Genomic DNA, 226,041 nt, shown 5'->3' with positions numbered 1-226,041 from the left:
GCGCTACCTGGACTTCGTCCCGTCCGGGCTCGGCTGCATGTACCGGATCGTGCTGCTGCCGGAGCACGGTCCTGCTTCCGGCGGTCCTGCTTCCGGCGGGGCGGCTACGGGCAGGGTGGCTACGGGCGGGACGGCTACGGGCGAGCCGGTCGGGGGCGAGGCAGTCGGGACGGTCGGCTACGGCACCCGGACCTGGGAGGGCGAGAGCGTCCACGAGATGGGGTGGAACGTGCTTCCCGGTTTCCAGGGCCGGGGCATCGCCGTCGCCGCCACCCGCGCCGCGGTCGCGGCCGCCCGCCGCGAGGCCGCGCACCGGTACCTGCACGCCTTCCCCTCGGTGGACAACCCCGCCTCCAACGCGGTCTGCGCGAAGGCCGGGTTCACCCTGCTCGGCGAGACGGACTTCGAGTTCCCGCCCGGGCGGTTCATGCGCAGCCACAACTGGCGGGTGGACCTGCACGGTTCGGAATGAACCCGGGGAACCCCCGGCGGGAGCCGGAGAGCAGGCGGATCAGAACAGGGTCGTCCGGTTCTCCAGCTCCAGCAGCCAGCGCTTGCGGTCCACGCCCGCCGCGAAGCCGGTGAGCGAACCGTTGGCGCCGAGCACCCGGTGGCAGGGGCGCACGATCAGCAGCGGGTTGGCGCCCACCGCGCCGCCGACCGCCCGGACCATGCGCGGCTCCTGCCCGGCCAGCTCGGCGAGTTCGCTGTAGGTGACGGTCGTGCCGTACGGGATCTCGTCCAGTGCGGCCCAGATCCGACGGCGGAACTCGGTGCCCACCGGCGCCAGCGGAAGGTCGAACTCGGTGCGCTCACCGGCGAAGTAGGCGGTCAGCTGGGCGACCGGCTCGGCGAGCGCCTCCGGGTCGAGGACCCAGTCGTCGGCGGGCTCGGCCAGCGCGTACTTCTGGCCGGGCGCGGTGACGGTGGCCAGCGCGGCCGGCCCGCCGCCCGCCGGCAGGACGCCGCTGAGCAGCAGCCGGCCGAAGGGGCTCTCCATGGTCGTGTAGACGGTGGTGGTGCCGGCGGCCGTGGCGTCGGCCGTCGTGGCGCTGACGGTCTCGGTGTTGGCGGTGGTGCTCATGCTCGTGCGTTCTCCGTTCCGGTACTGATGATCACGGGCCCGGCCCACAGCCGGTGGACGGCGTAGGAGCGCCACGGCGCCCAGGCCTCGGCCGCGCGGGCGGCGGACTTCGGGTCGCCGGGGGCGCCGAGCCGGACCAGGCCGTGCTTGACGCCGACGTCGCTCGGCAGGAAGACGTCCGGGTCGGCGAGGGCCCGCATCCGCAGGTAGCCGACCGTCCAGGGACCGATGCCGGGCAGTTCCAGCAGCCGGGCCGCGGCCTCCTCCCGGTCGGCCCCGCTGTCGAGGCGGACCGTGCCCTCCGCCAGCGCCGCGCACAGGCCGGTGAGCGCCCGGCGGCGGGCGGCGGGCATCGCGAAGTCCTCCGGGTCGGCGGTGACGAGCGCCGCCGCGGTCGGGAAGAGCAGCCGCAGGCCGCCGCTGGGCTCGGGCAGCGCGGCGCCGTACTTCTCGGCCAGCCGACCCGCCAGGGTACGGGCGGCCCCGACGGTGACCTGCTGGCCGAGGACGGCGCGGACCGCGAGTTCGTGCGGGTCCACGTGGCCGGGCGAGCGCAGGCCCGGGCGCTCACGGACCAGCTGGCCGAGCACCGGGTCGGCGCCGAGCTGTTCGTCGACGGCGAGCGGGTCGGCGTCCAGGTCGAAGAGGATGCGCAGGCGCTGGACGGCGGTCGGCAGGTCGCGCAGGTCGGCGAGGAAGAGGCGGCAGTCCAGCCAGCCGCGGGTGCGCGGCTCGGCCGGCGCCAGGCCGTCGACCTCGGCGATGCCGTGGCCGTACGGGAGCGCGAGGGTGCGCCGGTAGGTGCGGACGCCCGGGCGGGCGCCGGGAACGACCTCCTCCACACCGGGGACGGCACGCAGTGCGAGGAAGTCGATCAGGTGGTCGCTGTCCAGCGGGCCGCGGTAGGCGAGGCGCAGGGTGAGGCCGCCGGCCGGGGTCGCGGTGCGTCGGCCGGCGGCCACCTCGGCCCGCAGGCCGCTCGGCGTGCGGTCGTACACCTCGCGCACGGTGTCGTTGAACTGGCGGACCGAGGCGAAGCCGGCCGCGAACGCGACGTCGGTGACGGACAGCTCGGTGGTCTGCAGGAGCAGCCGGGCGGTCTGGGCGCGGCGGGCGCGGGCCAGCGCGATCGGGCCGGCGCCGAGCTCGGCGGTGAGCTGGCGCTGCAGCTGGCGGGCGCTGTAGCCGAGGCGGCCGGCCAGGCCCGCGACGCCCTCCCGGTCCACCACGCCGTCGCCGATCAGGCGCATCGCGCGGCCGACCAGGTCGGCGCGGTGGTTCCACTCGGGCGAGCCCGGCACGGAGTCGGGGCGGCAGCGGCGGCAGGCGCGGAAGCCCGCGCCCTGGGCGGCCGCAGCGCTCGGGTAGAAGACGCAGTTGACGCGCTTGGGGGTCACGGCCGGGCAGCTCGGCCGGCAGTAGATGCCGGTGGAGGTGACGGCCGTGAAGAAGACGCCGTCGAAACGGGCGTCGCGGCTGTCCACGGCTCGGTACCGGATGTCGTCGTCGATCACGCTGTCCAGTCTGCGGGATCGGGTGCGGGGGGACTGGCGGGAATCGGACATCGCCGTTGTACCGGCACCGGCACCCGCCGTCCGGCGGGAAATTCCCCGGCCGACCGGCCTGCCCGCGGCTACGCTCGCCCCATGACCGAGCAACCCGGCGAGCGGCCCGCCGACCACTCCTACACCGGCCCGGACGACCCGCAGGTCGTCGCGCTGCCCCCGGCGGAGTTCGCCTTCCCCGGCCCGCTGCGCGATCAGCTGGTCGCGGCCATCCTCAGCGGGGCCAAGACCAGCACCACCGGACTGGTCGCCGACTACGAGCACGAGGGCGAGTCCCTGCCCCGGGCCGGCGAGCGGGCCGCCGTCCTCGACTCGGACGGCCGCCGGGTCGCGGTGATCGAGACCACGGACGTCCGGGTGGTCCCGCTCGCCGAGGTCGACCTGCAGCACGCCCTGGACGAGGGCGAGGGGGACGACAGCGTGGCCGAGTGGCGTGCGACGCACGAACGGTTCTGGCGCAGCCCGGAGTTGCTCGCCGCCCTCGATGATCCGGATTTCACCGTGGACGACTCCACTCCGCTGGTCCTGCAGCGCTTCCGTCTGATGGCCGACCTCCGCTGAGCCCGGCGTACCCCGTGTGCCCGGTGTGCCCGGCGGGGGCCGGCCGGCGGCCGCTCGGTGGCGGCCGGCCCCCGCCGATGGGGTGGTCAGCGCTTCACCGGACCTCCCGCGGCACGCATCGACTTGGTGATCGCCTTCCACTTCTGCAGCCGGGCCTTGGCCACCCGGGCGTCCGTGCGCGAGGCGATCCAGTCGTTCTCGCGCTGGAGCTTGAGGTAGCTGTCCATGCGCCGCTGCGGCAGGGTGCCGTCGGCCAGCGCCGCCTGCACCGCGCAGCCGGGCTCGGTGTGGTGGCCGCAGTCGTGGAAGCGGCACTCCTCGGCCAGATCGGCTATGTCGGCGAAGGCGAGGTCCACCCCCTCGCCACCGTAGAGGCCGACCTCACGCAGACCGGGGGTGTCGATCAGCACGCCCCCGCCGGGCAGCGGGATCAGCTCGCGGGTGGTCGTGGTGTGGCGGCCCTTCTGGTCGACCGCACGGGCCTCCTGGACGGTCATCACCTCGGCACCGGCCAGCGCGTTGGTGAGCGTGGACTTGCCGACGCCGGACTGGCCGATCACCGCGGTGGTGCCGGGGGTGCAGGCGCGCAGTACGTCGATGCCCTCACCGGTCTCGGCGCTCACGGTGAGCACCGTGACGCCGGGGGCGACGGCCTCGACGTCGGCCCGGATGAAGTCGGCGTCGTCCACCAGGTCGGCCTTGGTGAGGACGACCAGGGGCTCGGCGCCGGACTCCCAGGCCAGGGCGAGGAAGCGCTCGATCCGACCGAGGTCGGGGTCGGCCGCCAGGGAGGCGGCGATCAGCACGGTGTCGACGTTGGCGGCCAACACCTGGCCGTCGGAGCGCTTGCCGGCCACCTTGCGGATGATCGCGGTGGAGCGCGGCAGCAACGCGGTGACGGCGGCCATCGGCTGGGCGTGGAGGTCCACGGCCGCCCAGTCGCCCGTGCACGGGCAGTTGATCATGTCGGCGTCGCCCACCGGCCGGGTGTCGAACCGCACGGTGCGCGGCTCGCCCGTCTCCGGGTCGGCGATCACGGCGTCGCACTGGCCGCGGTCGACCCGGACGATCCGGGCCGGGAGCAGCCCGGCCTCGCCGTACGGGGCGAACAGCTCCGCGAGCTCGGCCGTCCAGCCGTACCCGGCCAGCGTGGAGCCGGCAGCGGAGTCATCAGAAGAAAGGGAAGAGGAGAAGAACGGAACGGAGGCAGCGTTGGACAACGCAGTGGCCCTTCGGGAGGAGTGCGTCCCGGCGGGCTACGGCTGGCGCGAAGGGCTCAGCCGGCGGCCGGGAAAGGGAGGTGAACGCGAGTGCTGCCCTGGGCAGCTATCGGGGCGACAACGACCACGGGGTTCACCTCCTGCTCTCTACTCCTCGGGCGGCCCAATGGCCCCCGAACCGGACGTGTCACACGCTAGCGGAGCAACTCGGCGCCGCCAACCCATTTTTGACCTGCGGAAACGCACCCCACAGCCGGTCCACGGCCGTCCTGCGGCCCGCCTACCCCCCGTAGCGGTGCTTGAGGTTCGGGTCGTCCAGCCACCACGGCCGCATCCCCGTCTCCTCCTCCTCGGCGCGCCCCTCGGCCCGCGCCTCCGCGGCCGCCGCCTCGAAGCGGGCGTCCAGCTCGGCGTCCACGGCCTCGGTCTCCTCCCGCCCCTGCACCACCATCCGCCGCACCAGCGCGGCCAGGAACGGCAGTCCGACCAGGTCCCCCAGCACCCAGAAGGCGTTGCCGCCCCAGGTCTGGTCCTGCGCCGGGCTCGGGCCCCACGGCCGTCCGAGCGCCACGTAGTAGTGCTCGGCGACCAGGTGACCACCGTAGATCAGCACGATCCCGAGCCCCGCGTCGAAGATCACTTCGGCGAAGGTGATGAACAGCCCGACGAGGTGCGGGTACTCGTGCCCGACCGGGTCGAGCTGCAGCCGCGGCCAGAAGTAGGCGAGGCCGAGCAGCACCAGCACCAGGTGCAGCAGCACGTTCCCGAACGCGCTGGACACCGACTCCTCGTACCAGGGCGTGAAGTAGAGCAGCCACGGCGGCGCCATCAGCAGCGCGGTCGAGACGGCCGGGAACATCAGCACCTTGGACGGGCGGCTGCGCAGCGCCCGCAGGATCCGCTCCCGCCGGGCGGGCGGCGCGGCGGCGGCCAGCAGCGAGACGGGCGCGCCGAGCGCGAGCAGCAGCGGGACGACCATGAGCAGCAGCACGACCTGTACGGCGCGGTCGGTGAAGAGGATCCGCTCGTACACGCCGAGGCCGGAGCAGGTGCACCAGATCCACAGCAGCAGCCCGCCGAGGAAGGCGGTGGTGCGGGTGGGCTGCCAGCGTTCGCCGCCGCAGCGGTGGACGGTGCGCACCGCGGTGAGGTACCAGGCGGCGAGCAGGACGGAGAGGGTGAGCACCAGCGGTTCGGCCGTCCAGGAGGTGGCCAGGTCGGACCAGCGCCACGGCGGCGGCCCGCTGTACGCGAGCGCGGAGACCGCGCCGTCCACCGCGCCGTTCATCCGTCCGCTCACCTCGCCCGCACCTCGCCCGCACCTCGCTCGTCCTCGCCGACGCCCGCCGACTTCCGCCGGCCGTCGCCGGCCGTCGCCCGGCTCTCTCGCCGAGCCATGATGTCGCCGCGTCGCCGGCCCGCCGCAGCCGGGGCCCGCCTCTATACCCGGACCTGAACAAAGCTTTACCCAGCCCCAACAAAGCTTTGCCCAGGCAAAGTTCCGGTCTCGGAGCCCCCGCGTTCGCAACCGCGGTGAGGCCACGAACGTCTGGCAGGATGCCCGACGGCGATACCCGCCACGTGGGTGACAAGGGGACGACAAGAGGTGCGAAGCACTGCACGCGGCGAGGGCCGCCGGCTGGCCACGCGCCACCGCAACATCGAGCTGGGCCTGCTGGCGCTCGCGGTGGCCGTCTGTCTGGCCGGACACATCGACGCCGACCTGGCGCTGACCGGCAAGATGCCGCCCGGGCTGCTGGTGCACGGCCTGGCCCTGGGCGCCCTGGCCGGGGCCGCGCACCTGGCGGTGCGCCGGTTCGCGCCGTACGCGGACCCGCTGATCCTGCCGCTGGGCGTGTTCCTGACCGGCTTCGGACTGATGCTGCTGGACCGGCTGGACATCAGCTACAAGGCCGCGCACGCCGCCAAGGGCGACTACCAGAAGCTCCCGGCCGCGCCCTCCCAGCTGATGTGGGTGTTCATCTCGGTGACGGCGGCGATCGCGCTGATCGTCTTCGTCAAGCACCACCGCTTCTTCCAGCGCTACGTCTACCTGCTGATGGCGGGCGCGCTGATCCTGCTGGCCGCACCGGTGGCCTCCCCGGGCGACAGCTTCGGCGCCAAGCGCTGGATCAAGCTGGGCGGGCTCTCCTTCGAGCCGGACGAGTTCGTGAAGGTCGCGATCACGATCTTCTTCGCGGGCTACCTGATGGCCTCCCGGGACGCGCTCGCGCTGGCCGGCCGGAAGGTCTGGGGGATGACCCTGCCGCGCGGCCGGCACGCCGGGCCGGTCCTGGCGATCTGGGTGGTCAGCCTGCTGGTGCTGATCTTCGAGCGCGACCTGGGCACCTCGCTGATCTTCTTCGGCGTCTTCATCGTGATGCTGTACGTGGCGACCGAGCGCACCAGCTGGGTGGTGCTCGGCCTGCTGATGGCGGTCGGCGGCGCGGCCGTGGTCGGCACCGTGGAGCCGCACGTGCACGGGCGCGTCGAGGCCTGGCTGCACCCGCTCGACTACTACAAGCCGGTGCACGACAAGGCGATCTCCGAGCAGCCCGCCGAGGCGCTGTTCAGCCTCGGCACCGGGGGCATGACCGGGACCGGCCTGGGCTCGGGCCGGCCCTGGCTGATCGGCTTCGCCGGGCGCAGCGACTTCATCTTCACCACGATCGGCGAGGAGCTGGGCCTGGCCGGAGTGACGGCCGTACTGCTGGTCTACGTGCTGCTGATCCAGCGCGGCCTGCGCACCGCGATCGGCCTGACCGACCCGTTCGGCAAGCTGCTCGCCACCGGGCTGGCATCGGCCCTGGCGCTGCAGGTCTTCGTGGTCGTGGGCGGGGTGAGCGGGCTGGTCCCGCTGACCGGCAAGGCGCTGCCGTTCCTGGCGGCCGGCGGTTCGTCGCTGCTGGCGAACTGGCTGATGGTCGCGCTGCTGATCAAGCTGAGCGACTCCTCCGGGCGCACCGCCCTGGAGCCGGCCCTGCCCTCCCCCGAGCCGCTTCCGGCCCGGGCCCGCCCCTCGGCGACGGCAGCGACGACGAGCGAGACGGCCGACCCGACGCCCGCGAGCCCGACGACCCCCGCGAGCCCGACGACCCCCGCGAGCCCGACGACCCCCGCGAGCCCGACGACCCCCACCGCCCCGACCCCCGCCGGCGCGCAGCCCCTCCACGAGCAGCCCCTCCACGAGCAGCCCGCCGACGAGCAGCCCGCCGCACCGTCGGCAGCGGACCCGTCGGCCCCCACCGAGCTGCGCCCCTCGTACGGCCGCACCCCCGCCGCACCGCAGTACGGCTACCCGTCGGCTCCCCCGAACCCCTCGGCCACCTGATCACCCGACCACCCGACAGGGCCTCTCCCGCGCCCGCGGAAGAGGCCCTGTCCGGTGTCGTCCCGCCCGTCCCCGCCGCTCGCCCTACCGCTGCCTACCGCTGCTCCCACGGCGGCCGGGGCGGCCGCGGCGGGTATCCCGGCGCCTCCTGCCCGGGAGGCCCGGAGAGCCCCGGCGGCACGGGCGACGGCCCCGACGGCCCTGCGGGCCCCGACGGCGGCCCGCCCGCAGGCCCCGACGGCGGCCCGGTCGGCCGGTCGCTGTCCGGCGGCGGCGGGGTGGGCCGGTGGTGCGGCCCGCCCCGCGCGGTGAGACGGCCGCGCACGTTCTCGGCGGCCAGCACGTCGGCCCAGCGCTCCGGATACTCGGAGGGCACGTCGACGTCCTCGCCCTCCTCCTCGCCCCACTCCTCCTCGACGCCCTCGGCGAGCCCGAGTGCACGGGCACGCCGGGCCCGCTCGATGGCCCGCCGGGCGGCGACCTCGCGGACCACGGCGGCGGCCGCCTCCTCGTGCGCCCGCTCGTTCTCGGCGCGGGCGTCGGCGGTCTCCAGGGTGGGCCAGCGGCGGTCTATCGCGGCGTTCATGGCGGCGCCGATGAGCACCGCGAGCGCCACCACGAAGATCCACAGCAGGACGGCCACCGGCGCCGCCAGCGAGCCGTACACCGAGGGGCCCTCGACCGAGCTGACCAGGTAGACCCGCAGGCCGACGCTGCAGAAGACCAGCACCACCAGGGCGACCAGGGCGCCGGGGATGTCCTCGCGCCACGGGGTCGAGACCGGGACGGTCAGGTGGTAGAGGGTGGTCAGCGAGACGGTCAGCAGCACGATCGCGACCGGCCAGTAGAGGGCGCCGACCAGCCCGGACACCCCCGGCACCGCGTTCTCCAGCAGCCCCGGCCCGAGCATCAGCAGCGGCAGCACCAGCGAGCCGATCACCAGGGCGCCGAAGTAGAGGCCGAGCGACATCAGCCGGGTCTTGACGATGCCCCGCTTGCCGTCGAGCCCGTACATGACGGTGATGGTGTCGATGAAGATGTAGAGGGCCCTGGAGCCGGACCACAGGGACAGCAGGAAGCCGATCGAGACGAGGTCGGGCCGGGTGCGGTCGAACACCCCGTCCAGCAGCGGGACCACGACCTCCTTGACGGAGGAGTCCGACAGCACCGTCCCGGAGGCCGAGAGGATGCTCTTCTTGAGCCCGGCGATGGTGCCCTGGCCGACGAACTCGTCCAGGTAGCCGAGGGTGCCGGCCAGCCCGAGCAGCAGCGGCGGGATCGACAGCAGGGTGAAGAATGCCGCCTCGGCGGCGAGCCCGGTGACCCGGTACTCGACGCAGGTGTTGGTGGTGTCCTTGATCAGCTCCCACGCCGTGCGGGTCCAGGTGGCCCGTTTGGCCGCGCGCCGGGAGCCCTTGCCCCGGCGCCGGGAGGGCCGCTCGGGGGTCGGTCTGCTCGTATCGCCTGCTGCTTGCACAGGGCTAACGGTATCGGGCCGGGGCCCGCCGGTTGATCTCCCCCGGGCACGGGCGCTCGCTCTCCCCCGGACGCGGCCGGTCGGCCTCCCCCGCACCCGCCGGCCGATCCCCCGGGTGTGTGCAACTGATCTCCGCGGGCGCCGACGCGTGACCGGACACCCCGTCGGCGAGCGGCGGGAACCTCCGGCCGTCCCACATGACGAAACTTCAGCGTCCAGCATTCGGACGTTAGTGGACCGCGAGTCCCGCCCCGTGCGAATCTCTTGCCATGCCTAGCGCCGGAACCACCCTGGTAGGTCGACTCCACGTCGATCTCCTTCGCGTGTCCAGCGCCATCTGTCCGGTGACCTGAGCCCCACCCCGCCGCACCACCGCACCCGGCGCCCTCCCTTCCCGCCATCCCGGTCGAAGCGGATGCGCAGGCGCCCGCCCGGCCTCGGTCACTGCCCTCCCGGTCCTGAGAAAACCCGCAGGTCAGAGCAGCACCGCACGGCTGAGCACGCACCGCGACCCACCCGGCACCAGCGCCACCTGCCCCGAAGGACTTCACCATGGCCACCTCCCCCGAGACCGCCGAACCCACGGCCGACCGCGCCGCCGCGAGCCGCCCCGCCGCGGCCCGCAAGGTGACCCGTCACCGCGGCGAGGGCCAGTGGGGCATGGGCCACTTCACGCCTCTGAACGCCAACGAGCAGTTCAAGAAGGACGACGACGGTCTCAATGTGCGGACACGTATTGAGACGATCTATGCGCACCGCGGCTTCGACTCGATCGACCCCGCCGACCTGCGCGGCCGGATGCGCTGGTGGGGCCTCTACACCCAGCGCAAGGAGGGCATCGACGGCGGCAAGACCGCGATCCTGGAGCCGCACGAGCTGGACGCCGAGTACTTCATGCTCCGGGTCCGCATCGACGGCGGCCGACTGACCATCGCCCAGCTGCGGGCGATCGCCGAGGTCTCCGAGCAGTACGCGCGCGGCACCGCCGACCTGACCGACCGGCAGAACATCCAGTACCACTGGATCCGGATCGAGGACGTCCCCGCGATCTGGCAGAAGCTGGAGGCCGTCGGCCTGTCCACCACCGAGGCCTGCGGCGACACCCCCCGCGTCATCCTCGGCTCCCCGGTGGCCGGCATCGCCGAGGACGAGATCATCGACGGCACCCCCGCCATCGAGGAGATCCAGCGCCGCTTCATCGGCAACAAGGACTTCTCCAACCTGCCGCGCAAGTTCAAGTCCGCGGTCTCCGGCTCCCCGCAGCTGGACGTCGCGCACGAGATCAACGACATCGCCTTCGTCGGCGTGGTCCACCCCGAGCACGGGCCCGGCTTCGACCTGTGGGTCGGCGGCGGCTTGTCCACCAACCCCAAGCTGGGCGTGCGGCTGGGCGCCTGGGTGCCGCTGGAGGAGGTCGCCGACGTCTACGGCGGCGTCATCGGCATCTTCCGCGACTACGGCTACCGCCGCCTGCGCAACCGCGCCCGACTGAAGTTCCTGGTCGCCGACTGGGGCGTGGAGAAGTTCCGTCAGGTCCTGCAGGACGAGTACCTCAAGTACGAGCTGATCGACGGCCCCGCCCCCGCCGAGCCCACCGCCCGCTGGCGCGACCACGTCGGCGTCCACAAGCAGAAGGACGGCCGGTTCTACATCGGCTTCGCCCCGCGCGTCGGCCGGGTCGACGGCAAGCTGCTCGGCCGCATCGCCGACCTCGCCGCCGCCCACGGCAGCGACCGGGTGCGCACCACCGCCGAGCAGAAGATGCTGATCCTCGACATCGCCGAGGAGCACGTCGACTCGGTGGTGGCCGGCCTGGAGGAGCTGGACCTGCGGGTCACCCCCTCGCCGTTCCGTCGCGGCACCATGGCCTGCACCGGCATCGAGTACTGCAAGCTCGCCATCGTCGAGACCAAGGAGCGCGGCCGCACGCTCATCGACGAACTGGAGCAGCGCCTGCCGGAGTTCGCCGAGCCGCTGACCATCAACATCAACGGCTGCCCGAACGCCTGCGCCCGCATCCAGGTCGCCGACATCGGCCTCAAGGGCCAGCTGGTCACCGACGAGAACGGCGAGCAGGTCGAGGGCTACCAGGTGCACCTCGGCGGCGCGCTCGGCCTGGAGGCCGGGTTCGGCCGCAAGGTCCGCGGCCTCAAGGTCACCAGCGCCGGCCTGCCCGACTACGTGGAGCGCCTGCTGACCCGCTACCAGGCCGACCGCACCGAGGGCGAGCGCTTCGCCCAGTGGACTGCCCGGGCGACCGAGGAGCAGCTGTCGTGAGCGAGCGCGCTGCCCCGTTCTTCTGCCCGTACTGCGGGGACGAGGACCTGCGCCCCTCCGAGGCCGGACACGGCGCCTGGGAGTGCCACGGGTGCCGCCGCGCCTTCCAGCTGAAGTTCCTCGGCCTGCTGTCACCGACCAACCACGGGGGTACGAGCCTTGAGCAGCACCGCGACTGACCATGAGGCGGCCGCCGTCCGGGCCGGCCGCGAGCTGGAGGAGGCGACCGCGCAGGAGATCCTGGCCTGGGCGGCCGAGACCTTCGGCAAGCGGTTCTGCGTCACCTCCTCGATGGAGGACGCGGTGGTCGCCCACCTCGCCTCCTCGGTGTTCCCCGGCGTGGACGTGGTGTTCCTGGACACCGGCTACCACTTCCCGGAGACCATCGGCACCCGCGACGCGGTGGCCGCGACCATGCCGGTCAACGTCATCACGCTCACCCCGCTGAAGACCGTCGCCGAGCAGGACGCCGAGTACGGACCGCAGCTGCACGACCGCGACCCGGACCTGTGCTGCTCGCTGCGCAAGGTCGAGCCGCTGAACCGCGGCCTCGGCGGCTACGACGCCTGGGCCACCGGGCTGCGCCGCGACGAGTCGCCGACCCGGGCGAACACCCCGGTGGTGTCCTGGGACCCGAAGCGCCGCAAGGTCAAGATCGCCCCGATCGCCCGGTGGACGCAGGAGGACGTGGACGCCTACGTCGCCGCCAACGGCGTGCTGCTCAACCCGCTGCTGTGGGAGGGCTACACCTCGATCGGCTGCTCGCCGCTGTCCTGCACCCGCAAGCCCGCCGAGGGCGAGGACGCGCGGGCCGGACGCTGGTCCGGCTCCGGCAAGACCGAGTGCGGCATCCACCTCTGACGCACCGTCAACAACCGCCAAGCGTAAGGAAGAACACCGTGACAGCTCACACCCTGGTCGCCGACGGAGCCGCAGAGGCGGCCCCCGCGGCCGCCCCCTGCGAGCGCGGCGCCACCGTGTGGCTGACCGGGCTGCCGAGCGCGGGCAAGACCACGCTGGCCTTCGCGCTGGCCGAGCGGCTGCGCGCCGAGGGCCACCGGGTCGAGGTCCTGGACGGCGACGAGATCCGCGAGTTCCTCTCCAAGGGCCTCGGCTTCTCCCGCGAGGACCGGCACACCAACGTCACCCGGATCGGGTTCGTCGCCGAGAAGCTCGCCGCCAACGGCGTCAAGGTGCTCGCCCCGGTGATCGCCCCGTTCGCCGACTCCCGCACCGCCGTGCGCGAGCGGCACGCCGCGGCCGGCACCGAGTTCCTGGAGATCCACGTCGCGACCCCGGTCGAGCTGTGCGCCGAACGCGACGTCAAGGGCCTGTACGCCAAGCAGGCCGCCGGCGAGATCTCCGGCCTGACCGGCGTGGACGACCCGTACGAGGCGCCGGAGAACCCGGAGCTGCGGGTCCAGACGCAGGGCCGCGAGGTGGCCGACTCCGCCGCCGAGCTGCACGCCTTCCTGACCGAGAGGGGCCTCGCGTGACGACCGCGACCCAGAGCCTGTTGCAGGCCGACGACAACCCCTTCGCGCTGTCCCACCTGGACGCGCTGGAGGCCGAGTCGGTGCACATCTTCCGCGAGGTCGCGGGGGAGTTCGAGCGTCCGGTGATCCTCTTCTCCGGCGGCAAGGACTCCATCGTCATGCTGCACCTGGCGCTCAAGGCCTTCGCGCCCGCCGCCATCCCCTTCTCCCTCCTGCACGTCGACACCGGGCACAACTTCCCCGAGGTCATCGCCTACCGCGACCGCGTCGCCGCCGAGCACAACCTGCGCCTGCACGTCGCCCACGTCCAGGACTTCATCGACGACGGCCGGCTGCGCGAGCGCCCGGACGGCACCCGCAACCCGCTGCAGACCGTGCCGCTGCTGGACGCCATCGAGAAGGGCCGCTTCGACGCCGTGTTCGGCGGCGGCCGCCGCGACGAGGAGAAGGCCCGCGCCAAGGAACGCGTCTTCTCGCTGCGCGACGAGTTCGGCGCCTGGGACCCGCGCCGCCAGCGCCCCGAGCTGTGGTCGCTCTACAACGGCCGGCACGCGGTCGGCGAGCACGTGCGCGTCTTCCCGCTGTCCAACTGGACCGAGCTGGACGTCTGGCAGTACATCGAGCGCGAGGGCATCGAACTCCCGGAGATCTACTACGCCCACGAGCGCGAGGTCTTCTCCCGCAGCGGCATGTGGCTGACCGCCAGCGAGTGGGGCGGCCCCAAGGACACCGAGCCCGTCGAGCGGCGCCTCATCCGCTACCGCACCGTCGGCGACATGTCCTGCACCGGCGCCGTCGACTCCGACGCCACCACCATCCAGGCCGTGATCGCCGAGATCGCCGCCAGCCGCCTCACCGAGCGCGGCGCCACCCGTGCCGACGACAAGCTGTCCGAGGCCGCGATGGAAGACCGCAAGCGCGAGGGGTACTTCTAATGAGCACGACCATCGAGACCACCGCCACCTCCCTGCTGCGCTTCGCCACCGCCGGCTCCGTGGACGACGGCAAGTCCACCCTGGTCGGCCGGCTGCTGCACGACTCCAAGTCGGTGCTCGCCGACCAGTTGGAGGCCGTCGAGCACGCCTCCCGCAAGCGCGGCCAGGAGGCGCCCGACCTCGCGCTGCTCACCGACGGCCTGCGCGCCGAGCGCGAGCAGGGCATCACCATCGACGTCGCCTACCGCTACTTCGCCACCCCCCGGCGGCGGTTCATCCTCGCCGACACCCCCGGGCACGTGCAGTACACCCGCAACATGGTGACCGGCGCCTCCACCGCCGAGCTGGCCGTCGTGCTGGTCGACGCCCGCAACGGCGTGGTCGAGCAGACCCGCCGGCACGCCGCCGTCGCCGCGCTGCTGCGGGTGCCGCACGTGGTGCTGGCCGTCAACAAGATGGACCTGGTCGGCTACGCGGAGCCCGTCTTCGCCGCCATCGCCGCCGAGTTCACCGCCTACGCCGCCTCGCTCGGCGTCAAGGACGTCCTCGCCGTGCCGATCTCGGCGCTCGCCGGGGACAACGTGGTCGAGCCCTCCGCGCACATGGACTGGTACGGCGGCCCGACCCTGCTGGAGCACCTGGAGACGGTGCCGGTCGGCAGTGACCCGAGCGCCGAGCCGGCCCGCTTCCCGGTCCAGTACGTGATCCGCCCGCAGACCGAGGAGCACCCCGACTACCGCGGCTACGCGGGCCAGTTGGCCTCCGGCGTGCTGCGTGTCGGCGACCCGGTCACCGTTCTGCCCTCCGGGCTCACCAGCACCGTCGCCGGCATCGACGCGCTCGGCCGGGAGACCGACCTCGCCTGGGCCCCGCAGTCGGTCACCGTCCGGCTCGCCGACGACCTCGACATCTCCCGCGGCGACCTGCTCGCCGCGGGCGCAACTCCCGCGCCCACCAAGGACATCGAGGCCACCGTCAGCCACCTCAACGAGCGGCCGCTGCGCGCCGGGGACAAGGTGCTGCTCAAGCACACCACCCGCACGGTGCGCGCCCTCGTCAAGGAGATCTCCTACCGGATCGACATCGACACGCTGGAACGGCGCCCCGCCCCCGAGGGGTTGAACGTCAACGACATCGGCCACGTGAAGCTGCGCACCGCCGAGCCGCTGGCCCTCGACGGCTACTCCGCCAACCGCCGCACCGGTTCGTTCCTGCTGATCGACCCGGCCGACGGCACCACCCTCACCGCCGGCATGGCGGGCGAGGCCTTCGAGACCGTACGCACCACCGACGCACCCGACGCATCCGAAGAGGAGGACTGGGTCTGATGCCCAGCGAGGCGTTCTCGGGCATGGACAAGGAAGGCGGCCGCATCGGCAGCGGCGTCCTCGGCAGCGGCCAGGGCGGCCTGACCCGATGTGCGGGCCGACAGGGCTGAGAACGCCCTGTCACCGGGCTGTCTTCCCCCACAGCCGCCCGGCTTGCCCCGGCACTCCGCTGCCGCGCGCACCACTTCCAGAACCGTCCACCCGAGACCGCTTCCTGACGGTCCGTCCGCGAACAGGATTCCCACCATGGCACCGAACCCGGCTCCCTCGCATACCCGTGTCCGCCCCAACGCCGGCCGGATCAGACGCACCGCCGCGGTGGCCGCCGCCGGCCTGACCGCCGTCGCCCTGCTGTCGGCCTGCAGCTACGGCTCCAAGGCGGACAAGTCCTCCGACACCAAGGCCAACGCCTCGGCCGGCGCGGCGGATTCCGGTGCGAAGCTGTCCGCGGACACCGTGAAGGTCGGCTACTTCGCCAACCTGACCCACGGCACCCCGCTGGTCGGCCTCCAGGAGGGCATCTTCCAGAAGGAGTTGGGCGCCACCCAGGTCAAGACCCAGGTCTTCAACGCGGGCCCGGCGGAGATCGAGGCGCTCAACGCCGGCTCGATCGACATCGGCTGGATCGGCCCCTCCCCGGCGATCAACGGCTTCACCAAGTCCGAGGGCCAGTCACTGAAGATCATCGGCGGTTCGGCCTCCGGCGGCGTCAAGCTGGTCGTCAACCCGGACAAGGTCTCCTCCCTGGACGACCTCAAGGGCAAGAAGATCGCCACCCCGCAGCTGGGCAACACCCAGGACGTGGCGCTGCTCAACTACCTCGCGGGCAAGGGCTTCAAGGTCGACGCGGCCTCCGGCGCGGGCGACGTCTCGGTGGTGCGCACCGACAACAAGGTCACCCCCGACGCCTACAAGTCCGGCTCCATCGACGGCGCCTGGGTGCCCGAGCCCACCGCCTCCAAGCTGGTCACGCTCGGCGCGAAGGTCCTGCTCAACGAGAAGGACGTCTGGCCGGACAAGAAGTTCGTCATCACCAACATCATCGTCTCGCAGAAGTTCCTCAAGGAGCACCCGGACGTGGTGGAGGCCGTGCTGCGCGGCTCGGTGAAGACCAACGCCTTCATCAAGGCCAACTCCGACAAGGCCAAGGCCGACGCCAACGAGGCGATCAAGAAGGAGGCCGGCAACGCGCTGGAGCCGGCCGTCCTCGACCCGGCCTGGGCCGACATCGAGTTCCTGGACGACCCGCTGGCGAACACCCTGCAGGCCGAGGCCGACCACGCCGTCACCGCCGGGCTCCTCAAGAAGCCCAACCTGAACGGCATCTACGACCTCACCCTGCTGAACAAGGTCCTCGCCGCCCAGGGCCAGGCCGCCGTGCCGGACGCCGGGCTCGGCGCCAAGTAGCGCCCCCGGACGGGTCGTTCGTCCCTGACTCCGCGGTCCGGCCCCCGCCCTCCCGGTCGATCCCCGATCGATGCCCACCGGGACGGGTGGGGGCCGGGCCCCGGCTCCGCTTCGCAGCCCTCGCCAGTCTTGCCAGACCACTCACGCAGGAGGTGCCCGGATGTCCTCGGCACTGACCACCTCGGCGCACGCCACCGGCGTCGACGCCCACGACGGCGCCCCCGCCGTCCGGATCTCGCACGTGCACAAGTCCTTCGGCCGCCCCGGCGCCCGGACCCACGTCCTGGACGACATCACCCTCGACGTCGCGCCCGGCGAGTTCGTCACCCTGCTCGGCGCCTCGGGCTGCGGCAAGTCCACCCTGCTCAACCTGGTCGCCGGCCTCGACAAGCCCAGCGCCGGCAGCATCGAGGTCCCCGGCGGCCGCCCCGCGCTGATGTTCCAGGACCACGCGCTCTTCCCCTGGCTCACCGCCGGCAAGAACATCGAACTCGCCCTCAAGCTGGCCGGTCTGCCCCGCCCGGAGCGCCGCGCCGAAGCCGAACGGCTGCTCGAACTCGTCCGTCTGGACGGCGCGTACGGCAAGCGGGTGCACGAGCTGTCCGGCGGCATGCGCCAGCGCGTCGCGATGGCCCGCGCCCTCGCCCAGGGCAGCAAGGTGCTGCTGATGGACGAGCCGTTCGCCGCGCTCGACGCCATCACCCGGGACGTCCTGCACGACGAGATCACCCGGATCTGGGCCGAACGGCAGCTGTCCGTCCTGTTCGTCACCCACAACGTGCGCGAGGCGGTGCGCCTGGCCCAGCGCGTCGTCCTGCTCTCCTCCCGCCCCGGCCGGGTCGCCCGCGAGTGGCGGATCGACCTGCCGCAGCCGCGCCGCATCGAGTCCGCGGGCGTGGCGGACCTGTCCATCGAGATCACCGAAGAACTGCGTGGGGAGATCCGTCGCCATGTCCAGCACTGACACCACGCTGACCAGCACCGGCACCGGCACCGGCACTGACACCACGCTGACCAGCACCGGCACCGGCACCGGCACTGACACCACGCTGACCAAGCCCGCCGGCGACACCGCCGCCCGCGACACCGCCGACGTCGGCGCCGGCCTGGACGCCCTCGACGCCGTCACCGCCCAGCGCGGCAGCCTCGGCGAGGCGCTGCGGAAGAAGGCGCTGCCGCCGCTGCTCGGCGTGCTCGTGGTGCTCGCGCTCTGGCAGGGCGCCTACAGCCTGCACCTCACCTCCTCGTACAAGCTGCCCAGCCCCGCGGACGTCTGGCACTCCGCCCAGGACCTCTGGTACCAGGGCACGCTGTTCTCGATCATCTGGACCAGCGTCTGGCGCGGCCTGTCCGGCTTCCTGCTCGCCGTCGTGATCGGCACCCCCGTCGGCCTGGTCGTCGCCCGGATCAAGCCGGTGCGCGCAGCGATCGGGCCGGTCCTGCAGGGCCTGCAGTCGCTGCCCTCGGTCGCCTGGGTGCCGGCCGCGGTGATCTGGCTCGGCATCAACGACTCGATGATGTACGCGGTGATCCTGCTCGGCGCCGTCCCGTCGATCGCCAACGGCCTGGTGGCCGGCATCGACCAGGTGCCGCCGCTGTTCCTGCGCGCCGGCCGCACCATCGGCGCCACCGGCCTGAACGGCGCCCGGCACGTCCTGATCCCGGCCGCCCTGCCCGGCTACCTCGCCGGCCTCAAGCAGGGCTGGGCGTTCTCCTGGCGCTCGCTGATGGCCGCCGAACTGGTCGCCTCCTCCCCCGACCTCGGCCGGGGCCTGGGCCGCTTCCTGGAGGACCAGCGCGAGTTCTCCGACATGTCCGGGGTCCTGCTCGGCATCATCCTGATCCTGTTCGTCGGCATCGCCATCGAGCTGCTGGTGTTCACCCCGGTCGAGCGCCGGGTGCTGCGCAACCGCGGCCTGCTGGCCACCGGCAAGTGAGGCACCGCTGATGCCCGCCCTCCTCCTCATCGCCCACGGCAGCCGCGACCCGCGCCACGCCGCGACCGTGGCCGCCCTCGTCGAGGAGGTGCGGGCCCAGCGGCCCGGCACCGAGGTCGCCACCGCCTACCTGGACCACTGCGCCCCGCGGATCCCGCAGGTGGCGGGACGGCTGGCGGACGCCGGGGACGCGGTGGCCGTACCGCTGCTGCTCAACCGGGCGTTCCACGCCAAGCACGACATCCCCGCCGCCCTGCGCGCCGCCGGCTCCCGACTGCCGGTGGCGGAGGTGCTGGGGCCGTCCCCGCTGCTGCTCGCCGCCCTGGACCGCCGGCTCGCCGAGGCCGGCCTGGACGTCACCTCGCCCGCCGTCCGCGCCCGTACGGGTGTCGTGCTCGCCGCCGCCGGTTCCTCCGACCCGGCCGCCGACGCCGCGACCCGCGCGGTGGCCGCCGAGTGGCGCCGCACCCGCGGCTGGGCCGCCGTCGAGGTCGCCTACGCCTCCGCCACCGGCCCCCGCGTCCCCGACGCCCTCGCGGCCCTGCGCACCGCGGGAGCCGAGCGCACCGCCGTCTCCCCCTACCTGCTCGCCCCGGGCCTCCTGCCGGACCGCATCACGGCCGCCGCAGCCGGGGCGGACGTCCTGGCCGACACCCTCGGCCCCGCCCCCGAGCTGGCCACCCTCCTGCTGGAGCGCTACGACGAGGCCCGCCAGACGGTGCAGACCGTCCCGGCCCTGACTGCCTGAACTCTCCAGAGGCAAACCGGACCAGCAGTCACGGAGCCTCCTTCCCCGCCCGGTGGGCGCGCTCGGCGTCTTCGACGGCTGGCCAGTGCCGCGCCCGCTCGACGTGCAAGTCGACCCGGACTGCACGCTCCTCCTTCCGGTGCTGCTGGTACCGCGCAGCCGCTGCGGCGATCAGCGAGTGACGGCGCGCGGCAGCGCCGGCGGCGCGCGGCAGCGCCGGCGGCGCGCGCGGCCGGGACCGTGCGCGCCGTCGAAGCGAGGCGGCCGCTCAGATCCGACGCAGGGTGAAGGTGTCCGTCGGGTGGCCCGAGGCGGCACCGGCGAGGCCGCCGGAGAGCTGGTAGAGGCTGCCGCCCGGGCCGGCGACGGGGGCGGTGGGGGTGGCGTCGGCGGAGGGGTGGACGGCGGCGATGCGGGCGGTGCGCCAGTGGTCGTCGGAGCGCAGTTCGACCGCGGCGTCGCGGCCGGCCCCGAAGAGGGCGTTGGTGATGCCCGCGATGGACCCGTCCGGGCGGCCGAGCAGGCCGTCCAGGTGCAGCAGGGAGGCGCCGCCGGCCACCTCGACGCGCCGCACGGCGGCCGGGTTGCGGAGCGGCACCTGCCACAGCGTGCCGTCGTCCCACTTGCCGATGACCAGCCGGCCGTCCCGGTGGACGATCCCGTTGAGGCCGTACGAGCCGGAGTCGGCGGCCAGGCGCTGGTCGCGCAGCAGGACGGAGCCGGTGCCGTCGGGGGCGACCCGGTAGACGACCGGGGCGAAGGAGTCGGTGACGTACGCGGTGCCGTCGGGGCCGAGCGCGATGTCGTTGGCGAGGTGGTTCCCGCCGTCGGCGGCGACGGCGGCGAGGTCGGTGTAGAAGAGGCGGCGGCCGGTGTCCAGGTCGTAGGCGCCGATCCCGGCGAGCCTGCCCTGGGTGGCCGCGCTGCTGCGCTCGCCGATGCCGTTGTCGAGGTTGGTGACCAGGACCCGGTGGCGCAGCGGGTCGATCCGCAGGCCGGCGATCTCGGTCAGCGTGCCGGGATCGTCCACCAGGGTGCGGACGTTGCCGTCGGTGCCGACGGCGGAGACGGTGCCGTGCCGCAGCGAGCCGAGCAGGAAGCGGTGGTGGGTGGCGTCCCAGACGCCCGACTCGGGCACCAGGGTGGGCGCTTGGCCGGTGATGACAGCCGGGGCAGGCCGGTCGGCGGGGGCGGCCGCGGCGGGCAGGGTCGCGGCCGTGCCGAGCAGGGCGGTGAATGCGGCCGCGACCAGGGTGCGGCGGAGAGTACGGTGCTGACGGTTGCTCATCGGAAATTCCTCTGCACGTGCGGTCCGTTGACGTGGTCAAGCCTCGCCCGGCCGGGCCGGCCGCGGCAGTGCGTGGGAATACTGGTAGTTCGACTACCAGGGAGGACGGGGGAGATGGTCGAGCTTGAGGACGCCCAGGAGCGCCGGACGGCGCTGTCGAGTTTCCTGCGCAGCCGCCGGGCGCGGCTGACGCCGCAGGACGTGGGGCTGGCCCCGGGGGTGCGGCGGCGTACACCGGGGCTGCGGCGGGAGGAGCTGGCGCTGCTCGCCGGGGTGGGGGTGACCTGGTACACGTGGCTGGAGCAGGGGCGGGACATCCACCCGTCCCCGGAGGTGCTGGCGAGCCTGGCCCGGACGCTGCGGCTGGACCGCGCGGAGACGGCGTACCTGTTCCGGCTGGCGGGCAGCCACCCGCAGGACGGTGAGGTGGCCGCGCCGGGGGACGTCCCGCCGCCGCTGCTGCGGCTGATGCACGCGCAGTGGCCGGCGCCGTCGTTCGTGATGGACGCCAACTGGGACATCCGCGCCTGGAATCCGGGCGCGGACGCGCTGTTCGGCCTGACCGGCCGGCCGCCGCAGGAGTGCAACCTGGCGTGGGTGGTGTTCGGCAACCCGGTGCACCGGGCCCGGGTCGAGCACTGGGAGGAGCACGCCCGCCGCTTCCTGGCGCAGTTGCGCTCGGCCTACGCGGAGCGCGGCGGGGAGGCGACGGCGGTGGGGCGCCGGCTGGCCCGGATGATCCGGCAGGTGCGGGGCGAGTACCCGGAGGCGGACCGCTGGCTGGACGAGCACCAGGTGGCGGAGCGTTCGGGGGCGGAGAAGCTGATCCGCCACGAGGTGGTGGGGGTGCTGCGGATCGACCAGCACGTGCTGCTGGCCGCCGAGGGGCTTCAGCTGATCGTGATGTCGCCGCGCGACGCGGAGACGGAGGACCGGCTGCGCCGCCTGGCCCCGGCCCCGGCTGCTGCCGCTGCTACGGCAGCCGTGGTCTGAGACGGCAGGCGCCCCGGGCCCCTCTCGGTGAGGGGGCCCGGGGCGCCTGCCCGCAGGTACGGATCCGTCAGTCGAAGGAGCGGCGCTGGCGGCCGGTCCCGTAGTTGCCGCCGGACTTGGAGCCGCTGCCGGGCTTGGCGCGGCCGGAGGAACGGCCGATGAAGCCGGCCGCCTGCGGGCGCTCGCCCTGGGCGGCGCCGCCCATCCGCTGCTTGGGGCGGGGGCGGCGCGGGTTGCCGTTCATGTCGACGTCGGTGGGCAGCCCGGAGCGCTTGCCGGAGCGGCGGCGCGGGCCGCCGGCCTTGGCGCCCCCGCGCCCGCCCGGCTTGTCCTCCGCCGAACCGCCCGAGCCGGCCGAAGCGCCCGTACCCGCCGCGGCGGCCGTCTGGGCCACCGGTACGGCCAGGGTGACCGGGACGCCGCTCGGCGTGCGGGCGCCGGTGATCCGGGCCAGGTCGGCGTCGCCGGGGCGGATCTTGGTGGTGGTCGGGCGGATGCCGGCCACCGTCATCAGCCGGCTGACCTCGCGGCGCTGCTCGGGCAGCACGAGGGTGACGACCGTGCCGGACTCGCCGGCCCGGGCGGTGCGCCCGCCGCGGTGCAGGTAGTCCTTGTGGTCGACGGGCGGGTCGACGTTGACGACGAGGTCCAGGCCATCGATGTGGATGCCGCGCGCGGCGACGTTGGTGGCGATCAGCGCGCTGACGTGGCCCTCGCGGAACTGGTCGAGGACCCGGTTGCGCTGCGGCTGGGACTTGCCGCCGTGCAGGGCGGCGGCCTTCACGCCGTTGGCGAGCAGCTGCTTGGCGAGCCGGTCGGCGCCGTGCTTGGTGTGCACGAACATGATCACGCGGCCGTCGCGGGAGGCGATGTGCGCGGTGGCGGAGGCCTTGTCGGCCGGTTCGAGCTGGAGGACGTGGTGGTCCATGGTGGTGACCGCGCCAGCCGACGGGTCGACCGAGTGAATCACCGGGTCGTTCAGGAAGCGCTTGACCAGCCGGTCGACGTTGCGGTCCAGGGTGGCGGAGAACAGCATCCGCTGCCCGCCCTCGGCGACCTGCTCCAGCAGCTTGGTGACCTGCGGCAGGAAGCCCATGTCGGCCATCTGGTCGGCCTCGTCCAGGACGGTGATCGCCACGTCGGAGAGGTTGACGTCACCGCGCCCGATCAGGTCGTCCAGCCGGCCCGGGGTGGCGACCAGGACCTCGGTGCCGCGGCGGACGGCGTTGGCCTGCTTGTTGATCGACATGCCGCCGACGACGGTGGTGATCCGCAGGTTGACGGCGGTGGCGTACGGGGTCAGCGCCTCGGTGACCTGCTGGGCCAGCTCGCGGGTGGGCACCAGGACGAGCGCCAGGGGGTACCGGGCCACGGCGCGCTGTCCGGCGGTGCGGGCGAGCAGCGGCAGGCCGAAGGCCAGGGTCTTGCCCGAGCCGGTACGGCCGCGGCCGAGCACGTCGCGCCCGGCGATCGAGTCGGGCAGCGTGGCGCCCTGGATCGGGAACGGCTCGGTGACGCCCTGGCGGCCGAGCGCGGAGAGGATCCCCTTGGGGAGCTCCAGCTCGGCGAAGGTGGCCGCCGGGGGCCGCGAGGGGCTGGCCTGGACGACGGTGAAGTCGGCGGCCTCAGGCACGGTGGTGCGGGCCTGCTTGGGGGCGCCGGCGCGGTTGCGCGGCTTGCGCGGGCCGCCACCACCCGCCGTGCGGCGGCTCTGGTCGGTGCTGCGGGGGCCGCGGTCGCGCGGCGTACGGGCAGGGGTGGTCACGGGATCTCCATGCGTCGGTCGGCAGCCCGCGTCGCGGACTGGTCGGCCGTCGGAAGGAAGTTCGCCGCCCCGGCCGTACGGCGGCATGAGCGGGGGCCCGCACCGTGCGGTGCGGGCCCCCGCCTCGCGATGATCGCGAGTCAGCGTGGAGGCTGACGTCAGCCGATGATCTGGATGTTCTCGGCCTGCGGGCCCTTCTGGCCCTGGGTGACGTCGAACTCGACCTTCTGACCCTCGAACAGCTCACGGAAGCCCTGAGCCTGGATGTTCGAGTAGTGGGCGAACACGTCGGCGCCGCCACCATCCTGCTCGATGAAGCCGAAGCCCTTTTCGCTGTTGAACCACTTCACGGTGCCGGTAGCCATAACCGTCTCCTCTAAAACTGGGGCATCAGGGATCCACACCTCGTGAATCCCCAAGTAGCCGCGATCCCCATCCGGAGACTGAAACACCGGACAAAACAAATGCGCCTGTTGGTTGGAACCAGCAGGCGCACATACACGTTCATGGGAACCAAAACTGCAACTGAGTCGACTGTAGCACGCCGACACCCCGGGCGACCGGGGTTTTTACGCTGAACAGATCACGTTTGGCGCCCCTGGGAAAGGGGCAGGCGGCGGCCCGCCGAAGCGGGCCGCCGCCTGCCCTGGGGAGCGGTCCGTCAGCGTCGGCCGGCCGGCTCCGGCACCCCGTGCGCGTCCGCCAGCGGCGCCGGGCCCGCGCCGTGGCCGGGGTCAGCCCCGTGGCCGGGCCACCAGGCCTTGTTGCCGATCAGCGCGGTGAGCGCCGGAGTGAAGAACATCGCCATCACGAAGGCCGCCAGGATGATGCCGAAGGCCATCGCGAAGCCGAACTCCAGCATGAAGACGTTGCCCGCGAGCATGAAGGTCGCGAAGGACGCCGCCAGGATGAAGCCGGCCGCCGCAACGGTCGGGCCGCCGTGGCGCAGTGCCTCGCGCGCCGCCTCACGCGGGCTGCGACCCTCCCGGGCCTCTTCGCGGAGCCGGGCGATGATCAGGATGTTGTAGTCGGTGCCGATCGCCACCACGAAGAGGTAGATGAGGATCGGCAGCATGAACATCAGGCCGGTCTCGCCGCCGATGCTCTGGAAGAGCAGCGTGGTGGCGCCGAGGGTGGCGGTGAAGCCGAGACCCACCGAGGCCATCAGGTACCAGGGGGCGACCACGCTGCGCAGCTGCAGGGCGAGGATGAGCAGGATCAGCAGACCCGCGATCGGGAAGACCAGCTTGTAGTCGTGGGCCATCGCGAGGTTGATGTCCTTGTAGACGGCGGTCAGGCCGCCGACCTTCGCCGAGGTCCCTGCCGGTACCTGGTCGTGCGCGACCTCCCGGAGCTGCGTGAGGGTGTCGATCGCCTCGTTGCTGTCCGGCTTGTGGGTGAGCATGACGGTGAAGTCGGCCGTCACGCCGTCCGCGCTGAGCTGGGGCTTCGGCGCGGCCTGGGCCACTCCGGGCACCCCGCCGAGCTTGGCGGCGTAGGACTCGAACGCCCCCGGGTCGAGCTTGGCGCCGCTGGTGTTGGTCAGGTAGACGTGGGTCGGGTCGGCCGCACCGGCGGAGAAGCCGTTGATCATCTTGTCCTGGACGACCATCGACTCCTTCTCCTTGGGCATGGAGCTGCCCGCCAGGTCGAAGGTGCCGTTGTAGCTCAGGGCGCCGGCGGACAGCGCCAGCAGCACGCCGCCGGAGGCGATCGCGACCACGGCCGGGCGCTTCTGCACCATCCGGCCGAGCGCGGCGAAACGCGCGTCGTTCGGCTCCCGCATCCACTTCTTGCCGGGCCAGAACACGGCACGGGCCGGGATGACCGCGAGCAGGGCGGGGGCCAGGGTGAGCGAGGCGAAGGCGGTGACCACGACGGCGATGGCCAGGGCGGGGCCGAGGGCCTTGAACATGCCCAGGCTGGAGAGGATCAGCACAGCGAACGCGACCGTGACGGCACCGGCGGCCGAGGCGATCGCCTCGCCGACCCGACCGACCGCGTTGGCCACGGCCTCCTTGCGGTCGTCACCGGCCCGCAGCCGCTCGCGGTAGCGGAACGCCAGGAAGAGGAAGTAGTCCGTGCCGACACCGAGCACGACGACGATCAGGATCGCCGAGAGGACGGGGGTGGTCTCAAGGCCGAAGGCCTTGGTGGCGTGGTTGATCAGGCCGTTCGAGGTTGGCATGGCGACCACGAGCGAGACCAGGAGCGGCAGGATGCCGGCCAGGATGCTGCGGAAGATCAGCCCGACGATGATCGCGACCAGGACGATCGTCGCCATCCCGATGAGGGCGTCGGCCGACCCGGAGGCCTCCTGCTGGTCCAGCGACTGAGCGGCGGCGCCGCCGAGCTGGAACTTGACATTGGTGTCCGAGGCGAGTGCCTTGCCCTCCTCGCGGAGGTGCTTGGCGACATCGCCGAACGCCTTGGGGTCCTGCTGCTTGGTCTTGTCGATGGCTATCGGGGCGAGCGCGTACTTGCCGTCCTTGGACGTGGTCTGCTCGCCGACCGGGATGATCTTCTCGACGGCCTCGATCTTCTTGTCCGTGAGGCCCTGGACGATCTTGGCCATCGCGGCCTTGTCTTCGCTGTTCAGCGGGCCACCGTCGTTGCGCTCGAAGAGCGCCAGCGCGGACGGCGTGAAGCTGGACGGGAAGGCCTGCTCCTGGAGCTGCGCCGCCTGGATGGACTCGTAGTGCTTGGGCAGGAATGCGGACTCGTCCGTCTGGGAGGTGACCGTCGGCGCCGACGCGACGATGGCGATCATCGCAACGACCCACGCGGCGATCACCCACCACGCGCGACGAACGACGAAGTGTCCTAGTCGGTGGAACATGCTCGATGCCTCCTGGGCATGGTTCACCGCAGCCCTTGGGGGACGGGACGCTGGGCGACGGCAGGACCGGCCGGGAGTGCCTGGAGGCACACCCTTGCCGGTCGGCAGGTAAGTAGGTTTGGGCATCATCCTACGAGTACTTGCTTGCCGCCCGGCAAGGAGCCCCCGTAATCCAACCCCCGTACGAGGCCGCCCCCGAACGGCCCCGACCCAGTTTCTCCCGAGCGCGCACCCGTTGACCTCGTGCTCCGGGTGGAGTCATCTCCCCCTCAGGGTGGAGGTTCGTCCCCTACCCCTGAGGAGGAGTTCTCGGGGTCGGGCGCCCGGGAAAACCCCACCCCGCCCCCGAGACGGGGCCCGGGGCGGCCTGCCCGCACGATCCGGCGCCCGTGCGTCATGATGATCACCGTCCGGGGACCCCCGGCCGAACCACGGCGGAACGGAGCCCCGTCATGATCCCCTTCGACGAGGGCCGCGCCCGGCTGCTGCTGGCCCGCGCCTGCGAGTCCGCCGGGCTGCCCGGCCCCGGCGACGCCCGGCTGCTCGCGCTCGGCGAGAACGCCGTCTTCGACCTCGGCGACCCGGCCGTGGTCGCCAAGGTCGGCCGCGGCCCCGAACTGCACGACCGGGCCCACCGCGAACTGACCGTCGCCCACTGGCTGGCCGGGCAGGGCGTCCCGGTGGTGCGCCCGTACGACGCGGTCGCGCCCGAGCCGCAGTCCGCCGACGGCCACCCGGTCACCTTCTGGCACCGGCTCGCCCCCGCCGTCCGCCCGGCCCGCCCGGTCGACCTCGCCCCGCTGCTGCACGCCCTGCACCGGCTGCCGGTGCCGCCCGTCCCGCTCGGCCGGCGCGACCTGCTGGCCCCGGTCGAACGCTGGCTGGCCTCCGCCGAGGGCCACGTCGACCCCGAGGACGTCGCTTTCCTGCGCCACCGCCGCGCCGCCTTCGAGGCCGCCCTGCCCGACCTCGTCCCCCGGCTGCACCCCGGCGTGATCCACGGCGACGCGCTGCCGCGCAACGTCCACGTCGGACCGGACGGACCGGTCCTGCTCGACCTCGAATTCGTCGCCGACGACCTGCGCGAACACGACCTGGTGGTCCTCGCCCTCGCCCACGACCGCTACGGGGTGCCCGCCGAGGAGTACGACGCCTTCACCGCAGCGTACGGCTGGGACGTGCGCGAGTGGCCCGGCTTCGCGGTGCTGCGCGGGGCCCGGGAGACCGCCAGCGCCTCCTGGGTCGCCCAGCAGGCGGCGAGCAACCCGGCCGCCCTGGCGGAGTTCCGGCGCCGGGTCGACTCGCTGCGGGACGGGGCCACCGGGGTGCGCTGGTACCCGTTCTGAGGCCGGGCCGCCGCCTCGGTGGCGGGCCGGTACCGCGAGCGGCGGGCGGACGCCAGCCGGGGCGGGTGTGAGAAGACTCCCGGCGCAGGCCGGTCCGGCGCGCAACCGGGACACGTACGCTCGGCGTCCTATCGGACAGTCATCCTGACCCGAGGGATCGGCACCGTACTCGTACCTCAGGAGCCGCCGCCATGCACCGGACCGCCCGCCGCCCCTGCGCCCCGAACCGCCCGTCCCGCTGCCGGCGTCGGCTGATCGCGGGCTGCGCCGCCGTGGCCGCCGTCCTGGGACTGGCCGCCTGCGGGACCGCCAGCGGGGCCCTGCAGTCGCCGGCGCCGAGCACCACCGCGCAGCCGCCGGTCGCCGGGCAGCCGAACGGGACGGCCGCGAGCACCATCGCGCCGACGCCCGGCTCCGACGGTCTGCCCCCGGTCTCCTCGTCCGGACCCTCCGGCTCGCCCGGCTCCTCCGCTCCGAGCGTCCCCGCCGCGCCCGCGACGCCGCGCACGCCCGCGGGCCCGACGCCGTCCTCCTCCGCGGCGCCGTCCTCCCCCGCGGCGCCGACCACCACTCCCGTCCCGGGCTCCCCCGCCGCGGCTTCCTCGCCCGCGGCGCCGCCCCCGCACCCCGGGGCGGGCACCGTGATCGGCTCCACCGCCTCCGGCGGCCGGACCGTCGCGCTCACCTTCGACGACGGCCCCGGCCCCGCGACCGGCCAGATCCTCGACCTGCTCGCCCAGTACCACGCCAAGGCCACCTTCTGCGAGATCGGCCAGAACGCCGCCGCCAACCCGGCCGTGGTCAAGCGCGTCCTGGCCGCCGGGCACCGGCTCTGCGACCACAGCGTCCACCACCCGCAGCCGTTCGCGAAGCTCCCGCACGACAAGGCCGTGTACGAGATCACCGCCGCCCGGGACATGATCGTCCAGGCCGGCGGCCCCGGCACCCGGGTCGACTGGTTCCGGGCTCCCGGCGGCGGCTTCAACGCCGACAACGAGCAGGTCACCGCGAGCCTCGGCATGGGCTCGCTCGGCTGGTCCGTCGACCCGCGCGACTGGTCCCGCCCCGGCGTGCCGGCCATCGTCTCCACCGTGCAGAAGCAGCTCAAGCCCGGCGGGGTGATCCTCATGCACGACGGCGGCGGCGACCGCAGCCAGACCGTGGCCGCACTCAAGCAGCTGCTGCCCTGGCTGGTCGCCCAGGGGTACACCTTCGACTTCCCGGCACAGTAGGGCAGTTGACGGGCAGCCCTGAGGCCGGCTGCGGGACCGACCGCGGCCCCAGCCCCGCCGAACTCGACGCCGCAGTCGCCTGACCTGCGGTGACACCGCCGCCCGCCGGGCCAGGTCAGGTCAGGTCGAGCCGGTAGACCTGCCGGGAGCCGCCCTCCGGGCCCGGGTCGGCGGCCTCGGCCGGGGTGAAGCCCAGCCGCTCGTAGAACACCCGGGCGCCGCTCGTCACCGCGCCGGGGTGGTCGAGCCCGAAGGTCACCACCTCGACGGTGGCCGGGGCCCGGACACCGTGGCGGCGCAGCGCGTCCGCGACCAGCGCCCGGCCGACGCCGGCGCCCCGGGCGCGCCCGGTGACGACGAGCCAGTGCAGGTGGTGCCGCGGCGGCTGCCCCTCCCCCGGGGCCCGGCCGAACAGCAGGCCGCCGAGCAGCCCGCGCCCCTCCCCGTCCTCGGCCACGGTGGCCCGGCCCCGCTCGATGCTCCTGAGCACCGCACGGTGGAAGCCCGGCTCGGCGACCATCGGGCCGAACCAGTGCTCGACCTCGGCGGCGAGGGCGAGGAAGCCGGGCAGGTCTGCGGGGCGGGCGAGGCGTACGGTCATCCGGGCAGTGTGTCAGCGGCCGGCTACCGGGCGGGCCAGCGCGGGTCGACCACTGCCTGCGGGTCCTTGTCGCGGCGCAGCCAGGCCTGCAGGCTCTCCGCCCAGTCCCGGTACCAGCCGATCTGCCGCCGGTGCAGTTCGGCCGGTGCCACCTCACCCACCTCGGCCGGGTAGCGCCCGGCCAGGGCGACGGCGACCCGGACGGCGGCCAGCGCGTCGCTGCCGGCCTCGTGCGCGTCCGTCAGCTCCACCCCGTACACCTCGCAGACCCGCTGCAGGGTGCGCGAGCCCTTGCGGTACTTGTCCACGGCCCGGTCGATCACCAGTGCGTCCAGCACCGGCCCGACCGGCCCGCCCAGGCGCTCCGCGAGCGTGGCCAGCCCGTGCCGGCTCAGCTCGGCGTCGAGCAGCGACAGGTCGAACGGCGCGTTGAACGCCACCACCGGCCGGCCGTCGGCTATCCGCCCGCACAGCGCGGCGGCTATCTCCTCCACCGCCTCCTTCGCCGGCCGCCCCTTGCTCCGCGCCACCGCGTCCCCGATCCCGTGGATCGCCTCCGCCTCGGCGGGTATCGGCACCCCGGGATCGAGCAGCCAGTGCGCGGCGCCCACCCGGGCGGCCCCGACGGTGTCCACGAGCGCGGCCGTGACGATGCGGTCCACGGCCGGGTCGGTGCCCGTGGTCTCCAGGTCGAAGCCGACCAGTGGCTGCTGCCACCAGCTCATCAGGTGTGTCCTTCCGTCCTGCCTCTCGAAACAGCCCCTATCATCACCCGCCCCACCGACAATCCGACCCACGGGCCCGGCCCCGCCCCCACCTGCCGGGCCGGAATCAGGGAGTTCCCCGGGGTTCCCCGGGCGGACGGGCATAGGGCCCGCCGGTCCGCGGGCCGGCGCGAAGTCAGGTGGTCCGCAAGCTGCTTGAGCTCTCGACGACGGGCCCGGGAACCTGTCGTGACCGGGACGGAGGCGGGGCGGAATCGTTACCGCACCAGGCGGCGGTCCTCGGTGTGGACGTCGACGTCGAGCCCCGCGCGGGTTCGGGCCGGCTCCGGGGTGCCGGCGAAGGCGGGCTCGGGTGCCGGGCGGTGCATGTGGACGTCGACGGGGTCCTCGTGGACGACGGTGAAGCCGTGCCGCTCGTAGAGGCGCTGGGCGGCGCTGCCGCGCAGGACGACGAGGCGCACCGCTTCTCCGGCGGCGTCGGCCTCGGCGAGGAGGCGGCGCAGGACGGCGGTGCCGAGGCCGCGGCCCTGGAGGTGCGGGGCCAGGTAGAACAGCTCCAGGTGGCGTCCGCCCCGCTCGTCGGGGCGGACGGTGACGGAACCGGCGAAGACGCCCTCGACCAGCAGCACGGACGTCCACCGGGTGGAGAAGGAGTCGCGGACGCGGCGGCGGGAGCGGTCCGGGTCCCAGCGGCCGAGGCGTTCCAGGTCGGCGCGCATGACCTGTTCCTTGAGGTCGGTGACGAGGTCGAGGTCGGCGGACGCGGCGGGTACCAGGGTCCAGGCGGGGAGGCTGTTCACGGCCCGCAGTCTGGCAGTCCGGTCATCCCGCGACCACGGACTTTCTCGGCATGCGGGCGTCAGGAGACGGACCGGGAGTCCCCCCAGAGCCCTTCGAACTCCTCGCGGTAGACCTCCAGCAGCCCGGGCTCGGTGCCGCCGGGCTGCTGGCCGGCGCCGCCGCGCAGCACCAGTGCCGGGGACTCCATGCCGCGGGCGCGGCGCAGGTAGGGCTGGATGACGCCGAGGTCGCGGCTCTGCCGGCGCCCGCCGGCCTGGCCGGTGGTGCGGGGGCCTTCGACCAGGTAGGCGGTGAAGCGCGGGGTCTCGTCGAAGACCCGGATCTCGAAGCCGCCCTGGTCCCGCAGCCGGGCCCTGACCCGGCGCACGTGCATGATGTTCATCTCGATGGAGCGGGACAACTCGCCTCTTCCGAGGCCCAGTTCGCGTTCGCGTCGGCGCACCGCGCTGCTCGCCGGGTTGAGGAAGAGCAGCCGTACCCGGCAGCCTTCGCCGGCCAGGCGCACCAGGCGCTTGCCGGTGTAGTTCTGGCAGAGCATGCCGAGGCCGATGCCGAGCGCGTCGAGCCGCCGGGCGCCGTCCAGCAGGTCCTCGACGGGCAGGTCGCGCTGGAGCCGGACGCGGTCGGCGTGCACCGCGACGACGTCCGCGTACCGGCCGGCGACCAGGGACTCCACCACGTCGGCGGGCACGCCGCCCGCGCCGCCGTCCAGGACGGCGAGCAGCCGGGCGGCGGCCCGTTCGGTCTGGGCGAGGACGGTCTGGGTGAGCACCCGGTTGCGGGAGACCACGTGCCGGGCGACCTCCAGTTCGTCCAGGGCGAGTTCGATCTCGCGCCGGTCGGCCAGGTACGGCTCGAAGCAGGGCCAGTGCTGGACCATCAGCTCGCGCAGCTGGGGCAGGGTGAGGAAGACCAGCGGGTCGTCGTCGGCCGGGTCGAGCAGGTAGCCCTTGCGGCGGCTGACCTCGCGGACGGCCCCGGCGCGGTGGGCCCATTCCTCGCCGGCCGGTCCGGCGGCGGCGGCGACCCAGTCCTCGCCGTGGGCGGGGGCGTAGATGGGGTGCAGCACCTCGTCCACCAGGGAGCGCAGCCGCTGTTCGACCAGGTTGAGCCAGACGTAGGCGCGTCCGGAGAGCCGTACCCGCTGGTAGGACTCCTCCCATTCGCCGGCGGACCAGGCCAGTGCGGGTATCTCCACCGGCCCGCTCTGGGCGGGGACCAGGGTGCGGCCGGTCAGGGTGGGGCGCATGACGACCGTGGGCGCCTCGCTGCGGGTCGCGCCCCGGTGGGGGCCGTCGGGCCCGGAACCAAGGCCGCCAGCAGGGAACACCATGCGCCACCTCATCTGCGGCTGACCCCCGCGGGCGCGGGGGCCGTTGACGGGCCGTTGACAAGCACCGGTCGGCCGGGGCGGCCGGACGATCAAGGGTACTGCCCGCCGAGAGCGGCCCGCAGCCGGATGGTCGACGGCTCCGGCGGGCCCGCCGGTCGACTCCCGCCCGAGCCCGTGCCCGCACCCCGCCCGCAGCACGCCCGCACCCTCGCCTGCGCCAGGGGCAGTACCCGCCGGCACCAGGGGCCCCGATCTTCACAGGAATACCCGTCGGCCACTCGTTCGGACCAACCCGGGCCGGTTCTCCCGGCCGCCGGGGGAGGGCTCGGGAAGTATGCGCTGTGCCGTGCGTCACGGCGCGCGAGCGCGGCACCTGCCCGGCCGCGCCGGACTTATCGTCGGACTACACGCCAGTTTCGGTTTGCAGCAAGGAAGTTGAGGAGCCATGCAGGTCTGGCCCGGTACGCCCTACCCGCTCGGCGCCACCTACGACGGGGCCGGCACCAACTTCGCGGTGTTCTCCGAGAGCGCCGACCGCATCGAGCTGTGCCTGCTCGGCGAGGACGGCTCCGAGACCGCCGTCGAACTGCGCGAGACGGACGCCTTCGTCCGGCACGCCTACCTCCCGGGCGTCCAGCCCGGCCAGCGGTACGGCTTCCGCGTGCACGGCCCGTACAACCCGGGCCTGGGCCAGCGGCACAACAGCGCCAAGCTGCTCCTGGACCCGTACGCCAAGGCGATGAGCGGGCACATCGACTGGGACGAGTCGGTCTACGGCTACCACTTCGGCGCCCCCGAGCGCCGCAACGACCTCGACTCCGCCCCGCACACCATGCACTCGGTGGTGATCAACCCGTACTTCGACTGGGGCACCGACCGCCCGCCGCGCACCGACTACCACCGCACCGTCATCTACGAGGCCCACGTCAAGGGCCTCACCCGGCTGCACCCGGGCATCCCGGAGGAGATCCGCGGCACCTACGCGGGCCTGGCCCACCCGGCGGTGATCGAGCACCTGGCCAAGCTCGGCGTCACCGCCATCGAGCTGATGCCGGTGCACCAGTTCGTCCGCGACCACCGGCTGCGCGACCTCGGCCTGGCCAACTACTGGGGCTACAACACGATCGGCTTCTTCGCCCCGCACTCCTCCTACTCCTCCACCGGCGACCGCGGCCAGCAGGTGCAGGAGTTCAAGTCGATGGTCAAGGCCCTGCACGCGGCCGGCATCGAGGTGATCCTGGACGTCGTCTACAACCACACCGCCGAGGGCAACCACCTCGGCCCGACGCTCTCGCTGCGCGGCCTGGACAACGTCTCCTACTACCGCCTCGCCCAGGACCAGCGCTTCTACGAGGACACCACCGGCACCGGCAACAGCCTGCTGATGCGCAGCCCGCACGTGCTCCAGCTGATCATGGACTCGCTGCGCTACTGGGTCACCGAGATGCACGTGGACGGCTTCAGATTCGACCTCGCCGCCACCCTCGCCCGGCAGTTCCACGAGGTGGACCGGCTCTCCTCCTTCTTCGACCTGGTCCAGCAGGACCCGGTGGTCTCCCAGGCCAAGCTGATCGCCGAGCCCTGGGACCTCGGCGAGGGCGGCTACCAGGTCGGCAACTTCCCGCCACTGTGGACGGAGTGGAACGGCATGTACCGGGACACCGTGCGCGACCTGTGGCGCGGCGAGAACGCCACCCTCGCCGAGTTCGGCTCCCGGCTCACCGGCTCCTCGGACCTCTACCAGGACGACGGCCGTCGCCCGATCGCCTCCATCAACTTCGTGACCTGCCACGACGGTTTCACCCTGCGCGACCTGGTCTCCTACAACGACAAGCACAACCAGGCCAACGGCGAGGACAACCGCGACGGCGAGTCCTTCAACCGCTCCTGGAACTGCGGCGTCGAGGGCCCCGTCCCCGACCCGGCGGCCGAGCCGGCCGTCGAGGAGCTGCGGGCACGTCAGCAGCGCAACTTCATCGCCACCCTGATGCTCTCCCAGGGCGTGCCGATGCTCTCGCACGGCGACGAACTCGGCCGCACCCAGCTGGGCAACAACAACGCCTACTGCCAGGACAACGAGCTCACCTGGGTGCACTGGCCCGAGGGCGACGGCCCGCAGGCGCGGCTGCTGGAGTTCACCCAGGGGATGATCTGGCTGCGTCGCGACCACCCGGTGTTCCGGCGCCGGCGGTTCTTCCACGGCCGGCCGGTGTCCGCCTCCGGCGGGTTCGACGACCTCACCGACATCGCCTGGTTCACCCCGACGGGGGAGGAGATGACCAAGCGCAACTGGGGCGCCAGCTACGCCAAGTCGCTGACCGTCTTCCTCAACGGCTACGCCATCTCCGAACCGGACCGGCGCGGCGGGCGGATCGTCGACGACTCCTTCCTGCTGATGTTCAACGCGCACTTCGAGCCGTTGGAGTTCACCGTGCCCGCCGGCCACGGGCAGGAGTGGCGGGTCGTGGTGGACACCGCCCAGCCCCGGCTGCCGGCCCCGGGCACGGGGGCGCGGGTCAAGGCGGGCGACACGCTGTGGCTCATCGACCGCTCGCTGATGGTGCTGCAACGGCCGGCGTAGTGGGCTCACGGCATCCGCGATCGGTCACCCGTTCGAATCAGGTCACCTGTTCGGGTCAGCAGCGGGTCTTGGCGGCGGGCTCCCCGGGTACCTATGGAGCTATGACCTCCGCCGCCGAGCCCGCGCAGCCCCGCCCGGCCGCCCCCGTCCCCTCCGGCATGCCCAGCGCCGCGCCCGCCGCCGTGCCCAACGTGCCCACCGCCAGCTACCGCCTCCAGCTCCAGCCCGGCTTCACCCTGCGCGACGCCACCGCCGCCGTCCCCTACCTGGCCGCCCTCGGCGTCTCCCACCTGCACCTCTCCCCGCTGCTGGAGGCCGTCCCCGGCTCCACCCACGGCTACGACACCGTCGACCACACCCGGATCAGCGAGCAGCTCGGCGGCGAGGACGCCCTGCGGGCCCTCGCCGCCGAAGCCCACCGCCACCGGCTGGGGCTGATCGCCGACGTGGTGCCCAACCACATGGCCGTGCCCGCCCCCGAACGGCTCAACCGGCCGCTGTGGCAGGTGCTGCGCGACGGACCGGACTCCCCGTACGCGCGCTGGTTCGACATCGACTGGGACGCCCAGCCCGGCCCCGCCGACGCCCCGGACCGCGGCCGGGTGCTGCTGCCGCTGCTCGGCGACCGGCTCGGCGCCGTCCTGGACCAGCTGACCGTGGACGACGGGGTGCTGCGCTACCACCGGCACGAACTGCCGCTGCGCCCCGGCACCGAGGACCTGCCGCTGCCCGACCTGCTCGCCCGCCAGTGGTACCGGCTCTCCTGGTGGCGGCTGGCCCGCACCGAGCTCAACTACCGGCGCTTCTTCACCGTCAACGAGCTGATCGCGCTGCGGGTCGAGGACCCGGAGGTCTTCGCCGCCACCCACGCCGTCCTGCTGCGGCTGCACGCCGACGGCGTCCTGGACGGCTTCCGGATCGACCACCCGGACGGGCTCGCCGACCCCCGCGGCTACCTGCGCCGCCTCGCGGACGCCACCGGCGGCGCCTACACCGTGGTGGAGAAGATCCTCGCCGGCGAGGAGCGGCTGCCCGAGGACTGGCCGGTCGCCGGCACCACCGGCTACGACGCGCTGCGCCGCATCGACGGCGTGCTCACCGACCACGCGGGCGCCTGCCGGCTGGCCGGGGCGTACGAGTCCTTCCTGCACGGCGGCCCGGTCCACGACCCGTGCGAGGACCCGCACCCCGCGATCGCCGCCGCCCGGCGCGGGCGGGCCGAGATGACCGGACCGGACGGCGAACTGGCCGCCGAGGTCGAGCGGCTGGTCCGCATCGCGCTGCGGATCGGCGCCGTCGAGCCCGCGCACGCCGACCACGCGCCCGGACAGCTGCACGCGGCGATCGGGCGGCTGCTCACCGGCTACCCGGCCTACCGGCCGTACGCCCGGCCCGGCGAGCCGGTGCCCGCGGCCTCGGAGCAGCAGATGCACGCCGCCCTGGACGGCTCCGCCGACCCGACCGACCGGCTGGTGGCCGCGCTGGCGCTCGGCCGGCTGGGGCGCGGCCCGGACCACGACGAGTTCTGCGTGCGCTTCGCCCAGACCGCGGCCGCGGTGGCCGCCAAGGGCGTCGAGGACACCGCCTTCTACCGCTGGAACGCCCTGCCCGGGCTCAACGAGGTCGGCGGCGAGCCCGCCCGGCCGGGGCTGCACCCGGCCGAGTTCCACGACTGGTGCCGCCGGCAGGAGCGCGACCGGCCGCACTCCATGACCGTGCTCTCCACCCACGACACCAAGCGCAGCGCCGACGCCCGCGCCCGGCTCGCCGTCCTCGCCGAGCAGCCCGCGGCCTGGGCCGCCGAGGCCGCCGCCTGGTCCACCGCGGCCGGCCCGGCCCATCCCGCCCTCGACCGGGACGCCGACTGGCTGCTCTGGCACACCCTGGTCGCCGCCTGGCCGATCGCCCCGGACCGACTGGTCGCCGCCCTGCTCAAGGCCGTCCGCGAGGCCAAGCTGCACACCTCCTGGACCGCCCCCGACCCCCGCTACGAGCAGGCCCTGGAGGACCGGGCCCGCGCCGTGTACGGCAACCCCGGGCTGCTCCCCCGGATCGAGGGCCGGGTGCACGCCCTCGCCCCGTACGCCCGCTCCAACACCCTCGCCGCCGCCCTGCTGCACCTCACCGTGCCGGGCGTGCCGGACCTCTACCAGGGCAGCGAGGAGCCGCTGTACACCCTGGTCGACCCGGACAACCGGGCCCCGGTGGACCTCGGCGCGCTCGCCGTGCGGCTCACCGACTCGGCCACCGCGCGCCCCGGTGACCTCGCCCGCGAGAAGCTGCACCTGACCGCCACCGCGCTGCACCTGCGCCGCTCCCGCCCGCTCGGCCCGTACCGGCCGCTGCCCGTCGTCGACGTCTCCAGCGACCACCTGCTGGCCTTCGCCCGGGGCGACGACGTGGTCACCGCCGTCACCCGGCTGCCGTACGGGCTGGAACGGGCGGGCGGCTGGCGGGACACCGTGCTGGAGCTGCCGGCCGGCGGGGCGTGGACGGACGAACTGACCCTGCGCAGCTTCCCGGCCGGGGCCGTACCGGTGGCCGAGCTGCTGGCGGTCCACCCGGTGGCGCTGCTGACGAGGAGGGGCTGATGCCGGCCTACCAGGTGTGGGCGCCCAACGCCGTGACCGGCGTGTCCGTCGAAGTCGACGGCTCCGCCCACGAGTTGACGCGCTGCGCCGACCGCCACGGCTGGTGGTCCGGCGAGGCGCCGGACGGCGACTACGCCTTCCGGCTCGACGGCGGCCCGCCGTTGCCCGACCCGCGCTCGGCCTGGCAGCCGCACGGCCCGGACGGCCCCAGCCGCCGGGTGGACCACGCCGCCTTCCACTGGTCGCACACCGGCTGGCGCGGCCGCGCCCTGCCCGGAGCAGTGCTCTACGAGCTGCACATCGGCACCTTCACCCCGCGCGGTACCTTCGAGGCGGCCGCCGAACACCTGGACCACCTGGTCGAGTTGGGCGTCGACTTCGTCGAGCTGATGCCGGTCTGCCCGTTCCCCGGCAAGCACGGCTGGGGCTACGACGGGGTCTCGCTCTGGGCCGTCCACGAGCCCTACGGCGGGCCCGAGGGGCTGAAACGCTTCGTGGACGCGGCACACCGCAAGGGCCTCGGCGTGGTGCTGGACGTCGTGCACAACCACCTCGGCCCGTCCGGCAACCACCTTCCCGCGTACGGCCCGTACTTCACCGACCGGCACCACACCCCGTGGGGCTCCGCGGTCAACCTGGACGCGCCCGGCTCGGACGAGGTGCGCGCCTACCTCATCGGCAGCGCACTGGCCTGGCTGCGCGACTACCGGATCGACGGGCTGCGACTGGACGCCGTGCACGCCCTCGCGGACGACCGGGCGGTCCACTTCCTCGAAGAACTCTCCGACGAGGTCGGGAAGTTGGCGGTCGCGACGAACCGGCCGCTGTTCCTGGTCGCCGAGTCCGACCTCAACTCCCCCCGCACCACCGCCCCGCGCGAGGCCGGCGGCCAGGGCCTCACCGCCCAGTGGAACGACGACTTCCACCACGCCCTGCACTGCGCGCTCACCGGCGAATCCCAGGGCTACTACGCCGACTTCGCCCGCGAACCGCTCGCCGCCGTCGCCAGGACGCTCACCCGCGGGTACTTCCACGACGGCACCTGGTCCTCCTTCCGGGGCCGCAGCCACGGGCGCCCGTTCCCCACCGGCGAAGGCCACCGCCTCCTCGGCTACCTGCAGACCCACGACCAGGTCGGCAACCGGGCGCTCGGCGACCGCATCTCCACCACGCTCCCGGCCGGCCGGCTCGCCTGCGGCGCCGCGCTCGTCCTCACCTCGCCGTTCACCCCGATGCTGTTCATGGGCGAGGAATGGGGCGCCGCCACCCCCTGGCAGTACTTCACCGACCACACCGACCCGGACCTCGCAGAAGCCGTCCGCCGGGGCCGGCGACGGGAGTTCGCCGAACACGGCTGGGCTGCCGAGGCCGTCCCCGACCCGCAGGAGCCCGCCACCGTCCTGCGCTCCGTCCTCGACTGGACCGAGCCCCGGCGCTCCCCGCACGCCGAACTGCTCGACTGGTACCGGATGTTGATCCGGCTGCGGCGCGAACGGCCGGAACTCGCCGACCCGGACCTCGGCGCGGTGCGGACGTCGTACGACGAGGCGGCGGGCTGGATCGTCGTGCACCGCGGGCCGTACCGGGTCGCGGTCAACCTCGGGCCGGCCGAGGCCGTGCTGCCGCTGGGGGCCGCCGGGCGGGAGGTGGTCGCGGCCTTCGGGCCGGCGGCGCTGGACGGCGCGACGGTGCGGTTGGGTACGGACGCGGTGGCCGTGGTCGCGGTGGCCGCCGTGGTCGCCGGGTAGCCCGGGCGGGTGGGGGGTTCGGGCGGCTCGGGCGGCTCGGGCGGCTCGGCGGCGCTCACCAGAGGAAGGTGCCGATCCGCTCGCGCAGCGCGGGCGCGTCCAGGCCGTACGCGGCCAGGTGCTCCGCGATCGAGCCGTAGTGCCGGTGCTCCTCGCGCGGCACGCCCAGGCCCAGCACCCGGTGCGGGCGGTCGCCCAGCGCCGCGTGCGCCTCGTTCGCCGAGGTGCCCGCCAGGTACGGCTCGACCAGCACCACGTCCGCCCGGTCGCCGGCCGCCGCGCGCAGCCCGGCGGCGTCGAAGGGGCGCACCGTCGCCGCGTACAGCACCGTGACGTCCAGGCCCTCGGTCGCGGCGAGCACCGCGTCCAGCATCGGCCCGACGGCCAGCACCACACCGCGTGAGCCCTGGCGGACCGTGGTGAAGCGGCCCGGCTCCACGGCCACGGCGGCGTCGTTCTGGTGCGCCGACAGCCGGACGTACACGTTGCGGTCGCCGTCCGCGTAGGCGTGGCGCAGCAGTTGCTCGGCCTCGTCCGGGTGGCCGGGGACGTGGACGGTCCAGTCCGGCAGGGTGTCCAGCAGTGCGACGTCGCCCGGGGACATGTGGGTGCGGCCGCCGGCCGGCCAGTCGTACGAGCCGGCCGCGCTGACCAGGACGGCGCCGACGCCCTGGTGGACCAGGTCCAACTTGACCTGCTCGAAGGGCCGTTCGATCAGGAAGCTGGCGAAGGTGTGGGCGATCGGGCGCATCCCGGTGAGCGCCAGGCCGCCGGCCGCGCCGATCAGCAGCTGTTCGCGGATGCCGACGTTGACCACCCGGTCGGGATGGCGTTCCTGGGCGGGGGCGAAGGCGGCTGCGGTGATGTCGGCGAGCACCACGGCCAGGCGGGGGTCCTCGTCCAGCAGGCGGGTGGTGACGTCGACGAAGCGGTCGCGCATGGTGTCCATCGGTGGGGGTCCTCTCGGGGTGTGCGTCGTGTGGTGTCGTGGCTCGGTGCGTACGGGACGTGCTCAGGAATCCTCGGGCTCAGGAGTCCTTGCGCTCAGAGTCCTTGCGCTCAGGAGTCCTTGGGCTCGACCCGGGCGACCACCACGTGCGGGCGGCCCGGGTGCTCGGCGGTGAAGGCGCGGTGCAGCGCCTCGTGATCGCGCCCGTCGACCGTCGCGGCCGACCAGCCCTCGGCCTCGAACCTGGCCGCGATCCCGCCCCGCCAGCCGTGCGTGGCCGAGGAGTTGTCGATCACCACCACGTGCAGCCGGTCCAGTCCGTACGCCCCGGCGAAGGCCACCGCCTCGCCGTTGGAGCCCTCGTCGAACTCGGCGTCGCCGACCAGCACCCACACCGCCGGGTCGGTCAGGCCCTGCGCCCGCAGCCCGAGCGCCGTGCCGACGGCCAGCGGCAGGCCGTGGCCGAGCGAGCCGGAGGCGATCTCCACGCCCGGGATCAGCGTGCGGTCCGGGTGGTGGCCGAGCGGCGAGTCGTAGCCGCCGAAGCTCGGCAGCACCGCGGGGTCGATGAAGCCCTTGGCCGCGAGCACGGCGTAGTAGGCCATCGGGCCGTGGCCCTTGGAGAGCAGGAAGCGGTCACGGTCCTGGGCCCCGGCGCCGGCCGGGCTGACCCGCAACACCCGGTCGTACAGCACCCAGAGGGCGTCCAGGGTGGAGGTGGCGGCGGGGCCGTGCTTCTCGTCGCCGGTCATCAGGCCCATCAGGGCCGGCAGGTCCTCGAAGCGGCTCTCGGTGGGGGTTTCGGCGGTTGCGTTCGTCGTCATGACCACGATGGTGCAACTTAAAGCCAGCTTGAGGTCAAGCGGTTACAGTGGGTTCCCATGACCGCCCATCCCGACGGCCGCCGCACCACCGGCCCGCACCACGCCGACCTGCTCACCATCGGCCAACTCGCCGACCGCAGCGGCCTCGCCGCGTCCGCCCTGCGCTACTACGAGAGCCTCGGCCTGATCCACGCCACCCGCACCTCCGGCGGCCAACGCCGCTACACCCGCGGCACCCTGCGCCGGATCGCCTTCATCCGCGCCGCCCAGCGGGTCGGCCTCTCCCTGGACGAGGCGAAGGTCGCCCTCGACCGCCTCCCCGAGCGCCCCGCCCCCAGCGGCACCGAGTGGGACCGGGTCGCCGAGTCCTGGCAGAGCCGGATCGACGAGCAGATCGCCGAGCTCGAACTGCTGAAGCTCAAGCTGTCCGGCTGCATCGGCTGCGGCTGCCTCTCGCTGTCCCGTTGCGCCCTCTACAACGCCGGCGACCGCGCCGGCGAGGCCGGCCCCGGCGCCCGCTACCTGCTCACCCGCGACCCGGCCGACGGGCCCGAACCGGTCTCCCCGGCCGCCGACGCCTGCGGCAGCCGCCTGCCGGGGCGGTGAAAGCCCCTCCGCCGCCGTCGCGTCGGGCGGTGAAAACCCTTTGCCGCCGCCGGTCCGGGCTGCCTACCGTGCGCCCATGCTGCCTGTGGTGGAGACGGACGAGCAGTGGGACGCGGTCGTCCCCGACGAGTCGATGATGCGCCCCGGCGCCGAGGCCCTGTGCGCCCGGCTCGGCGTCGGCGGCCTGCCGCTGGAACGCTTCGCGGAGGGCTCCGTCCCGGTCTACGCGGTGGGCGACGAGCACGTCCTCAAGCTGTTCCCGGCTGCCAGCGCCCGGGACGGCCTCACCGAACAGCGCGTCCTCGACCGGCTGTACGGCGCGCTGCCCGTCCCCACCCCGGCGCTCCGCGACGCCGGGGAGTACGTCAACGGCTGGCGCTACATCCTGATGTCCCGGCTGCCCGGCGAAGGCCTCGCCCCCGCCTGGCCGCGCCTCCCGCAGCCCGACCGGGTACGCATCGCCCACGACTGCGGCGAGGCGCTGGCCGCCCTGCACGCCCTCGACCCCGAACCGCTCGCCGACGCCCTCGGCCCCGGCGACTGGCCGGCCTTCCTGGCCCGCCAGCGGGCCGGCGCCGTCGCCCGGCAGCGCGAACGCGGCCTGCCCGAGGCCTGGGCCGAGCAGATCCCCGACTTCCTCGCCGCCGCCCCGCCGCCGACCGCCACTCCCCGACGGGCCCTGCTGCACACCGAGTTCATGCGCGAGCACCTGCTCACCGACCCGGCCACCGGCTGGCGCCTCACCGGCCTGATCGACTTCGAGCCCGCGATGATCGGCGACCCGGCCTACGACCTCGTCGCGGTCGGCCTCTTCACCACCCGCGGCGACCGGCAGCTGCTCGGGCGGCTCCTGGCCGCGTACGGCCGCCCCTTCGACCCCCGCCTGCTGATGGCGTACACGCTGCTGCACGTGTACAGCAATCTGCCCTGGTACCTCAGGGAGTTGAGACCGTCCGCCCGCACGCTGGACGCCCTCGCCGAGGAGTGGTTCGGCGTCGCCTGACAGTCGGCTTCGCAACTCCGCTGCCTGAGCGGAATGCGGGATCAGCGGTACGCGGCGAGGAAGACCCGGACGCCGGCAACGGCGTAGTGATCGAGTTCGGCCTCGTTGTGCTGCGGGCTGCCGTGGAACATGGCCTTGTTCACCGGGATCCACAGCAGCAGGCCGGAGAAGTGGTTGGCGGCCAGGAGCGGGTCCTCGATCCGCAGCAGGCCCCGGTCGGCCAGGCGTCCGAAGGTGTCGGCCAGGGTGGCCAGTACCCGCTCGAAGCCCTGCTGGTACCAGGCGGCGCCCAGGTCGGGGAAGGTGTCGGCATTGGCGATGATGAGGCGCCGCAACTGGAGCACCTGGGGCTGGGTGAGGGTGGTCAGGAACTGGCGGGCCAGCCGGAGCAGGTTCTCCTCCAGTGAGTCCGCGTCGGCGGGGATGTCGGCCACCAGGTCGATCATGGCCTCGATCCGGTCGGTGGTGGCCAGGACGATCTCGGCGAACAGCTTCTCCTTGTCGGCGAAGTGCTTGTACACCGTCTGCTTGGACACGGCGGCCAGCTTGGCGATGTCGTCCATGCTCGTGCCGGCGTAGCCCTTCGCCATGAACACCGCCGTCGCGGCCGCCATGATCGCCTGGTGCTTGCGGGCCGAGCGGCCACCGGATTCCTGTGCTTCCATGCCTCCTCCTTCTGTCTCTTCTGGCTCTTCCGGCTCAGAGTACTGGACAGTCCAGTTCTTCGTTGGGTACCGTACCGTCCAGTTCCGCAAGTACTGTACCGTCCAGTTCTGAGATCGATCTCGGCCCAGGGGGATTTCACATGACGCAGGCGATCCGCGCACCGTTCGCCAGCCGCGCTGCCTCGACCACGCTCGCCACCCGCGCGCTGCTCGCTTGCGGGGCGGCGGCAGGTCCGCTGTTCCTGGGGGTGGGGGTGATCGAGGGCCTCACCCGCACCGGCTTCGACTTCACCCGAAACGCCATCAGCCAGCTCAGCCTCGGCTCGCTGGGCTGGATCCAGGTCGCCAGCTTCCTGGTCACCGGCACGCTGGTCACCGCCGGCGCGGTGGGCCTGCGGCGGGTGATCGGCGGCACCGCCGGCGGCACCTGGGCGCCGCGCCTGGTCGGCATGTTCGGCGCGTCCTTCCTGCTCGCCGGGGTGTTCACGGCGGACCCCGGCGCGGGCTTCCCGGCCGGCACCGCGGACGGTCCTGCCGTACTGAGTGGGCACGGAACGGTCCACATGCTCAGCGGCACGGTGGGCTACCTCGCGCTGTGCGCCGCGTTCTTCGCGCTGGCGCGGCACTTCGCCACGCGGGGACGGAGTGGCTGGGCCCTGGCCTACCGCGTCCTGCCGCTGGTGGTCATCGCCGGGTTCGCCGGCTCCGCCACCACGGTCGCGGCCTTCACCGTCGCCGCCGGCCTCGGCCTGCTCGCCCTCACGGCAGCGCTCGCCCAGCTGGCCGGCCTCGCCCCGACCTCACGGCGATAGCGGCTCCCGCTCCCGCACACACAGCCGCAACTCGAAACCACCGCACTCAGACAGACAGGACACCGCATCATGACCGCACCGGTGAAAGGCCCCGCCAGCTACTTCCCGTCGATCGAGAAGAAGTACGGCCGCCCGATCGAGCAGTGGAAGGAGTTGATCCGCACCTCGCCCCTGACCAAGCACATGGAACTCGTCGCGTGGCTCAAGTCCGAACACGGCCTCGGTCACGGGCACGCCAACGCCCTTGTCGCCCACACCCTCGCCGAACGCGGCAGCGACTGACCCGGGTCAGGCGTGAGCTCCGTGGCTCACACCCGACCCCGGGGGGCTGTCCGTGCTTGCGGACCGCTGGGGGTCCTCCGCCGCACGGGCAGCACGACCACACCCCGCAGGACTCCGGAAAACCCGGCCGCTCAGGGACGCGGGTCCGTCCGCAGCAGGCCGTAGACGACGCCGTCGCGCCACTCTCCGCCCCGGAAGGTGATGCTGCGCCGTATCCCCTCGCGGCGGAAGCCGGCCTTCTCCAGGGCGCGCTGCTCGGCGTGGTTGGCGGGGTCGGTGTCCGCCTCCAGCCGCATCACCGGCGAATGCGCGAACAGGTAGTCCACCAGCAGGCGTTGGGCCTCGCTGCCGATGCCACGGCCGCGCATCTCGGCGCGGAGCTGGATGCCGATGTTCCAGTACCAGGAGTTGTTTGCGACGTTCACCCGGCGCCACATGACGAAGCCCGCGAACTCGCCCCCGGCCCGCACCGCGAGCAACGACCACTCGTCGGAGAGCAGGCCGTTCTCGGCCCAGGTGCGGCGGAACCGGCCGGGGTCACGCCAGCCGTACCACTGGAACGGGCCCAGCTGTTCGGGGTCGCCGAGCAGGGCCTCCAACTGCGGGAGGTCGGTCTCGGTGATCGGGCTGAGGGCGATCGGTTCGTCAGTCACACCAGCACCAACGGCCACGCGAAGCACAGCAGTTCCTCGGACCGTCAAACCGGGCCGGTGACGATCCGACGGTCCTACGGCGTACCTCCGCGCAGCAGGTCGATCGCTCCGCGCTCGGCCAGCTCCTCCGCGTGCGCGGGCAGCGGGGTGCCCGCGCGCAGGTGGCGCCGGACGACGGCGAGCGGGAGGCCGACCACGGCGAGGTTGACCCGGTCGAGGTCCAGCGGTGTCGCGGCGCCGAGCCGCTCGGCGAGCCCGGCCAGCGCCTCCCGCACCTGCTCCGCGGCCTGCCGTTCGCGCTGCTGCTGCTCCGGCGGCCACTCGGCCCGGCCGAAGGCCTCCGCGCCGTGCAGCAGGACGACGGCCAGGTCGCGGTGGGCCCGGCTCCAGGCGACGACCTGACGGGCCGCCGCCCCGGCGGCCCGGTGCGGTTCGGCGTGCTCCGCGAAGACCGGCAGGTAGGCGGCGTGGAAGTCGCCCAGCGAACGCAGCCACAACTCGGCCAGCAGCGCGGCGCGCTGGGGGAAGCGGTGGTAGACGGAGCCGTTCGGCGCGCCGCTCTCGCGGGCCACGGCGGACATCGTGACGGCGGCCGGTCCACCGGCGGCGGCGAGGCGGACGGCGGCGTCGAGAAGGGAGGCTTCGTCGTGGCGGGGTGGTCTGGGCATGTAGTGGAGAGTACTCTCCACATCAATTGGAGAGAATCATCCAAAACCAGAGGGAGGCCACGGCATGGCCGTGCTCAACATCCACGAACGCAGCATCCCGGCCCAGGCGGAGGCCGTCGGCGAGCTCATCGACGGCCTGGCCGGCGCAGACGACCGGCTCTGGCCCGCGCCCGACTGGCCCCGGATGCGCTTCGACGGCCCGCTCGCGGTCGGCGCCTCCGGCGGACACGGGCCGGTCCGCTACCAGGTCGTCCAGTACCTGCCGGGCAGGTGGGTGCGGTTCCGGTTCAGCGCGCCGCGCGGGTTCCACGGGTTCCACGAGTTCACCGTCGACCCCGCGGACGGCGGTTCACGGCTGCGCCACACCATCGCCATGCGGCTGCGCGGCCCGGCACGGCTCACCTGGCCCCTCGCCTTCCGCCGGCTGCACGACGCTCTGCTCGAAGAAGCCCTCGACCGGGCCGTACGGGCGTGCGGGGGCGCGGTCGCCACCCCCGCCCGGCGAAGCCCCTACGTCCGTCTTCTGCGCCTACTGGTCCACCGCTGACCGGAAGCACACCGGAAGCCGGACCGGAAGTTGCCTGGAGGAGGTGGAGATTGTCCGTGGGAACAGTAGGAACAGTGGGACGTGGGAGCACGGTCCAGGAGGCCGGCACCCGGCCGGAGGATCGCTTCGAGCAGTGGCGGGAGGCGATCAGGCGGACGCGGGAATGCGAGGCGACCAGCGCCCGTGCGGAGTTCCTGGTCGGCCTGGACCGGCGGGCCGCCGACCTCCAGCCGGCCGAGGCGTCCCGCCTCGGAGCGGTGCTGGTCGACCTGGTGGCCGCCCGGCTCGCCCGGGAGCTCGACGCCGGGTCCGCGCCGGCGCGGGACGTCCGGCAGCGGACCGTGGTCGAGGACGTACGGGCGTTCATCCGGCAAAACCCCGGAGAGGGGGGACCGTGATCGGCCGCTCGGCCCCGGCCGGCGACACCGGCTGGTCCTGAGAGCAGTACGGGCGTCCGCCCCAACGGTTCGCCGCCGTCAGGACCCGAGAAGCACAGCAGCGAAGTACCCGCGGCCTGTGCGGATTACCGCCTCGGCCGCCCGCGAAGCGCCCTGACCTCTACGGGCGCGCGGCCCCGATGCGGATCGACCCTCTTCATCCGCGCGGCCGCCACAGCAATCCACTCGCTCCGACTCGGAGGAAACCCATCCATGTCCCGTACGTAACGACTCGCCATACGCTCCGTGGCCGCGCCCGCCGCCCTCGGCATCGGCGCCACCGGACTCGGCGCGGCGAGCACCAACACCGCAGCCAACGTCGACCACACCATCAAGTTCGGCAACCCCGGCGACCAGCCCATCACCGGCACCTGGGGCTGACACCAGCCCGACCCGGATGTCCCCGATCACGACCGCACGCCGTCTGGCGCCCGGCCCGATCCGGACCGGAGGATGGTTCCGTCTTGACGGACCACCAGGAAGGACGGAAGGAACCATGGCGGAAACGAAGGTCAGCACGGTGGTGGAGGCCCCGGCCGATCAGGTGTGGGAGCTGATCGGGGACTTCCACCGGCTCGGCCACTGGCACCCGCACCTGCCCGAGAGCACGCCCGGCAACGACCTGCCGGGCAACGCGATCGGCTCGGTGCGGGTGTTCGACCTCGACGGCACGGTGCTGTACGAGACCCTGCTCGCCTACGACGAGGAGGCCCGCAGCCACACCTACAGCTTCCCCGACGGGACGTTCCACTTCGACAACTACCGGGCCACCCTCAGGGTCACCCCGATCACCGAGCTGAACGCCAGCTTCGTGGAGTGGAACGCGAGTTACGACGTCGCGGCCGAGCACCACAAGGAGTCCACCGAGCAGGTTCACGGCGTCTTCACCTCCGGCTTGGCGGCGCTCCGGGAGCACTTCGCCGGCTGACGTGTCAGGCCGGCAGGTGCCAGGCCGCCACGAAGGAGACGGTCAGCACCCAGCCGGCCACCGACGCCACTGCGGCGAACCAGCCGAACGCGGCCGCCACGAGCCCGAACTGGCGGCCGCGTGCCCGCTGGAAGGCGGCGATCAGGGCGGGGATGGCGGCCGTCGGGAAGAGGAAGACCAGGAACACGGACCAGCCGCCGAGGCCGACCGCGGCGAGGCTGCCCACGAACAGCAGCGGGAGCGAGGCGACCGCGACCACGGCGCCGGCCGCGGCACAGGCGATCCGGAACGGGCCCTGCTCGCGGTAGAACACCGGCACGGCGCAGGCGGCGGCACTGACTGCCGCGATCACGTGCAGGATCGATCCGCCGACCCCGAACGTCATCGTCACGGTGACCAGCGGCCACAGGCAGACCGCGGTTGCCAGCGCGGCCAGCACACGTGCGCTCGTCGGCACGACAGTCATGGATCCCCCCTGCGTTCAGTTATTTGAACGTGTTCAAACCTAGCACGCAGGGGGAAGGCCGCCGTCACGCTCGACGGTCATCGTCGATCGCGGCGAGGACGCGCCGCCGGACGGTTGCCGACGCCTCCGGAAGCCACCCCGCCAACTCGGCGTCCAGGCGCCGACGTTCGGCGCGCAACAGGCGGGCGAGGCGGGTGCGGGAGCAGTGCAGGAACCACCAGTCCCGGAGGCGGTCGGTCATGCGGGCTCCCCGGAGGGGTTCGCCCAGCTGATGCGGAGTTCGCGGTCTCCGACGGCGAGCGCGAGGACGGGTTCGGCGGCGAGGTCGCGGATGACGTTGCGCTTGGCGCAGGATCCGGTGAGCCGGTACTCCAGGACGTAGTGCTGGGAGCGGGACATCGGCAGGTGGCAGATCGACGCCCAGATCCGGTCGAGCGTGTCGGCGTTGAGCGTGCGGACCGCCGGCGGCTTGAGGCCAGGGAGCTCGATGAGGATGTCGTGATCGGCCCTCACTCGGCCACCTCACACCAGACGATCTTGCCGCGCGGCTCCCGCGGGCAGCAACCCCACTTGTGCGACAGGGACTTGACCAGCTGGAGCCCGCGCCCGGCCTCGACGGTGACGCCGGGCGCGACGAGCACGGGCCTGCGGTTCCGCCGGACGTCGTGCACCTCGACACGCAGGCGGGTGGAGTCGACGTCGAGCGCCAGGTAGACGAGATAGCCGGGCGGCGCCCCGTGGAGGACGGCGTTGGTGACCAACTCCGAGACGACCAGCGCCCCGGAGTCCCAGTACCGCTCCCCGTCCGGGACGGAGGCAAGGAGGGCGGAGAGGCGGCGCCGGGCCTCGACGGGAGCGCGACGGCTGCGCGGCAGCCAGATCGTGGAGGAGGTGGAGGAAGACATGGCGAATTCACCTTCCAAGGTGCGGGGTTGAAGCCATGCAGGGGCCGGGCGAAGGCACGAGAATGCCCGGCCGCAGATCCGATCTTGATCACTCAGGCGATCCGCCGGACTACTCCCTGTAGCATGCACCCGCGAAGCAATTGCATGCAACTGCTTCCGTCGAGCAATTGCATGATCTAGCGCGAGGATTCGGCCCTCGAAGGGGTGGCAGACTATGCAAGGAAGCGAACAGCCAGGGAGTGTGACGCGTGGGCAGTCCGATCGTGCTGCGGCGTAGGCTCGGCGGCGAGCTTGGCAAGTTGCGTGCATCGCGCGAGCTGAACGCCAAGGACGTAGCCGCCGCGCTGGGTTGGTCCGCCTCGAAGCTGAGTCGCATCGAGAGCGGCTTGGTACCACTACAAGAGCGCGACGCCGCAAGACTGCTCGCTCACTACGGCGTCACTTCACCCGATGAGGTGAAGCACTTCCTCAGCCTGACCCGCCAGAGCCGCCAACAGGGTTGGTGGCACGCCTATGGCGAGGCGGTCCCGGAACGATTCCGGGCGTACGTGGGGTTCGAGTCTGACGCCACGAAGATTCTCACGTTTCAGTGTGAACTCCTTCCAGGACTATTGCAGACTGAGGCGTATGCGCGGAATGTGATGCGATCCATGCAGCCCACGGAGTCAGCCGGCGAGATCGAACGCAGACTTGCTCTACGGATGGAGCGACAGCGAATCCTCGATCGCCAAGACCCGCCTCAGATTTGGGCGATCATCGGCGAAGCCGCCATCCGACGCCCGGTCGGCGGCAACGCCGTCATGGCCGAGCAGCTACGACACATCGCCGACCTGGCCGATGAACGCCCGAACATCACCGTGCAAGTGCTCCCTTTCTCAGCTGGTGCACACGCCTCCATGGGTGCATCGTTCTCGATCCTCTTCTTCAGCGACATCCCGGGCAGCATCGTCTACTCCGAGACCATCACCAGCAAGACGTACGTCGAGGACCAGGCCGAGATCGCTCGCCACGAAGACGTATTTCACCGACTCATGGCCTCATCAATACAGCCCGAGAAGGCCATCACCCGGCTGAGAAACGTCGCAGAGGAGTACGGCATATGAGAGATCAATCCCACGAAACCATCTGGCGCAAGAGCACCTACAGCAACGGCGACGGCGACTGCGTCGAGGTCGCCGACGGCATCACCGACATCGTCCCGGTCCGCGACAGCAAGGACCCGTCCGGCCCCGCCCTCGCCTTCACCCCCGAGGCCTGGAAGTCCTTCATCGCCGCCATCCGTTGCGACGACTTTCCCACCGCCCTCTGACGCAGCTCCCCCGGGCGGCCCCGCGCACCACGCGGGGCCGCCCGGCTGCCGAGCGCCGGCGCACGACGACACACCAGAGCGCCCAGCGGACCAGTAGTGCCTTGTCAGGTCGGGGCTGTTCGCAGCGGAGTGAACACCTCCACCGCGAAAGCCTCCAACTCATCACGTGGCAGCGCCAGTTCGTCCGGAATCACGCCGACAGCGAACCGCCGAGCCGCCAGCCTGCCCAGACCCGGCGCTCCACGTAACAACGCACTACCAGGCGTGCGCCGTGGCCCGGCGTGGGAGCTCCCGGCCGGGTGCGGGCGGCAGCCCGATCCGAGCCAGGTCGGTGCGTTCGGCGTTGGGCACATCGAGGGACTTCGCGCGCTTGACCGCATCGACGGAACCGGGTCCGTGGATGGTGAGTTCGAAGTCCTGGTGCGCCTTGACGTCCGGAGCGAACGGCAGGCGGATCCGGCCGTCCGCGACCAGACGGCGCACCTCGGCCCGGCTCACGCCGAGACCGAGCTGGAGCAGCCGCTCCACCCGGACCGGCGCGGGCAGCTCGAAGCGCACCTGCACCGAGAGCGGGTTCGGGTCGTCGAGCGCGTACAGCGGCATCCGGGCCTCCAGCTCCCACGTCCCGGTCCAGTCGAGCCGGTACCGGTTCTTCGCCGCGAGCGACGTGCTCGTCACCAACTCCCGTACCGCTGCCGGCCCGTTGGTCTCGTACGCCACCAGTCGGGCCGGCTCCAGCGTCGAGACGTGGACGCGTTCGTGGACGGGCACCTTTGAGGTCCGGTCGCACGTCGCACAGCTCAGCAGCAGCCAGACGTCGAGCAGCTTGCCGCTCGCGTTGACGCGGATCTTCCCCGAGGCGCGGTGCCGCATGCCGGGACAGTCCGGGCAGGACCGGATGACGGTGGGCAGGGCGGACTGACGCACGGCCCACAGGGCCTTGCGGTCGGTATTCATGTGTGTTGGGTGCTTTCAGGACTCAGCAGGAGGGCATGCCGAACTCACTCGGCGGCTATCGCTCTCTGACGGATGCTCACGAGGGGCGCGACCCAACGCCCCGGGGCCGAGTCGTCAGGCTCCGAGGTCGATCGCGCGACAGGTACGTACTACGTGGCAGTCATCAAAAGTCCATGCGGGCGATCATCATCGAGACGGCGGCCCACGGCAACCGAATTTCCCCGTGGCTCTCGGCCGGCGGTCGCGCGCGCTCATCTCGGGCCTGCTGTGAGGCCTGTGTGGCCGGCGACAAGGCGATCTGGTGGCCGCCCACCGGCAGGCCGAGGACATGTCCATCGAGTGGAAGCGCTTCGCGGACTCGGATGGCTCTTGGTCCGACATATCGTCAGGGCTTGTAACTATCGTTGGGGACGCCGAGCGACCATGCCCGCTCGAACGCGTCATTGCAGAACCCGACCACGTCCGGGTCGGTCGAGAGCTGGATCTCGGTCTGCTGGTTGTCTCCCCCGACGAGGTTGAAGATCACCAGGTCATCCCGGATCAGACAGTCGTTCCCCGGCAACGGCACCGCCGACACGAGAGAGCGGGGAAGCCAGCGGAGAAGTTCCTCGGGGTCGGCCAACTCGATCGCCATCCGCTGGTACTCCGAGAGCGGTTCGGAGACGACACGCACGCGCCGGTAGGGGAAGCCCGGGGCGGCCTTCCCGGCCATGAACCCACGATGCCCGCCCATCGTCTCCTCGACCGTCTCACGGTCGCCTGCGCGCCACGCCTCGAACAGCGGGCGATCTACCTCGTAGAAGTCCCGCAGCTCAAGCTTCCGGACCTCCTGAGCGGGCTCGCCGAACAGCAGCTCAAGTCGGCGTGATGCCGAGATCAATTCCACAGCGCTCCCTGACGTACTTCCGTACGAACACATCCATGGTCCGCCCGGACATCTCCCCGAACGTCTCGTCGTCGGCCAGTGCGATGAGCTGATCCCGAACCCTCGGTCCGCGCTTCTTGAGCTGCACGATCCAAGAGTCACGGTCAGTCTCGTGGAACGTCTCACACTCGACGCCGCCCTGGGAGTTCGGGTCTGTGCAGAAGAACCCCACCTGGGTCACTCAGCTCGACCACGGCACGACCACCCCGCCGAACGGAGGCCCCTCCACCGGCACGCCGACCAGCTCCTCCACCCTCCCTGGTGTCGTCGCCGGATGCTCGAAGACCTCGACGTCCCCGACGGCGCGAACGTGCTGGAAGTCGGCACCGGCACCGGCTACTCCACCGCCCTGCTCTGCGCGGAAGCGGCAAACACCTGACAACTTGGTTCCGAGCCACCACGATTGGCATCACCAAGGCACGCATCGCCGCGCACGCATCGTGACAGGAGGGGTGGTCATGGCAGTACGGTTCGTGGGAATCGACCCCGAAACGGGCAAGGACCAGAGTCCCACCGTATGGGTGGACGACGAGCAGGGCGACCTGATCGTGCAGAGCTACACGGCCGACCAGGGCTTGATCACTGCTGTCCTGAAGGCCGGGCACGGACCCGACCACGACAACGTGATCCCCGCTCACGAGACGGTCATTCGAATCCCGGCACGGCTTGTGCCGCTCCTGAGGAAGGCTTGCGATGTCGCAGAGGGTTCCGAGCTTCTTTGAGCTGCTGAACGCCGCCGATCACTCGGCAGTCCACCTGGAGATGCGAGACCAATACGGGGTCTCGGAGGAATCCGACGAGTTCACCAGGTGGCATCGCGGTGAACCTGTCGACACCGACCCCGACTCGGAGTACTGGCGGGATTGGACCGAAGCCATCCGCAACTCGGTCGCGCGCGGAGTCGTTGTCCGGCGAGCCCGGATCGTTTCGGAGCCGGTGAGCGACTACATCCGCTACGAACACCACATCACCAGCGTGAACCTGGCCGCCGGCGAGCTGGTCCGCTGGCTCCCTCGAAGCCAGGCATCGGACATCGCACTCCCCGGTAACGACTTCTGGCTGTTCGACCGGAAGCTCGCCCGGTTCAACCTGTTCGACGGCTTCGGGGGAGGCCTCGGACCTCAGCACACGGAAGCCTCCGCCGTGGTGCAGCTGTGCGCCTCCGCCTTCGAATCCGTCTGGGCACGGGGCATCGACCACGAGAAGTACAGCGTCTGAGCGTGATCGACGGACCACCAGGCCATGCCCCTCTCTCCCTCGTCCAGCGCCCAGAGCGCCCGCGAAGCCCTCGCAACCCGGTTGAGAGAACTCCGGGCGGACGCGGGACTCACTGGGCATGGCCTGGCCCTCGTCCTGGGCTGGAGCGAATCGAAGGTCTCTCGGATCGCCAACGCCAAGACACCACCTTCAGACGCGGACATCCGGGCGTGGTGTGAGGCCTGTGGTGCGGGCGACAAGGCCGCCGATCTGGTAGCCGCCAACCGGCAGGCCGACGAGATGTACATCGAGTGGAAGCGCCTGCACCGAACCGGCATGAAGCATGCCCAGGAGACGGTTCTGCCGTTGGTCGAGCGAAGTCGGCAGATCCGTGTCTACTGTTCGAACGTCGTCCCAGGGATGTTGCAGCGCCGTGAGTACGCGCGCGCCCTCATGACCACCATCACCGAGTTCCAGCAGACGCCTGATGATGTCGATGCCGCCGTGGAGAGCCGCCTCCAGCGCAGCCGCTACCTGCACGAAGGCTCCCGGACCTTCGCCCTGGTGGTAGAGGAGACCGTCCTGCGCTATCCGATTGGCGACAAGGTCGCCATGGAGGATCAACTGCGGTACCTGCTGGAGATCATGGGTGCGGCCCGGGTCAGCCTCGGGGTCATCCCGTTCGGCGCGCCACGCCTCATGTGGCCACTCGAAGCGTTCTCCGTCTTCGACGACCGACAGGTGAATGCTGAACTGCTCTCCGCCGCCGTCACCATCACCACCCCTGGGGAGATCGCGGTCTACATGCGGGCGTTCAGAATCCTTGCCTCGATGGCTGTTTACGGACGGGCGGCGAAATCCTGCATCGAGGATGCTCTCACTGCCCTCGGGTGAATCCATGCAAGACGGTGCAAGGTAGTGGCACCGTACGTAACCGTATCCCTACCGTCTCCTCATGTCGCTCTCCCCCTTACGGCGCGGAGCGACACCCTCGGAATCGAGCACGAGAGGAGACCACCATGACCACCGCCTCCATGGCGCAGCAGCCGTTCGCCATGCGCTTCGCCGCTCGCCAGACCAGCGAGCCGGCCGACGCCACTGGCGTCACGTACGACCACACGCTGCAGATCGCCGTCACCTCCGACGGCAACCCGTGGGCGCACACCGCGCACGGCGAGACCAGCAGCAACACCAACTCCGACAGCAAGAACGACGAAGGCACCGACTTCTACTAGGAGAACCGAGGTGACGGAACCCGACGGCGAGGCGGTGCTGGTTCTCACGAACCGCCTCGACTCCACTGCGGATCTGGTGGTCGAGCACCTGAACGACCGGGGCGTCCCGGTGTTCCGCTGCGACACCGCCGAGTTCCCGACCGAACTCACCCTGGCGGCGACCCTGGAGGACCAGTGGGCTGGAGTGCTCGACAACGGGTACCGCACGCTCGACCTGTCCCGGGTCCGTTCGGTCTACTTCCGCAGGCCCGAGGAGTTCCGGCTTCCTGACGGCATGTCCGAGGCTGGACGGCGGTTCGCCGCCGCCCAGTCCCGGGCGGGGTTCGTCGGTGTCGCCGTTGCTCTTCCCTGCCTGTGGATCAACCACCCTGCGCGGGACCTGGATGCCAACCACAAACCGTGGCAACTCGCCGCTGCCCGGCGCCTGGGACTGAATCCGCCGCGCAGCATCATCACCAACGACCCTGCAGCGGGCCGGAATTTCGCCGCCGCCCTCGGCGGCGCCCCGGTCATCACCAAGAGCCTCGGCGCGCCTGTGGACACCGTGGTCATCGACCCCGCCGATCTGGACGACTCGGTGCGGCTGTGCGCCCACCTCTTCCAGGAGTGGATCGACAAGGCGCACGAGGTCCGGCTGACCGTGGTCGGCGACCGCTTCTTCCCCGTCGAGATCCACGCCGGGTCGGAGGCCGCCCGCATCGACTGGCGCACCGACTACAGGAGCCTCACCTACCGGCCGACGGCCGTCCCCGACCAGGTGCGCGAGCGCGTGTCCGCGTTCATGCGCGAGTTCGGACTCGTCTTCGGGGCCTTCGACTTCATCGTGACCCCGACCGGGGAATGGCGGTTCCTCGAAGTGAACCCCAACGGCCAGTGGTCGTGGATCGAGCACAGGACCGGCGTGCCCATCGCGCGCGCCATCGCGGATCTTCTGGAGAAGGGCCACACACATGCCTGACCCCCTGAGCGGGACCGACGAAACGGCGCACGGCCTGCGCGTCCGTCTCGCCGAGGAGCTGACGCGCGACGGCTCGCTGCGCAGCCCGCAGTGGCGGGAGGCGGTCCTTGCGGTGCCCCGCCACGTCTTCCTACCGGCGTTCTTCACCGCCGAGGACGGCCCGGACGGCATCACCCGCTACACCGTCGTCCACCGCGACACCGACGCCTCGCGGTGGCTACAACTGGCCTACGAGAACACCACCTGGGTCACCCAGCTCGACCACGGCGCCACCCCGCCGAACGGGAACCCCTCCACCGGTACTCCCACCAGCTCCTCCACCCTCCCCGGCGTCGTCGTCCGGATGCTCGAAGACCTCGACGTCCCCGACGGCGCGAACGTGCTCGAAGTCGGCACCGGCACCGGCTACTCCACCGCCCTGCTCTGCGCCCGGCTCGGCGACCGGTACGTGACCAGCGTCGAACACGATGCCGCCCTGTCCGCCGCAGACGGCGAACGGCTCGCTTCCCTCGGCCACCACCCCCGCCTGATCGTCGGCGACGGCGCCAAGGGCAGCCCGGAGAACGGGCCGTACGACCGGATCATCGCGACGTACTCGCCTGACCACGTCCCGGCCCCGTGGCTGGCCCAGGCACGCCCCGGCGCGATCATCCTGGCGTCGCTGGTCGGCAGCCTGGACGCGTACGGCTACCTGAAACTGCGCGTCGGCGAAGGCGGCGACGGCGGCGTGGCACAGGGCCGCTTCATCGACTCCGAGGTCTCGTTCATGCTCTCCCGCGAGACCCGCCGGCCCCCGATCGGCCCTCTCATGCGTGCTGCCGTCCGAGCCCGCACCGACGCCCCCGGCCTCGACACGACCGTCGATGGCGACACCCTCGCCGACCCGTCGTTCCTGTGGAGCGCCCAGATCGCCCTCCCCGGCACGACCCGCCTGCGCCTGACGGCCGACGACGTCACCGGCCAGTGGTTCCTCCACCCCGACGGCTCCTGGGCGGTACTGGAGAGCCGGCCCGACGGCACCAGGCGCGCATTCCAGGGCGGCCCGCGCGCCCTCTGGTCCGAGCTGGAGGCGGCAGCCACGGCGTGGGTCTCCAACGGCCGTCCGGGACTGGAGCGTTACGGCCTCACGGTGACCCCGGAGACGAACACGGTCTGGCTGGACACCCCCGACAACCCGATCGGCATTCTCGGGCCGTGACCACCTCATCGGACACGAAGTCACCACCGCCCCCGGGACCGTAAGGCTCTGCGGCTCGGCGTTCGAGGCCGTCTGGGAGCGCGCCGTGCCGCACGACCGGTACAACGTCTGACCCCGCCGGGCTCCTTGGTCGAAACGTTATGTCGCAACCCTCTCCCGGCCATCCCCTCGCCGTGCAGGAACGGCCATTCCCGGCCCGGGAGAGGGGCGGGGTCGCTCACCACCCCGGACCCGAATGACCCGTGCCCGCCACCGGCTCGGGGGCTCAACAGCCAACCCTGCAGCGGGTTTTCGGCCCATCGCACTCGCCCCCCGAGCCCGCCTACGCTCGACCCCATGAACCGCACCATCCGCACCACCGAGGATGTCCTCGTCCTGCTCGACGGCCTCTTCCCTCCCCCCGCACCCTTCTGGGACCGCTTCTACGCGGACCGCTCCGCCGACCGCCCGTTCTTCGCGCCGAAGCCGGACGAGAACCTGGTCTCCTACCTCGACCGCGATCTGCTTCGGCCGGGCCGCGCCCTCGACCTCGGCTGCGGCCCCGGCCGGAACGCGATCCACCTGGCGGCCGCCGGCTTCGAGGTCGACGCCGTCGACCTCTCCTCCACCGCCGTCGCCTGGGCCGAGGAGCGCGCCCGCGAGGCCGGCGCGGGCGCCAACCTGCGCTTCCACCGGGCGAGCATCTTCGACGCCGAACTCCCCCACGCCCAGTACGACTTGGTCTACGACTCCGGCTGCCTGCACCACCTCCCGCCGCACCGCCGGGTCAGCTACCTCGCCCTCCTCGACCGCCTCCTCGCACCGAACGGCCACTTCGCCGTCACCGCCTTCGCCGCCGGGGCGATGGGCTCCGAGCGGCCGGACGAGGAGCTGTACCGACTCGGCGCGCTGGAGGGCGGGCTCGCCTACAGCCCGGACGAACTCCGGTCTATTTTCCGGGACTTCATGCCGCTGGAGATCCGCCCGATGGCCGCCCACAGCCCGAGCTCGGCCCGCTTCGGCGTCCCCTTCCTGCTCACAGCGCTCTTCCAGCGTCCTCCCAGCCTCTAATCGCCCTCTCATCTCCCGCGCCTAGCCTCCGGCCGTATGAACGTCTCCCTGCTCGACGGCTGGTTCCCCTGGACGGTCCAGGCCGCGGCCCTCGCGCTGCTCCTGGGCACGGTGGTCCGGCGGGACCGGGCCTGGCAACGCAAGTGGGGCCCGATCGCGCTGGGGACGGCGCTGGCGGTCACGGTCGTCGTGGCAGTGGCCGTGGTGGCGCTGAGCGGGATCACCGACCCGATCCCGTTCGGGGTGTGGCTGTGGGGCGGGGTGGCGGTCGCGGCGTTGTGCGTGCTGGGGTTCGGCTGGCGGGGCGCGCGGTGGTGGCGGCGGGTGCTGGTGGCGCCGACCGTACTGCTGGCGCTGTTCGCCGCCGCGAACAGCGTGAACATCGCCACCGGCTACTACCCGACCCTGGGCGACGCTGTCGGTGAGCTCAGCGGGGAGCCGCTGCCGGAGCAGGTCACCCTCGCCGAGCTCGCCTCGATCCACGGCAAGACCAGGACCGGCCGCATCGTGCAGGTCGACATACCGGACACCGCCAGCGGCTTCGCCCACCGCCAGGAGCTGGTCTACCTGCCGCCCGCGTGGTTCCGCAGCCAGAGCCGACCCAAGCTGCCGGTGCTGGAGATGATCGGCGGCGAGTTCGCGGCACCGGACAACTGGATCCGGTCCGGCAACGCGGTGCGGACGGCCGACGAGTTCGCCGCCAAGCACAACGGCTTCGCCCCGATCCTGGTCTTCGCGGACGCCACCGGTGGCTTCCGGGTGGACACCGAGTGCGTGGACGGCCCGCACGGCAACTCCGAGGCCCACCTGGTCAAGGACATCCCGCCGTTCGTCCAGAAGACCTTCAACGCCGCCACCGACCCGCACAAGTGGGGTGTGGCCGGCTGGTCGATGGGCGGCACCTGCGCCTTCGACCTCACCGTCGAACACCCGGGCGTCTTCACCCACTTCGGGGACTTCTCCGGCGACAAGGGCCCGTACATCGGCGACAAGGAGCACACCGTCCAGGAGCTGTACGGCGGCGACGCAGCGGCCTGGGCGGCCCACGACCCGCTGACCGTACTCGCCCACCACCCCCGGTACCAGGGCGTCTCCGGGTACTTCGGCCAGGGCGACGAGGAGCACGGCCAGATCGAGTCCGCCAAGGCCCTGGACGCGGCCGCCCGCAAGGACGGCATCCGTACGGTCACCGCCGTCGGCTCCGGCAAGCACACCTGGCAGACCGGCGCGGCGACCTTCGCTCAGGCCCTGCCCTGGCTGGCCCAGCAACTCGGCGTCCCGGGGACGCACGCATAACGCCCAGCCGTCCGCAACCCGCAGCTCCGCCCCGCCAGTTAGCATGTCCACGCCGTGTCTACGCCGTGTCCACGCCGAGGTACCGCCACCCCGCCCGCCCGGGGGAAAGCCTTGGTGTCGGCAACCACCCGCACCCCGCCCGCCCGCACCGCCGGGAGCACCGTACGGACCCGTAGCAGGTGCCCCAGCCAAGCGAATTGACCCCTCCGGACGGCGCGCAGGCGCGGTCGCACGCCGCCGGAACCCCCGCACGCCGCCCATAGCTCCCGACGCGCCCGCACACATGTTCCCCACCAGCCCCCTGCAACCCGCCCCGCCGCGCGAGCATCCGCCGGAATCCCGCTTTGCTCCCGACCGTCCGGTGGCATAAGTTTCGACCGCCGTCGACGCAGCACCGGCTCTGACCACCCCTCATATCCGAGGAGGGCGGCGCAGCCAGGAGCCGGACGGCCGCACGACAACGGGGGAGGAACAGCCATGCCGAGTGCCCGCGACCACGCGGTGACCGGGCGGCGAGGACGGACGGACGGTACCGCGCACCCGCGGCCCGCGCCCGGAGCGCGACCGACCCCCGCCCACGCCACCGGACACCTGAGGAATCGTCAGTTGCGCAGCACCCGAATGGTCACCGCCACCGCCGCAGCCCTCGTCTGCCTGGGCGCGCTGAGCGCCTGCGGACCGGACAATGACGGGGGCCAGGACGCCGGCAAGACCGCCGCGCCCGCCCCCTCCGCCACCGCCGCCCCGGCCGGCAGCCCTGGCGGCACCGCCACCGGCGCACCCGCCACGGGCGGCACCGGCGGGGCTGCCAAGGCCATCCCGGCCAAGGCCTGGATGGACACCAAGAGCATCCCGATGGACGAGGCCTACCACTACGCTCCGCTGGCGGCCAACGCCAAGCCGGGCACCGGCCCGATCCAGTTCAAGGGCATGGAGCTGTGTCACGCGGCCGTCGCCAAGGACGACGAGTGGATGTTCGCCGGCACCGCGTCCGCCAAGGCCTCGGTCGGCTTCGGCGGCGACCGCTGGACGGCCCAGCAGGCCCTTCTGTTCGAGGGCGACCCGACCCACAGCAGCGGCACCAAGCAGACCACCAACCTGACGTACGGCCGCCTGACGGACGCCCTCAAGGGCTGCGCCAAGACCGCGCCCGGCGCGACCGTCAAGGTCAACAGCGCCGAGGACGCGCCGTACTTCGCCGCCGTCCTGACCGTCCCGCAGGCCGACGGAACCACCGTCACCCTGCACGAGTACGCGGTCACCGACGGCGGCACGGTCAGCGAGCTGTCCGTCTGGGCCACCACCAAGGCCGGCGCCCAGCCCAAGGACGCCTGGAAGGCCCCCGAGGACAAGTACGTCGGCACCGGCATGACGGCGCCGATGTGCGAGGCCCTGCCGGGCTGCGACGGGCACTGACCCTACGGCGGGCGCTGGCCCGCGGGCACCGTACGTACGGGCGCCCGCACCACCCCACAGACGGCCGTCCGGCCCGTCCGGCACAGGGGACCGGACGGGCCGGACGGCTCATTCACGCCCGCTCTCGGAGCGCCTGCCTCACGGCCCCGGGAGCGTCACAGCCCCGAGAGCGTCACAGCCCCAGCACGCTGAGCGCCGTGGTCCAGTCGCTCGCGATGGCGCTGCGGGCGTCGTCCAGGCTCACCCGGCCGCCGCACACCGCGTTCTTGAGCTTGGTCTCGACGGAGTCCTTGCTCTGCGCCGGCTGGCTGCCGTAGCGCGGCTCGGGCCACAGGTTGGCCGGGTCGCGCGGGGCGCCGCCGAGCTCCAGCGGGACGAGGTGGTCCTCCTCGTAGTCGGCGGTGCTGGTGTCCGCGTAGCCGTACTGCGCGATCTGCTGCACCTTCAGCTTGTTGGTGTAGCTGGTCGACGGGCGGACGGTGGCGGTCCAGCCGGAGACGCAGATGGTCTGCCCGATGGTGTCCTGGGTGACGTCCGGGTTGTACGCACCGGGGGTGCAGTCCGGGTCGGGCAACGGCAGGTACGCCTGCGAACAACTCGCCGTGAGCGTAGGGGAGTTCGCGGTCATGGCAGAGGTTCTGGCGGCCGCGTGCGCAGTGCCGGCGGCGAGCCCGGCGGCGGCGAGGGCGGCCGCCGTGGTGACGACGGTCAGACGGTGACGGAGCATCATGGGGAAGTCTCCTGGGCCGGCCCGGCCTCTCGCCGGGCGACTGTGCTCATGACAGCACCGTGCGCGCGACGACCGTCAGACCCAGGACGTGAACGCCTGGTGATCCCCGTCTTCACAACCGCCGCCCAGGGGCCCGCCTCGGGCCCCCGGGACCCCTGCGCGGTCAGTCCCGCCACACCGCCAGCTCGACCTCCCGGCCCGTCCCGGCGCCCGGCACGGCCAGCACCACACCGGAGTGCTCGAAGCCGGCCTTGACGTACAGCGCCTCCGCCCGGACGTTGTCCTCGTGGACGAACAGCCGCACCCGCCGGATCCGGGGCTCGGTGAGCGACCACGACCACTCCCGGGCGGCCCGGAGCAGGTCCTGCGCCAGCCCGGTGCCCCGTGCCTCGGGCCGGACGTAGACCGCGATGACGTGCGTCTGCTCGACCTCGACGACGTCACCCTCCAGGGCCCCCGGCCCGCCGGGGTGCTCGACCCGCGCGCTGACCGTGCCGAGCCAGCGCCCGTCCGCGTCCTCGCCGACGAACTGCGCCATGGCGGAGCCCGCCGCGGCCGTCGCGGTGCGGTCCTGCCAGAACTCGTCGGGCCTGGCGGCCGCCTGCTCGTGGGTCTCCAGGAAGGCGATCGCCGCGACCGGGTCCAGCAGGGCGTCCAGCCGGATCTCCTTGGCTCGACGCCACTCCTCGGCCCGTACCCGTCTGATGGTGATGTCGCTGCTGCTCATGGCGTGATCGTTTCATCGCTCCCGGCGGCCCCCGCAACCGAATTTCCCATCGCCGAGCACCCCCGAGCACCGCCGAGCACCCCCACCGATCAGGCCGGAAGCGCCCGCGCCCCCTCCAGCAGCCGCGCCAGCAGCGCCGCCGGCCCCTCCGGCAGGCTCCCGTGGACGAGCTCGGTGCGGTGCACCAGCCGGGGCGCGGCGATCGGCGCGCACGCGACGCCGGGCACGGCGGCGAGCACCGGTTCGGGAAGCAGCGTGAGCCCGTGCCCGGCGGCGACCAGGGCGAGCAGCCCGTGCAGGTCGGTGCCCTGGTAGCGGGTCGCGGGCCGGAAGCCGTCGACGCCCGCGGCCGCGCGCAGCCGGGCGACCGGCGGGGCCAGGTCGGGGGCGTCCAGCCAGCGGGCGGCGGAGAGGTCGGCGAGCGCGAGGCCGGCGCGGCCGGCCAGCGGGTGGCCGGCGGGCAGCGCGACGGCGATCGGCCGCTCGTCCACTGCAACGGTGCGCAGCGGGCCGACCTCGGGCAGCGGCAGCGGGTCGCTGGGCGCGGCGAGGCCGTCGACCAGGGCGAGGTCGACCTCGCCGGTGGCGACCTGCGCGGGGAGCACGTCCTGGGCGAGCACCCGGACCACCGGTTGCGTCCTCGGGTACGCCCGGCGCACCTCGCCGAGTACGCGCCCCAGGGTCGCCCCGACTGCCAGCGGGGTGGCGCCGAGCACCAGCCGGGCGCTCGGGGCGCCGGCCAGGCGCGCGACGTCGGCACGCGCCGCCTCCAGCCGGACCAGCAGCGGCGCGGCGTGCTCCAGCAGCCGCCGCCCGGCCTCGGTCGGGCCGACCGGGCGGCGCACCAGCAGGGCGGTGCCGAGGTCGGCCTCCAGTGCGGCGATCTGCTGCGAGACGGCGGACTGGGTGTAGCCGAGGTCCCGCGCCGCGTCCGAGAAGGAGGCGAGGCGGGCGACGGTGACGAAGGTGCGCAGCTGCTGCGGATCCACGGCGGTCATCAACCGATCTGATCGAGACTTAAGAAATCATCGTTGGCGCTGATCTCGGGTGCGGGGTCAGGATAGCCGCATGACCTACCTGACCCCGCGGATCGCCCTGGTCGGCGACCGCTCCCCGGCCGTCCGCTCGCACGCCCGCATCCCCGGGCTGCTCGACGCCCTCGCCGAGCACGACCGGCTCGTCCTGGACGCCTACTGGATCCCGACCGGGGACGCCGGGGCACCGGGCGCCCTGGACGGCTTCGACGCGGTCTGGCTGCTCCCCGGCAGCCCGTACCGCAGCGAGGCGGGCGCCCTCGCCGCCGTCCGGACCGCCCGCGAGGGCCGCATCCCCTTCCTCGGCACCTGCGCCGGGTTCCAGCACGCGGTGCTGGAGTACGCCCACAACGTCTGCGGGCTGACCGACGCCGTCCACGGCGAGGAGCACCCCGACCGGGAGCACCAGGTGATCGCCCCGCTGAGCTGCTCGCTGGTCGGCCACGAGGGCGCCGTCACGGTCACCCCGGGCACCCTTGCCGAGCGCGTCCTCGGCACCACCCACACCCTGGAGCGCTACCACTGCGCGTACGGCCTGAACACCGCCTACCTGGACCGGCTGCGCGCGCACGGCCTGCGGTTCAGCGGCGCGGACGGCTCGGGCGACGTACGGATCCTGGAGCTGTCCGAGCAGGACCACCCGTTCTTCCTCGCCTCGCTGTTCCAGCCCGAGCTCTCCGGCGACGGCACCCGGGCGCACGCCATGATCCGCGCCTTCGCCACCGCCGCCACGGCCCACGCGGACGCGAACGGACCGACCGTCAACCCCACCTCGTACGGACCGGCCTCGTACGGACCCACCGACACCGGCACCGACACCGGCACCGGCGCCGCCACCGACCCGGACGCCTACGCGCCGATCGCCTGACCTGGGACGGGCCCCGCCCTCACATCGGCAGCGACCGCAGCCGCACCGGCCCCTCCGGCCACCCGGCCCCCGCCGCCAGCGCCGTCCACATGGTGCGCAGCGGCATCACCGCCAGCCGGCCCTGCGGCTGCTCCACCGTCACCTCCTCCGCCACCTCCCGGAAGCCGAGCCCCCGGTAGAACGCGGCCAGCGGCGGACGGCAGAACAGCAGCGCGTGCCGGTGGCCGAGCGCACGGGCGTGGTCGAGAGCGGCCCCGACCACGGCCTGCGCGAGGCCGCCGCCGCGCCGGTCGGGGGCGACGCAGACTCCGCCGACGCCCATCACCGTCAGGTCGGTGCCGCCCGCGGTGAGCGGCAGCGGCAGCAGCCCGGTGTGGGCGACGAGCCGGCCGCCGGCGGCCCGGATGCCGAAGTGGATCTCCTTGGGCAGGAAGGTCAGCCCGGTGTACGCGACCCCGTACGGGTCGTCCCCGGGGCCCAGGACCTCCTCCTGCTCGGCGCGGGTGTACTGCGCCAGCAGCTCAACGGCCGGCGGCCCGGCCAGGTGCGGCGGCTCGGCCAGGTGCGGCGGCGCGGGCAGCTGCGGCGGCTCGGCCAGGTGCGGCGGCTCGGGCGAGAAACGATCATCCATCCCGCCATGCTCCCCCGCACCCGAGGCCTTCCGACAGCCCCTTCCCGGCCACTCGGTCCGAAGGTCATCCCGGCCACACCCCGGTGCGGAACCATGCCTCTCGGCGGCACCCTGTACGCCGGACCGACCCCCGAGGGCGGCTTCGCCGTCCACGGCCGCCTACCGCTGGGCGGCGCCGCGTAGGACCGGCCCCAGGTCCGGTCAGGCCCGAGCCCGCGTCAGGCCAAGCCCCCCGTCGGACCCAAGTCCCCCTCAGGCCGAGGCCCGCGCCGCCCGCGCCGCCAGCTCCGCCCAGACCTCGTCCACCCGGGCCGACAGCTCGGCCAGCTCCCCGCCGTTGTCGATCACCAGGTCGGCGATCGCCAGCCGGTCCGCCCGCGAGGCCTGCGCGGCCATCCGGGCCCGGGCCTCCTCCTCGGCCATCCCGCGCAGCCGTACCAGCCGGTCGACCCGCACCTCGTCGGCCGCGTCGACCACCACGATCAGGTCGAACAGCGGCGCCAGCCCGTTCTCGGCCAGCAGCGGCACGTCGTGCACCACGACCGCGTCCGGCGCGGCGGCCGCCTCCAGTTCGGCGGAACGGTCCCGCACCAGCGGGTGGACGATGGCGTTCAGCGCCTTCAGCCGCTCCGGGTCGGCGAACACGATCGCCCCGAGGGCGGGCCGGTCCAGCGTGCCGTCCTCCCGCAGCACCTGCGGACCGAACTCGGCGACGACGGCGGCCAGACCGGCCGTGCCGGGGGCGACCACCTCGCGGGCGATCACGTCGGAGTCCACGATCACCGCGCCGTGCGCGGCGAACAGCCGGGACACCTCGCTCTTGCCCGCGCCGATGCCACCCGTCAGTCCGATCTTCAGCATGGCGTCAGGCTACCGGCGCGGCCCCGCGGGCGTCAGCCCCGGCCCCGCCCCCGCCGCCCCGCCCCGCCCCCGGCACCCGGGCCCCGTCAGCCCACCTCCAGGCTCTCGCCCTCCCCCAGCACGGTCAGCCCTGCGCCGGTGCCCGGCCCGTCCGGCCCGAGCAGCCGGGTGGCCACCATGTGCCCGATCGGGCTGAGCGTCGCCTCGTGGACCGGCACCGCCACTCGCGGGCCCGCCTCCCGGACGTAGTCGACCACCTCGCCGGCCTTGCTCCACGGCGCCGCGAGCGGCAGCAGCAGGGTGTCGACGGCGTGCGGCGGCACGGTGAACGCGTCGCCGGGGTGGAAGAGGCGGCCGTCGAAGAGGAAGCCGATGTTCTTGACGAGCGGGATGTCCGCGTGGATCTCCGCGTGCCACTCGCCGTGCACCGACACCGCCAGCCCGCCGGGCCCGCCGAGCTCGAAGGCGTCGCCCTCGCCGACCGCCGAGACCCGCTGCGCCACGCCGTCCAGCTGGGCGGCGACGGCGCTGTTGGTCCACACCCGCAGCGCCGGGTCGGCCTCCAGCGCGGCGCGCAGCCGGGACTCCTCGAAGTGGTCCATGTGCTCGTGGGTGATCAGGACGGCGTCCGCCCCGGTCAGGGCGGCGGGGTCGGTGAAGGCCCCGGGGTCGACGACGACGGTGGTGTCGCCGTGCTCGATGCGTACGCAGGCGTGTCCGAACTTGGTGATTCGCATGCCGGAAACTCTACAGCATTGCTGTACAGCAATGCTGTACATATTCCGGATAGACTGCTCCCATGCCCAGCGAAGCCCCGCACCCGGACACCCTGGAACTCGCCGCCGACCTGCGCGCCGCCCTCGGCAGCCTGGTCCGCGCCCTGCGCGACAGCGACGACCTGCCGCCGAACCAGGCCGCCGTGCTCGGCCTGCTGGTCCGCGACGAGCGCTCCTACACCGTCGCCGAACTCGCCGACCTCCGGCGCGTCCGCCACCAGTCGATGGCCCGCACCGTCGCCCTGATGACCGAGGCCGGCCTGGTCGCCCAACAGCCCCACCCCACCGACGGCCGCAAGCAACTCATCGCCGTCACCGAGGCCGGCCACACCGCCCTGCTCGACCAGCGCGCCCGCCGCGAACACCACATCGCCACCGCCATCGAGGCCCGCCTGTCCACCGAGGAGCGGCAGCAGCTGCGCACCGCCGTCGGCCTCCTCGACCGCCTGCGCTGACCTGCAGCCTGCGAACTCCCTGCACGCCTGCGCTGACCTGCGAACTCCCCGCCCGGGGCACGCCCCTGACCTCCTGCTAGGGTCCGACGACGTGACGGACAGGGCGGAGCAGCAGGACCGGGCCATGCGCGGGCACTTCCACCACGCCGCCCAGCAGCGCGGGTTCACCCTCAGCCAGGCCCAGCACGCGGCGGTCGACCGGCTCGGCCGGCCAAGCACCAGGGCGCAGCCGTCGACCGCGCCGTGGACGAGCTGCTCGACGGCTGCCGGATCCTGGTCTTCGACGAGTTCCACGACGCCGGCGACGCGATGCTCGTCGCCCGCCTCTTCCGCACCCTGCTGGAACGCCGGATCACCCTGGTCACCACGTCCAACTACCCGCCCACCGGCCTGATGCCCGACCCGCTGTACCACCACCTCTTCGAGCCGACGATCGCGCTCATCGAGGAACGGATGGACGTCCTCGACGTCTCCGGCCCGGTCGACTTCCGCCGCGAGCCCCGCCCCCAGGAGGTGTCCCAGCGCTTCGCCACCGGCGCCCTGCTGCGCCCCGGCCAGGAGGGGGCGGCCGGTCTGCCCCCGCCCGGCCCCGGGGAGGCCGCCCCGGTGGCCGTCCACCACCGCGACCTGCCCGCCCGCGCCGTCCGCGACGACCTGGTCTGGTTCGGCTTCGAGGAGCTGTGCGAGGGCCGCACCGCCGTACCCGACTACCTCGCGCTCGCCGAGCGCTTCCCCACCCTCGTCCTGGCCGACGTCCCCGCGCTGGTCGCCGCCACCAGGGACGCCCGCCAGCGCTTCGCCAACCTGGTGGACGTCTGCTGCGACCGTGACGTCCGCCTGGTCCTGATCGGCACCGACCCGATGACCGGCCTGGCCCCCGGCTCCCCGATCCAGCGCGACCTGGACCGCACCGCCAGCCGCCTCGCCCTGCTCCGCCACCCCGAGGCGGAGAGCGCCGCGGTGGAGAGCGCCGCGGCGGAGAGCGCCGCGGCAACCGGCTAGGTCTCCGACCCGACCAGGTCCTTCACCGCCGGCCGCTGCGCCGGGATCGTCGCCGAGGAGGGTAGCGACGCCGCCGCCTGCCCGATCTCCGGCAGCTCGACGTGCTCGCTCAGCCCGAAGCGCCGGTGCAGCCGCTTGAGCGGCGCGGGCGCCCACCAGTTGAACTCGCCGAACAGGCTCATCGCCGCCGGCACCAGCAGGCACCGCACCAGGGTGGCGTCCACCGCGACGGCGACGGCCAGGGCGATGCCCATCTGCTTGACCATGAGCATGTCCCCGAGCGCGAACCCGGCGAAGACGATCACCATCAGCAGCGCCGCCGAGGTGATGATCCGACCGCTGCGTTGGACGCCCAGCTCCACCGCCCTGGTACAGCTGTACCCACGCGAGTGCAGCTCCTTGATCCGGGCGAGCAGGAACACCTCGTAGTCCATCGACAGCCCGAAGGCGAAGGCGAAGACCAGCACCGGGATGAAGGTCTCCAGCCCGCCGGTCGGGCTGAAGCCGAGCAGCCCGCTGAACCACCCGTCCTGGAACACCAGGGTCAGCGCGCCGAGCGAGGCGCCCAGCGAGAGCAGGTTCATCAGCAGCGCCTTGACCGGCATCACCACCGAGCCGGTCATCAGGAACAGCAGCACCAGCGTCCCGGCCGCGACCAGGCCCAGCGCCCACGGCCCGCGCGACAGCAGCTCCTGCCGGAAGTCCACCACCGAGGCTGCGCCACCGGTGACGTAGGTCTTCAGCCCGCCGCGGTCGGCCCGCAGCTCCTCGACCACGTGCTTGGCCTGCCCGCCCTGCGGGTCCCCGTGCACCAGGACGTCGATCGTCGAGACGCCGGCGCTCACCGGGCTCACCGCCCGCACCCCGCTCACTCCGGGCAGCTTGGCGACCACGTCGTCCGCGTACGCCTGCGCCACCGAGGCACCGCCCTCGACCACCACCGTGATCGGCGCGGCCGCGACGTCCGGGAAGCGCTGGTCGATGGTGTCAGCGACCTGCCGCCCGGCCGAGGAGGTGGGCAGCACGGCGGCGCCGGAGTTGCGCATGTCGGCGTGCAGGAAGGGTGCCCCGGCCGCCATCAGCACGGCGACGCAGGCGAGCGCGACGAGCACCGCCCGCTTGCGGACCCGGCGGACGGTGCGGCTGAAGAAGCCCTCGTCGGGTACCGGCGCGGTGGGCGCCTTGATCCGCGAGCCGGCGAAGCCGAGCAGCGCGGGGATCAGGGTCAGCGCGGCGGCGACGGCGATCACCACCACGCTCACCCCGGCGGCCGCGACCGCTCCCAGTACCGGGCTGGTGAAGACGAACAGGCCGGACAGGGCGACGGCGACGGTCAGTCCGGAGAAGGCCACGGTGCGCCCGGCGGTCGCGGCGGTCCGTTCGACGGCGGCGGCGATGTCCGCGCCGTGGCCGCGCTCCTCGCGGAAACGGTTCACCATGAGCAGCGCGTAGTCGATCGAGAGTCCGAGCCCCAGGACGGTGGCGATCGGCAGCACGCTGGTGTCGATGTCCATGATCCGGCTGAATCCGAACATGGCCAGCAGTGCCCCGCCCACCGAGGCGACGGCGCCGATCACCGGCAGCGAGGCCGCCGCGAGCCCGCCGAACACCAGCACCATGACGACCAGGGTGAGCGGCAGCGTCACCATCTCGCCGAAGCGGGTGTCCTGCTCGGTCTGCTTCTTGACCTCCTGCTGCAGCACCAGGTCACCGCCGACGGTGACGTGGGCGCCGCCCGCTCCGTTCAGCGCGGCCAGCCGCTGGGTGACGGCGTCGGTCTGGCCGGAGGTGGCGGTGTCGGCCATCCGTACGGTGACCAGGCTCGCCGTCCCGTCGGCGGAGCGCAGCGCGGCCGAGGCCGGGCCGGAGCCGTACCCGTCGAGGGCGGAGGAGACCCCGGGCAGGCCCGCGATCTCCGCGGTGGCCTTCTGGACGGCGGCCCTGACGGCCGGGTCGTCCACCGGCTTCCCGTCGCCCGGCTTCCCGGCCGCCGGCTTTCCGTCGCCCGGCTTCCCGCCCACCGGCTTTCCGTCCGCCGGCTTTCCGTCCGCCTGCTGTCCGTCCACCGCCTTCTCGTCCACCACCGCGGTGACGGTGCCCGCCGACGGGTCGGCCGCGGCGACCACCGCGCTGCCCCGGTCGGCCTCGGCGCTGGCGGAGGAGGCCCCGGCCACCGAGCCCGCGAAGACCCGGCCGCCGATCAGGACGCCGACGACCAGGACGGCGGCCCAGAAGCCGAGCACCCAGCGGCGGTGCCGGAAGCAGAACCGGCCGAGGGCCGCGAGCCGGCCGCCGACCACGGCGGCGGGAACGGCGGAGGAGGGTTTGCGCATGAAGGAGCCTTTCGGGCAGCTCCACTCAATGTAGGTGCAACCCGAACTCCGGCCTATAGAAGGACAATGAGCCTCATCTCACACTTTCCTTCACATAAACCACACATAAGTCAAAGCGGAAAACGAAATGGGCCCCACCCGGAAATTCCGGGTGGGGCCCACCGTCTAGCTATCGGCTAGCGGGAAGCGAGAGCCTCAGCTCTGGCCGCCGGCCAGCTTCTCGCGCAGGGCGGCCAGGGCCTCGTCGGAGGCCAGGGCGCCCGAGCCCTCGTCGCTGCTGGACGAGTAGGAACCACCGGCGGCAGCGGCGACGGCGTCGCCACCCTCCTCGGCGGCCTGGGCGTCGGCCTCGCGGCTCTTGATGACCTGGGCCTGGTGCTGCTCGAAGCGGGCCTGCGCCTCGGCGTACTGGCGCTCCCACTCCTCGCGCTGCTTCTCGAAGCCGGGCAGCCAGTCGTTCGCCTCGGGGTCGAAGCCCTCCGGGTAGATGTAGTTGCCCTGGTCGTCGTACGAGGCGGCCATGCCGTACAGGGTCGGGTCGAACTCGACCTCGGCCGGGTTGGCACCCAGGGCCTCGTTGGCCTGCTTCAGCGACAGGCTGATGCGGCGACGCTCCAGGTCGATGTCGATGACCTTGACGAAGATCTCGTCGCCGACCTGGACGACCTGCTCCGGGATCTCGACGTGGCGCTCGGCCAGCTCGGAGATGTGGACCAGACCCTCGATGCCCTCGTCCACGCGGACGAACGCACCGAACGGAACCAGCTTGGTGACCTTACCCGGAACGACCTGGCCGATCTGGTGGGTACGGGCGAACTGCTGCCACGGGTCCTCCTGGGTCGCCTTCAGCGACAGGGAGACGCGCTCGCGGTCCATGTCCACGTCGAGAACCTCGACGGTGACCTCCTGGCCGACCTCGACGACCTCGGACGGGTGGTCGATGTGCTTCCAGGACAGCTCGGAGACGTGCACCAGGCCGTCGACGCCACCCAGGTCCACGAAGGCACCGAAGTTGACGATCGAGGAGACGACGCCGGAGCGCACCTGGCCCTTCTGGAGGGTGGTGAGGAAGGTCTGGCGGACCTCGCTCTGGGTCTGCTCCAGCCAGGCACGGCGGGACAGGACCACGTTGTTGCGGTTCTTGTCCAGCTCGATGATCTTGGCTTCGAGCTCCTTGCCCACGTAGGGCTGGAGGTCGCGGACGCGGCGCATCTCGACGAGCGAGGCCGGGAGGAAGCCACGGAGGCCGATGTCGAGGATGAGACCACCCTTGACGACCTCGATGACGGTACCGGTGACGATGCCGTCCTCTTCCTTGATCTTCTCGATCGTGCCCCAGGCACGCTCGTACTGAGCGCGCTTCTTGGACAGGATGAGACGACCCTCCTTGTCCTCCTTCTGGAGAACCAGGGCCTCGATGTTGTCACCGACGGCGACGACCTCGTGCGGGTCAACGTCGTGCTTGATCGAGAGCTCGCGGGACGGGATGACGCCCTCGGTCTTGTAACCGATGTCGAGGAGGACCTCGTCACGGTCGACCTTCACGATGACGCCCTCGACGATGTCGCCATCGTTGAAGTACTTGATGGTCTCGTCGATGGCGGCGAGGAAGGCCTCCGCGTCGCCGATGTCGTTGACCGCGACCTGCGGGGTGGTGCTGAGGGAGGAGTCGGTGGGGCTCGTCATTAGGAAAAGGGCTCCGGTACGGACATGAAAGTCGTAGGTAATGCCACGCGGAGGGCCCGTATCGCTCCCACCGAAAGCCGGACAGCCAAGAACACGGCACACCGACGGTTCCCGCACAGCGAGAAAATCGGCGTCCGTCTTGCGACCGTGGGGTCTTCGACAGATGCGAGCGCGACCTGCTCCGTCCGAGGCGCGCAGGCCCGCAGCGCAACTTGTAGCATACGGGGACGGCCAGGCACGGTCAACGCCAGAAGAGGCAAGACGGTGGAGCCCGGTACGGATCAGGCCATATCCTCCGATTGCGCACCTCGCGGTGGCGCCCGAAGGGGCCCTTCCCCGGATGCCACCGCCAGGATCCGGACCCTTCGACGGGCCGGTTCGCGGCAGCGGCGCTTCCGCACCCACACCCTACGCGATGGGCATTATCACCGTGGCCACCACCCCCCAGTCCGACGTGCACGATCTTGACCCCGACGGCCGTGATCTTGTAGAAGCCGGTGACGACGGCGACGGCGACGACGCGGTACGACGCGACGCCGGCACCGGGGAGAGCAGCCGCGCCAGCCGGCACTGGTGGGACCGCAACGCCGACGAATACCAGGACGAGCACGGCGAGTTCCTCGGCGACGACCGCTTCACCTGGTGCCCCGAGGGCCTGGACGAGGCCGACGCCCGACTGCTCGGCGAGGTCGCCGGCAAGGACGTCCTGGAGATCGGCGCCGGCGCCGCCCAGTGCTCGCGCTGGCTGACCGGCCGCGGCGCCCGCCCCGTCGCCCTGGACATCTCCTTCCGCCAGCTCCAGCACTCCCGCCGGATCGACCTCGGCCGCGGCACCACCCCCGTCCCCGTCGTCCAGGCCGACGCCGCGGTGCTGCCCTTCGCCGACGCCTCCTTCGACCTCGCCTGCTCCGCCTACGGCGCCGTCCCGTTCAGCGCCGACACCGTCGCCCTGATGCGCGAGGTGCACCGGGTGCTGCGCCCCGGCGGGCGCTGGGTGTTCTCGGTGACCCACCCGATCCGCTGGGCCTTCCCCGACGAGCCCGGCGTCGAAGGCCTGACCGCGATGTCCTCCTACTTCGACCGCACCCCGTACGTCGAGCAGGACGAACAGGGCAACGCCACCTACGTCGAGCACCACCGCACCCTCGGCGACCGGGTCCGCGAACTCGTCGCCGCCGGCTTCCGGCTGCTCGACCTGGTCGAACCCGAATGGCCGGCCGGCCTGGAGCAGGAGTGGGGCGGCTGGTCCCCGCTGCGCGGGCGGCTGATCCCCGGCACCGCGATCTTCGTCGCGGAGCGTTCGTGAACCCTGCGTGGCGCGAGCTGCCCGTCCGCACCGCCCTGCCCGCCCTGCACGAAGCGCTGGCCGGGCACGGCACCGCCGTCCTCGCCGCGCCGCCCGGCACCGGAAAGACGACGCTGGTGCCGCTCGCCCTGGCCGGGCTGCTCACCGCCGAGGGGCCGGTCCGCCGGGTGCTGGTCGCCGAACCGCGCCGGCTCGCTGTCCGGGCCGCCGCCCGGCGGATGGCCTGGCTGCTCGGCTCCGCCGTGGGCCGCGAGGTCGGGTACACCGTGCGCGGGGACCGGCGCGTCGGGCCGGAGACCGTGGTCGAGGTGGTCACCACCGGCGTGCTGCTGCAACGCCTCCAGCGCGACCAGGAACTGCCGGGCGTGGACGTGGTCGTCCTGGACGAGTGCCACGAACGGCACCTGGACGCCGACACCGCGCTCGCCTTCCTCCTCGACGTCCGGGCGGCGCTGCGGCCCGAACTGCGGCTGGTCTGCGCCTCGGCCACCTCCGACACCGAAGCCTGGGCCGAACTCCTCGGCGGCGCACCGGTGGTGGAGGCGCACGGGGTCTCCCACCCGGTGGACGTGGTCTGGGCGCCACCGCCCCGCGCCGTCCGGCCCGCGCACGGCACCCGGGTCGACCCGGCGCTGCTCGACCACGTCGCCGCCGTCGTACGGCGGGCGCTGGGCGAGCGGGAGGGGGACGTGCTCTGCTTCCTGCCGGGCGTCGGCGAAATCGCGCGCGTGGCAGGGCAGTTGAGCGGCGCTCCGGCCGACGTCCTGCAACTCCACGGCCGCGCCCCGCAGCCCGTCCAGGACGCCGCCCTCACCCCGTCCGCCACGCGCCGCGTCGTCCTCGCCACCGCCGTCGCCGAGTCCTCGCTCACCGTTCCGGGCGTACGCATCGTGGTCGACGCCGGCCTCGCCCGCGCACCCCGCACCGACCACGCCCGGGGCCTCGCCGCCCTGGTCACCGTCCGCGCCTCCCTCGCCGCCGCCCGCCAGCGCGCAGGGCGTGCAGGGCGCGAGGCACCCGGCACCGTCTACCGCTGCTGGCACGAGGCCGAGGACGCCCGCGCCGCGCGCTTCCCGACGCCCGAGATCGCCCTCGCCGACCTCACGTCGTTCGCCCTCCAGGCTTCCTGCTGGGGCGACCCGGACGCCACCGGCCTCGCCCTGCCCGACGCCCCGCCCGCCGGGGCGATGGCCGCCGCCCGGCAGACCCTGCAGGCCCTCGGCGCCGTCGACCCCGACGGCCGCGCCACGCCGCGCGGCATCCGCCTCGCCCGTACGGGGCTGCACCCGCGCCTCGCCCGCGCCCTCGTCGACGGCGCCCCCGCCGTCGGCGCCCGCAGAGCCGCCGAACTGGTCGCCCTGCTCTCCGAGGAACCGCCGCGGGCGCTGGGCGACGACCTCGGCGCGGTCTGGCGGCTGGTCCGCTCCTCCAGCGACCCGTACGCGTCGCGCTGGCGCGAGGAAGTCCGTCGCCTGCTCCGCGCCACCTCCGACGAACCCGCCACCGACCTCCCCGATAGGGCCGCCGCCGGCCTCGTCGTCGCCCTCGCCTTCCCCGAACGCATCGCCCGTGCCCGGGTGGAGAAGCCCGCCCCTGGCGAGCGCAGCCCGTACCTGATGGCCTCGGGGACCGCTGCCGAACTCGCCCCCGACACCCGCCTCGACGCGCAGCCGTGGCTCGCCGTAGCCGTCGCCGACCGCCCGGCCGGCTCCCACTCGGCGCGGGTGCTGCATGCCGCGGCACTGGACGAGCCCACCGCCCTGCTCGCCGGTGCCTCGCTGCTCACCGCCCGCGAGGAGGTCCACTGGGACACCCGCCGCGGCGAGGTCGTCTCCCGTCAGGTGGAGTCCCTGGGCGCCATCGAGCTGTCCTCATCCCCGTTGGACCGCCCCGACCGGCCCCTCGTCCGCGCCGCGCTCCTCGAAGGCCTCACCCGCGAGGGCATCAGCACCCTGCTCACGTTCCCGTCCAACCTGCGCGAACGCCTCGCCTTCCTCCACACCGCCATCGGCGCCCCGTGGCCCGACGTCTCCGATGAGGCGCTGCTCGCCCACGCCGACGAATGGCTGGAACCCGAACTCTCCCGCGCCCGCCGCCGCACCGACCTCGCGAGGATCGACACCACATCGGCCCTCCAGCGTCTCCTCCCCTGGGCGAGCGGCGAGGCAGGCCGCCTGGACGAGTTGGCCCCCGAACGCATCACGGTGCCGTCCGGCTCCAAGATCCGCATCGACTACACCACCGAACGCCCAGTCCTGGCCGTCAAGTTGCAAGAACTCTTCGGCTGGACCAGCACCCCAACCCTCGCCGGAGGCCGCATCCCGCTGACCATCCACCTGCTCTCCCCCGCCGGCCGCCCCGCCGCCGTCACCGGTGATCTGGAGAGCTTCTGGCGCGACGGCTACCGAGCCGTCCGAGCGGATCTCAGGGGCCGCTACCCCCGCCACCCCTGGCCCGAAGACCCGACCACCGCCGAGCCCACCCGCCGCACCAACACCCGGAAATAGGTCAGTCGCGTCGATCCGGCCGGGTCGCGGAGAAGAGGACGAGTGCCAAGATCATGGTGGTGAAGATGATCAGCGCTTCACCGATGTCCATCTTGCCGCCGGGCAGGGCCCACATCCCGTTGTCGGTCCGTCGCTGGAGGAGCACACGGCCCGCCTCGTCGACCACGACCACGGACGCGGCCGGGACCAGCGAGTTCGCCTCGGGGGCGTTCGGGTCATCCACGTAGTCGCGCCTGGGCATGATCCACCACCTCCACTGCCGGGGTCACCAGACATTCCTACGGGCGACGGCACTCGGCGGGCAAACCGACGTTGACACATCAGGTGTCGGCCGTCATGAGCCCGGACACTCCCCCGCCGGCCGCCCCGCCGCCATCACCGGCGATCTGGAAGGCTTCTGGCAGAACGGCTACCACGCCGTCCGCGCAGACCTGAGGGGCCGCTACCCTCGCTACCCCTGGCCCGAAGACCCGACCACGGCCGAGCCCACGAAGCGCACCGACGACCGGAAGCAGCAAGAGAAGACCCCGCTACCCGTCTGTGGGTCGTGGGGTCTCGGGCTGCTCACTTATCGGAGATCTCGGACCATGCACCGGTACACCGGGGCACCGTCCCAGGACGGCGTCATGTCGCCCACGTTCCGGTAGCCCAAGGCCTCGTACAGCTTCACAGCTGCCTCGGCCTCCGGTCGAACCGCCAGGGTGATCCGATCAGCCTCGATGTCTTCGAGCACGGCCGCATGCAGGTCTCGTCCGAGCCCACGACGGCGATACCCCGGGGCGACCGCGATCTCCCGGATCACGAACGTACGACGCCCGTCCTCCCGCACGAATTCGGAATCCAAGCCGAGACTGTCCCACCAACGGCTGTCCGACTGGAGGAGCACCCCGAACGCGAATCCCACCAGGCCGCCGGATCGCGCGAGAACCAGCCGGAAGCCAGGCATCGTCCGGAACCTGTCGTAGCCCTCCAGGAAGTCGGCCAGGTCGCGCGGACCCTCGAAGTAGGGCGGCTCCGCAAACACCTGCTCGTAGAGCGGGGCAATCTCGTCCAGCAACCGGGCAGCGCTCTCGGCGTCAGTCACAGTCTCGAAGACGGGCTTCTCCACGGTGCTCCTTCTACGCAATCAAGTGGGCAGTGCTGGCGGCGGCGAGAGCGGGGTTCAGGGCCTGAAGATGGGAGTGCGCCTCCTGCATCGATGTCCGCGCCCGGCCCGACGAGACCTCGGTCAGCAGCACGGCCCCCGACGCGATTTCATGAGCGGCTTCCTCCGCCTCCCCCGCCTGTGCGAGAGCCCCGGCCAGGTTGAAGCGCACAAGCGCCTCATTCCGCGCGTAGCTGGACTCCTGACTCCCGAGCGATCGCCTCAGCCATTCAACAGCTGCTTTGTGATGCCCGGCTTCGGTGAACAAGGACGCCTGTGCAAGCGCGAGTTCCGCAGGCCCATGGAAGACGGCCCAGTCGGGTACCGGCCGCGCTCCCCGCTCCTGCTCGTAGCTACGAGTAGCCCGCGCGAGGGTCGAGCGCGCGCTGACGTGGTCACCGAGCATCGCCAGCGCTCGCGCCTCCCTCGTCATCAGGATCGAGACCAGCGAGGGGGGAGCCCACGCCTGGGCTCTATCCTGAGCACGACGAGTGAGTTCAAGGGCTTGCGCCGGCTCACGTTCGCGAAGGTTCATCAGTGCCATTGAGGCCAGCACAACCACGGCGAGCGAGTCATCCTGCAACTCTTCCGCACGCACCAGGGCATGATGCCAGTACGTCCGGGCGCGGTCGTTGTCACCGGCATCAAAGGCCAGCCACGCAACGTGCTCCGCTGTCTCCCCGGCAATCAACCGAAGCTGCCTGCCGATCGTGCTGGGGTAGCTGCTCGTGGCGATAAGCCGCTCGGCACGGGCCAGATGGGCCTGTGCCAGCGGACCGACAGTGGCACCGCCGAACCGATCGTCAAGGCCGTAGAGGGAAGCGAGACCGGCTCTCAGATCCATGACCGTCTCGGTGCCGATTCGAGGTGTGGGGACGGCAGCGGAAACAGCAGCACCACCGGCCAAAGCGAGGAACGATCGCCGGTTCACGTCTTCCAACTCCGCTCGTGGTGTCGGTGGGATTCCTGATCTGCGGTGGTCTGGGACGGTGAAGCCAGCCTGCTCCAGCGGGATGCCTAGCATGCCTTCGAGAACGCGCTGGCGTCCCGGCTGCGGGCACGGCGGCAAAGGCTGCCGCCAGCGGTGGAACTGGCGATCACTCACCTCCTCGTTCTCGCCCAGCTTGCGTGCCGTTGCCGCGTACACCTGTCTGAATCGCGCAGGGCCACTCCAGCCGAACTCAGCGCACAGACGCGTGAATTGTGTCTCCACATTGCAGACGGTAACTCGCCGACCGCTACCCGCGCAGACCTCGCTTCACAAAAAAGTCCGTCGAAAAGTCCGCCCCTCACCCGCCATCAATCTTGCGGCAGCGGTCAACTGGTGATCGGCCATCCGGCGTGACGATCGAACTACCATCCGTCACATTGTGCTGTGTGGCACTCATTGGGCTATGCCGCCGGCCGTTCCTGCGGCCAGCTCACGAGCTCGCCAGTTACCTCCGCATCTGCCGAGGCGAACCGAAAGGAGTGCATGACATGGACGAGAAGAACGGCACCAACAGCGGGTCCGGTGACCACAACGGCGACAAGCCGAAGTCCGAGTAACTCACACCGCTGACAGCCACCCGCGTTCCGCCAGGCCAAAGACCGGGTGGCCCTTGTGGCAGCCCACGCCGCGTCCCCAGTCGGCGAGGGCTGCCACCTCAACCCCTGACGTACCGCGCAGGCCAGTCGCGGCATTCCGACCATCCCTTTCCGCCCCTGAGGAAATTCGCCATGCTCAAAGTCTGTTGCCGCCCCCGTACGTTCGCCGCGCGGCTCGACTCCTGCATCGAATCCACGCCCGTCGCGCGGCACTTGCTCCGGGCGTACCTCTCGGCGCTCCCCGCCGGCGACCGCTACGCCGACACCGCCGAACTGCTCCTCGGCGAGCTGTTCGCCAACGCCGTCCAGTACTGCGACGCGCCCGACGACCGCCACATCGAGATCCGCTTCGCCGTCACCAACGGGCTTCTGCGCCTCGAAGTCCACGACGCGGGCAGCGGCCGCCCGTCCCTGCGCACCGTCACCCCCGACGACGAGCACGGACGCGGGCTCTTCCTCGTCAACGAGCTCTCCGCGCACTGGGGTTGCTACCCCCGCGCGGGCGGCATCGGCAAGTACGTCTGGGCCCTCATCGCGCCCACCCCCACCATCGCCGCCGCCTGAACAGGACCCGCACCCATGCGACTCGCCCTCACCGCCCGGCACCTGTTCGACACCGGCGCCACCCCCGCCCAGGCCTACGCCCTCCTCGCCCGCCGCACCCGCGCACCCCTGCGCTCCGCCCGCGCCGTCTGCACCGCCCTCGGCATCCCCGCCACCGAAACCACCCGCCGCCTCGACGACTGCCACGACGCCCTGCTCGCCAACCCCCGCCCGAACTCCGAAGCCGACACCGGCGAACTCCTCGAAGCCCTCGGCGTCTTCGACGTCCCCAAACCCCTCACCCCCACCGAACTCGCCGTCATCGACCTCTTCCTCACCGCCGTCGACGCCATGGGCGGCATCCGCCCCGGCCACCAGCACGGCCTCCACCGCTGGTTCACCACCGGAAACCTCACCACCGCCTACCTCTCCCTCACCGCCGCCCACCCCATGCCCCGCACCGGCAACCCCACCCTCTACTGGACCACCCTCATCCAGGCCGGCGAACTCCTCACCACCACCCCCAACCCCGACACCCGCCTCAAACACGCCCTCCACCGCTGCCGCACCCACGCCACCCAAACGGCCAGCCCGTAAGCGCAGGAAGTCGACCCCGCCGACTTCCTGCGCACCACCCAAGCTCGGCCACCGCCACACTCCCGGCGTTCACCAGGTCCTCGAAGTCGGCACCGGAACCGGCTACTCGACCGCCCTCGGCGCGCACCGCCTCGGCGACGCGAACCTCACCAGCATCGAGTACGACCCCCAGGTCGCCGAACGCGCCGCCGCTGCACTCCGGGCCGTCGGCTACGCCCCGCGCCTGCTCACCGGCGACGGCCTCGGCGGAGACCCGGACGGCGGTACCTTCGACCGGCTGATCGCGACCTGCTCGGTCCGGTACCTTCCGATGGCCTGGCTCCGCCAGGTGAAGCCCGGCGGCCGGATCCTGGTCACCTTGTCCGGGTGGGGCTACGCCAACGCCCTCGCCCTGCTCGACGTGACCGGCCCCGGCGAGGCCACGGGCCGGTTCCTGCCCGGCTACACCAGCTTCATGATCGCCCGGCCCCACGACCGCCCGCCCCGCCCGACGCTGGCCCTGCTGCCCGGAGCGGAACGCCCGAGCCGGATCGACCCGGCGAAGCTCGACACGTGGACCGGAAGCTGGATCGCCCAGCTCGCGTCGCCCTCCGCCGAGCGCATGGGCGCCGGCGGGCAGCAGATCCTCTCCGACGTGGCCACCGGCTCCCAGGCCCGCACCACGCCTCGCCCCGAAGGCGGTTGGACCGTCGTCCAGCGCGGCCCGCTCCGCCTGTGGGACCAGGTGGAGGCCGCCGTCGAGACGTGGCAGGGCGCGGGCGAGCCGCACCAGGATGCCTTCGGCATCACGGTCTCGACGGCGGCGCAGCGGGTCTGGCTCGGCAGCGAGGACGGCCCGGGCTGGGACCTGCCGGTCTGACCCGCCCGCGGGCCCGACGGTGGAGCGGGCCGGCCGGTTCCGGCGTGGCGCCGTCGTTCAGGAGGAGGCCCACCAGGTCGAGGGGGAGGCGACCGTGTACCCCAGCGACTCGTACAGCGGCCTGCCGAGCTTCGAGGCGGTGAGGGTGGCCGGCAGGTCCGCCAGGTGGGCGAGGGAGCCGAGCATGACGGCCCGGCCCACGCCGCGCGAGCGGAACGCCGAGGAGGTGCCGATCCAGTAGTGGCTGCCGACGCCGTCGGCCAGGACGCTGACGCCGGCGCCTGCGGTCATGCCGTCGATCGAGGCGATGAAGACGTCCACGCCCGGCTGTTCGATCAGCGCGGGAGGGAAGAGCTCGCCGGGGCGGTGGGGCTGGAAGCCGTCCAGGTCGAAGCCTTCGATCACGACCTGCTCGGCCGCCTGGAGGTCCTCGGGCCGCTGCACCCGGATCACGTCCAGGGCCGGTTCCGCGACGGGGCCGGGCAGGCGCAGCATGATCGGCATCTGCCAGTTGCGCAGGCCCAGGTGGCTCAGGTCGGTCGAGCTGAACGGGTCCTCGACGTAGGCCGTCCCCGTGGCCGCGCGGACCAGTTCGTTCACCTCGGCCAGTTCGCCGGGGTCGAGGTCGGGCTCCTGGATCAGGACCCGCAGGCCCGCGCGTTCGTCGCCGTCGACCGCGAGGAATCCGCGGCGCCGGATCACCTCGTGGCCCCGGCTGCGGCCGGTCGCGGTCCAGAAGGCGGCGGAGTTGCGGGCCTGGCAGGTCGGCGCCTCGGCGAGGGAGATGGACTGGTCGGTCGAAGGAGATCCCGTTGTCATTGGGCCTACGGTAGTACGAAATTGACCCATCGGAGGGTCCAATTCCGCATCAGCCGACCGGGCCTTCGTCTGCCGAAGCGGCCACGGAGGACGGCCGCGGACGACGGCGGGCCCGCACGCGCAACGCGTCCGGGCCCGCCGAGGACAGCACGCCGCCGTCAGTGCGCGGCGGCCTCCCAGTCGGCGCCGACGCCGACCGAGACGTCCAGCGGGGCGCGCAGCGGGTAGGCGCCCGCCATCTGCTCGCGGACGATCGCCTCGACCTGCTCGCGCTCGCCCGGGACCAGCTCCAGGACGATTTCGTCGTGCACCTGGAGCAGCATCCGGGAGGTCAGGCCGGCCGCGCGCAGCGCCTCGTCCACCCGGAGCATGGCGATCTTGACGATGTCGGCGGCCGAGCCCTGGATCGGGGCGTTGAGGGCCATCCGCTCGGCCATCTCACGGCGCTGGCGGTTGTCGCTGTTGAGGTCGGGCAGGTAGCGGCGGCGGCCGAGCAGCGTCTCGGTGTAGCCCGTCGCCCGGGCCTCGTCGACGACCCGGCGCAGGTAGTCCCGCACGCCGCCGAAGCGCTCGAAGTAGGTGTCCATCAGGCCCTGCGCCTCGGCCGGCTTGATGCCGAGCTGCTGGGAGAGCCCGTACGCGGAGAGCCCGTACGCCAGGCCGTAGGACATCGCCTTGATCTTGCGCCGCATCTCGGCGTCCACCGCGGTGCCGGGGACCTCGAAGACCTGGGAGGCGACGGTGGTGTGCAGGTCCTCGCCGGTGGCGAAGGCCTCGATCAGCGCCTCGTCCTCGGACAGGTGCGCCATGATCCGCAGTTCGATCTGCGAGTAGTCGGCGGTGAGCAGCGTCTCGTAGCCCTCGCCGACGACGAAGGCGCGGCGGATGGCGCGGCCCTCCTCGGTGCGGACCGGGATGTTCTGCAGGTTCGGGTCCTGCGAGGAGAGCCGGCCGGTGGCGGCGACCATCTGGTTGAAGGTGGTGTGGATCCGGCCCTTGGGCGAGACGGTCTTGAGCAGGCCCTCGACGGTGGTGCGCAGCTTGGCCTGGTCGCGGTGGCGCAGCAGGATGACCGGCAGTTCGTTGTCGGTCTGGGTGGCGAGCCAGGTGAGGGCGTCGGCGTCCGTCGTGTAGCCGGTCTTGATCTTCTTGGTCTTGGGCAGCGCGAGCTCGCCGAAGAGGATCTCCTGGAGCTGCTTGGGCGAGCCGAGGTTGAACTCGTGCCCGGCGGCGGCGTGCGCCTCCTCGACGCAGCGCTGGATCTCGGCGGCGAACTGCGCCTCCAGCCTGGTGAGCCAGTCGCGGTCGGCGGCGATGCCGTGGCGTTCCATCCGGGCGAGCAGGGCGGCGATGGGCAGTTCCATGTCGCGCAGCAGCTCGGTGGCGCCGACCTCGGCGAGCCGGGTGTCGAAGTGCGCGGCGAGGTCGAGGACGGCGCGGGCCTGCAGCATCAGCGCCTGCGCGTGCGCCGTCGGGTCCTCCTCCGGTGCGTCGAAGGCGAGTTGGCCGCTCTCGGCGGCGGGGGCCGGGGCGAGCGAGCGGGCCAGGTACTCCTCGGCGAGCACCTCCAGGGTGAAGGTGCGGCGGCCGGGCTTCTCCAGGTAGGCGGCGAGCGCGGTGTCGGCGACGACGCCCTCGATGGTCCAGCCGCGCTCGGCGAAGGCGCGCATGACCTGCTTGGCGATGTGCAGGGCCTTGGGGGCGGCCGGGTCGGCGAGCCAGCCGGCGAAGGCCCGCTCGTCCTCCTCGGTGAGCAGCGCCGGGTCGAACCAGGCGGCGGACTCGCCTGCGGCCAGGGCCACTTCGGTGACCTCGCCGCTGCCGAGTGCCCACTGGTAGACGGCGGCGAGGGCGACCGTGGTCTTGCCGTCGGAGGCGTGCTCGCGCAGCCAGGCGGCCAACGTGCCCGGGTCGGTGAGCAGTTCGCCGTCGACCTCGACGCCGGGGGCGAGTTCGGCTTCGGCGGCGGCCTCGCCGGCGGCCGGGTCGATGCCGAAGACGCGGTCGCGGAAGTTGGCGTTGCGGAACTCCAGCGACTCCATGAGGGTGCCGACGGCGGCCGTGTCGAAGGGCGTGCGGGCCAGGTCGGCGACGCCGAGCGGGAGTTCGACGTCGCGGACCAGCTCGGTGAGCACCCGGTTGCGCTTGACCGAGTCGAGGTTGTCGCGCAGCTTCTCGCCGATCTTGCCCTTCACCTCGTCGGCGCGGGTGACGAGTTCCTCGAAGGAGCCGAACTGGTTGACCCACTTGGCGGCGGTCTTCTCGCCGACGCCGGGGATGCCGGGCAGGTTGTCGGACGGGTCGCCGCGCAGCGCGGCGAGGTCCGGGTACTGGCGCGGGGTGACGCCGTACTTCTCGGTGACCTTCTCCGGGGTGAAGCGGGTGAGTTCGGAGACGCCCTTGGTCGGGTAGAGGACGGTGACGTGGTCGGTGACGAGCTGGAGCGAGTCGCGGTCGCCGGTGACGATGTCGACGTCGTAGCCGGCCGCCTCGGCGGCGGTGGCCAGGGTGGCGATGATGTCGTCGGCCTCGAAGCCCTCGACGGTCAGCCGCGGGATGTTCATGGCGTCGAGCAGTTCGCCGATCAGGCCGACCTGGCTCTTGAACTCGTCCGGCGTCTTGGCGCGGTTGGCCTTGTAGTCGGGGAACTCGGCGGAGCGGAAGGTCTGCCGGGAGAGGTCGAAGGCGACGGCGAGGTGGGTGGGCTGCTCGTCACGGACGGTGTTGGCGAGCATCGACGCGAAGCCGTAGACCGCGTTGGTGGGCTGGCCGGTGGAGGTGTTGAAGTTCTCCACGGGCAGGGCGTAGAAGGCCCGGTAGGCCATCGAGTGCCCGTCGAGCAGCATCAGCCGGGGCCGCGGGCCGGCCCCGCCGCCACCCGTCGCGCCCTTGTCCGTACTCTGCGTAGCCACGTCAACGTCCGTTCCTGCCGATTCCACTACCGGCCACCGATCCTATGGCCCGGCACCGACAAAAGGGGCGCGGTGCCGGTGAGCACGGTGCCGGTGACCGCGGGGGCCGTGCCCGCAGGGGTGGGGACCCCAGGGGTGGGGACCCCAGGGGTGGGGACCGTGCCGAGTAGGACGGTCGTACGATCACAGGCAGCAGGACCAGTGACCCCCCTGAGCGGCAGGAGTTCCCCCATGGCCGATGCGGCCCCCGGCACCGCCCCCGTCCTGAACGTCCCGCAGGACGTGCTGGACCACTTCGCCAAGCTCGGCGTCACCGCGGAGACCTTCTCCGGCGGTGACCTCGGCGAGAAGCTCGGCATCCGGATCGTCGAGGCCTCCGCCGACCGCGTCGTCGGCACCATGCCGGTGGAGGGCAACCAGCAGCCGTACGGGCTGCTGCACGGCGGTGCGTCGGCGGCGCTGGCCGAGACGCTGGGCTCGATCGGCGCGATGCTGCACGCGGGCCCCGGCCGGTACGCGGTCGGCGTGGACCTCAACGCCACCCACCACCGCTCGGCGACGTCGGGGCTGGTCACCGGGGTGGCGACGGCCGTGTTCAAGGGCCGCACCGCCGCCACCTACGAGATCGCGATCACCGACGACACCGGCAAGCGGATCACCAGCTGCCGGCTGACCTGCATGCTGCGCGACCTCTGACGGCCGCCCGGGCAGCACGGCTCCACCGGCAGCGCGTTCGCGGGCAGCACAGCGCAGCGCCTCGCCCGTAACGTCCGCGCCACCGCGCCGAGTTCAGTCAAGACGAGATCAAGTCCCTTGTCCGCCCCCCTGTTTGACCACCTGCCACGCTGGGCAGGCGTTGGTCAGGACAGGGGGGCGTTCGCATGTCCGCGCACGGTCGGCACGGTCGACACGGTCAGCGCGCATCTCAAACCTGTAACGCTGCGTAACAAGTAGGAAATCCGACCAGATTCCGATTCCGGGCCTCTCCCCAGCACCGGATCCCCTGCGCCGCGCCCTCCAGGTCCGAAATCCGGACACTCACGAACGAAACCTGAGCATCGGACACCCCTGTCCGATTATCGACGCTGCCAGCTGCAACCTGCATTTCTGGCCCTTACATCCCCCTACCAGGCAGTAAACGCCCGGCATCGGAGGATCGATCGAGCCGAAACGACCACATGCTGAGACAACTGCTCCGTGTGCTCATAACAAGAGAATCACAGCATGCCCGCAGCACTGCCCGAGCCGCCCATCGACATCTAGAGTCACGGCCAGTCACCGCGCTATCCGATTGGGCCCGGCCCTCGCGCACTCCGGCTCCCGCCATTCCCGCGCGGGCGCTTCCTGAACCGAAGGGGACCCTCGTGCGTCATCGTTCTGCAATTGTCGTGAGCATTGCCGTGATCGGCGCCCTCAGCCTCAGCGCCTGTGGCTCCCGCGGGGAGAAGAAGAGCGGCGACGGCTCCGCCAACGCCGGCTCCGGCACCACCGTCGTCATCGGCGTCGACGCCCCCCTCACCGGCGACCTCTCCGCCCTCGGCCTCGGCATCCGCAACTCCGTCGACCTCGCGATCAAGAAGGCCAACGAGACCAACGAGGTCCCCGGCGTCAAGTTCGAGATCAAGGCCCTCGACGACACCGCCAAGCCCGCCCCCGGTCAGCAGAACGCCACCCAGCTGGTCGGCGACTCCAAGGTGCTCGGCGTCGTCGGCCCCCTCAACTCCAGCGTCGCGCAGTCGATGCAGCAGATCTTCGACGACGCCAACCTGGTCGAGGTCTCCCCCGCCAACACCGGCGTCGCCCTCAGCCAGGGCGAGAAGTGGGCCAGCGGCGAGAAGAAGCGCCCCTTCAAGTCCTACTTCCGCACCGCCACCACCGACGCCGTCCAGGGCCCCTTCGCCGCCCAGTTCCTCTACAACGACGCCAAGAAGACCAAGGTCTTCCTCATCGACGACCAGAAGACCTACGGCGCCGGCCTCGCCGGCACCTTCAAGGGCGAGTTCACCAAGCTCGGCGGCTCCCTCGTCGGCGAGGAGCACGTCAACCCCGACGACCGCGACTTCTCCGCCATCGTCACCAAGGTCAAGACCTCCGGAGCCGAAGCCGTCTACTACGGCGGCGAGTACCCCGCCGCCGGCCCGCTCTCCCTCCAGCTCAAGGACGCCGGCGTCAACATCCCGCTGATGGGCGGCGACGGCATCCAGAGCGGCGACTTCATCAAGCTCAACCCCAAGAGCCAGGGCGACTACGCCACCGCCGTCGGCCTGCCCGTCGAAACCCTCGACACCGCCAAGAAGTTCATCGCCGACTACAAGACCGCCGGCTACAAGGACGCCTACGAGACCTACGGCGGCTACTCCTACGACAGCGCCTGGGCCATCATCCAGGGCGTCAAGCAGGCCGTGAAGGACAACAACGGCAAGGTCCCGGACCGCAAGGCCGTCCGCGACGCCGTCCAGAAGGTCGCCTTCGACGGCGTGACCGGCAAGGTCTCCTTCGACGAGTTCGGTGACACCACCAACAAGCAGCTCACCGTCTACGCCGTCAAGGACGGCAAGTGGGCCGTGGAGAAGTCCGGCACCTTCAACGGCTGAGCCACGTCGAGGGCCGAGCCGCTTCACCAGCTGAACGGCTCCAACGGCTCCAACGGCTTCGACGGCTTCAGCAGCTGAACGGCTCCAACCGCTTCGACGACTGAGCCGCTCCACCAGCCGAGCACCACCCACCGAACCACCACAGCGCGCGGGGGCGCCACGAGTGCCCCCGCGCGCCCCCACATCCACCACCCACGCGGACACCCCCGAACGCACTACGGAGGCCCAGCGGTGCACGACCTACCGCAGCAGCTGGCCAACGGCCTGATCCTCGGCGCCCTCTACGGACTCGTCGCGATCGGCTACACGATGGTCTACGGCATCGTCCAGCTCATCAACTTCGCCCACGGCGAGATCGTCATGGTCGGCGGCTTCGGCGCCCTGACCGCCTACCTCGCCCTCCCCGGCGGCACCACCCTCTGGCTCGCCCTACCGCTGATGCTCATCGCCGGCATCCTGGTCTCCACCCTCACCGCCGTCGCCGCCGAGCGGTTCGCCTACCGCCCCCTGCGCAACGCCCCCCGGCTCGCCCCACTCATCACCGCGATCGGGCTGTCCATCTTCCTCCAGCAACTCGTCTTCTCCTTCTACCCCGACGCCAAGAAGGCCCGCGTCTTCCCCAAGCTCCCCGGCGACCCCTTCAGCCTCGGCTCCGTCACCATCCAGCGCAGCGACCTCTTCCTGATCATCGCCGCCCCGCTGTGCATGCTCGCCCTCGGCTGGTTCGTCACCCGCACCCGCTCCGGCCGCGCCATGCAGGCCACCAGCCAGGACCCCGACACCGCCAAGCTCATGGGCATCGACACCGACCGCATCATCGTCATGGCCTTCGCCATCGGCGCCGCGTTCGCCGCCGTCGCCGCCGTCGCCTACGGCCTGCGCAGCGGCCAGATCGACTTCCGGATGGGCTTCATCCTCGGCCTCAAGGCCTTCACCGCCGCCGTCCTCGGCGGCATCGGCAACATCTACGGCGCCATGCTCGGGGGCCTCGCCCTCGGCCTCGCCGAAGCCCTCGCCACCGGCTACATCCAGCACCTGCCCGGCATGCACCTCTTCGGAGGCGGCGCCTGGAAGGACGTCTGGGCCTTCGTACTCCTCATCCTCGTGCTCCTCGTCCGGCCCCAAGGCCTGCTCGGCGAGCGCGTCGCGGACAGGGCGTGACCACCATGACCACCACCAGCACCGAAACCACCCCGGTCATCCCCCTGCCGGCCCGAGCCGCCGCCGCCTTCACCGGCCTCGGCGCCCTCGCCACCACCGCCTCCGCCGCCATGTCCTGGACCTGGACCTCCGACTTCCCCGGCGACCTCACCTACTACGGCTCCCCCGCCGGCCTCCAATGGCTCGCCCTCACCGCCGGCCTCCTCACCCTCCTCCTGCTGCTCGCCACCCAAGGCGTCCCCGGCCTGCGCTGGGCCGCCCCCACCCGCAGCAACAACGCCGTCCTGTACGCAGCCACCGGCGCCCTCGCCCTCGCCGCCTACTCGGTCGCCACCATCTCCGTCGAACTCGGCGGCCTCGCCAACCTCGAACCCGGCGGCTGGGTCCTCGCTGCCGGCGGCCTGCTCGCCGTCCTCGGCGCCCTCGGCCTCCCCCTCGACCGCCGCACCAGCGTCCCGCTGCGGACCGTCGACAAGCGCCTCCTCCTGCTCGTCCCGGCCGCCCCCCTCGTCTGGCTCGGCACCCACGCCATCCCCGACGACCAGCCCGTCGCCCCCGTCCTGACCGCCCTCGCCGGCGGCATCGCCATCGCCACCGGCGCCGTCCTGCTGCTCCAACTCGGCCACCTCGCCAACACCTGGCTGCGCCTCGGCAAGATCGACCGCCCGCTCGCCGCCCCGCGCGAACTCCCGTCCTGGGCCGAGGTCCTGATCATCGTCGTCGCCTTCGGCCTCGGCCTGTTCGCCATCACCTTCGGCATCGACACCGAGTACGGCGAACTCTTCACCGGCTGCCTGCTGTTCACCGGCCTCGCCGTCGCCGCCCTCACCAGGTCCGGCCTGATCACCCGGCTGCGCGCACTGACCGTCAAGCACCGCCCGGTCACCACCGGCGCCGCCTTCGCCGCCGCCGCCAGCTTCCCGTTCACCCAGAGCAGCGACCAGTACACCTCCGTCGCCACCAACATCCTGATCTTCGCCACCGTCGCCCTCGGCCTCAACATCGTCGTCGGCCTGGCCGGGCTGCTCGACCTCGGGTACGTCGCCTTCCTCGGCGTCGGCGCCTACGCCGCCGCCCTGGTCTCCGGGTCCCCCGCCTCCCCCATCCACGTCCAGTTCCCCTTCTGGGCCGCGATGCTCACCGGCGCCGCCGTCTCCATGGTCTTCGGCGTCCTGATCGGCGCCCCCACCCTGCGGCTGCGCGGCGACTACCTCGCCATCGTCACCCTCGGCTTCGGCGAGATCTTCCGCATCACCATGCTCAACCTCAACGGCACCACCGGCCCGAAGATCACCAACGGCTCCAACGGCATCCCGCGGATCCCCGACCTGCAGATCCTCGGCTTCGACCTCGGGAAACCGCACACCGTCGCCGGCATCGAACTCGGCCGCTTCTCCAACTACTACCTGCTGATGCTCCTGGTCACCGCCCTCGTCGTGCTGGTCTTCGCCCGCGTCGGCAACTCCCGCATCGGCCGCGCCTGGGTCGCCATCCGCGAGGACGAGACCGCCGCCGAAGCCATGGGCATCAACGGCTTCCGCCTCAAGCTCCTCGCCTTCGCCCTCGGCGCCTGCCTCGCCGGCCTCGCCGGCACCGTCCAGGCCCACGTCAGCTACACCGTCACCCCCGACCAGTACACCTTCGCCGAAGCCCTCCCGCCCAACTCCGCCTTCCTGCTCGCCGCCGTCATCCTCGGCGGCATGGGCACCATCAGCGGCCCCCTCGCCGGCGCCACCCTCCTCTTCCTCATCCCGAAGAAGCTCGAATTCCTCGCCGACTACCAGCTCCTCGCCTTCGGCGCCGCCCTCATCGTCCTGATGCGCGTGCGCCCCGAAGGCCTCATCCCCAACCGGCGCCGGCAGCTGGAGTTCCACGAGGCCGCCATCCCGGCCCAGCCCACCGGCGAGCCGACCGCACTCACCAAGGCAGGGGCGTGACCGACCCGATGACCACCACCGCCGCACCCCTGCTCGAAGTCACCGGCGTCACCATGCGCTTCGGCGGCCTCACCGCCGTCAACGACGTCTCCCTCACCGTCGGCGAGGGCGAGATCATCGGCCTCATCGGCCCCAACGGCGCCGGCAAGACCACCTTCTTCAACTGCCTCACCGGCCTGTACGTCCCCACCGAGGGCTCCGTCCGCTACCGCGACGTCGTCCTCCCGCCCAAGCCCCACCTCGTCACCCAGGCCGGCATCGCCCGCACCTTCCAGAACATCCGGCTCTTCGCCAACATGACCGTCCTGGAGAACGTCCTCGTCGGCCGGCACACCCGCACCAAGGAAGGCATCTTCTCCGCCATCCTCCGCGGCCCCGCCTACCACCGCGCCGAAGCCGAGAGCCGCGAGAAGGCCATGGAACTCCTGGAGTTCACCGGCCTCGCCGACAAGGCCGACCACCTCGCCCGCAACCTCCCCTACGGCGAACAGCGCAAGCTGGAGATCGCCCGCGCCCTCGCCTCCGAACCCGGCCTCCTCCTGCTCGACGAACCCACCGCCGGCATGAACCCCCAGGAGACCCGCGCCGCCGAGGAACTCGTCTTCGCCATCCGCGACAAGGGCATCTCCATCCTCGTCATCGAGCACGACATGCGCTTCATCTTCAACCTCTGCGACCGCACCGCCGTACTCGTCCAGGGCCAGAAGATCGTCGAAGGCGACCGCGAGACCGTCCAGAACGACGAACGCGTCATCACCGCCTACCTCGGCGCCCCGCTCGAAGGCACCACCCCCGCCGTTACGGAGACCGACCAGTGACCGCACTCCTTGAGGTCGAGGACCTCCGCGTCGCCTACGGCAAGATCGAAGCCGTCAAGGGCATCAGCTTCACCGTCAACCAGGGCGAGGTCACCACCCTCATCGGCACCAACGGCGCCGGCAAGACCACCACCCTGCGCACCCTGTCCGGCCTCCTCAAGCCCACCGCCGGACGCATCACCTTCGACGGCCAGGACCTGTCCACCGTCCCCGCCCACAAGATCGTCGCCCTCGGCCTCGCCCACTCCCCCGAAGGCCGGCACATCTTCCCCCGCATGACCATCGAGGAGAACCTCCTCCTCGGCGCCTTCCTGCGCACCGACGCCGCCGGCATCACCGCCGACGTCGAGCGGGCGTACTCGCTGTTCCCCATCCTCGGCGAACGCCGCAAGCAGGCCGCGGGCACGCTGTCCGGCGGCGAACAGCAGATGCTCGCCATGGGCCGGGCCCTGATGTCCCAGCCCAAACTGCTCATGCTCGACGAGCCCTCCATGGGCCTCTCGCCGCTCATGATGCAGAAGATCATGGCGACCATCATCGAACTCAAGGCCTCCGGTACGACCATCCTCCTGGTCGAGCAGAACGCCCAGGCCGCGCTCTCGCTCTCCGACCAGGGCTACGTCATGGAAACCGGCCGCATCGTCCTCTCCGGAACGGGCGCCGACCTCCTCCACGACGAATCCGTCCGCAAGGCCTACCTCGGCGAGGACTGAGCCGCATCACGCAGGAAGGGCCCGGCAGATCCCCTCTGCCGGGCCCTTCCTCATGTCCGTCCTAGTCGGACGTGCCCTCTTCCGCCTTCTTGCGGTCCTGGGCCTCGCCCTCCTCGATGACCGCCTCGGCCACCGCCGCCATCGTCATCCGCCGGTCCATCGAGGTCTTCTGGATCCACCGGAACGCGGCCGGCTCGTTCAGCCCGAACTTCGTCTGCAGCACGCCCTTCGCCCGGTCCACCAGCTTCCGGGTCTCCAGCCGCTGGGAGAGATCCCCGATCTCCTTCTCCAGCGCCCGCATCTCGGTGTACCGCGACACCGCCATCTCGATCGCCGGCACCAGGTCCGCCTTCGAGAACGGCTTGACGATGTACGCCATCGCGCCCGCGTCCCGCGCCCGGTCCACCAGCTCCCGCTGCGAGAACGCGGTCAGCATCAGCACGGGGGCCAGGTGCTTCTCGTGGATCTGCTCGGCGGCCGACAGCCCGTCCAGCACCGGCATCTTCACGTCGAAGATCGCCAGATCCGGCTTCAGCTCCTCCACGAGCTTCACCGCCGTCTCCCCGTCCCCGGCCTCACCGACGACGGTGTACCCCTCCTCCTCCAGCATCTCCTTCAGGTCGAGACGGATCAACGCCTCATCCTCGGCGATCACGATCCGGGTGATCTGGGGCGAATCGGTCTCAAGCGGCTGTGCCTGCTCGTCGGCGGTGCTCACGGGGCTCCTCGTTCCGGCGGGGTACTGCATGCACGAGGGTACCTAGACACGGTATGTTTGATACACGACGCGAGGGCAGGCGCCTTCGATTCGTAGGCCCCGATAGCCCAATTGGCAGCAGGCGATGGTCTCAAACACCATACAGTGTGGGTTCGAGTCCCACTCGGGGCACTTTTCCTTCGAATTGAAGGAATCGGCCACTCAGACAATGGTTGCCGATCTTCGCCGATTCGAGTGAAGGTTCGGTCATTCGGCCGACAACTGCGAGAAGTTCGCGCACGCTCATCCGCATGCACGAGTTCACTGGTCGCGAACAAGCAGTGCGGCTGATACGTGGCGGTGCAGGCACCGCCGAAACCGCCCGCCGACTCAGGGTCCCGGTCGGGACGGTCTCCTGGTGGAAGCACCGGGACCTCGCCGAGCGCGGCGAACTCCCTGGCCGGAAACGCTCGCCCTGCGCACACTGCTACGGCGACGACCTGAACCCGCCCGCGTACTCGTACCTGCTCGGGCTGTACCTGGGGGACGGTCACATCAGTCATCCCAAACAGCACCGAACCGCCAGCCTGTTCATCCCCTGTGACGACAACTGGCCGGGGATCATGGACGCCGCCGAGACGGCCATGCGGCAGGTCTTCCCGACCCTCACGCCGTGCCGCGTCCGGCGGCCCGGCGCCCACAACATCAAGGTGTACTCGAAGCACCTGACCTGCTACTTCCCACAGCACGGGCCCGGCAAGAAGCACGAGCGCCTGCGCGGTCTGATCCACTCCGACGGCTGCCGGATCACCAACTGGGCGACCCGCACCGTCGGTGGCGTCACGAAGCGCTACGAGTACCCGCGTTACTTTTTCACCAACACCTCGACCGACATCATCGGCCTCTTCACCGCCACCCTCGACGCCGTCGGTGTCCGGTGGAAGGCTTCGATCCCGCGCCCTACCGGTCAGGTCAACATCTCCGTCGCCCGCAAGGACTCCGTCGCCCTCATGGACGCCCACATCGGCCCCAAGTACTGAGGGCGAGATGTACGACCTCACCACGCGGCAGCGAGCACTCGACCTCCACGCATCCGGGCTGACCTTCAGCCAAGTCAGCCGCATCACCGGAATATCCCGGTTTGCGATCCGTGAATGGGCGTCCGGCGCCGTGCCAAGTCCGCGCATGACCGCCGAGTGTCCGGTTCGCGGCGGTCGGCTCGATCCTTCGCGCCCCCGCGCCGACTACGCCTACCTGCTCGGTCTCTATCTCGGTGACGGCTGCATCAGCGAGGGCCGCCGCAAGGTCTACGCACTCCGTATCGCCTGTTGCGACAGCTGGCCCGGCCTCATCGAGGAGTGCGAGCGAGCCGTGTCGGCCGTCATGCCTCAGAACAAGGTCAACCGGGTCCACGCACCGGGCTGCACCAGCATCGTCTGCACCAGCAAGCACTGGCCCTGTCTCTTCCCCCAGCACGGCCCCGGCAAGAAGCACCTACGGCCGATCGCCCTCACGCCGTGGCAGCAGGAGATCGTGGACGCCCATCCCTGGGAGTTCCTGCGCGGCCTGGTCCACTCCGACGGCTGCCGCATCACCAACTGGGCCACCCGCACCGTCGGTGGCGTCACGAAGCGCTACGAGTACCCGCGTTACTTTTTCACCAACACCTCGACCGACATCATCGGCCTCTTCACCGCCACCCTTGACGCCGTCGGTGTCCAGTGGAAGAACGCCTCACGGTCCAACGGCGGCTTCAACATCTCCGTCGCCCGCAAGGACTCCGTCGCCCTCATGGACGCCCACATCGGCCCGAAGTACTGACCGCGGCGCGACCCCGCCGGGGTCGCGCCGCCGATGGGACCTCAGACGTCCAGCGTCCCCACGTGGTGGACGCGGACGAGGTTGGTGGAGCCCGCCAGCCCCGGGGGTGAGCCGGCGGTGATGATGACGATGTCGCCCTTCTGGCAGCGGCCCAGGGAGAGCAGCGCAGCGTCGACCTGTTCGACCATCTGGTCCGTCGTGGAGGCGAAGGGGCCGAGGAAGGTCTCCACGCCCCAGGTGAGGGCGAGTTGGCTGCGCACGGCGGGCTCGTAGGTGAAGGCGAGCACCGGGATGGGTGAGCGGTAGCGGGTCAACCGGCGGGCGGTGTCGCCGGATTGGGTGAAGGCGATGAGGTACTTGGCGTGCAGGAAGTCGCCGATCTCGGCCGCCGCGCGGGCGACGGCGCCGCCCTGGGTGCGCGGCTTGCTACCGGTGGTCAGCGGGGGCAGCCCGGCGGCGAGGATGTCGTTCTCGGCGGCTTCGATGATCCGGCCCATGGTCTTGACCGTCTCGACGGGGTACTTGCCGACGGAGGTCTCCCCGGAGAGCATCACCGCGTCCGTTCCGTCCAGCACCGCGTTGGCGACGTCGGAGGCCTCGGCCCGCGTCGGCCGGGAGGCGTTGATCATCGAGTCGAGCATCTGGGTGGCGACGATGACCGGCTTGGCGTTGCGCCGGGCGAGCTTGATGGCGCGCTTCTGGACGAGCGGGACCTGTTCGAGGGGCATCTCCACGCCCAGGTCGCCGCGGGCCACCATGATGCCGTCGAAGGCGTCGACGACGGATTCGAGGTTCTCCACCGCCTGCGGCTTCTCGATCTTGGCGATGACGGGGACGTACCGCCCTTCCTCCGCCATGATCCGGTGGACGTCCTCGATGTCGCGCCCGCTGCGGACGAAGGAGAGCGCGATGAGGTCGGCGCCGGTGCGCAGCGCCCACCGCAGGTCGGCGACGTCCTTGTCGCTGAGTGCGGGGACGGAGACGGCGACGCCGGGGAGGTTGAGGCCCTTGTGGTCGGAGACCAGGCCGCCTTCGATGACGAGGCACCGTACGCGTGGTCCGTCGACGGAGAGGACTTCGAGGGTGACGCGGCCGTCGTCGACGAGGATGCGTTCGCCGCGGCTGACGTCGCCGGCGAGTCCGGTGTAGGTGGTTCCGCAGGTGTCCTTGTCCCCCACGACGCCGTTGTCGGTGGAGATGGTGAACTCGTCGCCGCGTTCGAGAAGTACGGGCCCGTGGGCGAAGGTGTCGAGGCGGATCTTCGGGCCTTGAAGGTCGGCGAGGACGCCGACGCTGCGGCCGGTCTCGTCGGAGGCTTTGCGGACGCGGCGGTAGCGTTCTTCGTGTTCGGCGTGGGTGCCGTGGCTGAGGTTGAATCGGGCGATGTCCATCCCGGCGTCGACCAGGGATTTGATCTGGTCGTACGAGTCGGTGGCGGGCCCGAGGGTACAGACGATTTTTGCTCGGCGCATACTGCTGAGGGTAGGCATTACCGGCGCGTAACCTCGACGCGGGTCCGGACTGCGGGATGACCTTTGCCGTAAGGGTAGTTGAACAATCTGACACATCCTCGGACCGGTGTGCGAGCGCCGCCCGGAGTCCGGCGTCCGGCATCCCTCCGATGCGATTCCGTGAAGGGGTGTTCACCCCTGGTTCACCGTCAATTCCGTTGCCGCTCCCCGCCCGGCGGGACGCTCGTCACCCCCGGGTAACCACCCGGACGAAGGAGCGGTCGAGGGGGAGGCGTTCGGCGTGAAACGGGTGCTGGGGGTGGTGGCGGCCTTGGCCCTGCTGGGCTGGGTGGCGTACGCGCTGATCCCCGAGGACAGGGGGGCCGGTGTGGTCACGGTCTCCGGCCTGATCGGTTCGGAGAAGCGCGACTTCTTCGACAATCCGGACGTGAAGGCGGAGTTGAGGAAGCGGGGCCTGGAGGTCAGGGCCGACTCGACCGGTTCCTGGACGATGAGCGAGCAGGCGAAGAACACCAAGGGGCTGGATTTCGCGTTCCCGGCGAGTGCGGCGCCGGCTCGGGACATCCAGCGCAACTGGGAGTTGAAGGATTCGCCGCTGGTGCCGTTCTACTCGCCGCTGGTGATCGTGACGCACGAGCCGGAGGCCCAGGTCCTGCGGCAGAACCAGCTGGCGGACGTGGACGAGAAGAGCGGCGTCTGGACGTTCCGGATGGACAGGTACGTGGAGGCGCTGCGGGGCGGCCGGAAGTGGAAGGACCTGAAGGGCGCCGCGGAGTACCCGGAGCTGGCCGGGATGCTGTACGTGTCGACGACGGATCCGGACAGTTCGTCCTCGGGTGCGATGTACCTGGCGCTGCTGGCGTACGTGGCGAACGGCAACCAGGTGGTGTCGGACGACGCCGGGGTGAACGCCGTCCGGGACGTCCTGGCCACGGCGAACAGGCTGCAGGGCATGCAGAAGATCAGCAGTGACGAGCCATTCCGGGACTTCTTCGCGGGGGTGGGCACGCTGGTCCTGGCGTACGAGTCGCAGGCTGCGGCGCTGCCGCTGCAGGGGAAGTCCACCGGGGACATGGTGGTGATGTACCCGGACACCACGGTGCAGTCGGACCACACCCTGGTGGCCCGGACGGACGGCGGCCGCAAGTTGGCCGACGTGCTGGAGAACGACGGGGTGCTGCGCGGTCTGGAGGCCCGGTTCGGGCTGCGCCCGCAGGAGGACCAGGAGGCGTTCTGGAGTCTGGTGAAGGGCTTCAAGAAGCCGTCCTTCGCGCACGACCTGCGCAGCTCCGGGTACAAGCAGGCCACGCTGCCGTCGCTGGACAACCTGCAGAAGCTGACCAACGCGGCGAAGGGGAACGGGTAGTGGACGTCCGTACGAAGAGCCGGGGTGGGCTGACCGCCGCCCTGGCGGCCGTGCTGGTGGCGGTGACGGCCTGCACCTCCTCGGGCGGCACGGCCGGCCCGAAGCCCTCCGACCCGCCCGCCGAGACGGCCCGCCCGGGGGTGCTGCGGGTCCTGGCCGGCAGCGAACTGCAGGACCTGGCACCGGTCCTGGACGAGGCCCGGAAGGCCACCGGGGTGACGGTGCAGTTCTCCTGGACGGGCACGCTGGACGGCGCGGACGCGGTGTCCTCGGGCCGGGCGGACGGGAAGTACGACGCGGTGTGGTTCCCGTCGAACCAGTACCTGCGGCTGGATCCGGCCGGCAAGTCCAAGGTGCTGTCGGAGACCCCGGTGATGGTCTCGCCGGTGGCGATCGGGGTGCGGTCCTCGGTGCTCGGCGAGCTGGGCTGGGGCGACGGTTCGAAGGTCACCTGGGCGCAGGTGGGCGACGCGGCCGCGGCGGGCAAGCTGACGTACGGGATGGCGGATCCCTCGCGCTCCAACTCTGGCTTCTCCACGCTGGTGGCGGTGGCGTCGGCGTTCTCCAAGGCGGACGCGGCGCTGTCGGAGGCGGACGTGCAGACGGCGACGCCGCAGTTGAAGCAGTTCTTCACCGGCCAGAAGCTGACCTCCGGTTCCTCGGGGTGGCTGGCGCAGGCGTACACCCGGGCCGAGTCGGGTGTGGTGGGTGCGCTGGTGAACTACGAGTCGGTGCTGTTGTCGCTGAACCGGACGCTGCCGGCGCAGCAGCAGTTGACGGTGGTGCGCCCGCTGGACGGCGTGGTGTCGGCGGACTATCCGCTGTCGCTGCTCGCCTCCGCAGGGCCGGACCAGCGGGACGCCTTCCAGCGGCTGACCTCGTACCTGCGCCAGGACGGGGTGCAGAAGCGCATCTCGGAGGTGACGCTGCGCCGTCCGGCGGCCGCGGGTGTGGCGCCGGCCGCCGGGTTGCCGACGGACCGCCGCCCGGAGCTGCCGTTCCCGGCAACGCGGGCGGTCGCGGACGGTCTGCTGGCCTCGTACCAGAACGACCTGCGCCGGCCGTCGCGGACGGTGTACGTGCTGGACACCTCGGGCTCGATGGAGGGTCCGCGGATCTCGGCGCTGAAGACGGCGCTGGGCCGGCTGACGGGGGCGGACGACACCCGCGGGGTGCGGCGGTTCCGCAACCGCGAGGAGGTCACCCTGCTGTCGTTCGCGTCCTCGGTGAAGTGGACGAGGACGCACCTGGTGCCGCCCACGGGCAGCCAGCCGGGGCCGCAGGCGGAGCTGGCGGCGATCAACGCCGACGTGCAGTCGCTGTCGGCGACGGGCGGTACGGCGCTGTACGACTCGTTGGAGGAGGCGTACCGGGTGATCGGGCGCCAGCAGGCGGCGGCGAACGACGACCGGTTCACCTCGATCGTGCTGATGACGGACGGGGAGAGCAACTCCGGGGCGACGGACGCCGACTTCAAGCGCTTCCACGACGGGCTGCCGGCCTGGCAGAAGTCGATCCCGGTGTTCCCGATCAAGTTCGGCGAGGCGGCGGTGGGCCAGTTGCAGGGGGTGGCGGACCTCAGCGGCGGCAAGCTGTTCGACGGTTCGGGGTCGCTGGACGGGGCGTTCGAGGAGATCCGTGGCTACCAGTGACGGGCCGCTCCGGCGGGCGCTGCGGTACCTGGAGTCGGCCAAGAACCTGGTCGGCTGTGCGGGCGGCGCGGTCGGGGTGGGGCTGCACTACGCGGGGCTCGGCGGGAACCTGTGGCCGGGGGTGGTGGTGGGCCTGTACGCGGTGGGCGCGCTGCTCGCCCCCGGCCGCAGGCCGGACCCCTCCCGGGGGCCGACGGCGCGCCCCGACCCGGGCCCGGTTGCTCAACCGACGCCGGGGGCGCTGCCGGTACCGGTACCGGCAGCGCCCCCGGCGCCCGAGCCCGAGCCTGACCCCGAGCCCGCCCCCGCCCCCGCCCCCGAGCCCGAACCCGACCCCGAGCTGGAGGCCCTGGCCGCCTACCTGGGCACCGTCCCGCTGCCGCCCGGCACCGGCGTGGACGACCTGCTGACGGCGCTGCGCGAGGCCGGCCCCGGCCCGGTGGCGCAGCGGATCGTCCGGGAGCGGTTGCCGGTGGCGGTGGCCGGCTACCTGCGGGCGCGGACCTGGCAGCCGTGGGCGGGCCCGGACGCGGCGGACCCGGCGGCCGAGCTGGGCCGTGAGGTGGGCCGGCTCGCCGCCGAGCTGGCCTGACCTCGGGGAACGCGCCTCCCGACGTCCGGCCACTCCCGACGCTCCTACCACCGCCGTCCCTGCCCGGGCTCGTCACGAACGAGTCGCCAAGATCTCACCTCTTGGACAGGTCCGGGGGCTATTCAGCGGCCCTGCCTGCACGGCAGACTTCTACGCGCGTCCTTCTACGCGCGTCAATGCGCGACAGGCCCAGAAGCGCGCACCCGTCATCACCGAACACCAGTTGACGGCCCATCTGCCGTCGTTCCCACCCGGGAGAGTCGTCCATGCCCCTGAACCGCCGTGACTTCGTCACCCGGTCCGCCGCCACCGCCGCCGGCGCCGCCCTGGTCAGCGGTGCCGCCGTCGCCGCCGCCCCCTCCGCCGCGGCCGCCGAGCCGGACACGGCGGCCGCCAAGGGCCCGCAGCGCAAGCCGCGCAAGCAGGCCTTCACCGTCATGGGCACCACCGACCTGCACGGCCGGGTGCTCAACTGGGACTACTTCACCGACGCCGAGTACGTCGACAAGGCCCACAACGCGGTCGGCCTGGCGAAGATCTCCACCCTGGCCAACCAGGTGCGCGAGGAGAAGGGCTGGGACCGCTGCCTGCTGATCGACTCCGGTGACATCATCCAGGGCACCCAGCTGACGTACTACTACGCCCGGATCGAGCCGATCGCCACCGACGGCGACACCGTGCCGGACCACCCGATGGCCGTCGCCATGAACCTCATGCAGTACGACGCGGCCGCGCTCGGCAACCACGAGTTCAACTACGGCATCCCGACCGTCAAGGCCTTCGAGGACCAGCTGGAGTTCCCGCTGCTGGGCGCGAACGCCCTGCACGCGAAGAACGAGAAGCCGGCCTTCCCGCCGTACGTGATCAAGGAGCTGCACCTCGGCGAGGGCAAGTCGCTGAAGGTCGGCATCCTCGGCCTGACCAACCCGGGCATCGCGATCTGGGACAAGGCCAACGTCAGCGGCAAGATGGTCTTCCCGGGCATCGTGGAGACCGCCGCCAAGTACGTGCCGCGGATGAAGGCGGCCGGCGCGGACGTCATCGTGGTCTCGGCGCACTCGGGCATCGACGAGCCGACCACCTACGGCGACCAGCTGCCCTGGCCCGAGGACGCCTCGGGCGAGATGGCGGCGACCGTCCCGGACATCGACGCGGTGCTGGTGGGCCACACCCACAAGGAGGTCCCGCAGCGCCTGATCGTCAACAAGAAGACCGGCAAGACGGTCGTGCTCTCCGAGCCGCTGTGCTGGGGCCAGCGCCTGAGCTGCTTCGACTTCGAGGTCGAGTTCGCGGACGGCGCCTGGAAGGTCACCTCGGTCTCCTCGCGGGTGCTGAACTCCAACACCGTGCCGGAGAACCCGGAGATCACCGACGCGATCACCGAGCAGCACAAGAAGGTCGTCGCGTACGTCAACCAGAACATCGGCACCAGCAAGATCGAGCTGTCGATCGCCGAGTCCCGCTTCAAGGCCACCCCGATCATCGACCTGATCGGCAGGGTCCAGGCCGACGCCGTCAAGGCGGCGCTGGCGGGCGGCCAGTACGCCAACCTGCCGGTGCTGGCCCAGGCCGCGCCGTTCAACCGCACCGCGCTGATCCCGGCCGGCCAGGTCAAGCTGCGCGACGCCGCGGGCCTGTACATCTACGAGAACACCCTGGAGGCCCGCATCCTGACGGGCGCCCAGCTCAAGGACTACCTGGAGTTCTCGGCGAAGTACTACAACCAGCTCGCCCCCGGCGCCCCGGTCGACAAGGACGCCCTGACCGGCGCCGAGACCACCCCGGACTACAACTACGACTCGGTCTACGGCCTGAGCTACGACATCGACATCGCCCAGCCGAAGGGCCAGCGGATCGTCAACCTGTCCTTCCAGGGCAAGCCGATCGACCCGGCCGCCCAGTTCGCCCTGGCCGTCAACAACTACCGCGCCAACGGCGGCGGCAACTTCCCGCACGTCGCCAACGCCAAGCTGGTCTGGTCGAACTCCGACGAGATCCGCAACACCATGATCACCTGGGTGAAGGCCAAGGGCGTCATCGACCCCGCCGACTTCTTCACCAACTCCTGGCGCCTCGTCCGCGCCGGCCAGCCGGTCTTCTGACCAGCGCCCCTCCCCCGAGGCGCCGCCGGGCCCGTCCGCCCGGCGGCGCCTCGCCACATCCGGCGCGGTGCCATCATGCCCTCATGGTCGAGCCGGACAGTCGAGTCCTCGCGTACGCACGCACCCTGACCCCGCCACCGGGCTGGAAGGTCGAGGTCTCCGGCGGCACGGTGGAGCGGAAACTTCGGCGACCGTCCCGATTCCCGCCCCCTTCGACTCCGAACCCGCCACCGACACCCTGCTCCACTACCCGGCCTGACCAACTCGGCCCCCGGGCGAGACGATCGGACATCTGGCAGAGACTGGAGGATATTCATCGGCTCGCCCGCCGTCCCTATCGTTGATCGCAGAGCGAACGGCCCCACCGGGGGCCGGGGTTGAGCGAGCTGACAGGGAGTGAGTGCGATGCGTGCGGTGGTGCAGCGGGAGGTCGGCGGGCCCGAGGTGCTGGAGGTCGCCGAGGTGGCGCGCCCCGAGCTGCTGAGCGGCGAGGTGCTGGTGCGGGTGAAGGCCGCTGGGGTGAACCCGGTGGACGTGGCGGTGCGGGCGGGCTGGTTCCCGCTGCTGGGCGAGCCGCCGTTCACGCTCGGCTGGGACGTCTCCGGGGTGGTCGAGGAGGCCGCGCCCGGGGCGCGGTACCGGGTGGGCGAGGAGGTGTACGGGATGCCGTTCTTCCCGCGCGCCGCGAACGCCTACGCCGAGTACGTGGCGGCGCCCTCGCGCCAGCTGGCCCGCAAGCCCGCCTCGATCGACCACGCGGCGGCCGCCGCCCTGCCGCTGGCCGCGCTGACCGCCTGGCAGGGCCTGGTGGACGCGGCGCGGATCGGCGAGGGACAGCGGGTGCTGGTGCACCGCGCGGCGGGCGGCGTCGGCCACTTCGCCGTGCAGATCGCCAAGGCCCGCGGCGCGTACGTGATCGCGCTGGCGAGCGAGCCCAAGCACGCCTTCCTGAAGGAGCTCGGCGCGGACGAGGTCATCGACTACCGCACCACCGACTACACCCGGGCCGTCCGGGACGTCGACGTCGTCTTCGACTCCTCCTCCGAGAACACCCGCGCCCTGGAGGTGCTGAAGCCCGGCGGCGTGCTGGTGAGCGTCATGGAGCACCACGACCGGGAGCTGGCCGCCGCGATCGAGGCCGCGGGCCGCCGCTTCGCGGGCATCTCCGTCGAGCCCGACTACGCCTCGCTGGAGGCGATCGCCGCGCTGGTGGACGAGGGCCGGATCCGCCCGCACGTCGCGCAGGCCTTCCCGCTGGCCGAGGCCGGCCGGGCGCACGAACTGGTGGCCTCCGGTACGGTCCAGGGCAAGGTCGTGCTCACCGTCGACTGAACCGGTCGAATGAACCCGGTCGAATGAGCAACGGCGTGCAAGACACCGAAGGGGGACGGGCGTTGGACATCCTGACCGAGGCACTGGGCTCGATGCGGACGGCGTACCCGTCCTCCGTCCGCACCGAGGGCCGAGCACCCTGGGCCCTGCGCCTTCCCCCGGTGCTCGGCGCCGGCTTCCACGTGGTGCTGTACGGCACCTGCTGGCTGCTCCCCCTCGGCGGCAGGGACGGCGCGCAGTCGCACGAGCCGGTGGCGCTCAGTCCGGGCGACGTCGTCTTCCTGCGGGACGGCGGCGGTCACGTCCTGGCCGACCATCCGGACACCCCGCCGGTGGACTCGCACGCCTGCCGGGTGCACGACGGCTCGCCGATCGGCACCCTCTCACTGGGCGGCGAGGGCGCCCGCACCAGTCTGCTGTGCGGCAACTACCACCTGGACCAGGGCCGCCCGCACCCGATGGTGCGCCAGCTGCCGGCCCTGATCCATCTGCCGACCCGGCACGGCCGCCACCCCGAACTGGCGGCGGCCGTCCAGCTGTTGGGCACCGAGCTGGAGAATCCGCGGATCGGCTCGGCCGGGATCGTGCCGGCCCTGATCGACTCGCTGCTGCTGTACATCCTGCGGGCCTGGTTCGAGGACCAGCCCGCCGCGACGGCCGCCGGCTGGGCGGCGGCGCTGCGGGACGCCGCCGTGGCCCCGGCTCTGGCGGCGATCCACGAGGCGCCGTCCACGCCGTGGACGGTGGAGGCGCTGGCGGACCGGGCGGGGCTGTCCCGGGCCGCGTTCGCCCGCCGGTTCACCTCGATGGTGGGCGAGCCGCCGATGGCGTACCTGACCCGTTGGCGGATGACCACGGCGGCCCGGCTGCTGCGCGAGTCGGAGGCGCCGTTGACCTCGGTGGCGGCGCAGACCGGCTACGGCTCGGAGTACGCCTTCGCGAAGGCGTTCAAGCGGGAGTTCGGCCAGGCCCCCGGCGGCTACCGCCGGGAGGCCCGCGCCGCGTGAGCGCCCCGCGCCGCCTAGGCACCCGGGATCAGAACGGGAACACCGCCCGCCCGTGCTGCACCGAGATCCACTTCAGCGTGGTGAAGGCGTCCACCGTGGCTTCCCCGCCCAGCCGCCCGACGCCGGAGTTCCTCTCCCCGCCGAACGGCACGGCGGGCTCGTCCGCGATGGTCCCGCCGTTGACGTGGATCATGCCGGTCTCGATCCGCTGCGCGAACCGCACGCCGCGCTCGATGTCGGCGGTGTGGACCGCGCCGCTGAGCCCGAACGGCGTGTCGTTGGCGATCCGTACGGCCTCCTCCTCGCCGTCGAAGGGCACCAGCAGCACGACCGGGCCGAACAGTTCGCGCTGCAGGATCGGCGCGTCCTCGGCGAGGCCGGTCAGGATGGTCGGCGCCATCAGGCTCCCCGTGGTGGCGCCGCGCAGCAGGGCGGTGGCGCCGGCGGCGACCGCCTGGTCGATCTGGGTGGAGAGGGCGTCGGCCTGGACGGAGTTGATCAGCGGGCCGATGTGGGTGGCCGGGTCCTTCGGGTCGCCGACGGTGAGCGAGGCGACCTTGGCGACGAACTTCTCGGTGAACTCGGCTTCGACGCTGCGATCGACCAGGACGCGGTTGGCGGACATGCAGACCTGGCCCTGGTGGACGAAGCGGCTGAACACGGCCGCGTCCACGGCGTAGTCGAGGTCGGCGTCGTCGAGCACGATCAGGGCGCTGTTGCCGCCGAGTTCGAGGACGGACCGCTTGAAGTGCGCGGCGGCGACGGTGCCGACGTGCCGGCCGACCTTGTCGGAGCCGGTGAAGGAGATCACCTTGGGCACCGGGTGCTCGATGAAGCTGTCGCCGATCTCGGCGATGTCGGTGATCACGACGTTGAGCAGGCCGGGCGGCAGGCCCGCGTCCTCGAAGATCTTGGCGATCAGTCCGCCGCCGACGACCGGGGTCTCCTGGTGGGGCTTGAGGACGACGCCGTTGCCGAGGGCGAGAGCCGGGGCGACGGCCTTGAGCGCGAGGAACAGCGGGAAGTTGAACGGGCTGATCACGCCGACGACACCGACCGGCAGCCGGTAGAGCCGGTTCTCCTTGCCGGGCGCGGTGGAGGGCAGCAGCCGGCCCTCGGCGGCCACCGACAGGTGCAGGCACTCCCGCAGCATGTCCTTGACCAGTGAGAGTTCGAAGCCCGCCTTGAGGGCGGTACCGCCGAGTTCGGCCATGATCGCGGCGACGATCTCCGGCTCGCGCTCCTCGAACAGGCGCAGTGCGCGCTCGAAGACCAGTCGCCGCTGGTAGGGGTTGGTGGCGGCCCAGGCCTTCTGGGCGTGTTCGGCGGCGCGGTAGGCGCGGTCGACCTCGGCGACGGTGGCGACGGTGATGGTGGCGAGCTTCTCGCCGGTGTAGGGGTCGACGTCGACGATGTCCCAGGAGCCGCTGCCGCTGCACCATTCGCCGTCGATGTACTGCAGCGCCAACTCGGAGAAGTACGACATCTGTTCCCTCTCATGCACCGACACGTGTGCGCCGACCTGATGGGGGATCATCGTACTGATGAATCAGAGCTCCTGGCGCGCCGCTTGCAGCAACTCCCGCGTGTTCTGCGGGTCGAGGCTGTCGGCGAGCAGGTCGTCCATGGCGTGCCGGTACTCGGCGACCTCGGCGGGTTTGTCGAGGTAGAGCGCGGTGGTGAACTGTTCCAGGTAGACGACGTCGGACAGTTCGGGCTCGGCGAAGCCCAGGACGGTGAACGCGCCGCTCTCGGCGCTGAGTCCGGCGTTGCCGAGCGGCAGCACCTGGAGTCGGACGTTGGGCAGTTCGCCGAGTTCGAGCAGCCGGTCCAGCTGGCCGCGCATCAGCTCGGGTCCGCCCCAGGGGCGGCGCAGCGCGGCCTCGTCCAGGACGGCGACGAGCTGTGGTGCCTGGTCGCCGGTGAGCACGCTCTGGCGCTTGAGCCGGACGTCGACCCGGCGTTCGATCTCCTCGGCGCCGTGGTCGTGGCAGCCGGCGGTGACGACGGCGCGGGCGTAGTCGGCGGTCTGCAGCAGGCCGTGAACGAACTGGACCTCGTAGCTGTGGATCTCGGTGGCGGCTTCTTCGAGGCCGAGGTAGTTCTGGAACCAGCCGGGCAGGACGTCGCCGTACTCGTGCCACCAGGAGCTGGCGTTGGCTTCGCGGACGAGTCCGAGGACGGTGGCGCGTTCCGGTTCGGCTTCGACGCCGTAGAGGGTGAGCAGGTCGGCGACGTCGCGTTCCTTGAAGCCGACCCGGCCGAGTTCCATCCGGCTGATCTTGGATTCGGAGGCGCGGATCGAGTATCCGGCTTCTTCCCGGCTGACGCCTCGGGCCTCGCGGAGTTTGCGCAGCTGGCTGCCGAGCAGCAGGCGCCGTATCGTGGCGCCTCCGCCTGCCTGAGTCGTGCCCATCGAAGTCAACCTCCGCACTAGCGCAGCCCCCCGGCCGTCGGCGGCAGTCTGCCACCTGGCACCGACGAACAACAGCCCGTTCCGGGTGGCATTCCGGCCGCTGTGAGAAGCCTGGGCGTCCGCTGTGAGCCATCGCTCGGCATGCGAACGGCGATTCCGGGGCCGCACGCCCGGAGAACCCGGAGCGCACGCCCGGAGAACCCGGAGCCGTCCGCGTCCCGGAAAGCGTTCCTGCCCCGGGGAACGCGACGGCGCCCGCCCTCCAACTGGTCGGGGAAGAGGGCAGGCGCCAGGAGACCGCGTTGGCCCGGCGACGCTGGCGGGGGCAGCGGGTTGAGCTCCCGGCGATGCGGCGCCGGGGGTTCGGGGGCCGGTCGGACCGTCAGACCACCAGGGGGCGGTCCGTGGGTCGGATCGGGGCGGGAAGCGGGGTCTTGCCGCCCAGGTACTTGTCCACCGCGGCGGCGGCCGAGCGGCCTTCCGCGATGGCCCAGACGATCAGCGACTGGCCTCGGCCGGCGTCTCCGCAGACGTACACGCCATCGACATTGGTGGCGAACCGGCCGTCCCGGGCAATGTTACCCCGCGCGTCGAGGTCGGCTCCCAGCTGCTCGACCAGCCCGTTCTTCACGTCCGTGCCGGTGAAGCCCATGGCGAGGGTGACGAGCTGGGCGGGGATGGCCCGTTCGGTGCCGGGGACGGGCTCGAAGCGGCCGTCCTTGAATTCCACCTCGACGAGGTGGAGTTCCCGGACGTTGCCGTCCTCGTCGCCGGTGAAGTGGGTGGTGTTGACGGAGTAGATCCGCTCGCCGCCCTCCTCGTGGGCGGAGGTGACCTTGTACGTCATCGGCATGGTCGGCCACGGCTGGTGACCGGGCCGCTCGTCGCCGGGCCGGGGCATGATCTCCAGCTGGGTGACGGAGGCCGCGCCCTGGCGGTGGGCGGTGCCGACGCAGTCGGCGCCGGTGTCGCCGCCGCCGATGACCACGACGTGCTTGCCCTTGGCGCTGATCGGGGACTCGACGAAGTCGCCCTCCTGCACCTTGTTGGCCAGCGGCAGGTACTCCATGGCCTGGTGGATGCCCTTGAGCTCGCGCCCGGGCACCGGCAGGTCGCGGGCGGTGGTGGCGCCGGCGGCGACGACGACGGCGTCGAAGCGCTCGCGCAGCTGCTGGCCGGTGATGTCCTCGCCGACGTGGACGCCGGTGCGGAAGCGGGTGCCCTCCGCGCGCATCTGCTCGATGCGGCGGTTGATGTGGCGCTTCTCCATCTTGAACTCGGGGATGCCGTAGCGCAGCAGTCCGCCGATGCGGTCGGCCCGCTCGTACACCACGACGGTGTGTCCGGCGCGGGTGAGCTGCTGGGCGGCGGCGAGGCCGGCCGGGCCGGAGCCGACGACGGCGACGGTCTTGCCGGACAGCCGCTCCGGGATCTGCGGGGTGACGCCGCCGCGGTCCCAGGCCTTGTCGATGATGGTGACCTCGACGTTCTTGATGGTCACCGCGTCCTGGTTGATGCCGAGGACGCAGGCGGACTCGCACGGCGCCGGGCACAGCCGCCCGGTGAACTCCGGGAAGTTGTTGGTGGCGTGCAGGCGCTCGATGGCGCCGACGAAGTCGTCCCGGTAGGCGAGGTCGTTCCACTCGGGGATGAGGTTACCGAGCGGGCAGCCGTTGTGGCAGAACGGGATGCCGCAGTCCATGCAGCGGCCGGCCTGCTTGGTGATGATCGGCAGGAGGCTGCGTTCGACGTAGACCTCGTTCCAGTCCCGCAGACGGACGTCGACGGGCCGGCGCTCGGCCAGCTGCTTGCCGGTGGTCAGGAAGCCCTTGGGGTCAGCCATGTGCCGCCTCCATCATCTTGCGAGTGGTCTCGGCCTCGGAGAGGCCATCGCGCTCAGCGGCGTCCTTGGCGGCGAGCACTGCCTTGTAGTCGGTCGGCATGATCTTGGAGAAGCGGGAGACTCCGCTGCCCCAGTCGGCCAGGAGTTCGGCGGCGACGGTGGAGCCGGTCTCCTCGTAGTGCTGCTGCACGGTCTCGCGCAGCCAGTCGCGGTCGGCGGCGGTGGGGGCCTCGATGCCCACCAGGCCGTCGTTGACGTTGGCGGGGCGCAGGTCCAGGACGTACGCGATGCCGCCGGACATGCCGGCCGCGAGGTTGCGTCCGGTCTCGCCGAGGATGACGACCCGGCCGCCGGTCATGTACTCCAGGCCGTGGTCGCCGACGCCTTCGACGACCAGGGTGGCGCCGGAGTTGCGGACGGCGAAGCGCTCGCCGGCCTTGCCGCGCAGGTGGATCCGGCCGGAGGTGGCGCCGTAGCCGATGGTGTTGCCGGCGATGACGTGGTGCTGTGCGCCGTTGCCGATGGCCGCGGCCTCGCGGGCCGGGCGGACGACGACGACTCCGCCGGAGAGGCCCTTGCCGACGTAGTCGTTGGCGTCGCCCTCCAGGCGCAGGGTCACGCCGCGGGGCAGGAAGGCGCCGAAGGACTGGCCGGCGGAGCCGGTGAAGGTGACGTCGATGGTCCCTTCCGGCAGGCCGTCGCCGCGGTACCGCTTGGTCACCTGGTGGCCGAGCATGGTGCCGACGGTGCGGTTGACGTTGCGGATCGGCAGCTGGATCCGCACGGTCTCGCCGCGCTCCAGGGCGTCCTCGGCGAGTTCGATCAGCTGGTTGTCCAGGGCCTTGTCGAGCGCGTGGTCCTGGGTGGTGGTGCAGTGCCGGGCGGCGCCCTCCGGCAGCGCGGGCACGTGGAAGAGCGGGGCGAGGTCGAGCCCGGCGGCCTTCCAGTGGTCGATCGCGGCCTGGGCGTTGATGTGCTCGGCGTGGCCGACGGCCTCCTCGATCGAGCGGAAGCCCAGCGAGGCCAGGATCTCCCGGACCTCCTCGGCGATGAACTCGAAGAAGTTGACGACGAATTCGGGCTTGCCGGAGAACCGCTCGCGCAGCACCGGGTTCTGGGTGGCGACGCCGACCGGGCAGGTGTCCAGGTGGCAGACGCGCATCATGATGCAGCCGGAGACGACCAGCGGGGCGGTGGCGAAGCCGAACTCCTCGGCGCCGAGCAGGGCGGCGATGACGACGTCGCGGCCGGTCTTGAGCTGGCCGTCGGTCTGGACGACGATGCGGTCGCGCAGCCCGTTGAGCAGCAGGGTCTGCTGGGTCTCGGCGAGGCCGAGCTCCCAGGGGCCGCCGGCGTGCTTCAGCGAGGTGAGCGGGGAGGCGCCGGTGCCGCCGTCGTGTCCGGAGACCAGCACCACGTCGGCGTGCGCCTTGGAGACGCCCGCCGCGACCGTGCCGACGCCGACCTCGGAGACCAGCTTCACGTGGATGCGGGCCGCCGGGTTGGCGTTCTTGAGGTCGTGGATCAGCTGGGCCAGGTCCTCGATGGAGTAGATGTCGTGGTGCGGCGGCGGCGAGATCAGGCCGACGCCCGGGGTGGAGTGCCGGGTCTTGGCGACCCACGGGTAGACCTTGTGGCCGGGCAGCTGGCCGCCCTCGCCGGGCTTGGCGCCCTGGGCCATCTTGATCTGGATGTCGTCGGCGTTGACCAGGTACTCGGAGGTGACGCCGAAGCGGCCGGAGGCGACCTGCTTGATCGCCGAGCGGCGCTCCGGGTCGTACAGGCGGTCCGGGTCCTCGCCGCCCTCGCCGGTGTTGGACTTGCCGCCGAGGCGGTTCATCGCGATGGCCAGGGTCTCGTGCGCCTCGCGGGAGATGGAGCCGTAGGACATGGCGCCGGTGGAGAAGCGCTTGACGATCTCGGAGACCGGCTCGACCTCCTCGACCGGGATCGGCGCGCGGTCGAGGCCGTCGAGCCGGAAGAGGCCGCGCAGCGTCATCAGGCGCTCGGACTGCTCGTTCACCCGGTCCGTGTACTGCTTGAAGATGTCGTAACGGCGGTTGCGGGTGGAGTGCTGCAGCCGGAAGACGGTGTCCGGGTCGAACAGGTGCGGCTCGCCCTCGCGGCGCCACTGGTACTCGCCGCCGATCTCCAGCGCGCGGTGCGCGGCGGGGATGCCGGAGGCCGGGTACGCCTTGGCGTGCCGGGCGGCGGTCTCCTTGGCGATCTCCTCCAGGCCGATGCCGCCGAGCTTGGTGGTGGTGCCGGCGAAGTAGCCGTCGACGAGGTCCTGCGAGAGGCCGATGGCCTCGAAGACCTGGGCGCCGCGGTAGGAGGCGACGGTGGAGATGCCCATCTTGGACATGACCTTGAGCACGCCCTTGCCGAGCGCCTTGATCAGGTTCTTGATGGCCTTCTCGGGCTCGACGCCCTCGATGAAGACTCCCTGGGCGACCAGGTCCTCGACCGACTCCATGGCCAGGTACGGGTTGACCGCGCCGGCGCCGTAGCCGATCAGCAGCGCGACGTGGTGCACCTCGCGGACGTCGCCCGCCTCGACCAGCAGCGACACCTGGGTGCGCTGCTTGGTGCGGATGAGGTGGTGGTGGATCGCGGAGGTGAGCAGCAGCGAGGGGATCGGGGCGTGCTCGGCGTCGGAGTGCCGGTCGGAGAGCACGATGATCCGGGCGCCGTCGGCGATCGCGGCGTCGGCCTCGGCGGCGATCTCGGCCAGCCGGGAGGCCAGGCCCGCGCCGCCGGTGGCGACCTTGTAGAGGCCGGAGAGCGTGACGGCCTTGAGGCCGGGCTGGTCGCCGTCGGCGTTGATGTGGACGAGCTTGGCCAGCTCGTCGTTGTCGATCACCGGGAAGGTGATGCCGACGGTGCGGCAGGCGGAGGCCTCGGCGGCCAGCAGGTTGCCCTCGGGGCCGAGGTTGGAGAGCAGCGAGGTGACGAGCTCCTCGCGGATGGCGTCCAGCGGCGGGTTGGTGACCTGCGCGAAGAGCTGCACGAAGTAGTCGAACAGCAGGCGCGGCTTCTCGCTGAGCGCGGCGATCGGCGAGTCGGTGCCCATCGAGCCGAGCGCTTCGCCGCCGGTGCGGGCCATCGGCGCGAGAATGACGCGCAGTTCCTCCTCGGTGTAGCCGAAGGTCTGCTGGCGGCGGGTGACGGAGGCGTGGGTGTGCCAGATGTGCTCGCGCTCGGGCAGCTTGGCGAGCTGGATCTGGCCGGCGGCGACCCACTCCGCGTAGGGGTGCTCGGCGGCGAGGGCGGACTTGATCTCCTCGTCCTCGACGATGCGGCCCTCGGCGGTGTCGATCAGGAACATCCGGCCGGGCTGCAGGCGGCCCTTCTTGGTGACCTTCTCCTGGTCGATGTCGAGCACGCCGACCTCGGAGGAGAGGACGACCAGGCCGTCCTCGGTGATCCAGTAGCGGGCGGGGCGCAGGCCGTTGCGGTCGAGCACGGCGCCGATCTGGGTGCCGTCGGTGAAGGTGACGCAGGCCGGGCCGTCCCAGGGCTCCATCAGGTTGGAGTGGTACTGGTAGAAGGCGCGGCGGGCCGGGTCCATGGTGGCGTGGTTCTCCCAGGCCTCCGGGATCATCATCAGCACCGAGTGCGGGAGCGAGCGGCCGCCGAGGTGGAGCAGTTCCAGGACCTCGTCGAAGGACGCCGAGTCGGAGTGGTCCGGGGTGCACACCGGGAAGATCCGGCTCAGGCCCTGCCCGTTCTTGTTGGCCGGAATGAGGTCCGTGGCGAGCTGCGACTCCCGGGCCCGCATCCAGTTGCGGTTGCCCTTGACGGTGTTGATCTCGCCGTTGTGCGCGACGAAGCGGTACGGGTGGGCGAGCGGCCAGCTCGGGAAGGTGTTGGTGGAGAACCGGGAGTGCACCAGGCCGATCGCGGAGGCGTAGCTGCGGTCCGACAGGTCGGGGAAGAAGGGCTCCAGCTGGCCGGTGGTCAGCATGCCCTTGTAGACGATGGTGCGCGCGGACAGCGACGGGAAGTAGACCCCGGCCTCGCGCTCGGCCCGCTTGCGGACCACGAAGGCGGTGCGGTCCAGCTCGATGCCGGCCTTGCCGCCGCCGGCGAGGAAGAGCTGGCGGAAGCGCGGCATCACCGAGCGGGCGGTGGCGCCGAGCAGGTCGGGGGTGACGGGGACGTCGCGCCAGCCGAGGACGGTCAGGTCCTCCTCGGCCGCGATGGCCTCGATCTGCGCGACGGCGGCCGCGTCGGCCTCGTCCGCGTCCGGCAGGAAGGCGATGCCGACGGCGTAGGAGCCCGCGGCCGGGAGTTCGAAGTCGACCTTCCCGCGCAGGAAGGCGTCCGGGATCTGGGTGAGGATGCCGGCGCCGTCGCCGGAGTCGGGTTCGGCGCCGGTGGCGCCGCGGTGCTCCAGGTTGCGCAGGACGGTCAGCGCCTGCTCGACGATGGTGTGGTCGGCGATGCCGGTCAGCGTGGCGACGAAACCGACGCCACAGGCGTCGTGCTCGTTTCGCGGGTCGTACAGGCCCTGAGCAGCAGGTCGCGCATCCGGCACGAGCGCGTAGGGCGGGCGGGGGGCGCCGGCCTGGGGCTCGTTGGCGGAGTGCATGGATGCAGACAGCATCGGCTCTCCCGTCGTCGTCTTTCGGCAAGTTGGTGCAAGTAGGGACGACGTTGGCCCTGATGCGATGGTGCGGTGTCGTGCAAGTTACATGATGCCCAGGATCCCGAGAAGCGGAATATCCCGTCCACATGGCGGGACGAGTCGCAGGTCAGGGGGTGTGGGGGGAGGGACGTGCCACAGTGCACGTCCTGACGATTGTGCCCAACGGTCCGCGGCCCGAAACAGGGGCGAAACCGGGCCGCCACACAAGCCGATCATGGCCGCCTGCGATTCCATTCCGGGAGCCCGTCCGCGGATGCGAAACCGCGGCGCCGGGGCCCGGATGATGAGACTAGGCCAGGCGATACGCGACGCCCATGTGTGAAACGTCACGCATTGCCCAGCATAATCATGCAGACTTCTGGGTCATCCCACATGCCCGCCGATGAGGCTGCCGAGCAGGTACGTCACCCCGGCCGCCGCCCCGCCGAGCACCAGCTGCCGCAGTCCGCTGAACCACCAGCTGCGCGCCGTCACCCGGGCCACCACCGCACCGCACAGGAACAGCCCGGCCGCCGACAGCACCAGCGCGGGCAGCAGCGTGGTCGCGCCCAGCAGGTACGGCAGCAGCGGCAGCAGCGCGCCCAGTGCGAAGCACAGGAACGAGGAGACGGCCGCCACCAGCGGCGAGGGCAGGTCGGTGGGGTCGACGCCCAGCTCCTCGCGGGCGTGCACCTCCAGGGCCAGCTCCGGGTCGGCGGACAGCTGCCGGGCCACCTCGTGCGCGAGCTCCGGGTCGACCCCGCGCGAGACGTACAGCTGGGCCAGCTCGGCCAGCTCGCCGTGCGGGTTGCGGCTCAGCTCCAGCCGCTCGACCTCGATCTCGGCCTGCACCAGCTCCCGCTGCGAGGCCACCGAGGTGTACTCCCCCGCCGCCATCGAGCAGGCGCCGGCCGCCAGGCCCGCCAGCCCGGTCAGGATCACCGTGCCGTTGGACACCGCGCCGCCGACCACACCGGTCATCAGCGCGAAGTTGGACACCAGGCCGTCCACCGCGCCGAAGACGGCCGGGCGCAGCCAGCCGCCGTTGACGTCCCGGTGGTGGTCGGCCGCGGGTATCCGCGGGTGGTGTCCGGCCTCGTGTTCCAGGGTGGTCGCAGTCATCGTCTCTTCCCCTCCGTCGTCGTTCGTCCGCCCTGAACGTAGCCCCCTTGACCTGGGCATTTCCAGCAAAGTAAGGCTGTCCGAACACCACTGAGGCCACCCTTCGCAAGCGCTGCGAAGGGTGGCCTCGGCCGGGGGAAGTCCCAGGTCAGATCGGGTTCTTGGCGTCCTCGCCGGCCTTCTCGCCGGCCTTCCGGGCGAGCGCGCCGGCGTCCACGGACCGAGACGGCTTCCCGTCCTGCAGCCCGGCGGCCTTCTCCTCGCCGCCGTCCAGCTCGCCGCCGTCCTCCTCGGCGTGCGCGGCCGGGTCGATGCTCGCCGGGTCCTCCCGGCCGGGCCGCTTCTTCCCGACGATCACCAGGTACGCCACGGCGCCCAGGAACACCACGATCGACGTCCAGTCGTTCAGCCGCAGGCCGAAGTAGACGTGCGCCTCGTCGATCCGCAGCCACTCGGTCCAGAACCGGCCCACCGTGTACGCGGCCACGTACAGCGCGAAGGCCCGGCCGTGGCCCAGCTTGAACCGGCGGTCCGCCCAGATCACCAGCAGGGCGACGAGCACGCACCAGATCGACTCGTACAGGAAGGTCGGGTGGTAGACGCCCTTCACGACCTCGCCGTTGGGCAGCGTCTTGTCGATCTCCAGGCCCCACGGCAGGGTGGTCGCCCGGCCGTACAGCTCCTGGTTGAAGTAGTTGCCCCAGCGGCCCAGCGCCTGCGCGAGCGCGATGCCCGGCGCGATGGCGTCGGCGTACGCGGGCAGCGGCACGCCCCGGCGGCGGGCGCCGATCCAGGCTCCGACCGCGCCCAGCGCGATCGCGCCCCAGATGCCGAGGCCGCCCTCCCAGATCTTGAAGGCGTTCCAGGGGTTCTTCCCCTCGCCGAAGTACAGCTGGTGGTCGGTGATCACGTGGTACAGCCGGCCACCGAGCAGGCCGAACGGCACGGCCCACACGGCGATGTCGCCGACCGTGTGCTTGGCACCGCCCCGGGCGACCCAGCGCTTGCTGCCGAGCCAGACGGCGACGACGACACCGAGGATGATGCAGAAGGCGTAGGCGCGCAGCGGGACGGGTCCGAGGTACAGGACGCCCCGCGACGGGCTGGGAATGTAGGCGATATCCATGGCAGTTCCGACGCTACAGGGTCCGCGGGCCCGGTCGGGCACCCCCGGGGTCACAGAAACCGAACAACGGCGGCCGCCGCCCCCTCCGGACGGGAAGGGCGCGGCGGCCGGGTCGGGGGCTCAGCCGGCGGTCGGCGAGGGGTTGTTGGCCTCCGAGGCCGCGCTGGTCGGCGCCGGGGTCTGCCCGTGCGAGCCCGCCGTGCCCAGCTGCTTGCCCTGGTTCGCGGCGTCCACCCACTTCGCCAGGTTCGCCGGGGTGATCTCCTCGTTGCCGTTCTTCGGGTAGATCGGCTGGCCGTTGAGCAGCACGGTCGGGGTCGACTTGTAGCTGGACTTGTCGAAGTCCTGCTGCACCGAGGAGACCCACCCGCCGAACTTGTTGTCGTTGACGCAGGCCTGGAACTCGGGCGTGTCCAGGCCCTCGACCTGCTTCGACAGGTTGAGCAGCACGGCCTTGTTGCCGAAGGCGTCGTTGGTCTCCTCCGGCTGGTTGCGGTAGAGCACGTCGTGGAAGTCCCGGAAGTGCCCGGCGTCCTGGGCGCAGGCCAGCGCGTTGGCGCCGGTCTTGGAGCCCTTGCCGCCCACAGCCCGGTCGATGAACGACACGATGTGGTAGTTGGTGTAGATCTTGCCGGCGTCCTCCAGCTGGTCGACGGTCGCCGAGAACTCCCGCTCGAAGGCGCCGCAGGCCGGGCAGCGCGGGTCCTCGTAGACCGTCAGGACGGAGGGCGCGTTGCCGGCGCCGACCGGGATGACCAGGTTCTTGTCCCCGATGGTCCCGGCCGGGGCCGCGGTCGGGGTCTCCGGCTTGGAGCGCTGGTTCTGCACCACGACGCCGGCGATGACGGCGGCGGCGATCACCGCGAGCACGGCGCCGCCCACGATCAGCTTCTTCTTCTTCCGCGAGGAGGCCTCCTCGGCGGCCCGCTGCTCCAGCATCCGCTCGCGGGCGGTGCGCTTGCCTTCTCGGTTCTTCTCGCTCATTGCCTTGACATCCACGGTCGGGGGCCTTCGTCGGGTGCGGGGGACGGGGATACGGCGGAGGGGACGGACGTGCGGCGGAGGGGACGGCGGTGCGGTGGAGGGGGGTCAGTTCGCCAGCCAGCCGTCCATCGAGAGCCGGGTGCGCGGCCGCCACAGCAGCCACCCGGCCAGCAACAGGAACCCGGTGTCGCGCAGGATCTCCTGCAGGTACTTCGTCTGGGACTCGTCGACGTGCCCGCCGCCGCCGAAGCAGCCGCAGTCGATCGAGATGCCGCGCGCCCAGGCCGAGGCGATCCCCGCGATGAAGACGAGCAGCAGCAGGGCCGAGACCCCGGCGACCAGCCGGACCCCGAGCCCGAGCACCAGCAGCAGTGCGAGCGCCAGCTCCAGGAAGGGCAGGCCGTAGCCGATCGGCTTGACCAGGCCCTCGGGCAGGATCTCGTAGGCGCGGACGGCCTGGGCGGCCTCCGCCGGGTCGGAGATCTTCGCCAGCCCGGCCCAGCCCCACACCACCGCGAGGCTGAGCCGAACGGCCGTGCCGACCCACTCGCTCCAGGGCTGCACTGCCGGCCCGGCCATCAGGGAACCCCCCTCGGGAAACGCGTTCACGTCCTGATGAACCGTAAGGGATGAAGGGTGGTTCCTCCGCATTCAGGAATTAAGCCGGAAGAGTGACGCTACCTGACCTTCTGTCCGAATCCGTCGAACGCCAGGACCTGTCGGATTCCTGGGTCCGCCGGACAGGCCCTAGCGGCACCCGAACTGCCGCCCCAGCTCGAAGAAGTCCTCCCGCCCGCCCCCGGCCCGCTCGGCGGCATCCCAACGGGCCGCCTCCGCACAGGCCACCGCCTCCCGCTCGGCCCGCTCCGCGGCCCGCTTGGCCAGCGCCTGCCCCACCTGCGCGTGCGCCCCGACCGCGGCCCCGAGAGCGAGCGCAGCAGCCGCCGCCCGCAGCAGAACGGCCCGCTGGAAACCCCTCACCGGCTCACCCCTTCGCTCGCTCGGCGACCCCTGTACACGTCGTTCGTGCACTCGTCCCTCCACTCAACGCCGGTCAACCCCGGCTGATGCGTGTCCCCGCAACTGTTCACCCGTTCGGGGCCCCGCCCCCGGAACGCCGACGGCCCGCCACTCCCGCAGGAGTGACGGGCCGTCGCCCGGTCGAGCCGCTTCAGCGCCTGCGCACGCCCTGCGCCAGCTCCCCGGCCAGGGCCCGCACGGCGTCCAGCGCCGCCGCCTCGTCCTCACCCGCGTCCAGGATCCGCTTCACGAACGCCGAGCCCACGATCACCCCGTCCGCGAACCGGGCGACCTCGGCCGCCTGCTCCGCGTTCGAGACCCCGAGCCCGACACAGACCGGCAGGTCCGTGGTGGCCCGGGTGCGGGCGACCAGGTCCTCGGCGAGCGAGCCGACCGCAGACCGGGTGCCGGTCACGCCCATCACCGCGGCCGCGTACACGAATCCGCTGCCCGCCGCCGTGACCTCGGCCAGCCGCGCGTCCTTGCTGCTGGGGGCGACCACGAACACGGTGTCCAGCCCGTGCTCGTCCGCCGCCTTGCGCCACTCTTCGGACTCCTCCACCGGCAGGTCCGGCAGGATGCAGCCGGCCCCGCCCGCGGCCGCCAGGTCGGCGGCGAAGCGCGCCACGCCGTAGCGGTCGACCGGGTTCCAGTAGGTCATCACGAGCACCGCCGCCCCGGGGTGCGCCGAGGCGACCTCCTGGACGGTGCGCAGCACGTCCTTGATCCGCACGCCGCCGCGCAGCGCGATGTCGTCGGCGGTCTGGATGACGGCGCCGTCGAGGACCGGGTCGGAGTGCGGCAGGCCGACCTCGACCACGTCGCAGCCGCCCTCGATGAGCGCGTCGACCGCCCGGATGCCGCCCTCGACGGTCGGGAACCCGGCCGGCAGGTAGCCGATCAGCGCGGCACGGTCCTCCGCCTTGGCGGCGGCCAGGACACTACTCAGCTTCGACGCCATGATCACTTGCCCCCCTGCTCGGAACCGGCCGAACCGGCACCGGCGGAACCGGAGCCGCCGGCGGAACCCGCCCCCGGCTCGTCGTACAACCCGAAGTACTCGGCCGCGGTGTGCATGTCCTTGTCCCCGCGCCCCGACAGGGACACCAGGATGGTCGCCTCCGGCCCGAGCTCGCGCCCCAGCTCCAGGGCGCCGGCGAGCGCGTGGGCGCTCTCGATGGCCGGGATGATGCCCTCGGTGCGGGAGAGCAGCCGCAGCGCCTGCATCGCGGCGTCGTCCGTCACCGGCCGGTACTCGGCCCGCCCGGTGTCCTTCAGCCAGGCGTGCTCCGGGCCGACGCCCGGGTAGTCGAGCCCGGCCGAGATCGAGTGCGACTCGATGGTCTGCCCGTCCTCGTCCTGCAGGACGTACGTCCGGGAGCCGTGCAGCACCCCCGGGTCGCCCTTGGTCAGCGTCGCCGCGTGCTTGGGCGTCTCGGCGCCCTCGCCGGCCGCCTCGCAGCCGATCAGCCGCACCCCGGCGTCCGGGATGAACTCGTGGAAGATGCCCATCGCGTTGGAGCCGCCGCCCACGCAGGCCACGACCGCGTCGGGCAGCCGCCCGGTCCGGTCGAGCACCTGCTGCCGCGCCTCGACGCCGATGACCCGGTGGAAGTCGCGGACCATCATCGGGAACGGGTGCGGCCCGGCGACGGTGCCGAACAGGTAGTGGGTGGAGTCGACGTTGGCGACCCAGTCCCGGAACGCCTCGTTGATGGCGTCCTTCAGCGTCCGGCTGCCGGACTTGACGGCGATCACCTCGGCGCCGAGCATCCGCATCCGGGCGACGTTCAGCGCCTGGCGCTGGGTGTCGACCTCGCCCATGTAGATGGTGCAGTCGAAGCCGAACAGCGCGCATGCGGTCGCGGTGGCGACCCCGTGCTGCCCGGCGCCGGTCTCGGCGATGATCCGGGTCTTGCCCATCCGCTTGGTGAGCAGCGCCTGGCCCAGCACGTTGTTGATCTTGTGCGAGCCGGTGTGGTTGAGGTCCTCGCGCTTGAGCAGGATGCGCGCGCCGCCCGCCTCGGCGGAGAAGCGGTGCACGTCGGTCAGCGGGCTGGGGCGCCCGGTGTAGTCCTTGAGCAGCGCGTCGAGCTCGGCGACGAAGGCCGGGTCGGTCTTGGCCTTCTCGTACTCCTCGGCGACCTGCTCGACCGCGGCGACCAGCGCCTCGGGGATGAAGCGGCCGCCGTACGCGCCGAAGTATCCGCGCGCGTCCGGCACCTGGGCGCCGGGCAGGTAGTCCTTCTCGGACATGTGGTTTTCCTTGGGGAGTCGGACGACGATGACGTCTGATCGGCCGGGCCCCGAAAGGGCCTCAGCCGCGCGTCACGCGCCATCGCCGTCCCGGCACCTGCCCGGGCTCACAGCCGATCACGTACCGCACCCGCCGCCCCAGCACCCGGCGTGCGGGCGCGCGGCAGCCGCGCGGGCGGCAACCGGGGGCGAGTCGGGTGGCGATCTTCATCTGGTGGTGTCAGTCCTTGTGCCGGACGGCGGGGTGGGTCCCGGCGGCGACCAGGTCGGCGACCGCGGCGCGCGGGTCCTTGCCGGTCACCAGGGACTCGCCGACCAGCACCGCGTCGGCGCCCAGGTTGGCGTAGTTGATGACGTCCAGCGGGCCGCGCACCCCGGACTCGGCGATCTTGACGATGCCGTCCGGAATGGCGTGGGCCACGTTCTCGAAGGTGTTGCGATCCACTTCGAGGGTCTTCAGGTTGCGGGCGTTGACGCCGATGATCCGCGCCCCGGCGTCCACCGCGCGCTTGATCTCATCCTCGTCGTGCACCTCGACCAGCGGGGTGAGGCCGATCGACTCGGCGCGCTCGATCAGCGACACCAGGGCCGGCTGGTCGAGGGCCGCGACGATCAGCAGCGCGAGGTCCGCGCCGTGGGCGCGCGCCTCCCACAGCTGGTAGGCGGTGACGATGAAGTCCTTGCGCAGCAGCGGGGTGTCCACCGCGGCGCGCACGGCGTCCAGGTCGGCCAGCGACCCGCCGAAGCGGCGCTGCTCCGTCAGCACGCTGATCGCGGCGGCACCGCCGGCCGCGTAGTCGCGCGCCAGGGAGGCCGGGTCGGCGATCGCGGCCAGGGCGCCCTTGGACGGGCTGGAGCGCTTCACCTCGCAGATCACCCGGACCCCGTCGCCCTTGAGGGCGGCGACGCCGTCCTTGGCCTCCGGAGCCTTCGCGGCGAGCTCCTTCAGCTCGTCCAGGGAGACCCGGGCCTGCCGCTCGGCGAGGTCCTCGCGGACCCCTTCGATGATCGAGTCGAGCACACTCACTCAGGAGCCCCCATCTTTCCTGCCAGTTGCCAGTTGGCCAGCGAGAGCCGGGCGGGCAGGAGCCCGCCGGCTCTTCGATGGTATCGGCACCCGGGGGTACGGGGCTCATCGGCCCGGCGGGCGTCTCGCGGAGCGGACGCCCGCTCCGGCCGCCCCCAGCTGCGGTTTCACCGCTTCTCCACCCGTCGCCGGGCAGAAGGCCGCTCAGAGCGCCGACGGCGCCAGACCCGCTCCGACCGGCGAATTTCGCACCACGGTGAACACCAGCACCAGCAGCGCGATCAGCACCCAGCGCCGGCCCCCGACGGTGGTCCCGGGTGGCGGCCCGCAGGTCAGCGCGGCCCAGGCCCAGCGCAGCCAGAGCACCGCCAGCACGCCGAACAGCAGGACGGCGACGGCGTTGTCGTGCAGGGCGCCCGAGAGGTCCCCGTGGGCCAGCGCGTGCACGCAGCGCAGCCCCCCGCAGCCGGGGCACCACCAGCCGGTGGCGGTCAGGAAGGGGCAGTCCGGGTAGTGCCCGGGGGCGTTCGGGTCCACCACGGCGACGTACGCGGCGGGGACGGCCGCCGCCGCCAGCGCGGCCAGCGGCGGGCCCAGCCGGCGCAGCACGGGCGGCGGGGCGGAGGCGGTGGGGGCGGCGTTCACGCCCCGAATTCTGCCCGCGCCGGGGGCCGGGAACGACGAAACGGCGGGCGCGGCGCGCCCGCCGTTCGGTTGTGCGAAAGGCGTCTGTGCGAAAGGCGTCAGGCGGCGACGGCGGCGCGGGCCTCGCGGGCCGCGACCTGCTCGTCGGCCGACTTGTAGACGTTGCTGCTCGGCTGCTTGCCCATGCCGGCCATCGACATGGCCTTGCCGACGACGCCGCCGAGCACCACGACCGCCAGGCCGGCCCAGACCAGCAGCACCGACGGCAGGATCATCGCGACACCGGCGATGCCGAAACCGACGAAGGAGATGACGACGCCGGTCCAGGCGGCGGGGGTGTGGCCGTGTGCTGCTGCTGCCATCTGAGTGGTGCTCCTTGGCTCTCGGGGCCCGGCCGGGCCTGCGGGGCCGCCGGCGGGTTGACGGATCCCATTGTGCCGGGCCACACACCCGCGCCCCAAAGCGGGTGGCGGGTCTATCGCGTCACACCTGCCGCCGGGGCCTTCCGGAGTTCCGCAGCCGGACTGCTAGGCCGTCGGGTCCTCGCCGCGGTCCAGGGCCTTCCAGAGGTCGCCCGGCGTCTCGGTCCTCGCCGGGGTCTTGCGGGTCGGCGCCTCGTAGCGGCTGCCCATGGCCGGCCAGCCGCGGCCGTAGCGCAGGGTGAGCAGTCCGGCGAGGGCCAGCAGCAGGCCGCCGACCAGGGCGACCCAGGGCCAGCCGGTGTGCGAGACCTCGGTGGCCGCCGAACCGCTCAGGGCGAGCTTGCGGGCGGCCTCGGCGTCCAGGGCCGCGGTGTCGCCCGCGCCGGCGGCCGAGGCGGCGGCCGCGCCGAGCCCGGCCAGCAGGGTCAGCGCGCCGACCGCCAGCCGGCCGGCGCCGCGCACCGCGAACACCGCCACGGCCGCGGCGAGGCCCACCAGCGCCAGCCCGCCCGGCAGTTCGGAGATCTTGCCGCCGCTGACGGAGACGTCCAGGGTGCCCGCCCGGCCCTCGGCCCAGGTCCGCCCGGCCGCGGTCAGCACCAGCAGGGCGCTCAGCACGGTCAGCAGCAGCATCACGCCGAGGGTGCGACGGCTGGGGGCGGCGGGGGCAGGGGTCTGGTCAGCGCTCACCGGTCCACTATCCCCCGCCCGACACCTCAGTCCGTACCCGGGGTGGGGAACGGCCCGGGAAAGGGATCCGTCCGCAGCACCACCGTCCGCCCGCCCAACGGCAGGAACAGGTCGTTGCCGAACGGCACCCGCTCGGCCTCCCGGTACACCCCCTCGGGGGCCGGCGCGGTGTGCACGGTGCAGACCGCTGCCACCGGGTCGACCACCACGTACAGCGGCACACCGCCCTGCGCGTACGCCCGCCCGGCCTCCGCCAGCCCCGGGCGGGCCACCTCCAGCACCGCCTCGACCGCGTCCGCCCCGAACCGGCCCCGCTCGCCCCGAACCGCGTCCGGGGCGAGCACCGCCAGGTCCGGGGCGAGGCCGCCGGGCGCCGTCGGGAACTCGACCGCCACCCCGGACAGCACCCGCCCGTGGCCGGCCGGCTGCTCGGCCAGCTGCCCGGCGACGCTCAGCACGGTCTCCCAGCGCAGTTCGTCGTACGGCACCTCGGGCATCCGGCCGCCTCCCTCAGGACAGCTACCTCAGGACAGTTCCGGCCTCCGCAGCGTATTGGCCGTGGCAACGGCCCGCAGCACGGCGGCCGCCTTGTTGCGGCACTCGGTGTCCTCGCCGTGCGGGTCCGAGTCGGCGACCACGCCCGCGCCGGCCTGCACGTACGCCGTACCGTCGCGCAGCACCGCGGTACGGATCGCGATCGCGGTGTCGGAGTCCCCGGCGAAGTCCAGGTAGCCGACGCAGCCGCCGTACAGGCCGCGGCGGGTGGGCTCCAGCTCCTCGATGATCCGCATCGCCCGCGGCTTGGGCGCACCCGAGAGGGTGCCGGCCGGGAAGCAGGCGGTCAGCACGTCGTAGGCGGTCCGCCCGGGCGCGACCTTGCCGGTGACGGTGGAGACGATGTGCATCACGTGGCTGTAGCGCTCGATCTGCATGAAGTCGACCACCTCGACGCTGCCCGGCTCGCAGACCCGGCCCAGGTCGTTGCGGCCGAGGTCCACCAGCATCAGGTGCTCGGCCCGCTCCTTGGGGTCGGCCAGCAGTTCGGCGGCCAGCGCCGCGTCCTCGTGCGGGGTGGCGCCGCGGTGCCGGGTGCCGGCGATCGGGTGCAGCATCGCCTCGCCGTCGGTGACCTTGACCAGCGCCTCCGGGCTGGAGCCGACCACGTCGAAGCCGCCCTCGGCGGTGCCGTCCGGCCCGGGGAAGCGGAACAGGTACATGTACGGGCTGGGGTTGGTGGTGCGCAGAACGCGGTAGACGTCGAGCGCGGAGGCCGGGCAGGGCGCCTCGAAGCGCTGCGAGGGCACCACCTGGAAGGCCTCGCCGGCCCGGATCCGCTCCTTGATCTCCTCCACCGCGGCCCGGTAGGGCGCCCCGCCGAAGGGCGAGTGCACCTCGCCGGTGCCGGCCGGGGTGAAGGTGGCCAGGCCCGGGTCGACCGGCTTGACCAGGTCGGCCTCCATCGCGTCCAGGCGGCCCATCGCGTCCGCGTAGGCCTCGTCCACGCCGGTGTCCAGGTCGTTGTGGTTGACGGCGTTGGCGATCAGCAGCACCGTGCCGTCGGCGTGGTCGAGGACCGCGAGGTCGGTGGCCAGCAGCATGGTCAGCTCGGGGAGCTTGAGGTCGTCCGGGTTGAGGTCGGGCAGCTTCTCCAGCCGGCGGACGATGTCGTAGCCGAGGTAGCCGACCAGGCCGCCGGTCAGCGGGGGCAGGCCGTCGTCCTGGTGGCGCGGGGTGTGCAGCGCCTCCAGGGCGGCGCGCAGCACCTGCAGCGGGTCGCCGGTGGTGGGGATGCCGACCGGCGGGGTGCCCAGCCAGCGGGCGTCGCCGTCCTCGCCGACGGTGAGCGTGGCGGCGCTGCGCACCCCGACGAAGGAGTAGCGCGACCAGCTGCGGCCCTGCTCGGCGGATTCCAGCAGGAAGGTGCCGGGCCGCTCCTCGGCGAGGCTGCGGTAGAGGCCGATCGGGGTGAGGCCGTCCGCGAGGAGCCTGCGGGTGACCGGGATGACCCGGGTGTCGACGGCGAGCTTGCGGAAGGCTTCGAGGTCCATGCGGGGCGGCACCTTCTTGAGTTCTCGGGTTCTCGGGTTCTCGGACTGTTGGGCTGTTGCGCTGTTGCGCTGTTGCGCTGTTGCGCTATTGGGCGGGCTGGGCTCAGGAGAGCGGGAGCACGTCGGCGTCGAAGCAGGTGCGGTCGCCGGTGTGGCAGGCCGCGCCGGTCTGGTCGACCTTCACCAGCAGGGTGTCTCCGTCGCAGTCCAGTGCCACCGACTTGACCGCCTGGACGTGGCCCGAGGTGTCGCCCTTCACCCAGTACTCGCTGCGGCTGCGGCTCCAGTAGGTGCAGCGGCCGGTGGTGAGCGTGCGGTGCAGCGCCTCGTCGTCCATCCAGCCGAGCATCAGCACCTCGCCCGTGTCGTACTGCTGCGCGATGGCCGGCAGCAGGCCGTCCTCGGTGCGCTTGAGCCGGGCGGCGATCTCGGGGGCGAGGGCGGTCGTGCCGGGAGTGGCGGGTGTGGTGGACATGGGGCCATTGTGTCAGCCCGACCGGCCGCCCCGGCGGGGTCCTCCGATCTCCGGCGCCGACGGGCCGGCCGTACGGGGCGAGTTCGGCCAACCGCCTGCCGGGCGGGCCCTCCGTGGGCCATCCTCATGGCCATGACCTCCGAGCAGCCGCCCGCAGCCGCGGCCCGCCCGTCCCGCGGCCTGGTCCTCACGGTCGCCGCCGTGCTGGTCGTCCTCCTCGCGGTGGTGGCCACCGCGGTCCTCTGGCCGGACGACAAGGAGCCCGCCGCCGCGCCGCCGCCCCCGCCCAGCCCCACGGCCACCCCGACGCCGACCCCCACCCCCACACCGACCCCGACCAGGCCGCAGCCGCCGTACGCCTTCTTCCCGGTCGGCGCCTGCTTCGACCACCCCCAGCTCAGCCCGGTGATCACCAAGGCCGAGGAACGCCCCTGCACCGGCGACCACGACGGCGAGGTCATCGCCGACCTGAAACTCCCCGACAACCTGGCCGGCGAACTCCCCATCGCCCTCGCCATGCACGACGGCTGCAAGGAGGCCGAAGCCGCCGCCAGGGCCAGGCAGACCGACGGCCGGACCTACTACGGCCGCCAGTTCGGCCCCGCCCTCGTCAACTACCAGCAGGGCTGGCGCGACTACACCTGCACCCTCACGGCGAGCAACAAACAGGGCGGCCCCAAACTCAGCGGCCAGCTCCGGCCCTAGGCTCCGGCCCTAGGCTTTGGCCCTAGGCTTGCCACCATGTCGAACCACGCGCTCGCCGAACGCCACCGCCTCGCCGAACTCCTCACCGCCGCAGGGCCGGACGCCCCCACCCTGTGCGCCGGGTGGACCACCCGGGACCTCGCCGCGCACCTGGTGATCCGCGAGCGCCGCCCCGACGCGGCGGCCGGCATCCGGATCAGCGCCCTGGCCGGCCGGACGCAGCGCGTGCAGGACGAGTACGCCGCCCGGCCGTACGAGGACCTGGTCCGGCTCTTCCGGGCCGGCCCGCCCGTCTACTCCCTGTTCGCCCTCCCCGGCGCCGACGAGGCCGCGAACACCGTCGAGTACTTCGTCCACGCCGAGGACGTCCTGCGCGCGGCCGACGACTGGACCCCGCAGCCCGTCCCGCCCGGCCGCGCCGAAGCCCTCTGGCGCCGCCTCCCGATGATCGCCCGCCTCGAAGCGGGTCGCCGCTCCCCCGTCCGCCTCACCCTCACCCACCCCGACGGCCGCTCCCTCACCGTCGGCCCGGCCGGCGCCCCCACCGTCCACCTCACCGGCGACCCCGCCGAACTCGTCCTCTTCACCTACGGCCGCGGCGCCCGGACCACCCTCACCGTCGACGGCGCCCCCGACGCCGTCGAGGCCCTGCGCCACGTCCTCCCGCTGCCCTGACCCCCGGACACAGGAAGTCGGCCAGGACGACTTCCTGTGCCCAGGCGGCGACCGGGCCGCCCATGACACCCGGAGGACCACCCGCGTGACCGTCGAGCTCCGCCACCACACCACCCTGACGCCCGAGGCCCGGCAGGACCTGCTGGACGTGTACACCGACGTACGGGCCCCGCTGCTGCACCTGCCGAACTACGGCGTCGCGGCGTTCCTCGAACGCCTCGACCGGCACGCCGCCGAGCCGGGCTTCGAACTCGTCCTCGGCCACGACGGCCGGACCGCGGTCGGATACGCCTACGGCAACACCGTCGACGCCGAGGACCCGTACTGGAAGCGCATGGCCGAGCCGCTGCCCGAGGGCTTCACCGGCACCCCGGTGGTGGCCCTCAAGGAGATCGGCGTCCGCTCCCCCTGGCGCGGCACCGGCACCGCCCGCCGGATCCACGACTCCCTGCTGGCGGCCCGTACCGAGACCCGGGTCACCCTGATGGTCAACCCGCTCGCCGGCGACGGCAAGGTCCGGCGGCTCTACGAGTCCTGGGGCTACCGGCCCTTCAACGTCCAGCGGCCGACGCCGGATTCGCCGCGATTGAGCGTGATGATCCGCCCGAACCACTGAATCCCGTGCAGCGGGCCCGCCGGTCGGGGAGTTCCCTGACCGACGGGCCCGCCGTACTGAGCCCCGCTACCGGGTCGACGCCGTCCGACCCCCGTTTACCAGCCGCCGGTGCCGATCTCGGTGCGGGAGCTCAGGCCCTTGCCGGTGCCCTTGTAGAGGTAGAGCTTTCCGGTCTCCCCCGGAGCGGACTCCACGGCCGCCAGGTCACCGATGCCGTCACCGGTGAAGTCCGCACCCGCGTAGTCGGAGATCCCGTTCCAACCGCCGTTGCCGATCTCCACCCGGTCCCCCAGACCGTGGCCCGTGCCCGGGTACAGCCACAGCTTCCCGGTGGACGTCTCGGTCGCGACCAGGTCGTCCTTGCCGTCCTTGTTCATGTCACCGGGGCTGACGATCTTGTTCATCCCGTTCCAGCCACCGGAACCGATCTCCACCCGCTTGCCCAGCGCCCCGCCGAGGCCCGGGTAGAGGAAGAGCTTCCCGGTGGAGTTCTCGCTCGCCACGACGTCGGCCACACCGTCGCCGTTGAAGTCGCCCACCGCGGTGTTGTTCATGCCGTTCCAGCCACCGCTGCCGAGCTCGATCCGGCCCTCGACGCCGTGGCCGTTGCCGGGGTAGAGCCACAGCTTGCCGGTCGACTTCTCGGTCGCCACGATGTCGTCCCCGCCGTCACCGTTCAGGTCGCCCACGGCCAGGTTGCTCATCCCGTTCCAGCCGCCGCTGCCGATCTCCACCCGGCTCTTCAGCGTCCCGGTCCCCGTGCCCGGGTACAGCCACAGCTTGCCGGTGGACACCTCCACCGCCACCAGGTCCTTCTTGCCGTCCCCGTTGAAGTCACCCGCCGTCAGGTTGGTCATCCCGGGGTCGGCCGGCCCGGCCGGGTACGGGTCGGCGTGGTCGGTCGAGAGCCCGGTGCCGGGGCTGCACGTCCAGGCGCCGGCGCCCTGGTCGGCGAGGATCTTCTCGGCGATCAGGATCTGTTCCTTCTTGGTCGCCTGGTGCGGGTAGGCCGCGTACTGGGTGCCGCCGTAGTGCTGCCAGTTGTACTCGGATATCTGCAGGCCGCCGTAGTAGCCGTTCCCGGTGTTGATGGACCAGTTGCCGCTGCTCTCGCAGGCGGCCACCTTGTCCCAGGTGCTGACGGACGCGGCGCCGGCCGTGCCGGCGAGGCCGAGAGGTGCGAGGCTCAGCGCGAAGACGGCAAGGCTCCTGCGCATACGGGTCTGTGCGGACATGGGTGTTCTCCCCCTGAAGTCGGTGCGGACGTACGTGGATTCGGGACTGCGCCGGTGCGCTTCGCGGCCTACCAGCCGCCGGAGCCGATCTCGGTGCGGGAGCTCAGGCCGTTGCCGGTGCCCTTGTAGAGGTAGAGCTTCCCGGTCTCGCCCGGGTCGGAGTCCACGGCCGCCAGGTCGCCGATGCCGTCACCGGTGAAGTCCGCGCCCGCGTAGTCGGAGATCCCGTTCCAACCGCCGTTGCCGATCTCCACCCGGTCACCCAGGCCGTGGCCCGTGCCCGGGTACAGCCACAGCTTCCCGGTGGACGTCTCGGTCGCGACCAGGTCGTCCTTGCCGTCCTTGTTCATGTCACCGGGGCTGACGATCTTGTTCATCCCGTTCCAGCCACCGGAACCGATCTCCACCCGGTCACCCAGACCACGGCCGTTGCCCGGGTACAGCCACAACTTCCCGGTCGAGTTCTCACTCGCCACGACATCGTCCTTGCCGTCACCGTTGAAGTCGCCGACCGCGGTGTTGTTCATCCCGTTCCAGCCACCGGAACCGATCTCCACCCGGTCACCCAGACCGTTGCCCGTCCCCGGGTACAGCCACAGCTTCCCCGTCGACTTCTCCGTCGCCACCACATCGTCCCTGCCGTCACCGTTCAGGTCACCGACGGCCAGGTTGCTCATCCCGTTCCAGCCGCCGCTGCCGATCAGCACCCGGCTCCCCAACGTGCCCGTCCCGGTGCCGGGGTACGACCACAGCTTCCCGGTCGACACCTCCACCGCCACCAGGTCCTTCTTGCCGTTCCCGTTGAAGTCACCGGCCGTCAGGTTGGTCATCCCGGGGTCGTTCACCGGCGCCTTGGCGGCGACGTCGACGTAGTTTCGGTCGATGTTGATGGTGGTCCCGCCGTGCGACTCCGTGACGTCGCCGGCGTACTGGTGGACGCGCTGGTGGTTGGACCAGTACCCCGCCGGGATGTAGCTGTCGTTGGTGTCCGCGGCGTTGTTCCAGTTCGCGGACCAGGCCACGTCGGGGCGGTCGAAGCTCGACGAGTTGTACGCGGCGGCCATGTCCTTGATCCCGCTGGAGGAGGAACTGTAGACACCGGAACGGAAGTTGAGCTCGTGCAGTCGGCCCGTCCAGCCCGACAGGTAGTTCAGCACGTTGGTGCGGTAGCCGGGCGCGTAGTCCTCCATGTCGGTGTAGAGCACCGTGCCGGTGGTGAAGCCCAGCCCCTTGGCCAGCTTGACGGCGGCCTCCGCCGCGGCTCGGCCCTGGCCCTCGGCGTCCGAGGAGGAGATCCCGGCGGCCTGGGTGCCCGCGTAGATGGGCAGCAGGTGCCAGCCGGCGCTGCTCTGCTGCGCCACCCACGACGCGGTGAGGTTGTTCTGCGCGCAGACCCGGGTCGGACCGCCGATGTAGATGCCCACGCCCCGGTAGGGCGAGGAGGCCCAGTCCGCCATCGCGCCGGAGGAGGGGGCGGCACAGGCGTCGAACGCCTTGCCGGTGTAGCCGGTGCTCGGCGTCGCCGACTCGGCCGCCGAGGTCGCACCGGGCGCGGCGAGGGCGCCGGGTACGGCCTTCGGGGGCTGCGGCACCGGGGCCGCGGTGGCGCCGGCGCCGATCGAGGCGGAGGCGAGGACGCTCTGCACCACGGCGGCGGACGCCCCGGCGTGACTGGCCGTCACGTAGACGCCGGCGCCCTCGAAGGCCACCCGCGCCTCCTGGCCGGCACTGTCCGGCAGGGTCGGGACGCCGCGCCCGGCGGGCACCGCGACGGTGGTGAGGTCGGCCCGCTCGGCAGCGCCGGCGAAGGTCTCGACGACCAGCGCGTCCGCCTTCTCCCCGATCAGGTGGGTCGGGCAGTTCTGGTCCGCGCCGGGGTGGCCGAGGTAGACGGTGTTCCGGTCGAGCCGGACGCAGGTGTCGGGCGCCTGGGCCAGGTCGACCACCGACCAGCTCGACGGCACCTGGAGCGAAAGACCTTGGTAGGTCACGGTCTTGACGCTCTGACCCGCTGCTGCAGGCTCGGCCGCCTGGGCGACCGGGGCCAGCGGCAGGACGGCGGTGAGGGCGCCGGCCGCCACGGCGAGCGAGGCGACACCCCTCAGACGGTGGTGGTTCACGGATCTCTCCAAGGAGACGGGCAGGGCGGAGCCGCCCGGGGACGGACCCGGGCAGGGCTGCACGCAGCGGGGCGGGGAAGGGTGAGCGGCGGGTGGGGGGTGGGCAGGGGTGGGCGGGGGCGGGCCCGCGCGGTGGTCGCGGACCCACCCCGGTTTCAGCGCCCGGCCGGGAGCGGCCGGTTGAGCCCGTAGGCGGTTACCAGCCGCCGTTGCCGATCTCGGTGCGGGAGCTCAGGCCGTTGCCGGTGCCCTTGTAGAGGTAGAGCTTCCCGGTCTCGCCCGGGTCGGAGTCCACGGCCGCCAGGTCGCCGATGCCGTCACCGGTGAAGTCCGCGCCCGCGTAGTCGGAGATCCCGTTCCAGCCACCGCTGCCGATCTCCACCCGGTCACCCAGGCCGTGGCCCGTGCCCGGGTACAGCCACAGCTTCCCGGTGGACGTCTCGGTCGCGACCAGGTCGTCCTTGCCGTCCTTGTTCATGTCACCGGGGCTGACGATCTTGTTCATCCCGTTCCAGCCACCGGAACCGATCTCCACCCGGTCACCCAGACCGCGGCCGTTGCCCGGGTAGAGGAAGAGCTTCCCGGTCGAGTTCTCACTCGCCACGACATCGTCCTTGCCGTCACCGTTGAAGTCGCCGACCGCGGTGTTGTTCATGCCGTTCCAGCCACCGGAACCGATCTCCACCCGGTCACCCAGACCGTTGCCCGTCCCCGGGTACAGCCACAGCTTCCCCGTCGACTTCTCCGTCGCCACGACGTCGTCCTTGCCGTCACCGTTCAGGTCACCGACGGCCAGGTTGCCCATCCCGTTCCAGCCGCCGCTGCCGATCTCCACCCGGCTCTTCAGCGTCCCGGTCCCAGTGCCGGGGTACGACCACAGCTTGCCGGTGGACACCTCCACCGCCACCAGGTCCTTCTTGTGGTCACCGTTGAAGTCACCGGCGGTCAGGTTGGTCATCCCGGGGTCGGACGGGCCGTCCTCGCGGATGGACTTGTTGCGCACCGGCACGAAGGTGCCGTAGCCGGGGTAGTACGGGTAGGGGATCTCGCGGTAGTGGACGCCGCTGCCGGTGAACTCGTAGCCCATGTAGTGGCTGGAGTCGGTCCACTTCTCGAACAGCACCACGTGGCCGCTGGCCCCGCTGTTGTCGTTGAGCAGCGCGTCGCCGGGCTTGAGGTCGCCCTTGCCGATGTTCTCGATGACGCCCCGCGGGCCGAAGGTGTCGGTGGTCAGCGAGTCGTCGAGCTTCCAGGCCATCGAGACGTAGCCCGAGCAGTCGGTGCGGTACCCGTTGTGCGAGCCGGTCCAGCTGTAGTCGAGGCCGATGCCGACCCAGGTCTTGGCGCGCTGGATCGCCTCGTGCCGGGTGACCGCGGGGGCCAGGACGGAGGCGACGGCCGACGATCCGTCAGCGGCGGGCGCCTGGGCGACCCCGACCGGCTGGCCGGCGCCACCGTACTCGCCGCCCGCGACCGAGGCGACGGCGGCGGGGGCCGGGTCGGCGGCGAACGCGGTGCCGCCCTGGACGAGCAGGCCGAGCAACAGCGAGCCGGCCAGGCCGACGGCGACGGCGGACGTACGGAGATAGGCCTTGCGGGACATGAATACTCCTGAAAAGGGCGTTCTGAGGACCGGTGCGGCGCAGCGGCGCCCGGATCACCGGAAGAGGGAGCGCCGGAGGAAACTCCGGCAGGAGGTGTGGACGGCCGTCAGCCGGCGAGCGAAAGGCGCCAGGACCGGAAGGCCGGAGACCGCGAGAGGGCGGTGGAACAGATGGCCAGCGAATGGGCGGGGGCGTTGTCGCCGCTTCCGCCGCTGGTGAAGAGGACGAGATCGATGGAGTCCTGACGGGCTCTCGACTGGACGTGCTCCAGGCCGCCGAAGGGATCGGCGTGGGCCCAGAGCACGTCCTTCAGGACATGGGCGTCGGCCGCGGTGGGCGGGCGCCGGTCGGGGCTCGTCAGGATGAGTCTGACAATGTGCATCGGGCTCGGTTCACGCGCCCGGCGCAGACGGCGGCGGTCACTTCTTGTTGTCCCAGCTGATGCTGCCCGGGTCGCCCAGGCCGGGCTTGCCGGTCCCGCCGTGCGCGTCGTCGCCCGTGCCGGGGTTGCCGGTGCCGGGGGTGCTGGTGCCGGGGTTGCTCGCCGCGGACACGCCCGCCGCGGTGACCGGCGTGGCGGCGGAGGCGGTGACGGCCGGAAGGGCGAGCGTGGCCAGTACTGCCGTAGCCGCGAGGACACCGGAGACGCGAGCGGTGATCCGCATGGAGAACAACCCCCTGGTTGATGGTCGGTCGGTTCGTCGGACGGACGGCGGCTGCTTCCCGCCGTCCCGCCGGCCCGGGGCTCGGGGCCCCTGCGGCTCGGTGATCCCTATCCTGCAAGCCCCGACCGGTGCTCCGGAAGGCTTGCCCTGCGGCAGCATCAGGTCTGGCAGCATGGCGCCACCCCAGCACCACCCCAGCCGACCCACCTGCCCCACCCGCCTCACCGACGGACCGTCAACTCTCCTTGCACACACATGTGCGAACTGTGAGAATCACGCAGACGGCCTTGACACCAGCTGGCCGCCTGCATCGCCGCGACCGGGGGGAATCGTGCTCGAAGTCCTGGGACTGGACCCGACGGCGGAAGCCGTCTACGCAGCCTTGCTGGTCGACCCCGGGTGCGGCGTCGCCGAGCTGTGCCGCCGGTTCGGCCTCTCCGAGTCCGCCGTCCGGGACGCCCTCGACCAGCTCGCGGACCTGACGCTGCTGCGCCCCTCCCAGGAGGTCTCCGGCGCGCTGCGCCCGGTCAGCCCGGCGGTCGGCCTGGAGGCCGTCATCCGCCGCCAGGAGGACGACCTCGCCCGCCGCCAGCAGGAGCTGGCCGCCAGCAAGGCCGCCGTGGCCCAGGCCGTCGCCGCCTACGCGGACCTGGTGCCCAACACCACCTCGGACGCCACCGAGCGCCTGGTCGGGATGGACGCCATCCAGGCCAAGCTCGAAATGCTGGCGCGCGGCCTCCGGGAGGAGTTCCTCGCCGCGATCTCGGGCGGGGCGCAGTCCCAGGCCAGCATGGACGCCGCCCGCCCGCTCGACCGGGACGCGCTGGAGCGCGGCGTCACCATGCGGACGCTGTACCAGGACAGCGTCCGCAACGACCAGGCCACCCACGCGTACGCCCAGTGGCTCACCGAGCTCGGCGGCCAGGTGCGGACGGCGCCCCTCCTGCCGCCGCGGCTGCTGGTCTTCGACCGGCACACCGCCGTCGTCCCGATCGACCCGGCCCGGACCCGGCTCGGGGCGCTCTGCACCAGCGAGCCCGGGCTGGTCGCCTCCCTCGTCGCCCTGTTCGAACAGGCCTGGTCCACCGCCGTACCGCTCGGCGCCGACCAGCCCACCCACCAGGACACCGGCCTCACTCCGGCCGAACGCGACCTGCTCCGGCTGCTCGGTACGGGCCTGACCGACGAGGCCGCCGGCAAGCGGCTCGGCATCTCGGTGCGCACCGTACGGCGCCAGATGTCCGCCCTCATGGAACGGCTCGACGCCGCCAGCCGCTTCGAGGCCGGCCTCAAGGCGGCGCAGCGCGGCTGGCTGTAGGGCCCGTCCTCGAACCCGCCGGTCAGGCGCCTCCCGGCTGCGGATGTCAGTGCCCGGGTGCAGACTCGCAGGTGGTCGGGAAGGGGCGTGCGCGCGTCCGACGGAACCGTTCCGGCCGCAACCGTTCCGGCCATGCCCGGTCACTCTGCGTCGAAGGGGTACCACTCCATGCTCACCACCGACTTCCCCACCGGCTCGCCCTGCTGGATCGACCTGGGCAGCCCGAACATCCCCGCCACTGCCGAGTTCTACGGCAAGGTCTTCGGCTGGACCTTCCAGGAGGTTCCCGGAACGGACGGCTACGGCTTCCTCCAGCTGGACGGCAAGACCGTCGGCGCGCTCGGCAACCTGGACGCGGGCGCGCGCTCGGCCTGGACGACGTACTTCCGCACCGAGGACGCGGACGCCACCGTGAAGGCCGTCGAGCAGGCCGGCGGCTCGGTCCGCGTCCCGCCGATGGACGTCATGGAGGAGGGCCGGTTCGCCCAGCTGACCGACCCGCAGGGCGCCGAGTTCGCGATCTGGCAGGCGGGCAACACCAAGGGCCTGGACGTGGTCTCGGAGGACGGCGCGCTGGTCTGGTCCGAGCTGCACACCTCCGGCCCGGAGGTGGCCTTCGCCTACTACGAGAAGCTGTTCGGCTGGCGGATGGAGAACTTCGAACCGTCCCCGGGCATGACCTACCGGGTGATCTCCACCGCCGAGGGGGACCTGCGGGCCGCCAGCTTCGGCGGCATCGCCCCGACGATGTCCCCGGAGCAGCCCTCCGCCTGGACGCCGTACTTCTCGGCCGCCGACGTGGACGCGGTGGTCGCCAGGGCGACGGCGGCCGGCGGTACGGTGCTGATGCCCGCCGCGGACGTGGAGAACGTCGGCCGGATCGCCTGGCTGGCGGACCCGAACGGCGCCCCGTTCGCCCTGATCCACGGCGAGCCGCAGGAATCCTGAGCGCGCACCGAGCAAACGCCGAGGGCCCGCGGTTCGCAGAACCGCGGGCCCTCGGCACAAGCACAGCTCACCGCACCGGGTGCCCGGCCTCCCGCAGCGCGTCCTTGACCTCGCCGATCCGCAGGTCGCCGAAGTGGAAGACGCTGGCGGCCAGCACCGCGTCCGCGCCCGCCTCGACGGCCGGGGCGAAGTCGGCGAGCTTGCCGGCCCCGCCGGAGGCGATGACCGGCACCGAGACGGCCTTGCGCACGGCCCGGATCATCTCCAGGTCGTAGCCGTCCTTGGTGCCGTCCGCGTCCATCGAGTTGAGCAGGATCTCGCCGGCGCCCAACTCGGCTGCGCGGCCCGCCCATTCGACGGCGTCGAGGCCGGTGCCCTGGCGGCCGCCGTGCGTGGTGACCTCGTACCCCGAGGGGGTCTCCACCCCGGCGGGGCAGCGCCGGGCGTCGACCGAGAGCACCAGCACCTGCCGCCCGAACCGCTGGGCGATCTCGCGGACCAGCTCCGGGCGGGCGATGGCGGCGGTGTTGACGCCGACCTTGTCGGCGCCGGCCCGCAGCAGCTTGTCCACGTCCTCGACGGCGCGGATGCCGCCGCCGACGGTGAGCGGGATGAAGACCTGTTCGGCGGTGCGGCGCACCACGTCGTAGGTGGTCTCGCGGTCGCCGGAGGAGGCGGTGATGTCGAGGAAGGTGAGTTCGTCGGCGCCTTCGGCGTCGTAGAGCTTGGCCATCTCGACCGGGTCGCCGGCGTCGCGCAGGTTCTGGAAGTTGACGCCCTTGACCACCCGCCCGGCGTCGACGTCCAGGCAGGGGATGACACGTACTGCGAGGGTCACGGCTGTTCGCCTTCCAAGACTTCCAGGGTCTTTGCCAGCCCGGATCGGTAGGCGTCGAGCTCGATCTCGACCATCATCCGGGAGTCGATCAGTCCCTCGACCACCACCATGGTGGCCACCGGGCGTGCGGCGTCGAAGAGCTCGCGGTGGGCGCGGCCCACTTCCTCGGCGTCGCGGACGTGGGTGATGTACATCCGGGTGCGGACCACGTCGTCCGCGGTCAGACCGTACGCGGCCAGGGCCTTGAGGCCGACGCCGAACGCGGCGAGGGTCTGCCGGTACGGGTCGCCCTCGTGCTCGATGTGGCCGTCCACCCAGGCGGTGGAGCCGGCCACGTGCACGTGGTCACCGGCGGCGACGGCCCGGGAGTAGCCGAACTCCTCCTCCCAGGGGGAGAAGCCACCCACCCGACCCGCCACGACCTGCCCGCGCACGATCCGACCTTCGGTCATCCGGAAACCGCCTCCAGGGCCTCTTCGAGGGTGAACTTCTGCTCGTAGAGTGCCTTGCCCACGATGGCGCCCTCGACACCCACCTCGACCAGACCCGCGATGGCCCGCAGGTCGTCCAGCGAGGAGACGCCGCCGGAGGCGACCACCGGGCGGTCGGTGGCGGCGCAGACGTCGCGCAGCAGCTGCAGGTTGGGGCCGGTCAGGGTGCCGTCGCGGTTGACGTCGGTGACGACGTAGCGGGCGCAGCCCTCCGCGTTCAGCCGGTCCAGCACCTCGAAGAGCTGGCCGCCGTCGCGGGTCCAGCCGCGGCCGCGCAGGGTGGTGCCGACGACGTCGAGGCCGACGGCGATCTTGTCGCCGTGCTCGGCGATGGCCTTGGCGACCCACTCGGGGGCCTCCAGGGCGGCGGTGCCCAGGTTGACGCGGGTGCAGCCGGTGGCGAGCGCGCGGGCGAGCGACTCGTCGTCGCGGATGCCGCCGGACAGCTCGACCTTGATGTCCAGCTGGCCGGTGACCTCGCGCAGCAGCTCGTAGTTCGAGCCGGTGCCGAAGGCGGCGTCGAGGTCGACCAGGTGCAGCCACTCGGCGCCCGCGTTCTGCCAGGCGAGGGCGGCGGCCAGCGGCTCGCCGAAGGAGGTCTCGGTGCCAGAGGCGCCCTTGACCAGGCGGACGGCCTGGCCGTCGCGGACGTCGACGGCGGGCAGCAGCTCAAGGCTCATCAGTAACAACTCTCAGACGCTCAGAGGGTGTTGACCCAGTTGGTCAGCAGGGCGGCGCCGGCGTCGCCGGACTTCTCGGGGTGGAACTGGGTGGCCCACAGCGGGCCGTTCTCGACGGCGGCGACGAACGGCTGCCCGTGCGTGGCCCAGGTGACCAGCGGCGGGTTGATCCGCGCGCTGTGGGTCTCCAGCTCCCAGTGCCGCACGCCGTAGGAGTGCACGAAGTAGAAGCGGGTGTCCGGGTCGAGGCCGGCGAACATCCGGCTGCCCTCGGGGACGTCCACGGTGTTCCAGCCCATGTGCGGGACGACCGGGGCCTCCAGCGGCTCGACGGTGCCGGGCCACTCGTCGCAGCCGGGCGTCTCCACGCCGTGCTCGACGCCCTTCTCGAAGAGGATCTGCATGCCGACGCAGATGCCCATGACCGGGCGGCCCCCGGCGAGGCGGCGGCCGACGATCCAGTCCCCGCGGACGGACTTCAGCCCGCGCATGCACGCCTCGAAGGCGCCCACGCCGGGGACGAGCAGGCCGTCCGCGGCCATCGCGGTGTCGTAGTCGGAGCTGACCGTGACGTTCGCCCCGGTCCGCTCCAGGGCGCGCTGCGCCGAGCGGAGGTTGCCGGAGCCGTAGTCGAGGACGACGACGTTCTTGCCCATGTTCAGGTGTCCAGTCTCTCTACTACGGGCTTCACAGGCGCATGAGGCCCGAGGCCAGGCACATCACGGAGCCGAAGGCCAGCACCAGGATGACGCTCTTCGAGTGCTTCTGCTTCCAGAAGGAGATCACCCCGCCGGCCAGGAAGAGGCCGACGAAGATGAGGATCATCGCGGTGTTGTTCACAGCGCACCCTTGGTCGAGGGGAGGATGCCGGCCGCGCGCGGGTCGCGCTCGGAGGCGTAGCGCAGCGCCCGGGCGAGCGCCTTGAACTGGCACTCCACGATGTGGTGGGCGTTGCGCCCGTACGGCACGTGGACGTGCAGGGCGATCTGCGCCTGAGCCACGAAGGACTCCAGGATGTGCCGGGTCATCGTGGTGTCGTAGCTGCCGATCATCGGCGCCATGTTCTCGGGCTCGGTGTGCACCAGGTAGGGCCGGCCGGAGAGGTCCACGGTGACCTGGGCGAGCGACTCGTCCAGCGGCACCGTGCAGTTGCCGAAGCGGTAGATGCCGACCTTGTCGCCGAGGGCCTGCTTGAAGGCGGCGCCGAGCGCGAGGGCGGTGTCCTCGATGGTGTGGTGGGTGTCGATGTGCAGGTCGCCGTCGGTCTTGACGGTGAGGTCGAACAGACCGTGCCGGCCGAGCTGGTCGAGCATGTGGTCGTAGAAGCCGACGCCCGTGGAGATGTCGGTCTTGCCGGTGCCGTCGAGGTCTATCTCGACCAGGACGGAGGTCTCCTTGGTGGTGCGCTCGACGCGTCCGATGCGGGACATGGGGGGTTAGAGCTCCTTGATCACTGTACGGACGGCGTCCAGGAAGGCGTCGTTCTCGGCGGGGGTGCCGGCGGTGACGCGCAGCCACCCGGGCACGCCGTTGTCCCGGACCAGGACGCCCTGGTCGAGGATGGCCTGCCAGACGGCGTGGGTGTCGGCGAAGCGGCCGAACTGGACGAAGTTGGCGTCCGAGTCGGTGACCTCCAGGCCGAGTCCGCGCAGCGCCTCGACCAGCCGGTCGCGCTCCTCCTTGAGCCGGCCGACGTACCCGAGGAGGGTGTCGGTGTGCTCCAGGCAGGCCAGCGCGGTGGCCTGGGTGACGGCGGACAGGTGGTACGGCAGGCGCACCAGCTGGACGGCGTCCACCACGGCCCGGTCGGCGGCCAGGTAGCCCAGGCGCAGCCCGGCGGCGCCGAAGGCCTTGGACATGGTGCGGCTGACCACCAGGTTGGGGCGGCCCTCGATCAGCGGCAGCAGCGAGGCGCGGTGCGAGAACTCGACGTACGCCTCGTCCACCACGACCAGGCTGGGCCGGGCGGCCTGGGCGGCCTCGTACAGCCGCAGCACGGTGTCGGCCGCGACCGCCGTCCCGGTCGGGTTGTTCGGCGAGCAGATGAACACCACGTTGGGCTTGTGCTCGGCGATGGCGGCGAGCGCGGCGTCGACGTCGATGGTGAAGTCGTCGTTGCGCGGGCCGGAGATCCAGGCGGTGCCGGTGCCGCGGGAGATCAGCGCGTGCATCGAGTACGAGGGCTCGAAGCCGAGCGCGCTGCGGCCGGGGCCGCCGAAGGTCTGGAGGAGCTGCTGGAGCACCTCGTTGGAGCCGTTGGCGGCCCACACCTGCTCGCGGACGACCGGGAAGCCGGTGGTGCGGGTGAGGTACGCCGCGAGCCCGGTGCGCAGCTCGACCGCGTCCCGGTCGGGGTAGCGGTTGAGGTTCCGGGCGGCCTCGGCGACGCGCTCGGCGATCCGGGCCACCAGCTCCTCGGGCAGCGGGTACGGGTTCTCGTTGGTGTTCAGCTGGACGGGGACGTCCAACTGCGGCGCGCCGTACGGGGACTGGCCGCGCAGCTCGTCCCGGATCGGAAGGTCGTCGATACGGGTCGTACGAGTCGGCTGAGTCACGATCCCGGCACCGTCCAGTCGAAGCGGGCCTTGATGGCGTCCCCGTGGCCGGGCAGGTCCTCCGCGTCGGCCAGGTTGACGACGTGCGCGGCGACGTCCGCCAGCGCGTCCCGGTCGTACTCGACCACCTGGACGCCGCGCAGGAAGGTCTGCACCGACAGTCCGGAGGAGTGGCAGGCGCAGCCGCCGGTGGGCAGCACGTGGTTGGAGCCGGCCGCGTAGTCGCCCAGCGAGACCGGGGTCCAGCGGCCGATGAAGATCGCGCCCGCGTTGACGACCCGGGCGGCGACCGCGTGCGGGTCGCGGGTCTGGATCTCCAGGTGCTCGGCCGCGTAGGCGTTGACCACGGCGAGGCCCTGGGTCAGGTCGTCGACCAGGATGATGCCGGACTGCTTGCCGCCCAGCGCCTCGGCGACCCGCTCGCTGTGCTTGGTCCTGGCGACCTGCACGGCCAGCTCGGCCTCGACGGCGTCGGCCAGCGCCGGGGAGTCGGTGACCAGCACCGAGCCGGAGGTCGGGCCGTGCTCGGCCTGGCTGATCAGGTCGGCGGCGACGTCACTCGGCAGCGCGCTGTCGTCGGCGAGGACGGCGATCTCGGTCGGGCCGGCCTCGGAGTCGATGCCGATCCGCCCGGCGAAGTAGCGCTTGGCGGCGGCCACGTAGATGTTGCCCGGGCCGGTGACCATGGTGACCGGCGCGCACTCCTCGGTGCCGAGGGCGAACATGGCGACCGCCTGGGCGCCGCCGACGGAGTAGACCTCGTCCACGCCGAGCAGCGCGCAGGCCGCCAGGATCGTCGGGTGCACCCGGCCGCCGAACTCCTTCTGCGGCGGCGAGGTGACCGCGATGCCGCGCACGCCCGCCTCCTGGGCCGGCACCACGTTCATCACGACGGAGGACGGGTAGACGGCCAGCCCGCCCGGCACGTACAGGCCGACCCGCTCGACCGGCACCCAGCGCTGGGTGACCGTGCCGCCCGGCACCACCTGGGTGGTGTGCCCGGTGCGGCGCTGGTCCGCGTGCACGGCGCGGGCCCGGCGGATCGACTCCTCCAGTGCGGCGCGCACCTTCGGGTCCAGCGTCTCCAGGGCCTCGATCAGCTGCTCGGCCGGGACGCGGGTGGACTCCAGGCGGACGCCGTCGAAGCGCTCGGTGATCTCGATCAGCGCCTCGACGCCGCGATGGCGTACGTCCTCCGCGATCGGCCGCACCTTCTCCAGGGCGGCCGCCACGTCGAACTCGGCACGGGGCAGCAGGTCACGCGGGTCGTCCAGCGAGCCGCGGAGGTCGATTCGAGAGATCACGCCACCCAGTGTAAGGAGTGGCCGGAATCGCTGGTCCCGCATTTCAGTCCGTGATACGAAAGGCGAGACGACCGGGGGACGGGGGAAACCATGGCGGAGCGTGCTCCGGAGGGCTGGACGGATACCGAGCGTGAGCTCTGGGAGGCCTACCGCCAGGGGGAGATCCTGGACCGCCGCAGCGGCGAGCAGGACACCGACGACGCCTTCGGCAGCGCCGTCTGGGGTCCCGACCGCACCGTCCGCGCCGAGGTGCTGGCCCAGCTGCTGCTGGCCGGCCCCCGGCCCGCCCCCGGGCGGGTCGCCTCGCTGCGGATGAGCGGGGTGCTGGTCACCGGCGCGCTCAACCTGGCCGGCGGCGCCATCGGCGACTACGTCGAACTCCACGACTGCCGCTTCGAGCACAAGATCCTGATCTCCGAGGCGGCGGCCTCCACGCTGCGCTTCGTGAACTGCCTGATCCCCCGCCTGGAGGCCTCCCGGCTCACCACCACCGGCGACCTCCACCTGGCCCGCTGCCGCGTCCCGGACGGCATGCGGCTCACCGACGCCCGGATCGGCACCGACCTGCTGCTCAACCAGACCGCCGTCGGCGGCGACCGCCACGGCCGCGCCGTCTCCGCCGACGGGATCACCGTCAACCAGGACTTCGAGGCCGAACGCCTGGAGACCCGGGGCGAGTTGAGCATACGCACCGCCCGGATAGGCGGCCGGCTCTCGCTGCGCGGCGCCCAGCTGCACGCCGACCGGGCGCACAACCGCACCTGCCTCAACGCCGTCCGGGTCACCGTCGGCCACACCCTCTACCTGACCGGCTCCGCCGACCAGGGCTGGGCCGGCTCCCGCGGCTACTACGGCTCCGGCTACGGCGAGTACGCCGCGCCGGACGGCCCCGTCACCCCCTTCCGGGCCTTCGGCCGGGTGCGGCTGTCCGACAGCCGCTTCGACGGCGCCTGCCTGATCTCCGGCGAGTTCCACCTGGAGGATGACGACGAGGTCTCGCTGCGCCGCATCCACACCCCCGAACTGCGCTTCACCTGCAAGTACCGCCCCACCGGCACCGTCGCGCTGACCCGCGCCCGGGTCGGCAACCTGGTCGACACCCCGGACGCCTGGCCGCAGGGCAAGCACCTGGGCCTCACCGGCTTCGTGTACGAGAACCTGCGCCCGGTCGAGGCCTTCGGCGTCCGGGAGCGGATCGCCTGGCTGGAGGGCTCCTCGGTCGACTTCCAGCCCGAGTCCTACGAGCAGCTGGCCGCCGCCCTGCGCCGCGACGGCGCCGACGACGACGCCCGCGAGGTGCTGTACGCCAAGCAGCGCCGGCGCCGCCGGACCCTGCCGCTGCCCGCCCGGATCTGGGGCGCCGTCCAGGACGCCAGCGTCGGCTACGGCTACCGCCCGGGCCGGGCAGGCCTGTGGCTGCTGCTCGCCTGGATGCTCGGCAGCCTCTGGTTCGCCACCCACCCGCTGGACCCGCTCAAGGCCGACGAGCGCCCGCACTGGAGCCCGGTGCTGTACACCCTCAACCAGCTGCTGCCGATCGTGGACCTCAACCAGGGCGGCTGGAACCCGGGCGGCCTCTCCCAGTGGATCTCCGCCTCCCTGGTGGTCATCGGCTGGCTGCTCGCCTCCACCGTCGTCGCCGGCGCCACCCGCATGCTCCAGCGCGGGTGAGCCGGTCGGGATCCGGGTCGTGACCGTTCGGCCCGTTATCCGCGCGACAAGGCCCCCGTCCGGGGAACTACGCTGTCCGCCGTGACAGAACGGCTGCCGCTCTTCCCGCTGAACACCGTGCTCTACCCGGGCCTGGTGATGCCCCTGAACGTCTTCGAGGAGCGCTACCGCCGTCTCGTCGCCGATCTGCTCGAACAGTCCGAGGACGCCCCGCGGCGCTTCGGCGTGCTCGCGATCAAGGACGGCCGCGAGGTCGCCCCGGTCCGGCCCGAGGAGGGCCCGGCCGGTCCGCTGGACGGCCTCGGCACCGCCACCGGCGACCCACTCGAAGCGCTCTTCCCCATCGGCTGCATCGCCGACGTCGCCTCGGTCCAGCACCAGCCGGACGGCCGCTACGAGCTCCTGGTCACCGGCACCACCCGGTTCCGGCTCCTCTCGGTGGACACCTCCGGCCCGTACCTGACCGGCGAGATCGAGCCGATCGAGGAGCAGCCCGGCGAGGGCTCCGGCGCCCTGGCCGCCGAGGTCGAGCGGGCGTTCCGGGTCTACCAGAAGCGCCTCGCCGGCGCCCGCGAGGCGAGCACGGTCGGCCGCCAGGAGCTGCCCGACGACCCGCAGGTGCTCTCCTACCTGGTCGCCGCCGCCTCGGTGTTCGAGACCCCGCTCAAGCAGCAGCTGCTCGCCGCCCCGGACACCGCCCAGCGCCTGCGCACCGAACTCGACCTGCTGCGCCGCGAGACCGCCGTGCTCACCTGGCTCCCCTCGCTGCCCGCCGTCGACCTCACCCGCCAGTCCTTCAGCCCCAACTGAACAGCCCCGACCGAACAGCCCCGATCGAACAGCCCCGGCACAGCCCCGAAACAGCCCGGACCGCCCCAGGAGCCCGAGGACCCCCGCATGGCCAAGAAGACCAAGAAGGGCGGCCAGGGCACGCCCGCCACCGTCGCCCTGGAGACCGCCGCCGTCGCCTTCACCGTGCACGCCTACGACCACGACCCGGCGGCCGCCTCCTACGGCGGCGAGGCGGCCGAGGCCCTGGGCGTGGCCGCGGAGCGGGTCTTCAAGACCCTGGTCGCCGACGTGGACGGCACCCTCACCGTCGGCGTCGTCCCGGTCGCCGGACAGCTCGACCTCAAGGCCCTGGCAGCCGCCGTCGGCGGCAAGCGCGCCACCATGGCCGACCCGGCCGCCGCCGAACGCAGCAGCGGCTACGTCCGCGGCGGCATCTCGCCCCTGGGCCAGCGCCGCCCCCTGCGTACCGTCATCGATGCGAGCGCCCTGACCCACCCCACCGTCTACGTCTCGGCCGGCCGCCGCGGCCTGGAGGTCGAACTCTCCCCCACCGACCTCATCACCCTCACCCGGGGCCACACCGCCCCCATCGCCCGCTGACCCCACGTTCCTCGGGTCAGCGGAGTCCCCGGGGTCAGCGGAGTCCCCGGGGTCAGCGGAGTCCCCCCGGGGTCAGCGGGGTCCTCAGGCGCGCGCGGAACTGCGCGAAGCCGAAGGCCCCCGCCCGCCCCCGCCCCTGCTCAGTGCCCGCTACCGCCTTCCGGCCCCGGCCCCGGCTCGACCTGCGGCCCCACCGGAGCCTGCCCCGCCGGCACGCCCCAGTACGGCGGCGGGTCCTCCTCCCGCTTCCCGAACGCCGCCGACACGGCCAGCAGCACCACCATCGCCGCCATCGGCCACACCAGCAGCGCGCCCAGCGCTCCCAGGTCGATGCTCGCGTCGAAGTGCCCGCCGTTGCCGACCCGCCGGGCCTCGCCGATCAGGTCGTTGCTCGGCCCGAGCCAGCGCCCGATCCGCCAGGCGCCCATCGACCCGAGCAGCCCGCCGACGGCCAGCCCCAGGGCGACGGCGATCCCGCCGCCGCGGCGCCGGGTCACCAGGAAGGCGCCGAGCGCGGTCAGGATCCCGGCGCCCAGGCCGATGAGCACGAACACCGCGTCGGCCCCGGCCCGCTGCTCGCCCTCGGGGTCGACGTAGAGGATCCGGTCCCCGTCCACCACCAGCGGCACCTTCGGCGCCAGCCAGGCCCACAGCCCGGCCATCACCAGTCCGACCAGCAGGCAGGCGAGGACCACGCCCGCCCCGAGCCGTACCTCCGGCAGCAGTCGCTGCGCCAGTGAGGTCCCCTGCCCCTCCGACCCGTCCGACGCGACGGGCGCGACGGGTGCGTCGGGCCCCAGCCCCTGCGGAGCCGCATACGGGTCGGACACGGGCGTGGCGTCCGGTCCCGCCTGCACATCGGTGTGGGCGGGATCCGGAGGTGTGTTCGGTACGGTCACAGGCCCCATCGTTTCACGACCGCCCTCGGAACGACCCCACCACCCGGACGGCCCTCACCACCCACCGGGCCCCTACCGCGCGACCGCCCGCCGGTACGCCCAGGTGGCCACCGTCAGCGAGACCACGCCCACTCCTGCGCAGACCCCCAGGTCGGCGAGCACCATCGCCCAGTCCGGGTCCGGCGCGAAGGTCCGCGCGAAGGCCTCCACCCCGTACGTGGAGGGCAGCAGGTCCCGCAGCCACTGCACCGGCTGCGGCAGGTGGTCCACCGGCAGCACGCCGAGCAGCAGCGCGGCCGACATCCCGAGCTGCCCGAGCATCGTGGCGATCTCCTGCCGCGGCGCCAACAGCCCGCAGGCCGCCCCCAGCCCCGACAGCGCGGCCCCGGCCAGCGGCACGACCGCCAGCAGCACCCACAGCTGCCCGAGCGGCAGCCCGAACATCACCGCCCCGAGGGCAGCCGTGAGGACGGTCCCGGGCAGGGTGAAGGAGGCGTACGCGGCGGCCGCGCCCAGCACCACCGAGGCGGGCGGCACGGGCAGCGTGGCGTAGTGGTCGAGGCCGCCGGTGGCCCGCAGCTTCCCGAAGTACTGGGCGAGCAGGTTCAGCGCGACGAACGCGACCACCAGCACGCTCGACCCGGCGACCACCGACCGCGCCGCCGTGGACTGCCCGGCGTCCACGACGCCCCGCATCATCACCAGGATGCCGACGGACTGGAAGGTGGCGACGAACAGCAGCGGGATCCGCGCGACCCGCGCCCGGGCGAGCTGCGCCCGGTACACGGCGGCGAGGGCCGGCAGCAGCCGGGCGGCGGGGGCGAGCGGGGCGGGCCCGGCCGTGGTCGGTTCGGTCCGGGGCGGCGCCGAGAGCAGGGTCACTTGGCGAGTCCTCCGTGGCGGCCGCCCAGCTTGAGGTAGGCGTCCTCAAGGCTCGGGGTGGCGAGGGTGAAGTCGTCGAGCGCGGCGAAGGCCGGGCCGGTGGTGACGGCGGCGACGAGTTCGCGGGCCTGCTCGGGGGTGGTGCGGACGGTCCAGCGGCGCCCGGTGCACTCGGCCCGGTCGCGCAGGGCGGCGACGGCGGGCACGCCGACCGGCGCCTCGTCCCGCCAGACCAGGTCGAGCCGGACGTCCCCGTCCACCAGGGCCTTGAGCCCGCCGGGCGTGTCGCAGGCGATCACCCGGCCCTCGTCGATCACGGCGACCCGGTCGAGCACCGTCTCCGCCTCGATCACGTTGTGGGTGACCAGCAGCACGGTCGTCCCGCGCTCGGTGCGCCGCCGGTCGACGGCGCGCCACACCGCCCGCCGGGCGACGGGGTCCATACCGGTGGTCGGCTCGTCCAGGACGAGCAGCTGACGATCCCCGACCAGGGTGGCCGCGAAGCAGGCGAGCCGTCGCTGCCCGCCGGACAGCTTGGCGAGCGGCCGCTGTGCGATCGCGGTCAGCCCGAGTTCGTCCAGGACGTCGGCGGCCGCGCTGCGGGCCTGTGCCCGGCCGAGGCCGCGCAGCCGCCCGGTGGTCTCGGCGGCCAGCGCCACGGTGAGCTCGTCGAGGGCGGTGGACTCCTGCCCGAGGTAGCCGAGCAGTCGGGCGGCCCGGTCGGGGTGGCGCACGATGTCGTGGCCGAGCAGTTCGACGGAGCCCGCGTCGGGGCGCAGCAGTCCGGTGATCTGGCGGACCAGGGTCGACTTCCCGGCGCCGTTGGGCCCGAGCAGCCCGAAGATCTCGCCCTGTCGGACGGTGAGGCTGATCCCGTCGTTGGCCCGGATCTCGGTGGCGGCGGCGCCGCGCCCGCTGCGGTAGGTCCGGACGAGGTCGCGCACGGCTACGCACGGCGGGGTTTCCTCGGGTGCTGGCCCGGCCGTCTCACTCACGACCGAAGACTCTACGCGCTCATACGGGCGAACCGGACAAGGGGGCCTGACCAGCGGGAGCGGCGGCCGGCCGCACCCCACGTCCGGACGCGGCGCGGTCGTCGCCTCAGTCGTCCACGACCATCGATCCGCCCGGCACCTGCGCCGCCAGCTCCTTCCAGAACCCGGCCCGGATGGCGTAGCGGTCGTGCTCGTCGATCTGGTCGTCCTTGTGCGCGAGCAGCCCGAAGCGGGCGGCGTAGCGCAGCAGCTCGCCGTCGACGCGGTGCGGGATGCGCGGGTAGTCGGGCCACAGGACGGTGAGGCGTTCGGGATCGCCGATCCGCTCGCTCCAGCGGCGGGCGAAGACCTGCCCGACCTCGTGGGCGTCGCCGCCGATGGAGGTGATGTCCTCCTCGCGGTCGGCCCAGCGCTGTTCGGCGGTGGTGAGCTGGGCGAGCGTGGGCAGGTTGTCGCCGGCGGTGACGGCGGGTTCGGGGGTGGGCCGGTCGACCCAGCCGCGGTCGGAGGACCAGCGCAGCACCGGCCCGGCCTGGGCGACGGCGCCGTTGGCGGAGTGGCCGTTGACGCCGCTTCCGTTGACGGCGTGCCCGTTGAGGCCGCTTCCGTTGGCGGCGTGCCCGTTGAGGCCGTGCCCGGTGGCCACCGGGGTGATCGGGGTGACCGAGGAGGGCCGCTCGGCCAGGTCCTTCGGCGTGGGGACGACCTTGAGCGCGGCCGCGGGCTGCGGCCGTCCGTCGGCGGGGGCGGTGTCGGCCGGGGCGGCGGCCGCCGGGCGGACGGTGGGCGGCACCCCGGCGGGCACCCCGTTCGGCACCCCGTTCGGGAGCGCCGCCGGCACCACGCTCGGCGCGGCCGGCGGGGCGGCGAGGATCTTGGCGATCTCCTGCCGGGCCCCGGCCCCGGGGGCGGGGAAGAGGTTGGCGGTGTCCCGCAGCGAGAAGGACCCCTCGATCCACTCGCGGTCCAGGACCCGCCGTTCGTCGGCCTCGCCGACCAGGTCCTCGGACTGGTTGAAGTCGCCGTCGGCGGCCTGCAGCGCCCACAGGTGGACGGCGACGCCGTGTTCCTTGGCGGTCATCATGCCGGGCAGCAGGTCGCCGTCCCCGGTGATCAGTACGACGTCGGCGCAGGCGCGGTTGCGGGCGAGTTCGGAGAGTTCGGCGTGCATCGCGGCGTCGACGCCCTTCTGCACCCAGCGCCCCTCGGCCCGGGTGAGCGCGCCGAGCCGTACGGTGACGCGGGGCAGGACGCGCAGCCGTCGGTGCTCGGGCATCGGGCGCCGGTCGGGCGCGGCGTCGAACCAGTAGATGCGCAGCAGTGGCAGCCCGGTCTCGGCCTCGGCGCGTTCGCGCAGCGCGGCGATCAGGGCCGTGTGGTCGACCGTGACCTTGGAGCGGGACGGGTCTCCGGCGAGCAGGCTGGCGGCGGCGCCCAGCAGGTATCCGGCGTCCACCAGGACGACACATCGGTCCATCGCGCACCTCTTCTCGCTTGCCCTCGGGATCAGTGGGTGGATCGATTCGGAGAGGGCGACACGCCCGCCGTCCGGGCGTGCCGAGGTGAGGGGCCCCCGTCGTCGCCCGATCGTTGGGTCACCTTTTACCCGGGGTTCGCCTGCCGAACCTTGCCGGATGTCCCGGTACCGCAACAGCCGCCCCAACGAACCGCAAAGGAACGCGAAGGCGGGCCCCGTTCAACGACGGAGCCCGCCCCTGGTCACGCAGCGGTACGACGGCCCTCGGGCCCTCGGACCGGGGCTCGGGTGCCTCAGCCCTTGAGCTCGGCGGCCACCAGCTCGGCCAGCTGGACGGCGTTGAGCGCGGCGCCCTTGCGCAGGTTGTCGTTCGAGACGAACAGCGACAGGCCGTTCTCCACGGTCTCGTCCACCCGGATGCGCCCGACGTAGCTCGGGTCCTGGCCGGCGGCCTGCAGCGGGGTGGGGATGTCGGACAGCTCGACGCCGGGGGCGCCGGACAGCAGCTCGACGGCACGCTCCGGGCTGATCGGGCGCTCGAAGCGGGCGTTGATCTGCAGCGAGTGGCCGGAGAAGACCGGGACGCGCACGCAGGTGCCGGCGACCTTCAGGGCGGGAATGCCGAGGATCTTGCGGCTCTCGTGGCGGAGCTTCTGCTCCTCGTCGGTCTCGTTGGAGCCGTCCTCCACGATGGAGCCGGCCAGCGGCACCACGTTGAAGGCGATCGGGCGCTTGTACACCTTGGGCTCGGGGAACTCGACCGCGGAGCCGTCGTGGGCGAGGCCGGCAGCGCCGTCGATGACCTTGGCGGCCTGGTCCTGCAGCTCGGCGACGCCGGCGACGCCGCTGCCGGAGACGGCCTGGTAGGTGGAGACGACCAGCGCGGCCAGGCCGGCCTCCTCGTGCAGCGGGCGCAGCACGGGCATGGCGGCCATGGTGGTGCAGTTCGGGTTGGCGATGATGCCCTTGGGGCGGTCCGCGATGGCCTCCGGGTTGACCTCGGAGACGACCAGCGGGACCTCGGGGTCGCGGCGCCAGGCGGAGGAGTTGTCGATGACGACGGCACCGGCGGCGGCGACCTTGGGGGCCAGGGCCTTGGAGGTGGAGCCGCCGGCCGAGAAGATCACGATGTCCAGGCCGGTGTAGTCGGCCGTGGCCGCGTCCTCGACGGTGATCTCGGTGCCCTGCCAGGGCAGGGTGCGCCCGGCCGAACGTGCCGAGGCGAACAGTCGCAGCTGCTCCACCGGGCCGAGTCCACCAGGAAGTCCTGCGCGCTCCGCCAGGATCTCGCGAACCACGGCGCCGACCTGGCCGGTGGCACCGACAATGCCGATCTTCATTTCCGACTACTCCTCTGAATGGTCCTGTCTACAGCCGCACTCCGCCCATCATGCCTTGTCACGCGGGTGGTGCGACCTGGTATTCCACGGTGTGAGAGCGACGACGGACGAACCTAGTGGTCCAGACCATTCACCAGCGCCAGCGCAGCCCCCACCTCCGCCTCCCCCGCCGGCAGCAACGGCAACCGCACATCCGGCGTCGGAATCCGCCCCTGGGCGTGCAGCACGCCCTTGGTCACCGCCGGGTTCGGCGCCGTGAACGCCGCCAGCGCCAGCCGGGTCAGCCGGTGCCCGAGCGCCCGCGCCCGGTCCGCGTCCCCGGCCTGCCAGGCCTGCGCCAGCTCCACGAACCGGGCGGTGGCCAGCTGGGCGGAGGCGAGGATGCCCCCGGCCGCACCGAGCGCCAGCGCCGACGACAGGTAGGCGTCCTCGCCGGTGAGGAAGGCGAAGCCCTCGGGGGCGTCGGCCAGCAGTTCCACGCTCGCCTGGTCCAGCCCGCCGGTCGCGTACTTGACGCCCACCACCCCGTCGATCGCGGCGAGTTCGCGCAGCGCCGCGGCGGAGAGCTCCTGCCCGGTGCGGTACGGGATGTGGTAGACGAGCAGCGGCAGCGGGCTGCTCGCGGCCAGCGCCCGGAAGTGCGCGACCGTCCCCGCCTCGCCGGGCCGTACGAACGACGGGACGGTGACCAGCGCGGCCGCCGTGCTCGGCACCCGGGCGGCGAGCACGTCCAGCGCCTCGGCGGTCGCCCGGGTGTCGCCGCCGAAGGCGCCGACGATCAGCTGCGCCCCGCGCCCGGCGCAGGCGGCCGCCGCGACCTCCACCACCGCGTCCCGCTCCTCGGCCGTCAGCGCGGCCGGCTCCCCGGTGGTGCCGAGCGCGACCAGCCCGGCCGCACCGGCGTCCAGCGCCTCGTGCGCGATCTTCTCCAGCGCGTCCAGCGCGACCGTGCCGTCGGCGGCGAAGGGAGTGACCAGGGGGACGTAGATGCCCTTGAGTTCCGTGCGTTCCATGCCCACGATCCTGCGGTCGGCGGACCGGCCGGGTCCAGTTCACATTTCCGACGCTTCTCGTAAGCTGAGCCGATGCTCGACGTCCGACGCCTGCGCCTGCTGCGCGAACTCGCTCACCTCGGCACCATCGCGGCCGTCGCCGAGGCGCTGTCCTTCAGCCCTTCGGCGGTGTCCCAGCAGCTGTCCGTCCTGGAGAAGGAGGCCGGCGTCCCCCTGCTGGAACGCACAGGCCGGCGGGTTGCCCTCACCCCGGCCGGGCGCGGCCTGGTCCGGCACGCCGAGTCGGTGCTCGCCCTGCTGGAGCAGGCCGACGCCGAACTCGCCCACGCCAAAAAGGGGTTGGCCGGCCCGCTGCGGATCGGCACCTACCCCTCGGCGGCCCGCGCGATCATCCCCGCCCTGCTCGCCGAACTGGCCGGCTGGCACCCGGGGCTGGAGCCGATGGTCACCGAGGTCGACCCGGCCGCCGTCGGCGCGGCGCTGCGCGCGGGCGAGCTGGACGTGGCCCTGGTGCACGAGTACGACCTCGTCCCGGCCGAGCCGGAGCCCGGCCTCGCGGTGACCCGCCCGGTCTTCACCGAGCCCATGTACCTGGCCGCCCGCGCACCGGGCACGATCGCGGAGCAGCGCGGCGAACCGTGGATCATGTCCCCGCCCGGCACGCTCTGCCACAGCATGACCGTCCGCGCCTGCGAGGCGGCGGGCTTCGCCCCCCGGATCCGGCACCAGATCGACGACTTCACCACCGTCCTGGCCCTGGTCGCCGCCGGGCAGGGCGTCGCCCTGATCCCCCACCTCGGCGCCACCCAGCCCCCGCCCGGCGTCGTCCTCACCCGCCTCCCCGTCTACCGCCGCACCCACGCCGCCTTCCGCGCGGGCGCCGGCTCCCACCCCGCCATCTCCGCCTTCGTCTCCGCCCTCCACACCGCCGTCCCCCCGGCCCTCATCAACGGCATCCCCTGACCCCGCGCCCTCCTCTTTCTCCCTCCCCCCAAACGAAAGTTCCCCGCGCCCTCCTCCCCTCCCCTCCCCTCCCCTCCGCGCCCGTTCTCCCTCCCCCAGACGAAAGTTCCCCGCGCCCGAAAGGGGCGCGGGGAACTGCGCGAAGCGGAAGGCCACTACCCGCACTCAGGCGTCAACAGCCCTCTCACACCGCGAATCACACCGCCAGGCAGCTGGGCCCGAGCAACTGCTTCAGATCCCCGAACAGCGCCGGATCCGACTTCACCCGGTGCCGGTCCAACCGCAGCACCGTCGTCTTGTCGCGGCCCTCCAGCCGCACCCGCACCTCGGTCGTCCCCCGGTGGCTCCCCAGCACCTCGCCGAGCCGGGCGACCAGCGGCGGGGTGATCTTCCCGCTCGGGATGTTGATGGTGATCGGCGCTTCGGCGTGCGCGTTGGACAGGTCGGGAACGGACAGCTCCATCCCCATCAGCCGCGGCACGTCCTCCCGCTTGTCGAGCTTGCCCCGCACGAACACCACCGCGTCCTCGACCAGTTGCGAGGACACCAGCTGGTAGCTCGCCGGGAAGAACATGCAGTCGATCGAGCCGGCCAGGTCCTCCACGGTGGCGATGGCCCAGGCGTTGCCCTGCTTGGTCATCTTCCGCTGCAGGCCCGAGATGATGCCGCCGATGGTGACGATCGACCCGTCGGGCCGTTCCGCGAGGTCGGCGACCGCGCAGTCCGCCTTGTCGGCGAGCACGTGCTCGATGCCGTGCAGCGGGTGCGAGGAGACGTACAGGCCGAGCATCTCCCGTTCCTGGGTGAGCAGGAAGGACTTCTCCCACTCCTCCTCGGAGAAGACGACGTCGAGCCCGAAGCTGGGTTCGTCGGCTTCGGCGTCGCCGCCGAACAGGTCGAACTGCCCCTCGGCCTCCTTCCGCTTCACCCCCACCACGTTGTCGATCATCGGCTCGAACTGTGCGCTGAGCCCCTTGCGGGTGTGCCCGAGCGAGTCGAAGGCGCCGGCCTTGATCAGCGATTCGACGGTCCGCTTGTTGCAGACCACCGATTCCACCTTGTCGAGGAAGTCGGGGAAGGAGGAGAACTTCCCCTTGGTCTTCCGCGTCCGGATCATCGACTCGACGACCGGCCCGCCGACGTTGCGGATGGCGGTGAGCCCGAAGCGGACGGTGTCGTCACCGTGCGGGGTGAAGTCCGAGTCCGACTCGTTGACGTCCGGCGGCAGCACCTGGATGCCCATCTTGCGGCACTCGTTGAGGTAGACCGCGGACTTGTCCTTGTCGTCCTTGACGGAGGTGAGCAGGCCGGACATGTACTCGGCCGGGTAGTTGGCCTTGAGGTAGGCCGTCCAGTACGAGACCAGCCCGTACCCGGCGGTGTGCGCTTTGTTGAACGCGTAGCCGGAGAAGGGGACCAGGACGTCCCACACGGCCTGGATCGCCGCGTCGGAGTAGCCGCGCTCGCGGCAGCCCTTCTGGAAGGGGACGAACTCCGCTTCCAGGATCTCCTTCTTCTTCTTGCCCATCGCGCGGCGCAGCAGGTCTGCCTGGCCGAGCGAGTAGCCGGCGAGGATCTGGGCGGCCTTCTGCACCTGCTCCTGGTAGACGATCAGGCCGTAGGTGGGCCGCAGCACCTCCTCCAGGGGCTTCTCCAGCTCCGGGTGGATCGGGGTGATCTCCTGCTGGCCGTTCTTGCGGAGGGCGTAGTTCGTGTGGGAGTTGACGCCCATCGGGCCCGGCCGGTAGAGGGCGAGGACGGCCGAGATGTCTTCGAAGTTGTCGGGCTTCATCAGCCGCAGCAGCGAGCGCATGGGGCCGCCGTCGAGCTGGAAGACGCCGAGCGTGTCACCGCGCGCCAGCAGCTCGTAGGTCGGCTTGTCGTCCAGGGGCAGATCAAGCAGGTTGATCTTGATGCCCTTGTTCTTCTCGATCGCCTTGACGGCGTCGTCCATGATCGTCAGGTTGCGCAGGCCGAGGAAGTCCATCTTGAGGAGGCCGAGGCCTTCACAAGTCGGGTAGTCGAACTGCGTGATGGTGACGCCGTCGGTGTGCCGGGTCCAGACCGGGATGTGGTCGGTCAGCGGCTCGGCGGACATGATGACGCCGGCCGCGTGCACGCCGGGCTGGCGGATCAGGCCCTCGATGCCGCGCGCGGTGTCGATGACCTTCCGGACGTCCGGGTCGTTCTCGTACAGGCTGCGGATCTCGCCGGCCTCGCTGTAGCGCGGGTGGCTCGGATCCGTGATGCCGGAGAGCGGGATGCCCTTGCCCATGACGTCCGGCGGCATCGCCTTGGTGATCCGGTCGCCCATCGCGTAGGGGTAGCCGAGGACGCGCGAGGAGTCCTTGATGGCGGCCTTCGCCTTGATGGTGCCGTACGTGACGATCATGGCGACCTTGTCGGAGCCCCACTTCTCCGTCACGTAGCGGATCACGTCACCGCGCCGGCGCTCGTCGAAGTCGATGTCGACATCGGGCATGGAGATGCGCTCGGGGTTGAGGAAGCGCTCGAAGATCAGGCCGTGCGGGATGGGGTCGAGGTCGGTGATGCCCATCGCGTACGCGACCAGCGAGCCGGCCGCCGAACCACGACCGGGGCCCACCGCGATGCCCTGACTCTTGGCCCACATGATGAAGTCGGCGACCACGAGGAAGTACGCCGGGAACCCCATCTGGATGATGGTGTCCATCTCGTACTCGGCGAGCTTCTTGTGCTCCTCGTCGTACCCGTTCGGGAAGCGCCAGTCCATGCCCTCCCAGACCTTGGACTTGAAGAAGTCCGCCTCGGACTCGAAGCCCTCCGGGATGGGGAAGCGGGGCATGAGGTTCTTGAACTTGAACATGCCCTCGGTGTCGACGCGGGAGGCGACGAGGAGTTGGCTGTTGCGGCAGCCCTCCTGCCAGGCGTCCGAGGAGTCCAGCGCGTACATCTCGGCGGCGGACTTGATGTAGTAGCCGGTGCCGTCGAAGCGGAAGCGGTCCGGGTCGGAGAGGTTCTTGCCGGTCTGGACGCAGAGCAGCAGGTCGTGCGCGCCGGCGTCGGCCTCGGTGGTGTAGTGCGAGTCGTTGGTGACGACGGGGGGGATGTTCAGCTTCTTGCTGATCTCCAGCAGCCCGTCACGGACCCGCTTCTCGATGTCGAGGCCGTGGTCCATCAACTCCAGGAAGTAGTTCTCCTTGCCGAAGATGTCCTGGTAGTCGGCGGCGGACTTCAGCGCCTCGTCGAACTGGCCGAGCCGCAGGCGGGTCTGCACCTCGCCGGAGGGGCAGCCGGTGGTGGCCATCAGGCCGCCGGACAGCTCGGAGATCAGCTCCTTGTCCATCCGGGGCCACTTGACGAGCCAGCCCTCGGCGTAGGAGCGCGAGGTCAGCTTGAAGAGGTTGTGCAGGCCCTCCTTGTTGCGGGCCCAGATGGTCTTGTGGGTGTACGCGCCGGACGCGGAGACGTCGTCCTTCTTCTGGTGCGGCTGGCCCCACAGGATGCGCTTCGTGTTGGAGCGGGACTCCGGGGCGACGTACGCCTCGATGCCGATGACGGGCGTGATGCCGGCGTCGGTGGCCTGCCGGTGGAACTCGGCGGCGCCGTACATGTTGCCGTGGTCGGTCATCGCCACATGGGTCTGGCCCAGGCGCTCGACCTCCTTGAACATCTGCTTCAGCCGGGCGGCACCGTCCAGCATCGAGTACTCGGTGTGGACGTGCAGATGCGCGAACGGCTGGTCGCTCAAGGCGGGGCCTCCGGGGAATCTGGTGCTGGTCTGGTGGGCCGGCGAACGTGCAGGTCACAGGGCGGAAAGGCCTGGAAATGGATGTGGCCCGGAACACCTCACGGGGTCCGGACCATCACTCACACGTTCACGCGTCTACCTTAGCCCCCTCGAACTGGTTTCCCCTCGGCGGGAGAGGTCGCCGAGCTCAGCCCGGCGAGTCGCGCGGCGGCGGCTTCCCTGACCTCCGGCGCCTCCAGCGGATCGTCCCGGAGGTACGCCAGGCGGTCCCGTACATGAGGGCGGTCGGGGGCGTATTCGGCCCCCAGCAGACGGGCTTGCGCCTCGCAGTCCCACAGTGACTCGGTGTACACCTCGGCCAGCCCGAGGGGGTTGATCGCCGCCAGCGCTTCCAGATACGCGGGCCGCTCGTGAGAGTGCGGCGTGTAGAGCCAGAAGCGGCGCAGCAGCGAGGCGGCGCCGGCGGCCTCGCTCCCGTACCGGGCCAGACCGCGAGCCAGCGCGGCCGGGCCGGACCAGGCCTGGTCCACCCAGTGCTGCTCCAGGGCGTCCAGCAGCTCGGGCAGCGGCCGGGGGTCGACGATCGGCTCCGGCGCGCTTCCCGCCTCCGGCACCAGCGCGCCCCCGGGCAGCGCCAGGTCCCGGATGAGGCGTGCGAGGTAGATCGACCGCTGGTCGAGCTTGGAATCCCACCGCCAGTCCCAGCGGAGGCACCCGTGCACGAGGTCGGCGGCCGCAGCCGGATCCTCCTCCGCCATCCGCGCACCCAATCCCCGGCCACGCTGAAGGAGCCCGGGGAGCGTCCCCGCCGGCGCGTACTCGTATCTCCGCTGTGCCATGACCCCAATCGTGCCCGCAGCCCCCGACGCACGTGCGGCGGGGGCTGGCGGGGGTCACGCGTCCTCGTCCTGCGGCGGCGGAGCCGCGCGGAGGGCGGTGACAACGCCCAGGGCGACGGTGGCGAACGCGAGGGCGAGGAGGACGGCGAAGGCGGCGGCGATCAGAAACCGCACGGGTCGTCGTTCCGGTCGGCGTCGAGGAGGAGGGTGAGGAGGTTCAGGAGGGTCGAGACCGGCGCCGTGTTGAACCGGACGAGGACGCGGCCGTCCAGGGTCTTGTCCGTGGTGGCGGAGGGCCAGACCAGCCCGAACTTCTGCCCCCGCTCGTGGAGTTCGGCGAGCAAGGCGCGGACGTGGGCATCGGAGAAGGACTGGACGCGCGGGTCGGTGGGCTTCATCGGGTAGCGGCGCTTCATCAGGCGGCGTCCTTCTGCAGCTCGAACCACACGGACTTGCCGCGCTCCTGGGCGTCGACACCCCACCGGTGCGTGAGCCCGGAGACGAGCTGGAGCCCCCGCCCCGCCTCCGCGAAGAGATCAGGCGTCCCGGGCGAGGGCGGGATCGGGCTCTCGTCCGCCACGGACACGCGGAGGGTGTGGTCGATCGAGATGATCTGGATGATCGGCGCGGGCGTCCCCCCGTGCCGCCAGGCGTTCACGAGGAGTTCGACCAGCGCGAGCTGCGCGTCGAAGATCGTGGAGGGCTCCCACCCGACACGGGTCATGGTGTCGCGGAGGGACTGACGGGCGATGGCGAGCGAGGGCGTGTTGAGGTGACGCATGGGACTTCTCCCGAGGCGTGAGTGAGGGAAGAACCGGCGGAACACATGTCGCCGTGAGCCAGGCCAGGCGAAAGGGCATGGCTGCTCTGCGGTGCTTGCTAGCAGGCGTTACTGACGATCCGTCGGATCGATGTGAGATCGACCATAGCGCAGGTGAGTATCTAATTTTCCACCCTTTGCGGAAACTTCCCCCTACGGTGGTAACGGGTGGACCGACGCTCGAAGCGCGCGGCAGACTGACCACACTGACCTTCGGAAGGGACCTATGCCTCCACGCTCCAACCCAACACTCCGCCAGCGCAGGATTGGAACCGAGCTCCGGCGGATGCGCGAGCGGGCTGGCTACGGAGGTTCGGAACTCGGCCGCATCGTCAGCATGACTCCCGCCCAGGTGACCCAGATGGAATCCGGGCGGATCGGCATCAGCATCGACCGTCTCCGCACCATCGCCTCCGCATGCAACTGTGCGAATCCGTCGCTGATCGACGCCCTCGCCGAGATGATCTCCGAGCGTGGAAGAGGCTGGTGGGAGGAGTACCGCGAGGTCCTGACGACAGACTTCCTCGAAGTCGCCGAGATCGAGAGTTACGCAACAGCGCTCTCCACCTGCACGACCACCTATATCCCGGGGTTGTTGCAGACCGGCGCATACGCCTCCGCTGTCTTCACGCGGGTCTATCCGCCGTTGTCCCGCGCCGAGATCGACGTCCGCACGGCCTTTCGGATCCAACGCCAGCAGATAGTCCGGTCAGGCAAGACGCCTCTCCAAGCGTTCATCCACGAAGCCGCGCTCCGGATGCAGTTCGGTGGGCCCAAGGTGCTTGCCGAACAACTCGATGCACTTATCGATGACTCCACGCATCCCGGGATCTCAATCCGTGTAGTGCCCTTCGCCGTCGCCACCTTCCCCGGTGCTTCCGAAAACCTCACGTTCGCCAAAAGCCCGATCCCCGAACTGGACACCGTCCAGATGGACGTCGCGCAAGGCGTGCTGTTCTTCGACTCCCCAGCAGACCTGGCCATGCATCGAACCATCTTCGACCGCATGGACGCCCTGGCGTTCTCCAACGAGAAGTCGCGGGATCTCATCCGATCAGTCAAGAAGGAAGCGGAAGACAGCTATGCCTGAGTCGAAGTGGCAGAAGTCCAGCTACAGCGGCGCGACCAACGAGTGTGTTGAGGTCCGGACCGTCAACGGCGCGGTCGAACTCCGCGAGTCCGACCAAGGCGAAACCATCCTCCACACCACCCCCACCACCTTCGCCGCCCTCCTCCAGGCCACCAAAGCCGGCGAATTCGACCACCACGCCTAACACTTCGCCCCCTCGCTCTCACCGAGCGAGGGGGCGTACCATCGGCCCCCAACCCAGGAGGCCAACGTGACCAACACCGAGTGGCAGAAGTCCACCTTCAGCGGATCCACGGAGTACTGCGTGGAGATCCGCACGGTCGACGGGGAAGTCGAACTCCGCGAATCCGACGACGCCCACACCATCCTCCGCACCACCCCCGCCACCTTCGCCGCCCTCCTCCACGCCACCAAAGCCGGCGAATTCGACCACCACGCCTAACACTTCGCCCCCTCGCCCTCCCCGAGCGAGGGGGCCAAGGGTTGTCCCGTAACTAATCCTTGGCAGCGGGATCAGGGCCTCTGTTACTGTGCGCCGATGTCAACGATCAAGCAGTTCCAGGTGACCTTCGACTGCGCGGAGCCTGCCCGCCTCGCCGCCTTCTGGTGCGAGGTGCTGGGGTACGTCGTACCTCCGGTCCCGGAGGGCTTTGCCACGTGGGAGGAGTACCACCGCACGCTGCCGCCCGAGGACGAGATCTACTTCGCGTGCACTGATCCGTCGGGTGTGGCCCCGCGCCTGCTCTTCCAGCGCGTTCCCGAGGGCAAGGTCGTCAAGAACCGGGTGCATCTCGATGTGCGGGCCGGCGCCGGGCTCGTGGGTGACGAGCGCCTGGCCACGCTCGAAGCCGAATGCGCGCGGCTGATGGCGCTCGGCGCGAAGCACGTGCTGACGCAGCGCGCCGATGGCGTCAACGAGTCGTGCATCACGATGCAGGACATCGAGGGCAACGAGTTCTGCCTCGACTGATTCTCCTCCGGGACTGCGGGGCTAAGACCCTGTGGACACCCCGTGAGCGGAATCGTGGTTCTCTCTTCTGGCGGATGTGATGCGTGCTCATCACCGGTGCACCAGACTCCCCCCTCGGTGCCCCCGGACTGTCGGGGGCGGACGGGAGAACCATGCGATTGACCAAGCGCCTGGCCACGACCGGCGCGGCCGTGAGTCTGGCCGCCGCCGGCCTGGTCGGTCTGACCGCCACTGCGGCTCACGCCGACGGCTGTACCAACCTCAGCACTCGCTACCAGGCGGTGATCCACGTCTGCGCTCACCAGGACGGCTACCCGGGCTGGGTGGGCATGAGCTACAGCGTGCTGACGCCTGGCAGCACCGATGAGCGCGTCTGGTTCAAGGTCGAGTCGAGCTCCGGCGAGAAGTACTTCTCCGGCAACGATGTGCAGGAGCCCAACTGGAGCCTGGGCTACACCAGCGGCAGCCTCACCGGCGGCTACATCCGCTCCGTCGAGGTGTACACCACGGAGTCCGGCGTGCAGGACAGCAACAGCTACTTCCCGGTCTACCACTGAGCGCTGAGCGAGGAGAGAGACGATGAAGAGCATGATCAAGCGACTCGCCGGCACGGGCGCGGCGCTCGGCCTGGCCGCGGCCGGTGTCGTGGGACTCGGTGCGGGTGCGGCGCACGCGGACGGGCAGCGCTGCGCGGAGCTGGACACCAGGTACGGTGCGCGGATCTCGATGTGCGCCTACGTGGTCAACGCGAACTACCTGAAGATGAGCTACAACGTGCTCCAGCGCGGCAGGACGGACGAGCGCGCGTGGTTCCAGGTCACCTCGCAGTGCGGGCAGTACCCGGGTGCTGAGGGGTCGTCGTACGACTGGTTCTCCGACAACGACTACAACACCACCTACGACACCTTCGAGAAGTGGTGCGACGTGCCGAACGGCGGCTTCAACGTCGCGGTCAAGGTCACCGAGTCGGGGAACGTCTCGGATTATCAGGGCGTCGTCTACCTGTACTGATCCGAGACCCGAGCGGAGTGGGCACGGCGCCCATCACGTGACCGCTGTGGCCCCGCCGTCCCGGATGCCGGGGCGGCGGGGCCGGGGCACGACGCCCCCCGTACGTCGCTTAGATGTTGGGGAAGACCGGGCGGTCACTGTCGGAGTGCTGCCAGCCCCATTGCTGGGTGATGCCCGCGCCCGCGTTGCGGCCCAGGGTCCACAGGGCGTAGGAGGAGCGCGGGCCGGGGGTGCCGACGTAGGTCAGGCAGGCGCCGGCGGCGTTGCACACGCTGCCGTCGGTGTCGAACGTCCAGCGCTGGTTCGCGTCGTTCGCGTTGCAGCCCCTCGCCTGGGCGCCCGGGCTGTCGGACGGGCTGTCCGGGAAGTGTCCCCACAGGCACCGGCCGTCGTTGGTGCTGTGGATCAGGCCGTCGGGGGCGACGAACCAGAACTGGTTCCAGGAACCGTCGCACGGGCGCAGCAGGACCGGGCGGCCGTCACCGTTGATCTGCCGGTACTCGTCCGCGCAGTAGTAGGTGCCGTTGGGGCCGCCGCTGGCCGGGCGGGCGAGCGCCACGAGGACGCCGTACGCGTAGGGCTGCGGGTTGATCGGGTCGGCCTGTGCGCTGGCCGGCAGGGCGAGGGCCCCGGCCAGGGCGAGCAGGGCGGTGGACAGGGCGGTGAGTATTCGTCGCATCGACGTGTTCCTTGACCTTCCGGTGGGTGATGGCCGCAGCGGACGGACGGCCCGGCTGCGGCGCCACCCACAGTGGAGGACTTCTTCGCCGCTGGTCAGCACAGGTCGGGCCCGGACAATCAATCCCGGAGAACGCCACCGCGGCAGGTACCCGGCGCGTCGGAGTGCGGACAAACAATCTTGCGGCTCTGACCAGGGCGAGAAACGGAAGTGGGCTGCGAACAACGCGCGTTGGACCCGCCCGCCGGACCGGTGGCCGGGTTCGCGGCCCAGGTGCGGGAGTGACGACGGTCGGCCGGGAACCCCACTTTCGCCACCACGAGCCGGCGGGTTCATCGTTCTGTGTCAGTGCTCTCGCCTCCCGCGCAGGAAGTCGGCCCGCCCGACTTCCTGCGCGGGAGTGGCCCACCCATCGCGTCGCGTACGATCCCCTGAAGATCGTTTACGGGGACACGAAAGGTAAGACGCACGTGCGCAAGTGGGGGATTCCGGCGGCAGCCCTGGTTCTGGGTGTGCTCGTTGCAGGGTGCGGGTCGAGCCAGGGGGACGGCGGCAAGCCGGCCGCCGCGCCGAAGTCGGAGAAGCTGGGGCCGGACACCGGGGTGCGGTACACGGAGGCCACCGTCCCCCGACTCGACGGACTGACCTGCACCGAGGGCAACGGCGGCTTCAAGTACGGCGACGACCTGGACATGATCGTCGCCGGGGTCGACGACCTCCCCGCCCTCAAGGAGGACAAGCGCGACGTCGAGGGAACCGCGTCGTGCTTCGGGAACCCCCGGATCACGATCAGCAAGGGGACGCACAGCGCGACGGTCCCTCACCTCACTGGCAAGACCAGCCTGTTCACCGCAGTCGCCGACCCTCAGAGCGCGCTCGACAAGTCCTTCGAGCGCAGCATGAAGCTCAGCAAGGACTACGGCCGTTCCCTCGTCGGCGAGCCGAAGACGTACTCCACCAAGGCGCTGGTGATGAAGTGCCAGCAGAACGTCACCGACGGCTTCCCGATGACGACGTGCTTCTGGGCGAACTACAGCGCGGTCGGCGAGGTCGACTTCTACCCGCCGAACAACCAGCACGTCCCCCTGGACCAGGCCGCGGAGCGCACCCGCGCCTTCGCCACCGGCGCCCTCTCCACCGAATCCGACACCGCCACCCCGTGACACCTGTGCCCCCTCGCCCCGACACCGGGGCAAGGGGGCGCCTACGCCCGGGTCCGCCGGCGGACCAGCTCCTTGATCTCCTCCGGCAGTGCGTCCGCCGCGAGCAGGCTCGGCAGCAGCTTCGGTTCGGTCGTCACCGCGCGGAACGACCCGGCCACCGTGACGTCGTGGTCCGGGCGGTGCACCACCTCCACCGGATCCCCCGCCCGCAGCTCGCCCGGCACGATCACCCGCAGGTAGGCGCCGGGCAGGGCGGCCTCGGTGAAGCGCCGGATCCAGCCGTCCCGCTCCAGCCAGCCCTGGAAGGTCCCGCAGGGGATGCGCGCGCAGGAGACCTCCAGGACCACCTCCGACCCGACCCGCCAGCGTTCGCCGATCAGCGCGCCGTTCACGTCCAGACCCACCGTGGTCAGGTTCTCCCCGAAGGAGCCGTTGCCCAGCTCCCGCCCCAGCTCGACCTCCCAGCCGTCCAGGTCCTCCCGGGCGTAGGCGTACACCGCCTGGTGGTCGCCGCCGTGGTTCTTCACGTCGTACACCCGGTCGCCCGCCAGGCCGACCGCGCCCGTGCCCCGGGGTCCGGGCGCGGACACCGCGACCGGGCCGTCCATCGGGCGCTTGTCGATGCCGGTCTGCCGGAGGCCCTTCCACGGGTTCGGACGGGGCCTGCCGACGTTGACCGAGAGCAGTCGCGCACGTGTGTCCATGCTTCCGACCGTACGGCGGCCACGCGGCCCGGTCGAACGGATTTGGCGGAGCAGCCCTCCGCCGCTCACCTCCCCCCGCCGGGGCCCGTACCGCACTGCACAGGAAGTCGGCCCGTCCGACTCCCTGTGCTGCACCAACAACTCCGAACACCCCGCCGCACACGGGAATTCGCCCCGCCCCCACTCACCGCCCCGCCACCCCCGACGGCGTGTCGAGTGGCGATTCCGCTGCCACGACGAAATCGTGACCGGCAGCAAACCCCACCAGAGAGGGTCAAAATGCCTGAAGTCACCACACCGTACGCCACCGGCACCCCGTGTTGGGTCGACCTGATGGCGAAGGACCAGCAGGCGGCGCTCGACTTCTACCGCGACCTGTTCGGCTGGCAGGGCCAGCCCGGCCCGGCCGAGTTCGGCGGGTACGCGGTCTGCGAGCTGGACGGCAAGGCCGCGGCCGGCATCGGCCCGGCGGCGGCGCCCGAGGGCATGCCGGAGCCGCCGACCGTCTGGACGAGCTACCTGGCCACCACCGATGCCCAGGCCACCCAGGACGACATCGTCAGCGCCGGCGGCACCCTGATCGTCCCGACCATGGACGTCGGCAACCTGGGCCGGATGCTGATCGCCGCCGACCCGCAGGGCGCGGTGTTCGGCGTCTGGCAGCCCGGCGAGTTCTCCGGCGCGCGGGTGGTCAACGAGGCCGGCGCGCTGACCTGGAACGAGCTGCACACCAGCGACATCTCGGCCGCGACCGCCTTCTACGGCGCGGCGTTCGGCATCGAGATCGAGCCGATGGAGGGCGCGGACTCCTACTGGGCCCTGCAGGTCGGCGGGCGCCCGGTCGGCGGCGCCACCCTCCTGGCCAACGACCCGCCCGGCACCCCGGCCCACTGGCTGACCTACTTCGCGGTCGACGACGTCGACTCCACCGTGGACGCCCTGATCAAGCGCAACGGTACGGTCCTCGCCCCGCCCTTCGACATGACGGCCGGCCGCATGACGGTCGTCGCCGACCCGCAGGGCGCCCCCTTCGCCATGATCAAGCCGACCCCCATGTAGCCCCCGCCCCCCGATGCACGCCCGCCGCCCCCTCGCGCCCACCGGCCCGAGGGGGCGCACCACGTGGTCCGCCCGCCCCCGTCCACGCTCCGACTACGCTCCCCCCGTGCAGACACCTTGGACGTCCACCGTGACGGCAGCGCTCCCCGCCCACCTCGCGGACGACGCACGAACCGTCGCCGGCGCGATGCCGGGGCCCCGCTGCACCCCCGGGGCCCCGTTCGCCGTCGACGTCCTCGGCGAGACCGTCGCGATCCCCCACCGGATCCACACCTCCGAACCACCGGCCGTCGTCCTGCCACAACTCACCGCGACCCAGCGGACGATCCTCCACTGCCTGTACTCCCGCCACTCCGACGGGCTGGTCCGCCAGCGCCACCTGGAGGAAGTCGTGGCCTCCACCGAGCCGTGGGTCGTCCCCTTCGTCCTGCGGCTGGCCGGCGAGTACGTCCTGGAGATCGTGTCGGCGATCCGCACCGGGCTCCCCGACCTGGCCGCCGCGGGCTCCACCCACCACGACCTCTACGGCGAGTTCATCGCCCGCAATCCCGGCTTCTTCGCCACGACCGAGCGCCGCGTGGTGAGCTACTGGGCGTGCTACCACCGTTGGCGCTACCCGGAGTTCGCGGCCTACCCCGGCGCCCTCCTGCTGGAAGCCCTGCGCCGGACCGCCCTCAGCCGACAGCCCCGCCCCGCCGCGTGACCGCCTGCTCGTCGGCGCCAACCGAAATCCCGTTGCCCCGCGACCCCGTACGGCCGGACACTCGCCCCATGCTCGGATTCGCACGGACCGACAACGAAGCCCTCGTCTCGTGCCTGGGCGACCCACAGCGCACCGTGGCCGCCTACCACGAACTGCTCCGCCGCCACGCGGACGCGCTCGACGCCATCCGCACCGGACTGTCCCACGCCGACCCGGCCGTACGGGAGGGCTGTTGCCGCCTCCTCGACCACCTGGTCGACACCGACTCGATGGACCTGCTCATCGCCATGGCCGACGATCCCGACGCCCGCGTCCGGATCGCCGCCTTCCACGCCCTCGCCTGCGACCGCTGCAAGGGCGACACCTGCGCCCCGGGCGCGGACCGGGTGCTCGACCCAGGCCTGCGGCACCTGGCCGACGACCCCGACCCGCAGGTCCGCACCCGGGCCGTCGAACTTGTCGGCAAGTTCGTCCACACCGATGCCCGCGCCCTCAACGCCCTGCAGGCCTCCCACGCCCAGGACCCGAGCCCGGCCGTCCGCAAGAAGGCCGGCTGGTACACCCCGGGAGGCGCGATCCACAGGCGCACCGCCCCGCGCGCGCTCAGCTGAAACCGCGCCCACGCTGGACGCGCAGGAAGTCGGCCCGCCCGACTTCCTGCGCGCAACCGCGACTACCGCCGAGCCACCCGCAGCCACCCGGCGAGCCCGAGGCAGAGCAGGCACGCCCCGGCCAGCACCAGCGGGATCACCACCGCCCCGCCCGATCCCCCGAGCGCCCCCACCACCGCCGGCACCACGGCATTGCCGAGCATGCAGCAGAGCGTCAGCACGGAGGTCGCCTGTTGCGGCACCTCCGCCACGCCGGAGACCCAGGCGATCAGCGTCGGCAGCACCGGCGCCATCGCCAGCCCGGCCAGCGGGTAGGCCACCACCGCGAGATGCGGTACGGCGGCCAGCAGCAACGCCGCGAGGGCCGCCGCCAGGTACCCGGGCAGGGTGGTACGGCCCGGCAGCCGCCTGGTCAGCTGCGGGACGACCAGGCGCCCGATGGCCATCCCGGCCCAGAACCCGGAGGCCGCGGTGGTCGCCGCCTGGGTGGTCCAGCCATCGCGCACCAGCTGGGTCGACTGCCAGGTGCCAATGCTGGTCTCCATGCCCGCGTACACCAGGCCCACCAGCAGGAACGGCAGCAACTCCAGCCCGACCCGCACGCGTTGACCACCCTGACCCGCGTCTTCTGGGCTCGGCTCGGCCTCGGGCACAGCGAGCACCGCCCCCGCCCGTCCGACCAGGAAGCACGGCAGCGCGCACACCGCCGCCGCCAGCGCGAGCAGCCGGATGTCCGTGTGCCCGACGGCCCCGGCGGCCAGCGGGCCCAGCATCGCGCCGATTCCGAAGACGGCGTTCAACCGGTTGACCATCACCACGCTGTTGCCGGCGAACCCGCGCGCGAACGCCGTGTTGAGGGTGAGCGCCAGCCCGCCGTACCCGATGCCGGTCACGGCCGCGCAGCCGAGGTAGCCGGCCCAGCCGGGGCTGACCGCCATCCCGGCCGCACCCGCCGCGAAGACGCCGAGCAGGACGGGTGGCGCCGCCCGGACGTTCAGCCGCCGCCCGAGCAGCCCGATGCCGACGGTGGCCGCGAGCGCGCCGAGGTTGTACGCGGAGACGACCCGCCCGACCTCGTGCGCGGCGCCGAACCGTTCCCGCAGGAAGGGCAGCGAGGCGCCGAGCGAGGCGGTGAGCACCCCCAGGACGAGGAACACCCCGAATGCCGAGACCGCCGCCGACCTCGCCATCACCGGCGCACCCGACTCCGTCCCAGCCGTCCCAGCCGTCCCAGCCGTCCCAGCCGTCCCAGCCGTCCCGACCGTCCCCTCCGACTCCGACCCCGCCCCCGCCCCCGCCCCCGCCGCGACCGGTACCGCCTCAGGCACCGTCGGGACCGACCGTGAGCGCGACGACCACCAGCCCGTCCGGGTCGGCCAATGTGATCGTCCCACCGGAGCGGTCCACCGCCAGCGCCGTGAAGTCCGCCACCGCCACCACCGCACCGGCCTCCACCAGAGCCCGCCCCGCGCCGGTCCCGCCGATCCCGACGCACACCGCGCCGGCCGCGACCGCCGAGCGGACCCCGCTGACGGAGTCCTCGAAGACCAGCGTGCGCTGCGGCCGGACCCCGAGCCCGCGGCAGGCGGACAGGTACGGGTCGGGGTGCGGCTTGCCCCGCTCGACGTCGTCCCGGGTGACCCGCACCCGGAAGACGTCGAGCAGGCCCAGTCCGCCGAGCGCGTTGTCGATCTTCCGGGTCCAGCTGCTGGTGGCCAGCCCGACGGGCACGCCGGCCTGCCGGAGCCGGGTGGCGAGCCCGTCGGCGCCGGGGACGGCCCGGTACGGGGCCTCCTCCTCGACGGTGTCCACCTCGGCCCAGATCGCCTTCCGGTCGGCGTCCGAGTGGTGCGGGAAGATCAGCCGCACCGTCTCGTCGCCGGTCCGCCCGTGGACGTACTCCTCGATCTCCGGGTCGGCCAGCACCCGGCCGTGGCGCCGAGCCACCGACCGCCACGCCTCCTCGATCACGGGCCGCGAGTCGATCAGGACCCCGTCCATGTCGAAGACGACGGCCTCGACCTCGTACCGCGTTCCGGCTGCCTGCGGCTGCATCGGTCTCCTCACTCGGCACTCACGCCATACGGTCTGACGATAGTTCAACTCTCACCGGCCGGAACGGTCAACTGGACTAGACCTCACAACCCAGTCCATCCGACCCGACCAAGCCGCCGGACAGGCCCTGAGCGACCTGCCCTGAGCGACCTGCCCTAAGCGACCTGCCCCGCCATGAACGCGTTCGCCGACTCCTTCCAGACCAGGTACACGTCGTCGACCAGCAGCAGGTCGACCACCTCGTCCATCAGCGGGTCGAGCGCATCGCGGTGCGACCCCACGATCGGCTCCTCGTGCTTGTTGAACGAGGTGTTCACCAGCGCCGCCTGCCCGCTGCGGTCGTACCAGGCCATCAGCAGCCCGTGCAGGAACGGGTCGTCCTGGGCCCGGACGATCTGCGGACGGGCGGTGTTGTCGACGTGCACCACGGCCGGGCAGGCCTTGGCGAAGGTCTCGTGGCAGTCGTACGTGATCGTCATGAACAGCGCCGACGGCTGGTCCGGCTCCCACCCCACGTAGCAGTCGGCCGCCAGGTCCTCGGCGGTGATCGGCGCGAAGGGCATGAACTCGGTACGGTTCAGGCGCTTGTTGAGCCAGTCGTTCATGGTCACGTCGGCGGTGCCGTAGATGACGCTGCGCCGGCCGAGGGCGCGCGGGCCGAATTCCATCCGGCCCCGGTAGGTGCCGATGACCTGGTCCGCGCCGAGCGCGGCGAGCAGGGTCTCCTGCATGCCCTCGCCGATCCGGCGGTAGCGCAGCCCGGGGTAGTCGTGCAGGATCTCCTCCAGCCGGCCCTCGGAGATGGCCGCGTCCGGCCCGAGCGCCATCGACGGCACCCGCGGGCGCTCGCCGGTCTCCCGGTGGGCCACGATCACGGCCGCCTGCAGCGGCAGCCCGCCGTCGCCCATCGGCGGCAGCACGTAGACGTTCCGCACACCCTCGGTGTCGAAGATCCGCTGGTTGAGCTTGACGTTGGCGAACACCCCGCCGGACAGGCAAACGTTGCCGCCGGGCACCTTGCCGATGTGCCGGGCCACCACGGCGGTCAGCAGGTTCTCCACGTGCCGCTGGGCCGCCGCCGCGACGTCGGCCGGGTCGTGCGTGGCGATCTCGCGCAGCAGTTCCTCGGAGTAGCCCTCGTAGGACGGCTGGTACCAGTCGCCGCAGCGGGCGCGGATCGCGCCGTTCTCCTCGACGTCGATCATCCGGCGCATCAGCGGAAGGAGCTTCTCCGGATCGCCGTTGGCGGCCAGACCGGTGATCTTGCCCTCGTGCCGGTTGGGGCGGAAGCCGAGCAGCTTGGTGATCCGGCCGTAGAAGTAACCGAGGCTGTCGATCGAGGTCTCGCGCTGCAGCACCTCCTCGCCGCCGGGGAAGTAGTGCGTGACGGTGAGGGACTGGAAGTCCCCGCGGCCGTCGCAGGTCACCACCAGGGCCTGATCGAACGGGGAGCAGAGGAAGGCGCCCAGGCCGTGCGACTCGTGGTGGTCGACGTGAACCACCTTGCCGCGCAGTCCGTTCTCCTCGATGAAGGCGTCGAACTCGCCGCGCTTCTCGCGGTCGTTCACGATTTCGTCGGATATCCGCTTGCGCAGGTGCGGAAGCGCCTCCGGGCGCAGTCGGGCCTCCTCCGAAATTCGGTCCACGTAGAGCAGCAGGTGCTTTTCCGCGCTGAATCCCGCCTGCCACCCGTAGGCCACCCGGTCGACCTCGGAAAGGGTGACCCCGGCCTCCTTCAGGACGTAGTCGATCGACTTCTGCGGCCAGGTCTTGTGGTCCTTGATCCGGGTGAACCGCTCCTCGCTGACGGCCGCGACGACGGTTCCGTCCTGGACCAGGCAGGCGCCGGCCAGGTCGTTGTTGGTGATTCCGAGAACAAGCATGCGTGCCGCTCCAATGCTTATGTCACACGGGAAATGACTCGACGGCATTTCCACGGATTCGCGAATCCGTGGATCCGGGGAGCCGGGGAAGGCCGGAGTGCACCGCGATGCTATGGAGATATTTCCCGGGAGATCAACGACGCCGTGGTCATTCCGGTCAACCTGATCCGCCGCCGGGCGGTGACGGACGGACGGCCGCCGGGTTAACAACAGTTCGTGGTTCGATCATCTGTGCTGGCCGCACGGGACGAGCCCGAGAAGAGGTCTGGACCACCCGGATCCTGATCACCGAGCGTAGCTGTCCGGAAACAGCCCTTCCGGCACGCGACCGGCACTTCCACCGCCTCCCGAGCGTCCCCCTGACGCTTCGCCACACCAGTTCACAGCAGTTCACAGCCGTACCACAGACCCCACCAACCCCCCGGTGACCAGCTGGAACACCACACGGGAACACCACCCCGGAAACGCCGGAGGCCGGACCGAAGCATCCGCTTCGGCCCGGCCTCCGCCGGCCCCGCCCGTACGACCCGTCCCTCAGTCCTCCAACTCCCCCAGGAAGTCCAGCGCCGCCGCCCAGGCCCGCTCCGCCGCCTCCGCGTCGTAGTCCGGGAGTTCCGGGTCGGTGAACAGGTGTCCGGCGCCCCGGTACCGGTGCACCTCCACCTCCGCGCCGGCCCGCCGCATCCGCAGGTACCAGGCGTTCAGCCAGTCCTCCGGCTCGAACGGGTCCGGCTCCGCGATGTGCAGCTGCACCGGGATCTCGGTGGCCGCGTCCTCGCGCAGGTCCGAGGTGCCGTGCAGGAGCAGCAGCGCGCGGGCCTTGTCGTCGGCCAGGGCCAGGTTCTGCGCGACGGCGCCGCCGAGCGAGAAGCCCGCGTACACCAGCCCGCCCTCGGAGAGCGGGGCCGAGGCGGTCACGGCCCGCCGCAGCAGCTCGTCGCGGCCGCCGATCTCCTCCTGGAACTCCTGCGCCTCCTCCACGGAGTCGAAGGTCCGCCCGTCGAAGAGGTCCGGGGTGTGCACGGTGTGCCCGGCGGCGCGCAGCCGGTCTGCGGCGGCCTGCACGGCGGGGCGCAGCCCGTAGGCGGAGTGGAAGAGGACGATCTGGGCCACGGTTCGGGTCCTTCACCAGGGGAGTCAGCTACCCACCCATGATCCCCCATGCCGTACCCGCCCCCACGACCCGACCGCGCCCGACCACAGCACGCCCCGGCCCACCGTCACTCCCCGGCCCACGGCCACGACCATGCCCGCCTACGACACCACGTCCTTGCGCGCGAACCCCCGGAACGCCAGCGCCAGCAGCACCACCGCGTACGAGAGTGACAGCGAGACGCCCTGCACCATGCCGCCCCATTCCAGCTGCGGCTGCAGGGCGTCCGCCCACGCGTACTGCCAGTGCGCCGGCAGCCACTCCCGCAGGTCGCCCAGCGCCGTGACGGCGTCCAGCACCCCGGTGATGATCGACGCGAACACCGCCCCGCCCACCGCGCCGAGCGGTGCGTCGGTCGCCGTGGACAGCCAGAAGGCCAGCGCCGCGATGACGATCTCGCTCAGGAAGACGAAGGCGACCGCGATCGCGATCCGGGGCAGCGCGTCCCCGGCCGGCAGGCTGACCCCGGCGGGCAGCTTGAGGTCGCCCCAGCCGTACGCCGCCGTCCCCACGGCCAGCCCGATCGCGGGCAGCATGACCACGGCGACCGCCGAGAACGCCAGGCCGACCGCGAACTTGCGCACCAGCAGCCGGGCCCGCGGCACCGGCGCGGCCAGCAGGTACCGCAGCGAGGACCAGCTGGCCTCGGAGGCCACCGTGTCGCCGCAGAACAGCGCGACCGGGATCACCAGCATGAAGCCGGTGCCCACGAACAGCATGGTGACCGCGAAGTTGGCGCCCGAAGCGGTGGCCAGGTCGATGAAGGTGGTCCGGTCCGGACGGCCGGGGGTGCCGCCGATCTGGAACGCGGCCAGGATGACGAACGGCATGGCGGCCAGCACCCCGCCGATCACCAGGGTGCGGCGCCGGCGCAGCTGCCGCATCGCCTCCACCCGCAGCGGCAGCGTCCGGCTCGCCCGGTAGCCCTCCGCGTGGTCCGTCGCCTGGTCGTCCGTGCGGGGGTCCTTCGCGCAGGCGTCCTTCGCGCGCGGGTCCTTCCCGTGGTCCTCCGACACCACGGTGCTCATTGCCCACCACCTCCGATCAACGACAGGAACGCGTCCTCCAACCGCCGCTGCGGCCCGGCGCTCTCCACCGGCACCCCCAGCCGCACCAGCTCCGCCAGCAGCTCGCTCGCCGCGAGCCCGTCCAGCCGTACCAGCAGCCCGTCTTCGACGGCCTCCGCCGAGCCGACCCCGGCCATCGCACCGACCTTCTCCACCACCGACTCCGGATCGCACGAGCCCGCGACACCGATCATCAGCAGCTCCGACGACCCGACGATCTCACCGACCGCCCCCGCCGTCACCAGCTGCCCACGGTCCATCACGACCAGGTCCGTACAGCTCTGCTCGACCTCGGACAGCAGGTGACTCGAAACGATCACCGTCCGCCCGCCGGCCGCGTACCGGATCATCACCTCGCGCATCTCACGGATCTGCGGCGGGTCGAGCCCGTTGGTCGGCTCGTCCAGGATCAGCAGGTCCGGCATCCCGAGCATCGCCTGCGCGATTGCCAGCCGCTGCCGCATGCCCTGCGAGTACGTGCGCACCGCCCGGTCCAGCGCCTCGCCGAGCCCGGCGATGGCCAGCGCCTCGTCGAAGCACGCGTCGGCCTCCGGCCGCCCGGTCGCCTGCCAGTACAGCCGCAGGTTGGCCCGCCCGGTCAGGTGCGGCAGGAAGCCCGCACCCTCCACGAACGCCCCGACCCGCGACAGCACCGGCGCACCGGGCCGCACCAGGTGCCCGAAGACCCGGATCTCCCCGGCGTCCGGTCGGATCAGCCCCATCAACATCCGCAGCGTGGTGGTCTTGCCCGCGCCGTTCGGCCCGAGCAGTCCCAGCACCTGCCCCCGTTCCACCCGGAAGCCCAACTCCCGTACGGCGTAGCGGTCCTGGGCACCCTTGTAGCGCTTGCTCAACCCGCTGATCAGCAGCGGCACACCCGCCAGCGCCGGATCGAACTCCGGTCCGGAAGGCCCGCCGGTCGCCCGCCCACGCCACAAGCCGCCCCGCAACCCGCCCCGCAGTCCGCCCCGCAGCCGCGGCGCCAGCACCAGCCCCGCCGCCACCACCACGGCGACCACCGGCAGCAGCCAGGTCCGCGAGGGCAGCGGCGCCGCCTCGGTGGCCAGCTCCTCGACGGTCGGCACGGTGACCGCCCCGGCCGGAGCGACCTGGTAGACGGCCGGCTCGACGGGCGAGGCGTACGCGAGATCGGTGCTCGCCAGCACGAGCCGCAGCCGGTGCCCGGCCGGGAAGGTGTGGTCGACCGTCGGCAGCGCCACCGTGACCGTCCGCCCCGCGTCCGCGCCGGTCACCCGCAGCGGGGCGGCCAGCTGCTGCGGCAGCACCGCCTTGCCGTCCGGCCCGACGTCGTACAGCTTCGCGAACAGCACCGCGTCCGCCCGGTCCGCCTTCACCCGCACCGGCACGGTCGGCTGTCCGGTCAGGTGCAGCGGCGAGTCCAGCGGCGCCGAGTCGAACGCGGCGTTCTGCCCGGGGAAGTCCAGCGACAGCCCGGCGCCCAGCGAGGACGCCTGGCTGAGCGCGCCGATGCCCGGCAGCGTCGAGATCCCCGGCGGCGCCCCGCCGGGCGGATTGGTGATCGTCTTCTCCCCGCCCGCCAGCTCGACGGACCGCGAGCCCGTCCCGCCCAGCCCGGGATAGCGGCCGGCGGTGGCCCCGCGCAGGACGGCCTGGAAGCCGGTCGAGTCCACCCCGCCGGTCCGGGTCACCCGGAACGCCGGTCCGGTGTCGTTCCCCCGGCCCTTCACGTAGTGGTCGAACCAGGCGGTCACCCGGTCGTCCACCCGGGCGCTGGTGTCCGTCCCGCCGTCGTGCCCGCCCGCGAACCAGTCCACCGCCACCGGCGCGCCGTTGGCGGCGACCGCCTGCGCGATCCGGTCGCCCTGGTCGAGCGGGAACAGCGAGTCCTGCTGCCCCTGCACCACCAGCGTGGGCGCCTTGAGCAGCGCCGCCACCGAGGACGGGCTGGCGGCGTCCAGCATCGCGACGGCCTCCGGATCGGCGTGCCCCGCGGTGGCGACCCGGTCGTACATCTGACACAGCGACTCCAGGAACCGCCCGCACCCGGCCTGCCCGTCCTCCACCGGCTTCGCGTCACCGCCCGCCCGCGGCGCACCGCCGGACGGCCCGAGACCGCCCGCCGAACCGGGGGCCACCGAGCCCGTGGTGAAGAAGATCCCGGCCCACAGCTTCTTGAACACGCCGTCCGCCGCGCCCGAGCCCTGCACGCCCTGCGGGAACAGCGCGTCGGCCAGGTTCCACCAGGTGATCTGGGTGGCCACCGCGTCGATCCGGCGGTCGGCCGCGGAGGCCAGCAGCGAGACCGCCCCGCCGTACGAGGCGCCGGTGATGCCGACCTTCGGGTCGCCGGGCCCGTCCAGCTGCACCTCGGGCCGCTGGGCCAGCCAGTCCACCAGGTGCCGGACGTCCTGGACCTCGCGGTCGGGCGCGTTGAGGCCGATCTTGCCGCCCGAACGCCCGAACCCGCGCGCCGACCAGGTCAGCACCGCGTACCCCTGCCGGGCGAGCTGCTCGGCCCGCTCGCGCTCGCCCTCCTTGGAGCCGCCGAAGCCGTGCGCGAGCAGCACCGCCGGTCGGGGGCTGCTGCCGGTGGTGAAGAACGAGGTGTCCAGCTGGATCTGCTCAGCGCTGCCGGGCGTCTCCGGCATGCTGAGGAAACGGTCCTCCTCACGGACCGTCTGCTCACCGCCGGACGCCACCGCCGCCGTACCGACCCCGGCCACCGCCACCAGGGCCACCGCACCCGCCAGCAGCCTGCGCCCGACCGTCGTACCCCGGCCGCGCCACCGACGCCATGCCCCACCGAACTCCATGGCCGCTGATCGTATCCGCCGTCCGGGTAGGCACCCGATAAAGCCACCCCGAAGCCACCACGAACGCGGTCGCACCCTTTTGCCCGTTTCACTCCACTCTGCCCGCGTATCGTACGGCCCATGCTCCGGCCGCTGATCACGCTGCTCGCCACCGTCGCCGCCACCCTGGCGATCGGCTGGATCGTCGACCAGTCCCTCCAACGCGCCGCCGCCCGCCACCCCGACGCCCCGCTCTGGCCACTGCTCCGGCGCTGCCGGATCCCGCTCCAACTCGCCGTCGTCGCTGCCCTGCTGCTCGCCACCCGCCCGCTCCAGCGGATCTTCCACCTGCGCCGGGACGAGGGCGCGCACCACCTGCTCCTGCTCCTCCTGCTCGCCTCGCTCGGCTGGCTCACCGTCCGCGTGGTCGCCGCCGTCCTGGAGGCCCTGCTCAGCCGCTACGAGACCCGGATCGACGACCCGGCCCGGCGCCAGCGGGTCCACACCCAGATCAGCATGCTGCGCCGGGTGGCCAGCGCGGTCATCGTCGTGGTCACCGTCGCCGTGATGCTGCTGACCTTCTCCGCGATGCGCTCCGTCGGCGCCGGCCTGCTCGCCTCCGCCGGCATCATCGGCATCGTGGCCGGCATCGCCGCCCAGAGCACCCTCGGCAACTTCTTCGCCGGCCTGCAGATCGCCTTCGGCGACACCGTCCGGATCGGCGACACCGTGGTGGTGGACGGCCAGCAGGGCACCGTCGAGGAGATCACCCTCTCCTACCTGGTGGTCCGGCTCTGGGACCACCGCCGACTGATCGTCCCGGTCTCCTACTTCGTCAACAAGCCCTTCGAGAACTGGACCCGCCGCGACCCGGGCCTGCTCGCCGCCGTCCTGCTCCACCTCGACCACACCACCCAGGTCGACGAGCTGCGCGCCACCCTGCGCGCCCACCTCGACCGGCACCCGCTCTGGGACGGCGCCGAATGGGCCCTCCAGGTCACCGACACCACCCCCAGCACCATCGTCGTCCGCGCCACCATGACCGCCCGCACCCCCGACGACGCCGCCCGACTCCGCTTCGACATCCGCGAACAGCTCATCGCCCACCTACGCGACGAACACCCCCACGCCCTCCCCCGCCTCCGCACCACCGACCCCTGACCCCGCACCCCCTCCCCCCGAAGCACGAGTTCCCCGCGCCCCATCAGGGGCGCGGGGAACTGCGCGAAGCGGAAGGCGACCACCGGAACCCGACCCCGAAGGTCAGCCCCACGGCCCCCTGACGCTCACAGCTTCCGCGTCATCGTCCGATGCGGTATCCCCGCATCCTCGTACACCGGCCCCTCCGCCACGTACCCCAGCCGCTCGTAGAACCCGAGCGCCTGCACCTGCGCGTGCAACTCCATCTCCGAGCCCCCGCGCTCGACCCCCGCGGCCTCGATCGCCCGCACGAGCTCCGCACCCAGCCCGGTCCCGCGGGCCGCCGGCAGCACCGCGAGCCGCCCGAGCAGCACCCGCCCGTCGACACCCCCGGTCAGCTCCCGCGCCTGCTCGCCGAAGATCAACCGCCCGGTGCCCAGGCCGCCGCCGTCGGCCCCCACCGCCAGCAGGTGCACCGAGGTCCGGTCGTACTCGTCGTACTCCAGCTCCTCCGGCACGTTCTGCTCGACGACGAACACCTCACGCCGAACGGCCCGCACCAGCGCCAGGTCCGCCTCCCCCTCGGCGACCCGAAGAGTGACGCCCACCCCGGCACCCACCCCGCCGCTCACCGTCAGCTCTCCGCCGCGATCACGTCCAGCGCCTTCTGCAGGTCCGCCGGGTACTCGCTGGAGAACTCGACCCACTGCCCGTCCGCCGGGTGCTCGAAGCCGAGCGACACCGCGTGCAGCCACTGCCGGGTCAGCCCGAGCCGCTTGGCCAGCGTCGGGTCGGCGCCGTACGTCAGGTCCCCCACGCAGGGGTGCCGCAGCGCGGACATGTGGACGCGGATCTGGTGGGTGCGCCCGGTCTCCAGCTTGATCGCCAGCAGCGACGCGGCCCGGTACGCCTCGATCAGGTCGTAGTGGGTGACGGACGGCTTGCCCTCCTGGGTCACCGCCCACTTCCAGTCCGAGCTGGGGTGGCGCCCGATCGGCGCGTCCACGGTGCCGCTCATCGGGTCCGGGTGGCCCTGCACCAGCGTGTGGTAGCGCTTGTCGGTCACCCGGTCGTGGAACTGCCGCTTGAGGTCGGTGTACGCGCGCTCGGACTTGGCGACGACCATCAGCCCCGAGGTGCCGACGTCCAGCCGGTGCACGATGCCCTGCCGCTCGGCCGCGCCCGAGGTGGAGATCCGGTAGCCGGCCGCGGCGAGGCCGCCGATCACGGTGGGGCCGGTCCAGCCGGGGCTGGGGTGCGCGGCGACGCCGACCGGCTTGTCGATCAGCACGATGTCCTCGTCGTCGTGGACGATCCGCATGCCCTCGACCGGCTCGGCGACGATCCGCACCGGGGCGGCGGGGGCGGGGATCTCGACCTCCAGCCAGGAGCCGGCGGTCACCCGGTCAGACTTGCCGGCCACGGCGCCGTCGAGCGTCACCTTGCCGTCGGCGGCCAGCTCGGCGGCCTTGGTCCGGGAGAAGCCGAACATCCGGGCCAGGGCGGCGTCGAGGCGCTCGCCCTCCAGGCCGTCGGGAACGGGGAGGCTGCGGATCTGCGCTGCGGTACTCACCCGTACGAGTATGCCGGACACCCGGGCCTCCCCCGCGCGCCGCACTCCCCGGCCCGCCCCACCGAACCGCACCGAACTCCCCGACGCGCCCCCGCAGGGCGGTGCTACTCCGCCTTGCCGTCCTGCTGGTGCACGGTCCCGTCCGGGTTGCTGCCCCGGAAGGAGAGCAGCACGACCAGGATCCCGCCGCAGACGATCGCCGAGTCGGCGAGGTTGAAGACGGCGAAGTGCTGGACGGAGATGAAGTCCACCACGTGCCCGCGGAAGACCCCGGGCCAGCGGAAGAGCCGGTCGGTGAGGTTGCCGAGCGCCCCGCCGAGCAGCAGGCCGAGCGCGATCGCCCACGGCAGGCTGTACAGCCGGCGGGCGATCCGCCAGATCACCACGATGACGGCCGAGGCGATCATCGTGAAGACGACGGTCAGCGCCTGCCCCATTCCGAAGGCCGCGCCGGAGTTGCGGATCACCTGGAAGGTGACGACGTCCCCGATGACCTTGATCGCCGAGTGGTTCTCCAGCCGGGCGACGACCAGCAGCTTGCTGCCCAGGTCGATCAGGAAGGCCAGCACCGCGACCACCAGCAGCACCCCGACCCGCCGCGGGCCCTTGGGCTTCTGCGCGGCCGTCGGTTCGTCCACGGGCGCCGCCTCGGTCGGCTCGGCCACAAGCACCTCCACGGCATCGGCGGTGGACGGGACGGCGTCGTCCCGGGTCTGGGGGGAACCTTGCGTACTGATGATCCGCTCCGCTGCCGATGGAGCTCCCCCGGCCGTAGGAGGGGGAGGGTGGTGGGCCGGTGACGCCCTGGACGCGTCCACGAGCGTTGTGGACGGGTCAGGCGACGTTACGGGGTCGAGCGTACGGCAAGCCCGACCCCCCGCGTCGCTCCGGTCGCCCGGTTCAGCGGCGTTCCTGCTTGGCCTTGCACTGGACGCAGAGCGTCGCCCGGGGGAACGCCTGCATCCGGGCCTTGCCGATGGCCTGCCCGCAGGACTCGCAGGTCCCGAAGCCGACGCCCTCCAGCCGGGCCAGGGCCCGCTCGGTCTGGGCGAGGCTGTCCCGGGCGTTGTTGGCGAGCGCCAGCTCGCTCTCCCGCGAGATGTTCTTCGTACCGGCGTCGACCTGGTCGTCACCGGCTCCGTCGTTGGAGTCGCGCATCAGGCCCGAGATGGCCGCCTCGGCGGCGTCGATCTCGTTCTGCAGCCGGTCCAGCTCGCTGATCAGCTCGTTGTGCAGCTCGTGGACCTCCTCGGTGGTCCACGGGTCCTCGCCCGGCCGGACCGGCAGCGTTGCCGGGTCCACGGACTCGGCCCCTCGCGGCACGGTGACGGTGTCGGTGCTGGTCTTCGGTGCGGTAGTGGTCACGGTCCCCTCCCCTGGATCGACCGCCACGGCCTTGCGTGCCCGCTTGGTGGCGGTACCCGCGCCGGTTCCCTTCTCAGCCATGGCTTCGACCCCATCTACGAACGAATCGAGCCGCCGGTTCCCGGCGGCTTCCAGTGCCGGAACGATAATCCCGATCAAAACCGGTCACAACATGACATACCGACGCCTCACAGTGATCCCACCCAGGCAGCCGCCCCAACCACCACGCCCCGCACGCTGAGAGGGTTGTGCCCAGATCGCCCCCGCCTAACCACCGCCTGACCAGCCCCGCCGCACCCCCGGGCGCCCGCCCGCCCGAAACGGTTTGGACAAACCGACTCGCCCGGCCGATACACTGGCCCTGCAAGGCGCAGATGGGACGAGTACCGACGTACGCAGCCACCAGCGACCCGGGGACGGTGCGAGCCCGGGGGTGTGCACGGCGGGAAGATCACCCCGGAGCCGCCGGAAGAACGGCCGCCGCGAAGCCCGCAGCGGCCCACTAGACCCGGCAGCAAGCCCAAACAAGAGGGCCGCGAACGCAGCACCGCGGCCAAGGAGGGTGGTACCGCGGGGCGGCCCGGCCGTCTCGTCCCTCCGGAGGATCCAGTCCCAGCATCCGCCGGAGGTAGACGCCCGCGATGACCACCTATAACTCCGTCCCCGCACAGGTGGACCTCCCCGCCCTCGAACACCAGATCCTCTCCTTCTGGCAGGACAACAAGATCTTCCAGCGCAGCCTGGAGCAGTCCGAGGGCCGCCCCGAGTGGGTCTTCTACGAGGGCCCGCCGACCGCCAACGGCATGCCCGGCGCCCACCACATCGAGGCCCGCGTCTTCAAGGACGTCTTCCCCCGCTTCCGGACCATGAAGGGCTACCACGTCGCCCGCAAGGCCGGCTGGGACTGCCACGGCCTCCCGGTGGAGCTCGCCGTCGAGAAGGAGCTGGGCTTCTCCGGCAAGCAGGACATCGAGGCGTACGGCATCGCCGAGTTCAACGCCAAGTGCCGTGACTCGGTGACCCGCCACACCGACGCCTTCGCCGAGCTGACCACCCGCATGGGGTACTGGGTCGACCTGGACGAGGCCTACCGGACGATGGACCCGTCCTACGTCCAGTCCGTCTGGTGGTCGCTCAAGCAGATCTTCGACAAGGGCCTGCTCGTCCAGGACCACCGGGTCGCCCCCTGGTGCCCGCGCTGCGGCACCGGCCTGTCCGACCACGAGCTGGCCCAGGGCTACGAGACCGTCGTCGACCCCTCGGTCTTCGTCCGCTTCCCGCTGACCAGCGGCCCGCTGGCCGGCCAGGCCGCCCTGCTGGTCTGGACCACCACCCCGTGGACCCTGGTCTCCAACACCGCCGCCGCCGTCCACCCCGAGGTCACCTACGTGGTGGCCACCGACGGCACCGAGAAGCTGGTCGTCGCCGAGCCGCTGGTCGCCAAGGCCCTCGGCGAGGGCTGGGAGACCACCGGCGAGTCCTTCACCGGCGCCGAGATGGAGCGCTGGGCCTACCAGCGCCCGTTCGACCTGGTCGAGATCGAGAACGCGCACTACGTCCTCAACGCCGACTACGTCACCACCGAGGACGGCACCGGCATCGTCCACCAGTCCCCCGCCTTCGGCGCGGACGACCTCGCGACCTGCCGCAAGTACGGCCTGCCGGTGGTCAACCCGGTGCTCGCCGACGGCACCTTCGCCCCCGAAGTCCCCCTGGTCGGCGGCCAGTTCTTCAAGAAGGCCGACGAGGCCCTGGTCGCGGACCTCAAGGAGCGCGGCCTGCTCTTCCGCCACCTGCCGTACGAGCACAGCTACCCGCACTGCTGGCGCTGCCACACCGCGCTGCTCTACTACGCGCAGCCGTCCTGGTACATCCGGACCACCGCCGTCAAGGACGCGCTGATCCGCGAGAACGAGGCCACCAACTGGTTCCCGGAGACGGTCAAGCACGGCCGCTTCGGCGACTGGCTGAACAACAACATCGACTGGGCGCTCAGCCGCAACCGCTACTGGGGCACCCCGCTGCCGATCTGGCGCTGCGAGGAGGGCCACCTCACCTGCGTCGGCTCGCTGGCCGAGCTGTCCGAGCTCACCGGTACCGACCAGAGCGGCCTCGACCCGCACCGCCCGTACATCGACGAGGTGACCTTCGCCTGCCGCGACTGCGGCGGCACCGCCACCCGCGTGCCCGAGGTGATCGACGCCTGGTACGACTCGGGCTCGATGCCCTTCGCCCAGTACGGCTACCCGTACCAGAACAAGGAGCTGTTCGAGAAGCGCTACCCGGCGCAGTTCATCTCCGAGGCGATCGACCAGACCCGCGGCTGGTTCTACACGCTGATGGCGGTCGGCACCCTCGTCTTCGACAAGAACAGCTACGAGAACGTCGTCTGCCTGGGCCACATCCTGGCCGAGGACGGCCGCAAGATGTCCAAGCACCTGGGCAACATCCTGCAGCCGATCCCGCTGATGGACCAGCACGGTGCCGACGCCGTCCGCTGGTTCATGGCGGCCGGCGGCTCGCCCTGGTCGGCCCGCCGGGTCGGACACGGCACCATCCAGGAGGTGGTCCGCAAGACCCTCCTCACCTACTGGAACACCGTCGCCTTCCAGGCCCTGTACGCCCGCACCTCGAACTGGGCGCCCTCCGCGAGCGACCCGGCCCCGGCCGACCGCCCGCAGCTGGACCGCTGGGTGCTCTCCGAGCTGAACACCCTGGTCCGCGAGGTCGACGCCGCCTTCGAGGCGTACGACACCCAGCGCGCCGGCAAGCTGCTCTCCGGCTTCGTCGACGACCTGTCCAACTGGTACGTCCGCCGCGGCCGCCGCCGCTTCTGGCAGGGCGACGCCGCCGCGCTCGCCACCCTGCACGAGGCTCTGGAGACGGTCACCCGCCTGATGGCCCCGATGACCCCGTTCATCACCGAGCGGGTCTGGCAGGACCTGGTCGTCCCGGTCGTCCCGGACGCCCCGGCCTCGGTCCACCTGGCCGCCTGGCCGGAGGCCGACGAGGCCCTGATCGACACCGAGCTCTCCAAGCACATGGCGCTGGTCCGCCGCCTGGTCGAGCTGGGCCGGGCCACCCGCGCCGAGTCCGGTGTGAAGACCCGCCAGCCGCTCTCCCGCGCGCTGGTCGCCGCCCAGGGCTGGGAGGAGCTGCCCGCCGACCTGCGCGCGCAGATCGCCGAGGAGCTCAACGTGGCCGCCCTCGAATCCCTGGCCGAGGTCGGCGGATCGCTGGTCGACACCACCGCCAAGGCCAACTTCCGTGCGCTGGGCAAGCGCTTCGGCAAGGGCGTCCAGGACGTCGCCAAGGTGGTCGCCGCCGCGGACGCCGCCCGGCTCGCCGCCGACCTGCGCGCCACCGGTGAGACCAGCGTCGACCTCGACGGCGAGACGATCACCCTCTCTCCCGACGAGGTGATCATCACCGAGACCCCGCGCGAGGGCTGGGCCGTCGCCAACGAGTCCGGCGCCACCGTCGCCCTCGACCTGGCCATCACCCCGGAGCTCAAGCGCCTCGGCGTCGCCCGCGACGCCATCCGCCAGATCCAGGAGGCCCGCAAGAACTCCGGCCTGGACGTCGCCGACCGCATCGTCCTCCGCTGGCGCGCCACCTCGGAGGAGACCGCCGAGGCCATCGCCGAACACGGCCCCCTCGTCGCCGAGGAGGTCCTCGCCACCGACTTCGCCGCCGGCGCAGCCGACTGGACCTCCGAAGCCTTCACCGACGACTCCCTCGGCCTCACCTTCCAACTCCGCAAGGCCTGACCAGTACCCCGCGAACCGCCGCCCAGCTCCCCAGCCGGGCGGCGGTTCCGCATTTCCCCGCCCTCTTCCCCTCCCGCCCCCCGCCCCCATCCGGCCCCACCTCCGAGCACACCAAAAAGGCGTCCCCTCCCCAACCCGAAGGTCAGAGAGGGGACGCCCTCAAAAGGCCGTACTACAACCTCAGTTGTCGCCGTCCTCGTCGATCAGGAAGCCTCGCATCGGCGCCGGAGCCTGCTGCATCGGCTGCGGCGGCTGCGGACGGACCGCCGCCATCGGCTGGGTCATCCCGGCCGGCTGCATCTGCGGAGCCCCGCTGTTGCCACCGTTCTGCTGCCCGCCGAAGCTCGGCGCCGGCGAGTTCCCGCCGAAGGAGCTCTGCCCACCGAACGACGGCGAGCTGCCCCCGAACGACGGCTGGTTCCCACCGAAGGACGGTGCACCGGAGGTCATCGCCCCGGCACCGGCCGGCGCCATCGACGAGGCCGCCGGCGGCAGCGACGCGGTGGCGGGGATCCGCGGCGGCGCGAGCGAGTCGTCCGCCTGCGACTCCAGCTGACGCAGCTGGGTCTCCAGGTACGACTTCAGACGCGTGCGGTACTCACGCTCGAACGCCCGCAGGTCCTCGACCTTGCGCTCCAGCGTGGCCCGCGCGGACTCCAGCGACCCCATCGCGACGCGGTGCTTCTCCTGCGCGTCCCGCTCCAGGGCGTCGGCCTTGGCACGGGCGTCGCGCTCCAGGCCCTCGGCCCGGCTGCGCGCCTCGCCGACGATCTTGTTGGCCTCGGAACGGGCCTCGGAGATCGCCTGGTCGGCGGTCTGCTGGGCGAGCGCGAGCACGCGGGCGGCGCTGTCGCCACCGGGGCCCTGCTGCTGCATCGGGCCGCCCATGGGGCCGCCCATCTGCTGCGGGCCGCCCATCGGGCCACCCATCTGCTGCATCTGCTGCTGGCCCATGCCCTGGCCCATCGGGTTGCCCATCGGCTGCGGGCCACCGGGGCCGCCCATGGGCTGCAGCATCTGACCGCCCATCGGCTGGACCAGCTGCTGCTGGCCGCCCATGGTCTGGTTCATCTGCTGCTGCGGGCCGCCGGCCGGGAGCTGCGGCGCGGAGCCGGCGGGCAGGCCGAGGGGCTGGTTGCCCATCTGCTGCTGCGGGCCGCCGGGGCCCATCTGCTGCGGACCACCCGGACCCATCTGCTGCGGACCACCGTGGCCCATCTGCTGCGGGCCGCCCGGGCCCTGCTGGCCGGGGACCGGCGGGCCGGATATGGCGGCCGGAACCGGAGCGCCGCCCTGACGGGGGGCGTCCTGCTGCGGTTCCTTGCGCAGGTTGGCCTGGTTCTGCGCGGCGGCACGAGTCGCGGCGGCCAGCTTGGCGCGCAGGTCCTCGTTCTCCCGGAGGAGGCGGGTCAGCTCCGCCTCGACCTCGTCGAGGAAGGCATCGACCTCGTCCTCGTCATAGCCTTCACGCAGGCGGACGGTCGTGAACTGCTTGTTCCGAACGTCCTCGGGGGTCAATGGCATCTCTTCACCTCAACGTGATCGTCGGCACACCGGCATCCTGTCGCATCGCTCACCTACGACTAGGGGTGCACAAGCGAGATCAGGACATACACAATGATCATCAGTACGAAGAAGGACAGGTCGAGCGCCACGCCCCCGAAACGCAACGGCGGAATGAGCCGCCGAAGAAGCTTGAGCGGCGGATCCGTGACAGTGTACGTGGCCTCCAGGACCAGGACCATGGCCTTGCCGGGCCGCCACGAACGCGCGAACTGGAAGACCCAGTCCATGACCAGCCGTACGAGCAGGAACACCAGGAAGACGGTCAGGGCGTAGTAGAGCACCGCCCACACGATGTCCATCGCGTTTCCCTCTCCCCGGTCCCGGGCCCTGGGGCCCACCGCTCGTCACCTGTCGCCAACCACTGTTGATCAGATCCACACGTAAAGTCGTGGCCGGGTCAGCTCTGGTTGAAGAACCCACCCTCGGCGATCCGAGCCTTGTCCTCCGCCGTGACATCGACGTTAGCAGGCGACAGCAGGAACACCTTCTGTGTCACGCGCTCGATACTGCCGTGCAGACCGAAGACGAGTCCAGCGGCGAAGTCTACGAGCCGCTTCGCGTCGGTGTCGTCCATCTCGGTCAGATTCATGATCACGGGGGTACCGCCACGGAACTGTTCCCCGATGGTACGGGCCTCGTTGTAGGTCCGGGGGTGCAGCGTGGTGATGCGGTAGGGCTCTCGTTCGTTCACTACCTTGGGCATGATCACCGGGGCGCTCTTCTCCAGGTTGTGGCGGCGTTCGGGTGTGATGGACGACACGGGGGCCATCCTCGGGGTCTCCTGCCGGATCGGCACCGCCGCCGGCACCGGCTGCGGAGTGATCGAGGAGACCGGGGCGGGCGCGGCGGCGGCCGGGGCGGCCGGCCGGGGAATGTCCTCGGTCCGCTGGCCGGTCCGGATCGGCTCGGGGTCCGCGTCGTAGTCGTCGTCGGGGTCGTACCCCTGGCCGTCGTACGTCTCGTCCTCCACGAGGCCGAGGTAGACCGCCATCTTGCGCATTGCGCCGGCCATGCTCCTGTCTCCTCCGCTCATGGCCACCTCGCTGACGCTCGGTGGCTGCCTCGCGGAGCGCGCACCTTCCGATGGTCGCTCGCTCCGCTCGCTCCGTGCAGACCGTCCCGGCGGTCAGGCCGTACGGCCCTGCCTGCGGATTCCGCGGTCCCCCCACGACGGCGCGTCAGGCCGACGGCCTGTCAGGGTTCATGGAGTGGGGGCCGCGGAGCTGCGATCCACGGTTCGCTAGCGCTCCTGGGAGCTGCTAGATTCTGTCCTATTTTGTCCTGCAGTCTGATCTACTTACCCGGTGACGTTACCTGAGGGGTGACCTCACTCCGAGTACCGCCGTTCCGACGCGCACATGTGTCGCCCCGGCGGCAATCGCCTGCTCAAGGTCGCCGCTCATCCCTGCGGAGACCATGGTGGCAGCAGGATGGGCCGCCCGTACGGCGCTTGCGATTTCCGCCAGCCGATCGAAGGCCCGGGCCGGGTCGCCGGCCAGCGGACCGGCGAGCGGAGCGACGGTCATCACACCGTCGAGCCGCAGCCCGGGCGTGTCGGCGATCGCGTCGGCCATGCGCTCGACGTCCTCCGGCGCGACCCCGGCGCGGTGCTCGCCCTCGCCGTGCTCCTTGTCCAGCGCCACCTGCACCAGGCAACCCAGTTCCGGGCGCTCCGACTTGAGCACCGCCGCGGAGAGCGACTCGACCAGCCGCAGCCGGTCCACCGAGTGCACGTGGTTCGCGTACCGGACGACCGAGCGGACCTTGTTGGTCTGCAGCTGTCCGACGAAGTGCCAGTCAAGAGGAAGGTTTCTGCACTGCTCCGCCTTGGGCGCGGCGTCCTGGTCGCGGTTCTCCGCGACGTCCGTCACACCCAGCCCGGCCAGCAGCGCGCTGTCCTCGGCGGGGTAGGTCTTGGTGACGACGATCAGGGTGACCTCGTCCCGCGCGCGCCCGGCGGCCGCACAGGCGTCCGCGATCCGGCGCTCGACCACGTCGAGGTTGGTCCCGAGCTCCTCGTACCTGGCCCGCTGGCCCTCGGTCAGCGCGTCCAGCCAACTCCGGTCGGGAACGCCGGCGGTCCGGCCGGGGAACGTTCCGAAGATGTCGTTCGTCATCAGTGATCAGAGCCCAACCAGACGTAGCTCGCGAGCCGGCCGGTGCGCTGCTCGCGGCGATAGGAGTAGTGATCGGCGGATTCGAGGGTGCAGACCGGTGATCTCATCGGTTCGCTGACCCCCGCCGCGGCCAGCTGGGCCGCGACTCCCTCCGGCACGTCCAGGGCCGGCGTCCCCCAGGAGGTCTCGGCGAACGCCGCCGGCACCACGGCGGCCACCTCGGCCCGCAGTTCGGCGGGCACCTCGTAGCAGCTGCCGCAGACGGCGGGCCCGACGGCGGCGACGATCCGTCCGGGTTCGGCGCCCAGGTCGACCATCGCCCGGACGACCGCGGGCACCACCCCGGCCGCCAGCCCGGGCCGGCCCGCGTGGGCCGCGCCCACCACGCCCGCCACCGGGTCGGCCAGCAGTACCGGCGTGCAGTCGGCGGTCAGCACCGCCAGCGCGAGCGGTCGGTCGGTGACCACTGCGTCCACCGTCGGGGCCTGCCCCAGCGGCTGGCGCTCCGTCACCACGGCGACCTCGGCGCCGTGCACCTGGTTCATCCACACCACGTCGGCCGGTTCGAGTCCCAGCTCCCGGGCGGCGAGCGCCCGGTTCTCCCGGACGGCCTCCGGGTCGTCCCCCACCGCACCGCCGAGGTTGAGCTCCCCGTACGGCGAAGTGCTCACCCCGCCCCACCGGTCGGTGAAGGCGAAGTGAGCACCCGCATGTACTGCGTGATCGATCACTTAAGGAAGTCCGGGACGTCGAGCTCCTCCGCCGGGCTCTCCACGAAGGGCTGGCGGGCCGGCTGCACCTGCGGCGGCACCGGGGCGGCGGCGGTCGTGGTGGCCGAGCTCTCGGTCGACCGGCTCGGCGCGGCGGCCGGGGTCTCCGTCTCCGAACGGGAGGTCACCGAGCCGATGCTCCCGTACGAGGGCCGGCCGGCCGGGCGGTCCGGGGAGGCCGGCGGGGTGGCCGGGCGCTCCGGGGCGGTCGACTTGACCACCGGGTCGCGGACGATCGCCGGCGGCTGCCCGCCGTCGAAGCCGGCCGCGATGACGGTGACCCGGACCTCGTCGCCGAGCGCGTCGTCGATGACCGCACCGAAGATGATGTTGGCCTCGGGGTGGGCGGCCTCGCTGACCAGCTGGGCCGACTCGTTGATCTCGAACAGACCGAGGTCGGAGCCGCCCGAAATCGAGAGCAGCACGCCGCGGGCGCCGTCGATCGAGGCTTCCAGCAGCGGCGAGGAGATCGCCATCACGGCGGCGGCCTTGGCGCGGTCCTCGCCGCGGGCCGAGCCGATGCCCATGAGCGCCGAGCCGGCGTCCGACATGACGGACTTGACGTCGGCGAAGTCGAGGTTGATCAGGCCCGGGGTGGTGATCAGGTCGGTGATGCCCTGGACACCGGAGAGCAGGACCTGGTCGGCCGAGCGGAACGCGTCGAGCACGCTGACCTGGCGGTCCGAGATGGACAGCAGCCGGTCGTTGGGGATCACGATGAGGGTGTCGACCTCTTCGCGCAGGCTCGCGATGCCGTCCTCGGCCTGGTTGGCCCGGCGCCGGCCCTCGAAGGTGAAGGGGCGGGTGACCACGCCGATGGTCAGGGCACCCAGCGAGCGCGCGATGTTGGCGACGACGGGCGCGCCGCCCGTGCCCGTGCCACCGCCTTCACCGGCGGTCACGAAGACCATGTCGGCCCCCTTGAGGACCTCCTCGATCTCCTCGCGGTGGTCCTCGGCGGCCTTGCGGCCCACCTCGGGGTTGGCGCCGGCGCCGAGGCCCCGGGTGAGTTCACGGCCCACATCGAGCTTGACGTCGGCGTCGCTCATGAGGAGGGCCTGCGCATCGGTGTTGATCGCGATGAACTCGACGCCCTTGAGACCGACCTCGATCATCCGGTTGATGGCGTTGACACCACCGCCGCCGATTCCGACGACCTTGATGACTGCGAGGTAGTTCTGCGGTGCTGCCACGTCGAAGGCCTCTCGCCTCGAATTTCCGGGTCGGCCCGGCCCGGCGAGGGTCCGTTCCGACGGATGTCGATGGGTAGGGAGCCTGGTTTCTGACTGAATGTCCGAAATGCCGACCGCCGACCCCAACCCTAAACTTGACCTTTAGGGTTAGTCCTGTGCCTCCGTCACATCACCAAAGGGCACAGTCTGGTGACACAGGACACTAGGTCGCCCCGGGCACGCGTTTCAACGAACACGCCGAGCTTCCCTTTTTCTTTTGAGCCTATGTGATCATCGGCCGGCATATGAAACCGGGGTGACCACCAAGGGTCGGGCCGACACTTCGAGGCGTCAACCCCTCCCTCAGGCACAGAACCTACCGGATCATCCCGACACCGCCGGCGCCTCCGGTGCGGTCACATCGAAGTTCGTACCCTTCTGATTCATCAGCGCCACCAGCACCCGGGCCTTGCGGTCGTTCTGCTCCGGACTCCCCCAGCGCACCGTCGCACCCCCGCTGAGCTGCAGCTCGATGTCGTCGTACGAATGCACGAGCACCGCTCCGGCCCGCTTGGCGACCTCCGGCGGGAGCCCGGCGGCCACCGCCACCGCGCCCTGCACCAACTGCGGACGGGAAATCACGCCGTCCACGTCATTCGCCTGCTGACTGAGCCGCAGTTCCACCACCGGCACGCCCTCCGGCGGAGCCGCCTCGGTGGCGAAGCTCACGCCCGCGGCATCCACCTGGGTGAACCGGCCGTCATCCCCCTTGACGGCGGCCACCGCCTTGCGCTCGACGACCTTCACCTGCAGGGTGTGCGGCCAGCCGCGCCACACCTCGGCCTTCGCCACCCGGGGGATCGCCTCCACCCGGCGCCGGACGTCGTCCAGGTCCACCCGGGCCAGCGGGCCGTGCCCGAGCCCGCCGATCACGTCGCGGACCTGCGGGCCCGTCAGTTTGTCGTCGCTCGTGCCCTGGACGGCGACGCTGCGCACGTCCAGGACCGACGAGAGGAACACCAGCCAGGCCAGCCCGCCCAGCACCGCGGCGCCGAACACGCTCAGCACCACGATGCCCCGCCGGGAGAGCCGGAGGCGGGGAGCGGACTCCTCGCCCTCCAGCTCCTCCTCCAGAGGGTCGGCGAGCCGGCCGTCAGCCACGGCGGCGACCGCCGCGGTGGGCCTGGATGGCCTCGTAGACCATGCCGACCAGCAGGTCGTCGGCGTCCCGGCGGCCGAACTCGGCGGCCGCCCGGCTCATGTCCCACAGCCGCTGCGGGTCGGTGAGCACCGGCAGCACGTTCTGCAGCACCCAGTCCGGGGTCAGCTCGGCGTCGTCCACCAGCAGGCCGCCGCCGGCCTTGACCATCGGCTGGGCGTTCAGCCGCTGCTCGCCGTTGCCGATCGGCAGCGGCACGAAGGCGGCGGGCAGGCCGACGGCCGCCAGCTCGGCCACCGTCATGGCGCCGGCCCGGCAGAGCATCATGTCGGCCGCCGCGTACGCGAGGTCCATCCGGTCGAGGTACGGCACCGGGCGGTACGGCGGCATCCCGGGGACGTCCGCGACCTGCGGCAGCTCGTTCTTCGGGCCGACCGCGTGCAGGATCTGCACGCCGTACTGCTGGAGCCGCGGAGCGATCGCGGTGACCACCTCGTTGAGTCGGCGCGCGCCCTGGGAGCCGCCGGAGACCAGCAGGGTCGGCAGCCGCTGGTCGAGGCCGAAGTACTGCCGGGCCTCCGGGCGGGCCGCGTTGCGGTCCAGGGTGGCGATGGTCCGGCGCAGCGGGATGCCGATGTAGCGGGAGTCGCGCAGCTTGCTGTCGGGCGTGGAGACGGCCACGAAGTCGCTGTAGCGGGCGCCGATCTTGTTGGCCAGCCCGGGGCGGGCGTTCGCCTCGTGCACCACGATCGGCACGCCGGCCCGCTTGGCGGCCAGGTAGGCGGGCATCGCGACGTAGCCGCCGAAGCCGACCACGGCGTCCGCGTTGACCCGCTCGATGATCTCCTGAGCGGCCCGGACGGTGCCGCGCAGCCGGCCGGGGACGGTGATCAGCTCCGGGGTGGGCTTGCGGGGCAGCGGAACGGCCGGGATGAGCTCCAGCTGGTAGCCGCGCTCGGGTACCAGTCGGGTCTCCAGACCGCGCTCGGTGCCCAGGGCGGTGATCCCGATGGACGGGTCGTGCCTGCGGAGTGCGTCCGCGAGGGCCATGGCCGGCTCGATGTGACCGGCGGTCCCCCCGCCGGCGAGTACGACATGCACCGAAATTCACCGCTCCCTGCGTGCCGGCCCGGGGGCCGGGCGCGCTGTGGTTCGTCGTCGTGGCAGCACCCGGGCCAGTCGCTTCCTGATCCGGGAGTTCTTGCTCCGGGCGGCCAGGGCCGCCTTCGCGCCCGAGGTGCTGCGTGCCAGGCACAGCAGCACACCGATCGCGGACATGGCCGACAGCATGGCGGAACCGCCGTAGGAGAACAGCGGGAGCGGGACGCCCGCGATGGGCAGCAGTCCCAGCGCCGACCCCAGGTTGATCATGGCCTGCGCCATGATCCAGGTGGTGGCGGCTCCCGCGGCGTACCTGACGAAGGGATCCTTCGTGCCGATGGCCACACGGATACCCGCGTAGCCTAGTGCCGCGAAGAGACCGATCACCGACAGCGTCCCCACCAGGCCCAGTTCCTCGCCGGTCGCGGCGAAGATGAAGTCGGTGTGCGCCTCGGGCAGCTGGCCCCATTTCTCCACGCCGGCGCCCAGGCCGGTACCGAAGCCGCCGCCGTTCGCGAACGCGAAGACGCCGTGCAGGGCCTGGAAGCAGGCGCCCTCCGGGTCGAGCTTGGTGACGCCGATGCAACCGAGGCGCTCCGCCCGGTGCGGGACGGTGACGACCAGGGCGGTGCAGACCACCACCGCCACCCCGAGGGTGGCCACGAACAGCCGCAGCGGTGCGCCGACCATCCAGAGCAGCGCGAACACCATGGCCACCAGGATCATCGAGGTGCCCATGTCGCCGCCGAACATGATCAGCGCGAGCAGCAGCAGGGCGCCCGGCACCAGCGGCACCAGCAGGTGCTTCCACGAGTTCAGGGTGCCCGCCTTCTGCTTGCGGGCGAGCAGGTCGGCCCCCCAGAGCACCAGCGCGAGCTTGGCGAACTCGGAAGGCTGGAACTGGAAGAAGCCGAAATCCAGCCAGTTCTGGTTGCCGTTGATCCGCACCCCGATGCCGGGCACGGCGACCAGGGTGAGCGCGCCGATCACCCCGATCATCACCGGGTAGACGATCACCCGCAGCACCGCGACGGGCACGGAGGCGAAGCCGATCAGCAGGACGAGGCCGAGGATGGCCGCGACCAGCTGCTTGAGGAAGTAGTACTGGGCGGCGTGGTGCTGGTTCAGGGCGAGGATCTGCGAGGCCGAGAAGACCATCATCAGCCCGAGCACGACCAGCAGCAGCGTGCTGCCGACGACCAGCAGGTACGGCGTGAGCGGCCGGTCCAGCCAGTACCGCACCCGGGCCCGGAGGGCCTGGACGCGGGCCAGCGGACCGGCCGACTTGTACTTGGTCGTGGTGGCGGAGATCACTCGCCACGGCTCGGCGGCGTCCTGCTTCCCCATGCCGGAATCCGCCCTGCCCTGCCCCGCCACCGTTCTCCCCTTCGTACGGCTCGTTCGCCTCCGGGTCGCTCCGGACCCGACCCTGCGGCTCACTCGCCCCGGTGCGGCCTCTCGGCCTACTCCCCGGAGTCCGCCAGCTGCCGGACGGCCGCGGCGAACAGGTCGCCGCGCTCGCCGTAGTTGGTGAACATGTCCATCGAGGCGCAGGCCGGAGCCAGCAGCACCGTGTCGCCCGATCGGGCGAGCGACGCGGCCGTGCGGACCACCTCGGTCATCGCCACCGCGCCAGTCTGGCCCGCGGCCGCCTCGATCACCGGCACATCCGGAGCGTGTCGCTCCAGCGCCTCCCGGATCAGCGCCCGGTCCTCGCCGATCAGCACGACCGCGCGCAGCCGCTCGGCCGCGCCCTGGACCAGGTCGTCGAAGGTCGCGCCCTTGGCCAGGCCCCCGGCGATCCAGACGATCGGCCGGTAGGCGGCCAGCGAGGCGGCCGCGGCGTGGGTGTTGGTGGCCTTGGAGTCGTCGATGTACGTGACCTCGCGGACCACGCCGACCTCGGCGATCCGGTGGGCGTCCGGGCGGAAGGCCCGCAGGCCCTCGCGGACGGCCTTCGGCTCGACGCCGTACGCCCGGGCCAGCGCCGCTGCGGCGAGCGCGTTGGCGATGTTGTGCGGGGCCGGCGGGTTGACGTCCTCGACGGCGCCCAGCTCGGCCGCGTTCTTGGCCCGGTCCTCGACGAAGGCCCGGTCCACCAGCAGCCCGTCCACCACGCCGAAGTTCGACGGGCTCGGCGCGCCGAGGCCGAAGCCGATCGCCCGGCAGCCCTCCTCGACGTCGGCCTCCATGACCAGCGCCTCGGTGGCCGGGTCGGCCAGGTTGTACACGCAGGCGACGACGTTGCCCTCGTAGATCCGGCCCTTGTCGGCGGCGTACGCCTCCATCGAGCCGTGCCAGTCGAGGTGGTCGGGCGCCAGGTTGAGCACCGCCGCCGAGTACGGGCGCAGCGAGGGCGCCCAGTGCAGCTGGTAGCTGGAGAGCTCGACGGCGAGGACGTCGTACGGCTCCTCGGCGAGCACCGCGTCCAGCACCGAGACCCCGACGTTGCCGACGGCGGCGGTGCGCTTGCCGGCGGCGGTGAGGATCGAGGCGAGCATCTGGACGGTGGTGGTCTTGCCGTTGGTGCCGGTGACGGCCAGCCAGGGGGCGGGCTCGCCGGTGCCCGGCAGCGGCTTGCGCAGCCGCCAGGCGAGCTCGACGTCGCCCCAGACCGGCACCCCGGCCGCCTCGGCGGCGGCGAACAGCGGGCTGTCCGGCGCCCAGCCGGGCGAGGTGACGATCAGTTCGGTGCCCTCGGGCAGGCTGGCGCCGTCGCCGAGGCGCACGGCGACGCCCTGCGCCTCCAGCTCGGCGGCCCGGGCCGCCAGGCCCGGCCCGCTGCCGCCGTCGACCACGGTGACCCGGGCGCCGAGCCCGTTCAGGACGCGCGCGGCGCTGATGCCCGAGACGCCGAGGCCGGCGACCACGACGGGCAGGTTCACAAAGTCAGGGTTCGTCATCCGGTCCGGTATCCCGCGTAGAAGAGGCCGAGGCCGACGGCCACGCACAGACCCTGGATGATCCAGAAGCGGACCACGACCAGGACCTCGCTCCAGCCCTTGAGTTCGAAGTGGTGCTGCAGTGGCGCCATCTTGAAGACGCGCTTGCCGGTCATCCGGAAGGAGCCGACCTGGATGATCACCGACAGCGTGATGATCATGAAGAGGCCGCCGAGCAGGATCAGCAGCAGCTCGGTGCGGGAGCAGATCGCCAGACCGGCCAGGGCGCCGCCGAGGGCGAGCGAGCCGGTGTCACCCATGAAGATCTTGGCGGGCGAGGTGTTCCACCACAGGAATCCGAAGCAGGAGCCCATCAGAGCGGCGGCGACCACCGCGAGGTCCAGCGGGTCGCGGACGTCGTAGCAGGCGTTGGTGGCGGAGAGGAAGTAGGCGCAGCTCTGCCCGTACTCCCAGACGCCGATGAAGGTGTAGGCACCGAAGGCCATCACCGAGGCGCCGGTGGCGAGACCGTCCAGACCGTCCGTCAGGTTCACGCCGTTCGAGGTCGCCGCGATCATGAAGTACGCGAAGATGACGAACAGCACCGGGCCGATCGACCACTTGAAGTCGCGCACGAAGGACAGCGACTGGGAGGCCGGGCTGAGCCCGCGGTCGTCGTGGAACTGCAGCGCCAGGACGGCGAAGACGAGGCCGACGATGGACTGGCCGGCCAGCTTCGCCTTGGCCCGCAGGCCCAGCGAGCGGCGCTTGACCACCTTGATGTAGTCGTCCAGGAAACCGACCAGGCCGAGGCCCGTGGTCAGGAAGAGCACCAGCAGCCCGGAGGCGGTCGGGGGCTCGCCCGTTATCGCCTTGGTGCCGAAGTACGCGATCAGGGTCGCCAGGATGAAGGCGATGCCGCCCATGGTGGGCGTGCCCTTCTTGCTGTGGTGCGCCTTCGGCCCGTCGTCGCGGATGTACTGGCCGTAGCCCTGCCGGGCGAGCAGCTTGATCAGGGCGGGCGTGCCGACCAGCGAGAGGATCAGGCCGATCATCCCGGAGATGAGGATCTGCTTCATCATCGGGCAGCACCGTCCGCCAGGAGCGCCTCGGCCACCTTCTCCAGCCCCACCGAACGGGACGCCTTCACCAGGACCACATCCCCCGGCCGCAGCTGACTGCGCAGCAACTCGACCGCCGCGTCCGCGTCGGACACCAGCACCGACTCCTCACCCCACGAACCTTCGTTCCTCGCGCCGAGTTCCATGCAGGCCGCCTCGCGTCCGCCGACCGCCACCAGTTTGGTGACGTCCAGCCGGACGGCGAGGCGCCCGATGGCATCGTGCTCGGCCAGGCTCTCCTCGCCGAGCTCCCGCATCTCGCCGAGCACCGCCCAGGTGCGGCGGCGCTCCGGGCCGCGCCCCCCGATCGAGACCAGCGCCCGCAGCGCGGCCCGCATCGAGTCGGGGTTCGCGTTGTAGGCGTCGTTGACGACGGTGACACCATCGGCCCGGTCGACGACCTCCATGCGCCAGCGGGACAGCGCACCCGCCTCGCCCAGGGCTGCGGCGGTGTCGTCGACGGACATCCCGAGCTCCACCGCCACCGCGGCGGCGGCGAGGGCGTTCGAGACGTGGTGCTCACCGTACAGGCGCAGCTGCACGGGCGCGGAACCGGCTGGGGTGGTGAGCGTGAAGGATGGCCGTCCGGTGGCGTCCAGGCGAACGTCGGTGGCCCGGACGTGGGCGTCCGGGGACTCCCCGAACAGGACCACCTTCGCCTTGGTGCGGGAGGCCATCGCGCGCACCAGCCGGTCGTCCGCGTTGAGGATCGCGGCCCCGTCGACGGGCAGCGCCTCGACGAGTTCGCCCTTGGCCTCGGCGATCGCCTCCTTGGAGCCGAACTCGCCGACGTGGGCGGTGCCGACGTTCAGCACCACGCCGATCCGGGGCGGGGTGATCGAGGTCAGGTACTCGATGTCGCCCTTGTGCCGGGCACCCATCTCCATGACCAGGTGCCGGGTGCCGGCCTCGACCCGCAGCGCGGTCATCGGGTGGCCGATCTCGTTGTTGAGCGAGCCGGGCGGGTAGACGGTCTCGCCGTGGCGCTGCAGCAGCTGGGCGATCAGGTCCTTGGTGCTGGTCTTGCCGGCCGAGCCGGTCAGCGCGACCACGGCGGTGCTCTCGGCGCGGGCGACCACGGTACGGGCCAGCCTGCCGAGCGCCTCCACCACACTGTCGACCAAGACGGCGGGCACGCCGACCGGGCGGGAGGCCAGCACCGCGACGGCGCCGGCCTCGACCGCGGTGGCCGCGTACGCGTGGCCGTCCACGTGCTCGCCGACGAAGGCCGCGAACAGGCCGCCGGGGCTCACCTTCCGCGAGTCGACCTCGACCGGGCCGGTGACCAGGACGTCCGGGTCCGCGCCGTCCAGGGTGCCTCCGACTGCGGCGGCCACCTCGGCGAGGGTCAGTGCGATCACTGCTGCTCTACTCCTCGGTCGCCCCGCGCGGCCGTGGTCCGCGCGATGGACTCGCGCAGCACCTCCCGGTCGTCGAAGGGGCGGATCTCGTCTCGTACGTACTGGCCGAGCTCGTGGCCCTTGCCGGCCACCAGCACGGTGTCCCCGGCCTGGGCGCGGGCGACCGCGAGCAGGATCGCCTCGGCCCGGTCGGGGACGACCAGGACGTCCCCGCGCTCGGCCTCGGGCACCGCGGCGGCGCCGGTCAGCATGCTGGCGAGGATCGCCAGCGGGTCCTCGCTGCGCGGGTTGTCGCTGGTCAGCAGGGCGGTGTCGGCGAGGCGGGCGGCGATGTCGCCCATCGGGCCGCGCTTGTGCGGGTCGCGGTCGCCGCCGCAGCCGACGACGACGTGCAGCCGGCCCTTGGTGACCTCGCGCAGCGAGCCGAGGACGGCCCGCAGGGCGTCCGGCTTGTGCGCGTAGTCGACGACGGCCACGAACGGCTGTCCGGCGTCCACCCGCTCCAGCCGGCCCGGCACGCCGGGGACGGCGGCCACGCCGGCCACGGCGCGCTCCAGCGGCAGCCCGGCGGCGACCAGCGCGGTGATCGCGGCGAGCGCGTTGGCGACGTTGAAGGGGCCGGGCAGCGGCACGGCGGCGTCGGCCTCGGCGCCGTCCGGGCCGAGCACCCGGAAGGTGGAGCCGACCGGGCCGAGCTGGACGTCGACGGCCCGCCAGTCGGCCTCCGGGGCGCCGGCGGCGGAGAAGGTCGTCACCGGGATCTTGGCCTCGGCGGCGAGCCGGCGGCCGTACTCGTCGTCCAGGTTGACCACGCCGTGGCGGGACTTGCCGGGCTGGAAGAGCCGGGCCTTCGCCTGGAAGTAGTCCTCCATGTCCGGGTGGAAGTCGAGGTGCTCCGGCGTGAGGTTGTTGAACAGCGCGACGTCGTACGCGACGCCGTCGGTGCGGCCGAAGACCAGCGCGTGGCTGGAGACCTCCATGGTCACCGCGTCGGCGCCGCGCTCGGCCATCACGCCGAGGATCGCGTGCAGGTCGGTGGCCTCGGGGGTGGTGCGCTCGCTCTTGATCCGCTCCTCACCGACCCGCATCTCGACGGTGCCGATCACGCCGGGGGTGCGCCCGGCGCCGCGCAGGCCGCCCTCGACCAGGTACGAGGTGGTGGTCTTGCCGTTGGTGCCGGTCAGCCCGATCATCAGCAGCCGCTCCGAGGGGCGGCCGTAGACGATGGCGGCGAGCTCGCCCATGACGGCCCGCGGCCGATCCACGACCAGCAGCGGCAGGCCGGTGCCGGCCGCCAGCTCGGCGCCGGCCGGGTCGGTGAGCACGGCCACCGCGCCGGCCTCCGCGGCCTTGGCCGAGAAGGCCGCGCCGTGGTGGTTGGCGCCCGGGAAGGCCACGTACACGTCGCCCGGGCGGACCGCCCGGGAGTCGTGGGTGACGCCGCGCACGGCGCCGCCCTCGACGGGCGCCAGGCCCAGCCGGCGGGCCAGCTCGGCGAGCGGCAGAGCGGCGCTCCCGGTCGGGCGGGGCGGACTCACGGTGGTTTGATCGGGTTTCGGCACGGCGGGAAGGCTATCCGTCGAAGGGCGTCCAGGGCCAAACCGGCCCCTCGCCGCGCCGTCGTCCGGCCCGCCCCGCTCGTCGCTCATCCTCGCTCACGGCTTCCACTCGACGGGCAGGTTGGGCGCCTGGCTGCCACTCGGCGGGACCTGCAGGGTCTTCAGGGTGAACTCCATCACCTGCTTGAACACCGGCCCGCACAGCTGGCCGCCGAAGTGGCCGTTGACCGGCCCCTGGAGGGTGCAGGAGACGGTCACCCGGGGGGCGTCGGCGGGGGCGAAGCCGATGAAGGAGGCGGTGTAGCCGTCGTAGCCCTTGCCGTCGGCGGCCCCCCGGTTGGCGGTGCCGGTCTTCCCGGCGACCCGGTAGCCGGGGATGGCGGCCTTGCCGCCGGTGCCCTGCTCGTCGTCGACGACCGACTCCAGCATCGACGTGAGGGTCTTGGCGGTCTCCGGGCTGACCACCCGGGTCTGCTCGCCCGCCGCCGTCGGGCTGTACTTGCCGTCCGGGCCGGTGACGCCCTGGACGATGCTCGGCGCCACCCGCACCCCGCCGTTGGCGATGGTGGAGTAGACCGAGGTGGCCTGGAGGGCGTTCATCTGCAGCGGGCCCTGGCCGAAGGAGATGTTGTACTTCTCCGAGGCGACCAGGTCCTCCGGCTTCTTGAGCATCCCCGCGGTCTCCCCGGGGAAGTTCAGGCCGGTCGGCTGGGCGACGCCGAACTTGCGCATGTAGCCGTCCAGCACCTTGTTCGCCTGCAGCTGGTTGCCGTCGCCGAGGGTCTCGACCGCCTCGATGGTGCCGATGTTGGAGGACTTGGCCAGCACCCCGGCCAGGGTCAGGTACCAGTCGCCGTGCTCGACGTCGTCCTTGAACTGCTGCCCGGCGCGCACCAGCCGGTTCGGCACGGTGACCTTGGTGTCCCAGTTGGCCTTGCCGGAGTCCAGCACGGCGGCCAGGCTCATCAGCTTGGCGGTGCTGCCCGGTTCGTACGCGTCGACCAGGGCCGGGTTGCCCAGCTGGGCCTGCTTGGACAGGCTCAGGTCGTTCGGGTTGAAGCCGGGCGCGGTGGCCATCGCGAGGACCTGGCCGGTCTTCACGTCCTGGACCACGACGTAGCCCTTCTCCGCGCCGGAGTTGGCCACCTGGTCGGTGATCGCCCGCTGGGCGGCCCACTGGATGTCCCGGTTGATGGTCAGCTTGACGTCGCTGCCGGGCACGGCCGGGTCCATCGAGCCGCCGGCGGTGGGCACCAGCCGCCCGCCCGCCTGGGCGTAGCTGCTGTGCCCGTCCTTGCCGGCCAGCTGCTGCTGGTACTGCAGTTCGAGCCCGCCGGCGCCCGCGCCCTCGCCGTTGACGAAGCCGACCAGGTTGGCGGCCAGCCCGTCGGCGGGGTAGACGCGCTTCTGGGTCTCCCGGTTGAACACCCCGGCCAGCGGGTTGGCGCACTCGTTGTCCACCCGGGTGCGCCCGCCCTGGTCGGCGGGCTTGCCCAGCAGCTTCTTCTGCAGCTGGCAGGCCCGCGAGCCGGCCTGCTTCTCCAGGCTCGACTTGAGGTCGCTGATCTGGTTCTTGGCGGCCGGGGTCTGCTGGGCGGCGAGCCGCTTGTAGCGGGTCTTGGGGGTGTGCAGGTCGGCGGCGATCTTCTCCTTGGACAGCCCGAGGATCGGCGACAGCAGCGCGGCCGCCTGCTCCGGCGCGTCCGGGATGCCGGTCGCCTCCGGGGTGAACATCGCCGGGTCGGCCGTGATGTCGTACGCGTCGACGGTGGCGGCCAGCGCCACGCCGTCCGCGGACGTTATCGAGCCGCGCTCGGCGGTGATCGGGATGTTCAGGTAGCGGTTGGTGTTGGCGTCGGCGGCCAGCGCATCGGAGTCCACCAGCTGGAGCTGGACCAGGCGGCCCGCGAAGACCGAGAACACCAGCGACATCGCCACGGTGATCACCCGCAGGCGGCGCTTGGGCTCGGCCAGCTTGAGCGCCTTGGGGCGCAGCGCCGGCCGGGTCCTCGGGAGCGGCCGCACCGCCGCCTGGCTGCGGGCCGCCGGACGCTCCTCGGAGCGGCGCGGCTGCGGCGCCCGCGGGGTACGGGCGGCGGCGGTCCTGGCGGGCTGCGCCTTGGCCGACTGGCTGCGGGCGGGCTGTCCCTTCACGGGCTGTCCCTTGCCGGACTGGGCGCGCGGCGCGGCGCCCCGGGGTGCCGGTCGGCGGCCGCTGCCCGAGCCCGAACCGGAGCCCCCGGCGGGCTGACGAGGCGTGCCCTTTCGCTCGTTCCACTCGCTCACCGACCCGCACCCCCATTCGACTGGGCCGGCGAGGCCGGGTTGAGCTGGATCACCGAGTCGCCGGCCGAGGCCGCCGCCGTCGGCGTGGTCTGCGGAGCGGCCGGCGGGGCCGGTGCCGGCGGTGCGCCCTGCGGAGCCGGCGACTGCCCGGCGCCCGGCTGAGGAGCGCCGGGAACGGTCTTCGTCGGCCAGGGCTCGGCCGTCGAACGCTTGACGGGCGGGCTGTCCTGCGCCGGCCCCGGGGTGCCGATCACCTTGCCGCCGTTCGGCACGTCCAGGAAGGCCATCCCGCCGGCCGGGACCATGCCCAGCTCGGCGGCGCGCTTGGCCAGCGCGTCCGGCGCCGAGCTCTGGTCGATCTCGTGCTGGAGGCTCTGCTGCTCGTCGGTCGCCTTGGTGGTCTGCTTCTGCAGCCGGGACAGTTCGAAGGAGCCCTCGTTGAGCGCCGTGTTCAGTGCCAGCAGCCCGAACAGCCCCGCCGCGAGCAGCGCCACGATGAGCACCGCGAACGGCGTGCGCCCCCGGACCGGGCGCTTCCCCGGCCGGACCGTGATGCGTGCCCTGCCCTGTCCGGGGAGTCCTCCCCGCCCCGCCCGGACCTCACCGGCCACCGGCCCCACCGCTTTCCTCCGCCCTTCGGACCCCGCCGGGCCGGTTCGTCAGCCCCGCTTGCTTCGGTCCCTGATCCTCTCCGCCACCCGCAGCCGTACGGGCGCGGCGCGCCGGTTCTCCTCGATCTCCTCCTCGGTGGCCAGCTCGGCACCGCGGGTGATCAGTTTGAGCCAGGGCTGGTGCTCCTCCGGGATGAACGGCAGCCCCGGTGGGGCCGTGTTGGTCGCCCCGGCGGCGAAGTACTGCTTCACCAGGCGGTCCTCCAGCGACTGGTACGACATCACGACCATCCGACCGCCGATCGTGAGGACGTCCAAGGCCCCGGGGATCGCCCGGTCCAGGACCTCCAGCTCGCCGTTGACCTCGATCCGCAGCGCCTGGAACGTCCGCTTGGCCGGGTTCCCGCCGGTGCGACGGGTCGCCGCCGGAATCGCGTTGCGCACCAACTCGACCAGACGCGCGCTCGTGGTGAACGGTTCCTTCGCCCGCTCCCGCACGATCACCGAGGCGATCTTCCCGGCGAACCGCTCCTCGCCGTAGAACTTGAGGATCCGGGCGAGCTCGCCGTGGCTGTAGGTGTTCAGCACCTCGGCCGCGCTGATCCCGCGGGTCTGGTCCATCCGCATGTCCAGCGGCGCGTCCTGGGCGTACGCGAAGCCGCGGTCCGCCTCGTCCAGCTGCATCGAGGAGACGCCGAGGTCGAACAGGACGCCGTCCACCCGGTCGATGCCCAGGCGCTCCAGCACCTCGGGGATCTCGTCGTACACGGCGTGCACCAGGGTGGCCCGGTCGCCGAAGGGGGCCAGCCGCTCGCCGGACAGCTTCAGCGCCTGCGGGTCGCGGTCCACCGCGATCAGCCGGACCTCGGGGAACTGGGTGAGCAGCGCCTCGCTGTGCCCGCCGAGGCCGAGGGTGGCGTCCACCACCACGGCACCGGGGCGCGAGATCGCCGGGGCCAGTGCGTCCATGCACCGCTGCAGCATCACCGGGACGTGCTTGGGGCCCGGTTCGTTGGTGGTCATGCGCGGCGGCGCCCTTCCTCGGTGCGGAGCAGCCCGACGTCCGGGAGCTGCGACCATTCTCGCCCACCGCCCCCCGGCACGACGAAGCGGCCCGTGGTCCCCGCCCGCTCAAGGGGAAGATCGTGACCGCCCGGCGCCGGGGAAGGTGCGCCAGGTGGCACGGAGCGGGTGGAGGCCACGGACCGCGTCGACCGGGCCGCACCGGCCGGGAACGCCCGGTTGACGGGCTCCGGCGGGTGTGCTCCACTGCGCCGCAAACTCTATCGCGCGGGTCTCGCCAGTCAATGGTCCGCTCCGGCGCACCACCCGGGCGGCGGTACGGATCATCGCAGGTCGCGGCCGTTGGGGCGGCCCCGCGGCGGTCCGATCCGGGGGCCCACGGAGACCGCCGCGCGCCCCCCGCCCCGCGAGCGCGTACGACCCACCTCGGGAGCAGCCCGGACAAACCCTCCCGTTGTGGCTATGTGCTCGATCACAGCGGCTCGTTCTGTAGCTCTCCGCCCCACCGCGGACGCCCGAATCACACTAACGTCGCCGCCATGACAGTGACTCCCGACCGGCCCACGCCGACCGCCGCTGCCGACTCCGCCCGCCCCACCATCATCGACCGCTTCGTCTCGGCCAACCGCGAGTACGCGGTGACCTTCCAGGACGGCGGCATGGACGCCCGTCCGGTGCAGAAGATCGCCGTGGTGGCCTGCATGGACGCCCGTCTCGACCTGTTCGCGGCGCTCGGCCTCGAACTCGGCGACGCGCACGTCATCCGCAACGCCGGCGGCGTCGTCACCGACGACACCATCCGGTCCCTGACCATCAGCCAGCGCGCCCTCGGCACCCGCTCGATCGCGCTCATCCACCACACCGGCTGCGGCCTGCTCGGGCTCACCGAGGACTTCCGCCGCGAGCTGGAGCTGGAGGTGGGCCAGCGCCCGCAGTGGGCGGTGGAGGCCTTCGTCGACCTGGACGGCGACGTCCGCCAGTCCATGCAGCGCGTCCGCACCTCCCCCTTCCTGCTGCACACCGACGACGTCCGCGGCTTCGTCTTCGACGTCCACACCGGCCTGCTGCGCGAGATCGCGTAGCCCCGGCCCTCCCCACCATTCGGCGGCGGCCGAATGGTGACTTCCGGCCGCCGCGCGGGGGAGAATGCGCCTGCCGGTCGGACCCCGAACCACCTGGGGCGGCCGGGCCGCAGGCCGCCTCCCCCGCGCCGGATCCTCCTTCGGAACCGGCCCCGGGACGGCCGCGTCAAGCATGGGTGGGGTCCGGCCTCGGGACGGGGCGGGCACAGGGTGCCAGGGAGCGTAAACGGGTGACGAGCTACAACGATCAGGCCGGTCTCGGTGGTCCTGCGGGGGGCGAGCGGAGGACGGACGGGTACCGGCCGATCGGACTGCCTGAGCTCGCGGCGGTCGTGGAACGCGTTCGCGCCAACGTCGAGAGCGTGATCGAGGGCAAGCCGGAGGCCGTCCGGATCGCCCTGACCGTCCTGCTCGCCGAGGGCCACCTGCTGCTGGAGGACGTGCCCGGCGTCGGCAAGACCATGCTGGCCAAGGCGCTGGCCAGGTCCGTCGACTGCACCGTGCGCCGCATCCAGTTCACGCCCGACCTGCTGCCCTCGGACGTCACCGGCACCAACATCTACGACCAGCAGCGGCACGACTTCGAGTTCCGCCCGGGCGCGATCTTCGCCCAGATCGTGGTCGGCGACGAGATCAACCGCGCCTCGCCCAAGACCCAGTCCGCGCTGCTGGAGTCCATGGAGGAGCGCCAGGTCACCATCGACGGCACCAGCTACGAGCTGCCCTCGCCGTTCATGGTCGTGGCCACCCAGAACCCGGTCGAGATGGAGGGCACCTACCCCCTGCCCGAGGCCCAGCGCGACCGCTTCATGGCCCGGATCTCGATCGGCTACCCCAGCCCCGAGGCCGAGCTGGCGATGCTGGACGTGCACGCCGGCGCCAGCCCGCTGGAGGACCTGCAGCCCGTCGCGCACGCCGCCGACATCCTCAAGCTGATCGACCTGGTCCGCACCGTGCACATCGCCGACCCGGTCCGCCGCTACGCCGTCGACCTGGTCGGCGCGACCCGCACCAGCCACGAGCTGCGCCTGGGCGCCTCGCCGCGCGCCACCCTGCACCTGGTCCGGGCCGCCCGCGCCGCCGCCGCGCTGGACGGGCGCGACTACGTCACCCCGGACGACGTCCAGCGCCTCGCCGTCCCGGTCCTCGCGCACCGGCTGATGCCGACCGCCGAGACCCAGCTCAGCCGCCGCACCTCCGAGCAGATCGTGACCGACCTGGTCGCCCGGCTGCCGCTGCCGCGCCCGCAGGGCGGCCCGGCCGTCCGGAGGGTCTGAGGTGGCCCAGTCCGACTCGGCCTCGGGGCTGCGGGCCGGATTCCGCGGCCTCACCACCCGGGGCCGTTCCTTCCTCGCCGCCGGGCTGACCGCGGTGGCCTGCGCCTACCTGCTCGGCCAGGACGCGCTGCTGCGCGTCGGCGTGCTGCTCGCCGCGCTGCCGCTGGTCGCCGTCGTGGTGGTCGCCAACACCCGCTACCGGGTGGCCAGCGGCCGCCGGCTCAGCCCGCGCCGGGCGGTCGCCGGCCAGGAGGCCCGGGTTCACCTGCGGCTCGACAACGTCTCCCGGGTGCCCACCGGGCTGCTCCTCCTGGAGGACAAGGTCCCGTACGTGCTCGGGCCGCGGCCGCGCTTCGTGCTGGACCGGGTCGAACCGCGCGGCTACCGCGAGGTGTCCTACCGGGTCCGCTCCGACCTGCGCGGCCGCTACCCGCTCGGCCCGCTGCAGCTGCGGCTGTCCGACCCGTTCGGGATGTGCGAGGTGACCCGCTCCTTCACCGCCTCCGACGTCCTCACCGTCGTCCCCCAGATCCAGGCGCTGCCGCACGTCCGGCTCAGCGGCGAGTGGCTCGGCCAGGGCGAGAACCGCAGCCGCGCCCTGGCGCTGGCCGGCGACGACGACGTGATCCTGCGCGAGTACCGGCCGGGCGACGACCTGCGCCGGGTGCACTGGCGCTCCACCGCCAAGTACGGCGAGCTGATGGTGCGCCGCGAGGAGCAGCCGCAGCGGGCCCGGGCCACCGTCCTGCTGGACACCCGGGAGATCGGCCACCGCGGCAGCGGCCCCGCCTCCTCCTTCGAGTGGGCGGTCAGCTGCACCGCCTCCGTCGCCGCGCACCTGCTGGAGCGCGGCTACCAGGTCCAGCTGCTCACCGACACCGGCCAGTCGGTGCCCGGCCCCGGCGCGGGCGGCAACAACAGCGCCGCCGACACCTCCGGGCTGATCCTGGACGCCCTCGCGGTCGCCGACCTCTCCGACGGCGGCACGCTCTCCCGCGCCGAGGAGCCGCTGCGCACCGGCGGCGAGGGCCTGCTGGTCGCCGTGCTCGGCGAGCTGGACGACACCCAGGCCGCCCGGCTGGGCCGGCTGCGCAGCCGCACCGGCGGCGCGATCGCCTTCCTGCTGGACAGCGGCACCTGGGCCGGCCTGCGGATGCTCGCCCCGGACACCGGCGGCGACGAGTTCCGGGCCCGGGTCCGGAAGCTGCGCGAGGCGGGCTGGACGGTGATCCCGGTGCGCGCCGGCGACTCCCTGCCGACCCTGTGGCGGGCCGCCGAGGGCGCCAAGACGACCGCCCCCAACCGAGAAGAGGCCGGCGCGTGACCACCCGGGCCAAACTGACCGTCTACTCGGCGCTGGCCACCGCCCTCGCCTCGCTCTGCATGCTGCCGCTGCTGACCACCCGCAGCTGGCTGACCCACGCCGTCCTGGTGATCGCCGTGCTCGCCGCGGTCGGCGCGGGCCTGCGCCGCTCCCCGCTGTACCGCTGGACGGTGCCGGTCGGGCAGCTGCTGGTGCTGCTCCTGCTGATGCTGCTCGGCTTCGCCGGCGCCGGCGGGATCCTGCCCGGCCCGGCCACGATGCGGGTCCTGGACCAGGTCTTCGCCTCCGGCCTGGACGACATCCAGCAGTACGCGATCCCCGCGCCGCCCACCCCCGGCCTGCGGCTGATCCTGGTCTCCGCGGTCGGCCTGATCGCCGTCGCGGTGGACACCGTCGCGGTGACCTACCGCCGCGCGGCCCTGGCCGGGCTGCCGCTGCTGGCGCTCTACTCGATCGGCAACGGCCTCGCCGGGGACCACGGCAGCTGGGTCTGGTTCGCCGTCGCCGCGGCCGGCTACCTGCTGCTGCTGTTCGTCGAGGGCCAGGACCGGGTCTCCCGCTGGGGCCGGATCTTCCGCGGCGGCGCGCGCGGCATGGTGAACGCGGAGACGGTCAACCCGGGCGGCCGGCAGGTCGGCATCCTGGCCCTGGCCGTGGCGATGGTGCTTCCCGCGGTCCTGCCGCAGTGGGGCGGCGGGCTGCTGCATTCGGGCCCCGCCGGCTCGGGCGGCACCGGCGGCGGGAGCGTGGCGACCAGCCTCGACCCGCTGGTCAGCCTGGAGGCCGCGATCACCAAGCCCACCGACGCCGAGCTGCTCAGCTACACCCTGGACAGCACGCTGGCCGACCAGACCTACCTGCGGACCGGCTCGCTGGACCAGTTCGACGGCACCAACTGGAGGCTCGCCAGCACCACCGTCAACGACCTCCCGGCCACGCTGCCCCTCCCCGAGGGCCTGCACGACGCCAACGTCCCCCGGATCGAGGGCGACTTCCAGGTCAGCGACCGGCTGGAGAACAGCTGGCTGCCGATGCCCTACCCGGCGGCCTCCGTCCAGGTCCCCAACCGGGGCGACTGGCGGCTCGACCCGCTGACCCGCACCGTCCTGCCGGCCAACGACAAGGCGATCCGCGGCCTGCGCTACCACGTCAGCGCCCTGGACCTGCGGCCCACCGCCAACGAGCTGCGCCAGGCCCCCTCGGCGCCGTCGAGCATCCGGGAGCACTACACCGCCGTCCCCTCCGACCTGCCCTCGGTGGTCTCCGAGCAGGCCAGGAAGGTCACCTCCGGCGCACAGAACGACTACGACCGGGCGATGGCCCTGGTCAACTGGTTCACCGGCCCGGACTTCAAGTACGACACCAGCGTCTCAGCCGGCACCGGCAGCAACGCGATCGCGGTCTTCCTGCGCGACCGCCGCGGCTTCTGCGTGCACTTCGCCTCCACCATGGCGGCGATGGCCCGGTCGCTGAAGATCCCGGCCCGGGTCGCCGTCGGCTTCACCCCCGGCGACAACAAGGGCGGCAACGTGTACTCGGTCACCGGCCGGATGTACCACGCCTGGCCCGAGCTGTACTTCAGCGGCTACGGCTGGCTGCGCTTCGAGCCGACCCCCAGCCGCGGCACCCCGACCCGCTACACCGAGACGTCCAGCGCCCCGACCACCGCGCCGACCCAGCAGGCGACCGCCGCCCCGCAGACCGCCTCGGCCGCCCCGGCGCCGTCCGCGAGCTCGGACTGCACCGCCAAGCAGCGCCAGCTGGGCGACTGCGGCCCCAAGAGCAAGGCCGCCGCCCAGGCCGGCGAGGAGTCCTGGCTGCTCTCCGGGCAGGTGCTCGGCACCCTCGCCGCAGTGCTCGCGGTACTCGCGCTGCTGCTCCTCCCGATGCTCTGGCGCACGGCCGTACGCCGTCGCCGGCTGGGCCGGAGCGGGCGGCGCCGGCCCGGCGGGGACGGCCCGACGGAGCTGACCGACGCCCAGGTGCTGGCCGCCTGGGACGAGCTGGTCGACTCCGCCTGGGACCTCGGAATTCCCCCGGACGAGTCACGCACCCCGCGCTCGGCCGCCCGACGGATCACCGAGAAGGCGGCCCTGGACGCGGACTCGGCGGCCGCCGCCGGCCGAGTGGCGCTGGCCACCGAACGGGTGCTCTACGCCCCGCCCGGGCAGCCGACCACGGCGCCGCTGGCCGCCGACGTCCAGACCGCCCGGCGCGGCCTGCAGGCGCACGCCGGCCGGGCCGGGCGGACCAGGGCGCTGCTGCTGCCGCCGTCCTCGGCGCAGCTGTGGTGGCGGATCTCCGACGCCGTACGGACGGCCAGGACGGCCGTCGCCACCGGCGCGGGCCGGGCCGGCGAGGCGGTGTCCGCGCCGGTGCGGCGGGTCTTCACCCGGCGCCCCAAGCCGGACGCCCCGGAGTCCTGACCGGGGCCGGACGCACCGACGCCGGGGGCGGGCAGTCGATCGACTACCCGCCCCCGGCGTCCGCGTTCTGGAGTCCTGCGTTCGACGATCCGGGCCCCGGAATCCGGCTTCCGGAGCGGCCGCGGCTCAGAAGCCGCCGGTCTGCTCGTCCCGTCGGCGCTGCCAGCGCTGTTCGACCCGGTCCATCATCCCGGCCTTGCGCCGCGCGGCGGCGGTCTGGCGGGCCCCGGAGCCCTGGCCCGCGGGCCCGCGGCGCCAGCCGGTCACGGCGAACACCGCGCACCCGAGCATCACCAGGAAGCCCACGACGCTGACCCAGATCTGGTCCGGAACGACCATGCCGCCCATCAACAGGCCGATCCCCACCACGAAGCCGGCGACGGCCAGGTAGACCCGACGACGGGTGTGGGTGCGCAGCCCGGTTCCCTCAAGCGCCGACGCGAATTTGGGATCTTCGGCATACAGCGCTCGCTCCATCTGGTCGAGCAGTCGCTGCTCGTGCTCCGAGAGCGGCACGGAGTCCTCCTACTCGTCGGTCGCGGGTGCGACCGGTCCGCCCACCCCGGTCGGGGAGGCAAGTCCAATCAGCCATGGGGCACACGGTCGGACGCCTGTGCGGGGGACCCGGCCCGTGTCGTCCATATGCCCCACGCGTCCGGCTGTCATGCTTTCCGGCTTTACCCAGATCATACGGTCCGTGGGCCCGTTACGGGGTGGTCTGCGCCGCGTGGGACGGGCCACTTCCGGCGGGTACGGCCGCACCGGTGTCAACGCGCCACGCCCCGGACAAGTGCCCGATCCGATGGAATCGGTCGAGACCTGGGGACCTTCACCTCCGGTGATCGGGATCCGGCCGCGGAACCCCTCGCCCGTACGGAACGCGAACCGCCGCCGTACGGCGGGCGAGCCGTACGGCGGCGGGAGGTTTCGCGAAGGCCTCGCGAAGGCGTCCGGCAGACGGTTCAGGCCAGGGTGGCCAGGAGGTGCAGCTGGGTCGCCACGGCGTGGAAGTCGGGCTGCGCGGCGGCTGCCTCCTCCAGCTTCAGCAGCGCCTCCAGAGCGCCCGGCTCGGTGTCCACCAGGACGCCGGGGACCAGATCGGCGAAGACCCGGATGCCGTGCACCGACTCCACCCGCAGGCCCGCGGCCTCGGCCAGCCGGCCCAGCTCCTCGCCGGTGAAGCGGCGCGGCATCGGGTCCTGCTCGCCCCAGCGGCCGTCGGCGGCGGAGAGCACCGTCCGGGCCTCGTTGAAGTGGCCGGCCAGGGCGCGGGCCAGCACGGCGCCGTTGCGGTTGGCGGCCAGCAGGCTGACCAGGCCGCCCTTGCGCAGGGTGGCGGCCAGGCTGCCGAGCGACTCGGCCGGGTCGTCCACGACCTCCAGCACGCCGTGGCAGAGCACCGCGTCCACGCTGCCCGGGGCGACCAGCTCGGGCAGGGTCTGGGTGTCGCCCTGGACGGCCCGCACCAGCTCCGTCACCCCGGCCTCGGCGGCCCGGCGCTCCAGGGCGAACAGGGCGTCCGGGCTGGGGTCGACCACGGTGACGCGGTGGCCGAGCTTGGCCACCGGCACGGCGAAGTTGCCGGTGCCGCCGCCGGTGTCGACCACGTCGAGCACCGGCTGGTCCAGCTCGGCGGCCCGCTTCTCCAGGGCTGCCCGCACCACCTCCCACACCACGGCGGTACGCAGGGCGCTGCGGGGACGCGTCGGGTACAAGGTGGGGCTCCTCGGCACGTGCGGATCGATCAGGATGCCCCCACCTTAAGCCTGACGGCCCCGGGCCTTAAGCCTGACGGCCTTGAACCCGACGGCCGGCGGGCGGCCCGTCGCCGTCCAGCGGCAGTCGCGGGGCCGGCGGGGCCACCCGCAGGCCCAGCAGTCGCTCGACCAGGCGCAGGAACAGGGCGGAGTTGCGGATCAGGTCGTCGGCGTCGCGGGCCGAGGCAGCGCCCCTGATCCCGGCCTCGGCGGCGGCCCGGCGGCGCGCCCCGGCGCCGTAGTAGAGCGCCCACTCGGCCAGCTCCGGGGCGACCTCGGGCAGCACCTCCCAGGCGCTGCGGATGGCCTTGCGCCGGCGTGGGCTCTTCTCCGGGCGGCCGCGCGCCGCCAGGACGGCCGCCACCGTGCGCAGCGCGGCCAGGTGCGCGGTCGCGTAGCGCTCCAGCGGGTCCTCCAGGGCGCGGGCCCGGACGAGGGTGCGGTGCGCGTCGGCGAGCAGGTCGAGCGCGGCCGGCGGCGCGGCGACCCGGCGCAGCACGGGGTGGACGTCCGCTCCGGCGGGGCGGCCACCGGACGGCCCCGGGGTGTGCGGCAGGGCAGCGGAGTGGAGGCGGGCGGTGACGGGCTCAGGATGGCTGATGGTCATGGTCTCCCCCGTTCCGAGGCAGCGCGCGGACCGGGTGGTCCGTGCCCCTCCATCGTGAACGGCACCACTGACAATCGGCCGGGCCGGCCGCTCCGCCGGGCAGGGCCGCCCGGGAAAGCAAACCGGCGGCGGGCGCGGGCCCTCCCCCGGACCGCGCCGCCGCCGTGTGCCGTCGCTCCGCCGTTCCCCCCGTGGACGGCGGTGGCGAACCTCCCCCGTGGCCGGTCTCCCCCCGGCCCGCTCCGCCGCCCCGTGTCGGCGGTGCGGGGACCGTGACCAGCCCCGTCGCGAATCCTTCACGGATCCGCCGCCCGGGTGGGCCGGCGCCCGACGCGCCGCCCTCCCGGGTGCCACTACTCTCCCGTCTCCGCAGGTCGCAGGCCATCCGCTGACGTACTCAACCGTGCACCTGAGTATCCGTACTCAGTCCCCGGGCCCGGAACCGGGACGGGTGCGCCCGGCGTCCCCTGCTGCCGGTACGGTACGGCGGGGCCGGGCGGAACCGGCCCGGTTCTGCGAGGAAGGGGGAGGCCATGACGATCCTGCCGCTGATCTTCACCAGCGGACTGGCCAGCGGCATCAACGCGTACGCGGTGGTGCTGCTGCTCGGCCTGTTGGGCAGGTTCGCCGACGCGCAGTCGGTGCCGCACGCGCTGGAGCGCACGGACGTGCTGGTCGCGGCCGCCGTGCTGTTCGCGCTGGAGGCGGTGGCCGACAAGATCCCGTACGTGGACAGCGTCTGGGACGTGGTGCACACCGTGATCCGGCCGATCGCCGGCGCCACCGTCGGCGTGCTGATCGCGAGCAACGACCCCGGCTCGCTCAGCGAGGTCGCGGCCGGGGCGATGGGCGGCACCACCGCGCTGGTCAGCCACCTGGTGAAGGCCTCGCTGCGGATGGCCGTCAACACCTCTCCCGAGCCCGCCAGCAACATCGTGGTCAGCATGGCGGAGGACCTCTCGGTGGCCGGCCTGGTCACCCTGGCGATCTTCCACCCCTGGCTGGCCGCCTCGATCGCCGCCGTGGTCCTGGCCGTGGGCCTGCTGCTGGTCTGGCTGGCGATCAGCAGGATCCGCGCCTTCCGCGCCCGCCGCCGCGAACGCAGGGCCGCCCGGGCTGCGGGAACGCCCTCCCTGCAGCGGTCCTAGGATCAGTGGTCATGGCACGGATCGTCATCATCGGCGCAGGAATGAGCGGGCTCGCGGCGGCCTCCCGGCTGGCGACCCTCGGCCACCGGGTGACGGTCTGCGAGGCGGGCGGCACGTACGGGGGGATGGTCGGCCGGTACGAGCGGGACGGGTTCGCCTTCGACACCGGGCCCGGGCTGCTCGCCCTCCCGGCCGTCTACCGCGACCTCGCGCTGAAGACCGGCAAGGAGCCGCTGGAGCAGCTGGTCGAGCTGGCCCCGGTCGAGCCGGAGAGCCGGCACCTCTTCCCCGACGGGACGGTCGTCACCCTGCCCAACGCCTCCCGCGGTGGCGTCGGCCGGGCCCTGGACACGGCCTTCGGCGCCGGCTCCGGCGCCCGCTGGAGCGAGGTGATGAACCACGGCCGGACGGTCTGGGAGGCCACCCGCCGCCCGCTGCTGGAGGAACCGCTCCCGGCCGACCGGGCGTTCCTGGGCACCGACCCGTACCCCGTCCCTCCGCGCACCGGCCTGGCCCGGCTGCGCCGCCCCGCGCCGTGGACCCTGCGGGACGTGGCGGCGCGCCGACTGGACGGCCACCCCGGGCTGACCGCCCTGCTGTTCGAGCCCGCCGTCCGGTACGGCTTCCTGCCCGGCCGGGCCCCCGCCGGGGCCACCGTGCTGCCGTACATGGAGCAGTCCTTCGGCGTCTGGTACGTCCGGGGCGGCCTGCGCGCCCTGGCCGAGGCCGTGTACCGGCGCTGCGAGCTTCGCAAGGTCGACTTCCGCTTCGACACGCCCGTCACCCGGGTGGTCGTCGAGGACGGGCGGGCCTGCGGCGTGCAGACGGCGGACGGCCGGATCGACGCCGACCTGGTGATCTCGGCGATGGACGCCGACGCGCTGTTCCGCAGCGGGCTGGCCGAGTGGCCGGGCAGGCCGGCCGCCACGTGGCAGCCGTCCGGGGCGCCCGGCCGGTTCACCGTGCTGCTCGCCCTGCGCGGCCCACGGCCCGAGGGCGCCGCGCACCGCACGGTGGTGCACGCGGCCGACCTCGCCGCCGAGGAGCGCGCCCTGGCCCTCGACGCCCCGCTCTGCGAGCGCCCCACCGTGCAGGTGCTGCGCCCGGACGACCCGGCGCTGCGCCCCGACGACGCCCACGAGAGCGTGGTGCTGACCGCGACCGTGCCCGCCCAGGGCGGGGTCGACTGGACCGCGCCCGGCGTCGCCGACCGCTACGCCGACCGGCTGCTCGACCACGTCGACGCGGCCGGGCTCGGCCTGCGCGCGCGGGTGCTGTGGCGGGTCGTGCGCACCCCGGAGGACACCCGCCGGGAGACCGGCGCCCTCGGCGGCTCGGTTGCGCTGCCGGTCCTCGCCGGGGCCGACGGCGCCTGGCTGAAGACCGCCAACGAGTCGCCCGTCCCCGGCCTCTACCTCATCGGCGGCACCGCCCATCCGGGCGGCGGGCTCGCCCGGGTCGGGATGTCGGCCTGCATCGCGGCCGACCTGGTCGGCCCGGCGTAGCCCCCGCCCGGGCAGGGCCCTACTGCTGCCAGGTGTTCTGCTGCTGGTAGCCGTAGTTCTGGTCGTACGCCGGCTGCTGCGGGACGCCCTGGGCCTGCGGGTCGGGCTGCGGCTGCCACTGCTGGTGCTGCTGCTGGTGCTGGTGCTCGTGCTGCTGGGCGTTCGGATCCCAGGCCGCCTGCTGGTGCAGCTGCTCCTGCTGGTAACCCGCGTACTGGTCCTGCTGCTGGTAGTTGCCGTACGGGTCCGGCTGCTGCGGGCTCTGCTGCTGCGGGTAGGCGCCGTAGGACTGGTCGTAGCCGTAGGCGGTCTGCTGCTGGGTCTGCCACTGCTGCTGGTCGTAGCCGCCCTGGTAGGCGCCGCCGTACGGGTCCTGGACCTGCTGCTGGTGCGGCTGCGGCTGCTCGTAGTACGAGGACGCGTAGACGCCGTCCTGGGCGAGCTCCTGCATCTCGAAGGCCGCCGTCTGCTCGACCTCCGGCAGCTCCTCGGGCTCCGACTGAGCGGCGGCCGGGGGCTCCTCGACGGCGCTGACCTCGCCGACCCGCTCCTCGGCGACCACGACGGCCGCCGCCGCGCCACCGCCGGTCAGGGCGCCGAGCAGCGGCACCTTGGCGAGCGGACCGGGCAGGCTGCCGTCGGCGTTCCGCAGGGACCAGCCGTTCCGGTAGCCGCGCTTGACCGAGAGGGTGACGAAGGTCTGCCCGACGGCGAACAGTGCCGCGCCGGCTCCGATCACCACGACCGACCCGAGGCTCATCCCGGCGGCCACGCCCAGGAAGCCCACCAGGGCCAGGACGCGCCAGTGCAGCGGCGCCCGGTTCTGCAGCAGCACCTCGGCGACCAGCCAGAGCGCCACCACCGCCAACGCGGCGTACAGCAGCAGGTATCCGATGCCCATCCGCCCGCTACCTCCAGTCGCGTGCCCGCGCGTCCGCGCCGCGCGTGTCCGGCGACTGTACCGGTTCAACGGCCGAGGTACCGCATCGCGTTCCCGCCGCGCCCGGCACCGGCCGCACACGACCGAGCCCGCCACCGACGCGACGGTGACGGGCTCGTGAACAGCGGGGTCTAGGGCCTGTCCGGCGGATCTTGTCGGATCAGCGCGCGGCTCCCCCAGCCTTCGGCCGGGAGGTACCCCCACTTCGCGCCCGTCTGGGCGTGCGCCCGAATCGCCCTCGTACTGGGTGTACTTGGACGATTCGGGCGTGCGTCCAGGCGGGATGATCCGGCGTCGTGCGCCCGGCAAGATCCGCCGGACAGGCCCTAACGCTGGTGCAGGCCCAGGTTCTGGTAGATCTCCAGCGTCGCCGTGGAGTGGTTCAGCGTGATGAAGTGCAGGCCGGGCGCGCCCTCGGCGAGGAGGCGTTCGGCCATCGCCGTGGCGTGCTCCATGCCGACGGCCCGCAGCGCCGCCGGGTCGTCGATGGCCGCCCGCAGGCGGGCCTCCAGGTCGGCGGGGAAGGGCGCGCCGCTGAGCTGCGGGAAGCGCTCCAGCTGCTTGGCGTTGGTCACCGGCATGATCTCCGGGATGATCGGCGCCTCGCAGCCGGCGGCCGTCACCCGGTCGCGCAGCCGCAGGTAGTCGTCCACCTCGAAGAACATCTGGGTGATCGCGTAGTCGGCCCCGGAGCGGATCTTCGCGACGAAGTGCCGGATGTCCTCGTCCCAGTCGGTCGACCGCGGGTGCATGTTCGGCGAGGCCGCGACGCCCACGCAGAAGTCGCCGATGCCCTTGATCAGCTCCACCAGCTCGTAGGCGTAGGTGACGCCCTCGGGGTGCGTGACCCACTCGCCCATCGGGTCACCGGGCGGGTCGCCCCGGACCGCGAGGACGTTCCGCACGCCCTGGTCGGCGTACTGGCCGATGATGTTGCGCAGCTCCGCGATCGAGTGGTCCACGGCGGTCAGGTGGGCGACCGGGGTCAGCGTGGTCTCGGTCGCGATCCGGCCGACCATGTTGACGGTGCGCTCGCGCGAGGAGCCGCCGGCGCCGTACGTCATGCAGACGAAGTTGGGGTCGAGCGGTTCGAGTCGGCGGATGGCGTCCCAGAGCTTCTGCTCGCCCACCTCGCTGCGCGGCGGCATGAACTCGAAGGAGAAGGAGCGCTTGCCGGCCGCCAGGAGGTCGCGGACCGTCAGTGCGCGATCCGTTCTCGTGGAAGCGATACCGAGTGCCATGCTGGCAGGCTATCCGGCCTTCGAGGAGGGCGGACAACCGTATTCCACGGATTGAGACAACTGGCGGACGGCATTCCGCTTCTGCCTGCGCGCCCACCGGCCACTCCCGGGGCCGCTCCCCGGGCCGCCCTCCGGGCCGCTCGCACGCCCGTTCCCAGCTGCCCCGCTAGGCTGGCTGCACCCCCAGAGAACCAGCGGAGCCCCATCGTGACCTCGTCCAGCACCCGGCCGGCCAACCCCATTGACGTGGAGGACGTCCGGACACGCGTCAACGCCGCGCTCGCCGCGTTCATGGACGGCCAGTCCGCGATGCTCGGCACGATCTCGCCCCAGCTGGTGCCGGCCTCCGACGCGCTGCGCGACTTCCTGCTGGACGGCGGCAAGCGGCTGCGCCCGGCCTTCTGCTACTGGGGCTGGCGCGGCGCCGGAGGCCCGGCCGAGGGGGCGGGCGGCGAGGGGATCGCCAACGCGGCCGCCGCCCTGGAACTGCTCCAGGCGAGTGCCCTGGTGCACGACGACCTGATGGACCGCAGCGACACCCGCCGCGGCCTGCCCTCGATCCACCGCCGCTTCGAGGCGCTGCACCGCGACAGCGGCTGGCGCGGCGACCGCGAGCAGTACGGCGCCTCGGCCGCCGTCCTGCTCGGCGACCTGCTGCTGATCTGGTGCGACGAGCTGTTCCTGCGCTCGGGCCTGGAGCCGGCCGCGGTGCTGGCCGCCAAGCCGGTGTTCGACCTGATGCGCACCGAGGTCATGCTCGGCCAGTACCTGGACGTGCTGGAGCCGGTGGCCGGCGACTCGACCGACGAGGGCGCGCTGGACCGGGCGCAGACGGTGCTGCACTACAAGTCCGCGAAGTACACGATCGAGCGGCCGCTGCAGGTCGGCGCGCTGCTGGCGGGCGCCGGGCCGGAGCTGGTCGAGGCCTTCGGGGCGTTCGGGCTCCCGCTGGGCGAGGCCTTCCAGCTGCGGGACGACCTGCTCGGCGTCTTCGGGGACCCGGCCGTCACCGGCAAGCCGGCCGGCGACGACCTGCGCGAGGGCAAGCGCACCCTGCTGGTCGCGCACGCGATGCGGGGCCTGTCGGCCGCCGACGCCCGGCACCTGGACGAGCGGCTCGGCGCGCCGGACCTGGCGGCCGAGGAGGTCGCCGGGCTGCGCGAGCTGGTCGCCCGCAGCGGTGCGCCCGAGCTGGTGGAGCACCGGATCGAGGAGCTGATGCGGCAGTCGCTGGCCGCGCTGGAGGCGGCGCCGCTGGTGGACGAGCGGGCCCGCCTGGTGCTGCTGGCGCTGGCCGAGGCCGCCACCGTCCGCAAGTACTGAGGCCTGCGGACGGCGGAGGCCCGGACACACCCGGGGGGCTCAGCTGGCGCGCACCCGCCGGGACAGCTCCGCGGCGGCCGCCCGCGGGTCCTCCGCGGCGGTGATGGCCCGGACCACGACGATCCGGCGGGCACCGGCGGCCAGCACCTCGTCCAGGTTGCCGAGGTCGATCCCGCCGATGGCGAACCACGGCCGGTCGGTGGCCTGCTTCGCCGCGTACGAGACCAGGCCGAGGCCCGGCGCCGGGCGGCCCGGCTTGGTCGGGGTCGGCCAGACCGGGCCGGTGCAGAAGTAGTCCACGCCGGGCTCGGCGACCGCCGCGTCCACCTCGGACTCGGCGTGGCAGGAGCGGCCGATCAGGACGTCCTCGCCCAGGATCGCCCGGGCGGCCGGCACCGGCAGGTCGTCCTGGCCGAGGTGCAGCACGTCCGGCCGGGCCGCGTGGGCGACGTCGGCGCGGTCGTTGACGGCCAGCAGCTTGCCGTGGCGGCGGCAGGCGTCGGCGAAGACCTCCAGGGCCTCCAGTTCCTGCTTGGCCTCCAGGCCCTTGTCGCGCAGCTGGACGATGTCCACGCCGCCCGCCAGCGCCGCGTCCAGGAACTCGGCGAGGTCGCCCTGCTCCCGGCGGGCGTCGGTGCACAGGTAGAGCCGGGCGTCGGCCAGCCGCTCGCGCCGCGGGGTCGTCACAGCGCCATCGCCTGGGCGCGGCGCTTGACCTCGGTGGCGCGGTTCTCCCACAGCGCCTGGATCGGGGTGCCGGGCAGCGACGGGTCCTCGGTGAACATCCACTCGATGATCTCGTCGTCGCGGAACCCGCTGTCGCGCAGCACGGTCAGCAGCCCGATCAGGTGCTTGACCGGGCCGTCCTCGTCGATGAACGCCGCCGGGACCTGAAGGGACTTGTTGGGACCGCGGCGGACCGCGATCAGGTCACCCTTCTTGACCATGTTGCGGACCTCGGTGACCACCACACCCCACCGCTCGGAGATGTCGGGCAGGTACAGCCACGCCGGGACCAGGGATTCAATCTTGCTTTCGATCTCGCTCACGCCACCAGACTGCCACCTCCGCAGCCCGCCGCGCACCAGGCACTACCCCGCGACGGCCGACTTCAGCGGCACCGCCGGGTCCGCCGCACGGGCCGGGTCCAGTGCCGCCCCGCGCTCGATCAGCTTCCGCCCCTGGGTGAGGTCGCGCGGCCGGTCCACGGTCAGCAGCGCGCTCGGCACCCCGTCGCGCAGCCAGAGCACCGCCCAGGAGGCGTCCTGCGGGCTGCCGCGCCACAGCAGCTCGTCGCTCTCGGCGTGCCGGCCGGCGTACTGGACCATCCGCCCGAACTGCTCCGACCAGAAGTACGGCACCGGGTCGTACGGCGGCGCCTCCGCGCCGAGCACGGCGGCGGCCACCGCCTCGCCGGACTGCAGCGCGTGGTCCCAGTGCTGGACGGCCAGTCGGGCGCCGGCCCGGGCCGAGGGGTAGCTGACGCAGTCGCCGGCCGCGAAGACGCCGGGCAGGCCGGTGCGCAGCCGCTCGTCCACCACGACGGCTCCGGCCTCGTCCAGTTCGACGCCGGAGCCGGCCAGCCAGCCGGTCGCGGGCCTGGCCCCGACGCCGACCACCACCTCGTCGGCGGGCAGGTGAGAACCGTCCGCCAGCAGCACCGCGCCGGGCTCGACGGCGGCCACCCCGACCCCGCAGCGCAGGTCGACACCGGCCTCGGCGTACCAGGCGGCCATCGCCGAGCCGATGGCGGTCGGCAGCGCGCCGGGCAGCGGCGCCGGGCCCGCCTCGACCACGGTCACCGCGCAGCCCGCCTGGCGGGCGGCGGTGGACACCTCGGCGCCGATCCAGCCCGCGCCGACCAGCACCAGCCGCAGGCCGGGGCGCAGCAGTGCGCGCAGCGCCAGGGCGTCGTCCAGGGTGTGCAGCAGGTGCGCGCGCTCGGCGCCGGGCAGGGCGCGCGGGACGGCGCCGGTGGCGATCACCAGCGAGCCGTACGGCAGGTCGCCGCCGTCGGTGTGCAGCACGCCGGGGGTGAGGCCGGTGGCGCGGCGGCCGGTGAGCACCTCGATGCCGAGGTTCGGGTAGTCGATGTCCAGGGTGGTGCTGTCGCTCTTGCCGAGCAGCACGTCCTTGGAGAGCGGCGGCCGGTCGTACGGCGCGTGCGGCTCTTCGCCGACCAGGACGATCCGCCCCCGCCAGCCCCCCTGCCGCAGCTTCAGGACGCACTGCGCCCCGGCCAGCCCGGCCCCGACGACGACCACCTGATCCGTTCCGCTCAGCTCTGCCACGCCCGTCACTGTACCCAGCACCCCACCACCGCCCCAGGGGCCGTCCACCCCTCGTACGGGCCTTCGGCCGGGCCGGGCCCCGGCGTTATGGTGGGGACACCATCACGGGAGCCCGGCGAACCGGGCTGAGAGGCGGGCTGACACGGCCTGCGACCGTCCGAACCTGATCCGGGTCATACCGGCGAAGGGAGAAGAGCAGCCTTGACACGCTTGCCATCGGGCGCCCGCACCGACGTCCTGGTGATCGGCGGGGGCATCATCGGCCTCGCCGTCGCCTGGCGCGCCGCGCAGCGCGGGCTGCGCACCGCCGTGGTCGACCCCTCCCCCGGTCGCGGGGCCGCCGCGGTCGCGGCCGGGATGCTCGCCCCGGTCACCGAGCTCCAGTACGGCGAGGAGCCGCTGCTGCGCCTCGGCATGGCCTCGAACCAGCGGTACGCGGCCTTCGCCGCCGAGCTCTCCGGGGCGAGCGGCGGCGAGGACACCGGCTACCGCCGCTGCGGGACGGTCGCCGTCGCGCTGGACTCCGACGACCGCGAGGAACTGCGCGAGCTGCACGCCTTCCACCAGCGGCTCGGCCTGGAGTCGAGTTGGCTGACCGGCCGGGAGGCCCGCAGGCTGGAGCCGATGCTCGCCCCCGGCGTCCGCGGCGGCCTGCACGTCGCCGACGACCACCAGGTGGATCCCCGGCGGCTGCTCACCGCACTACTGCTGGCCGGTGAGCGCGCGGGCGTCGTCGGCCACCGCGCCGAGGCCGTCGAGCTGCTGGTCGAGGACGGCCGCGCGGTCGGAGCCCGGCTCGGCACCGGGGACACGGTGACCGCCGATCAGGTCGTCCTCGCCGCGGGACCGCACAGCCACCGGCTGGCCGGCCTGCCCGAGGGCGTGCTGCCGGCGGTCCGTCCGGTGAAGGGCCAGATCCTGCGCCTGCGGATCCCCGACGCGTACCGGCCGTTCCTGAACCGCAACGTCCGCGCGGTGGTGCGCGGCCGGCACCTCTACCTGGTGCCCCGGGAGAACGGCGAGTTGGTGATCGGCGCGACCACCGAGGAGCAGGGCTACGACACCACCGTCACCGCCGGCGGGGTGTACGAACTCCTGCGCGATGCCCACGAGTTGGTCCCGGGCATCACCGAACTCCCGCTGCTGGAGACCTCGGCGGGCCTGCGCCCGGGCTCCCCCGACAACGCCCCGCTGCTCGGCCCGACCTCGCTGCCCGGCCTGGTCGCCGCCACCGGTCACTACCGCAACGGCGTGCTGCTCACCCCGGTGACCGCCGACCTGCTCTCCGAGTACCTGGCCACCGGCGAACTCCCCGAACTGGCCGAGCCGTTCACCCCCACCCGGTTCTCCCCCGACCGCTCCACCACGAAGGCCTCCGCATGACCGAGATCGCCCTGACCGTCAACGGCGTGCCCCGCCAGGTACCCGCAACGTCCACCCTCGCCGAGGTGGTGGCGACCGTCAGCGCCGCCAACACCGGCGTCGCCGCCGCGCTCAACGAGGCCGTGGTGCCCCGCAGTTCGTGGTCCGAGACGCCGCTGAACACGGGCGACCGGGTGGAGATCCTGACCGCCGTGCAGGGAGGCTGAGATGGCCGACGACCTGCTGACCATCGCCGGCACGAGCTTCTCCTCCCGGCTGATCATGGGCACCGGCGGCGCCCCGAGCCTGGAGGTCCTGGAGCGCGCCCTGCTCGCCTCCGGCACCGAGCTGACCACCGTCGCGATGCGCCGGGTCGACGCCGGCACCCAGGGCTCCGTCCTGGACGTGCTGACTCGCAACGGCATCCGCGTCCTGCCCAACACGGCGGGCTGCTTCACCGCCGGCGAGGCCGTGCTGACCGCCCGGCTGGCCCGCGAGGCGCTCGGCACCGACTGGGTGAAGCTGGAGGTGATCGCCGACGAGCGGACCCTCCTGCCGGACCCGATCGAGCTGCTGGACGCCGCCGAGACCCTGGTCGACGACGGCTTCACGGTGCTGCCGTACACCAACGACGACCCGGTGCTGGCCCGCAAGTTGGAGGACGTCGGCTGCGCCGCCATCATGCCGCTGGGCTCGCCGATCGGCTCCGGCCTCGGCATCCGCAATCCGCACAACTTCCAGCTGATCGTGGAGAGCGCGGGCGTCCCGGTGATCCTGGACGCGGGCGCCGGCACCGCCTCCGACGTCGCGCTGGCGATGGAGCTGGGCTGCGCCGCGGTGATGCTCGCCTCCGCGGTGACCAGGGCTCAGGACCCGGTGCTGATGGCCGAGGCGATGCGGCACGCCGCCGAGGCGGGCCGGCTCGCCCACCGGGCCGGCCGCATCCCGCGCCGCTTCCACGCCGAGGCCTCCTCCGCGATGGCCGGCCGGGCCGACCTGGACACCCGGGAACACCCGGCCTTCTAGGAAGAGTCCTGCGGAGCCCGGCGTGTCACAAGCCGGGCACAGCCGGGCCCGGGGCTGCGTCCCCAGGGTCCGGCCGCCCGGCCCGGCACTAGACTCCCGCGGGTGGACATGGCACTGCACGACCCCCTGATCGGCACGCTGCTCGACAACCGGTACCGGGTCGAGCAGCGCATCGCGACCGGCGGGATGTCCACCGTCTACCGGGGCACCGACACCCGCCTGGACCGGGTGGTCGCCCTCAAGGTGATGCACCCCTCGCTGGCCGGCGACGAGGGCTTCACCGCCCGCTTCATCCGCGAGGCCAAGGCGATCGCCAAGCTCACCCACCCCAACGTGGTGAACGTCTTCGACCAGGGCGCCGACGGCGGAAACGTTTTCCTCGCCATGGAGTACGTGCCCGGCCGCACCCTGCGCGACCTGCTGCGCGACCGCGGCGCGCTCTCCGTCCGGGCCGCGCTGGACGTCCTGGAGCCGGTGCTCGCCGCCCTGGGCGCCGCCCACCGGGCCGGGCTGGTCCACCGGGACGTCAAGCCGGAGAACGTGCTGATCACCGAGAGCGGCCTGGTCAAGGTCGCCGACTTCGGCCTGGTCCGGGTGCTCGGCACCGCCGACGGCGCCCCCACCTCCACCAGCACCGCCACCGGCGGCACGGTCATGGGCACCGTCTCCTACCTGGCGCCCGAGCAGATCCTCCCGGACGCCCCCACCGACCAGCGGGTCGACGTCTACGCGGCCGGCATCCTGCTGTACGAGATGCTCACCGGCCGCCGCCCGCACACCGGCGACAACCCCGTCCAGGTCATGTACAAGCACCTGCACGAGGACGTCCCCGCCCCCTCCCTGGTCGCCCCCGCCGTCGGCCCCGAGCTGGACGCGATAGTGGCCGGAGCCTGCGCCCGGACCGCCGATGCCCGCCCGTACGACGCGGTCGAGCTGTTGGCCGCCCTCCAGCGGGTCCGCCGCACGCTGAGCCCGGAGGAGCTGGACGCCGAGCCGCCGGCCTCCACCCGGCCCAGCCCGCGCTACCCCACCAGCGAGCCGACCTCGGTGATCCAGCCGCTGCCGCGGCCCGCCGACGCCCCGCCGCCGGAGCGCACCAGCGTGCTGGACGTCCCGCCGGAGCTGATGGACCAGCTGCTCACCGAGCCGCGCCCGTACGACGAGCCGGCTCCGGCCCGCGAACGCCGCCCGGGCCTGCTGCGCCGCCTCCCCCGCAAGCCGCTGATCTGGGCCGTCGCACTGATCGCCCTGGTACTGGCGGTCGGCGGCGCCACCTACGGGCTCTCCGAGGGGCTGTACGGCTCGGTGCCCGGCGTGCTCGGCAAGGACCGGGCCGAGGCGCAGCGGATCCTGGACACCGAGGGCCTGCACGGCAGGTTCGTCGAGGCGTTCAGCGAGTCCGTCCCGTCCGGCCAGGTGATCTCCACCGATCCGGGGGTGGGGGCGCGGACCCGCCGGAGCGACAGCATCACCGTGACGGTGTCCAAGGGCCCCAAGCGGATCGCGGTGCCGGACCTCGCCGGCAGGAGCGCCGCCGACGCCGCCGCGGCCCTGGCCGGCGCCTCGCTGACCAAGGGCGCGGTGACCGAGACCTACAACGACGGCGTACCGGAGGGCTCGGTGATCAGCAGCTCGCCGGCGGCCGGGCAGCTGTTGCAGGAGAACACCGCGGTCTCGCTGGTGGTCAGCAAGGGCATGGTGCCTGTCCCGGACGTCTCCGGGATGACCAAGGACGAGGCGCAGAAGGCGCTGCAGGCGGCGGGCTTCACCATGCAGACCAGCGGCTGGGACGTGTTCGGCGCGGTCAAGGCCTCCGGCCAGTCCCCGGCGGCCGGCGAGCGCCGGCCGCAGCGCAGCACGGTGACGGTGAAGTTCTCACTGTTCTGACCGGCGTCTCCGACCAGCGTCAGCGCAGCGGCCCGTCGCCGGGCTTCTCCTGGTAGGAGTAGCGCTGCTCGCGCCAGGGGTCGGCGAGGTTGTGGTAGCCGCGTTCCTCCCAGAAGCCGCGCCGGTCGGCCCGCATGTACTCCACCGCGCGGACCCACTTCGGGCCCTTCCAGGCGTAGAGCCGCGGTACCACGAGCCGGACCGGGAAGCCGTGCTCGGCGGTCAGCGCCTCGCCGTTGCGGTGGGTGGCGAGCAGGGTGTGCGGGTCGGCGAAGTCGGCCAGCCGCAGGTTGGCGCTGTAGCCGTACTCGGCCCAGACCATCACGTGGGTGACGCCGGGCGCCGGGGGCACCAGGTCGAGCACGGCGGCGGCCGACACGCCCGTCCACTCGTTGCCGAGGACGGAGAACTTGGTGACGCAGTGCAGGTCCGCGACGACGGTGGTGCGCGGCAGGGCGTTGAAGGCCTCGAAGTCCCAGCTGTGCTTCTCCGCCGAGGCGGTGGCGCCGAACACCTGGAGGTCCCAGGTCAGCGGCTTGAAGCGGGGCACCGGCCCGTAGTGCAGAGCGGGCCAGCCGCGCTGTGCGCGCTGGCCCGGGGGGAGGCTCGGGTCAGACGGCGGAAGCGGTTCGTTACTGGACTGACCCATGGATCCATGGTGACAGACGGCGGGCGGGCGCCGACGCGCGCCCCTTTGGAGCTGATTCACGCCCCGCCCGTACGGACCAACGGTCGATCGTCCACCATCGGAGCCCGCCCGACACTCCGCCCACAGCTCCACCCGCCGCCCCTCACACTTCCACCCAAATCGGATATTCCGACACATGTCCTAGTGAGTGTGAACTTACTGGAATTTCTTCCCGGCACGGTGCCAGGATGCGCAGCGCAGCACCCACCGCAGGACGAGCGCAGGAGGCACCGCCATGCAGGGCGATCCCGAGGTCATCGAGTTCCTCAACGAACAGCTCACCGCCGAGCTGACCGCGATCAACCAGTACTTCCTGCACGCCAAGATGCAGGAGAACTTCGGCTGGACGAAGCTCGCCAAGTACACCCGGCACGAGTCCTTCGACGAGATGAAGCACGCCGAGACGCTCACCGACCGGATCCTGTTCCTGGAGGGCCTGCCCAACTACCAGCGGCTGTTCCACGTCCGGATCGGCCAGACGGTGCAGGAGATGTTCGAGGCCGACCGCCAGGTCGAGGTCGAGGCGATCGACCGGCTCAAGCGCGGGATCGTGGTGATGCGGGCCAAGAACGACGTCACCTCGGCGAACATCTTCGAGGACATCCTGGCCGACGAGGAGCACCACATCGACTACCTCGACACCCAGCTGGAACTGCTGGCCAAGCTCGGCGAGCCGCTCTACCTGGCCCAGCTCATCGAGCAGCCGGAGTCCTGAGGACTCAGGGCCCCCCGAGGGCTCAGGCCACGCGCAGCGGAACCACCGGGGCCACCGGGGCCACGGGCGCGATCGGGGCCGCCCCCCGGGCCTCCGGTGCAGGGTCGGCCTGGACCTCCGGGTCCGCGAGGCCGAGCTTCGCGGCCAGCCGGGCGGTCGGGCAGGGCCGGGCGCCGTGCTCACCGAGCAGCGCCTGGATCCGGCGCACGCAGGACCCGCAGTCGGTGCCGGCCTTGCAGCCCTTCGCTATCTGGCGCGGGGTGTTGGCGCCCCCGTCGATCGCCTTCTTCACCTGGTCCTCGGTGACCGCATGGCACATGCACACGTACATCGCGGTCTCTCCCGGGGGTGAAGCGGAGTGGATCTTGACTAAGGCTTGCCTTAGTTCACTAAGCCTCACCTTACCTGGCGATCCGGGTACGAAAAAGCCCCTCCGGCCTCGGGAATCCCGAATCCGGAGGGGTCTTCGTCACAGGGACTCGCCCGCTGGGGCTCACTGCCCCCGGTACATCTCCGCCACCAGGAACGCCAGGTCCAGCGACTGGCTGCGGTTGAGCCGCGGGTCGCAGGCCGTCTCGTAGCGCTGGTGCAGGTCGTCCACCAGGACCTCGTCACCGCCGCCGACGCACTCGGTGACGTCGTCGCCGGTCAGCTCCACGTGGATGCCGCCCGGGTGGGTGCCGAGCGCGCGGTGCACCTCGAAGAAGCCCTTGACCTCGTCCAGGACGTCGTCGAAGCGGCGGGTCTTGTGCCCGCTGGAGGCCTCGAAGGTGTTGCCGTGCATCGGGTCGCAGATCCACACCGGCTTGGCGCCGGAGGCGGTGACCTTCTCCAGCAGGGTGGGCAGGTGCTCGCGGATCTTGCCCGCGCCCATCCGGGTGATGAAAGTCAGGCGGCCGGGCTCGCGCTCCGGGTCCAGCTTCTCGATCAGGGCCAGCGCCTCGTCCACCGAGGTGGTCGGGCCGAGCTTGACGCCGATCGGGTTGCGGATCTTCGAGGCGAACTCGATGTGCGCGTGGTCCAGCTGCCGGGTGCGCTCGCCGATCCACACCATGTGGCCGGAAACGTCGTACAGCTCGCCGGTGCGCGAGTCCACGCGGGTCAGCGCGGTCTCGTAGTCGAGGACCAGCGCCTCGTGCGAGGAGAAGAACTCGACCGCCTTGAACTCCTCCGGCACCACGCCACAGGCGCTCATGAACGCCAGGGCGTTGTCGATCTCCCGGGCGAGCTGCTCGTAGCGCTGGCCGGCCGGCGAGTTGCGCACGAAGTCCTGGTTCCAGGCGTGCACCTGGCGCAGGTCGGCGTAACCACCGGTGGTGAAGGCGCGCACCAGGTTGAGCGTCGCGGCGGACGCGTTGTACATCCGCTTCAGGCGCTCCGGGTCCGGGATCCGGGACTCGGGGGTGAACTCGAAGCCGTTCACCGAGTCGCCGCGGTAGACCGGCAGGGTCACGCCGTCGCGGGTCTCGGTCGACTTGGAGCGCGGCTTGGAGTACTGACCGGCGATGCGGCCGACCTTCACCACGGGCACCGAGGCCGCGTACGTCAGCACGGCGGCCATCTGCAGCAGGGTCTTCAGCTTGTTGCGGATGTGCTCCGCCGAAACACCGTCGAAGGCCTCGGCACAGTCACCACCCTGGAGGAGGAACGCCTCCCCGCGGGCCACGGCTCCGAGCCGGGCACGCAGCTGGTCGCACTCACCGGCGAACACGAGCGGCGGATACGAGGCGAGCTCGGCAAGGGTCTTGCGCAGAGCCTCTTGGTCCGGCCATTCAGGCTGCTGCGCCGCGGGCAGGGACTGCCAGGAGTGGGCAGCCCTCGATGTCTCAGTCGTAGCGGTCACACGGCAAGGCTACGGGGTGACGCGAGCGAATCGTGACCATTGCCCGATGGGTGAGACGCATCTCGGACATCTGACGTGATCGGCCCCACCAGCCCCACCGGATCCGCTACTGTCGAACACATGCACGCGCACCACAACTCCTCCTGGTGGTGGGCCTCCCCCGAGGGCGGCCCACCGATCGCGCGTTCCTGAGACGACACGACGGCCGCCCCGGAGGGGCGGCCGTCGGCATCTCGGCAGACGGCCACCCTCCCGGAGCGGATCGAGCACAGCCCTGATCAGCTACTCGGAAGGAAGCCGTACCAGTGACCACGACCGCCGACCTGCTCACCCGTCTCACCTCCCCGAACGCCCCGGCATTCGCCCTGCTGCACCGCCGCACCCCGCGGCTCACGCCGGACACCGTCGAGGTGCTGCTGGGCACCGTCGACAGCTACGAACACCTCGCCGACCTCCCGGTGCGCAACGGCGTCCCGGCCGGCGGCACCCCGGTGCACGACCTGCTCGCGCTGGTCCCGTACCGACAGATCCGCGAGCGCGGTTTCCGGACACATGACGACGGCACCCCGCTGCAGGCCCTGTCAGTGGCCGAACAGCATGTCCTCCCGTTGGCCGAATTCCTCTCCGAGCTGCCGCAGTTGCCGGTCACGCTTGACGGTGGCGCGTTCGACGTGGACGACGATTCGTACGCCTCGATCGTCCGCCGGGTGATCGACGAGGAGATCGGCAACGGCGAGGGCGCCAACTTCGTGATCCGGCGCGACTTCCACGCCACGCTCGAAGACTTCTCGCCCGAGCTCGCACTGACGCTCTTCCGTCGGCTGCTGGAGCAGGAGCGCGGCGCGTACTGGACCTTCCTGGTGCACACCGGCGACCGGGTGCTGGTCGGCGCCTCCCCCGAGGTGCACGTCCGCCAGAGCGGCGGCACCGTCGTGATGAACCCGATCTCCGGCACCTACCGCTATCCGGCGGGCGGCTCCGACATCGACTCGCTGCTCGACTTCCTCCACGACCCCAAGGAGCTGGAGGAGCTCACCATGGTCGTGGACGAGGAACTCAAGATGATGTGCACGGTCGGCGACCTCGGCGGCCAGGTGCTCGGGCCCCGCCTCAAGGAGATGTCCCACCTCGCCCACACCGAGTACGAGCTGCGCGGGCGCACCTCGCTGGACGTGCGCGAGGTGCTCCGCGAGACGATGTTCGCCGCGACCGTCACCGGCAGCCCGGTCGAGAACGCCACCCGGGTCATCCAGCGCTACGAGCCGACCGGGCGCGGCTACTACTCCGGCGCGCTCGCGCTGATCGGACGCTCCGCCAGCGGCGGGCAGCTGATGGACTCACCGATCTGCATCCGCACCGCCGACATCGACCCGGCCACCGGCCGGCTGGTCGTCCGGGTCGGCGCCACGCTGGTGCGCCACTCCGTCCCGGAGTCCGAGGTCGCCGAGACGCACGCCAAGGCCGCCGGGGTGCTCACCGCGATCGGCGCCCGGCCCGCCCCCGCCCGGCTGCCCCACCCCGCCGGCCCCCGGCTCGCCGACGACCACCGGGTCCAGGCCGCCCTCGACGCCCGCCGGGCCGGTCTCGCGCCGTTCTGGCTGCGGATGCAGACCTCGACCCGGGTCACCGAGGCCGAGCAGACGCTGGTCGTGGACGGCGAGGACACCTTCACCTCGATGCTCCGCCACCTGCTCCGCTCGCTCGGCCACCAGGTGCAGGTGGTCCGCTACGACGCCCCGGGCCTGCGCGAGCTGGTCTCGGCGCACCGCGGCCCGCTGGTGCTCGGCCCCGGCCCCGGGGACCCGGCGCTCGCCGACGACCCCAAGATGGCCGTGCTGCGGCCGATCGTCGCGGGCGCCCTGGCCGACGTCCGCTCCGGTGCCCGCACCGCGCCGCTGCTCGCGGTCTGCCTCAGCCACCAGCTGCTCTCCGCCGAGCTCGGGCTGCCGCTCGGCCGCAAGCCCGTTCCGTACCAGGGGGCGCAGGAGACCATCGACCTGTTCGGCGCCAAGCGGACGGTCGGCTTCTACAACACCTTCACCGCGCGCTGCTCCGAGGCCGACGCGGCCCGGCTCGCCGCCGAGGGCGTCGAGGTCGCCCGGGACGCGGTGACCGGTGACGTCCACGCCCTGCGCGGGGCCGGCTTCGCGGGCCTGCAGTTCCACCCCGAGTCGGTGCTCACCCGCGAGGGCGTCGACATCGTGGCGGACCTGCTGCGCGAGACCTCGACCGTCCGGAACTGAGCCGTCGACGGTGTCCCGGGCGGGGTGGCCGCCCCGCCCGGGGCCCGTCAGATCTCGTCGTCCAGGCCCTGCTCGATCGCGTACCGGACCAGCTCCACCCGGTTGTGCAGCTGCAGCTTGCCCAGCGTGTTCTGCACGTGGTTCTGCACCGTGCGGTGCGACAGCACCAGCCGGTCGGCGATCTGGCGGTAGGACAGGCCCTTGGCCACCAGCCGCAGCACCTCCGTCTCCCGGGCGGTCAGC

At 72.3% G+C, this 226,041-nt stretch carries 217 protein-coding genes, 1 tRNA gene, 3 pseudogenes and 1 riboswitch (2 of these 222 running past the window's edge); of the genes and pseudogenes, 99 read left to right on the top strand and 122 right to left on the bottom strand.

Annotated features, from left to right (window positions below; genetic code table 11):
• Positions 1-472 carry the 3' portion of a GNAT family N-acetyltransferase gene (locus BX285_RS14975; protein ID WP_121175391.1) on the top strand. 152 nt of this gene lie to the left of the window's left edge, so 472 of the gene's 624 nt are visible here — the last part of the coding sequence; its start codon lies off the left edge, out of view; the stop codon is at positions 470-472.
• Positions 473-511: 39 nt separating this feature from the next.
• Here BX285_RS14975 and BX285_RS14970 read toward each other — a convergent pair whose 3' ends face one another.
• Positions 512-1,084: a methylated-DNA--[protein]-cysteine S-methyltransferase gene (locus tag BX285_RS14970; protein WP_121175390.1), complete on the bottom strand. Its 573-nt coding sequence runs from the start codon at positions 1,082-1,084 to the stop codon at positions 512-514.
• Positions 1,081-2,649, bottom strand: a complete 1,569-nt coding sequence (locus tag BX285_RS14965; protein WP_121175389.1) for a DNA-3-methyladenine glycosylase 2 family protein — start codon at positions 2,647-2,649, stop codon at positions 1,081-1,083. Before BX285_RS14965 ends, BX285_RS14970 begins: the two co-directional genes overlap by 4 nt.
• 81 nt (positions 2,650-2,730) lie before the next feature.
• Here BX285_RS14965 and BX285_RS14960 point away from each other — a divergent pair, with 81 nt between their 5' ends.
• A complete protein-coding gene (locus BX285_RS14960; protein ID WP_121175388.1) occupies positions 2,731-3,210 on the top strand; it encodes an ASCH domain-containing protein in 480 nt (159 codons plus the stop codon).
• 86 nt (positions 3,211-3,296) lie between these two features.
• Here BX285_RS14960 and rsgA read toward each other — a convergent pair whose 3' ends face one another.
• Positions 3,297-4,430, bottom strand: coding sequence for a ribosome small subunit-dependent GTPase A (gene rsgA, locus BX285_RS14955; protein ID WP_121175387.1), 1,134 nt, complete (start codon positions 4,428-4,430; stop codon positions 3,297-3,299).
• Positions 4,431-4,710: 280 nt separating this feature from the next.
• Positions 4,711-5,730: a cytochrome c oxidase assembly protein gene (locus BX285_RS14950; protein ID WP_147465164.1), complete on the bottom strand. Its 1,020-nt coding sequence runs from the start codon at positions 5,728-5,730 to the stop codon at positions 4,711-4,713.
• A gap of 306 nt (positions 5,731-6,036) precedes the next feature.
• Here BX285_RS14950 and BX285_RS14945 point away from each other — a divergent pair, with 306 nt between their 5' ends.
• Positions 6,037-7,761 carry an FtsW/RodA/SpoVE family cell cycle protein gene (locus tag BX285_RS14945; protein WP_310794210.1) on the top strand — a complete coding sequence of 575 codons (1,725 nt, stop codon included), beginning with the start codon at positions 6,037-6,039 and terminating at the stop codon, positions 7,759-7,761.
• A 94-nt stretch (positions 7,762-7,855) separates the two neighbouring features.
• Here BX285_RS14945 and BX285_RS14935 read toward each other — a convergent pair whose 3' ends face one another.
• The gene (locus BX285_RS14935) at positions 7,856-9,238 is read right to left on the bottom strand and encodes a YihY/virulence factor BrkB family protein (RefSeq protein WP_259470533.1); all 1,383 of its coding nucleotides are present in this window, start codon (positions 9,236-9,238) and stop codon (positions 7,856-7,858) included.
• A 269-nt stretch (positions 9,239-9,507) separates the two neighbouring features.
• Between BX285_RS14935 and BX285_RS39215 the strand changes: the two genes are divergently transcribed.
• The 11 genes from BX285_RS39215 to BX285_RS14880 all read left to right on the top strand — a co-directional run bounded on the left by BX285_RS39215 (position 9,508) and on the right by BX285_RS14880 (position 19,366).
• Complete coding sequence (locus tag BX285_RS39215) at positions 9,508-9,591, top strand: putative leader peptide (RefSeq protein ID WP_310593185.1); 84 nt, start codon at positions 9,508-9,510, stop codon at positions 9,589-9,591.
• Between the two features lie 199 nt (positions 9,592-9,790).
• Complete coding sequence (locus BX285_RS14930; RefSeq protein WP_097238428.1) at positions 9,791-11,515, top strand: nitrite/sulfite reductase; 1,725 nt, start codon at positions 9,791-9,793, stop codon at positions 11,513-11,515.
• A complete protein-coding gene (locus BX285_RS14925) occupies positions 11,512-11,694 on the top strand; it encodes a hypothetical protein (protein WP_097238427.1) in 183 nt (60 codons plus the stop codon). The genes BX285_RS14930 and BX285_RS14925 overlap by 4 nt, the downstream gene beginning before the upstream one ends.
• Positions 11,675-12,376 carry a phosphoadenylyl-sulfate reductase gene (locus BX285_RS14920; protein ID WP_097238426.1) on the top strand — a complete coding sequence of 234 codons (702 nt, stop codon included), beginning with the start codon at positions 11,675-11,677 and terminating at the stop codon, positions 12,374-12,376. Before BX285_RS14925 ends, BX285_RS14920 begins: the two co-directional genes overlap by 20 nt.
• Positions 12,377-12,429: 53 nt before the next feature.
• Complete coding sequence (cysC, locus tag BX285_RS14915; RefSeq protein ID WP_097240320.1) at positions 12,430-13,011, top strand: adenylyl-sulfate kinase; 582 nt, start codon at positions 12,430-12,432, stop codon at positions 13,009-13,011.
• Positions 13,008-13,946: a sulfate adenylyltransferase subunit CysD gene (gene cysD, locus BX285_RS14910; RefSeq protein WP_121175384.1), complete on the top strand. Its 939-nt coding sequence runs from the start codon at positions 13,008-13,010 to the stop codon at positions 13,944-13,946. Before cysC ends, cysD begins: the two co-directional genes overlap by 4 nt.
• On the top strand, positions 13,946-15,274 hold the full coding sequence (locus tag BX285_RS14905; protein WP_097238424.1) for a sulfate adenylyltransferase subunit 1: 1,329 nt from the start codon (positions 13,946-13,948) through the stop codon (positions 15,272-15,274). The genes cysD and BX285_RS14905 overlap by 1 nt, the downstream gene beginning before the upstream one ends.
• A gap of 246 nt (positions 15,275-15,520) precedes the next feature.
• Entirely contained in the window at positions 15,521-16,681 is a 1,161-nt protein-coding gene (locus tag BX285_RS14895) for an aliphatic sulfonate ABC transporter substrate-binding protein (protein ID WP_121175382.1), read from the top strand.
• 160 nt (positions 16,682-16,841) lie between these two features.
• Positions 16,842-17,645: an ABC transporter ATP-binding protein gene (locus BX285_RS14890; protein ID WP_121175381.1), complete on the top strand. Its 804-nt coding sequence runs from the start codon at positions 16,842-16,844 to the stop codon at positions 17,643-17,645.
• The gene (locus tag BX285_RS14885; protein WP_121175380.1) at positions 17,632-18,618 is read left to right on the top strand and encodes an ABC transporter permease; all 987 of its coding nucleotides are present in this window, start codon (positions 17,632-17,634) and stop codon (positions 18,616-18,618) included. Before BX285_RS14890 ends, BX285_RS14885 begins: the two co-directional genes overlap by 14 nt.
• A gap of 10 nt (positions 18,619-18,628) precedes the next feature.
• Positions 18,629-19,366: a sirohydrochlorin chelatase gene (locus tag BX285_RS14880; protein WP_121175379.1), complete on the top strand. Its 738-nt coding sequence runs from the start codon at positions 18,629-18,631 to the stop codon at positions 19,364-19,366.
• 268 nt (positions 19,367-19,634) lie between these two features.
• On the opposite strand, the gene BX285_RS14875 is transcribed toward BX285_RS14880, so the two are convergent.
• Positions 19,635-20,654: a hypothetical protein gene (locus BX285_RS14875; RefSeq protein WP_121175378.1), complete on the bottom strand. Its 1,020-nt coding sequence runs from the start codon at positions 20,652-20,654 to the stop codon at positions 19,635-19,637.
• A gap of 114 nt (positions 20,655-20,768) precedes the next feature.
• Here BX285_RS14875 and BX285_RS14870 point away from each other — a divergent pair, with 114 nt between their 5' ends.
• The gene (locus BX285_RS14870; RefSeq protein ID WP_097238418.1) at positions 20,769-21,647 is read left to right on the top strand and encodes a helix-turn-helix transcriptional regulator; all 879 of its coding nucleotides are present in this window, start codon (positions 20,769-20,771) and stop codon (positions 21,645-21,647) included.
• Positions 21,648-21,714: 67 nt separating this feature from the next.
• On the opposite strand, the gene BX285_RS14865 is transcribed toward BX285_RS14870, so the two are convergent.
• The 3 genes from BX285_RS14865 to BX285_RS14855 all read right to left on the bottom strand — a co-directional run bounded on the left by BX285_RS14865 (position 21,715) and on the right by BX285_RS14855 (position 26,251).
• The gene (locus tag BX285_RS14865) at positions 21,715-23,499 is read right to left on the bottom strand and encodes a DEAD/DEAH box helicase (protein WP_398900315.1); all 1,785 of its coding nucleotides are present in this window, start codon (positions 23,497-23,499) and stop codon (positions 21,715-21,717) included.
• A gap of 71 nt (positions 23,500-23,570) precedes the next feature.
• Positions 23,571-23,777, bottom strand: a complete 207-nt coding sequence (locus tag BX285_RS14860) for a cold-shock protein (RefSeq protein WP_030060364.1) — start codon at positions 23,775-23,777, stop codon at positions 23,571-23,573.
• A gap of 296 nt (positions 23,778-24,073) precedes the next feature.
• Complete coding sequence (locus tag BX285_RS14855; RefSeq protein WP_121175376.1) at positions 24,074-26,251, bottom strand: MMPL family transporter; 2,178 nt, start codon at positions 26,249-26,251, stop codon at positions 24,074-24,076.
• Positions 26,252-26,703: 452 nt separating this feature from the next.
• Here BX285_RS14855 and BX285_RS14850 point away from each other — a divergent pair, with 452 nt between their 5' ends.
• Positions 26,704-27,597, top strand: a complete 894-nt coding sequence (locus tag BX285_RS14850) for a phosphotransferase enzyme family protein (RefSeq protein WP_121175375.1) — start codon at positions 26,704-26,706, stop codon at positions 27,595-27,597.
• A 191-nt stretch (positions 27,598-27,788) separates the two neighbouring features.
• Positions 27,789-28,829 (top strand): polysaccharide deacetylase family protein, encoded by a 1,041-nt coding sequence (locus tag BX285_RS14845; RefSeq protein WP_121175374.1) that lies wholly within the window; start codon positions 27,789-27,791, stop codon positions 28,827-28,829.
• Positions 28,830-28,944: 115 nt separating this feature from the next.
• On the opposite strand, the gene BX285_RS14840 is transcribed toward BX285_RS14845, so the two are convergent.
• The 4 genes from BX285_RS14840 to BX285_RS14825 all read right to left on the bottom strand — a co-directional run bounded on the left by BX285_RS14840 (position 28,945) and on the right by BX285_RS14825 (position 32,289).
• On the bottom strand, positions 28,945-29,430 hold the full coding sequence (locus BX285_RS14840; RefSeq protein WP_097238414.1) for a GNAT family N-acetyltransferase: 486 nt from the start codon (positions 29,428-29,430) through the stop codon (positions 28,945-28,947).
• Between the two features lie 23 nt (positions 29,431-29,453).
• Complete coding sequence (locus tag BX285_RS14835; protein WP_121175373.1) at positions 29,454-30,155, bottom strand: exonuclease domain-containing protein; 702 nt, start codon at positions 30,153-30,155, stop codon at positions 29,454-29,456.
• A 257-nt stretch (positions 30,156-30,412) separates the two neighbouring features.
• Positions 30,413-30,955, bottom strand: coding sequence for a GNAT family N-acetyltransferase (locus tag BX285_RS14830; RefSeq protein WP_310794208.1), 543 nt, complete (start codon positions 30,953-30,955; stop codon positions 30,413-30,415).
• Positions 30,956-31,014: 59 nt separating this feature from the next.
• Entirely contained in the window at positions 31,015-32,289 is a 1,275-nt protein-coding gene (locus BX285_RS14825; protein ID WP_121175372.1) for an SAV2148 family HEPN domain-containing protein, read from the bottom strand.
• Between the two features lie 445 nt (positions 32,290-32,734).
• Between BX285_RS14825 and glgX the strand changes: the two genes are divergently transcribed.
• The 3 genes from glgX to treZ all read left to right on the top strand — a co-directional run bounded on the left by glgX (position 32,735) and on the right by treZ (position 39,209).
• Positions 32,735-34,870, top strand: coding sequence for a glycogen debranching protein GlgX (gene glgX, locus BX285_RS14820; protein WP_121175371.1), 2,136 nt, complete (start codon positions 32,735-32,737; stop codon positions 34,868-34,870).
• A 158-nt stretch (positions 34,871-35,028) separates the two neighbouring features.
• Positions 35,029-37,461, top strand: a complete 2,433-nt coding sequence (gene treY, locus BX285_RS14815) for a malto-oligosyltrehalose synthase (RefSeq protein ID WP_121177515.1) — start codon at positions 35,029-35,031, stop codon at positions 37,459-37,461.
• Positions 37,461-39,209, top strand: coding sequence for a malto-oligosyltrehalose trehalohydrolase (gene treZ, locus BX285_RS14810; protein WP_121175370.1), 1,749 nt, complete (start codon positions 37,461-37,463; stop codon positions 39,207-39,209). Before treY ends, treZ begins: the two co-directional genes overlap by 1 nt.
• A 55-nt stretch (positions 39,210-39,264) precedes the next feature.
• Here the strand turns inward: treZ and BX285_RS14805 are convergent, their stop codons facing one another.
• Complete coding sequence (locus tag BX285_RS14805; protein ID WP_121175369.1) at positions 39,265-40,158, bottom strand: transketolase family protein; 894 nt, start codon at positions 40,156-40,158, stop codon at positions 39,265-39,267.
• Between the two features lie 110 nt (positions 40,159-40,268).
• On the bottom strand, positions 40,269-40,982 hold the full coding sequence (locus BX285_RS14800) for a thiamine pyrophosphate-dependent enzyme (protein WP_097238408.1): 714 nt from the start codon (positions 40,980-40,982) through the stop codon (positions 40,269-40,271).
• Between the two features lie 57 nt (positions 40,983-41,039).
• Between BX285_RS14800 and soxR the strand changes: the two genes are divergently transcribed.
• Together soxR and BX285_RS14790 are read left to right on the top strand one after the other, a co-directional pair.
• Complete coding sequence (gene soxR, locus BX285_RS14795) at positions 41,040-41,588, top strand: redox-sensitive transcriptional activator SoxR (RefSeq protein ID WP_097238407.1); 549 nt, start codon at positions 41,040-41,042, stop codon at positions 41,586-41,588.
• 76 nt (positions 41,589-41,664) lie between these two features.
• Positions 41,665-42,591, top strand: a complete 927-nt coding sequence (locus BX285_RS14790; protein ID WP_183107076.1) for a phosphotransferase family protein — start codon at positions 41,665-41,667, stop codon at positions 42,589-42,591.
• A gap of 41 nt (positions 42,592-42,632) precedes the next feature.
• Here the strand turns inward: BX285_RS14790 and BX285_RS14785 are convergent, their stop codons facing one another.
• Positions 42,633-43,256 (bottom strand): TetR/AcrR family transcriptional regulator, encoded by a 624-nt coding sequence (locus BX285_RS14785; RefSeq protein WP_121175368.1) that lies wholly within the window; start codon positions 43,254-43,256, stop codon positions 42,633-42,635.
• Between the two features lie 140 nt (positions 43,257-43,396).
• Here BX285_RS14785 and BX285_RS14780 point away from each other — a divergent pair, with 140 nt between their 5' ends.
• On the top strand, positions 43,397-44,068 hold the full coding sequence (locus BX285_RS14780) for a DUF998 domain-containing protein (protein WP_121175367.1): 672 nt from the start codon (positions 43,397-43,399) through the stop codon (positions 44,066-44,068).
• Positions 44,069-44,137: 69 nt separating this feature from the next.
• Positions 44,138-44,350 (top strand): DUF4287 domain-containing protein, encoded by a 213-nt coding sequence (locus tag BX285_RS14775; protein WP_097238404.1) that lies wholly within the window; start codon positions 44,138-44,140, stop codon positions 44,348-44,350.
• 131 nt (positions 44,351-44,481) lie between these two features.
• Here BX285_RS14775 and BX285_RS14770 read toward each other — a convergent pair whose 3' ends face one another.
• Both BX285_RS14770 and BX285_RS14765 read right to left on the bottom strand, forming a co-directional pair.
• A complete protein-coding gene (locus tag BX285_RS14770) occupies positions 44,482-45,003 on the bottom strand; it encodes a GNAT family N-acetyltransferase (RefSeq protein WP_121175366.1) in 522 nt (173 codons plus the stop codon).
• 74 nt (positions 45,004-45,077) lie between these two features.
• Positions 45,078-45,671, bottom strand: a complete 594-nt coding sequence (locus BX285_RS14765; protein WP_097238402.1) for a TetR/AcrR family transcriptional regulator — start codon at positions 45,669-45,671, stop codon at positions 45,078-45,080.
• 64 nt (positions 45,672-45,735) lie between these two features.
• Here BX285_RS14765 and BX285_RS14760 point away from each other — a divergent pair, with 64 nt between their 5' ends.
• The 4 genes from BX285_RS14760 to BX285_RS14750 all read left to right on the top strand — a co-directional run bounded on the left by BX285_RS14760 (position 45,736) and on the right by BX285_RS14750 (position 47,583).
• Positions 45,736-46,218, top strand: a complete 483-nt coding sequence (locus BX285_RS14760; protein ID WP_121175365.1) for an SRPBCC family protein — start codon at positions 45,736-45,738, stop codon at positions 46,216-46,218.
• Positions 46,219-46,292: 74 nt separating this feature from the next.
• Positions 46,293-46,616, top strand: coding sequence for a hypothetical protein (locus BX285_RS14755; RefSeq protein WP_183107075.1), 324 nt, complete (start codon positions 46,293-46,295; stop codon positions 46,614-46,616).
• Positions 46,617-46,901: 285 nt separating this feature from the next.
• Positions 46,902-47,036: a hypothetical protein gene (locus BX285_RS38360; RefSeq protein ID WP_257032836.1), complete on the top strand. Its 135-nt coding sequence runs from the start codon at positions 46,902-46,904 to the stop codon at positions 47,034-47,036.
• 115 nt (positions 47,037-47,151) lie between these two features.
• Positions 47,152-47,583 carry an SRPBCC family protein gene (locus BX285_RS14750; RefSeq protein ID WP_179852910.1) on the top strand — a complete coding sequence of 144 codons (432 nt, stop codon included), beginning with the start codon at positions 47,152-47,154 and terminating at the stop codon, positions 47,581-47,583.
• Positions 47,584-47,587: 4 nt separating this feature from the next.
• On the opposite strand, the gene BX285_RS14745 is transcribed toward BX285_RS14750, so the two are convergent.
• The 4 genes from BX285_RS14745 to BX285_RS14735 all read right to left on the bottom strand — a co-directional run bounded on the left by BX285_RS14745 (position 47,588) and on the right by BX285_RS14735 (position 48,954).
• Positions 47,588-48,049, bottom strand: a complete 462-nt coding sequence (locus tag BX285_RS14745) for a hypothetical protein (RefSeq protein WP_143685822.1) — start codon at positions 48,047-48,049, stop codon at positions 47,588-47,590.
• A 64-nt stretch (positions 48,050-48,113) separates the two neighbouring features.
• Positions 48,114-48,290, bottom strand: coding sequence for a hypothetical protein (locus BX285_RS37315; RefSeq protein ID WP_183107074.1), 177 nt, complete (start codon positions 48,288-48,290; stop codon positions 48,114-48,116).
• Positions 48,287-48,562: a hypothetical protein gene (locus BX285_RS14740; protein WP_097238396.1), complete on the bottom strand. Its 276-nt coding sequence runs from the start codon at positions 48,560-48,562 to the stop codon at positions 48,287-48,289. The genes BX285_RS37315 and BX285_RS14740 overlap by 4 nt, the downstream gene beginning before the upstream one ends.
• The gene (locus BX285_RS14735) at positions 48,559-48,954 is read right to left on the bottom strand and encodes an ATP-binding protein (RefSeq protein WP_121175363.1); all 396 of its coding nucleotides are present in this window, start codon (positions 48,952-48,954) and stop codon (positions 48,559-48,561) included. Before BX285_RS14735 ends, BX285_RS14740 begins: the two co-directional genes overlap by 4 nt.
• A gap of 248 nt (positions 48,955-49,202) precedes the next feature.
• Between BX285_RS14735 and BX285_RS14730 the strand changes: the two genes are divergently transcribed.
• Positions 49,203-50,057 carry a helix-turn-helix transcriptional regulator gene (locus BX285_RS14730; RefSeq protein WP_121175362.1) on the top strand — a complete coding sequence of 285 codons (855 nt, stop codon included), beginning with the start codon at positions 49,203-49,205 and terminating at the stop codon, positions 50,055-50,057.
• Complete coding sequence (locus tag BX285_RS14725; protein WP_121175361.1) at positions 50,054-50,263, top strand: DUF397 domain-containing protein; 210 nt, start codon at positions 50,054-50,056, stop codon at positions 50,261-50,263. Before BX285_RS14730 ends, BX285_RS14725 begins: the two co-directional genes overlap by 4 nt.
• A 255-nt stretch (positions 50,264-50,518) precedes the next feature.
• Here the strand turns inward: BX285_RS14725 and BX285_RS14720 are convergent, their stop codons facing one another.
• The 3 genes from BX285_RS14720 to BX285_RS36835 form a co-directional block, all read right to left on the bottom strand.
• Complete coding sequence (locus BX285_RS14720; RefSeq protein ID WP_121175360.1) at positions 50,519-51,220, bottom strand: DUF1062 domain-containing protein; 702 nt, start codon at positions 51,218-51,220, stop codon at positions 50,519-50,521.
• A gap of 385 nt (positions 51,221-51,605) precedes the next feature.
• Positions 51,606-52,106, bottom strand: a complete 501-nt coding sequence (locus BX285_RS14715; protein WP_097238391.1) for a DUF6879 family protein — start codon at positions 52,104-52,106, stop codon at positions 51,606-51,608.
• On the bottom strand, positions 52,075-52,326 hold the full coding sequence (locus BX285_RS36835) for a hypothetical protein (protein ID WP_143685821.1): 252 nt from the start codon (positions 52,324-52,326) through the stop codon (positions 52,075-52,077). Before BX285_RS36835 ends, BX285_RS14715 begins: the two co-directional genes overlap by 32 nt.
• Here BX285_RS36835 and BX285_RS14710 point away from each other — a divergent pair.
• The 11 genes and pseudogenes from BX285_RS14710 to BX285_RS14665 all read left to right on the top strand — a co-directional run.
• Positions 52,322-52,503 (top strand): annotated as a pseudogene (locus BX285_RS14710) (methyltransferase); the annotation flags it as partial. The gene BX285_RS36835 and the pseudogene BX285_RS14710 overlap by 5 nt on opposite strands.
• Before the next feature lie 100 nt (positions 52,504-52,603).
• Entirely contained in the window at positions 52,604-52,867 is a 264-nt protein-coding gene (locus BX285_RS14705; RefSeq protein WP_097238390.1) for a hypothetical protein, read from the top strand.
• Positions 52,839-53,363 carry a DUF6879 family protein gene (locus tag BX285_RS14700; RefSeq protein ID WP_097238389.1) on the top strand — a complete coding sequence of 175 codons (525 nt, stop codon included), beginning with the start codon at positions 52,839-52,841 and terminating at the stop codon, positions 53,361-53,363. The genes BX285_RS14705 and BX285_RS14700 overlap by 29 nt, the downstream gene beginning before the upstream one ends.
• 24 nt (positions 53,364-53,387) lie before the next feature.
• Positions 53,388-54,236, top strand: a complete 849-nt coding sequence (locus tag BX285_RS14695; RefSeq protein ID WP_097238388.1) for a helix-turn-helix transcriptional regulator — start codon at positions 53,388-53,390, stop codon at positions 54,234-54,236.
• Positions 54,237-54,361: 125 nt separating this feature from the next.
• Positions 54,362-54,577, top strand: coding sequence for a putative ATP-grasp-modified RiPP (tgmA, locus tag BX285_RS14690; RefSeq protein WP_121175359.1), 216 nt, complete (start codon positions 54,362-54,364; stop codon positions 54,575-54,577).
• A 10-nt stretch (positions 54,578-54,587) separates the two neighbouring features.
• A complete protein-coding gene (gene tgmB, locus BX285_RS14685) occupies positions 54,588-55,535 on the top strand; it encodes an ATP-grasp ribosomal peptide maturase (RefSeq protein WP_259470532.1) in 948 nt (315 codons plus the stop codon).
• Positions 55,528-56,733 carry an ATP-grasp peptide maturase system methyltransferase gene (gene tgmC / locus BX285_RS14680; RefSeq protein WP_121175358.1) on the top strand — a complete coding sequence of 402 codons (1,206 nt, stop codon included), beginning with the start codon at positions 55,528-55,530 and terminating at the stop codon, positions 56,731-56,733. The genes tgmB and tgmC overlap by 8 nt, the downstream gene beginning before the upstream one ends.
• 7 nt (positions 56,734-56,740) lie before the next feature.
• Positions 56,741-56,845: a DUF6879 family protein gene (locus tag BX285_RS39470; protein ID WP_398900953.1), complete on the top strand. Its 105-nt coding sequence runs from the start codon at positions 56,741-56,743 to the stop codon at positions 56,843-56,845.
• 224 nt (positions 56,846-57,069) lie between these two features.
• Positions 57,070-57,783 carry a bifunctional 2-polyprenyl-6-hydroxyphenol methylase/3-demethylubiquinol 3-O-methyltransferase UbiG gene (locus BX285_RS14675; RefSeq protein ID WP_121175357.1) on the top strand — a complete coding sequence of 238 codons (714 nt, stop codon included), beginning with the start codon at positions 57,070-57,072 and terminating at the stop codon, positions 57,781-57,783.
• Between the two features lie 36 nt (positions 57,784-57,819).
• Positions 57,820-59,079, top strand: coding sequence for an alpha/beta hydrolase family protein (locus tag BX285_RS14670; protein WP_121175356.1), 1,260 nt, complete (start codon positions 57,820-57,822; stop codon positions 59,077-59,079).
• A gap of 606 nt (positions 59,080-59,685) precedes the next feature.
• Positions 59,686-60,495 carry a hypothetical protein gene (locus BX285_RS14665; RefSeq protein ID WP_147465162.1) on the top strand — a complete coding sequence of 270 codons (810 nt, stop codon included), beginning with the start codon at positions 59,686-59,688 and terminating at the stop codon, positions 60,493-60,495.
• A 172-nt stretch (positions 60,496-60,667) separates the two neighbouring features.
• Here BX285_RS14665 and BX285_RS14660 read toward each other — a convergent pair whose 3' ends face one another.
• From BX285_RS14660 to BX285_RS14650, 3 genes are all read right to left on the bottom strand, one after another.
• Positions 60,668-61,225: a hypothetical protein gene (locus BX285_RS14660; protein ID WP_121175354.1), complete on the bottom strand. Its 558-nt coding sequence runs from the start codon at positions 61,223-61,225 to the stop codon at positions 60,668-60,670.
• Between the two features lie 163 nt (positions 61,226-61,388).
• Positions 61,389-61,952, bottom strand: a complete 564-nt coding sequence (locus tag BX285_RS14655) for a GNAT family N-acetyltransferase (protein ID WP_121175353.1) — start codon at positions 61,950-61,952, stop codon at positions 61,389-61,391.
• An 89-nt stretch (positions 61,953-62,041) separates the two neighbouring features.
• Positions 62,042-62,950, bottom strand: a complete 909-nt coding sequence (locus BX285_RS14650; protein ID WP_121175352.1) for a LysR family transcriptional regulator — start codon at positions 62,948-62,950, stop codon at positions 62,042-62,044.
• 70 nt (positions 62,951-63,020) lie between these two features.
• Here BX285_RS14650 and BX285_RS14645 point away from each other — a divergent pair, with 70 nt between their 5' ends.
• Complete coding sequence (locus BX285_RS14645) at positions 63,021-63,854, top strand: glutamine amidotransferase-related protein (RefSeq protein ID WP_121175351.1); 834 nt, start codon at positions 63,021-63,023, stop codon at positions 63,852-63,854.
• 19 nt (positions 63,855-63,873) lie between these two features.
• Here the strand turns inward: BX285_RS14645 and BX285_RS14640 are convergent, their stop codons facing one another.
• The 3 genes from BX285_RS14640 to BX285_RS14630 form a co-directional block, all read right to left on the bottom strand.
• Complete coding sequence (locus BX285_RS14640) at positions 63,874-64,485, bottom strand: GNAT family N-acetyltransferase (protein WP_121175350.1); 612 nt, start codon at positions 64,483-64,485, stop codon at positions 63,874-63,876.
• A gap of 252 nt (positions 64,486-64,737) precedes the next feature.
• Entirely contained in the window at positions 64,738-65,346 is a 609-nt protein-coding gene (coaE, locus tag BX285_RS14635; protein WP_097238377.1) for a dephospho-CoA kinase, read from the bottom strand.
• 86 nt (positions 65,347-65,432) lie between these two features.
• Positions 65,433-66,083 (bottom strand): MBL fold metallo-hydrolase, encoded by a 651-nt coding sequence (locus tag BX285_RS14630; RefSeq protein ID WP_097238376.1) that lies wholly within the window; start codon positions 66,081-66,083, stop codon positions 65,433-65,435.
• A 62-nt stretch (positions 66,084-66,145) separates the two neighbouring features.
• Between BX285_RS14630 and BX285_RS14625 the strand changes: the two genes are divergently transcribed.
• Together BX285_RS14625 and zapE are read left to right on the top strand one after the other, a co-directional pair.
• Positions 66,146-66,577, top strand: coding sequence for a MarR family winged helix-turn-helix transcriptional regulator (locus BX285_RS14625; protein ID WP_121175349.1), 432 nt, complete (start codon positions 66,146-66,148; stop codon positions 66,575-66,577).
• A gap of 243 nt (positions 66,578-66,820) precedes the next feature.
• Positions 66,821-67,579 (top strand): cell division protein ZapE, encoded by a 759-nt coding sequence (gene zapE / locus BX285_RS14620; protein WP_259470531.1) that lies wholly within the window; start codon positions 66,821-66,823, stop codon positions 67,577-67,579.
• On the opposite strand, the gene BX285_RS14615 is transcribed toward zapE, so the two are convergent.
• Both BX285_RS14615 and rpsA read right to left on the bottom strand, forming a co-directional pair.
• Positions 67,576-69,912, bottom strand: coding sequence for an MMPL family transporter (locus BX285_RS14615; RefSeq protein ID WP_121175348.1), 2,337 nt, complete (start codon positions 69,910-69,912; stop codon positions 67,576-67,578). The two genes, zapE and BX285_RS14615, sit on opposite strands and share 4 nt — an antisense overlap.
• A 195-nt stretch (positions 69,913-70,107) precedes the next feature.
• The gene (gene rpsA, locus BX285_RS14610) at positions 70,108-71,598 is read right to left on the bottom strand and encodes a 30S ribosomal protein S1 (RefSeq protein WP_030061640.1); all 1,491 of its coding nucleotides are present in this window, start codon (positions 71,596-71,598) and stop codon (positions 70,108-70,110) included.
• 415 nt (positions 71,599-72,013) lie between these two features.
• On the opposite strand from rpsA, the gene BX285_RS14600 reads away from it, so the two are divergent.
• Together BX285_RS14600 and hrpB are read left to right on the top strand one after the other, a co-directional pair.
• Entirely contained in the window at positions 72,014-72,904 is an 891-nt protein-coding gene (locus BX285_RS14600) for a class I SAM-dependent methyltransferase (protein WP_121175347.1), read from the top strand.
• Positions 72,901-75,411, top strand: a complete 2,511-nt coding sequence (gene hrpB, locus BX285_RS14595) for an ATP-dependent helicase HrpB (RefSeq protein WP_398900297.1) — start codon at positions 72,901-72,903, stop codon at positions 75,409-75,411. Before BX285_RS14600 ends, hrpB begins: the two co-directional genes overlap by 4 nt.
• 70 nt (positions 75,412-75,481) lie before the next feature.
• Here hrpB and BX285_RS14590 read toward each other — a convergent pair.
• Positions 75,482-75,652: pseudogene (locus BX285_RS14590) on the bottom strand (NUDIX domain-containing protein); the annotation flags it as partial.
• Here BX285_RS14590 and BX285_RS39465 point away from each other — a divergent pair.
• The gene (locus BX285_RS39465; protein WP_121175345.1) at positions 75,651-76,058 is read left to right on the top strand and encodes an ATP-dependent helicase C-terminal domain-containing protein; all 408 of its coding nucleotides are present in this window, start codon (positions 75,651-75,653) and stop codon (positions 76,056-76,058) included. The pseudogene BX285_RS14590 and the gene BX285_RS39465 sit on opposite strands and share 2 nt — an antisense overlap.
• On the opposite strand, the gene BX285_RS14580 is transcribed toward BX285_RS39465, so the two are convergent.
• Both BX285_RS14580 and BX285_RS14575 read right to left on the bottom strand, forming a co-directional pair.
• The gene (locus tag BX285_RS14580) at positions 75,980-76,519 is read right to left on the bottom strand and encodes a GNAT family N-acetyltransferase (RefSeq protein WP_259470530.1); all 540 of its coding nucleotides are present in this window, start codon (positions 76,517-76,519) and stop codon (positions 75,980-75,982) included. The two genes, BX285_RS39465 and BX285_RS14580, sit on opposite strands and share 79 nt — an antisense overlap.
• Positions 76,520-76,529: 10 nt before the next feature.
• Entirely contained in the window at positions 76,530-77,768 is a 1,239-nt protein-coding gene (locus BX285_RS14575; RefSeq protein WP_147465161.1) for a hypothetical protein, read from the bottom strand.
• A 506-nt stretch (positions 77,769-78,274) separates the two neighbouring features.
• Here BX285_RS14575 and BX285_RS14570 point away from each other — a divergent pair.
• The 3 genes and pseudogenes from BX285_RS14570 to BX285_RS14560 all read left to right on the top strand — a co-directional run.
• Positions 78,275-78,706, top strand: a complete 432-nt coding sequence (locus BX285_RS14570; RefSeq protein WP_121175343.1) for an ATP-binding protein — start codon at positions 78,275-78,277, stop codon at positions 78,704-78,706.
• 15 nt (positions 78,707-78,721) lie between these two features.
• Positions 78,722-79,282, top strand: a complete 561-nt coding sequence (locus BX285_RS14565; RefSeq protein ID WP_121175342.1) for a hypothetical protein — start codon at positions 78,722-78,724, stop codon at positions 79,280-79,282.
• Between the two features lie 73 nt (positions 79,283-79,355).
• Positions 79,356-80,141, top strand: a pseudogene (locus tag BX285_RS14560) (methyltransferase domain-containing protein); the annotation flags it as partial.
• Between the two features lie 57 nt (positions 80,142-80,198).
• Here the strand turns inward: BX285_RS14560 and BX285_RS14555 are convergent.
• Entirely contained in the window at positions 80,199-80,960 is a 762-nt protein-coding gene (locus BX285_RS14555) for a GNAT family N-acetyltransferase (protein WP_097238362.1), read from the bottom strand.
• 158 nt (positions 80,961-81,118) lie between these two features.
• Positions 81,119-83,806, bottom strand: coding sequence for a DNA polymerase I (gene polA, locus BX285_RS14550; protein WP_179853076.1), 2,688 nt, complete (start codon positions 83,804-83,806; stop codon positions 81,119-81,121).
• Positions 83,807-84,103: 297 nt separating this feature from the next.
• Between polA and BX285_RS14545 the strand changes: the two genes are divergently transcribed.
• The 6 genes from BX285_RS14545 (at position 84,104) to BX285_RS14520 (ending at position 91,095) form a co-directional block, all read left to right on the top strand.
• A complete protein-coding gene (locus tag BX285_RS14545; protein WP_097238360.1) occupies positions 84,104-84,568 on the top strand; it encodes a PaaI family thioesterase in 465 nt (154 codons plus the stop codon).
• 668 nt (positions 84,569-85,236) lie between these two features.
• Positions 85,237-86,466 carry a branched-chain amino acid ABC transporter substrate-binding protein gene (locus BX285_RS14540; protein ID WP_097238359.1) on the top strand — a complete coding sequence of 410 codons (1,230 nt, stop codon included), beginning with the start codon at positions 85,237-85,239 and terminating at the stop codon, positions 86,464-86,466.
• Positions 86,467-86,697: 231 nt separating this feature from the next.
• Entirely contained in the window at positions 86,698-87,627 is a 930-nt protein-coding gene (locus BX285_RS14535; RefSeq protein ID WP_097238358.1) for a branched-chain amino acid ABC transporter permease, read from the top strand.
• Between the two features lie 5 nt (positions 87,628-87,632).
• Entirely contained in the window at positions 87,633-89,564 is a 1,932-nt protein-coding gene (locus tag BX285_RS14530; RefSeq protein ID WP_259470704.1) for a branched-chain amino acid ABC transporter permease, read from the top strand.
• 8 nt (positions 89,565-89,572) lie between these two features.
• Positions 89,573-90,382 carry an ABC transporter ATP-binding protein gene (locus BX285_RS14525; protein WP_097240311.1) on the top strand — a complete coding sequence of 270 codons (810 nt, stop codon included), beginning with the start codon at positions 89,573-89,575 and terminating at the stop codon, positions 90,380-90,382.
• Positions 90,379-91,095 carry an ABC transporter ATP-binding protein gene (locus BX285_RS14520; protein WP_097238357.1) on the top strand — a complete coding sequence of 239 codons (717 nt, stop codon included), beginning with the start codon at positions 90,379-90,381 and terminating at the stop codon, positions 91,093-91,095. Before BX285_RS14525 ends, BX285_RS14520 begins: the two co-directional genes overlap by 4 nt.
• A 61-nt stretch (positions 91,096-91,156) precedes the next feature.
• Here BX285_RS14520 and BX285_RS14515 read toward each other — a convergent pair whose 3' ends face one another.
• The gene (locus BX285_RS14515; protein ID WP_121175341.1) at positions 91,157-91,813 is read right to left on the bottom strand and encodes an ANTAR domain-containing response regulator; all 657 of its coding nucleotides are present in this window, start codon (positions 91,811-91,813) and stop codon (positions 91,157-91,159) included.
• A 96-nt stretch (positions 91,814-91,909) separates the two neighbouring features.
• On the opposite strand from BX285_RS14515, the gene BX285_RS14510 reads away from it, so the two are divergent.
• The 3 genes from BX285_RS14510 (at position 91,910) to BX285_RS14500 (ending at position 93,613) form a co-directional block, all read left to right on the top strand.
• Positions 91,910-91,984 (top strand) — tRNA-Leu (locus BX285_RS14510).
• Positions 91,985-92,103: 119 nt separating this feature from the next.
• A complete protein-coding gene (locus tag BX285_RS14505; protein WP_183107073.1) occupies positions 92,104-92,832 on the top strand; it encodes a helix-turn-helix domain-containing protein in 729 nt (242 codons plus the stop codon).
• Between the two features lie 7 nt (positions 92,833-92,839).
• Entirely contained in the window at positions 92,840-93,613 is a 774-nt protein-coding gene (locus BX285_RS14500; protein WP_121175340.1) for a transcriptional regulator, read from the top strand.
• A gap of 41 nt (positions 93,614-93,654) precedes the next feature.
• On the opposite strand, the gene pyk is transcribed toward BX285_RS14500, so the two are convergent.
• Positions 93,655-95,085, bottom strand: coding sequence for a pyruvate kinase (gene pyk, locus BX285_RS14495; RefSeq protein WP_097238354.1), 1,431 nt, complete (start codon positions 95,083-95,085; stop codon positions 93,655-93,657).
• A 280-nt stretch (positions 95,086-95,365) separates the two neighbouring features.
• Here pyk and BX285_RS14490 point away from each other — a divergent pair, with 280 nt between their 5' ends.
• The 6 genes from BX285_RS14490 (at position 95,366) to BX285_RS14465 (ending at position 103,136) form a co-directional block, all read left to right on the top strand.
• Positions 95,366-96,451, top strand: coding sequence for a substrate-binding domain-containing protein (locus BX285_RS14490; protein WP_147465160.1), 1,086 nt, complete (start codon positions 95,366-95,368; stop codon positions 96,449-96,451).
• Positions 96,451-98,103 carry a VWA domain-containing protein gene (locus BX285_RS14485; protein WP_097238352.1) on the top strand — a complete coding sequence of 551 codons (1,653 nt, stop codon included), beginning with the start codon at positions 96,451-96,453 and terminating at the stop codon, positions 98,101-98,103. Before BX285_RS14490 ends, BX285_RS14485 begins: the two co-directional genes overlap by 1 nt.
• On the top strand, positions 98,090-98,695 hold the full coding sequence (locus tag BX285_RS37310; protein ID WP_183107072.1) for a hypothetical protein: 606 nt from the start codon (positions 98,090-98,092) through the stop codon (positions 98,693-98,695). Before BX285_RS14485 ends, BX285_RS37310 begins: the two co-directional genes overlap by 14 nt.
• Positions 98,696-98,961: 266 nt before the next feature.
• Complete coding sequence (locus BX285_RS14475; RefSeq protein WP_121175338.1) at positions 98,962-100,797, top strand: bifunctional UDP-sugar hydrolase/5'-nucleotidase; 1,836 nt, start codon at positions 98,962-98,964, stop codon at positions 100,795-100,797.
• Positions 100,798-101,202: 405 nt separating this feature from the next.
• Positions 101,203-102,129 (top strand): NADP-dependent oxidoreductase, encoded by a 927-nt coding sequence (locus tag BX285_RS14470; RefSeq protein ID WP_097238350.1) that lies wholly within the window; start codon positions 101,203-101,205, stop codon positions 102,127-102,129.
• Positions 102,130-102,164: 35 nt separating this feature from the next.
• Positions 102,165-103,136, top strand: coding sequence for an AraC family transcriptional regulator (locus tag BX285_RS14465; protein WP_306458885.1), 972 nt, complete (start codon positions 102,165-102,167; stop codon positions 103,134-103,136).
• 28 nt (positions 103,137-103,164) lie between these two features.
• Here the strand turns inward: BX285_RS14465 and BX285_RS14460 are convergent, their stop codons facing one another.
• From BX285_RS14460 to hisI, 19 genes are all read right to left on the bottom strand, one after another.
• Complete coding sequence (locus BX285_RS14460) at positions 103,165-104,622, bottom strand: aldehyde dehydrogenase family protein (protein ID WP_121175337.1); 1,458 nt, start codon at positions 104,620-104,622, stop codon at positions 103,165-103,167.
• A gap of 63 nt (positions 104,623-104,685) precedes the next feature.
• On the bottom strand, positions 104,686-105,552 hold the full coding sequence (locus tag BX285_RS14455; RefSeq protein ID WP_121175336.1) for a helix-turn-helix transcriptional regulator: 867 nt from the start codon (positions 105,550-105,552) through the stop codon (positions 104,686-104,688).
• A 382-nt stretch (positions 105,553-105,934) separates the two neighbouring features.
• The gene (locus tag BX285_RS14450; RefSeq protein WP_121175335.1) at positions 105,935-107,395 is read right to left on the bottom strand and encodes a glutamate synthase subunit beta; all 1,461 of its coding nucleotides are present in this window, start codon (positions 107,393-107,395) and stop codon (positions 105,935-105,937) included.
• Positions 107,388-112,004, bottom strand: coding sequence for a glutamate synthase large subunit (gltB, locus tag BX285_RS14445; RefSeq protein ID WP_398900285.1), 4,617 nt, complete (start codon positions 112,002-112,004; stop codon positions 107,388-107,390). Before gltB ends, BX285_RS14450 begins: the two co-directional genes overlap by 8 nt.
• 405 nt (positions 112,005-112,409) lie before the next feature.
• Positions 112,410-113,147 carry a VIT1/CCC1 transporter family protein gene (locus BX285_RS14440; protein WP_097238344.1) on the bottom strand — a complete coding sequence of 246 codons (738 nt, stop codon included), beginning with the start codon at positions 113,145-113,147 and terminating at the stop codon, positions 112,410-112,412.
• A 148-nt stretch (positions 113,148-113,295) separates the two neighbouring features.
• Complete coding sequence (gene lgt, locus BX285_RS14435; RefSeq protein ID WP_097238343.1) at positions 113,296-114,273, bottom strand: prolipoprotein diacylglyceryl transferase; 978 nt, start codon at positions 114,271-114,273, stop codon at positions 113,296-113,298.
• Positions 114,274-114,393: 120 nt separating this feature from the next.
• Positions 114,394-115,257, bottom strand: a complete 864-nt coding sequence (locus BX285_RS14430; RefSeq protein WP_097238342.1) for a thioredoxin domain-containing protein — start codon at positions 115,255-115,257, stop codon at positions 114,394-114,396.
• Between the two features lie 105 nt (positions 115,258-115,362).
• The gene (locus BX285_RS14425; protein WP_097238341.1) at positions 115,363-115,836 is read right to left on the bottom strand and encodes a MauE/DoxX family redox-associated membrane protein; all 474 of its coding nucleotides are present in this window, start codon (positions 115,834-115,836) and stop codon (positions 115,363-115,365) included.
• Positions 115,837-116,004: 168 nt separating this feature from the next.
• Positions 116,005-116,238, bottom strand: a complete 234-nt coding sequence (locus tag BX285_RS14420; RefSeq protein WP_121175333.1) for a hypothetical protein — start codon at positions 116,236-116,238, stop codon at positions 116,005-116,007.
• A gap of 190 nt (positions 116,239-116,428) precedes the next feature.
• The gene (gene trpA / locus BX285_RS14415) at positions 116,429-117,238 is read right to left on the bottom strand and encodes a tryptophan synthase subunit alpha (protein ID WP_097240310.1); all 810 of its coding nucleotides are present in this window, start codon (positions 117,236-117,238) and stop codon (positions 116,429-116,431) included.
• 2 nt (positions 117,239-117,240) lie between these two features.
• Positions 117,241-118,533 (bottom strand): tryptophan synthase subunit beta, encoded by a 1,293-nt coding sequence (gene trpB / locus BX285_RS14410; protein ID WP_097238340.1) that lies wholly within the window; start codon positions 118,531-118,533, stop codon positions 117,241-117,243.
• A gap of 61 nt (positions 118,534-118,594) precedes the next feature.
• Positions 118,595-118,744: a tryptophan biosynthesis modulator TrpM gene (trpM, locus tag BX285_RS39460; RefSeq protein ID WP_373560517.1), complete on the bottom strand. Its 150-nt coding sequence runs from the start codon at positions 118,742-118,744 to the stop codon at positions 118,595-118,597.
• A gap of 9 nt (positions 118,745-118,753) precedes the next feature.
• Entirely contained in the window at positions 118,754-119,560 is an 807-nt protein-coding gene (gene trpC, locus BX285_RS14405; RefSeq protein ID WP_097238339.1) for an indole-3-glycerol phosphate synthase TrpC, read from the bottom strand.
• Positions 119,561-119,764: 204 nt separating this feature from the next.
• Positions 119,765-120,205, bottom strand: coding sequence for a DUF2752 domain-containing protein (locus BX285_RS14400; protein ID WP_097238338.1), 441 nt, complete (start codon positions 120,203-120,205; stop codon positions 119,765-119,767).
• A 98-nt stretch (positions 120,206-120,303) separates the two neighbouring features.
• Positions 120,304-120,567 carry an HGxxPAAW family protein gene (locus tag BX285_RS14395; RefSeq protein WP_097238337.1) on the bottom strand — a complete coding sequence of 88 codons (264 nt, stop codon included), beginning with the start codon at positions 120,565-120,567 and terminating at the stop codon, positions 120,304-120,306.
• 165 nt (positions 120,568-120,732) lie between these two features.
• Positions 120,733-121,317 (bottom strand): TIGR02234 family membrane protein, encoded by a 585-nt coding sequence (locus BX285_RS14390; RefSeq protein WP_259470529.1) that lies wholly within the window; start codon positions 121,315-121,317, stop codon positions 120,733-120,735.
• A 26-nt stretch (positions 121,318-121,343) separates the two neighbouring features.
• The gene (locus BX285_RS14385; RefSeq protein WP_097238336.1) at positions 121,344-121,814 is read right to left on the bottom strand and encodes a Uma2 family endonuclease; all 471 of its coding nucleotides are present in this window, start codon (positions 121,812-121,814) and stop codon (positions 121,344-121,346) included.
• A 27-nt stretch (positions 121,815-121,841) separates the two neighbouring features.
• Positions 121,842-123,365 carry an anthranilate synthase component I gene (locus tag BX285_RS14380; RefSeq protein WP_097238335.1) on the bottom strand — a complete coding sequence of 508 codons (1,524 nt, stop codon included), beginning with the start codon at positions 123,363-123,365 and terminating at the stop codon, positions 121,842-121,844.
• Between the two features lie 103 nt (positions 123,366-123,468).
• Positions 123,469-123,840, bottom strand: a complete 372-nt coding sequence (gene hisI, locus BX285_RS14375) for a phosphoribosyl-AMP cyclohydrolase (RefSeq protein WP_097238334.1) — start codon at positions 123,838-123,840, stop codon at positions 123,469-123,471.
• A gap of 132 nt (positions 123,841-123,972) precedes the next feature.
• Between hisI and BX285_RS36830 the strand changes: the two genes are divergently transcribed.
• The 3 genes from BX285_RS36830 to BX285_RS14360 all read left to right on the top strand — a co-directional run bounded on the left by BX285_RS36830 (position 123,973) and on the right by BX285_RS14360 (position 125,836).
• On the top strand, positions 123,973-124,545 hold the full coding sequence (locus BX285_RS36830) for a hypothetical protein (RefSeq protein ID WP_147465159.1): 573 nt from the start codon (positions 123,973-123,975) through the stop codon (positions 124,543-124,545).
• A gap of 36 nt (positions 124,546-124,581) precedes the next feature.
• A complete protein-coding gene (locus BX285_RS14365; protein WP_097238332.1) occupies positions 124,582-125,220 on the top strand; it encodes a TIGR03085 family metal-binding protein in 639 nt (212 codons plus the stop codon).
• 85 nt (positions 125,221-125,305) lie between these two features.
• On the top strand, positions 125,306-125,836 hold the full coding sequence (locus BX285_RS14360; RefSeq protein WP_121175331.1) for a GNAT family N-acetyltransferase: 531 nt from the start codon (positions 125,306-125,308) through the stop codon (positions 125,834-125,836).
• A gap of 95 nt (positions 125,837-125,931) precedes the next feature.
• Here BX285_RS14360 and BX285_RS14355 read toward each other — a convergent pair whose 3' ends face one another.
• The 5 genes from BX285_RS14355 to BX285_RS14335 all read right to left on the bottom strand — a co-directional run bounded on the left by BX285_RS14355 (position 125,932) and on the right by BX285_RS14335 (position 131,460).
• Positions 125,932-127,071, bottom strand: coding sequence for an FG-GAP-like repeat-containing protein (locus tag BX285_RS14355; RefSeq protein WP_121175330.1), 1,140 nt, complete (start codon positions 127,069-127,071; stop codon positions 125,932-125,934).
• 68 nt (positions 127,072-127,139) lie between these two features.
• Positions 127,140-129,191, bottom strand: a complete 2,052-nt coding sequence (locus BX285_RS14350) for a glycoside hydrolase domain-containing protein (RefSeq protein WP_121175329.1) — start codon at positions 129,189-129,191, stop codon at positions 127,140-127,142.
• Positions 129,192-129,387: 196 nt separating this feature from the next.
• Positions 129,388-130,794, bottom strand: a complete 1,407-nt coding sequence (locus BX285_RS14345; RefSeq protein WP_259470528.1) for a VCBS repeat-containing protein — start codon at positions 130,792-130,794, stop codon at positions 129,388-129,390.
• Between the two features lie 107 nt (positions 130,795-130,901).
• A complete protein-coding gene (locus tag BX285_RS14340) occupies positions 130,902-131,177 on the bottom strand; it encodes a hypothetical protein (RefSeq protein WP_097238328.1) in 276 nt (91 codons plus the stop codon).
• A gap of 37 nt (positions 131,178-131,214) precedes the next feature.
• Complete coding sequence (locus tag BX285_RS14335) at positions 131,215-131,460, bottom strand: hypothetical protein (RefSeq protein WP_097238327.1); 246 nt, start codon at positions 131,458-131,460, stop codon at positions 131,215-131,217.
• 331 nt (positions 131,461-131,791) lie between these two features.
• On the opposite strand from BX285_RS14335, the gene BX285_RS14330 reads away from it, so the two are divergent.
• Complete coding sequence (locus tag BX285_RS14330; protein WP_121175328.1) at positions 131,792-132,778, top strand: LuxR C-terminal-related transcriptional regulator; 987 nt, start codon at positions 131,792-131,794, stop codon at positions 132,776-132,778.
• Between the two features lie 168 nt (positions 132,779-132,946).
• A complete protein-coding gene (locus tag BX285_RS14325; protein ID WP_097238325.1) occupies positions 132,947-133,726 on the top strand; it encodes a VOC family protein in 780 nt (259 codons plus the stop codon).
• Positions 133,727-133,793: 67 nt separating this feature from the next.
• On the opposite strand, the gene hisF is transcribed toward BX285_RS14325, so the two are convergent.
• From hisF to hisD, 8 genes are read right to left on the bottom strand one after another with little or no spacing between them, the layout of a single operon-like run.
• Positions 133,794-134,564, bottom strand: coding sequence for an imidazole glycerol phosphate synthase subunit HisF (gene hisF, locus BX285_RS14320; RefSeq protein WP_097238324.1), 771 nt, complete (start codon positions 134,562-134,564; stop codon positions 133,794-133,796).
• The gene (locus tag BX285_RS14315) at positions 134,561-135,016 is read right to left on the bottom strand and encodes a RidA family protein (RefSeq protein ID WP_097238323.1); all 456 of its coding nucleotides are present in this window, start codon (positions 135,014-135,016) and stop codon (positions 134,561-134,563) included. Before BX285_RS14315 ends, hisF begins: the two co-directional genes overlap by 4 nt.
• Entirely contained in the window at positions 135,013-135,738 is a 726-nt protein-coding gene (gene priA / locus BX285_RS14310) for a bifunctional 1-(5-phosphoribosyl)-5-((5-phosphoribosylamino)methylideneamino)imidazole-4-carboxamide isomerase/phosphoribosylanthranilate isomerase PriA (protein ID WP_097240307.1), read from the bottom strand. The genes BX285_RS14315 and priA overlap by 4 nt, the downstream gene beginning before the upstream one ends.
• A 17-nt stretch (positions 135,739-135,755) precedes the next feature.
• Entirely contained in the window at positions 135,756-136,391 is a 636-nt protein-coding gene (hisH, locus tag BX285_RS14305; RefSeq protein WP_097238322.1) for an imidazole glycerol phosphate synthase subunit HisH, read from the bottom strand.
• A gap of 31 nt (positions 136,392-136,422) precedes the next feature.
• Positions 136,423-136,575, bottom strand: coding sequence for a hypothetical protein (locus BX285_RS37890; RefSeq protein WP_030062235.1), 153 nt, complete (start codon positions 136,573-136,575; stop codon positions 136,423-136,425).
• The gene (gene hisB, locus BX285_RS14295; protein WP_121175327.1) at positions 136,572-137,165 is read right to left on the bottom strand and encodes an imidazoleglycerol-phosphate dehydratase HisB; all 594 of its coding nucleotides are present in this window, start codon (positions 137,163-137,165) and stop codon (positions 136,572-136,574) included. The genes BX285_RS37890 and hisB overlap by 4 nt, the downstream gene beginning before the upstream one ends.
• A gap of 6 nt (positions 137,166-137,171) precedes the next feature.
• Positions 137,172-138,290 carry a histidinol-phosphate transaminase gene (locus tag BX285_RS14290; RefSeq protein WP_097238319.1) on the bottom strand — a complete coding sequence of 373 codons (1,119 nt, stop codon included), beginning with the start codon at positions 138,288-138,290 and terminating at the stop codon, positions 137,172-137,174.
• On the bottom strand, positions 138,287-139,594 hold the full coding sequence (gene hisD / locus BX285_RS14285; RefSeq protein WP_121175326.1) for a histidinol dehydrogenase: 1,308 nt from the start codon (positions 139,592-139,594) through the stop codon (positions 138,287-138,289). Before hisD ends, BX285_RS14290 begins: the two co-directional genes overlap by 4 nt.
• A gap of 90 nt (positions 139,595-139,684) precedes the next feature.
• Between hisD and BX285_RS14280 the strand changes: the two genes are divergently transcribed.
• The 3 genes from BX285_RS14280 to ybaK all read left to right on the top strand — a co-directional run bounded on the left by BX285_RS14280 (position 139,685) and on the right by ybaK (position 142,657).
• Positions 139,685-141,265, top strand: coding sequence for an oxidoreductase (locus tag BX285_RS14280; protein WP_097238317.1), 1,581 nt, complete (start codon positions 139,685-139,687; stop codon positions 141,263-141,265).
• 72 nt (positions 141,266-141,337) lie between these two features.
• The gene (locus BX285_RS14275; RefSeq protein WP_183107174.1) at positions 141,338-142,075 is read left to right on the top strand and encodes an LON peptidase substrate-binding domain-containing protein; all 738 of its coding nucleotides are present in this window, start codon (positions 141,338-141,340) and stop codon (positions 142,073-142,075) included.
• Between the two features lie 87 nt (positions 142,076-142,162).
• A complete protein-coding gene (gene ybaK / locus BX285_RS14270; RefSeq protein ID WP_097238315.1) occupies positions 142,163-142,657 on the top strand; it encodes a Cys-tRNA(Pro) deacylase in 495 nt (164 codons plus the stop codon).
• Positions 142,658-142,797: 140 nt separating this feature from the next.
• On the opposite strand, the gene BX285_RS14265 is transcribed toward ybaK, so the two are convergent.
• The 6 genes from BX285_RS14265 to BX285_RS14240 all read right to left on the bottom strand — a co-directional run bounded on the left by BX285_RS14265 (position 142,798) and on the right by BX285_RS14240 (position 149,263).
• Entirely contained in the window at positions 142,798-143,487 is a 690-nt protein-coding gene (locus tag BX285_RS14265) for a hypothetical protein (protein ID WP_179852907.1), read from the bottom strand.
• A 141-nt stretch (positions 143,488-143,628) separates the two neighbouring features.
• Positions 143,629-144,438 carry an ABC transporter permease gene (locus BX285_RS14260; protein ID WP_121175324.1) on the bottom strand — a complete coding sequence of 270 codons (810 nt, stop codon included), beginning with the start codon at positions 144,436-144,438 and terminating at the stop codon, positions 143,629-143,631.
• Complete coding sequence (locus BX285_RS14255) at positions 144,435-145,433, bottom strand: ABC transporter ATP-binding protein (protein ID WP_121175323.1); 999 nt, start codon at positions 145,431-145,433, stop codon at positions 144,435-144,437. Before BX285_RS14255 ends, BX285_RS14260 begins: the two co-directional genes overlap by 4 nt.
• A 106-nt stretch (positions 145,434-145,539) precedes the next feature.
• Positions 145,540-146,910, bottom strand: a complete 1,371-nt coding sequence (locus BX285_RS14250; RefSeq protein WP_121175322.1) for an NYN domain-containing protein — start codon at positions 146,908-146,910, stop codon at positions 145,540-145,542.
• Positions 146,911-147,203: 293 nt separating this feature from the next.
• Complete coding sequence (locus BX285_RS14245; RefSeq protein WP_097238311.1) at positions 147,204-148,250, bottom strand: aspartate-semialdehyde dehydrogenase; 1,047 nt, start codon at positions 148,248-148,250, stop codon at positions 147,204-147,206.
• A 113-nt stretch (positions 148,251-148,363) separates the two neighbouring features.
• The gene (locus BX285_RS14240) at positions 148,364-149,263 is read right to left on the bottom strand and encodes a dihydrodipicolinate synthase family protein (protein ID WP_121175321.1); all 900 of its coding nucleotides are present in this window, start codon (positions 149,261-149,263) and stop codon (positions 148,364-148,366) included.
• Between the two features lie 72 nt (positions 149,264-149,335).
• On the opposite strand from BX285_RS14240, the gene BX285_RS14235 reads away from it, so the two are divergent.
• Positions 149,336-150,226 (top strand): LysR family transcriptional regulator, encoded by an 891-nt coding sequence (locus BX285_RS14235; RefSeq protein WP_121175320.1) that lies wholly within the window; start codon positions 149,336-149,338, stop codon positions 150,224-150,226.
• Positions 150,227-150,422: 196 nt separating this feature from the next.
• On the opposite strand, the gene dnaE is transcribed toward BX285_RS14235, so the two are convergent.
• The 4 genes from dnaE to BX285_RS14215 form a co-directional block, all read right to left on the bottom strand.
• Positions 150,423-153,956 (bottom strand): DNA polymerase III subunit alpha, encoded by a 3,534-nt coding sequence (gene dnaE, locus BX285_RS14230; RefSeq protein WP_097238309.1) that lies wholly within the window; start codon positions 153,954-153,956, stop codon positions 150,423-150,425.
• A 140-nt stretch (positions 153,957-154,096) separates the two neighbouring features.
• Positions 154,097-154,795, bottom strand: coding sequence for a hypothetical protein (locus BX285_RS14225; protein WP_121175319.1), 699 nt, complete (start codon positions 154,793-154,795; stop codon positions 154,097-154,099).
• Positions 154,796-154,956: 161 nt separating this feature from the next.
• A complete protein-coding gene (locus tag BX285_RS14220) occupies positions 154,957-155,211 on the bottom strand; it encodes a hypothetical protein (RefSeq protein WP_121175318.1) in 255 nt (84 codons plus the stop codon).
• On the bottom strand, positions 155,211-155,576 hold the full coding sequence (locus BX285_RS14215) for an ATP-binding protein (protein ID WP_121175317.1): 366 nt from the start codon (positions 155,574-155,576) through the stop codon (positions 155,211-155,213). The genes BX285_RS14220 and BX285_RS14215 overlap by 1 nt, the downstream gene beginning before the upstream one ends.
• Positions 155,577-155,841: 265 nt before the next feature.
• Between BX285_RS14215 and BX285_RS14210 the strand changes: the two genes are divergently transcribed.
• The 6 genes from BX285_RS14210 to BX285_RS14185 all read left to right on the top strand — a co-directional run bounded on the left by BX285_RS14210 (position 155,842) and on the right by BX285_RS14185 (position 158,686).
• Positions 155,842-156,705, top strand: a complete 864-nt coding sequence (locus BX285_RS14210) for a helix-turn-helix transcriptional regulator (RefSeq protein ID WP_121175316.1) — start codon at positions 155,842-155,844, stop codon at positions 156,703-156,705.
• A complete protein-coding gene (locus BX285_RS14205) occupies positions 156,698-156,889 on the top strand; it encodes a DUF397 domain-containing protein (protein ID WP_121175315.1) in 192 nt (63 codons plus the stop codon). Before BX285_RS14210 ends, BX285_RS14205 begins: the two co-directional genes overlap by 8 nt.
• 66 nt (positions 156,890-156,955) lie before the next feature.
• Positions 156,956-157,147, top strand: coding sequence for a DUF397 domain-containing protein (locus BX285_RS14200; RefSeq protein ID WP_121175314.1), 192 nt, complete (start codon positions 156,956-156,958; stop codon positions 157,145-157,147).
• A gap of 96 nt (positions 157,148-157,243) precedes the next feature.
• On the top strand, positions 157,244-157,675 hold the full coding sequence (locus BX285_RS14195) for a VOC family protein (RefSeq protein WP_121175313.1): 432 nt from the start codon (positions 157,244-157,246) through the stop codon (positions 157,673-157,675).
• 152 nt (positions 157,676-157,827) lie between these two features.
• Positions 157,828-158,232 (top strand): hypothetical protein, encoded by a 405-nt coding sequence (locus tag BX285_RS14190; protein ID WP_143685816.1) that lies wholly within the window; start codon positions 157,828-157,830, stop codon positions 158,230-158,232.
• 22 nt (positions 158,233-158,254) lie between these two features.
• A complete protein-coding gene (locus BX285_RS14185) occupies positions 158,255-158,686 on the top strand; it encodes a hypothetical protein (RefSeq protein ID WP_121175312.1) in 432 nt (143 codons plus the stop codon).
• A gap of 109 nt (positions 158,687-158,795) precedes the next feature.
• Here the strand turns inward: BX285_RS14185 and BX285_RS14180 are convergent, their stop codons facing one another.
• Positions 158,796-159,365, bottom strand: coding sequence for an RICIN domain-containing protein (locus tag BX285_RS14180; protein ID WP_097238296.1), 570 nt, complete (start codon positions 159,363-159,365; stop codon positions 158,796-158,798).
• A 512-nt stretch (positions 159,366-159,877) separates the two neighbouring features.
• Here BX285_RS14180 and BX285_RS14175 point away from each other — a divergent pair.
• Positions 159,878-160,528: a hypothetical protein gene (locus BX285_RS14175; RefSeq protein ID WP_121175311.1), complete on the top strand. Its 651-nt coding sequence runs from the start codon at positions 159,878-159,880 to the stop codon at positions 160,526-160,528.
• Positions 160,529-160,569: 41 nt separating this feature from the next.
• Here the strand turns inward: BX285_RS14175 and BX285_RS14170 are convergent, their stop codons facing one another.
• Positions 160,570-161,232: an MOSC domain-containing protein gene (locus BX285_RS14170; protein ID WP_121175310.1), complete on the bottom strand. Its 663-nt coding sequence runs from the start codon at positions 161,230-161,232 to the stop codon at positions 160,570-160,572.
• Between the two features lie 279 nt (positions 161,233-161,511).
• Between BX285_RS14170 and BX285_RS14165 the strand changes: the two genes are divergently transcribed.
• The 3 genes from BX285_RS14165 (at position 161,512) to BX285_RS14155 (ending at position 163,605) form a co-directional block, all read left to right on the top strand.
• Positions 161,512-162,291: a VOC family protein gene (locus tag BX285_RS14165; protein WP_097238293.1), complete on the top strand. Its 780-nt coding sequence runs from the start codon at positions 161,512-161,514 to the stop codon at positions 162,289-162,291.
• Positions 162,292-162,397: 106 nt separating this feature from the next.
• Positions 162,398-162,994 carry a hypothetical protein gene (locus BX285_RS14160; RefSeq protein ID WP_147465158.1) on the top strand — a complete coding sequence of 199 codons (597 nt, stop codon included), beginning with the start codon at positions 162,398-162,400 and terminating at the stop codon, positions 162,992-162,994.
• 68 nt (positions 162,995-163,062) lie between these two features.
• Positions 163,063-163,605: a HEAT repeat domain-containing protein gene (locus BX285_RS14155; protein ID WP_121175308.1), complete on the top strand. Its 543-nt coding sequence runs from the start codon at positions 163,063-163,065 to the stop codon at positions 163,603-163,605.
• Positions 163,606-163,667: 62 nt separating this feature from the next.
• Here the strand turns inward: BX285_RS14155 and BX285_RS14150 are convergent, their stop codons facing one another.
• From BX285_RS14150 to BX285_RS14125, 6 genes are all read right to left on the bottom strand, one after another.
• Positions 163,668-164,795, bottom strand: coding sequence for a sugar MFS transporter (locus BX285_RS14150; RefSeq protein WP_121175307.1), 1,128 nt, complete (start codon positions 164,793-164,795; stop codon positions 163,668-163,670).
• A 130-nt stretch (positions 164,796-164,925) separates the two neighbouring features.
• The gene (locus tag BX285_RS14145; RefSeq protein ID WP_121175306.1) at positions 164,926-165,660 is read right to left on the bottom strand and encodes an HAD family phosphatase; all 735 of its coding nucleotides are present in this window, start codon (positions 165,658-165,660) and stop codon (positions 164,926-164,928) included.
• 155 nt (positions 165,661-165,815) lie between these two features.
• Positions 165,816-167,543 (bottom strand): carbamoyltransferase C-terminal domain-containing protein, encoded by a 1,728-nt coding sequence (locus BX285_RS14140; protein ID WP_121175305.1) that lies wholly within the window; start codon positions 167,541-167,543, stop codon positions 165,816-165,818.
• Positions 167,544-168,077: 534 nt separating this feature from the next.
• On the bottom strand, positions 168,078-168,656 hold the full coding sequence (locus BX285_RS14135; RefSeq protein WP_097238287.1) for a dienelactone hydrolase family protein: 579 nt from the start codon (positions 168,654-168,656) through the stop codon (positions 168,078-168,080).
• A gap of 141 nt (positions 168,657-168,797) precedes the next feature.
• Complete coding sequence (locus BX285_RS14130; RefSeq protein ID WP_097238286.1) at positions 168,798-169,724, bottom strand: ABC transporter permease; 927 nt, start codon at positions 169,722-169,724, stop codon at positions 168,798-168,800.
• Complete coding sequence (locus BX285_RS14125) at positions 169,721-172,558, bottom strand: alpha/beta fold hydrolase (protein ID WP_121175304.1); 2,838 nt, start codon at positions 172,556-172,558, stop codon at positions 169,721-169,723. The genes BX285_RS14130 and BX285_RS14125 overlap by 4 nt, the downstream gene beginning before the upstream one ends.
• Positions 172,559-172,678: 120 nt before the next feature.
• Between BX285_RS14125 and BX285_RS14120 the strand changes: the two genes are divergently transcribed.
• The gene (locus BX285_RS14120; protein WP_121175303.1) at positions 172,679-173,698 is read left to right on the top strand and encodes a mechanosensitive ion channel family protein; all 1,020 of its coding nucleotides are present in this window, start codon (positions 172,679-172,681) and stop codon (positions 173,696-173,698) included.
• Between the two features lie 125 nt (positions 173,699-173,823).
• On the opposite strand, the gene BX285_RS14115 is transcribed toward BX285_RS14120, so the two are convergent.
• From BX285_RS14115 to BX285_RS14100, 4 genes are all read right to left on the bottom strand, one after another.
• A complete protein-coding gene (locus BX285_RS14115; protein ID WP_179852905.1) occupies positions 173,824-174,285 on the bottom strand; it encodes a GNAT family N-acetyltransferase in 462 nt (153 codons plus the stop codon).
• Positions 174,286-174,311: 26 nt separating this feature from the next.
• The gene (locus tag BX285_RS14110) at positions 174,312-175,250 is read right to left on the bottom strand and encodes an RluA family pseudouridine synthase (protein ID WP_097240305.1); all 939 of its coding nucleotides are present in this window, start codon (positions 175,248-175,250) and stop codon (positions 174,312-174,314) included.
• Between the two features lie 104 nt (positions 175,251-175,354).
• Positions 175,355-175,987, bottom strand: a complete 633-nt coding sequence (gene lspA, locus BX285_RS14105; RefSeq protein ID WP_373560571.1) for a signal peptidase II — start codon at positions 175,985-175,987, stop codon at positions 175,355-175,357.
• 163 nt (positions 175,988-176,150) lie between these two features.
• Entirely contained in the window at positions 176,151-176,615 is a 465-nt protein-coding gene (locus BX285_RS14100; protein WP_257032829.1) for a TraR/DksA family transcriptional regulator, read from the bottom strand.
• Between the two features lie 641 nt (positions 176,616-177,256).
• Here BX285_RS14100 and ileS point away from each other — a divergent pair.
• Complete coding sequence (gene ileS, locus BX285_RS14095) at positions 177,257-180,385, top strand: isoleucine--tRNA ligase (protein ID WP_097238282.1); 3,129 nt, start codon at positions 177,257-177,259, stop codon at positions 180,383-180,385.
• Between the two features lie 180 nt (positions 180,386-180,565).
• On the opposite strand, the gene BX285_RS14090 is transcribed toward ileS, so the two are convergent.
• From BX285_RS14090 to rsmH, 16 genes are all read right to left on the bottom strand, one after another.
• The gene (locus BX285_RS14090; protein ID WP_097238281.1) at positions 180,566-181,909 is read right to left on the bottom strand and encodes a DivIVA domain-containing protein; all 1,344 of its coding nucleotides are present in this window, start codon (positions 181,907-181,909) and stop codon (positions 180,566-180,568) included.
• A 59-nt stretch (positions 181,910-181,968) separates the two neighbouring features.
• Complete coding sequence (locus tag BX285_RS14085; RefSeq protein ID WP_030060143.1) at positions 181,969-182,250, bottom strand: YggT family protein; 282 nt, start codon at positions 182,248-182,250, stop codon at positions 181,969-181,971.
• Between the two features lie 98 nt (positions 182,251-182,348).
• On the bottom strand, positions 182,349-182,963 hold the full coding sequence (locus tag BX285_RS14080) for a cell division protein SepF (protein ID WP_097238280.1): 615 nt from the start codon (positions 182,961-182,963) through the stop codon (positions 182,349-182,351).
• A 298-nt stretch (positions 182,964-183,261) separates the two neighbouring features.
• Complete coding sequence (locus BX285_RS14075) at positions 183,262-184,068, bottom strand: YggS family pyridoxal phosphate-dependent enzyme (RefSeq protein ID WP_097238279.1); 807 nt, start codon at positions 184,066-184,068, stop codon at positions 183,262-183,264.
• Positions 184,068-184,799 (bottom strand): peptidoglycan editing factor PgeF, encoded by a 732-nt coding sequence (gene pgeF, locus BX285_RS14070; protein WP_179852904.1) that lies wholly within the window; start codon positions 184,797-184,799, stop codon positions 184,068-184,070. Before pgeF ends, BX285_RS14075 begins: the two co-directional genes overlap by 1 nt.
• Positions 184,796-186,031: a cell division protein FtsZ gene (ftsZ, locus tag BX285_RS14065; RefSeq protein WP_097238278.1), complete on the bottom strand. Its 1,236-nt coding sequence runs from the start codon at positions 186,029-186,031 to the stop codon at positions 184,796-184,798. The genes pgeF and ftsZ overlap by 4 nt, the downstream gene beginning before the upstream one ends.
• Positions 186,032-186,394: 363 nt before the next feature.
• The gene (locus BX285_RS14060; protein ID WP_121175302.1) at positions 186,395-187,171 is read right to left on the bottom strand and encodes a cell division protein FtsQ/DivIB; all 777 of its coding nucleotides are present in this window, start codon (positions 187,169-187,171) and stop codon (positions 186,395-186,397) included.
• On the bottom strand, positions 187,164-188,270 hold the full coding sequence (gene murG / locus BX285_RS14055) for an undecaprenyldiphospho-muramoylpentapeptide beta-N-acetylglucosaminyltransferase (RefSeq protein ID WP_097238276.1): 1,107 nt from the start codon (positions 188,268-188,270) through the stop codon (positions 187,164-187,166). Before murG ends, BX285_RS14060 begins: the two co-directional genes overlap by 8 nt.
• Positions 188,271-188,276: 6 nt before the next feature.
• On the bottom strand, positions 188,277-189,617 hold the full coding sequence (gene ftsW / locus BX285_RS14050; RefSeq protein WP_097238275.1) for a putative lipid II flippase FtsW: 1,341 nt from the start codon (positions 189,615-189,617) through the stop codon (positions 188,277-188,279).
• Positions 189,618-189,733: 116 nt separating this feature from the next.
• Positions 189,734-191,173: a UDP-N-acetylmuramoyl-L-alanine--D-glutamate ligase gene (murD, locus tag BX285_RS14045; RefSeq protein WP_121175301.1), complete on the bottom strand. Its 1,440-nt coding sequence runs from the start codon at positions 191,171-191,173 to the stop codon at positions 189,734-189,736.
• On the bottom strand, positions 191,170-192,234 hold the full coding sequence (gene mraY, locus BX285_RS14040; RefSeq protein WP_078588656.1) for a phospho-N-acetylmuramoyl-pentapeptide-transferase: 1,065 nt from the start codon (positions 192,232-192,234) through the stop codon (positions 191,170-191,172). Before mraY ends, murD begins: the two co-directional genes overlap by 4 nt.
• Positions 192,231-193,634 carry a UDP-N-acetylmuramoyl-tripeptide--D-alanyl-D-alanine ligase gene (gene murF, locus BX285_RS14035; protein WP_097238272.1) on the bottom strand — a complete coding sequence of 468 codons (1,404 nt, stop codon included), beginning with the start codon at positions 193,632-193,634 and terminating at the stop codon, positions 192,231-192,233. The genes mraY and murF overlap by 4 nt, the downstream gene beginning before the upstream one ends.
• The gene (locus BX285_RS14030) at positions 193,631-195,283 is read right to left on the bottom strand and encodes a UDP-N-acetylmuramoyl-L-alanyl-D-glutamate--2,6-diaminopimelate ligase (protein WP_121175300.1); all 1,653 of its coding nucleotides are present in this window, start codon (positions 195,281-195,283) and stop codon (positions 193,631-193,633) included. The genes murF and BX285_RS14030 overlap by 4 nt, the downstream gene beginning before the upstream one ends.
• Before the next feature lie 6 nt (positions 195,284-195,289).
• Entirely contained in the window at positions 195,290-197,347 is a 2,058-nt protein-coding gene (locus BX285_RS14025) for a penicillin-binding protein 2 (protein WP_257032826.1), read from the bottom strand.
• 128 nt (positions 197,348-197,475) lie between these two features.
• A complete protein-coding gene (locus tag BX285_RS14020; RefSeq protein ID WP_257032825.1) occupies positions 197,476-197,982 on the bottom strand; it encodes a septum formation initiator family protein in 507 nt (168 codons plus the stop codon).
• Between the two features lie 156 nt (positions 197,983-198,138).
• Positions 198,139-199,113 carry a 16S rRNA (cytosine(1402)-N(4))-methyltransferase RsmH gene (gene rsmH / locus BX285_RS14015; RefSeq protein ID WP_097238270.1) on the bottom strand — a complete coding sequence of 325 codons (975 nt, stop codon included), beginning with the start codon at positions 199,111-199,113 and terminating at the stop codon, positions 198,139-198,141.
• Between the two features lie 539 nt (positions 199,114-199,652).
• On the opposite strand from rsmH, the gene BX285_RS14010 reads away from it, so the two are divergent.
• From BX285_RS14010 to BX285_RS13995, 4 genes are all read left to right on the top strand, one after another.
• Complete coding sequence (locus tag BX285_RS14010; RefSeq protein ID WP_097238269.1) at positions 199,653-200,195, top strand: carbonic anhydrase; 543 nt, start codon at positions 199,653-199,655, stop codon at positions 200,193-200,195.
• 230 nt (positions 200,196-200,425) lie between these two features.
• Positions 200,426-201,472, top strand: a complete 1,047-nt coding sequence (locus BX285_RS14005; RefSeq protein ID WP_179852903.1) for a MoxR family ATPase — start codon at positions 200,426-200,428, stop codon at positions 201,470-201,472.
• Between the two features lies 1 nt (position 201,473).
• On the top strand, positions 201,474-202,796 hold the full coding sequence (locus BX285_RS14000) for a DUF58 domain-containing protein (protein WP_257032824.1): 1,323 nt from the start codon (positions 201,474-201,476) through the stop codon (positions 202,794-202,796).
• Entirely contained in the window at positions 202,793-205,222 is a 2,430-nt protein-coding gene (locus tag BX285_RS13995) for a DUF3488 and transglutaminase-like domain-containing protein (RefSeq protein ID WP_121175299.1), read from the top strand. Before BX285_RS14000 ends, BX285_RS13995 begins: the two co-directional genes overlap by 4 nt.
• Positions 205,223-205,348: 126 nt before the next feature.
• Here BX285_RS13995 and BX285_RS13990 read toward each other — a convergent pair whose 3' ends face one another.
• The 3 genes from BX285_RS13990 to BX285_RS13980 all read right to left on the bottom strand — a co-directional run bounded on the left by BX285_RS13990 (position 205,349) and on the right by BX285_RS13980 (position 207,580).
• Positions 205,349-205,738 carry a DUF3040 domain-containing protein gene (locus BX285_RS13990; protein WP_097238267.1) on the bottom strand — a complete coding sequence of 130 codons (390 nt, stop codon included), beginning with the start codon at positions 205,736-205,738 and terminating at the stop codon, positions 205,349-205,351.
• 446 nt (positions 205,739-206,184) lie between these two features.
• Entirely contained in the window at positions 206,185-206,937 is a 753-nt protein-coding gene (locus BX285_RS13985; RefSeq protein ID WP_097238266.1) for a methyltransferase domain-containing protein, read from the bottom strand.
• 67 nt (positions 206,938-207,004) lie between these two features.
• The gene (locus BX285_RS13980; protein ID WP_398900949.1) at positions 207,005-207,580 is read right to left on the bottom strand and encodes an SAV_6107 family HEPN domain-containing protein; all 576 of its coding nucleotides are present in this window, start codon (positions 207,578-207,580) and stop codon (positions 207,005-207,007) included.
• A 539-nt stretch (positions 207,581-208,119) separates the two neighbouring features.
• Here BX285_RS13980 and BX285_RS13975 point away from each other — a divergent pair.
• Together BX285_RS13975 and BX285_RS13970 are read left to right on the top strand one after the other, a co-directional pair.
• Positions 208,120-208,734 (top strand): DUF4126 domain-containing protein, encoded by a 615-nt coding sequence (locus tag BX285_RS13975; RefSeq protein WP_121175298.1) that lies wholly within the window; start codon positions 208,120-208,122, stop codon positions 208,732-208,734.
• A gap of 11 nt (positions 208,735-208,745) precedes the next feature.
• Entirely contained in the window at positions 208,746-210,239 is a 1,494-nt protein-coding gene (locus BX285_RS13970; protein WP_121175297.1) for an NAD(P)/FAD-dependent oxidoreductase, read from the top strand.
• Positions 210,240-210,258: 19 nt separating this feature from the next.
• On the opposite strand, the gene BX285_RS13965 is transcribed toward BX285_RS13970, so the two are convergent.
• Both BX285_RS13965 and metF read right to left on the bottom strand, forming a co-directional pair.
• Positions 210,259-211,140, bottom strand: a complete 882-nt coding sequence (locus tag BX285_RS13965; protein ID WP_121175296.1) for a hypothetical protein — start codon at positions 211,138-211,140, stop codon at positions 210,259-210,261.
• Between the two features lie 365 nt (positions 211,141-211,505).
• Positions 211,506-212,420, bottom strand: coding sequence for a methylenetetrahydrofolate reductase [NAD(P)H] (gene metF / locus BX285_RS13960; protein WP_097238262.1), 915 nt, complete (start codon positions 212,418-212,420; stop codon positions 211,506-211,508).
• 207 nt (positions 212,421-212,627) lie between these two features.
• On the opposite strand from metF, the gene BX285_RS13955 reads away from it, so the two are divergent.
• Positions 212,628-213,743: a polyprenyl synthetase family protein gene (locus tag BX285_RS13955; protein WP_257032823.1), complete on the top strand. Its 1,116-nt coding sequence runs from the start codon at positions 212,628-212,630 to the stop codon at positions 213,741-213,743.
• 39 nt (positions 213,744-213,782) lie between these two features.
• Here BX285_RS13955 and thiE read toward each other — a convergent pair whose 3' ends face one another.
• From thiE to BX285_RS13940, 3 genes are read right to left on the bottom strand one after another with little or no spacing between them, the layout of a single operon-like run.
• Complete coding sequence (gene thiE, locus BX285_RS13950; RefSeq protein WP_097238261.1) at positions 213,783-214,430, bottom strand: thiamine phosphate synthase; 648 nt, start codon at positions 214,428-214,430, stop codon at positions 213,783-213,785.
• Complete coding sequence (locus BX285_RS13945) at positions 214,427-214,792, bottom strand: Rv2175c family DNA-binding protein (RefSeq protein ID WP_097238260.1); 366 nt, start codon at positions 214,790-214,792, stop codon at positions 214,427-214,429. The genes thiE and BX285_RS13945 overlap by 4 nt, the downstream gene beginning before the upstream one ends.
• Positions 214,793-214,834: 42 nt before the next feature.
• On the bottom strand, positions 214,835-216,043 hold the full coding sequence (locus BX285_RS13940) for an NAD(P)/FAD-dependent oxidoreductase (RefSeq protein ID WP_097238259.1): 1,209 nt from the start codon (positions 216,041-216,043) through the stop codon (positions 214,835-214,837).
• A gap of 85 nt (positions 216,044-216,128) precedes the next feature.
• Positions 216,129-216,241: riboswitch (TPP riboswitch) on the top strand.
• Positions 216,242-216,244: 3 nt separating this feature from the next.
• On the opposite strand from BX285_RS13940, the gene thiO reads away from it, so the two are divergent.
• The 4 genes from thiO (at position 216,245) to pknB (ending at position 220,309) form a co-directional block, all read left to right on the top strand.
• Entirely contained in the window at positions 216,245-217,417 is a 1,173-nt protein-coding gene (gene thiO / locus BX285_RS13935; protein ID WP_121175295.1) for a glycine oxidase ThiO, read from the top strand.
• Positions 217,414-217,623 (top strand): sulfur carrier protein ThiS, encoded by a 210-nt coding sequence (thiS, locus tag BX285_RS13930; protein ID WP_097238257.1) that lies wholly within the window; start codon positions 217,414-217,416, stop codon positions 217,621-217,623. Before thiO ends, thiS begins: the two co-directional genes overlap by 4 nt.
• A gap of 1 nt (position 217,624) precedes the next feature.
• The gene (locus BX285_RS13925) at positions 217,625-218,422 is read left to right on the top strand and encodes a thiazole synthase (RefSeq protein WP_097238256.1); all 798 of its coding nucleotides are present in this window, start codon (positions 217,625-217,627) and stop codon (positions 218,420-218,422) included.
• Positions 218,423-218,530: 108 nt separating this feature from the next.
• Positions 218,531-220,309 (top strand): Stk1 family PASTA domain-containing Ser/Thr kinase, encoded by a 1,779-nt coding sequence (pknB, locus tag BX285_RS13920; protein ID WP_097238255.1) that lies wholly within the window; start codon positions 218,531-218,533, stop codon positions 220,307-220,309.
• A 19-nt stretch (positions 220,310-220,328) separates the two neighbouring features.
• Here the strand turns inward: pknB and BX285_RS13915 are convergent, their stop codons facing one another.
• Positions 220,329-220,958, bottom strand: coding sequence for a molybdopterin-dependent oxidoreductase (locus BX285_RS13915; protein WP_121175294.1), 630 nt, complete (start codon positions 220,956-220,958; stop codon positions 220,329-220,331).
• Positions 220,959-221,232: 274 nt separating this feature from the next.
• Here BX285_RS13915 and bfr point away from each other — a divergent pair, with 274 nt between their 5' ends.
• Positions 221,233-221,712 (top strand): bacterioferritin, encoded by a 480-nt coding sequence (gene bfr, locus BX285_RS13910; protein WP_097238253.1) that lies wholly within the window; start codon positions 221,233-221,235, stop codon positions 221,710-221,712.
• 22 nt (positions 221,713-221,734) lie between these two features.
• Here the strand turns inward: bfr and BX285_RS13905 are convergent, their stop codons facing one another.
• Positions 221,735-222,043 (bottom strand): bacterioferritin-associated ferredoxin, encoded by a 309-nt coding sequence (locus tag BX285_RS13905; protein WP_097238252.1) that lies wholly within the window; start codon positions 222,041-222,043, stop codon positions 221,735-221,737.
• 162 nt (positions 222,044-222,205) lie between these two features.
• Entirely contained in the window at positions 222,206-223,555 is a 1,350-nt protein-coding gene (locus BX285_RS13900; RefSeq protein ID WP_097238251.1) for a class II 3-deoxy-7-phosphoheptulonate synthase, read from the bottom strand.
• A 305-nt stretch (positions 223,556-223,860) separates the two neighbouring features.
• Here BX285_RS13900 and BX285_RS13895 point away from each other — a divergent pair, with 305 nt between their 5' ends.
• Positions 223,861-225,798 (top strand): anthranilate synthase family protein, encoded by a 1,938-nt coding sequence (locus BX285_RS13895; protein WP_097238250.1) that lies wholly within the window; start codon positions 223,861-223,863, stop codon positions 225,796-225,798.
• A gap of 47 nt (positions 225,799-225,845) precedes the next feature.
• Here BX285_RS13895 and BX285_RS13890 read toward each other — a convergent pair whose 3' ends face one another.
• Positions 225,846-226,041: the 3' portion of a response regulator transcription factor gene (locus BX285_RS13890; RefSeq protein ID WP_257032822.1), read on the bottom strand. Its footprint extends 503 nt past the window's final position; 196 of the gene's 699 nt are visible here — the last part of the coding sequence; its start codon lies off the right edge, out of view; its stop codon occupies positions 225,846-225,848.

Source organism: Streptomyces sp. 1114.5 (genome assembly GCF_003635085.1).
Lineage (GTDB): Bacteria > Actinomycetota > Actinomycetes > Streptomycetales > Streptomycetaceae > Kitasatospora.
The sequence above is the reverse complement of the archived record's forward strand: the minus strand, read 5'-3'. Positions and strand labels throughout refer to the sequence as shown.

Coding starts and splice junctions, on each gene's coding strand:
- BX285_RS37315 (WP_183107074.1), bottom strand. CDS start 48,290: ATGACCGACCGCCTCCGGGACTGGTGGTTCCTGCACTGCTCCCGCACC.
- metF (WP_097238262.1), bottom strand. CDS start 212,420: ATGGCACTCGGTATCGCTTCCACGAGAACGGATCGCGCACTGACGGTC.
- BX285_RS14630 (WP_097238376.1), bottom strand. CDS start 66,083: ATGCGAATCACCAAGTTCGGACACGCCTGCGTACGCATCGAGCACGGC.
- lgt (WP_097238343.1), bottom strand. CDS start 114,273: ATGGATATCGCCTACATTCCCAGCCCGTCGCGGGGCGTCCTGTACCTC.
- BX285_RS14780 (WP_121175367.1), top strand. CDS start 43,397: ATGACGCAGGCGATCCGCGCACCGTTCGCCAGCCGCGCTGCCTCGACC.
- murD (WP_121175301.1), bottom strand. CDS start 191,173: ATGACGAACCCTGACTTTGTGAACCTGCCCGTCGTGGTCGCCGGCCTC.
- rsmH (WP_097238270.1), bottom strand. CDS start 199,113: ATGACCACCAACGAACCGGGCCCCAAGCACGTCCCGGTGATGCTGCAG.
- BX285_RS14365 (WP_097238332.1), top strand. CDS start 124,582: ATGTCGAACCACGCGCTCGCCGAACGCCACCGCCTCGCCGAACTCCTC.
- BX285_RS14430 (WP_097238342.1), bottom strand. CDS start 115,257: ATGAGCGAGAAGAACCGAGAAGGCAAGCGCACCGCCCGCGAGCGGATG.
- BX285_RS13915 (WP_121175294.1), bottom strand. CDS start 220,958: ATGGGTCAGTCCAGTAACGAACCGCTTCCGCCGTCTGACCCGAGCCTC.
- BX285_RS14855 (WP_121175376.1), bottom strand. CDS start 26,251: ATGTTCCACCGACTAGGACACTTCGTCGTTCGTCGCGCGTGGTGGGTG.
- BX285_RS14145 (WP_121175306.1), bottom strand. CDS start 165,660: ATGCAGCCGCAGGCAGCCGGAACGCGGTACGAGGTCGAGGCCGTCGTC.
- BX285_RS14155 (WP_121175308.1), top strand. CDS start 163,063: ATGCTCGGATTCGCACGGACCGACAACGAAGCCCTCGTCTCGTGCCTG.
- pknB (WP_097238255.1), top strand. CDS start 218,531: ATGGCACTGCACGACCCCCTGATCGGCACGCTGCTCGACAACCGGTAC.
- BX285_RS14655 (WP_121175353.1), bottom strand. CDS start 61,952: ATGAGCAGCAGCGACATCACCATCAGACGGGTACGGGCCGAGGAGTGG.
- BX285_RS14380 (WP_097238335.1), bottom strand. CDS start 123,365: ATGGACCTCGAAGCCTTCCGCAAGCTCGCCGTCGACACCCGGGTCATC.
- BX285_RS14315 (WP_097238323.1), bottom strand. CDS start 135,016: ATGACCGAAGGTCGGATCGTGCGCGGGCAGGTCGTGGCGGGTCGGGTG.
- BX285_RS14735 (WP_121175363.1), bottom strand. CDS start 48,954: ATGTCTTCCTCCACCTCCTCCACGATCTGGCTGCCGCGCAGCCGTCGC.
- BX285_RS14845 (WP_121175374.1), top strand. CDS start 27,789: ATGCACCGGACCGCCCGCCGCCCCTGCGCCCCGAACCGCCCGTCCCGC.
- BX285_RS14345 (WP_259470528.1), bottom strand. CDS start 130,794: ATGTCCCGCAAGGCCTATCTCCGTACGTCCGCCGTCGCCGTCGGCCTG.
- BX285_RS14530 (WP_259470704.1), top strand. CDS start 87,633: ATGACCACCACCAGCACCGAAACCACCCCGGTCATCCCCCTGCCGGCC.
- BX285_RS14895 (WP_121175382.1), top strand. CDS start 15,521: ATGGCACCGAACCCGGCTCCCTCGCATACCCGTGTCCGCCCCAACGCC.
- coaE (WP_097238377.1), bottom strand. CDS start 65,346: ATGCTGAAGATCGGACTGACGGGTGGCATCGGCGCGGGCAAGAGCGAG.
- hisH (WP_097238322.1), bottom strand. CDS start 136,391: ATGGGCAAGAACGTCGTCGTCCTCGACTACGGCTCCGGCAACCTCCGC.
- BX285_RS14825 (WP_121175372.1), bottom strand. CDS start 32,289: ATGGTGTTCCCTGCTGGCGGCCTTGGTTCCGGGCCCGACGGCCCCCAC.
- BX285_RS14395 (WP_097238337.1), bottom strand. CDS start 120,567: ATGGCAGCAGCAGCACACGGCCACACCCCCGCCGCCTGGACCGGCGTC.
- BX285_RS14030 (WP_121175300.1), bottom strand. CDS start 195,283: ATGAGCGACGAGCGGGGCGGGCCGGACGACGGCGCGGCGAGGGGCCGG.
- tgmA (WP_121175359.1), top strand. CDS start 54,362: ATGACCACCGCCTCCATGGCGCAGCAGCCGTTCGCCATGCGCTTCGCC.
- BX285_RS14670 (WP_121175356.1), top strand. CDS start 57,820: ATGAACGTCTCCCTGCTCGACGGCTGGTTCCCCTGGACGGTCCAGGCC.
- BX285_RS14130 (WP_097238286.1), bottom strand. CDS start 169,724: ATGAGCACCGTGGTGTCGGAGGACCACGGGAAGGACCCGCGCGCGAAG.
- BX285_RS14455 (WP_121175336.1), bottom strand. CDS start 105,552: ATGGGCACGACTCAGGCAGGCGGAGGCGCCACGATACGGCGCCTGCTG.
- BX285_RS14470 (WP_097238350.1), top strand. CDS start 101,203: ATGCGTGCGGTGGTGCAGCGGGAGGTCGGCGGGCCCGAGGTGCTGGAG.
- BX285_RS14720 (WP_121175360.1), bottom strand. CDS start 51,220: ATGAATACCGACCGCAAGGCCCTGTGGGCCGTGCGTCAGTCCGCCCTG.
- BX285_RS13970 (WP_121175297.1), top strand. CDS start 208,746: ATGGCACGGATCGTCATCATCGGCGCAGGAATGAGCGGGCTCGCGGCG.
- glgX (WP_121175371.1), top strand. CDS start 32,735: ATGCAGGTCTGGCCCGGTACGCCCTACCCGCTCGGCGCCACCTACGAC.
- BX285_RS14745 (WP_143685822.1), bottom strand. CDS start 48,049: ATGACTGTCGTGCCGACGAGCGCACGTGTGCTGGCCGCGCTGGCAACC.
- BX285_RS14960 (WP_121175388.1), top strand. CDS start 2,731: ATGACCGAGCAACCCGGCGAGCGGCCCGCCGACCACTCCTACACCGGC.
- BX285_RS14765 (WP_097238402.1), bottom strand. CDS start 45,671: ATGCCCAGACCACCCCGCCACGACGAAGCCTCCCTTCTCGACGCCGCC.
- ftsW (WP_097238275.1), bottom strand. CDS start 189,617: ATGGGGAAGCAGGACGCCGCCGAGCCGTGGCGAGTGATCTCCGCCACC.
- trpA (WP_097240310.1), bottom strand. CDS start 117,238: ATGGCGTCGAAGCTGAGTAGTGTCCTGGCCGCCGCCAAGGCGGAGGAC.
- BX285_RS14905 (WP_097238424.1), top strand. CDS start 13,946: ATGAGCACGACCATCGAGACCACCGCCACCTCCCTGCTGCGCTTCGCC.
- BX285_RS14010 (WP_097238269.1), top strand. CDS start 199,653: ATGACAGTGACTCCCGACCGGCCCACGCCGACCGCCGCTGCCGACTCC.
- BX285_RS14870 (WP_097238418.1), top strand. CDS start 20,769: ATGGTCGAGCTTGAGGACGCCCAGGAGCGCCGGACGGCGCTGTCGAGT.
- BX285_RS39465 (WP_121175345.1), top strand. CDS start 75,651: ATGATCCACCACCTCCACTGCCGGGGTCACCAGACATTCCTACGGGCG.
- BX285_RS14250 (WP_121175322.1), bottom strand. CDS start 146,910: ATGGACCGATGTGTCGTCCTGGTGGACGCCGGATACCTGCTGGGCGCC.
- BX285_RS14565 (WP_121175342.1), top strand. CDS start 78,722: ATGCGACTCGCCCTCACCGCCCGGCACCTGTTCGACACCGGCGCCACC.
- BX285_RS14705 (WP_097238390.1), top strand. CDS start 52,604: ATGGCAGTACGGTTCGTGGGAATCGACCCCGAAACGGGCAAGGACCAG.
- BX285_RS14225 (WP_121175319.1), bottom strand. CDS start 154,795: ATGGCACAGCGGAGATACGAGTACGCGCCGGCGGGGACGCTCCCCGGG.
- BX285_RS14165 (WP_097238293.1), top strand. CDS start 161,512: ATGCCTGAAGTCACCACACCGTACGCCACCGGCACCCCGTGTTGGGTC.
- BX285_RS14450 (WP_121175335.1), bottom strand. CDS start 107,395: ATGGCTGACCCCAAGGGCTTCCTGACCACCGGCAAGCAGCTGGCCGAG.
- BX285_RS14970 (WP_121175390.1), bottom strand. CDS start 1,084: ATGAGCACCACCGCCAACACCGAGACCGTCAGCGCCACGACGGCCGAC.
- gltB (WP_398900285.1), bottom strand. CDS start 112,004: ATGCTGTCTGCATCCATGCACTCCGCCAACGAGCCCCAGGCCGGCGCC.
- BX285_RS14725 (WP_121175361.1), top strand. CDS start 50,054: ATGAGAGATCAATCCCACGAAACCATCTGGCGCAAGAGCACCTACAGC.
- BX285_RS14700 (WP_097238389.1), top strand. CDS start 52,839: ATGTCGCAGAGGGTTCCGAGCTTCTTTGAGCTGCTGAACGCCGCCGAT.
- BX285_RS14120 (WP_121175303.1), top strand. CDS start 172,679: ATGCTCCGGCCGCTGATCACGCTGCTCGCCACCGTCGCCGCCACCCTG.
- BX285_RS14085 (WP_030060143.1), bottom strand. CDS start 182,250: ATGGACATCGTGTGGGCGGTGCTCTACTACGCCCTGACCGTCTTCCTG.
- BX285_RS14965 (WP_121175389.1), bottom strand. CDS start 2,649: ATGTCCGATTCCCGCCAGTCCCCCCGCACCCGATCCCGCAGACTGGAC.
- BX285_RS14875 (WP_121175378.1), bottom strand. CDS start 20,654: ATGAGCAACCGTCAGCACCGTACTCTCCGCCGCACCCTGGTCGCGGCC.
- pyk (WP_097238354.1), bottom strand. CDS start 95,085: ATGCGCCGAGCAAAAATCGTCTGTACCCTCGGGCCCGCCACCGACTCG.
- BX285_RS14660 (WP_121175354.1), bottom strand. CDS start 61,225: ATGATGCTCCGTCACCGTCTGACCGTCGTCACCACGGCGGCCGCCCTC.
- trpB (WP_097238340.1), bottom strand. CDS start 118,533: ATGTCCGAGAAGGACTACCTGCCCGGCGCCCAGGTGCCGGACGCGCGC.
- BX285_RS14570 (WP_121175343.1), top strand. CDS start 78,275: ATGCTCAAAGTCTGTTGCCGCCCCCGTACGTTCGCCGCGCGGCTCGAC.
- BX285_RS14640 (WP_121175350.1), bottom strand. CDS start 64,485: ATGGATGATCGTTTCTCGCCCGAGCCGCCGCACCTGGCCGAGCCGCCG.
- BX285_RS14500 (WP_121175340.1), top strand. CDS start 92,840: ATGTACGACCTCACCACGCGGCAGCGAGCACTCGACCTCCACGCATCC.
- BX285_RS14280 (WP_097238317.1), top strand. CDS start 139,685: ATGGCGGAGCGTGCTCCGGAGGGCTGGACGGATACCGAGCGTGAGCTC.
- BX285_RS14385 (WP_097238336.1), bottom strand. CDS start 121,814: ATGCCCGAGGTGCCGTACGACGAACTGCGCTGGGAGACCGTGCTGAGC.
- BX285_RS14090 (WP_097238281.1), bottom strand. CDS start 181,909: ATGCCATTGACCCCCGAGGACGTTCGGAACAAGCAGTTCACGACCGTC.
- BX285_RS14615 (WP_121175348.1), bottom strand. CDS start 69,912: ATGCGCAAACCCTCCTCCGCCGTTCCCGCCGCCGTGGTCGGCGGCCGG.
- tgmC (WP_121175358.1), top strand. CDS start 55,528: ATGCCTGACCCCCTGAGCGGGACCGACGAAACGGCGCACGGCCTGCGC.
- BX285_RS14775 (WP_097238404.1), top strand. CDS start 44,138: ATGACCGCACCGGTGAAAGGCCCCGCCAGCTACTTCCCGTCGATCGAG.
- BX285_RS14885 (WP_121175380.1), top strand. CDS start 17,632: ATGTCCAGCACTGACACCACGCTGACCAGCACCGGCACCGGCACCGGC.
- BX285_RS14645 (WP_121175351.1), top strand. CDS start 63,021: ATGACCTACCTGACCCCGCGGATCGCCCTGGTCGGCGACCGCTCCCCG.
- BX285_RS14840 (WP_097238414.1), bottom strand. CDS start 29,430: ATGACCGTACGCCTCGCCCGCCCCGCAGACCTGCCCGGCTTCCTCGCC.
- BX285_RS14805 (WP_121175369.1), bottom strand. CDS start 40,158: ATGGACACCATGCGCGACCGCTTCGTCGACGTCACCACCCGCCTGCTG.
- BX285_RS14800 (WP_097238408.1), bottom strand. CDS start 40,982: ATGACGACGAACGCAACCGCCGAAACCCCCACCGAGAGCCGCTTCGAG.
- BX285_RS14505 (WP_183107073.1), top strand. CDS start 92,104: ATGCACGAGTTCACTGGTCGCGAACAAGCAGTGCGGCTGATACGTGGC.
- BX285_RS14890 (WP_121175381.1), top strand. CDS start 16,842: ATGTCCTCGGCACTGACCACCTCGGCGCACGCCACCGGCGTCGACGCC.
- BX285_RS14205 (WP_121175315.1), top strand. CDS start 156,698: ATGCCTGAGTCGAAGTGGCAGAAGTCCAGCTACAGCGGCGCGACCAAC.
- BX285_RS14185 (WP_121175312.1), top strand. CDS start 158,255: ATGAAGAGCATGATCAAGCGACTCGCCGGCACGGGCGCGGCGCTCGGC.
- BX285_RS14555 (WP_097238362.1), bottom strand. CDS start 80,960: ATGACAACGGGATCTCCTTCGACCGACCAGTCCATCTCCCTCGCCGAG.
- BX285_RS14475 (WP_121175338.1), top strand. CDS start 98,962: ATGCCCCTGAACCGCCGTGACTTCGTCACCCGGTCCGCCGCCACCGCC.
- trpM (WP_373560517.1), bottom strand. CDS start 118,744: ATGAAGATCGCCACCCGACTCGCCCCCGGTTGCCGCCCGCGCGGCTGC.
- bfr (WP_097238253.1), top strand. CDS start 221,233: ATGCAGGGCGATCCCGAGGTCATCGAGTTCCTCAACGAACAGCTCACC.
- BX285_RS14675 (WP_121175357.1), top strand. CDS start 57,070: ATGAACCGCACCATCCGCACCACCGAGGATGTCCTCGTCCTGCTCGAC.
- BX285_RS14750 (WP_179852910.1), top strand. CDS start 47,152: ATGGCGGAAACGAAGGTCAGCACGGTGGTGGAGGCCCCGGCCGATCAG.
- BX285_RS14545 (WP_097238360.1), top strand. CDS start 84,104: ATGGCCGATGCGGCCCCCGGCACCGCCCCCGTCCTGAACGTCCCGCAG.
- polA (WP_179853076.1), bottom strand. CDS start 83,806: ATGCTGCTCGACGGGCACTCGATGGCCTACCGGGCCTTCTACGCCCTG.
- BX285_RS14195 (WP_121175313.1), top strand. CDS start 157,244: ATGTCAACGATCAAGCAGTTCCAGGTGACCTTCGACTGCGCGGAGCCT.
- BX285_RS14850 (WP_121175375.1), top strand. CDS start 26,704: ATGATCCCCTTCGACGAGGGCCGCGCCCGGCTGCTGCTGGCCCGCGCC.
- treY (WP_121177515.1), top strand. CDS start 35,029: ATGCCCAGCGCCGCGCCCGCCGCCGTGCCCAACGTGCCCACCGCCAGC.
- hisB (WP_121175327.1), bottom strand. CDS start 137,165: ATGTCCCGCATCGGACGCGTCGAGCGCACCACCAAGGAGACCTCCGTC.
- BX285_RS14525 (WP_097240311.1), top strand. CDS start 89,573: ATGACCACCACCGCCGCACCCCTGCTCGAAGTCACCGGCGTCACCATG.
- mraY (WP_078588656.1), bottom strand. CDS start 192,234: ATGATGAAGCAGATCCTCATCTCCGGGATGATCGGCCTGATCCTCTCG.
- ybaK (WP_097238315.1), top strand. CDS start 142,163: ATGGCCAAGAAGACCAAGAAGGGCGGCCAGGGCACGCCCGCCACCGTC.
- BX285_RS14190 (WP_143685816.1), top strand. CDS start 157,828: ATGCGATTGACCAAGCGCCTGGCCACGACCGGCGCGGCCGTGAGTCTG.
- BX285_RS14235 (WP_121175320.1), top strand. CDS start 149,336: ATGCTCGACGTCCGACGCCTGCGCCTGCTGCGCGAACTCGCTCACCTC.
- BX285_RS14790 (WP_183107076.1), top strand. CDS start 41,665: ATGCTGCCTGTGGTGGAGACGGACGAGCAGTGGGACGCGGTCGTCCCC.
- BX285_RS14600 (WP_121175347.1), top strand. CDS start 72,014: ATGGGCATTATCACCGTGGCCACCACCCCCCAGTCCGACGTGCACGAT.
- BX285_RS14340 (WP_097238328.1), bottom strand. CDS start 131,177: ATGCACATTGTCAGACTCATCCTGACGAGCCCCGACCGGCGCCCGCCC.
- BX285_RS14080 (WP_097238280.1), bottom strand. CDS start 182,963: ATGGCCGGCGCAATGCGCAAGATGGCGGTCTACCTCGGCCTCGTGGAG.
- thiS (WP_097238257.1), top strand. CDS start 217,414: ATGACCGAGATCGCCCTGACCGTCAACGGCGTGCCCCGCCAGGTACCC.
- BX285_RS14625 (WP_121175349.1), top strand. CDS start 66,146: ATGCCCAGCGAAGCCCCGCACCCGGACACCCTGGAACTCGCCGCCGAC.
- BX285_RS14440 (WP_097238344.1), bottom strand. CDS start 113,147: ATGACTGCGACCACCCTGGAACACGAGGCCGGACACCACCCGCGGATA.
- BX285_RS14835 (WP_121175373.1), bottom strand. CDS start 30,155: ATGAGCTGGTGGCAGCAGCCACTGGTCGGCTTCGACCTGGAGACCACG.
- BX285_RS13975 (WP_121175298.1), top strand. CDS start 208,120: ATGACGATCCTGCCGCTGATCTTCACCAGCGGACTGGCCAGCGGCATC.
- BX285_RS14325 (WP_097238325.1), top strand. CDS start 132,947: ATGCTCACCACCGACTTCCCCACCGGCTCGCCCTGCTGGATCGACCTG.
- soxR (WP_097238407.1), top strand. CDS start 41,040: ATGACCGCCCATCCCGACGGCCGCCGCACCACCGGCCCGCACCACGCC.
- BX285_RS13925 (WP_097238256.1), top strand. CDS start 217,625: ATGGCCGACGACCTGCTGACCATCGCCGGCACGAGCTTCTCCTCCCGG.
- BX285_RS14180 (WP_097238296.1), bottom strand. CDS start 159,365: ATGCGACGAATACTCACCGCCCTGTCCACCGCCCTGCTCGCCCTGGCC.
- BX285_RS14695 (WP_097238388.1), top strand. CDS start 53,388: ATGCCCCTCTCTCCCTCGTCCAGCGCCCAGAGCGCCCGCGAAGCCCTC.
- BX285_RS14210 (WP_121175316.1), top strand. CDS start 155,842: ATGCCTCCACGCTCCAACCCAACACTCCGCCAGCGCAGGATTGGAACC.
- BX285_RS13905 (WP_097238252.1), bottom strand. CDS start 222,043: ATGTACGTGTGCATGTGCCATGCGGTCACCGAGGACCAGGTGAAGAAG.
- BX285_RS14215 (WP_121175317.1), bottom strand. CDS start 155,576: ATGCGTCACCTCAACACGCCCTCGCTCGCCATCGCCCGTCAGTCCCTC.
- BX285_RS14245 (WP_097238311.1), bottom strand. CDS start 148,250: ATGAAGATCGGCATTGTCGGTGCCACCGGCCAGGTCGGCGCCGTGGTT.
- BX285_RS14760 (WP_121175365.1), top strand. CDS start 45,736: ATGGCCGTGCTCAACATCCACGAACGCAGCATCCCGGCCCAGGCGGAG.
- BX285_RS36830 (WP_147465159.1), top strand. CDS start 123,973: ATGACCTCCGAGCAGCCGCCCGCAGCCGCGGCCCGCCCGTCCCGCGGC.
- hisI (WP_097238334.1), bottom strand. CDS start 123,840: ATGTCCACCACACCCGCCACTCCCGGCACGACCGCCCTCGCCCCCGAG.
- BX285_RS14075 (WP_097238279.1), bottom strand. CDS start 184,068: ATGACGAACGACATCTTCGGAACGTTCCCCGGCCGGACCGCCGGCGTT.
- BX285_RS14170 (WP_121175310.1), bottom strand. CDS start 161,232: ATGGACACACGTGCGCGACTGCTCTCGGTCAACGTCGGCAGGCCCCGT.
- BX285_RS14240 (WP_121175321.1), bottom strand. CDS start 149,263: ATGGAACGCACGGAACTCAAGGGCATCTACGTCCCCCTGGTCACTCCC.
- BX285_RS14335 (WP_097238327.1), bottom strand. CDS start 131,460: ATGCGGATCACCGCTCGCGTCTCCGGTGTCCTCGCGGCTACGGCAGTA.
- BX285_RS14425 (WP_097238341.1), bottom strand. CDS start 115,836: ATGGCCGGGCCGGCAGTGCAGCCCTGGAGCGAGTGGGTCGGCACGGCC.
- BX285_RS14860 (WP_030060364.1), bottom strand. CDS start 23,777: ATGGCTACCGGCACCGTGAAGTGGTTCAACAGCGAAAAGGGCTTCGGC.
- BX285_RS39215 (WP_310593185.1), top strand. CDS start 9,508: ATGCCTAGCGCCGGAACCACCCTGGTAGGTCGACTCCACGTCGATCTC.
- BX285_RS14150 (WP_121175307.1), bottom strand. CDS start 164,795: ATGGCGAGGTCGGCGGCGGTCTCGGCATTCGGGGTGTTCCTCGTCCTG.
- BX285_RS14785 (WP_121175368.1), bottom strand. CDS start 43,256: ATGGAAGCACAGGAATCCGGTGGCCGCTCGGCCCGCAAGCACCAGGCG.
- BX285_RS14880 (WP_121175379.1), top strand. CDS start 18,629: ATGCCCGCCCTCCTCCTCATCGCCCACGGCAGCCGCGACCCGCGCCAC.
- rpsA (WP_030061640.1), bottom strand. CDS start 71,598: ATGACGAGCCCCACCGACTCCTCCCTCAGCACCACCCCGCAGGTCGCG.
- BX285_RS14460 (WP_121175337.1), bottom strand. CDS start 104,622: ATGTCGTACTTCTCCGAGTTGGCGCTGCAGTACATCGACGGCGAATGG.
- BX285_RS14125 (WP_121175304.1), bottom strand. CDS start 172,558: ATGGAGTTCGGTGGGGCATGGCGTCGGTGGCGCGGCCGGGGTACGACG.
- BX285_RS13965 (WP_121175296.1), bottom strand. CDS start 211,140: ATGGGCATCGGATACCTGCTGCTGTACGCCGCGTTGGCGGTGGTGGCG.
- ileS (WP_097238282.1), top strand. CDS start 177,257: ATGACCACCTATAACTCCGTCCCCGCACAGGTGGACCTCCCCGCCCTC.
- BX285_RS14865 (WP_398900315.1), bottom strand. CDS start 23,499: ATGCCGCCGTACGGCCGGGGCGGCGAACTTCCTTCCGACGGCCGACCA.
- BX285_RS14140 (WP_121175305.1), bottom strand. CDS start 167,543: ATGCTTGTTCTCGGAATCACCAACAACGACCTGGCCGGCGCCTGCCTG.
- BX285_RS14355 (WP_121175330.1), bottom strand. CDS start 127,071: ATGTCCGCACAGACCCGTATGCGCAGGAGCCTTGCCGTCTTCGCGCTG.
- BX285_RS14650 (WP_121175352.1), bottom strand. CDS start 62,950: ATGACCGCCGTGGATCCGCAGCAGCTGCGCACCTTCGTCACCGTCGCC.
- BX285_RS14930 (WP_097238428.1), top strand. CDS start 9,791: ATGGCCACCTCCCCCGAGACCGCCGAACCCACGGCCGACCGCGCCGCC.
- treZ (WP_121175370.1), top strand. CDS start 37,461: ATGCCGGCCTACCAGGTGTGGGCGCCCAACGCCGTGACCGGCGTGTCC.
- BX285_RS14220 (WP_121175318.1), bottom strand. CDS start 155,211: ATGAAGCGCCGCTACCCGATGAAGCCCACCGACCCGCGCGTCCAGTCC.